This is a genomic window from Bradyrhizobium sp. BR 10289 (genome assembly GCF_019455385.1).
GTDB lineage: Bacteria > Pseudomonadota > Alphaproteobacteria > Rhizobiales > Xanthobacteraceae > Bradyrhizobium.
The window spans coordinates 169,890-389,615 of sequence record NZ_JACOFR010000001.1 but is presented as its reverse complement, the minus strand read 5'-3'; the positions used below and the strand labels follow the sequence as shown (position 1 = coordinate 389,615).

Sequence of the window (219,726 nt, the reverse complement as noted above, 5' to 3'; positions counted from 1 at the left end):
CCTCGCCATGGGTGAATGGCGCCTGGAGGTAGATGAAGTAGAGCAACTGCGACAGCGCCAGGGTGATCATCGAGAAATAGATGCCCTGGCGGCGGATCGAGATGTAGCCGGTGATGATCGAGAGCACGAAGGCCGCCGCGATACCAACGAGGATGCCGAGTTCCGGCGGCAGCGCCCACACTTTCAGCGCGTGCGCGCTGCAATAGCCGGCGGTGCCGAGGAACATCGCGTGGCCAAACGACAGCAGGCCGCCATAGCCGATCAGCAGATTGAATGCGCAGGCGAGCAGCGCGAAGCACAGCGCCTGCATCACAAAGAACGGATAGACCCCTGTGAATGGCACCGAGGCCAGCAGCAGAGCCATCACCACGAAGACGATCATCTCGTCGCGCATCGCCCGCGGGGTCACCGGCAGCGTGTCATCTGTCAAGGCTGTCATATCAGGCCGCCTTTCCCGTCAGTCCCGTTGGCTTCACCAGGAGCACCAGCACCATCAGCACGAACACCACGGTGTTGGAGGCCTCGGGGTAGAAATATTTGGTTAGGCCCTCGATCACGCCGAGCGCGAAGCCGGTGATGATGGAGCCCATGATCGATCCCATGCCGCCGATCACGACCACCGCGAACACGACGATGATGAGGTCGGCCCCCATCAGCGGCCGCACCTGGTTGATCGGTGCCGAGAGGACGCCGGCGAGCGCGGCCAGGCCGACGCCGAGCCCGTAGGTCAGCGTGATCATGCGCGGCACGTTGATGCCGAAGGCGCGCACCAGCGTCGGGTTTTCGGTGGCGGCGCGCAGGTAGGCGCCGAGCCGCGTCTTCTCGATCAGGAACCAGGTGGCGATGCAGACCACCAGCGAGAAGATGACGACCCAGCCGCGATAGATGGGCAGGAACATGAAGCCGAGATTCATGCCGCCCTTGAGCTGGTCAGGAATGGCGTAAGGCAGGCCGGAGGAGCCGAAATAGTTCTGGAACACGCCCTGCACGATCAGCGCGATGCCGAAGGTGAGCAGCAGGCCGTAGAGATGGTCGAGGCCGGTCAGCCATTGCAGCATGGTCCGTTCCAGGATCATGCCGAAGATGCCGACGATGACGGGCGCCAGCAGCAGCGCCCACCAGTAACTGATGCCGCCGAGGTTCAGCAGGAAATAGGCGACGAAGGCGCCCATCATGTAGAGCGCGCCATGGGCGAAATTGATGATGTTGAGCATGCCGAAGATCACGGCGAGCCCGAGACTGAGCAGCGCGTAGAACGAGCCGTTGATCAGTCCCACCAGTAGCTGAGCGTAAAGAGCCTGCATCGATCCCGCACCCGGTCCCTTCGGCGTTCCCTGAATGGTCGCCCGCCGGCGCGAAGCCGGCGGGCTGTCGGTCTTACTTCTTGAGCAGCGGACACTTGCTCTCGGAGAGCGGCGTGAAGGCCTGGTCGCCCGAGACAGTGCCGACCAGCTTGTAGAAATCCCACGGGCCCTTGGACTCCGACGGCTTCTTCACCTCGAACAGATAGGCGCTGTGGATGGTGCGGCCGTTGGGCTGGATCTCGCCCTTGCCGAACAGATCGTCCTCGGTCGGCATCGACTTCATCTTCTCGACGACCTTGATGCCGTCATGAGGATTGCCGCCGAGCGCTTCCAGCGCCTTGAGATAGTGGCGCACGCCGGCATAAACGCCCGCTTGCACCATGGTCGGCATCGCACCGTTCTTCATCTTCTCGGAAAATTTCTTGGAGAACGCCCGGGTCTGGTCGTTCATGTCCCAGTAGAAGGTCTCGGTGAAGTTGAGGCCCTGCGCGGTCTCGAGGCCGATCGCCTTGACGTCGGTGAGGAACAACAGCAGCGCCGCCAGCTTCTGGCCGCCCTTGCCGATGCCGAACTCGGCGGCCTGCTTGATCGAGTTGGTGGTGTCGCCGCCGGCATTGGCAAGGCCGATGATCTTGGCCTTCGAGGCCTGCGCCTGCAGCAGGAAGGACGAAAAGTCCGGCGTGTTGAGCGGATGCTTGACGCCGCCGACGACCTTGCCGCCATTGGCGGTGACGACCGCGCTGGTGTCGCGCTCGAGCGCTGCGCCGAAGGCGTAGTCCGCCGTCAGGAAGAACCAGGTGTCACCGCCGGCCTTCACCAGCGCCTGGCCCGTGGTGTGGGCCAGCATGTAGGTATCGTAGGTCCAGTGCACGGTGTTGGGCGAGCACTGAGCGTTGGTGAGGTCCGAGGTCGCGGCGCCCGAATTGATGTAGACGCCGTTCTTTTCCTTGATGACGTTGTTGACGGCGAGCGCCACGCCGGAGTTCGGCACGTCGACGATGATGTCGACCTTGTCGACGTCGAACCACTGGCGCGCGATCGCGGTCCCGATATCGGGCTTGTTCTGGTGGTCGCCGGAGATGATATCGATCTTCCAGCCCTTCGCGGCCAGGCCGGAATCCTCGACGGCCATCTGCGCGGCAACCGTCGAGCCGGGGCCACCGAGGTCGGCGTAAAGACCGGACTGATCGGACAGCGCACCGATCTTGACTATCTTGTCATCCGCGAAGGCTATGCCCGCGCTGGTGACCGCCAATGCCGTGCCGAGCAGAAACGACGCGATCGACTTCTTCATGTGACTTCCCTCGTGAATTCTCTCGTCGAAGTTTAGGCTGGGCCGTCTCAGACGCCGAGATAGGCGTGGAGCTTGTCCATGTTGGCGGCAAGCTCCGCGTTGGAAAACCCGTCGATGATCTTGCCGTGCTCGACCACGTAGTAGCGGTCAGCGACGGTGGATGCGAAACGGAAGTTCTGCTCGACCAGGAGGATGGTGAAACCCTCCTTCTTGAGCCGTGCAATAGTGTGGCCGATCTGCTGGATGATGACGGGCGCAAGGCCCTCGGTCGGCTCGTCCAGCATCAGGAAGCTCGCGCCGGTGCGCAGGATGCGCGCGATCGCGAGCATCTGCTGTTCGCCGCCGGAGAGCTTGGTGCCCTGGCTGTTGAGCCGCTCCTTCAGATTCGGAAACAGGTCGAATATCTGCTCGAGCGGCAGGCCGCCTTCGCGGACCACCGGCGGCAGCAGCAAATTCTCCCGCACGTCGAGGCTGGAGAATATCCCCCGCTCTTCCGGGCAGAACGCGATGCCCAAGCGCGCGATCTTGTCGGAGGTCGCGCGGATGATCTCCTGGTTGTTGAACTTCACCGAGCCGGCGCGCTTGCCGATGATACCCATGATCGATTTCAGCGTGGTCGTCTTGCCGGCGCCGTTGCGCCCGAGCAGGGTAACGACCTCGCCCGCGTTCACGTCGAAATTGATCCCGTGCAGGATGTGGGACTCGCCGTACCATGCTTCGAGGTTGCGGACCTGAAGGATGTTGCCGCCGGCAGCTGTCTTTGCGGGAGCGTCCGCGGTTGCAGTCTCAGGCATGCCCGGCTCCCAGATACGCTTCCTTGACGCGCTCGTCCTTGGTGAGCTCGCTGTAATGGCCCTGCGCCAGCACCTGCCCGCGCGTCAGCACGGTGATGATGTCGGACAGATTGGCGACGACGCTCAGATTATGCTCGACCATCAGGATGGTGTATTTCGCGGAGATGCGCTTGATCAGCGCTGCTATCTTGTCGATGTCCTCATGGCCCATGCCGGCCATCGGCTCGTCCAGCAGCATCATCTCGGGGTCGAGCGCCAGCGTGGTTGCAATCTCGAGGGCGCGCTTGCGCCCGTAGGGCATCTCGACCGCGGGGATATCGGCGAACTCGCTGAGGCCGACATCGTTCAGCAACTCGCGCGCGCGTTCGTTGAAGCGGTTGAGCACGGATTTGGAACGCCAGAAATCGAACGACGAGCCGTGCTGGCGCTGAAGCGCGACACGGACGTTTTCCAGCGCGGTGAGATGCGGAAACACCGCCGAGATCTGGAATGAGCGGACGAGGCCCATGCGGGCCACGTCGGCCGGCGCCATCGCGGTAATGTCCTGCCCCTTGTACAGGATTTTTCCGGCAGACGGTTTGAGGAACTTGGTCAAGAGATTGAAGCAGGTCGTCTTGCCGGCGCCGTTCGGGCCGATCAACGCGTGAATGCTCCCACGGCGAACCTTGAGCGCAACGTCGCGGACAGCAAAGAAGCCCGCGAACTCCTTGGTCAAGCCTTCCGTTTCGAGAATGAACTCATCGGCCAAACAGATTTCCCCCCGCCCGCACAATACGCGTGGCTGTCCTTAGTTTACTTCGGCTTTCCGGAGGCCTTGGAGCCTGCCCCGGAACGCCGCCTCCGGGCGCGGAATATGCCGGAGGTGACGGGGGTTAGGCAAGGCGGAAAGCTGAGCAGATCAGGTCTTGAGCCGGGAGTCTTATGCTCCCTTAGTCGGACCCGTTTTGATGTCGCCTGCCCGGCCTCCCGGTTCGCGAAAGCGCCGGTCGTCAAGCCGTCGTTAACGGTCTTTCGTTCCGCGCGCCAGCCTTCATCGAAAATTTTCCCCCAAGCCCGATCATGTGCGGGTTTCGAACTGCCGGGAATATTGTCTTGGATTTCGCCAGCGCCACACCCTCCGTCGTCAAGTCGATCAGGCAGCGTGATCTCCTGAACACGTGGCTGCGACTCTATGCGCGCGCACAGACCGCTCCGGCGATCTGGGAGTATCAACCGACGCGGATCGAGGAAGAGCTGTCCGATCTCATCTATTATACAGTCGACCTTGCAACGCAGTCGCCGCGCCTGGTTATCCAGAGCGAAGGCACGCGCATCTCGCGCGCCTATGGACATACCGGCAAGGGTGTTCCGCTGGATGAATATATCGGGCCGCGGCTCGTGCCCTTCGTGATGCCTATCTATTATGAATGCGTCGCGCGCGGGCTTCCGGTCTACAGCGTTGCCGACGTCGACGACATCTATGGACGCGTCGTTGCCTATGAGCGGCTGCTGCTGCCATTCCAGACCGACGGCAAGGTCTGCCACGTCATCGCCTCGCTCAAGACCTTCTGCGAGGACGGCGGCTTCGAGATCAAGAATCTGATGCGCGGAAATGACGCGCTGCCGCGGCCGAAGTTGCGCGCGGTGATCGATCGCGACCTGTTTCACCGCGCCCCCGGCCGCATCGCTGCGGCCGACGTGGTCGAGTTCGCCGATCAGCCCGGCGTCACCACCGAGACCATCGAGCTGAATTAACGCTCAGCGCGATTTGCCGCCGACTTACCTGGTCTTGATGTCCTTGGCGTAGATATCCGGCTTGAAGCCGACCAGCAGCTTGCCGCCGACTTCCAGCACCGGCCGCTTGATCATCGATGGCTGCGCCAGCATCAAGGCCAGCGCCTTCTTCTCGGTGAGGCCTTCCTTGTCGGCCTCGGGCAGCTTCTTGAAAGTGGTGCCGGCACGATTGAGCAGCGTCTCCCAGCCGACCTTGTCGCTCCACTGCTTGAGCTTGTCCTTCTCGACGCCCATAGCCTTGTAGTCGTGAAATTCGTAAGCGACGCCATGGTCGTCGAGCCAGGCGCGCGCCTTCTTCATGGTGTCGCAGTTCTTGATGCCGTAGATGATGTTGGGCAAGACTAGTTCCTCGCGCATGCGTGATGCTTCGGCTGCGGCGTTGTACGAAACTCCTGATCGCGCGACAATATCGCGAACGAAATCAGCTCTCCGAACGGACATCTCATGCACGTCACTCACGATCCCGCAGCGGCCGCCGCACCGACGATCGACTTCAACAGCTTTCTCGCGGTCGATATCCGTGTCGGCACCATCGTCGATGCCAAACCATTCCCGGAGGCACGCAAACCGGCCTGGCGGCTGTGGATCGACTTCGGCCCCGCGATCGGCGTGCGCAAGAGCTCGGCGCAGATCACCGAAAACCATCCGCTGGAGACGCTGGTCGGACAACAGGTCGCGGCCGTCGTCAATTTCCCGCCGCGCCAGATCGGTCCCGTCGTCTCCGAGGTGCTGACGCTCGGTTTTCCCGACGCCGACGGCAAGGTCGTGCTGATGCAACCGAGCAAGCCGGTGCCGAACGGCGGACGGCTGTTTTAGCCGCGCCTGACCGCGGCTGCCTTCCCTCCGCCGGCGCTCCAACTACGGCTTGATCGTTTTGATTTCCAGCTCCGAGCGGGTCCGGACTTGACCAAATCCAGATCGCCATTTAAATGACTGACTGATCGTTTTTATTTTTTTTCATGTTTTCTTTTGCCCCTCCTGCCGCGCAGCTAAAACGATCGATCTGTCAGTTATTTATGGACCGCCAACATGCCCAAAATCAGCGACAAGCAGCGCGAAGGCCGGCGGCAACAGATCTTGGAGGCGGCGCTTGCCTGCTTCGCCGCGGATGGCTTTCATCAGACCGGCATGGCCGACATCGTGAAGCGGTCGGGGCTGAGCCACGGCGCGGTCTATCTCTACTTCCAGAGCAAGGACGACCTGATCGAGGCGCTGGCCGACGACCGGCACCGCCGCGAATCCGTGCTCAACTCGGTTGCGCAAGGATCCGGCGATCCGATCGAAGGACTGCATGCGCTGGTTCGCGTTTACGCCCAATGGCTGACCGATCCCGCGGGCGAGGCACGCCGGCGGGTCGGCATCCACGGCTGGGCCGAGGCGCTGCGCAACCGCCGCGTCCGCGCCGGCGTCGTCGAGGGCATCGACGTGCCCCGCGCGCTGATCGTCGCGCTGGTCGAGCGCGGCCAGCATGACGGGCTGATCAAGCGCGACATCGGCGCCGATGCGATCGCCCGCGTGCTGATCGCGATCTTCCAGGGTTTTGTGCTGCAAAAATGCTGGGGCGAGGATTTTGACGTCGAAGCGTGCATGACTGCCGTCGCCGGCGTGATCGACGGATTCCGCACGGCCAAGCCCGACATCAAGCGACGGACGAGGACGTGAGCGATGTCCTGGATCTACGAGCTCCTCGCCGGCAGCGGTGTGGGCTTGGTCGCTGGACTGGCTTCCGGCTTCAGTGGCACCAGTCCCGGCGGCGGCCTCGTCATCTTCAGTGTGCTGCTGCTCGGCGCTGAACAGCACGTTGCCCAGGGCACATCGCTGATCACGCAGATTCCGCCGACGGGCCTCGCCGGCGTGCGGCGTTACTGGCAGAACGGCAATCGCAGCCCCCTGCCATGGATCGTCTGGATCGGCATCGGATTTCTGATCGGCGGTGTGGGCGGCGGCTATGCCGCGGCCGCTGTCTCCGACGCGGTGCTGCAGTGGACCTATGTCGCTTATCTCGTCGCGCTGATCGCTCTGCTGGTCACGCGCGGTGGTCGCAAGGACCGGAGCACCGAGGGCATCGACCGCGACGAGCTGCCTTGTCTGCCCCTGCTCCTCATCGGCGTGCTCGCCGGCTTCTCCTCCGGCTTCATGGGCATCGGCGGCGGCCTTGCCATCACAGTCGGCCTTGCCGCCGGCCTGCGCGTGCCGCAGCATCAGGCCCAGCTCGTCAGCCTCGTCTTCTCGATCATCCCGACCAACATTCCGGCAGCCTGGATCTATTGGAGCAAGGGGCTCATGGTCGGCTGGCCGGCCATCATCGGCATCATCGCCGGCCTGTGGATCGGCACCGATCTTGGCGCATGCATGGCCAACGGCGTCAGCAAATCGGTGCTGCGCCGGGCCATGATCGGCCTCGTCTCGCTGATGGCGCTCTACATGAGCTACAAGGCGCTGAGCTAGGTTCAAGGCCGCTTCGGAATGTTGAGCCCACGCTCCACGGCCGGACGCGCCAACCCGCGTTCGAGCCAGGCACCGACGGACTTGAATTGGCTGAACTCGACGAGATCGCCGGCGCCGTAGAAACCAATGAGATTGCGGACCCAGCCGAGCATGGAGATGTCGGCGATGGTGTACTCGTCATCCATGAACCATTGCCGGCCCGCAAGATGCGTCTCCATCACGCCGAGCAGGCGCTTGGCCTCGCTGACGTAACGATCACGCGGGCGCTTGTCTTCGAAATCCTTGCCGGCGAATTTGTGGAAGAAGCCGACCTGGCCGAACATCGGCCCGATGCCACCCATCTGGAAATGCAGCCATGCCAGCGTCTGGTAGCGACGTGCAGCGTCTTCCGGCAGAAGCTTGCCGGTCTTCTCCGCGAGATATTGCAGGATCGCGCCGGACTCGAACAGCGGCAGCGGCCTGCCGCCGGGACCGTTGGGATCGAGGATCGCCGGGATCTTGCCGTTCGGATTGAGCGAGAGGAATTCCGGCGTCTTCTGGTCGTCCTTGCCGAAATCGACCAGATGCACTTCGTAAGGCAGCCCGATCTCCTCCAGCATGATCGAGACCTTGACGCCATTCGGCGTCGGCAACGAATAGAGCTGAAGCAGCTCCGGGTGCCTGGCAGGCCAGCGCCTGGTGATGGGAAAGGAGGACAGATCGGACATCGGGGCCCCGGCTTCGTTCGTGAAACGTTGCCTAATCTAGGCGAGCCATCGAACGGCGCAAGGCCAGGCAGTCGGCGAGATCACAACGGCCGCTGCAAATGGCTTGTGGCGTGCGCGATATCATGCTGCGCGCCTCGCTCGATGAAAAGCTGCCCGGTGATCAGCAGAGCTCCGGTGAAAACGAGCGCGAGCATAGCGGTCGCGAACTGACTGACATCATTCATCGCAAGAGCTTCCCCGTCATATGTTTGGACGGGAACGCGGGCGAACCATCGGCAGTTCCTGCATGCTTCAAATAAATTGCCGCTTTTTCCCGATCGCTCCCAAACCTCAGTAATTGATCTCCATCCGCAGGCCGCGCCGATCGACCTCCTGCCCGCCGACACGCTGCGTGCTGTCGCGCGCCGCAACGGCGCAAGCACAGGCGTCGATGAGATCGTCGCGGCCAATACCGGTGCCGTGGCGAAGTGTCAGCCATCTTTCGATCTTCGTGAATCCGCGACCTTTCAGCAAAGCGATACGCTGCTCGCGGCCACGAGGTGACGTCTTGGGTTCAAGCCTCACGTGCCCAGCCAGATTCCAGAAGATCAGTTCCGGATGCGCTTCGCCGATCGTCTCCTGCCGGACCGGCGTCATCATCGCGTCCACCTCCTGGATCTTCCCTCTGATGTTCCAGAGCTGCGCCGACACGCCCCTGCCCTTGCCTTCGTGCTCCCAATACTGGCGATTGGCCGTCGCCATATCGGGAAATGCCCAGAGGCCGCGACGCGCACCGAGGAACACCGCGGGGCCAATCAGCTCGCGCGCACGCAGGTCGCACATGCGATAGCCGCTCTCCTTCAATCCGATCGGCATGTCGACCATCGCCCGCGCATGCGGCATCGCAAGCAATCGCGCCAGGCCCGGCGAATAATCGAAACCGTGGTCGCCCTGGTCGTCGATCCACGCAGCGACCCAGCCGAAGCGAAATCCATCGACGCCTAGATAGTTTGGCACGTGATGCGTCCGTCATTTTCAATTTTTCGCACACGCCTCGCTTGACATCCGCAAGTTGCAGGCGTATTTCCCGCGGCCTCGCGAACACTTCCGTTTGCGACAGACACCATGAACCGAGCGATGTCCTACCCCTACGAAAGAATTGCCCGCATGCCGAATAGCCCCAAGCTATTCGACGTCGCATGCCCGGCTCATGGGAGCGATCCTGCCTGACTGCAAGATCGACCGTCCGCTTCTCACGGACCCTCCCGAGCCTGCCGCTCCGGAGGGTTTTTTGTTGCCTTCCGCGCGGCCTCAATCGACGACCCGGCAATCGCCGGAACGAGAGACCCGGATCTCGGGGCTCGCGCTGAGAGGGCGCGTGCCCAAGCGCGCGGGGCCTGCCGGAGGGAACGAGGCGATGAGCCGGACACCGATGGCAGAGCGAACCCAGAGGGTTCGCAAAGTGCGGCGCGTCGACAGCGCCGCGATAGAACTTTTGTAACTCGGTTTGCCGCGAATGGTCGCGGCTCAACCGACGCTGGTGGTGAGGATATCGAATACTTCACACGATGGAAGAGCGGGCTCGAATCTCGCCTCTGACTGGCGCGCTCTGCGCTGCTGTCAGTGGTGGAAGGAGACTTGGTTGCCATCCCAGAAAGCCGATATCGCCCGTTCCCCAGCGTACCCATCAACGGCTGATGCGACAGCATCGGCCGGGCGGTGGTGAAGATGTCTGTTACTTCGTGGTGAAGGCGCGCGAGCGCCGAGCAGGTTCGAATCCTGCGCGCCGAAAGGCGGATCGCCCGCAAGGGCAGCAACAGCATCGCCCGTTCCCCGCCAACCCCATCACGGTCCGTGGTGAAGATCGCTGTTACTTCGCCTATCACGCGAGAGGTCGCGGGTTCGAATCCCGCCCGGTGTATTGTGCACCGGTAGCTCAGTGGCCAGAGCGCTTTCCGGCAAGCTTTCGCTCGCCGGATCTCAGCAATCGCCCGTTCCCGGACCGTGACTTTCTCGTCCCCGCCGCCGGTGGTGAAGAGCGCTGTTACTTCGGTGTCGGAGCTTCGAATCCTCCCGGACGCAAGTCCGCCAGTCGGTGACAAAAGCCCGCAAGGGCGGTTCAGCACTCGCTTGTTCCCCGGCAACCGTTTCCATTTCCCATCAACCCAGAGGAGGCCGTCATGGTCAGGCTCAACAAGATCGTTCGCGCCTTCACGCGTGAGGGCGCGCGCGCGGTACGCTTCACGCCCGAGATGGAGCTGAAGCGGGCGCTGATGAACTGCCTCCTGTGGGAGGACCAGTTCTACGAGGACGGCGTCTCCATCGCCGACCGCATCAAGGCGCTCGTGCCGAAGGTTGCTCCCGCTCGCGTCGCCCAGCTTGCGATCGAGGCGCGCGAGGTGATGAAGCTGCGGCACGCGCCGCTGCTCGTCATCCGCGAGATGGCGCGGAGCGAGAAGCACCGCGCCCTCGTTGCCGACACGCTTCACCGGGTGATCCAGCGGCCCGACGAGATGACAGAGCTGCTCGCGATCTACTGGGCCGATGCGCTCGGCCCTCAGCAGCAGCGCAAGCGACAGCCGGTCTCCGCGCAGGTCAAGAAGGGTCTTGCCCGCGCGTTGACCAAGTTCGACGCCTATCAGCTCGCCAAGTGGGACCGCGACGGCGCGGTGCGGATCAGGGACGTTCTGTTCCTGGTGCACGCCAAGCCGAAGGATGCCGACCAGGCCAAGGTGTGGAAGCAGCTCGTCGATGGCGAACTCGCCTCCCCCGACACCTGGGAGGTCTCGCTCTCGGCGGGCAAAAGCAAGCGCGAGAGCTTCGAGCGGCTGATCGCCGAGCGCAAGCTCGGCGGTTTGGCCCTGCTGCGCAATCTGCGGCTGATGCAGACCGCAGGGGTCCCGCGCGAGACCATCGCAGGCGCGATCGAGACGATGCGGACGGATCGTATCCTTCCCTATCGCTTCATCACGGCGGCGCGCTACGCGCCGGACTTCGAGCCTGAACTCGAGGCTGCGATGCTCAAGTCGGTCAAGGATCACGTTCGGCTTTCGGGCCGGACGCGGCTCCTGATCGACGTGTCGGGCTCGATGTTCGCACACCTCTCCGCGCAGTCGGAAATGACGCGCGCGGAGGCGGCGTGTGGCCTTGCTATTCTCGCCCGCGAGATCTGCGACGAGGTCGATATCTTCACCTTCAGCGACAAGGTGGTGAAGGTCCCTCCGCGCCGTGGTTTCGCGCTTCGGGATGCGATCATCAACTCGCAGGCCCATAGCGGGACCTGGCTCGGCAAGGCCGTGACGGAGATCGACCGCAAGGGCGATCGCCTCATCGTCTTCACCGACGAGCAGAGTCACGACCAGGTGCACGAGCCCAAGGCGCGCGGCACCATGGTGAACGTGGCCTCGTATCAGCACGGTGTCGGCCACGGCGCATGGACCCGCGTCAACGGCTTCTCTGAGGCCGTGGTCGCGTGGATCGCAGCGTCGGAGACGGCGTTGAACTGATGCGCAACGACAACGGCCCCGGACGCAGGAGACTGCGCCCGGGGCCAGTGAAATCTCTGAAATGATCCGCCCGCTACGGTTATGGTGCGCGCGGAATGACAAGGACCCACGACCATGCGACGACCCGATCCCTACATGGAACGCGCCCGCGAGCTCTGCCTCGCCGCCGGTGTCGATCCCGACTCGCGCGTCGGTGAAGGACGCGGCCAGCCGGCCTGGTGCCTGTACAAGGACGCCGCGCGCAAGGAGCATCTGGCTCGCGAAGCCGATGCGACCGCGAGCGCGATCGCCCTGCTCCGTCCGCAGGATGCCCGCTTCCAGAATGCGCCGCTGAAGATCTTCGGCCCGCATGAGGATGCGACCATCGCTCAGATGCGCAACTGCATGGCGGTCGGCAACGTCGTGTCGGGCGTGATCTGCGCCGACGGCCATCTCGGTTACGCCCAGCCGGTCGGCGGGGTCATCGCCTATGAGAAGCAGATCAGCATCTCCGGCGTCGGCTTCGACATCGGCTGCGGCAACATGGCGGCGCGGCTCGACACACGCTTCGACGACATCGCTGCGATCGTCCCGACGATCATCCGCGACGTCGCCAAGGTGATCTCGTTCGGGGTCGGCCGAGCCAACGCCGAGCGGGCCGAGCACGCGCTGTTCGACGACGGCGATGCCTGGCGCGAGAGCGACATGGAGGCCTATCGCCAGAAGGCGGTAGCCCAGCTCGGTACGGTCGGGTCGGGCAACCACTATGTCGACCTCATGCGCGACGAGGAAGGCTTCGTCTGGATCGGCGTCCACTTCGGAAGCCGGGGTCTCGGGCACACCTCCGCGACGCGCTACCTCAAGGCCGCCGGCGGCAAGGACGGCATGAACGTCCCGCCAGCCGTGGTCGACGAGGACTCCGAGCTCGGCCGCCGCTACATCGCGGCGATGCAGCTCGCCGGGCGTTATGCCTATGCGGGCCGCGAGTGGGTGGTCGACCGCGTCCGCCAGATCATCGGCGGCAGCGTCACCGAGAGCGTGCACAACCACCACAACTACGCCTGGCGTGAGACCCACGACGGGCGTGATCTCTGGGTGGTGCGCAAAGGCGCGACCCCGGCGTTTCCCGGCCAGAAGGGATTCGTCGGCGGCTCGATGGGCGACGACGCCGTCATTCTCGAAGGCGTCGACAGCCCGGAAGCCCGGGCTTCGCTCTATTCGACCGTGCATGGCGCAGGCCGCATGTTCGGACGCAAGGAGGCCAAGCGCCGCTTCTCGCGCGCGGAGATGGACCGATGGCTCAACGAGCGTGGCGTCACCTTGATCGGTGCCGACCTCGACGAGAGCCCGATGGCCTATCGCCGCCTGCCCGACGTGCTCGCGCAGCACGCCGGGACGGTGCGGGTGCTGCACACGCTTCGGCCGTTCGCCGTCGCCATGGCCGGCGAAGGCGAGTTCGATCCGTGGAAGGACTGACGCAAGAGACGGGCGGGAGGTGTTGCCTCCCGCCTGCATCATCCAATTATTCGCTTCGATGATCACTCATGGCTCATCGCGCATCAGGCTTCTTTCGCAGTCAGCCTCCGGCCGCCTGATAGGCCAGGCGCTTGAACTCGAAGAAGAACGGATTCCAGAAGCCCATATGGCGCTGGGCCATCAGCACGCCTGATGTGTTGGCCTGCGGGCAAACCCACCAATGGGTGCCGGCGAGGCCGCCCCACTGGAATTCGCCGGTGGAGTTCGGGGGATCGAACTGCGTCGGCGCGAAGGTGACGGCGCCGCCGAGACCAAAGCCCTTGCCGGGCATCGGCCCGAGATTGGCGAAACGGATGGTCTGGCCCGCCGGCAGCTGATTGGTCATCATCAGTCGCAGCGTTTCCGGCTTCAGCAGCGCGTCCGGGCCGGGCACCAGCGCGCGGACAAGCGCGAGCATGTCCGGCAGGGTCGAGACCAGCCCGCCACCGCCCGACTGCCGCGGGAACGGTCGAAGATAGGCCTGCGGATAAGGCAAATTGTCCGCGCGTGTGAGGCCGGGTTTCATCGGATCAAGCACGTCGGCGCCCGTGTAGTGCGCGACCAGCCTGCCCTGCTTTGCGTCCGGCACGTAGAAACCCGTGTCGGTCATGCCGAGCGGGTCGAAGATGCGCGCCTTGAGGACGGCATCGAGAGATTTTTCCGACACCACCTCCAGGACGCGGCCGAGCACGTCGGTCGCCACCGAATATTCCCAGGCCGCGCCGGGATGATAGGACAGCGGCAGATCGGCCAGCTTGTCGATCATGTCGCTCAGCGGCGTCAGCGGATTGAGCACGCCCGCCGCATTGTAGCCTTTGAACAGCACTGAGCCGGGATCGAAGATGCCGTAGCTGAGGCCGGAGGTGTGGGTCAGGAGCTGCCGGATCGTGATCGGGCCGTTCGCCGGCTCGACATCGGCAAGGCTTGTCGCACCCCGCTTCAGGACCTTGCGATGGCCGAGCTGCGGCAGAAATTTTTCGATCGCATCATCGAGCCCGATGCGGCCCTCCTCGACCAGCAGCATGATCGCGCAGGTGACGAAGATCTTGGTGTTGGAGAACGCGCGAAAAATGTGGTCGGACCGCAGCGCCGTCTGCGCCTCGCGGTCGGCGAAGCCGACGCATTGCTGGTCGATGACCTCGCGTCCGCGCAGCACCGCCCACGACGCGCCAGGAATGATCTCCTGATCGACATAGCGCTGCATCGCCGTCCGTACGGCGGAAAAATCGGTTGCCCCGGTACCTGTCCTGGCGTCCATGAAATGCGGCCTCCTGTGTTGGTTGAGATGGATATAACGACGAATTGGCTGCGGGGAAGCCCATCCGCCGGCGGCCGGGTGAACTCCGGCCGCATCGGCATTTTTGTTTCGCGGCATGTTCATCGGGGCGCGAGCAACACAACGAAAGCCGCTGAAATCCTGGCGGCAAGACCTCGTTAAGCCAGCGACCTTTAGCCTCACACCCATGTTCAGCGTATTCCTGGCTTCAGCATGGGCAACCGACAATGACCTCGATCTCCGCAGCCTCCACCAGTTCGTACTCTCCACTCGACCGCCTTAAGAGCGAGCTCACCAAGGAAGTCTCGGCGGGCACCATCAGCTCCAGCGACGAATCGGCGCTCTCCTCCGCGCTCGACGACATCGATTCCGCGATGAAGAGCGGCGCATCCAGCTCCAGCTCGTCATCTCCGCCTTCGCCCGACGAGATGCAGTCCAAGATCGACGACCTCATCCAGAGCGAGGTGTCGAGCGGCAAGCTGACCAGCGATCAGGCCAGCGAGTTGAAGAACGTCTTCGCCAACACGTTCTCCGGCGATGCCGGTGGCCCGCCACCACTGTCCGACGCGAGCAGCAGCAGTGACTCATCGGGCACGAGCAGCACGGACTCGACGTCCTCGTCCAGCTCGTCCTCCGCCACCACCGCCGAGCTGATGAAGGAGCTGATCTCGCTGCTGCAGAACGCGACCAGCCAGTCGACGTCCTATGGCTCCAGCGGCACTTCCAACTCGTCCGCGGCGAGCTCGCTGCTGGTCGACTACAGGACCTGACGGTCTATGGCCCGGCGCTCGCCGCCGGGCCTCATTCCTGCTTCATGAACGCGGTGACATGCAGCCGGCGACGGATGTGCATGCCCTGCCGCTGATAGAGCGCGATGGCGGACGTGTTGCTCGAAAACACGTGCAGGAATGGAATCTCGCCGCGCGCCTCGATCTGGCGCGCGACGGCCGACAACAGCGCCTGGGCGTAGCCGCGGCCGCGATAATCGGGATGCACGCAGACCGCGGTCATCTCAACGAACTTTCCCGGCTTCATCCGCTCGCCGGTCATCGCGACCAGCTCGCCACCGGCGCGGATGCCGAGGAACGTGCCGAGCTCGTGCGTCCGCACGGCGAATGGACCGGGCTTGGTCAGCTCGGTCAGTGCCATCATGGCGGGAACATCGGCGGCGCCCAATTTGACGATCTCGGCGTCGCGCGGCGAAGTGTCGGCGGGCGAGCCGATCATCTGCTCGCCGGTCTCGGCCAGCACCACCTTGAATCCGGCGGGAATTTCGACCGGCTCCGGCGTGAACAGCGCGGCGACGTGCGATCCCGACATGAGATCGCCGAGCGCGGCAAAGCTGGTCGCGGACATGTCCACCATGTCGGCGAATGGCGTCATGTCGACGGGGTAGCGCAACGCGCGCGGCCCGCCTTCAGCCAGATGCTTCTGGCTCGTCGTCAGCGCGCTCCAGATCGGGCGATCCAGCAGCCGCTCATCGCTGTCCAACACCGGCCTAGTCCTTGTCGAAGCTGACGATGACGGCCGCATTGGCGATCAGGATGGGATCGTTGGCCACCTCCGTCGCCGAGGGAATCTCGAGCCCGCCCTTCACCGCAGTCACGGTCACCGTGCCGTAAGGCAGCTCCTTCGCGACGGCGTCCGTGTCGACAGCTTCAGGGTTGGGCACGCCGATCGTGACATCGACGAACATGTCGTTCGCGGTCTTGCCGATCATCCGGAAGAAGCCGAGGCTCGAATGTCGGATGGCATCCGACACCGCACGCTTGGCGGCCTTGGTGGCGTCCCTGCCGTGAACGTCGACGCCCATGCCCATCTCGGTGACACAACGAACGCGAGTCATTTCATCTTCCTGTGGTTGGTGTGGTGATGGAGAGTGTTGGGGATTGGAGAGCGCAACACAAGTGCTCCTCTCGTGCCCCGGACGCAGCGCAGCGCCCCTTGGCCGTGCGCTGCAGAGCCGGGGCCCATGCATCAGGCTGCTCTGCAGCTTCCTGGGTCCCGGCTCTGCGCAGCAGCGTAAGAACGCTGCAGCGCGTCCGGGACACGAGACCGCACTCACGCCTTCGCCTTCTCACGGGCCCGCAGCTCGTCGACCAGCACGCGCACATTCTCCGAATAGTCGATCGGGATGACCACCACATGCACGCCGCCTTCCTTGAAAGCGGCATCGAGCGTCGGGGCAAAACTGTCGATGCTCGCGATGCGATGGCCCTTGGCGCCATAGGCCTTGGCATAAACGACGAAGTCGGGATTGCCGAAGGTCATGCCGTAATCGGCGAAGTGGTCCACGGCCTGCTTCCAGCGGATCATGCCGTAGGCGTTGTCCTCCAGCACCAGCACGACGAGGTTGAGCTTGAGGCGGACCGCCGTCTCCATCTCCTGGCTGTTCATCATGAAGCCGCCGTCGCCCGCGACTGCGAGCACGCGGCGGTCGGGATAGAGCATCGCGGCCATCATCGCCGATGGCAGGCCGGCGCCCATGGTCGCCAGCGCATTGTCGAGCAGCAGCGTGTTGGCGACGCGGGTGCGGTAGTTGCGCGCGAACCAGATCTTGTACATGCCGTTGTCGAGCGCGACGATGCCGTTCTCCGGGATGACCTGGCGGATATCGTGCACGATCCGCTGCGGCGTCGGCGGCCAGCGCGCCTCGGTGGCGCGGTCGGCGATGCGGCCGAGGATCTCTTCACGCAGCGGCAGCAGCGCCGCGGCCCGCGGCAGCTTGCCTTCGAGCCGGTCGGCCAGCAGCTCCAGGCTCGGGCCGACGTCGCCGATCACCTCGGCGTCCGGGAAATAGACCTGCTCAACGCTTGCCGAGGTGTAGCTGACGTGAATGACCTTGGGCCCCGACGGCCCCATGATGAAGGGCGGCTTCTCGATGGGGTCGTGACCGATTGCGACGATCAGGTCTGCGGCGTCGATCGCGTCGTGGACATAGTCGCGCTCCGACAGCGCCGCAGTGCCCATGTAGAGATTAGTGCCGCCGGGCACGGTGCCCTTGCCCATCTGCGTCGTGAAGAACGGAATGCCGGTCCGGCGCACGAAGCTGGCGATGCCATGCGTCGAGCGCGGCCGGCTCGTGGCCGCCCCCATCATCACCAGCGGGCGCTGGGCGGCCAAAATCATCTCGGCGGCACGATCGAGCGCGGCGCGATGGGCGACGGGAATTTCGATCGGATGGACCGGGATCACGGGGACGGCCTCGACCTCATCGCCGGCGATATCCTCGGGCAGTTCGAGATGCACCGGCCCGGGCCGCTCCTCCATCGCCACGCGGAAGGCGTCGCGCACCACCGTCGGAATGCTGGAGGCGCTGACGATCTGCCGCGACAATTTCGTCAGCGGCTTCATGGTCGCGACCACATCGACGATCTGGAAGCGGGCCTGCCGGCTGCTCATGATCGCCTTCTGGCCGGTGATCAAGATCATCGGCATCGCGCCGAGATGGGCATAGGCCGCACCGGTGGACAGGTTGAGCGCACCGGGGCCGAGCGTGGAGAGACAGACGCCGGGCTTGCCGGTCAGCCGGCCGTGCGTGGCGGCCATGAAGGCGGCGGCCTGCTCGTGGCGGGTCAGCACCAGCTCGATTTTGGAAACGCGCAGCGATTCGACAATGTCGAGATTTTCTTCGCCGGGCACGCCGAAAATACGGTCGACGCCTTCATTCTCCAGCGCCGCGACGAACAGGTCCGATCCTTTGACTTTGTGGCTCTGCCCGCTCATGTCGACTCCGCCTGCTGCTCGCGCCCCGTGATCAGGGAGCGGGGACATCGTAGCGGGTTGCGGCGCGTGCACAACTCACAAAGAGGCGTGCGACTGCATCACCGTCGTCTTTGCAAACGCCGCGACGGATCCGCCGAAGCTTTGACGAAGGCGGAAAGCGATCCTGAGTCTTTTCGCGGCGGCAGTATCAATCCCGTCATCCTGAGGTGCTCGCCTCTTCGGCGAGCCTCGAAGGATGTACGGCCAGGATGCATCCGGGCCGTCGCCCTTCGAGGCTTGCTCTGCAGCGCGATGCGCAGCAGAGCGCGCACCTCAGGGTGACGGCGATGGGTTGGTGCTCGCGGCACCTTTTTGCATTTGAGCTTCAATCTCGGACACGCCTTCGCGGCCTCGCGGCTTGTTCGCCCGAGCTTTGCTTCATCGCTTCACCCTCAAATTGAAAGAGGGCGCAGGGAAGACCGGGAGCCCACTGGCACCCGAGGTCCACTGTGCGAAGGTTGCGCTACAAGAGGCTGCACAGCGGCATACAGGTGTAGCCGGGACATCCCGGCCTTCCCTGCGCAGTGGTTGGAACGGCGTATGTCGTGCTCTCCCCGGGGAGCGTTGCACTTTTGCCCCCGTCACCTTGCGGATGGCTGATGCGCGTGTCCGGTTGGATCGCCGCATCACCGCAAGACTTGGCGCACAGACCCCGGGCGCCAGGTGTGACGCGCAGGTTCATATGACACCTCCCGGGATCAGCCGGGATTATCCGGGAAACGGCGGGAAGTGATTGGAATGCAAGGGCTTGGGCGGCCCTCGGCGCGCATTTGCGATACAGACCGCGCGCAAGTTCAAATGTCACCCCAAGGCGTCGGCGCGCACAAAACTGCTGGAAAACACGGAGCGGCGTTCCGAACTCGGACTCAAATCCGGGCTTTTGCGTCAGCGAGTCCGAGTTCTACCAAATCGACGCAAAATGATTGTCTTGCAACGGTTTAGCGGCCGACGCGCGAACCTCCGTGGTGGCGAACTCGGACTCGGAACTCGGACTCTTCAGCGCCTCCGTCTGCCGGCCGTGATGATCAGCTCCCGCGCCTGGTGTGCCTTGTTGCTGCGGGCGACCGAATAGGTCAGGCGCACCGGCCGCAGGCGGAAGCCGGCGAACGTGCGGCGGATCTCCGGGACGTCGTTGATCGACATGGGTCGAACAGGCCTGCGCCGTAGTCCTTCTCGCCGCCAAAGTACGGCGGGTCGAGAAAGAACAGCACGCCCGGACGGTCGTATCGCCTGATGAACTCGGCCCACGGCAGGCATTCGATCGTGACGCCTGCAAGCCGCTCGTGCAGTTCGTCCAGCATGGGCGCGAGCTTCGCCGCGTTGAAGCGCGCGCCGGCCGGATCGACACCGAAGTTGCGGCCCGCCACCTTGCCGCCGAACGCCGTCCGCTGGAGATAGAGAAAGCGCGCGGCACGCTCCAGGTCGGTGAGCGTCGCCGGATCGGTTGCCTTCAGCCGCTCGAACTCGGCGCGCCCCGTGATCTGCCATTTCAGCATGTCCATAAAGGGCACGTAGTGGCGCTGCAGGATGCGAAAGAACGTCGCCACGTCGCCGGAGCGATCGTTGATGATCTCGCCCTTCCTCGGCCGCCGCCGGCGCAGGAAAACCCCTCCCATGCCCACAAAGGGCTCGGCATAAGTCTCGTGCGGAATCCGTTCGATGGCGGCGACAATCGTCTTCGCCAGCTGCTTCTTGCCGCCGATATAGCCCGCGGCCGGCTTCACCGGCCTGTAGACAACTCCTGTACTCATCTCTTCGAATCGCTCCGCCCCGCCTACGGTCGCCGCGCTGCGCAGCAGCGGCGGGTCGGCGGGAACGAACTCTCTCGTCGTGCGGGTCTTTCTGCCAGGATCGGCCCGCGGTTTGCAGCGTTTGCGCGCTGTCGACCCCCGCCACTTCCATGCCGGGAGCAATTCTCATTCGTCGAGCGCCTCTTCGAGGCTCGCCGGCATCTCGCCGGGCCGATAGGCGAAGCCGGGATCTATGCCTTCGGGCACCAGCACCGTCCGCGTGCTGCCATCGGGCAGCCGGATCGTCTTCTCGACCATCTTCGAGAGCGGAGCGCGCTTCGAGACCTTAAGCCCGTAGCGCCGCAGATCATCATCGGAGAGGCTGTCGACCCAGCAATGACAGCCCCAGCCGTTCGGCGGGTAATGCGTCTGCCACCATGGATGATCGACCGGCAGAATCGTGCCGTCCCACTTCTCGTGAAGCGGGCGCGGATGCTTCTGGCCTTCGAGATGGCGGTAGATCAGATACGGCCGCGTGCGCTTGACGCGCTGGATCTGCTCCCAGCGGCCGGCGGCGTAGGCCGTGCTCATGTTGGTGTCGAAGATGACACGGCTGCGCCAGTTGCGCGAGCCGTTGTAGCTCCAGCCGTGCTCCTCGACGATCTTGTCGAAGTCCTTCCGAAAGGTCTCCAGCGTCTCGCCGCTCTCGATCGCCTTGTTCACGGCGTCGTGGAAGTCGGCGACCAACTGATCCGTCATCGCACCGGCGACGGTGAAGCTTGCCGAGTGCTCCTGTTGCCAGAGATCGGTCCATGCCGACGTCGGAACGTTTGCTTTCTTCCTGAGAAAGTCGATTGCCTCGGTCGGCTGGACTGCAAACGGCAGCACCTCGGCGTGCAGCGATGCCCAGGAGCAGCCGCACGCGCGCGGAATCGAGGTGTCGTGGTACTTAAGCATCGGGAATCTGCGCCCGGCCGGTCAGATTCGCGATGGTGCGCGCCATTCGCATCAATCCGGCGAGGTTTCGCTCGGCAATTCCGGGCTTCAGCTTGCGCAATTCCTCCTGCACCTGGTGCAGCGAGGTCGAGCGCTCGACAACTGCGCGAATTTCGTCGATCACGGCATCAGTGCCCGGCCCGCAGAGCCTTTCGGCCTGCTCGGCGAGCGCCGCGATCGGGTCGTGCACCTCCTGCATGCGCAACCTCGCGTTCAGCGATGGCGCAGCTGGCAAGGTATCGCCGCCGAAGCCGCCGAATGACGGCGCCTGCGCCGGTGTGGTCAGCAATTCGTCGCCATCTTCCGGCAACGGAATGCCAAGAAGGTCGTTGAAATACGTTCTGCCGACCTTCAGCCCCATCGGCACGAGCTTCGCGGCGCTCTCGACGGTCAATTGAACGTCGGTGTCCTCGGACCGGCCGATACGCAGCCGCGGATAGGCTTTCTGCGCGCCGAATTGCAGGTCGATGCCCGACCGAACCAGGTCGCGGTTGAGAATCGCGCTCAGAGCCTTCGCATCTGCGCGCTCGATGTCTTCCTGAACCTGCCGATGCTCCTTGCCGACCGCGTGACCGCCTGCGATCGCATCGGTGGTTGCGGTCTGGCCCAACACGGCCTTGGAAACCTGCTGATCGAGCCAATCAGCGCGCTTCTGGTAGAGGTCGCTGCCAGGCCCAACGTTCTTTGCCTCGACGAATTCGATCTCCATCGTCGCCGGGATGATCGCAGCACAGTCGCCGGCGATGTTTGCGACCGCGGTGAAAAGCGTGTCCTTGTCGCCCTGCGTCGTGCCGGCCGGATACTTGCCGACGCGCACGGGCTGGCCGTAAGTCTGTGTGAAGATCGTCCAGTCGCGCTGCACGAACGCCTTGAACATCCAGGCCCATGCGACCAGGCGCGACAGACCGGACCGGATCGGAAGGCCCGACTTAGCGCGGATGACAGTGGTGATGAACTTGAACGGCGTCAGCGGCGTTTCGCCCGACGACGTCATCGGCACGGTGCCGACGCCGTCGGCGCTGTAATCGCCCAGCAAGAGCGGCGTCTCGCCATCGTTGCGATCGAACCGGAACCAGCGCGGATCGCGCCAGGCGAGCTTCTTGATGGCCCAGTCGCCTTCAGATGTGTCCCAGATGATCTCGGTGATGCTGATGCCCTTGCCGATCGCATCGAGCATATCGAAAAGCTCGTCCTGGAGCGTATCGCGCTTCAGGATGCCTTCGACCCAGGCCGCATGCGCCTTCGCCTCCGAAGTGTCGTCGGCTGGCTCGACTGTGATGTCGAGCTGCGAGACCTGCCGCTTCCTCGTGCCGAGCACACCAGCGTAATGCAGGTCTCGCTCCTCGATCTGCTCGGCCAGCTCGAAGAAGCGGAGCGGATCATAAGCGTCCGCGGCCTTCAGGATATTGGCGAGCCGCACCGGATTTAGGCCATCGGCCGGATATCCTGATATCGGCGAACGCACGCTGCCGATGCGCGGCCCGGCGATCTCCTCAGTCAACACCTCGCGCTGAATGGCACGGCCGAACTGATCGAGGATCGGTGACGTTTTAAGGGCCATTAAAAGCCTCCTCGGATGCGTGTGCCGAGCGGCGCCTTCCACCAGGCTCGGCCTTCATTGTCGTCATCCGGCGGCCCGCCGGCTGCGCTTTTGGTGGACGCCGATTGATACCCGGCCTCCCAATAGTCCTGTCGGGACGCGAAGTAGGACAGCATGCCGGCAATCGCGGAATCGCCGTGGCGGGGAAAGCCGTCCGTGCCCTTGAAGCGGTGATCGTCCGGCACCTTGATGATGCCGCCGACATAGGCGAGCGCCTGGTGGTCGCGTAGCACGTCATCGTGCTTCGGCCTGACGACGGTCTTGTCGCCGAACGCCTCGACGTAAGGAGTCGCGTTCTGCCGATACCATTGCTGGCTCAGCTTCACCTCGTGGACGCCGGCATACTTCAGCGCCGCCGCTTCCGCGAGATAGGCGCCGTTGCCGCTGGCATCGAGCGCACCGGCGCCGCGACGCGGCAGCCGGTCGATGATGTAGAACAGGATATCGCGCTGCTGATCGAACGGCACGTTGCGCAGCTCGGCCAGGAACGCGCAGACGCGCGTCAGATCATCCTCGATCGCATCGATCAGGTAGTCGCTGCCGTCGCCGGTGCGGGCGAAGTCGACGCCGAACACGTGCCGCAGCTTCGGATCGAGCTTGTCCAGTACCGGCTTCAGCTCTCTCTCGCAGAACAGCAGCGCCTCGGCCTTTCGCTTGTCCTCCGGCAGATTCTTGAAGCTGTCCGGCTGTGCCCATCGAATGATGGGGATGCCGCCGCGCATGCAAGCCTCGATCTGCACGCGTGTCAGCGCCGCTCCTTCCGACTCTGCCGGCTCGCAATCCAGTTCCTGCTTCATCGCCGCAGTACGCACGCCATAGGCGGCGCGGATCTTCGCCTCCCACTCGATCTCGGCCTCGTTTGACCAAATCTTGCCGGTCATCAGGCACACGCGCCGGAACAGACCGTTGTCGATCGCCTTCTGGAACGGGATGAAGTGCAGACTGAAGGGGATTTTCCCCGCTTTGGCTTCGAGGATCAGCTCATTGAACGGGCTGAGCACGCCGTTATGGGTGGAGATCACGACGATCTTGCCGCCCCAGATCAGCAGCGCGTTGACCGCATCGAGCACGGCGCGCACGTCCTTGTGGAACGCCGCTTCGTCGATGACGACCTTGCCTTGCAAGCCTCGGATGTTCTCCGGCCGCGACGACAGCGCTTCGACCCGGTAGCCCGACGCGAAGATGACGCGGAATGCCGAGATAAAGCCCGATGATCCGTCCTCTTTCTGATCCTCGAAGAGGAATTCCTCGATCGCCCCAGCTTCGCCGGCGACAACGCGGGCGAAGTGCGCGACATAGCCGATGAACTCGCGGCCCTTGTCCTTGGTGTCGCCGATGTAGAAGACGTTCATGCCGCCGGCAGCACGGCTTTTCGCCGCCAACAGCGTGTCGTCGAGCGCCTCGGCGAAGGTGATTCCGGTGCGGCGGCCCTTCTCGCCGAGCTTGAGATCGCTCTCGTCCTCAAGCCATTCGCGCTGATGCTTCATCAGCACGCCTTCGGCGAGCGGATCGAACCCCTCCGGCAGCTCGGCGCCGCGCAGCAGCTCCTCCGGCAGTTCGGCCGGGTTGCGTGCGAGAACGGGCGCTGTGGAGGCGGCGGTAATCATTCGTCGAGCGCGTTCTCGTCGAACCGTTCGTCGTCGTGATGCGGCTCTTCCTCGCCGGTGAAGACGTCGTTCTCACCATGGTCACGATAAGGGATTGCCGCGGGTGCGGCCCGAAGCCGCTCGGCATAGTTCATGACGGTCTTCTCGTCCGTCGGCGTGTAAGAGAAAAGCGAGCCGCCGCCGTAAAAATGGCTCGACCAGGTGATTTCGCCTTCGGCGGGTCCGAGCTTCGGCACGTCGATTCGTATCATCTTCGCCCCGAACCGCTCGACCTCGCTCGCGCGGCCAACATGCCGGCGGTGGCCGAACACTTCGACGATGGCGAATTCCCACACCGGCTCTACGCCGGCAACGGTCGCGTCTTCCATTGCAGCTCTCCTATGACCAGTTCCAGAAGCCTTGCGCGCCGGCGGAAGGAATCGGGCGTTCAAACGCCTTCGGCTCGATCATCGGCCAACCGTAGAGGCTATGGTCGAGACGATCGCTGTCCGCGATCGGCGTTCCCTTGAAGATGTCGAGCACGCTGCGGGGCTCGCCGATGATGACCGTGCCGAGCGCGACACTGAGCGGCGCGATCTCGCTGAGGTCAGCATCATTGCCTCTTGCCCGCAATGCTGCGCGAAGCCCTTCGACGATCGGGCGCGCGATCTTATCGTCGAGTCCGCTCTCGCCGTCGTCCATGCGGCGAAGGATGTCGTCGAGTTCTCCGAACGGCGGCCGGCGCGCGCTGGCATGGACGACGATGCGCCGACTGACGAGCTGGGCGAGGTAAGGCTTGTCGGTGAACTTCCATTTGCGGAACTCGAACGGCTTGGCGCCCAGGATGATCAGCGTTGCCCAGGGCTGATAGACGGTGAGCGCCTTGGTGCCGGCCGGGAGATCGAGCGCCTTGAGACCGGCTTCGGCCTGCTCGACGACGCGCTTGGCTTCGCGGTGATTGTCGCTGATGCGGCCGGTCGCGCGGAAGCTCGCATAGACCGCGGACTGAAGCGGCCTCGGCACCATCCGCCAATGACGCGGGCACATATAGAATTCGTTTCGTACTCTCGCGGCGCAGTTCTCGATCGGGCATTCGTGGCTCATGTCGCATCTTCCTCCTGACTGAAAGACGTGGGTGATGACGAAATGGATCGACGCCGCCGCGCCGATCCCAGCGAAGATGATCCAGACGGCCAGCCAGAGCGCCGACAGCACGTTGTTGCGGCGCTGGATGTGCAGCTGGCGTTCGCGCCCGTCGATGTGATCCTGCGCCGTCACGAACCCTTCTTCCTCTCGATGCCGAGAATCTTGCTCTTGATCTCCCAGGCCGTCTCTGCCGAGATGCCCTTGGCCTTCGCGACGGTCTCGACCGCTTCGGCCGCCTTGCTCTTCAGCTCGGTCTCGATCTTGCGGCGGCCGTCCGCGCTGATCTTCTTGGCCTGCTCGGCGGCGGCGAGAGCGCGCGCGGTCATCATCAGCATTTCTGCCGTAGAGCCGTCCGCGGTGAGCTCGCCGGCGTTGGTAAGCATCTCGGAGATCAGCATCTTGATGGATTCCGCTACCATCAGCGTGATCGAGCTATCGCCAGCCTCGTCCAGCTTCGGCGCGAGCACCGCAGCGAGATCGCGGGTCTCTTCCAGGCGCCGGCCAAGCAGCGAGATCCGCATGGCGGTCCGGTTGAAGGCCGAGCGCGAGATCGGCTCCGGCAACGGAGCGCTAGCGTCATGGGCAAGCGAGGCGGCTCTTAAACGGGCGTTGAACTGCTCCAGGATCTCAAGTTGCGAGAGCTTTCGCTCCTTGAGCTGCTCGAACGCCCAGACCTTGGCTTCATCCGCCCAGTCCGGCAGCTTGTCGATCTCCGCCAGCCGGCCGCGGCGCGCTTTTGCGTGGCTCGCCATCGGGCATTAGCCTTCCGGCAGGCTGGGACGCTTGATGCCCTCGATCAGGAGGCGCCGCTCGACATGCTCGGCACCCTTCGACGTCAGGGTGACGATCCAGGCCGTGCCGGCGGTCATCTTCGTCACCGCGCCCATTTCGACCAGCCAGTCGATCTCGATGCGAATCCAGTCGCGCGACTTGGCGATTGCGAACGATTCCAGCACCTCCTGGAGCATGCTGTCGCTCGACGAATAGTTCGCCTGGCCGTGCAGCTCGCGCAGGATGATCAGCCGCGCGTGTTCTCGAATGATGTCCTTGCCCATCAGCCCATTACCTTGTCGACCATGGCTTCCTGAATCCGATCGGCCATGGCGGCGATCGGTTTGACCCGCTCGGAGAGGCCGCGCACCTCGGTCTGCACGCCCGCGAGCAGCATCTCCAGACGGTGCGTCACGTCCTTGTCCGGCAGATGCTCGACCTCGGTTTCCAGCTTCGTGACGCGGTCTCGCACGGCGGCGGTCTCCGCCTGGACGGCGACCGTGCGAAGAAGTGCCTGCTCGCGGTCGTGCTTTTGCGTTTCCTCGATCGAAGCCAGACGCGCGTCGATCTTCTTCGATCGGCCGTTGAAAATCGGGTACAGGAAAGATGCTGCCGCTATTGCAATCGCAACCCACGGCGCCCAGTCATTCAAGTTCACGCTTCACTTCCCCTTTGCGAGCCGCTCGCGCTGTCGCTTCTGGCACTCGCGCGTTGCGTCGATGTTGTCATTGGCTTCGCCGAGCGCAGCGGCGTATTCGCCGGTCTTCTGCCACGGGTCGCTCTGCTCGGTGACGACGGGATCATCGACGTTGCGCGCCAGATCTTCGCAGGCGCGCGACAAGGCCACGCTTTGGTTTGGCCCTGACGGCGGCGGCGCTCTGTTTTCGACGCTGGAGGTCGTGCACCCACTCAACAACGCCAGGACGAGGAGGACAAACGGCGGCAGAAGGATCATTGCCAAACTTCTCCTGGTACTCACTGAGCCGCGCTTTCGTCTGAGCCGTGGTCGCATCGGCTGTCTTCTTCAGCTCGGCCGCATCGTCCGCGGCCTGTTTCTGGTTACCGAGTTGGAATTCCGTCCAGGCCAGGTCGCTCTTGACGCGCTCGATCTCGGCGCGCTGGTCGGCAGCGCGGTGGCCGATCAGGAAGATCAGCGCCGCAGCGCAGATCAGGCAGACGAGTTGCGCCGATCGGATAAACGGCGCCGTGATCGGAATGAACTTCTCGACGAAGGGCACGTGCGCCACCGCATAGGCAGCGATGGCGATGCCGGCGATGATGATCAGCGTGAGCGGCGCCGTCGCGACCTGCCAGAACAGCTCGGCCGAGAAGCCATTGATGGTGTCGACGACATCGAACACGCATTGCACCGGATTGAAGATGCCGCAGCTCATGCCGCAGCTCCCGCCGGCACCTCGGCAAGCACGTCGCCGTCAATCGCGCGGCGCGCCTTTTTGCTCTTGTAGTTCGCCCAGAAGGAATAGCCGAGCGCACCGAGCGAGGCCACAACACAGAGGATGACGATGGTGGTGTAGACCCTCGTGAGGATCTCGGACGAATAGGCTGCCGGGGCGATGGTATCACGTGCCTGCTCCAGCACCGCGGAGACGGTGCCGCCGCCAATGCTGGCCTTGACCGCGTCGTTGGCGTCGACGGCCGGCTGCGCCACGTCCGAGGCATAAGCCTTGGCATCGCCCCGATTGACATGCGCGGCAACCGGCTGCGGCCCGACAGAACCCGTCGCCCAGGCTTGGCCGATCTGCTTGAGGTTGGCGATGCGCTTCGACCAGCCGCCGCCGAAGTCGGCCCAGGTGTCGAGGTGCTGCACGAAGCCGAGGCGCCGCGCCAGAATGTCAGCGACGAGCTTGTCGTGGTTCGGATGGTTCTCGATCGCCGACAGCGTGGCCTCGCCGATATGCCCGTCGCAATCGTTCATGCGGAGCGCGCGCTGAAGCCAGAGCACGGCCTGGTGCGGGCCTGACATGATGCCGGAATCGAACATGACGACGTCAATGCCGGCCGGCAATTCGTCGCCGCGCACCGCGTCCCAATACTGGATCTTGTAGATCTCGTTGCGCTCGGCTTCCCAAGCAGGCGTGTAGCGCATCGCTTTGGTCAACGGCTGGATGCGGCGGCCCTTGCGCGTGCGGTAGCCGTCATAGACGCGCTGGATGATGCCCTCCAGCGTGACGCCGCCGGGATCGCGGGGATGGTTCGACCAACCGCCCTCGTAGGCCAGAATGATCGGCATGCTCTTCGGGAAGTTCTCTCTCATTCGAGCATCTTTCCGAGCTTCTCGATGATGACGTGCGCGCGGCCGGCATCGATCATGCGGAGCTGGCGTGCCGCGCCGCGCGAGAGGTCGATGTCGACGCCGGTGGATTTGGCCGGGCCGCGGTCATTGACGCGGCAGATCACATGCCGGCCGCGCCACCACACCCGCACGAGCGTGTCATAGGGATAGGTCCGGTGGGCACAGGTGAGATCGTCGGCGTCATAGGTCTCGCCGTTGGCCGTGTGACGGCCGCTCTCGTCGCCGTACCAGGTCGCGACGCCCTGATAGATCTCCGCATGCGCGGGCGCGGCCAAGATCGGCGCAAAGGCCAGCGCGAGGGCCACGCATGCCCGTGTCAAAGCTCGTTTGAATGAAGGTTGAAGCAAGCTGGCCCCCGGCTGAGGGGCGCAGAATCCCGGAATTTCTCGAAATTCCCGACCCTGACAGGTGTCAGGCCGGTGATGATGCGGGAGCTTACTGTCGCACAGGTCGCGAGATTGTCAAAACAGCTTGCCCTGCTTGTCGTTCTTGCGCTGCTGATGTCGCGCACGATGGCGATGCACGGTGCGTTGTGTCAGGCCCAGCTGCTGAGCGATCTCTGTGGACGATTTGCCATCTCGATCGAGCTTATGCACTCGCTCGGCAACCGAACGGACGAATTGCCGGTAGGTTCCACCCACGTGCAACGGAATATCGATGCGCTGGCCGCGGCCGTCGACCTCGAAGTGCGCGCAGATCTTCGCGGCGAGATCGTGCCCGACGCACTCGACGAGCCACTGCGCTTTATGCAGGAACTTCGTGCTGGGAAAATAGACGCGCTGCCCGCCGCGCCTGGCAGAGATCATCAGGGCAGCGGTTTCACCCGCCACCTCTGCGATCTCCGCTAGCACGCCGGGGAGCTTCTCGGTCATGCCCGCGGCCTGATCCGTTTCGGCTTCATTGCCGGGGTCAGCACGGTAACCACGACGCCTTTGACGACGACGTAATGGAAGCCGTCCGCGGCGATCGTCATATCGCGCTGGCCGAGCTGCTCGGCGGCGCCGGCGGCGCGGTTCAGCGATTCGGCCAGGTGCCGACGCAGGCCTTCGACATCGAGGCCGCCGACGCGCTCGATGAAGCGGAGCAGTGCATGGTCGCAAACGCGCAGCGGCCGGGCCATGGCTCACCTCACCGAGCGCCAGAGCGCGCCAGGCGCCGCGCTGGCAAATGCCGCGATATTGCGCCTTGGCCCCACGCTGGCGGGCTGCAGCGAACGGAATCGATGCGCCGCGCAATATGGCTGGTCGGGATCATCCGGCTTCGGCGCGCCGCAGAAGAAGAAATCGGCACTCCGCGGATCTCCGACCGGCCAATGACAGCAGCCGTTGTCGAGCTGCTCCAGCGTACGACGCTGCGCCATCGGGATCTGCGCATCCACGATGGGCGGCGGAGCTTCCTTCGGCTCCTTCGGCATAGCTTTGACTCGCACCATCGGCCCGCGCTCATGCACGCGCCGGCGCTTTCGCGGCTTGCGCTGCTGGCGGATGCCGGTGCACTGCTCGGTCGAGCCGAGCGGGAGCTTGCGCTGCGGATCGACAGCCTCGCTGCGGTGGACCTTGCCGATCACGGCGTTCCGGCTGACGCCGCCGATCTCGGCCGCGACTTCCCGCGCCGACAGGCCACTGTTGAAGAGCGCGATGGCAACCCGCGTGCGCGTCGCCGTCCATCCTTTTTCGAGCCGGGCCTGGTCGAGGTCGCCGCCGTCGATGAGCCGGGACTTCAGCCCGATCGCTTCCGGGGTGATGCGGGCCATCATGTTCATTCCTGCTCTCCCGTCTGCTGGCTCTTTCGCGCCAGCGCGCCGCGTAGCTTGTTGCCGAGCGCCTTCTGGACCTCGTCGTAATGGTGCGCCTCCATCGTGCCCCACTGGTTGTGGCGCACGATACGGCCGGCGTAGTGCTGGAGACCTTCCATCGGATCGACAGCCTGACCGATCGCCTCCACGGCGCCGATCGCGATCAGCTTGCGCCATTGCGCGTCGAGCACGGCGCGCTTGTTGGCGATGACGTCGGCGCGATCGGTGGGCCAATCGACGCCGGCGGTGCGCTCCAGCCATGACTTCAGACCCTCGATCGCACTCGTGGCGGCCCGCGCGTCCTTGAGGAAGCGGACGTGCGAGACGTCGGTCTGACGCTCCAGGAAGGACAGCATCGCGCGGTCGGTGCGGTCGCGCACGATGCCGAGATCGTGGCCGGCGATCCAGAGTGCGCGGAGCTTGCCGCCGATCGGACTGTCGAGACCGGCGATGGCGCCGCGAATGCCGGCCTCGCCGACGGTGCTGCGCAGATCCTCGATCACGCGGCCGGCCTCGCTGGTCGTCAGCTCCTTGGCGGACCGCTTGCCGGTCCGCTTGTGCAGGAAGTCGCGGTAGGTATCGTCGTCGAACTTCGCCTTGGCTTTCAGCACGTGGATGGTCGAGATCATCGACGTGGTCGCGAGATGGGCAGACAAGGGCATGGGTACTCTCTCCTGTTAAACGGTGGTCGAAAGCTCACGCCGCGACCTGGCCGTCGGCTTCGTCGAGGAAAAGCGCGACCGCATCGGCCACGACGTCTTGCGGGGTCTCGCCGGTACTGGTGCAGTAGCGGCGCAGGGCGGCATCGAGCGCGAGGGGCAGCTGGTAGCCGCCTGTGCGCGGGCTCGCTTTTTCAAGCACGGTGATGGAGCGCGCACGTCCGGGAATAAACGTGACCCAGCCGCGCTCCTGCAAGGCGCGCAGAACCTCGGTGACGCGACCGGTGGATTTGAAGCCGAACATCTTTGCGATCTCCCTATAGCTTGGCGGTTGGTTGTGCTGCGCGATGTGACGCTCGATCCCTTCGAGGATCTCGCGCTGGGCCGTTGTCAGGCCAATGCGGATCGGCGCGGTGCTCATGCCGCAGACTCCGACAGCTCGGCGCCAAACGGCTCGACCTCGAACATCTCGCCGCCCTTCGGGATCGACACGCCGGCGATGGCGCGAGCGAGATCAGGATTCTTCAGCATCGCCTCGCGGTCGATCTCGACCTTGACGCGCAGGAAATTGTCGAAGGCCGCCGCTGTCGAGGTGTCCTTCTTCTCGATCGCCTCAACCCTTTTCTGATTGATTAGATCGATCACGGCTTCCTCGCCGCCGCTGATTTTCACCTTCGGCGGATTGTAACGCCACCTCACGGTGCCGGTGCCGAAGTCGACCGTCTTGGTGCCGCTGTTGCCGAGCAGCTGCTCGCGGTTAGCCGCGCAGTACGTGTGGAGGCCCTTGTAGATGTCCTCTGCCTTCTTCATGAAGGGCGCGGCAAGATCCTCGGCGGCCTTCTTTTCCTTGGCCAAGGTCTGTTTTAACTCCGCTTCAATTCGCAGCACTTCGATCGCCGCGGCGCCGTACTCGGCGATCATCGCCGCCGCTTCGTCGCGGTTCTGCGGGATGCGGACATCGGCTGCCGCGGCTTTAGCTTTCACCATGGTGGTTCACTCCTGACGGGTTGGGACTGTGGGCGGGGAACGGCCGAAGCCGAGCGCCTCCAATGCGGCGCCGACGACGGCAATCTTTTCGCGGGTCTCGCGGAGCAGCTCGGCGCGGGCATTGCTGCCCTTCGGCTGGTCGTCCATGAGATCGGCGGTCTTGAACATGTCGTAGGTGCGATCGGCGATGTCGCGCAGTCGCAGCAGGAAGGCCGCCATGGCGATGATGTCGACGGTCGAGGCCTGCATCGCGAAGCGCTGCTTGGCCTGGTGCGAGGAGTGCCCGACGATGGACTCGGCCACCGCTTCCGGGTTGACGGCGGAGATCTGCGCGGCGAGTCTGGTCTCGACGAGCTCGGCGGCGCTGGTCATGATGCGCCTCCGTCCGTCGTGGGCCGGGCGAGCATGCCGGCGATGATCCTGTCGAGGCGCACCTTGGTGAGCGAGACGACCTTCGGATCAATGCCGCCGCCGATGTCGATCGGGACGACGTTGGACGGCGGCAGTTGCGACTGCTGCTCGGCCTTCACAGCCGCCTCGAACGTATCGTTGGCGATGCCCAGCTCCATCAGGCCGACTTCGGCCATGACGGCGCGCAGCTCGCGCTTGAACTCGGCAGCCTCATAGGTCGTCATCGGCACGCGGCCGCTGATCATCGCATCGAAGCGGGCGTAGAGGTCTTGCAGCTTGCGAGTGGTGCCCATCATCGCGCACCGCCGTCGGGAATGCGCGAGTTCGGGCATTTCGGCACGCCGAGGCCGCGGCAACTGCGGTAGCAGCGGCCGGCCGCCTCGGAGGTCGGGTGCTGCTTCCGCTGCAAGTCCAGGCACTGGTCGCGGCCGATCTCACCGTAGACCGGGCATACGACGGTCGCGCCGAGAAGTAGGCCGTGAACTTTCCCCTCAATGCGGCCGACATCACCACCGTACTTCTTCGAGAGAACGGACGAGATCGCGGCCTGCGAGTACTCCAGCCTGATGGCGATACCTTTGAGCTTGATGCGGTCAGCCTCTTCCGCAAGAGCCTTGATCCAATCGGGCAACGGCTCGCCCCATGCCTTCTTGGCCTTGGCGAGGAAGGTTTCCGGATGCCTCACGACATCACCTCCTTCGCGACCGGAGAGGAGCCCATGAACTTCTTCAGGTTCGGGTCCCACACCGTCTTGCCATTGATCTCTTTCAGGCTCGGCGGTAGCGGCCCGGTGTTCATCCCCGGCTTCAGTCGCCAGACTTTCGCATGGCGGCCTTTGCTGGGCTTCACGGCCACGAGATAGCCGGCCGCCTCCAGGAAGCGAACGAAGCGTGCGACTGTCGCAAGCTTCTGTGGAATCTCGTCAGTCGCAGCGAAAAAGGTGAGGTCTCGGATCGTGAAGGGTGAACCGCGACGGATCACGATCCATAGATTTTGTTGCGCTGTGCCGGTTACGATGCTGCCATCGCGGCGCAGGCGCGGCGCCTCCCGCGGCATCTTCAGCAATCGGTAGAGCGGTGTCGGATACTTGCCGGGGATCTTGGGCGACCTGGTCGAGACCGGCTCCGCGAAGCCGGCCCTGACCAGCGCAGTCAAATACTTGCTGATGCACTTGACCGAAACGTTGCTCTCACCGTCGACGTCGGCGACGGTGAAGCAGCCCTGCGCTGCGTTGAGGCGCAGCATGATCTCCCAGAAGCCTTCGAAGCCGCGCGGCACGCGGACCGGGAGACTTGCGCTGTGATAGTGCTCGCGCTGCATGGTTCACACCACTTTCAGCGGCTGCTGCGTGGGGAACTGCTGAATGTTGCGGTGAGCTGGCGGCTTACCAGTGTAGAATGCTTCGCCACCCCAGAGCCGGAGGTCGAGCGTCTTATGGCCGTGATTGCGCGCAAACTCGGCGGCAGCGTCGAGGTTGATCACGATGCGCCTGGCGCGGCCGCCGGACCGCTGCCGGATCACGTCGAGTAGATCATCCCTGATATCGACCTTCGGCACGAAGGCCTTGGCGAGCACGCGGGTGTCGTCGAGGTCGCAGGGCTGCGCGGGAAACCAGTGCAGCACGTTGTTGTGCATGCGCTCGACCTGGAGAAGCTTGTTCGGCAGTTGCTCCTCTCCGACCAGGATGACGGCCATGCCGGCGCGCTTCTGCAATTCGCGCAGGATATCGATCATGTTCTTGTCGACGAGCTTATCTGCCTCGTCGACAATCAGAGGCCGCGATGGGTCCGCGCCGAGCGCAGCTTTCGCCTTCTCTGCAAGATCCGAGGTGCTCCAGCTTTTGCGAAAAGTTTCGCCACACTCTCTGAGGATCTCTCGCAGCAGCGTCTGGCGATTCCAGGTTTCGCCCGCTTCGATCATTCGCGCCCTGACTTTCATCTGCGCGAACTGCGCACAGCAGCTCTTGCCGAAGCCGGAGGGGCCGTGGCAGACGCCGAACCCGGGGAGGTGCGGCGCACGTTCGATCAGCCGCATCGTCATCGTCATGAACGAGGCGACGTTCTTGAGCGCAACCGGGCTTTGGGGAGCAAAGGTGGTCATGGAGTCCTGACTTTCCATTGTTGGATCGGGCGACGCCCGAACTGGGTTTAAGAAGACGAGGCAACCTCGTCTGGTGATGCGATCTCGTCGCCGTAGGTGACGAGGAAGCCGCGGTACACAGAGCCTTCGCGGAAGTGGCCGAGCCAGAGCAGCTCGTCGGGCTCGACGAATTCTTTCGCAGCGATGCGCGCTTCGAGCGCGCGGGCACGATTCCAGAGTTGACGTTCGGTCTCGACCGGGCGCAGCTGCTGCACGTTGTTCTGCGATGGAGGTTCGGACCGGAGAGCTTCGGCAATCGCGGCGATCTCCGGCGCGTGCGTCGCCTCGATCGGCGTGGTGGCCGCGCTCGCTGCCGCCAGCGCCGGCGTATCGTGTGCTTCGACCGGCTTGGGAAACTCGATCAGCTTGCCATTGCCGGCGGCGAGCAGCGCCTGGCGCTGGATGGCCGGCGCAAAATCCTTGGCTTTGATCCTGCGCGCGGCCTTCTTCACCTCGGCCATGCTGTCGTTGATCACGCGCTTCTGCTCGGCCCGGGCGCGCGAGATCGCCTCGGCCGGATCGACGCCGGCAAGCTCCGGCGCGATGGCCTCGCCCAGATAAGTGTCGCCGTCCTCGGTGTAGACATAGGCGCGGCCCATGTCGGCGGGGTCCATGCGCACGAACACGGTCTCGCCGACGTCGAGGAAGCCGCCGATGTAATGGGTGTCGTTGATGCGCAGGCCGGTCTTGGTCACCGTGCGCAGGCCGTTCTTGCCGGCGACCGGCGCGAGCAGCATGTCGAGGGCGCGGACATCCTCGATCTTGCGGATGCCGCCCACCGCCATTGCGGCCATCTCGAACGGCGTGCGGCCCTTGAGGCTCGCGTGCGGCTTGGTGCCGTAGACGTCGCGGCACCAGGTGTCGAGGTGGGCTTGCAGCTCGGCGGCCGACAGCGCGACCTGGAAGGTGTCCTCCGGCGCTTCGCCGAGCCGGGCCGAGAACGCCTTGCGGTTCTCGATCACCTTGCGGTCGGCGACGCTGTGGCCGATGAAGCCCGGCAGCGTGCGCATCAGATCGCGTTGCAGCGTGCCGATCGCGCGCTCGACATGGCCCTTCTGCTCCGGGCTGAACGGCGCCGACGTCTCGTGGTCGATGCCGAGCGCGGCGAACAGCCGGCGCGTCGCATGCGCGATGAAGTCGCTGCCGTTGTCGGTCTTGATCCGCTCTGGCACGCCCCAGAGCAGGATCGCCTTGCGGATCAGGAGCCCGACGGCTTCGGCGCGCGGGGTCGAGGTGACCAGCGCGACCAGGCGGCGCGAATAGATGTCCTCGCAGACATAGATGGCCTGGCGCCGTCCTTCGGTCGTCATCACGTCCGCCGGCGAGGCGTCGATCTGCCAGATCTCGTTGAGGCGCGAGGCCGGGTTCGCGACGCGCGCGGAGAAGCGCATCGTGCTCTTGAAATTGTCGGGGTTGCGGATCTGCTCCAGCGCGACGCGGTAGGTGGCTTTCCAGCTATTCAAGGCCGCTTGAAACGTGCGGATCGGCGGCAGCTGGACGACCTTGTCGCCGATCTTCAGTTCCGGGAAGGCATCGGCGACGATGCTGCGAATGTGGTGGGCCGTGAGCTGCGGCTGCTTGGCGACCAGGGCGAGGATGTGCGTGCGCACCTGGCCGTCATTGGCGCGATCGAGCACGCCGGTGCCGCGGCGGGCGGCGCCGCGGTCGACGCCGAGCCTGGACTTGTGGCCGGCATTCGCGGCCGCACGCCAGCGCGCCAGCGTGCGCGGGTGCAGGTTCTTGACCTCGTCCCTGATCCACGGTGCGATGTCGAGGCCACCGGTGTTGTAGAGGTCGCAGAGGTGCCGGTCGGCGCGCTTGTGGCCGATGCCGGCCTCGCGCGCGATGCGGTCGGCCTGGCCGAGCAACGCGAGGCGCGCATCGCGTGCGTTGGCGGCGCCACCTGTGACGGAAGCCGCCTCCGGCTCGGCCGCCGCCTCGCGGGCCATCGCCGCCGGGATCTCCACCGCCTCGATGTGCTTGGCGACATAAGCTGCGCGCGCTTCGGCCGGCAGGGAGTCGAGCGCGTATTCCAGCCCGCCGCCGCGGCCAGCGCGGGGACGTGATTGCCAGCCCTTCTTCTCGGCCATGCGCTTGATCGCACGCTCGGCCGTGGACAGGCCCGGCAACTGTGCGTTGGCGATCTCAGCGGCTGACAAAAACATCTTCACAGTCCGTCTTCCCCCGTGCCCAATTCTGGGCAAGCCCCACGCCCGCGCGTTCAGCGCGAGCGGTCCTCGTTGTGATGCTTTGAAATGGAACCTATTCGGCCTAATCTCTGCCCTGGACGGGAGGCGCGCATGGATCTCGACAAGGTTTGGCTATGGTATGCCGGCCAGCGGCTCGGGCACGAACCATCGATTGACGATGCCGAAGACGTCTCGCCAGGTGCTGCGCAGGGCCTGATTTGGGACTTCAATGCGCTGTTCGAGGAACGCGCAGCGGAGATCCGGGCGAGTGCACCGGATGAAGGTGATGGCGCGGATGGTGCGTTGGCGATGCTCGCGGTAAACGATAGTCTCGACCACTGGAGCGGGTTGACGCTGCCGGTGCTGCGCGTGCTGTACGATCGGCATACGCACGCGGTTGTCCGCCTGGAAATGGCACGGCAGGCAGGCGTTAAGGCGATCATGTCGATTCCTCGCGGAATGGATCATCGGTCTCGGGCACGAACGGTTTGGCTTCGGCTAATGCTCGGGGCGGCCAGCGCTCGCCTGAGCTGATCGCATCACCGATGACGGCTTCGAGCCGGACGACTTCGAGAGGATCGACGGTGAAGTCCGTGTGTGGCGCGTCCCAGCGATCGTCATAAACGAAGCTCAAGCCGGCGAGGCTTCGGCGGGCGGCTGCGATATCGAGTTTGCTCACGCGCGTGCCTCCGGCGTACGGCTCTCTCACTTGCTGGCCCTCCATTGTGCGTCTGCTTTTCCGATCCGGTCATTGAGGAGATCGGCAAGCTCCTCCTTGCGGACCTCGCGTTCGAGCAGCGGCTCGTAGCGCGCTTCGATCGCAACGAACGGCGTGCCTTCGAGCGCGGCGTTGAGCACGCGCGCATCGCCGGTCACCATCGCCAGTGCGATCAGGCGATGCGCGGGGATGTTGTTCTTCAGGTTGGCCTCGGACGAATACTGGTAGAGCGTGCCCGGCGTGACGCTTTCGTCGAGGAAGGCGGCCATGCCGGCGGCGATCTGCTCGCGCGACTGGCCGGAATCCTTGATCGCGGCGGCGACGGCCTGCGAGATGCGGCTCGCCACCCTCGGCGAGCGCACGCGCTCGGCCTCGAAGCGATCGACGACCGGCGGAAGCTGGACTTCGCGGCGCCGGGTCACAGCCACTCCTCCGGCATCTCCATGACGATCCAGGGATTGGCCGTGCTCGACGTCCGCAGCGCGACGTTGAGATTGAGGACCGCGCACATGACGGTGGCGACGCCGCGGTCGTCGTAGGTCTTGGCCTGGTCGGGCTGGCCTGTCGTGACAGGAGAGACCAACTTCAGCGGCGCCGAGCTGTCTGCGAAGCGCTGGAAGAAGCGCGGCTGGCGATCCATCAGGCGGGCGCAGGCGTATTGCGTCATGGCCGCACCGTCGCGATCGAAACGGCATGCTGCACACGAACAACGCCGGCGCGACGCCCGTCATGCGCATGGCCTGCGATCAGCACGAGGCCGGCGGCGGTGAGCACGGCGACCGCGATCAGGCTGCGGAGGGCAAGGGATGTGCGCGCGCTCATTCGCAGAACCCCTGCATGCGGGCCAGCACGCGCGGCATGATCAGCGTGTAGGCGGTGCCGTCTTCGTTCGCGCCGATCGCGATGCCGTCATAGGCGAGCGCGTGCTCGCGGCCGGAAGCCAGGTCGCGCACGACGAGGCCGAAGCGGCTGACCTCGACGAGGTCGACGGTGAACCAGACATTGGCGTCGGGATTGGTCGGCTTCGATGGCGCGTGGCTCATGATGCCCTCCGCGTCGACTCAAGCCGCGCGCGCGTTTCTGAGTCTCGCTGTGCGCTGCAAACCGTAGAAGTACGGGCGCCGGAGACATGGTTTTGGAGTACCGGATGGCCCGCAGACCCGAAGAAAAGCCCATCGTCCCAGGCGAGCCCGCGGCGCACGGCCTCGGCACGTATCCTTTCGAGATTGGTGAGAGACGGCTCGTGCGTGCCCTTTTCCCAACGCGAGACGGTCGGCTGCTCGACACCGGCGATCTCGGCCATCTCGATTTGCGTGATGCGGAAGATCGCGCTGCGGATGTGCTTCATTCGCGCAGCGCGGGACCGGCTGGCCTCTCGCCTGGCTTCGGATGCGGAGATCGTCGGTGAATTCATGCCGCCCTCCGCTTTTGAGATGCCGAAGCAGAGGGGATTTTCCGGATGCGACGACCGGAATGATCGAACCAGGAAGGCCAAAGCTCGTGGAGGGGCACACCAATGGCTTCCGCGATGATGAGATTGCATCCGCGGCTCGGCTTCAGAAGTGCAGCCGACATCGACGAACGCCCCTTGCCATTGGCGCGGGCTAACGCTTCAAGTGTGAAGCCCCGTTTCCGAACGGCAGCGATAATGTCTGCTCGGTGCCATCCTGGCACGGAGTTGAACTTGTCGGTCGATTTTCGGGGCACGGCGGTTGTTTCTTCGGGCGAAAGCCAAGGAAGTTTGACGATAATGGCACAAAAATCGGGCGCGTCAACCGATAAATCGGTCGCGCGACTATCTGCAGCTGAAAAGGACGACGAGGAACCGGCGCCGGGGGCAGATCCGTTTCGCCTGCCTGATGGTCGCCGAATGAGCATCGGCGATCGGTTTCAATACGTCCTGCGGCTTCTTCCTGTCGAAATGCGGGAGGGCTTGGGGCGCAACGAAAAGACGCTTCGTACCTGGAAGGATGCCAGTGACATGTCGCTCGATGTCATCTTCGCGCTCTGCGCAAAGACCGGCACTCCGGTCAGTTGGATTATTGAGGGACGGGTAACGATGGGGGCGGCAAGAGAGATGGCGGAGTCATTTGCCTACGTGCCGCGCCTCTATGTTGAAGCGAGTGCAGGCAACGGCCTTGTGTCTCCAGAAATGTCCGATGACGCCGACGTTGTTGCGTTTCGTTCGGCGTGGTTGCGTAAATTGGGGATCAATCCGCGCTATGCGCGAGCCATGTTCGCTCGCGGAGACAGCATGTGGCCAACAATCAACGACGGCGATCTGCTGTTGGTCGATGAGTCAATCACATCTGTCGTCGATGACGGCATCTACATCATCGTTTCGCAGGGTGCCGTTCGGGTGAAGCGGCTGCAAGTCCGACGGGACGGATCGATTTTGCTCAAGAGCGATAACACGGCTTATGAGCCGGAGGTGGTGCCCGCTAGCGAAATCGAGGATCTAAGAGTTGCTGCGCGTGTGCGCTGGTATGGTCGGGCGATCTAGATTGAAGACGATGGGGGGGGTGGTGATGCGATACGTAGCAGCGTTATTTTACTTGGCCGTTGCCTCTGGTTTGAGCGGTTGCGCATCCATCAACTACATCGTCAACGAGTATCGAGGCGTGGAGGTTCGCGAGGTCAAGATGGCCGAGGACACCTATCGCGTGTTCGATAAGCCTGCCGAGAGCAAGATGATGGTCACGTCGAGTCTTGGGAGCGCTGCCGGACAAGGCTTCGCGAAGGGGCTCACGTTCGGAGCCGCGCAGACCGAGCCGCCCAAGCCTCTCTTTGAACGTGCCGCGTTGCAGTTTCTGACTGAGAGCGGCCGACCTGGTTGCCGTGTACTGGACGCCTATCTTCTGGCAAGCCCGCAATGGGAGGTGAAGTATGACTGCAGCCCGGTGGTAGCTGCCGCCCAGCCTCCGAGCAGCGCCCGATCGGCCCGACCGCAGCGTGAGTCGAAAAAGTAGGGGTTATGGGGGCGAACGGATGATGTGCAAGCGAAAGGCGCGCTATGTCGCCGTTGCCTTTTTAGGGGCAGCTGTGTGCTGCGAGAGCGGATGTGCCGGCACCGATAGTCACGCGCGCATTTTGGAGAACTCAAACGCGGTGAGGGTCGATCCCGCAGCGCCAGGGCTGCCATATGATTTTGTTGTATCAGTCCGAAACGTGAAAGACTTCGGTTACGATCCGGACAATCTCGAAACGCGGAACGGTCAGGCGCTGCGCTTGCTCCACGAACAGTGCCCTGCAGGGCGGGTTGTCGGGGAGACCGTGATCAACACCGGGGAATATCTCCTCGGAAATCCATCACGTACCTATGCGATCCAGGTCCGATGCAAGCCCGCCTGAGTTCGACCCGTTAGGAAGCCCGCTGGTGCGTTCTGGGCTTCGAGGCTCCCAAACCACCCGGAATCCATTGAAGTCAAAATTGAAGCGGTTTCCGCCCCGGGACGGACCTATCTAGCCCCGGACCCCAGATCCCCAACCTAGCCGGGGGCAGAAAGCCGGTTGTTTCACGGGAAACCCGGCTTCGCCAAGGGGGCTACGCCGGGGCATGCCCGGCTTTACCGGGGGAGCCCCTGACATGACGGAGTGACCATGCCCATCATCCCCGGACGCGACCCCAACGAGGCCTATGAGGTGGTCCCGATGAAGGCCGAGCCCCACGGCCCGCCGCCGACCTGGTGGACCGTCACCTGCAACGGCATCCCGGTGCACCACTTCACCGACGAGGGGCAGGCCTCCGCCGAACGGTATGCCACCGACCCGGCGTTCCGGCTGGCCAAGGAGCGGCGATATGTGCACGACAGGGACACCCGATGAAAAAGCTCACCACCGACTACGCCAATCCGGAGACCGCCGCGCGCAAGCTGGTCGAGATCGCGGGGGGCGTCGAGCCGGTCCAGGACGGCCGCATCTATATCGAGCGGATCAATGCGCCGTTCCTATTCGAGCACAAAGCCAAGGGCAGCGAGTTTGCCGCGGGCATCAGGTTCGCCGTCGAGCGCGGCTGGCTGGAGCTGCACGAGAGCGGGACCTTTGTGCGGCTCAAGAAGCCGCGTGAGGATCTGACGGCGCCCGGCTAGCGATGACATCCGCTTCCCTCAGCTTCCGCACCAGGTCCGAGGTGTCCACGACCTTGCCATTGCGGCTCAGGGGAACGTAGGCCGCCTTGCGGCCCTCGGCATCGGTCACCTCGATCAGTTGGGGCATGGTGTCCGGATACTCCCCGGCGTGCTCGCCCGTCTGGACTCGATAGCCAACGAAGCGCAAGTCCCTGCCGTTCATATAGGGATCCTGGGGCCGTTTTTCCGGCGGCATCGGCGGCAGGTCAGGCTCCATCGTGTTCTTCGCCGGCCCCATTCGCAGACGCTCGCTACGCCCCGGCGCCTGCCGCAGCTCGCGACCGGCGCTTCCGCGCGCCTTCATTTCATTGACGGCCGCGACGAGCGCATCTCGATCGAGAACGTCGAGCAGCTCGTTGATGGTGCGCTGGCAGTCGCGCTCGCCCGGTTCGATGTACCGCGCCAGAATGGCCTGGGCTTGCTGCACGGCAGCGAGCACTTGATCCTCGATCGACATCGTCGAACTCCACGCAACCCTTACCGGGCGACAATTCCAGGCGCCGGCCTCGGTTCCAGATTCGTAAATGGCCGGTCGCGACCCTATATTCCGGGCATGTTTAAGCCCTTTGAATTCTGCCTTCCGACCGCCTCCAAAAACGTCCCCACCAGCGCGGATTGGCTTCATGAGGTGAAGTACGACGGCTATCGCCTGCGCGTCGAGCGCAACGGCAAGCGCGTGCGGCTGATCACCCGCAACGGGCACGACTGGACCAAGCGGTTTCCCTGGATCGTCGAAGCGGCGCTAAAGAATCGGCACACGCAATTCGTGATCGACGGCGAAGCGGTCGTGCTGGGCGTTGATGGCGTCTCCGACTTCAATGCGCTGCACTCGCGCAAGCACGACGACGAAGTGCAGCTCTATGCCTTCGATCTGATGGCGCTCGATGGCGAGGATCTACGACAGCTACCGCTTGACCAGCGCAAGATAGATCTCGCACGACTGATGCGCGGCCGGCCGGACGGCATCTTCGTTGCGCCCTTCGAATTGGGCGCGATCGGGCCGGACCTGTTCGGCGCCGCCGTGAGGATGGGCCTCGAAGGCATCGTGTCGAAGCGGCGAGACCGGCGCTATGCTGGGGGGCGCAGCAAGGAATGGATCAAGGTGAAGAACCGGACGCATCCGGCGATGAGCAGAGAATTTTAGCCAGGCTTATATTTTTTTGAACATTGAGCGATTGGAGGGCCTTATGACCATTAGTTCGTTCGTGCGGTCGCAAAAACCCAAAAGAAAACAGGGCCAGTGCCTCTTTTGCGATGGTGGCGTTACGAAGGAGCATATCTTCGCCCAATGGGTAGACGACGTTTTGCCGCCCGGTCCGGACGAGACATCCCACACCGCCTCATATGGCCCGCTAGCATTTCGCGGCGAGCGCCCCACTCGAAGAGACACGAAGAAGCAGGGCGACGTCACAACGATTTTCGTTCGGAAGGCTTGTAAGACATGCAATGAAGGGTGGATGCGGCTCCTTGAAGATGAAGTCAAGGCGTTCATGCCTCAAATGATTATTGGCTCTCCCTGCGTCCTCTCTAATGACAGAATGCTGTCGTTAGCGCGTTGGGCAGCACTAAAATCCATCACCGTAGACGCTAAAACGCCTGAGTACACTTCGATACCTAGGAAGGACTGTGAAACGCTAAAGACCTCCGAGCAACCACCTAAAAACTGGCTTATCTGGATCGGTAGGTGTGTCGCAGCTGGCCGCGAAGTTGGAATTCAGCACAGATTTTTAAAGAGCTACGATCCATCGGGTAATTTCGATGGAGGTCAGTCCACAACGATTCGATTGGGAGACGTGGTTGTACACGTCTTTTGCTCTCCCGATCTCATGCGCTCGGGATTCTACAAGCACTATATCGACCAACCTAAGCTGATGATTCCAGTATGGCCTCCAAGCAAACCGAGCCTAATTTGGCCGAACTCAGTTCCAGCAATGAGTGACGAGCGATGTCTAGCTCTGGAAGAGGCAATCAGAGTTTTCTCTCCTCCAGCATAAATTGCATTACGGCACGCCCCACTGAGGGAGTGGACATCCCGCTCGGCAGACCGGGAGTATGGTCCCTTTCTAGGAGAGCTTCGATGCCAGACGCCAGACACATTCCAGAAGCCGTGAAGCGAGCGGTTCGACAGCACTGCAAATTCGGTTGCGCAATCTGCGGCTCGCCGATTTGGGACTATGACCATATCGACGATTTTGCCGAGGGAGGAACGCACGATCCGGACAATCTCATTTTGCTGTGCCCGAATCATCATGGTGAAAAAACCAGAGGCATGCTGGATCGAGAGCTTGTGCGCTCGTTTCGAGCCACCCCGACTAACGCAAAAAACGAAATGTCGGGTGTGCGCACCATCCTACGTGCCAGTGACCAGTCAGCACTGATCCTTGGTGAGACAATCCTGACGTCGCGCATCGCCGAGACTGGCTACTTCACCGGCATCTGGGTAAACGGCCACATCCTACTCGGCTATCAGATTGAAGACGGACGCCTGCTGCTGGATATGACGCTCACCACCAGAGACGGAAACGTCGTGTTCGAGGTTTGCGGCGGAGAGGCCAGAGTTTCAACCGGTGTATGGGACGTCAACTGGGTTGGGAACACACTCAGTGTTAGATCCACCGACCACCAGATCGATACCCTTTTGACGTTCGGCCACAAAGCTATCCGCGTCTACAAGGGACTATTTGTGGACCGCCAAGGCTGCGGCGTTGAGGTGTTGAGCGAGCACCGGGTGGCGCTGTTGTGCAATATGCGGCCGATGAGCTGGTTTGACGGTGCTCATCTGGACGGCGGCTCTGTATCTTTTGCCTTACTCGAGCGCAACCTCGAAATCGAGCCGCCAAAGGGTGTGGTCTATTTGAGGGGCTGCTGATCGAGGCAGCCCGCATCGAGGCCCGGGTGGCTTGCTCAGAAGCGATTTCAAGGAGGCTAGCTTTGCAATGCTCAAACTCTTTCTGACCCCATCTTTCGTCACTTTCTCGTTGACGCCCGCACTTTGTCAAACGTCCAGCGCCTCGTCGCCTCCAACTCACGAATGGATTCCCATCACGGCGGTTGCTGCTCTAACGTTGTCGCTGGTGAACACCTGCATTGCGATACTCAATTACGTCGAACAGCGGCGCGACAAGACGAGGCAGACTAAAAAAGAGGAGTCGTCCGAGCGCGCAAACCGCGCGGCCGGTTTGAACGCAGCGCTCCAATTCAATCAGCAACTAGCCTTTCTGGATCAATTTCCCGGAGATATGGGAAAAATCTACACTGTTCACTGGGTAAGCGCGCTGACTGGGTTGTCCAATAACAGAGAGTTTCAATACCTGCGGCCACCCGAGATCACCTCAGGTCTCAAAGTTGCAACTCCTGAATTCAAGAGCGCCCTCCGTCAACTTCTTGAAGCGAGGAATAGGGCAAACCAAGACCCGATGCCAGCAGACGTGATAACAAGCGCGGTCGACGCTGTCGGACACCTCAGACGTCTTCGAGAAGAGCTTAGGCAGGAGATCGCGTCCGCACAGGGAACGACCACTTGGTATGGCGACTAGCACCCAGCCCCAACACAAGACACGCCATTCCCCGCTACGCGCCGAGTCTGGCGTTGTACGCCGTTGCCGCCGCGCCTGTCTGGACCATCGCTGCCGTCACTAGAAGATCGACCATGTTGTCATTTGTCCCCGGTGTGCCGGTCGCGCCGCGCGTGACTATCTGCGCCTGCGCAAGAGCTAGCGCTGTCCCCGTAAACAGGAAGCGCGTCCACGCGCCGGTAACGGTCTTGTTCTGCTGTGTGCCATTGAGCAACCGAATGCCAACGTTGTAAGACGAGACTCCATCCGTCGACCTCATATAGATCGAAAAAGTGTTCTGCACCGCCGCCGCATCCGAGGGGCGACTGAGGCTGATGAAGTCGGCCGAGGTATTCCCGGCGCCGCGGTTGAGGATGACGCGATCCGGATATCGGCCGAACGGCCCGACACCGCCGCCCTGGTACTGCGAAATGGCCTTCTGATAGATTTGTGCCGGCATCGTCCCCGGCAGCGTGTAGGTCTGGATGTTGTTCACGTTGTAGGGCGCCGGGACGTTCGCCGGCGGCGCGGAATGGAAATAGCCATCGTTCGCCACCATCAAGGTGGTGCCGGAAACATAAAGCCCTTCGATCGCTTGCGAATGATCGAGGGTGAAGCAGTTGACGAAGCGCTTTGCCACTGGATCGAACGACCAAACGGTGTCAAACGACGCATTGGCGCCGGTCGAGCACCACAAGATGTCGCGCGCAGCATCATAGTGGAAATGGTCGATCGCGCCAGTCTGGCTCGCGACGCTAATCGTGTAGATGATGTTGAACGAGCTATCGAGCTGATAAAGATTGGTGTCGCCGTTGAAAGAGGCCCAGTAGCAATTGCGCGAGGTATCCCACTCGATGCCGTTCGGTTGAGGCTTTGGCGAGGCATACTGCGCCACATGCGCGCCCGTCGCGCGGTCCCATGTGTTGTAGAAGTTCTCGGAATTGTTGGCGGTTAGCAGATACCCGGCGCCGTTGATGCAGACACCCTGGATGCCGACATGGTAGCCGACGAGCGATATCGTTGACTTGATCGTCGCTGTACCGCCTTGGAGCGTCGCGGCATCGAACTCAACGAGCGCGGTGTTGGTCTGACCATTGCCGCCGCTATCGAGGTTCCACCCGAGACATCCGACCCAGAACGAACTGCGGCCCGCGTCATAGCGAAGCGCGGTCGGCGTGAAGCCCTTCCCGGTATCTGCTCCAAGCCCCGTACCGTCCGGCGTCTGGACAGCAGAGACCTGTGTCAGCGTGTTTGTTGGCGACGGAATGGGCGACGTGTTATTGCCCGTTCCGCCTCCTCCGAGCGTCCAATGCCCCGCGAAGTCCTCGCACCACGACATCAGATTGGCGGCCAGCGGGATGCTCGCTCCCCCAAGGGATTCCGTCGCTCCCGGCGGCATGGTCACCGGCGCCGCGAGCGCGCGCGTCAGTCGTTGCGAGATGCTAACCACTGAAGACGCCGCAGGTGTTCTTGCCGCGGCTCTGCGGATCGAGGACTCTCGTGAAGCGGTACGTGCCCGGCGCCACGATCATCAGCGCGGGCTTTTGATACGTGAGGCTGTCAACCGGGAAATATTCGCCGTTGTCGGCCTTCAGAAAGATGTCGACACGAGCCGCGCTGTCGATCGCAGGTCCCGCTGCCGACTTCAGGCAAACGGTGAGCGTCGAGCCTGATGCCACGACCTGGTCGGCCGAGCTTGCGGCAGTGTTTCCGATCGCGAGGATCTCGGTAGGCATCGCGCAATGCTCCAGCGTTGATGGCGAGCGTTGCGCTTACAGTTACGGCGTCGGCGTCAAATTTTGGACCCTGACACGTGTCAGGGTTACGAACACCGCGTCGGTCCGTCCATTGTGGCCGCATGTCGGGACAAAACACAAGCACAGCTTTCCACGTCGTTCTCGCGCACAGCAAGGCGCCGGATGTCGTGCTCGGCGCCGGAATTGAAATCGCCTTCAACAGCGAAGGCGGCGGCGCGGCAGAGTGGATCATGCTGCTGCCGATCGATGCCAAGGGCCTCGTGCCCACAAGGGACGGGCGCGGTCCGTATCGCGTCGCCGATGCGGCGAAGCTCGCCGCGTCGGCCCTCTCGGCGCATAGCGGTCGCATTCCGATCGACGAGAACCACGCGACTGATCTCGCCGCCCCCGAAGGCCGGCCCGCACCGGCGCGCGGCTGGGTCACCACCATGGAGGTCCGCGCGGGCGGCATCTTCGGCAAGGTCGAGTGGTCGGCGCCAGGCGCGACGCTTATGGCCGAACGCGCCTATCGCTTCATCTCGCCGGTCCTGATCTGCGACGCGCAGAACAACGTTCTCGACATGCCGCGCGCCTCGCTCACCAACACCCCAAACCTGCGCGGTATGGCCGCGCTCAATTCGGAGAACGACCAGATGGACTTGCTCGCCCAGCTTCGCGCCGCCCTCGGCCTCGGTGATGACGCCGACGCCGCTTCGGTCGTCACCAAGGTCAAGAGCATGTGCGGCACCGACGCCGCTTTGCAGTCGATCGCGAAGGCGGCGGGCCTCGAAGCGAACGCGACGAGCGAGTCCATCATCACCACCGTCACCACGCTCGCGACCGTGGGCAAGGAGAACGGTGCGACCACGATCGCGGCGCTGCAGAGCGAGATCAAGGATCTCGGCGGCCGGCTCGAGGCGGCCACCAAAGCAACGGCGATCGAGAAGGCGACCGCCTTCATCGACGGCGCCATTCGCGAAGGCCGCGTCGGCGTGAAGCCGCTGCGCGAGCACTACATCTCGCGCCATGCCGCGGGCTCCGAGGCCGCAGCCGCCGTCGAGAAGGAAATCGGCGCGTTGCCGAAGCTCGGCGGCAACGGCGCCGTGCTGCCCGTCGAGCCTCCGGCGCCGAAGGACGGCAAGATCGCGCTCAACGCGCAGCAGAAGGAAGCCGCGCGGCTGCTCGGCATCAAGGAAGACGATTACGCCAAGACGCTCGCCAGCGAAGCTGCGGGCGTCTGAGACCCAAACACACCCAAACGTCACGACCTGACCGGAGCCCTTCATGACCGCCTTGACCGCCGACCGCATGACCCAGCGACGCGAGAAGCCAATCCATCATTATGATGTGAAGGCCTCGACCAAGATCTGGATGGGCGCGCTTGTCGTGCTCAACGCCGGCTACGCCCAGGGCGGCGCGACGGCTACCGGCCATATCGCGGTCGGCCGGGCCGAGCACTATGCCGACAATTCGGCGGGCGCGAACGGCGACATCAAGATCAAGGTCCGCGCCGGCGTGTTCAAGTGGAACAACTCGTCGTCGACCGACACCATCACGCGCACCGAGATCGGCTCGGATTGCTACATCGTCGACGACAACACGGTCGCCAAGACGAACGGTTCGTCGACGCGCTCGGTCGCCGGCAAGGTCGTCGATGTCGACAGCGACGGCGTCTGGGTCGCGACCGGCCCCGGCAACGTCCTCTGATCCCCGGCATCTTCTCGCTCCATCACACAGGCAGCATCACAACATGATCGTCAACCGCCAGAACCTCGACGGCCTCCGCGTCGGCTTCAAGACCACCTTCCAGAACCAGCTTCAGCAGACCGCGACGCTCTATCAGCGCGTCGCGACCGTGGTGCCGTCGACCGCCAAGAGCGAGACCTATGGCTGGCTCGGCAAGATCCCGAACGTCCGCGAGTGGCTCGGCGAGCGCATCGTGCAGAACCTCTCCGAGGCGAGCTACTCGATCAAGAACAAGCCGTTCGAGTTGACGATCGGCGTCGACCGCGACGATATCGAGGATGACAATCTCGGCATCTACACGCCGTTGTTCGCGATGTTCGGCGAGTCCGTCGCCGCCTGGCCGGATCAGCTGATCTGGCCGCTGCTGCTCGCGGGCTTCGCCACCAACTGCTACGACGGCCAGTTCTTCTTCGACACCGACCATCCGGTGCTCGACGCCAGCGGCAACCCCACCCAGGTCGCCAACACCGACGGCGGCGCTGGCACGCCCTGGTTCCTGCTCGATGTGTCGAAGGTGCTCAAGCCCCTGATCTGGCAGCTGCGCAAGTCGGGCCAGTTCGTCTCGCTCGACAACCCGACCGATGAGAATGTCTTCAACAAGAAAGAATTCCTCTACGGCTGGGACGGCCGCGGCAACGCCGGCTACGGCCTCTGGCAGTTCGCCTGGGGCTCCAAGCAGACGCTCGATGCTGCGCATTACAACACGGCGCGCTCGGCCCTGATTGCAATGAAGGGCGATTTCGGCCGGCCACTGAACGTGCTCGCCAACGGCACCAAACCGCTGCTGGTCGTGCCGTCGACGCTGGAAGGCGCGGCCCGCCAGCTGATCGAGGCCGAGCGCAACGCCGACGGCTCCAGCAACATCTGGTTCGGCACCGCCGAGATCCTCGTCTGCACCTGGCTCGGCTGATCTGCCGAGCCGACCCTGAGGTAAATCATGGCGAAGAAACCCGACAAGCCGGACGCCGGCGCAATGCAGAAGGTGATCGACGAGCTGCGCGAGCAGCTCGCCGCGGCCACGGCCGGTACGGCTGTCGCACAGCTCGAAGCCGAGAAGGCCGCGCTCAAGGCCGATCGCGACCAGGTCATGACTGATCTCGCCGACGTCAGTGCCAAGCTGGAGGCGTCGATCGCCGAGCGGACCAAGCTCGCCGAGGCGCTCGAAGATGCGCGGATCGAATTCCGCAACTTGCAGAATTCCGGTGTGCGTGCGGTTGCTCCCGCGGAGCCTGCGCCGGTGCTGGCCATCACCGGCCCCGCGATCGAGGTCCGCACCAAGCCTGGTCGTCAACAAACGCGCTACCGCGCCGGCCGCGCGTTCGGCCCGCAGCCGGTTCCGATCGCTCTCGCGGATCTCGCCGAGGGCGACCTCGACAAGCTGATGGGCGATCCCGAGCTCGTCGTCACCACCCACAAGCCCAGTCAGGAGGCCTGATGTCGTTCTTCACCACTTTCACCGGCCGCTCACGCACGCACGCCCTTCAGCTACTCGAAAAGCAAAAGGCGCACCTCCCGGTACCCGTTTTCGACTACATCGCCATTGCGATCAACAACCTGCCGCCGCCGAGCCGCGAGTCGTCGATGGCCGTCCGCGTCAAGGCGCAGGGCCATCTCTGCTCCGGCGGCGACGGGCCATATTCGACTCTGTCGATCGAAGTCGAGCCGCTCATCATCCCGGACTGACGTCCGGCTTTGCGGGGTAGCGCAGCCAGGTAGCGCAATCGTGGAATTCGCACCGATAGGTCGCTGGTTCGAATCCGGCCCTGCAACCAGTTTCGAATTCGCGTGCCGTGCCGATCACCCGCAACTGATCGGGTCCTGACAGACAGCGGCGCGCGTCTCCATCGGCCGGCGGTATTCGCCTTTCAGCCGCCGGCCGATGGTTCTGCTTCACGGGGACGCATCAGAGCGATTCAATGACCGCCACTTCATCACAGCGCGAGCCACGTGAAGTCGTCGTCGATCATGGCGACGGCACGGTCTCGCCGTTGATGGAGGCGAAGTTCCTTGAGCTGATCGACGGCATCGTGCGCGCTCGCCGTGCGGGCGATGTCATGCGCGAGCTGCGGACGCTCACGCCGATCCGGGACATGATCCGATGACCTACGCCAGCCAGTCCGACCTGGTCGAGCGCTTCGGCACGTCCATGCTGATCGACCTGACCGACCGCGCCGACCCGCCGGCCGGCGCTATCGATGCCGACGTCGTCGCCAAGGCGCTGGCCGATGCCGACGCCGCGATCGACGGCTATCTGCTCGGCCGCTATCTGCTGCCGCTGGCTTCGACGCCGGCGCTGCTCAACGACCTCGCCAAGGCGATTGCGATCTACAAGCTGCATCGCGATTCCGTGTCCGACAAGATCCGGGCCGACTACCAGGACGCGCTGAAGCAGCTCGGCCTGATCGCCAGCGGCACGCTGCGCCTCAACGTCGCCGGCGTCGAGCCGGAGAGCTCCGGCGCCAGCGGCGTCCGCACCACGGACCGTTCGCGCGACTTCACGCCCGACAATCTGAAGGGCTTCATCTGATGAGCGGCGCATCCTTCACGGTCGACCTGCGAGACGAGGAAGCAGCGCTCGCCGATCTTGGCGCGCTGATCGGCCGCCTCGACGATCCGACGCCGGCCTATGAGGATATCGGCCAGGCGCTGATCACGTCGACACACGACCGCTGGGAGCGGAGCGTCGCGCCGGACGGCTCGCCCTGGCCGCCCTCGCTCCGCGTCATCGCACACGGCGGCAAGACCCTGATCCTGTCGTCGCGCCTGTTCCGCTCGGTGACCGCGAACGCATCCCGGAACGGCGTCGAGGTCGGCACCAACGTCGTCTATGCCGCGATCCATCAGTTCGGCGGAACGATCCAGAAAGCCGCGCGCACGGCCGTGCTGCACTTCAAGACCAACAAGCGCACCGGCGTCTCGCGATTTGCCAAGCCCGGCAAAGCCGATCGCGCGCGCAAGGCCGAAATCGGCGCGCACAGCATCGATATGCCGGCGCGTCCGTTCCTCGGTCTCGACGAGGACGATCCACGCACCATCGCAACCATCGTCGAGACGTATCTGTCGGCCGGAGGCCAGCTGTCGTGAGCACGCTGGAAAGCCTCGTTGCGGTGAGGATCTCCGACCAGGTGCCGGCGCTGCAAGGGCGAGTCGACGACATCGCCGTGTTCGCAGCACTTGTCGAGGCCGGCGCGCTTCCGGAGCACGAGGTCTGTGCTTTCGTCGCACCGCTCGGCCTCGACGCCAGCGCCGGCCAGTCGGCGGTCAACGTCCATACGCAATCGTTCGAAGAGACGATTGCGGTCATCATCGCCGTTAAGGCGCGCGGCGACGTCAAAGCGAAGAAGGCTCTGCCGACGATCGGCCAGCTGAAGGACGACGTGATGAACGCCGTCACCGGCTGGGCGCCGAACAACAATGTCGGCGTGTTCAACCTGCGGCGCGGCCGGCTGCTGTCGGCGCTAAAGGGTCTCGTCGTCTACCAGCTCGAATTCGCGCTTCTTGACCAACTGAGGATCGTCTCATGAGCGACGCCGCCAAACAGGAACAGCCGACCGAGGGCGGCAGCTACACCCGCCAGCCCAACGGTTCGCTTGTTCGCAATGAGGAAAAGCCGGCGGTCAAAGAGCCCAAGGCGGCAAAGCCCAAGAAGGAGAACTGAGCCATGGCCATTTTCTGGCGCCTGATGGTGCTGCTTGCCAAGATCGAGACCACCTATGCGACCGATCCGACGCTGACCGGCGCCGCGAACGCGATCCTTGCCAAGAACGTCTCGATCAAGCCGATGGAAGGCAACGACGTCTCGCGCGACCTGGTGCAGCCGAACTTCGGCAACCAGCCTTCGATCCCCGCGGATCTGCACGTCGTGATCGAGTTCGACACCGAGCTGGCCGGCTCCGGGACCGCCGGCACCGCGCCGGCCTGGGGACCGCTGCTGCGCGGCTGCGGCTATGCCGAGGTGGTCTCGGCCGGCGTCTCGACGGTTTATTCGCCGATCTCGACGGCGATCGAGAGCCTCTACATGAAGTTCTGGATGGGCGGCACGCTGCACGCCATCAAGGGCGCGCGCGGCACCGGAAAGATCACGACGGACGCGCAGGGCATTCCGATGGTGCACTGGACCTTCACCGGCCTGTGGACCGCGCCCAGCGAGGTCGCGGCCGCGAGCCCGACGCTGACCGGCTTCAAGAAGCCGCTGATCGTCAACAAGACCAACACGCCGACCTTTACCGTCAACGCCGTCCCGTTGGTCATGCGCAACTTCTCGCTCGACCTCGGCAACCAGGTCGAGCCGCGCATGCTGGTCGGCAGCGAGTCCGTGCTGATCACCGACCACAAGGAGCAGATCGACTTCACCTGCGAGGCCGTTCCCGTCTCTACGCTCGACATCTACGGCCTCGCCAACTCGCAGGCCACGGTTGCCGTCAATCTGGTGCACGGTCTCACTGCCGGCAACATCATCACCATCGCGGCACCAACCGCCGAGTTCAAGCGGCCGACCGGCTACACCCAGAACCAGGGCATCGCCGAGTGGCCGCTCTCGATGCTGTGCCTGCCCAACGCCGGCAACGACCAGGTCTCGATCACGCTCACCTAAAGCCACTCAAGCCGAAATCCTGTCAGGAGGTTTCAAACCATGTTCAAGGTGTCCGACAAGCCGACCTTCACGCACGCGGTGAAAGTCATCACGCCCAGCGATGAGGGGCACAGCGAAGACGAGTTGAAGACGACCTTCAACTTCCTGCCGAGCGACGAGCTCGCGGCCTTCGACCTCACGACGGCGGATGGAACGACCGACTTCCTCAAGGCGATCGTCGTCGCGTTCCACGACCTGGTTGCCGACAACGGCGCGCCGCTGGCCTACAGCGAGGCGCTTCGCGACAGGATGCTGCGCCGTTCCGACGTTCGCAAGGCGTTGGGCAACCACTACCTCGAAGCCATCGCGAAGGTCCCCGAGGGAAACTGATATGGGCTGCCAGGCGCTGGGCGAGAAGCGCTCGCGATCAGGCAGCCCGGCAGGAGATGGACCGCGATGTGCAAGCCGCGATCGAGGGCGCGCGCCACGCCGGCTTCGACGCCGACTCGCTCGCGGAGCTGCGCGAGACCATCGCGGCAAGCGAGCCTCCGCCGGCGGGCGACGGCGAGTTCACGCATCTGTGGTCCGGCAATCTGGCAATCGTCGACGCCTTCCTCCGTGTCTCCTCGCAATGGCGCGTGGTCGCTTGCAGCGCGGGCGGCGCGATCATGCCGGTCGGCGGCATGATCAGCCCGACCGTCGCGATCTATATCTCGCTCGACTATGCGGCGGTGCGCGCGGGGCTCGACGCGGAGGGCATCACTGTCACGCCGGAACTGTGGCGCGGCATACGCATCATGGAATCGGCGGCTGCTGCGATGCTGAATGAGGCCGGCTGATGCGCGTCTCGCTCGTCATCGATGGCGATGCGTCCGGCGCCAAGAAAGCGGCGCAGGATGCCTCGTCGGCCGTCAAGGGTCTGGGCACCGCCGCCAACGACGCGAAGGCCGCCACGGCCGCCGCCGGCGCCGCCAACGACAATCTGGCCAAGAGCCATGCCGGCCTCTCAACCCAGGCGATGGCGGCGCAGCACTCGATCCGCAGCTTCGCCGAGGCGATGGCGTCGGGGCAGCCGCTCTCGATGGCGCTGGGCCAGCAGCTCAACCACCTCTCGTTCGCCGCGTCCGGGCCCGGCGGGCTCTCCGGCGCGTTCAAGGAAGCGTCAGGCGCGCTGCTCGGCATGATCTCGCCGACGACGGCCGTGATCGGCGGCTTGGTTGCGGTTGCCGCCGGCGCCGCTCTCACCGCGCGCGCTGTCATCAACGATGCAAAAGCGCTCGACGACCTGGCCCGGTCGACCGATCAGCCCATCAGCAAGCTTCACGCGCTTCAGCAAGCGATGTCCTTCAAGGGTATCAGTAGCGCGGACTTCAACTCCGGCATCACTGAGTTCGCCGACAAGGTGTTCGAAGCTCAACGCCATGCCGGAACCTTGAATGGCCTGATGCTTGCCAACGGCAAGAGCGCGAAAGACTTTTCCGGCTATCTTTCGACTGTGGCAGACCTGGTCGCGCACTCGACCAGCGACATCCAGAAGCAGAAGATCCTTCGGGACGCGGGACTTCCGAGCGACGCGGCCTGGGTCCGCTTCATGGAACAAGGCAGCGCCGGCATCAAGGCGGCCACCGACAACACGGTGAAGTTCAACGAAGCAGCGGAGCTGAACCTCATCCGCAAGGCTCGTGAGTTCGACGACGCCTGGGATACCTCGACCACTCGCTTCAAGCAGAACTTCAAGAGCGCCGTCCTCGACGGCGTGAGCCTCTTCGACACCCTTCAAGCGAAGGTCCGCGATTTTGGCAACGCATCGTTCTGGACGAAGCTTACTAACTTTACCGGCAGTCTCGGCCTCAATTCCGATCCGAAGAGCCTGGGCATCACGCCCGTTCAGTCGACCTTCAGCGATCGCTTCGGCACCTTCGATCGACCTCTGAGCGGCAACGCGCTCCCCCGGGCGCTGAATGATAGAGCGGGCGTTAAGGACCCGGAAACACGCGATGAGGTCGTCGCCAGAAATCAGCGAACGCTGCAAAGCATTCAATTGCTCGGACAACTCGCTACCGTCGACGACCAGGTCAAAGCGAAGGAGCTTGAGCTACAGAACGCGCGGCTCAATGACATTCCGATCACACAGCGCCAGCAAAGAGCGATTCTCGATCTGGTTCGCGCACAGGCCGAGATGGCTCGCATCCAGCAGCAAGCGAGTCTTGGTGTGTTCGACCTCGCCAAAGCGCAGCAGGCGGCGAACGATCAGATCAGGGCGGCGATCGGAGCCAAGCTTCTCGATCCCACCGCCACGAAACAAATGGCCGCCGCGCAGACCGCGCTGGCGAAGTCACTCGAAGATACGGCGGATGCGGCGCGCGTCGCCGGCGCCGCGCTGCCGCAGTTTCAACAGGCGCTGAACGAGGCCGGTAGCGCGCGCAAGCAGCTTGATTCTCTCGCCGTCGAAGGAATGAGCGTCAACCGCAGCTTCTTCACCGACATCGGCCAGAGCCTGCGCAGCGGCAATGGATGGTGGAGCTCGTTCGCCAATGCCGGTCTCAACGCTCTCGGCCGTCTCTCCGACAAGATGATCCAGATGGCCGCGGACAAGCTGTTCCTCAATGCGTTCGGCGGCTCTTCGAGCGGCGGCGGATTGCTAGGTGCGCTCGGCGGCCTGTTCGGCATCGGCGGCACCGGCACCGTCGAGAATGGCGGCATCGTGCTCGGCGGTCCGAACGGGCCAGGCGTCTTCGCCGCCGCCGGCGGCGGCACGTTCGGTCCGGGCTGGGGCATCGTCGGCGAGGAAGGGCCGGAGATCATGAAGGTGCATGCCGGCGGCGTGACCGTGTTTCCGCACCAGGTCTCGAAACCCTATCTGCCGGGCTTCGCCCGCGGGGGAACGCTGAACACGACCGGCGATGTACGCGCGCTTCCGGCGCCGTCCGCATCAGGCGCTTCGGCCAGCGGCCTCAAGGTCGGCATCGGCGTGACCTTCGACAGCAGCGGCGAATTCAAAGCCTATGTGAAGGACGTTTCGATGCAGTCGGCCTCGGACACGCTCGGCGGCTATGTCGGCAGCCAGCAATTTGTCGACCATGTCGGAGACGCCGCAACGCTGGCCAGAGCGCAGAGGAAGTTCTGATGGCCATCACCTTTCCGCGCTCGGATATCCTCACACTCGTCGGCTTCGAGGCGCCGTTCACCTTCGAGCCGGTGTCGCAGCAGGAGCAGAGCCGTCTGGCGAGCGGCATCACGATCGGCAAGGATCTCGGCCCGGCGCTCTGGTTCGCGACCTACACCACCGAAGAGCTGCACAACGACGTCATGGTCGACTACCAGGCCGTGCTTGCATCGCTCGACGGCATCATCAATCCGTTCGAAGGATGGGACCTGCGGCGGCCGGCGCCGCGTCTTTACCCGGACGGCACCGGCGCGGCCAATGGCGTGCTCGCGGCCGTCAACGCCAACAACAAGGCGGTGTCGCTGTCCGGCCTCAATGCCGGCCAGGTGATCTCGCGCGGCGACTATCTGTCGTTCGACTACACCGGCGGCCGCGCGCTGCACCAGGCGATGGAGACGGTGACGGCGAGCGGCGGCGGCGTCTCGCCGCAATTCGAGGTGCGGCCGCATCTGCGGGCCGGTTGGACGCTCTCGACGGCCGTCAATCTGAAGGCGCCGCGCGGGATCTTCACGCTGATGCCCGGCTCGGTGGTGCCGACCCAGACGCGCGGCAAATACGGCCGGCTCACCTTCAAGACCGGGCAGGCCCTGCTATGACCCTGTCGCTCTCGGCTGAGAACTTCGCGGCGCTGCAGGCGCGCCGGCTCTACAAACGCGACTTCATCTGGTTCGTGGTGCGGGACCGCAGCACCGGCAATCCCGTCACCGACGGCTATTGGTCCGATGTCGGCAATCTCGATGCCCAAGTGATCGACCCCGACAGCGGCGCGACCGTGACGCGGACCTTCGCCGGCGCCGGCGGGCTGATTTCGATCTCTGATATTCCGCGGGTCTCGAACCTCACGGTGCAAACCATCACGGTGAAGCTGGCGCAGGTCGCCGACCGCGTGAACAATCTGGTGCGCGGCTACGACTGCAAGCAGGGCAAGGTGCAGATCTTCTGCGGCCTGTTCAATCTCGATACTCATAACATGATCGCGCCCGCGTTCCCGCGCTTTGCCGGCACGATCGACCAGGCGCCGATCACCACGCCGCCGGCGGGACAGACTGGCGACGTCACGCTGACCTGCACAGGCAACACCGCGGAGCTGACCCGCTCCAATCCGGATACGCGGTCGGATGCTTCGCAGCGCCTGCGCAGCGCCACAGACAATTTCTACCAGGACACGGCTGTCGTCTCCGAGTGGCAGCAATATTGGGGCAAGCAGAGCGGGCCGATCGACCTGGTCTCGATCGCCAAGAGCGCGGGGTTCTTCAGATGATCCGCAGCGCAACCAGGTCCGACACGGCGCGCGCGATCGAGCTGCTACGCGACTCCCGCCTGGCTGCCGGATTTGACGGCACCGGCAAGAGCGGCTTCGCGTTTCCGTTCGTTGCGTCCTATGCCGAGCGTCTGTTCGTTCGGCATCTGGAGATGATGAACGGCTGCGCGCTCGTCCATGACGTCTCTGGCGTGGCCGAGGGCCTTCTGCTCGCGGTCGCTTACGAACATCCCTACGGTCCGGTGTGGCTGGCGAGCGAGACGGTTTGGTGGATCGACCCGGCGCACCGCGGCCGATCGGCGTTTGCCATGCTCGACGCCTATGAGGCCTGGGCCAGCGGAAAGGGGTGCAGTTTTGTCGGCATGGCCGGCATGGACGACGACCCGATCATCGCCCGGCTCTACGAGCGCCGTGGCTATCGTCACGCCGAAACGCACTTCTTGAAGGCGGTTTGAAATGGCAATTTTCACAGCCATCGCCGCTGCGATCGGACTGACCGGATTTGCCGCAACCGCGTTCGTGACGGTCGCATCGCTGGCAACGTCGTTTGCGCTGTCCTATGCCGTGAAGGCGCTCGCTGGCAAGCCGCAGCAAAGCACCGATAGCTTCGGCGTGCAGGGCCAGCTCCAGGGCGGCGGCGCGGTGCCGCGCTCGTTCGGTCTCGGTTTCCACGCCACCGCCGGCTCGCTCGTCTACGCGAACTTCTTCGGCCAGGGCTACGACACGCCGAACGCGCTGCAGTGCTGGGTAATCGCGGTCTCCGATTTGCCGGAGAAGCTGAAGGGCTTCCACGTCAATGGACAGCAGATCACGCTGCCGGCCGGCGCCGCGGACTATCAGACAGTCGGCTCCGGCAGCATGGGCTACGCCGTTCCGGAATATATCCGGCCGCACAATGGCGAAGGCGCGCCGACGCCGCATCTCTGGCTCAAGTACTATGACGGCACGCAGACCGCGGCGGACGCCTACCTGGTCGCGTCGATGGCCGCGACGGCGCGGCCTTATCAGGATACGCGCGTCGGCAAGGGCGTGTCCTACTTCATCGCGATCGCCTTCAACGACGAGAACCTTTGGAACGGCTTTCCGACCTTCAAGGCGGAGCTGTCGGGCATCGCGCTCTATGACCCATCGAAGGATTCCACGGTCGGAGGCAGCGGACCGCATCGCTATGCCGACCCCTCGACATGGGGCGGCGACGGCGACAATTTTCCGGCGGTGCAGGCCTATGCCGTGTTGCGTGGCATTTCCTATGCCGGCGTCTGGCTCTACGGCTTGCAGAACACTGCAGCTGCGCGCCTGCCCATCACCAACTGGATCACGCAGATCGAGAAGTGCCGCTTCACGGTCGAGGGTGACGCCGGGCCGGAGCCGACCTATCGCACGGGCCTTCAGGTCAATGTCGATGCGCAGCCGGTTAACCTGCTCGAAGCGTTGATGACAGGCTGCCAGGGCAAGATCTCCGAGGTCGGCGGCTTCTATAAATGCCATCTCGGCGCGCCCGACAGCGTGAGCTTCAGCTTCACCGACGGCGACATCCTCTCGACCGAGAGCCAGACCTTCCGGCCGTTCTTCGCGCTGTCCGACAGCGTCAACGGCATCCAGGCGACGTATCCCGATCCGGCGCAGGGTTGGAACACCGCGACGGCGCCGGCCTATTACCGCACCGATCTCGAGGTGAAGGATGGCAACCGCCGCCTGATGGCGAGTCCGGCCTTCGACGCCGTGCCTTATCCCGAACAGGTGCAGCGGCTGCAAAAGTCGGCGATCGAGGTAGGCCAGCGGGCGCGCGGGCATACCGTCACGCTTGGGCCCGCGTTCTGGCTCGTCGAGCCTGGCGACGTCGGCGCGTGGACCAGCGTGCGCAACGGCTACAGCGCCAAGCAATTCCAGGTCGATGCCGGCACCGACAAGGCCAATCTCGATGCGGTGCTCGTGATCACCGAGGTCGATCCGTCCGACTATGACTGGGATCGCGACCATGATCTAAGGCCGGTCGAGCCCGGCACCCTGATCTCGAACCCGCCGCCGGCGCAGGGCGTGACCAACTGGGACGCCGAGCCCTACACGTTGGTGGATTCCGGCGGCGTCGGACGCCGGCCTGCGATCCTGATCAGTTGGGATGTCCAGCCGGGCGTGAGCGATATCGCCTTCGAGATCAAGCTGGCTTCCGATGGATCGGCGGTCACGCATGGTCGAGTCGGAACAAGGTTCTCGGCTGGAAACCGAATTCTCACCGAAGGTCTGCTGCCGGCGACCACCTACCAGGTGCGCGGGCAATATATACCGTCCTCGCCGCGCGACATGCTGTGGTCGGGCTGGGTCAATGTGACGACGCCCGATGTCAAGCTGACCCTGGCGGATGTTGACGCGGCCATTCATGCCGCGGTGACCACGCTGCACGGCCAGGACGACGACAAGCTCAATATGCTCCGCAACACCATGATGGCAATTCAGGCCATGCTGGGTGCGCAGAGTTACACGCTGACAAAGGAGGTGCGCAGCGAGCTGTCTCTGGGGCTCGGCAACGCCAACGCCTACATTTCGCAGGTCCAGACGGTGTCGGTGGCCACCGACGCCGCGCTGGCGTCGGACATCGAAGATATCGTGGTCAACGTCGCGGCCAACACAGCTAGCATCGCGTTCAACGCGAGTGCGATCGCGGATGTGAGTGCCAGCCTCTCGTCCTACCAGTTCACCAACAATGCCGCTGTTGGCTCGCTCAACGCCTCGGTCTCATCTCACTCCATCGCCATCGCGACGCTGAACGGCATCGTCGGCGGTAGCTGGGGTGTCGACATCACGGTCGGCGGCGTCATCAGGGGTGCCGTGCGGCTTGATGCGGGAGCTAGCTTCTCGGCCTTCACGGTGCAGGCCGACAAATTCCAGTTTCAACTGCCGGGCTATAACGGCGGATCGCCCGTAGCCGCGCTCACCGTGGGCACACTCGCAGGGTCGCCCGCGTTCGGCTTTAGCGGCAACATGTATCTCGACGGCACGCTCAATGCGCGCGCGATCGTTGCGGGATCCATCACGGCTGTGAAGATCGGGGCCGGTGAGCTGACCTCGGACAGTGGCGTTTTCGGTGCACTGAGCGTCAAGAGCCTGAGCATTGCCGACAACGCCGTCACCGTGCCCGTGGCGCAGGCCCTGGCGTCGAACGTATCAGGCAATGGGACCAGCGTCAGCTTTTTCAGCTTCGACCTGTCGATCGACACCACGGGCCTGTCAGGAAAGACGATCCCGGTTTTCGTGGATCTGAATGCGCAGTGGGTCAGCACGGCCACCTCTGGCACCCAGTCAAGCACGTTCTGGATCAACGTCAACGGCGTCACCCAGACGAACATCACGGCCTCGATCAACGCGTCAGGTCTGGTGCTGGTGCCGCTGTCCTGCATCTTCAACATCACGGGCAACGGCAGCACGATCACGATTCCCATCGCCTGCTACTTCAGCGGCAGCGGTCTCACCTACATGCAGGCCGGCAGCACCATTTTTGCGGAGGCGGTGAAGCGATGAACATTCATTATGTCGACGACGCAGATGCGGCCGCGGCCGTGACGATACCAGCGCCGACGCGCGGCCAGATCATATTGTTTGGCTTCGGATCGGACGATGATGGCGGCTCTGACGAGAGTCATTTCCCCGGCTGCAAGGTCGCATTCATCGATAACCAATATATCGATCCGAGGACGCAAAGGTTTGACCCGCAGACCGGACGCGTCGTGGCGAAGGATAGGCCCGACCCGCCGCCCGACAGGATGTGGGACGTGCGCGCGACCATCCGGATGGAGCTCGAAGCGTCCGACAAGTTCGTCAATGTCGAGGACTTTCGCGTCGGCGAGACCGACCGTGCCGCGTGGATCGCTTACCGGGCGGCGCTGCGAGATGCGTCGAAAGGCCGAGCGGACTGGGGCGACGTGCTGGCCGCCATTCCGAACCGACCTGATGGCTCCGACCCTGCGTCGCGTCTTCGGTTGCAACTGATCGCCGACCGCGCCAATGAGGCTTCCGCATGACCGCTCTCAATAGCTACACCACCGGCACCGTTTCTGTCGCGGCCGATGGCACAGCCGTCACCGGCACCGGCACGGCGTGGTCGAGCACGGCCAATGCCCGGCCGGGCGACCGTTTCCAGAGCGGGCATAACAGCGCGCTGATCGTCGACGTCATCGACGACACCCATCTCACCATCACGCCCTGGCCCGGCGCGACCTTGAGCGGCTCGGCTTACGCGATCTGGCTGGACGCCAATCAGCGCGTGGTCGGCGACAGCCTGGTCGGCGCCTATGCGGCCGATGCCCTGATCAAGACCGTGCAGGCGCTCAACAGCGCTACGCGCTATATCGAGGTCGATCCGTCCCTGACCTCGCCTGATCCCTCGCTCGGCAAGGATGGGCAATATGCCGTGCAGCTCACGACCCGCAAATACTGGCTGAAGAGCGCGGGTGCGTGGGTGTTTCAGGGCCAGCCGGGGATCGGCGATGCGGTGCTGGCGAATGCCAACCACTTCACCAACACCACGGCATCGACGAGCACAAGCACTGGCGCAATAGTCATCGACGGCGGCCTTGGTGTTGCGGGTGCGATCAATGGATCAACAATCTCTCTAGGGGCTCACGTCAAAGCGTTTGGGTACATCTGGGCCGGCGTCGCACCCACTTCAATCGCAAACGGTGACATGTCGGCGTCGCGATCGTCGACGACGGGCGCGCTGTTTCTCGGCTCGGACGCTTCGACCTATCTTTTCAACGATGGTTCGTTGCTAAATCTGGTCGGACGAGATGTGAAAGTCACCAGTTCAACGGCGGCGACGAGTACGACGACGGGCGCTTTACGAGTCTCCGGCGGCATCGGTGTCGGCGGCGGCATCTTCGCCGGAGACGTGATCCACGGCCCGGCGATCGCGATCAGTTCCGCGCAGCCCGGCGGCATCGTTGGTGACTTCCGCAACAGCAATGGCGGCTCCGGCGATTATGGTGTTCGCATTTCGGCCGGAAGCGGTTCGAGCGGCACGCTTTTGATTTTCTACGATGGCAGCCAGTCGACCGTTCAGGGCTCGATCACACACGGGTCCGGCTCGACGGTGTACGGCACCTCATCTGACGTTCGCGGCAAGCCGAACCGCGAGCGTCTGTCGCTCGACCTCGCGCGCACCGTTGTCGATGGGCTCGAAATCTACGATTTCGACAAGGACGGCAACGCGATCCGCGGCTTTGGCGTGATCGCGCAACAGGCTTATGGCGTACACAAGTCGCTGGCGAGCCCCGGGCGCACGCCGGACGAATGGTGGACGGCTGAGAAAGCCGCAGCGGTGCCGTTCCTCGTCGCCAACATGCAGCAGATCAACGCGCGCCTCGATGCGATCGAAGCGCGTTTCGCGGCCTAGCAAAGGAGGGGATTCTTCAATGGCTATCACCCAAGGCACAGAAACCATCGCCGTCACCACGCAAGAGCGCACCTGGCGCGTCAACATCGAGACGCCGATCGGCGTCGACCCGACCGTGACCGTGTACCGCGAGACGGTGCGCACTGCTGCCGACGGCACGCTGATCTCGCGCGATGGCGGCGTGCCCGTGACGCGGCGCCTCTCGGAGGTTGCCGCCAAGAGTTACAGCATTGGCGGCAAGACCCTGACCGGCGCCGAGATCGCCGGCCTGATCGCATCCGTCGCCGATACCTGGCGTCAGGAAGACATCGCCGCGGAAGCGGCAAAGCAGCAAGCTCAACAGCCGTAGAAGGAGAAACCCAATGGCAACCGCAACCCTGCTCGACGCCGACGCCCGCATCAAGCTCACCATCGGCTCGCAGTTCTGCGACCTGCAGATCCTCCAGGACAAGGTCGCAGCGCTGGAGGCCCAGCTCGCCGCCAAGGACGCCGAGCTGGCCACCCTCAAGGCGCCCCAGTCGGCCGCCCCCGACGGGGGTTCAAAGGCGGTTTAAAGGGGCGGCTGGAACCGGCTTCAAGGACGGTTCCGTGGGGGGTGGCATTTGAAGCTGCGCGAGGTGACATTTGAAATTGCGCGCTACACCAGGACCACACGATTTAGCCGTACGCGAGACCGCACCTGTCGTTGGCGCGATGGTTTTCGCTCACGGTTGCCCGCCCTGCGAACCTTCCGCACCGGTGCGACCCACGTCCACCGCCCCCCAGCCCGCGTTCGTGACGATCGCGATACGCCCTCTTCCTTGGACCGGGTTGACGCGACATCTACGCCATTTCCGAATTTCGGTAAAGTAGAATATTTTTAACGGGACCGATTGACCGGCCGGTTGGGTGTTTTGCCCGTCGGGTAACGCAAGGTCTTGTAGCCCGGGGGCTACTAGACTAAAGTTTGGCCTCGGCAAAAATGCCCGAGATCCAGTCGAGGAAGACGCGCAGGCGCAGCGCGAGCTGGCGGTTCTGCGGATAGAGCGCGCAGAGCGGCGTCGGCGACGGCGGATAATCGGCGAGCACCTCGACCAGCGCGCCGCTGGCGAGATCGTCGGCAAAGCGATAGCGCGGTGCCTGCGCGAGGCCGAAGCCGAGCCGCGCGAGATCGGCCATGGTGTCGGAATTGTTGACGCGCACCCGGCTCGGCAGCGCGACATGGCGCAGTTCGCCAGCGACCGAGAATTCCAGCGGCAATACATCGCCGGTACGCGAGGAGATAAAGGCGACCATCTGATGGCCGTCGAGCGCGTCCGGCGCCATAGGCATGCCGTGGCTGGCGACATAGGCCGGGCTCGCGACCGTGATTTCTTCGATAGTGCCGAGCCGGCGCAGGATCATCCCGCTGTCCTCCGGCTCGCCCGATCGGATCACGCAGTCGATGCCCTCGCGCACCAGATCGACCAGCCGGTCGCCCTGCCCGATCTGCAGATCGAGCTGCGGATAGCGCGCCAGGAAGTCCGGCAGGTGCGGCAGGATGAAGGTGCGGGTCAGCAGCGGGTGTGCGTCGATGCGCAGGAGACCGCGCGGCCGTGCATCGCGCATCGCGGTTTCCGCTTCCTCGACTTCGGCGAGGATGGCGAGGCAGCGACGGTAATAGTCCTCGCCGTCGAGCGTCGGGGTGACATGGCGCGTGGTCCGTTCCAGCAGGCGCGCGCCGAGCCGCGCCTCGAGCCCGCGCAACACCTCGCTCGCCGTCGAGCGGGGAATGCCGAGGTCGGCCGCCGCCGCCGTAAAACTCTGCCGTTCGACGAGGCGGACGAACAGGCGCATGGCGTCAAATCGGTCCATGGGCGATTGTTCACCACAGCCGACAAGTGATGGCAAGCCTGTTGGGATTATACGGCCACGGCGATCAGCTATCTCTCGGTCAGACCAAATCCGAGGAGACCTGTCATGACCAACCCATCCCAGCGCACGGCCATCGTGACCGGCGGCTCTCGCGGCATTGGCGCTGCGATCGCCCGCCGGCTGGCGCAGGACGGCATCGCCGTTGCGATCAACTATGCCAGCGGCCGCGATGCCGCCGAGGCGCTCGTGGCCGAGATCAAGGCGGCGGGCGGACGCGCCGTCGCCGTGCAGGCCGACCTTGCCGATCCGGCAACGCCGGCCCGACTGTTCGACGCGGCCGAGCAGGCCTTCGGCGGCGTCGACATCCTCGTCAACAATGCCGGCGTGATGGAGCTCGGCCCGCTCGCCGAGATGACCGACGAAGCCTTCGCACGGCAGACTTCGATCAACCTCGACAGCGTGTTCCGGTCCTTGCGCGAAGCCGCGCGGCGGCTGCGCGATGACGGCCGCATCGTCAACTTCTCCTCCAGCGTCGTCGGCCTCTATCAGCCCGGCTATGGCGTCTACGCCGCGACCAAGGCCGCGGTGGAAGCCATGACGCACGTCCTCGCCAAGGAGCTCGGCAGCCGGCGCATCACCGTCAATGCGGTGGCGCCCGGCCCGGTCGAGACGCGGCTGTTCCTCGACGGCAAGAGCGAGCAGCAAGTGCGTGCGATCGCCGCCATGAATCCGTTCGGCCGCCTCGGCCAACCCGCCGACATCGCAGGTGTCGTCGCCTTCCTCGCCGGCCGCGACGGCGGCTGGATCAACGGCCAGATCATCCGCGCCAATGGCGGCGTGGTCTGACGCATCACACGGAGAGAACCATCATGCCTTTTGCCAACATCAAGATTCCGCAAGCCGCGCTGTCGCGGAGCCAGAAGGCCGAGATCGTGCATCGCATCACCGCGCTGTTCGTCGATTATTTCGGCGAAGCGGCGCGGCCGCATACGATGGTGCTGATCGAGGAAGTCGCCGATGGCGGCTATGCCCGCGCCGACGAGGTGTTCGTCGTCCCCGACGCATATCGCGCCAAGGACGCCGTCACCTGACTTTGAGCGACAGCCACATTCACGGGTTGCCTCACATCCCGTCAGCTACTTGCCGAGGATCTCCGCGGCGGCGCGATCCAGGATCGCAGCGATGCGGCGCGCCTCGGCAGCATCGCCGCCGTACCTGGAGCGCAGCGCGCGCTTGAGGTTGTGGCGGGCGCGGTGCAGTTCGTCGGAGGCATCCGCATCGAGATCGCTGACGCCGGCAAAGGCCTCGCGCACCTCGTCCATGCGGCGGCCGATCCGCGACAGCGCCTGCAGGATCGCATCCGCCGTCGCGCGGTTCTCGGCGAGATAGGCTTCGCCCTGCGGCGTGATACTGTAGAGCTTGCGGCCCCCATCCTGCGCGACGCTGCTGTGGCCGACTTCTTCGAGATAGGTCAGCGCCGGATAGATCACGCCGGGGCTCGGCGTGTAGAAGCCGTCGGAGCGCTCCTCGATGGTCTTGATCAGCTCATAGCCATGCGCCGGCTTTTCCGCGAGCAGCGCCAGGATCACGAGCTGGAGGTCCTGCGAGGACAGCCGCCGAGCGCCGGGAAAGTCACCGCCCGGACCGCCGCCGAAGAAGCCATGTCCGCCGCGGCCAAAACGATGCCGCCCGCCGTGCCGGCCCATCGCGAAATGAGCGAAGTGCCCGAAATGGAAGTCCCTGTGGTCTCGTCCGTGTTTCATATCGTAAGCCCTGTTGTAAAACATATCTTACGATATAGTTTGCGATAGTCCGGCGGCAACCCACAAATCCGTGATTGGGCCCGGGAGATCGGGTCCCGGCGGCCTTCGGGCGGAAACCCGGCTCTATTCGGCGGCTTCGCTGTGGGGGACGTCCTGCTCGACCTCGAGCTGAAGGATGTCGTTGAAGCGGTTGAAGGCGCCGCAAAGCGCAATGCGCCAAGTCAGCTCGACGATCTGCGCTTCCGAGAAATGCGCGCGCAGCCGCGCGAAGATCTCGTCGCGGGTCTTGTTCCAGTTGTTGGTGACGGCGATGGAATATTCGACGACGAGCTTGTCGAGCTCATTGAGCTCGGGATGGTCCTTGTAGTCGAGCAAGCGCGCGGCGCCCGCCTCTGACACGCCCTGCACCGCCAGTTTCGGCGCGTGATGCGAAACGCAATAGTCGCATTTGTTGAGCAGGGAGACTGTCACCAGCGCCAGCTCGAGATGACGCTTCGACACATTGCCGTCCTGGGCGAGATCGACCAGCAGCGACCACATGTGCTTGAAGATCGGCAGACGGTGCGCCATGACACCGGCCTGATTCTCGAACGCGCCGTAGGTCGTCATCTTGTCCCACAGCGGCTTCAATGCGTCCGGCAGATCGTCCCTGGTCTTGATCGAAACGCGCGACATGGCAATTCATCCCTGGTTGGCAGAGGCATGTTGCCATAAAGACGAACCTTACGTCTCGATGGCGATTGCATGGCACCCAAGACATTTGAAGCACGCTGCCTGCGCCTGCCCGCCGCCACCAAGGTGGTGCAGTGGGAGGGCACCTCCGTGTTCAAGGTCGGCGGCAAGATGTTCGCGCTCAGTGGCGGCTTTACCGCAAGCTACATGTTCAAGGTTTCGGACATGGCGTATGGAATGCTGATCGAGCACGGGCTCGCACGGCCGGCGCCCTATCTGGCGCGCGCCAAATGGGTGCAGCTCGTCGGCAACAGCGCGCTGAGCGATGCCGAACTCACCGGCTATCTGGCGCAGGCCCATGCATTGATCGTGGCGAGGCTGACGCGCAAATCGCGCAAGACGCTGGGATTGGAATAGGCAGCATGCGCTGCCTCTCCACAACGTGATGGGATGATCAGCATCCTCCCACTGGTCTTTCGCTGCACTGCAACTAGCTCAAGTAAAAGCCTCTTCGAGATGGAGTTTTTTCCATGAGCAAATCCGGCAGCACCGCAGCAACCAAAACTCACCGCTATGAACTCGTGCACGCCGATGGCGGCGATTTCGTCGCCTATCAGCGCTGTGACGGCGGAAGCTGGCAGACCGTCGCGACGTGGATGATTCCGCGCGCAATCTGCAACTAGATCGGCGCGGATTTCAAAAGTCGACGGCAACCTCGCCGAAATCCGCAAGACGCACGCGGACCGCGTCGCCCTCTTGCGCGAACATCATGCCGGTGCACGAACCGGTCGTGACGATCTGGCCGCGCGAGAGCGGCACGCCTCTGTCGGTACAATGGCGGATCAGCCAGCGCAACATGCGCCAGATGTCGCCTGCCGGATTGCCACCCGTCGTCTGCTTGCCGACGTCACCGCCGATCGAGATGTGCGCCTCGACGCGTCTCAGGTCGATCGATGCGATGTTGACCGCCGCGGCAGGTCCGAGCAGCAGCGCACCATGGCTCTGCAGATCCGCGAGCTTCGCGAGGGCATCGCTGCTGGTCCAGTCCGCGAGGCGCGTCTCCACCACCTCGATGGCGGGATAGGCTGCATCGAACGCTCTTGCCAGTTCGGCCTCGGGCAATGCGATATCGTCAGCCGTGAGCGTGCGCGCGACCCGAAGCGCGACTTCCGCCTCCACCCCGCGCAGCCCTCCCCTCGCCAATCGTGCGCCGGAGGCCAGCAGACCCGACGCTGGCAACGGCGCGCAATTGGGTTCGGCCTCCGCGTTCGGCGCCCCGACCTTCCAGCCGCCGATCGGGCCGATCGCCGCCAGCGTCGCGTCCTGGATCGCATAGGCAGCGGCGCGATCCGACGGCAGAACGTCCCGCCACGAGACCAGCCACCCACCGTTTCGGGCTGCAACCAGCAGGTCCGCCGCTTCACTCGCTTTGCTCAACTCATTCTCCCGTCCTGCGTCCGGGCCTCGACGGCAGACGCTGCCAGAGGCAGGTTCTGCTCGAATTCGCCGCGCAATGCCAGCCTGCCGCTCCAATTGACCCGGTCGCATTATCTGACTAAAGTCAGATAATGCTCGACCCCGTCTCCCGCGTCCGCCGCTTCAACCGTGCCGTCACCTCCGCCGTCGGCGCGCTCGACACTTCGTTCCTCGGGCGCGGGCGGCCGCTTGGGGCCGCGCGCGTGCTCAATGCGATCGGGCACGGGCGCTCGGACGTGGCCGAGATTCGCGATTATCTCGCGCTCGATTCCGGGCTGATGAGCCGCCTGCTGCGCAGCCTTGAGGACGAAGGCCTGATCGAGACCACCGCGCATGCGGACGATGCGCGCCGTCGCGTGGCCAAGCTGACACGCGAGGGCCGGCGCGAATTCGCGGCCTATGAGGCGCTGTCGAACGCACAGGCTGAAAGCTTCCTTGCGCAGCATTCGCAAGCCGATGCGCTGCTGGCGGCGATGGACCTGATCGCCTCGGCGCTGACGCGCGAGCGCGTGGCGCTGAACGAGATGGACCCGCAGAGCGAGGAAGCCCGCTACTGCCTCGGCGAGTACTATGCCGAGCTCGGCCGCCGTTTCAAACAGGGTTTTGACGTTTCACTATCGCGCGATCCCGACGCCAGGGACATGCGCCGTCCGCGCGGCACGTTCATGGTCGCGATATCGGACACGCTGCCGATTGGCTGCGTCGGCTTGAAGGGAACCGATTACGGCTACGCCGAGATCAAGCGCCTGTGGGTCGCGCCCGCTGCACGGGGATTGCGGCTCGGCCGGCGCCTGATGGACGCAGCCGAAGATGCCGCGCGCGGGCTCGGCATCACGCTGCTGCGGCTCGATACCAACAGCGCGTTGCCCGAGGCCGGCCAGCTCTACCGCACCACAGGCTGGCGCGAGATCCCGCGTTTCAACGACGATCCCTACCCGGATCTGTTCTTCGAGAAGCAGCTGTGACGGTCACCTCGTCCGCGTCGGACGCACGACGATCTCCTTGACGTCGACATCATCGGGCTGCTCGATCGCAAAACGCACCGCACGGGCAATTGCGTCCGGCTGGAGCGCGATGGCGCGATAGGTTTTCATGGCCTCCGCCGCGACAGGATCGGTGATCGTGCCTGCCAGCTCGCTCTCGACCACGCCCGGATGGATGCAGGTGACGCGGATGTTATCATGCTCCTGGCGCAGGCCGTCCGAGATTGCCCGCACCGCATATTTCGTCGCGCAGTAGACCGCTGCCGTCGGCGACACGCTCAAGGCGCCGATCGAGGCGATGTTGATCACATGGCCCGAGCCGCGCGCGATCATCTCCGGCAGCACGGCCGCGATGCCGTAGAGCACGCCCTTGATGTTGACGTCGACCATCCGGTCCCACTCGGCGACCTTGAGCGAGGCCATCAGCGACAACGGCATCACGCCGGCATTATTGACGATCACGTCGACCCGGCCCCAGACGCCGCGCGCAGCGTCGGCGAAGGCGGCCACGCTGGCGCGATCGGTGACATCGAGCGGATGCGCGAGCGCCGTTCCGCCCGCCGCGTTCAGCTCGGCCGCGAGATCCTTCAGGCGATCGACACGGCGGGCGCCGAGCAGAACTTTTGCGCCGGCGGCAGCCAGCTCGCGCGCGATGCCGGCGCCGATGCCGCTGGAGGCGCCGGTGATGAGAACGATCTTGTCGATGGGCATGTGAGGTCCTTCGTCGCGTCTGGATCGGTTGCGCGGAAGATGGACCGGAGCCGGTGTCGTGATAAGACGACAATTGCTAACTACCCTGGCCAGCCTGTCTAACCAATGGAACCCGATCTCAACGCCCTCGCCGTCTTCGCGCTGGTCGCTGAAGAACGGAATTTTCGCGCCGCCGCCGATCGTCTCGGCGTGACGCGCTCCGCCGTGAGCCAGACCATCCAGCGGCTGGAAGAAACGCTCGGCATCGCGCTGGTCCAGCGCACGACGCGCAGCGTCAGCCTCACCGAGGCCGGCGAGCGGCTGCATGCGGAGATCGCCCCTGCCATCGCCGACATGCGCGCCGCGCTCGGCAACACCGAGGCGTTGCGCGGGCGGCCGCGCGGACTTTTGCGGCTCGCGGTCTCCTCGATCGCCGAGCACTTTTTGTCAGGTCCGTTTCTCGCGGCCTTTATCGAAGCGAATCCGGAGGTGCAGCTCGACATCACCGTGACCGACGCGGAGTTCGACATTGTCGCCGCCGGCTTTGACGCCGGCGTGCGCCTCGGCGAGGTCATCGAGCAGGACATGATCGCGGTGCCGATCGCCGGCGACGAACGCCAGCTCGCGGTATGCGCACCGTCGTTTCGCGAGCGCTTCGGCGTGCCCGCGCACCCGTCGGAGCTCGCCTCGTTTCGCTGCATCGGCTGGCGTCCGGCGCCGAACGTTACGCCCTATCGCTGGGAGTTTGCGGACGGCGGCAAGGAGTTCAGCGTCGCGGTGGCGCCCGAGATCACCACCAACGACATGGCACTGATGATCAAGCTCGCGATCGCGGGGGCCGGCATCACCTTCGGCATGGAAGCGAGCTTCCGTCCCGCCATCGCGCGGGGCGAGCTGGTGCCAATCCTCGAGCCATATTGCCCCTCCTTCGCCGGCTTCTATCTCTATTATCCGAGCCGCCGCAACGTTGCGCCGAAGCTGCGGGCGCTGATCGAGCATGTGCGGCGCCGCGCGTGAGCAAAAGGAACATGCCTTGACCAGAGACGACCTCACCGGCCTCTACCACAACTACATCGCCTGCCTGAACCGGCAGGATTGGGCGGCGCTGGACCAGTTCGTGCATGATGACGTAGCCCACAATGGGCGGCCGCTCGGGCTGTCAGGCTATCGCGCCATGCTGGAGAAGGATTTTCGCGACATCCCGGATCTGCGGTTCAACATTGAGCTGTTGATCGCCGATCCGCCTCGCATCGGTGCCAGGCTGAAGTTCGACTGTGCGCCGGCCGGGACATTCCTGGGACTCGCCTTGAACGGAAAGCGCGTGTCGTTCTGCGAGAACGTGTTCTACGAACTTCGCGACGGACGAATTTGGCAGGTGTGGTCGGTGATCGACAAGGCGGCGATCGAGGCCCAGCTCTATCGCGCGGAGAACTGAGCCAATTGCGACGTCTTCCGCGACGTCTTGGCGACCGCAGGCGATTGACCGCGCGTCCAAAGCAGGCCCGCGACCGAGGCGATCACCAATGCAGCGCCTGCAAGCATCCATGGCGATGGCGTCTCTGCGAGAAAGGCCCAGCCGAGCAGCACCGCGATGATCGGATTGACGAAGGTGTAGGTCGCGACCAGAGTCGATGGCACCCGCTTGAGCAGCCAGATATAGGCCGAGAATGCGACAACGGTGCCCATCAGCGTCAGATAGGCCCAGCCTGCGACCGAGACGGCCGAGACGTTCGACAGCTGCAGGGCGCCGAATTCTCCGCGGAGGGCACCGGCAACCAGCAGCACGGCACCGCCGGCAAGCAGCTCCAATCCGGACAGCGCGACCGGCGAGAACTTTCCGGAATAGCGCTCCGATATGAATGTTCCGGCCGCCCAGGATAGCGCCGCGCCCAGCAGCAGAAGGACGTCGCTCATGTGCAGCCCGCTGCCGGATGATGCTTCGTGAGACGCGATCAGGGCGACGGCCCGCAATACCGGGAACAAGGAACGCCACAGTCTTCCATGTCGGCCGATCGCGGCCGGGAAAGATGATCTGCAACAGCACAAGCCACAGTGGAATCGTTGCGAGCAGGATCGCGGCGAGGCCTGAAGGGACGCGTTGCTGGGCATCGGCGAGCACGCCGTGACATCCGACGAAGAAGAGCACGCCGCAAATCGCCGCTACAACGCAGATTCTCGGCGGAGGCAAGAATCGGCCTGTTGTGCAGGCGGCGCCATACAGAATCGTTCCGCCGACCAGACAGCGCGCGGCCATCAATGTGAATGGCGGCAGCGATTGCAGCGCAAGCGCCAGTGAGAGATAGGTCGAGCCCCAGACAAGATAGATGGCCGCAAATGCCGCGACGATCGCCAGGTGCGCCCTTGAAAGCTGCATGATGATCTCATAACCTGTTATATGGTTAGAATCACCAACCGGCCGGGTGCGCTTTGGTTTCCAAGCAAACCGACAGTTTTCGCGAAAAAGACGACGGTGACGAGGAACTGGCGATCCGGTTCGTCAACACTGCGGCGTGGCGTCTGCGCGATCCATCCGAGGAACGGCTGATGGACGCCCAGGCGTTGCTGGGATGGCTCGGCGCAAACGGCATCGGCCCCGCGCGCGAGCTGAAACGCATCCGTTCCGCCTGGCAGACCGACGTCACACGCGGCGCGACGGTGTATCGCGAAGCGATCATGCTGCGCGAGGCCATCTATGATATCTTCGTTGCCCGGATCAAACGTCACGCGCCTCCAGGCGAAGCTCTCAAGACCTTCAACAGGATGCTGATGCGGCCAATCTCGGCGGCGGCGCTGGTATGGGATGGCGGCAGCGCCGGATGGGGACTACAGGCGCAGGGCGATGACCTTGATATCCTCAAACCTATCATCATTTCGGCTGCTGCGCTGATGACCGGGCCGCGGGCGCGGCGCGTGAAGCAATGCCAGGACGACCGCGGCTGCGGCTGGCTGTTCGTCGACGAGAGCCGCGCGCAGAACCGGCGCTGGTGCGCGATGGGCGATTGCGGAAATCGCGCCAAGGCGCACCGGCATTATCAGCGAATACAAGGCAAGGACGGGAGCTGAATAGCCGCGTCCTCACGCCGCGACCGGCGCCGCCTCACCTTGCGGCTTCGCAAACGGCCGGAAATTCATCGCCATCAGGAACGCACCGAGCCCCATGGCCCAGGAGGCGATGTAGAGCCAGGCGTAGCTGGAGAAGGCATCATAGATCAGGCCGCCGGCGAGCGGGCCGGTCGCCATGCCGAGGCTGCCGGCCATCGCGGTGCCGCCGATCACCGTGCCCATCATCTTCAGCGGAAAGTTCTCGCGGATCAGCACGGCATAGAGCGGCATGGTGCCGGCATAGATGAAGCCGAACACGGCGCCGACCGCGTAGAAGGTCGCGAGCTGATGCGCGAAGACATAGGCGAGCGCGCCGAACGCCTGCAACAGGAGGCCCGAGACCAGCACGCGCTTGGCGCCGAAGCGGTCGCCCATCAGGCCGAAGGCGATACGTCCGCCGAGGCCGGCAAAACCCTCGATGCTGTAGATCGTCACCGCCGCAACCAGCGGAATGCCGCAGCTCACGGCATAGGACACGGTGTGGATGATCGGCCCGGAATGGGTGGCGCAGCAGAAGAAGTTGGTCGCAAGCAGGATCAGGAATTGCGGCGAGCGCAGCGCCTCGCTCATCGACATCTCGCCTTGCGCCGTGCTCGCGCCCATCGGCGCAGCCGCGGCCTGCGCGAGCGCGGGCGGACGGCGCACCAGGAACGAGACCGGGATCATGATGGCGGCGACCACCAGCGCGATGATCTGCATCGAGGTGCGCCAGTCGTGGCCGGAGACGAGCCAGGCTGCGAGCGGCGCCATCGTCATCGGCGCCATGCCCATGCCGGCCGACACCAGCGACACCGCAAGGCTGCGATGCGTGTCGAACCAGCCGGTGACCGCCGCCATCATCGGCGCGAAGATCGCGGCACAGGAGGCGCCGGTCAGCAGGCCGAACACGAACTGGAACACGACCAGCGAGGTCGCATGGCTCGCCGCGAACAGGCTGAGCGCCAGCACGATCGATCCCGTCAGCACCACCGGCCGCGGCCCGAATTTGTCGGACAGCGTGCCCCAGGCCATGCTGGTGAAGGCCATCGCCAGGAAGCCGATCGTCATCGCGCTGGAAATGCCTGTTACCGACCAGCCGGTGTCCCTGGCGATCGGCTGCAGGAACACCGGCAGCGAGAACATGCCGCCGATCGCGACGCAGCCGAGCAAGCCGCCGGCGGCGACGATCACCCAGCGATAGGAGGAAGCGTTCATTATGGTCTCCCGAAAGGTCTGTCTGGGTGGAAGACGAATGGGAACCGGGACGGCCGACACAACGATCGTACTTTAATTTTCACGCAATCTCGACCGCACCGGCAGCTCGGTTCCGCGCCCGGCAAACTGGGGCGCCCGCCGGCGCAGCATAATTTCGAGGGAAAGACTTCAGGGAGGATGGCAGCGAAACCATGCCGCGCGCGGGCGATTGCGTTGCCCCCCGAAAGGCAACGGCCATCATATGATCAACCGGTCGGATGCCGTGGCCGTCATCTCAAGTCGGCTCGCGCTCGCCCGACGACCTCACGACATGCTCGGACATCGATATGATGAGCGCGAATTCCGACGGCCGCTTCGTGCACAAGCACAGCGCGCCCTATCCGGACTAGTTCGAGAGGCCCTGCTTGTCGATCCAGTCGCTGACGAGCTTGGCGATGTCGTCGGAGTTGCGGTCCATCATCAGCATGTGGGTGTTGCCCTTGATGCCCATCTTCGGCAGTTCGAACGTGTCGACCTTGCCGCCGGCTGCCGCGACCGCTTGCCCCCATTTGGTCGGGTTGACCATGAGCTTCGACCATACCGGGACCTTGTCGAGGAAGTCGCCCCACACGATCAGGTGCGGCACGCCCCTGAGCCTTGCTGCATCGGCCTTTGCCGGATCCGGCGCCCCCGACGGCTCGATGGTGATCAGCGCCTTCACCTTGTCCGGCGCATTCAGCGCGGCGGTGAAGCCGAAATTGCCGCCCTGGCTGTGAACGATAATGATGCACGGGCACACCTTCTGCACCAGCGCATCATAGGCCGTTTGCGTGGCCGCGTCGTTCGTGGCCCAGCGCGGAATGCCCTGCTTGGCGAACTGGTCGAACGCCTCGATCGGAAACTGCTCGCCATCGAACGCCTCGCGCTTGCCGCCGACCTCGTAAGCAGGCCCGATCCGGAACAGCTCCCACGCCTCCTTCTTGGGCCGGAAGAACGGCTCGCTCTTGAAGATTTCAGGATAGCGCGCCCAGGAGGCGCGGCCGCGCTCGACCGCATCGGAGACGTAGACATCATAGCCGGCATTGAGGAAGAACTGCTGCCAGCCCGGCTTGCCGTCGGGCTTGGTCTCCCATGTCACGCCCGACAATCCGCCGCCGTGCCAGAGCAGCAGCGGCAGTTTCGACTTCGGCGCAGCCTGCTTGACGAACTGGACATACATCTGCTCGACCTCGAACTCGCCGTTCGGATCGACCTTGATCGGCGGCGCGCCGGGCGAGAACACAATCTCCTTCGACGGAAGGCCGCTCAGCGTTTCGGTGTGGCCGCCGACATGGAAGCTGCCGACCTCCTTGACGAGGTAATCGGCCATAGCGGGCGTCGCCGCGGTGATGGTTGCCGCTAGAGCGATTGCAATTGTGCGCATAGAGTTTTCCTCCGCCTTCGACTCTTGTTGTTGGCGGCAAGGTTAGGCCACGCAACGATGCAGGGCAATTGCAAGAGCGCGATCTGCCCCACCGGGCGAGACAACGGAATGATGTTATCATCCCGCCGGCGCCTATCGCCTTATCCCAGCTGAGCCCGCCTGTGCTGGCGCCACTCGCTGACGGCGAGCCAGACCGCCGAGACCAGGAAGTACACCGCGCCAACCGCGGCATAGCCTGTGACGGTCGCGATCGTCGGCGACATCGGCGTCGTGGCTTGAAAGACGAAGAAGCCGCCGGCCAGCGCCGACTGGCCGCCGCTGAGCACCATCGCCCATTGCGCGCCAAAACTCTTCCAGCGCCGGATGGCAGTCCCGAGCTGAAGCAGGCCTGACATGATGGCCCAGGTGCCGAACACGCCGAGCACCGCGTTCATGCTTGTCTGCAAGGCGATGAGGACCGCGATCGTGGTCACAAGGCTCACGATGACGTTCAGCGCCTGCGTGCGGTTTTGATTGAGCCCGCCGCTGCGCGACGCATCCACGAAATTGGCCGCAGCATCCCACGCCGGATAGAGCACGAGCAATGCGCCGGCAATCGCCGCAGAGGACGCGCCAGCGGCAAGGGCGGCGACGACCCAGGCGACGGAGAAAGCCGCCCGGATGAAGTAATACTGCTTCAGCCATCGCTCGCGATCGACACGAACGAGATCCAATTGATGATTTGCCATTATCGTGTTCCTTTACCTTCTAGTTGGTAGTTTCGCGCTCGCAGTGAACCTCCCGCGCCCACAATGCGCCTGTGGGCGTGTCGTGATCGTCTCGCCGATATGCTTCAGTGCCTGGTAGACAGCCGATCCACGAGCGGGGTGGTGATCACACCGAACATCTTGGGATCGCCATAGGCGCGCGCCGACAGCATCGCGCCGTGAATGGTCGCCATGACTCCTTCAGCCTCGACCTTCGCCGGACCTGAGAGATGCAGCCTCCCCTTCCGTTTTCCCCGCTCCAGCACCGATGTCAGCCAGGACGCCAGGAAGCGGAAGTGTGCGCGGACCTCGAGCGCGACTTCCTCGGGGAGGATAGGAAGCTCGCTGGCCAGCAGCGCACAGACGCAGAACGGCGCCGTCGCATCCGTAATGCACGTCTCCCAATATCCGACGTAACTCTTGAGCTGGTCGCGCGGGTCGGGGATGTTGCGCTCCAACGCCGCTAGCCCCGCCTCCGCCTCCGCGCGATAGCGCGACACGAGGGTGCGAACCAGATCGACCTTGCTGGCGAAATGGTGATGGATGCTCGGCTTGCGGATGCCGACCACGTCAGCGATGTCCGCGTAGCTGAAGCCATTGTAGCCGCCCGCGATGATCAGGCTACGTGCGCAGGCCAAGATGTCGTCGGCAGTCGAGGAGACGTTGGTCATGGACGTTGAATTACCTTCTAGTAGGTAGGCCGTCAACAATGGGATGCTTCAACCATCCGTGAGTGGTAGGAGCCTCAAATGACCATTCGCCCGATCGTCCGCTATCCCGACCGCCGGCTCGCAAGCCCGGCCCGCCCCGTCACCGTCTTCGACGACGCCTTGCGCGAGCTCGCAGCCGACCTGCTCGAGACCATGCGCGCCGCGCCCGGCATCGGTATCACGGCGCCGCATGTCGGCGTGCCCTTGCGTGTCGTCGTGCTGGAACTCGACGCCAAGGCGGGGCCGCAGACCTACGTCAATCCCGAGATCGAATGGGCCTCGCCCGAAATGATCCTGCATCGCGAGGGCAGCGTCTCGATGCCCGGCGTCAATGACGAGGTGCAGCGGCATGCGCGCGTGCGGATCGGCTATCGGGATCTCGACGGCAATTTGCAAAGCGAGGAATCCGACGGCTTGCGCGCCGTCTGCCACCAGCACGAAATCGACCAGCTCGACGGGATGTTCTGGATCCAGCGGCTGTCGCGACTGAAGCGCGAGCGACTGGTGAAGAGGTTCGAGAAGATGGGACGGAATTCGTAGGCGGGTTAGCGCGGCGTAATCCACCCACGCGCTTCACACCGCAAATGCGCGCATGAGGTTCGGCGTCGACCAGGTCGCGACACCTGTACCGGCGAAATCGCGATCGGAGGTCCAGACGTCGGCATCGACGCTCCAGGCCAGCGCCAGCACGTGCGCATCGCGCTCCGACCCGTTGCGGCTCGGCACGGCGTCGCGAAGCGTCTCTTCGCATCGGCCGAGTATTGGTGCCAGCGCGGCAACAGGAATGATTGTCAGCAATTCCGCCAAAGCGTCGAGCACCTCGATCAGCTCCGGACGCTGCAATCCGAGCGTGATACGCCGACGCGCTTCCTGGACCACACGGTCGGTCGTTACCAGAATTGCACTTTCTGCTGCCTTGAGGAGTGCACCGGAACTGCGGCCTCGCACTGCGGCGATCAGAATGGCTGCATCGATGACGATCGTCGTTGACGGCCGTCTCATGTCTTCGACTGGGCTGTCAGAGCCTTCACGGCCGAGACCGACCAATCCACCGGATCAACGTCGCCGAATTCAGCCAGTGCCGCATCGTCCGCGGCCGCGTCACGCTTTTTCGCAAGTCGCTCAGCGCGCGCCAACACCGCAGCGAGCCGATCCGGATCCGCTGCCTTGAGAGGGATGAGCAACCCGACCGTCCGCTCGCCAGACTTGACTGGAGTCGGACCGGGCAACGCGCCGATTGCGTCGCCCGAAATCTTCTGGAGGTCGCGGATGCTAATGTGGCTCATGACGAATTACATACACCCATATGTAATTCTCAGCAAGTTCGCCGAACGCATTCGGCCTACCCGCCCGCCATCACACCTTGGCCGACCGACTTCACGCGCTGCGTCAAACCGTCTCTGGAAGGCCATGAACAAAATGCCTGCCGGCGCGTCTATTGGCCTCATCTCGCCGCAACACGGAAAAAGTCATGCAAGTTCGCAAAATCGCACTCTCCGATGCGTCCTTCGAACGCTCGCCAGGGCAAGACGCAGAGATCTACGCCGGCAATGTCATCGACCAGCGCCACGGCGGGCCCGTCACGATCGGCTTCGGCCGCTACGCTCCGGACCAGAGCCTCGTCGAAAAACTCGCGGTCGACGACATCATGCTCGTGCTGGAAGGACAGCTCTCGGTGACGAGCGAGGGACGCACGGTCACTGCAGGCCCCGGCGAGATCGTCTATATGCCCAAAGGCGAGACGGTCACCATCCGCTCACTCGGGCAAGGCGCCGTCACCGCCTACGTCACCTATCCGCACTGGCAAGAGGCGCGCGAATGAGACGCGTTGCCCAGCGCTATTTCAGCGGCAGGAACAGCTCCGCGACCGTCTCATGCTCCGGCACCTCCGGGAAGAAGCTCAGGCGCTGGCAATAGAGCGGGAAGTCGCGCGCTTCCTCGCCGCTGGCCGGAAACCAGTCGCGATAGAGAAACAGCGCGGCGGGTTCGAGATTGTCGGTGTAGCCGACGACGCGCAGCACGGCGCAGCGCCCGCCAGGAATTTCGCCGGCCCTCATCGCCTCGCCATTCGCCGCGATCGGGTGCTCGGTTCCGGCACAGAGGTCGACGCTGTAATCGGCCGGCATCGAGGGGCGCCGCTCGGAACGCCAGACGGTGAAGGTCGGGCTGCTGCTGGGATGCAGGCCGGCGGCCTTGCGCCAGGCGATGAAGCGGCGGATGGTGTCGCCGAGCCTCGCCGGGGCGCCCCGATGCTCCATGATCGCCACTTTCGTGGTGGGCACATCGCGGATCGTCACGTCGTCAGCCGTAAAATTCGTCTGCATCAGCTTGCTCCTCGCATTGTCCAGAGGCCCCAGGGCCGCAAGCCACGGCTCCCAATCGGGAGATTTCTGGAACGACGACGGCGATTGCCCGAACCTCTGCCGAAAGGCGCGGGCGAAGGCATCGGGTGCATCGTAGCCGGCATCCATCGCGATGTCGGTGACGCCGACGGCGTCCCCGTAAGCCAGCCGATATGAAGCGCGCTTCATGCGGGCGAGCTGGACATAGCGATACACGGACAAGCCGAAGGTCGCCGTGAACTGCCGGTGGAAATGGAATTTCGAGAAGGCCGCGACGCCGCTCAAGCTGTCGAGATCCAGGTCAGCGTCGAGATGCCGGTCGATATGATCCAGCACCCGCCGCATCCGGGCCTGATAGTTTTGCAGTACCGCCGTCATCGTCCCTCCTCCGTGGCGGTGTCGTGTTAGCCGGGGATGGCGGTCGCGCGCGCGACCGATCTTGCGGACTGTCGTCGCCCGGCTCGACCGGGCGACCCAGTACGCCGCGGCCTCCCGGTTCAATCACGAGTTTCTCTGGAATACTGGATCGCCGGATTAAATCGGGCGATGGCAGCGAGTGTGTGGCGCGAGCGTTCGATGCCCTACCCGCCCGCCATCAATTGCTTCGCCAGCGCCATATAGGCCGGCAGCGTCACGGGATCGTTGGCAGCGTTGCCCGCGACGGGATGCGAGGCGTAGCGCGCGATCACCATCTCGGCCTTGGGATCGATGTAGATGCCCTGCCCGTAGACGCCGCGGGCCATGTAGGCGCCGTGCTCATTGTGCGTGACCCACCATTGATTGCGATAGGACGCGCCCGGCAGCGTGGTGTAGCCGGCCGGCTTGAACTTTTCGGGGTCGCCACCGCGGGCGATGTCCTCGACCACCTGTGACGGCACGACCTGGCGGCCGTTGAAGCGGCCGTGATTGCGCATGGTCTCACCGAAGCGGGCGAGATCGCGCAAGGTGGTGGAGAGACCACCGCCGCCGCTCTCGGTGCCGATGCGATCGACGTGATAATGCGCGTCCTCCTCCGCGCCCATCGGCTGCCAGATCCGCTCGGACAGCAGGTCGGACAGCGCCATGCCGCTGGCGCGCCTGATGATCCAGGCGAGCACGTCGGTGTTGACGGTCTTGTAGGCAAAGGCCTTGCCGTGCTCCCCCTGCTTCTTCTGTGCAACCAGAAAGTCGAAGATGGTGGTCGCACCGTCATAGCCGGGCGGGATCGGCGCCATGCCATTGGCGCGCCGCAGGCCCCAGACATGCGAGTTCTTATCGGTGTAGATCTCGGTGTATTCGAGCCCCGTGGTCATATCCATGACCTCGTGCACGCGCGCATCGCCGAACGCGCTGGTCTTCAGTTCCGGCACATAGTCGGTGACGGGGGCCTGCGGATCGACCTTGCCTTCCGCGATCAAGATGCCCCCGAGCACGCCGGTGAACGATTTCGTCACCGACATCGCGATATGCGGCTTGTGCGGCTTCAACGCGCCAAAATAACGCTCATAGATCAGCTTGCCCCGATGCAGCACCGCGATGCCGTCAGTGTAGGTCTCTTCCAGCATTGTCGCGAACGTCATCGGCCGCCCGTCCATCGTGGTCGAGGCGACCGCGCCAATATCCTGCTCCGAACGCGGCAGCGGAGATGCCGGCCCTGCCCCGCGCCAGACGTTCATCGTCGGCACCAGCTGGCGGATGTTGCTCCAGGCCCAGCGGAGCTCGGGGAAGTTGCGGAACGAGCCGTCCTGGAAGGTGATGGTGCGATCAGGTGACGGCGGAAAGCCGCGCATCCAGCCGAGGGTTTCGGGATCGGATTCGGCGGAGGTGAGTTGGGTGGGCTGGACGGACATCAACACGGGCTCCAGAGAGACGATGCGGACGTCGTAACATGCGACGGCAAGAGGTACATCTCGCGTTTATGCCGGGGTGCTGCGCGATGATCAGGATGGAGCCAAAATTCCCTGAAGGATCGAACGGTGTTGCCTCGTCGGTGCCGCATGGCCCAACTCGCCTCGCCGCGCGCGGTTGGCTCGCTTCGACGCGCTCACTGGTGTGATCCGTCCACCTCCCTGGCGAAGGCGAGCAGCAGTTCGCTCAGCCGAACCGGCTGCTCCTGCTGGATCCAGTGACCGGCGCCGTCGATCAGCTCGATGCCGCCCATCCGCGTTGTCGCCTTCGTCCTCATGAGATCGAGCGCGCCTGGCGCCGAATAGGTGCCCCAGTCGCTTTTCCCGCCGATGAAGAGCGATGGGACATCGATCGTCCTGCCGGAAAACAGGCGCAACCCGGCATTGAGGTCGGCATCGGAAAAGACGCGATACGCCTGCAAGGCGCCTTGAAATCCGGTGCGGTCATACTCCTGCGTGTACACTGCAAGCTCCGGCTCGGTGAGCCATTTGCAGGAGTGGACCTCGGCGGCGGAAGGTTGGAAGGGAGCGACGGTCTCGGGCATCGTCTTGCCGAGATCCATCACGTAATAAGTGGGCATCTGTGCAAGATCCGCGGCGGTTCGCCCCTTCAACGGATGCGGCTTGTTTCCCGGCCAGTCGGCGCTCTTGACGTGGAAGAATGCGCGAAGAAACGCGTGCAGGCCTTGGGGCGGGTGACACATGTCATCGTTCGCCCGCCGCGCGCTCAGATATTGCTGATAATGCTCTCTCGGCGGATCGAGCGCCGCCAGCGCGGCTGCCAGCTTTCGATTTTCGTTGTTCGCTTGAACCGACGGCGCCTCGGCTTCCGCGGTGTTGAACGGAAACGCCGGCGGCCCCGGAAACGGTGCGCTCATCAGCACCACCGAAGGAAAGACGTCAGGCCGGGCGAGCGCACAATACGCCGCCACGGGCGAGCCAAGGTCGTGCCCGACGAGCATTGCCGTTCGCCGATATCCCAAGGCCGAAACCAGTCCGAGGGCATCACGCGTCATGTTCAAGAGACCGAACGGCGCGAGCGGGGTGTCATAGCGGTTCACCCAGCCGCTGGTGCGGCCAAAGCCCCGCTGGTCGGGCGCCACGACATGGTAGCCCGCGTCAGCCAGAAGCGGGATCAGGTGGCGCCAGCCGTAAGCCAGATCCGGAAAGCCGTGGAGAAGCAGCGCGAGCGGCCGGCCGGGGCTTTCGTGACCGGCCTCGAGAATATGAACGTCGAGGCCATTGATCCCATGGAGCATGCGTGAGCGCACCCCTTCGGGAAGCGTTCCTTCGCCATATGGGGATGTCGTCAAATCACGTCCTCCTATGGGATTTGCGCAAGCCGGGCGAAGTGAGGCCGCAGCCAGGCTGGCCGCGCCCATCGCCAGCACGGCTCGCCGGGACATCGATGGTTTGAAACTGACGGGATGCTTCAAGCGCCGGCCCTTCTATGGTGATCACCATAGTATGGCGATCGCCATAGCGGCGTCAAGCGAAGTCTGTTATGTGTGGCGCATGCCACGCAAGACCGACGCCCGCGCCAACGCGATTGCCACCGCTCAACGACTGTTTCGCATCCAAGGCTACACCGCGACTGGATTGACCCAGATCATCGCAGAAAGCGGTGCGCCCAAAGGATCGTTCTACTTTCACTTTCCACGCGGCAAGGCCCAGCTCGCGGAAGAAGCGATCGATCATTACGTCGCGAGTAGAATTGCGGTCCTGCGGAATATCTCTGCGGATACGGCAGGCGATGCCCGCAAATTCATTCGTCAGATTTTCCGGACATTCGCGGCGGAAATGGTTGCCTCTGATTTCCAGTATGGCTGCCTGATGCAAAATCTGGCGAACGAGCTGCCCGCGCTCGACGCCGAGCTGACCAAACGGGTCGCGCGCGGATTTGTCGATTCGACCGAGGTCATCGCGCAGCATTTCAGGGGGTGCGGCTTTTCTCCTGCGCACGCATCCTCTGCCGCATCCGCATTGGTCGCCGCCCTCGAAGGCGCGCGAACGATCGCCCGCCTGGAACGCGCGCCTTCTGTCTTCAAAGCGCTGGCGGAGGTCAGTGTGCAGCGGTGCTCGCCGCCGGAACAGGGATAGCTGCCGTCATGCGCATGCAGGGTTTTTGTCTGCGCATGCGCCGCCCGACCTCAAGCGCTTTGCTTGACGCAGGCGCCCGCCAGGATGAAGTCGACGCCGGCAACGAACTGCTGGCGATCGTCATGCTCGCTCAGTTGCGCCGCCACCCGCCGAAGAAATGGACGCGATTCGGGATCATCCTGAATCCAGCGCGCGGCTATGGCCTCCAACGACGCCTTGCGATCCGTTCCGCCGGGAAGCGCGCGGGCGTTGGCCGCGTTCTGGCCGGCCACGCCGAGGATGTAGTTCGTCAGCGCTGAGGCGCAGTCGAATTGTGCATCCATGGGAACACCGAGCGGCTGGAGCCATCCGCCGATGCGTTCGAAGATCTCGCCGACCGCGGAATGCCATGGTTCGCGGGAAAGATGAGCGCCGGCCCAGGGGTGGGCGTCAATCGCATCGAAGACCGCGAGCGCGATGGCGCCGATCGCGGCCCTTGGCTCCTCTTCCCTGGCCATCTTCGCCAGGGCGCGGGCGAGAACATCTTCCGTCGCGGCGGCAAGGAGGTCGTTCCTGTCAGCGATATGCCAGTAGATCGCTCCGCTGCCGGTCGCCAGGTGCCTCGCCAGCGCCCGAAATGTCAGAGCGGCCTCCCCGCGCGCATCGAGAATTTCGATCGCCGCCTCGACAATCCGCGCCTTGGACAGGGCATCCGCGCGTCGCGCGGTCTGGGGGGCTCGTTTAGACATGCGCCAACATGACATATCTGGAACGCCGTTCCAACCAATGCTATATGGAACAATGTTCCAATAAGCTTGAGGCGCTCCCATGACCATTTCCGTGACCGTTGTTGGTGCAGGCTTGGGCGGCCTGACCCTCGCCCGCGTGCTCCACGTCCACGGCATCGCTGTCACGATCTATGAAGCAGAGCCCTCCGCGCACGACCGCGCGCAAGGCGGCCAGCTTGACGTACACGAACACGACGGTCAGCAGGCGCTCGCGGCCGCCGGCCTGACGGACGCATTCCGCGCCATCATTCACGAGGGTGGCGACGCGACGCGCGCGCTCGACCGCAACGGCAATGTGCTGCTGGACCAGCCCGGAGACGGCAGACGTCCCGAGGTGCTCCGGGGCGACCTGCGGCGGATACTCATCGACTCCTTGCCCGCCGGGACGATCCGGTGGGGGCGGAAGCTGACCGGAGCCAGGCTACTTGGCGGCGGTCGTCACGAGCTGACTTTCACCGATGGCTCGGCTGTCGAGACCGAATTGCTGGTCGGCGCCGATGGCGCCTGGTCGAAGGTGCGCCCGCTGGTGTCGGACGCGGTGCCCGCCTATGTCGGCGTGTCCTTCGTCGAGACCTACCTGCACGACGCTGATCGGCGTTTCCCCGCAACGGCTGCGGCGGTCGGGGCCGGCGGAATGTTCGCGCTCGAACCGGGCAAGGGGATCACCGCGCACCGGGAGCCGGCTGGCGTGCTCCACGCCTACATTCAACTAATGCGACCTGCGGCGTGGTTTGCGGAGATCGACTTCAACGACGCCGCGACCGCGAGAACCCGGATCGCAGCCGAATTCGACGGGTGGACACCGGCTCTCACCGCATTGATCACCGACAGCGACACGGCGCCGGTCCTGCGAACGATCAACGCGCTGCCGGTCGGTCACCGATGGACTCGCACCCCAGGCGTGACGCTGCTCGGCGACGCCGCGCATTTGTCGCCGCCGGCCGGCGACGGCGCAAACCTGGCGATGCTTGACGGGGCCGAGCTCGGCGAGGCGATCGCCGCTCGGCCCGGAGACATCGAGAATGCGCTGGCCCCCTATGAGGCGGCGATGTTCTCGCGCAGCGAGGTTGCTGCCGTGGACGCGCACAGCGTCCTGGACCTTTGCCTGGGTGAGCGCGCGCCCTCCAGCCTCGTCGACTTCCTCGGCGCCGCGGCATGACGGCGCTTCTCCGGAGACGCGAAGCCGGCATTGCCGCGAAGCGCCTCAGGCGTTCGCTGATGCTGGCCGAAGGGATCGAGCTCAGGCACGCCGCGTGGGTCGAAGCCCGACGTTACCCAGCAGGATCGTCAGCGCGTCCCGGCGCGTCACCGTAACTCCAGACTGTCATCGTAACTCGGACATCGTTATCCGATTCTTGACGCTGGGACGCTCCTGCATCCTTGCGTACCATGTCAAAAGAGCCTCGCACGCCGCCGGCACCTGCACGTCCACGAGGCCCGCGAAGATCAAGCCGCCGATGAGGGTGATATCGGCCATCGTGAATGCGTCGCCGGCGACGAACGGCTGTCGTTTCAGAATGCCGTCAAAGTAGTGCATCCCCCTGAGGGCCTTGTCGCGCTGGCGCAATCCCCATTCGGGGTTCTGATAGATCTCGACATGAGGCCCGAGGCCGGGCGTGGCATGGTGGAAATAGACACTGATGGCATCGAGCACTTCCAGTTCGGCGCGTTTGCTCATCATGTGAATCACGCCCTTTTCACGCGCCGTCCTGCCGGTCAGCGTCGGCGCGCCATCGAGCGCATCCAGGTACTCGGTAATTGCCGTGCACTCGCCGATGAAGGTCCCGTCATCGAGTTCGAGCACCGGCAGGGTGCCGGAGTAGTTCTTGGCGAGGAATTCGGGCGTCTTGTGCTCGCCCTTGTAGAGATCGACCAATACGAACTGCACGCGCGATTGCAGGTTCTTCTCGGCCAGCGCGATGCGAACGCGGGCGGGATATGGTCCCCTTGGCCAATCGTAGATCTTCATCACGACTCCTCTGTCTACCTGTCACTTGGTAGGCTGATATGAGGGCTTCCAATTCGGCTGGTCAAGCCCTACCTGTCACTTGGTAGATAACGAAGCAGTGAGGCATGAAAGTGAGTTCGAGCGCTCGGGAAGCCATCTTGGCGGCAGCAAAACGGACGGCGCAGGCCCGCGGCTATGGCGGCCTGAACTTCCGCGATCTCGCGGACGAAGTCGGGATCAAGGCCGCCAGCATCTACCACCATTTTCCGAGCAAGGCCGATCTCGGCGCGGCCGTCGCACGCCGCTACTGGGAGGATACCGCCGCCCAGCTCGAGGCGATGCTGGCAGAAACCGCCGATCCCGTCCGCTGCCTGCGCCGATATCCCGAGGTGTTTCGCAAGGCGCTCGAGAACGACAACCGCATGTGCCTCTGCAGCTTCATGTCCGCGGAAATCGAGGACCTGCCGGCCGCGGTCAAGACGGAAGTCCAGACATTTGCCGACGTCAACGTGGCGTGGCTGAGCAAGCTGCTGGTGGCTGCGGGCCTGGTCAGTTCGAGAAAGAGCGAACAGCGAGCCCGCGCCATTTTCGCCGCCATCGCCGGCGCGCAGCTCATCGCCAGAAGCCGCTGCGATATTTCGCTCTACGATACGACCATCGACAACTATCGCGCCGCGGGTCTTCTGCCGGCATAGATGGGCCTACATCAGACCGCAGCGGGGGCGGCGACGCCCTGCTCCCACCTGTCCCGCCGCCTTGCTCCCGCGTCGTACACCACCCGATTCATGCGCTTCGCCTCGTTGATGATCGCGGCGATCAGGGCGGCGGCAACTCACTAAAGGGATCGAGCACAGGCACACCGAGCGGCTCGAAGTGTCTGACATTGCGCGACAGGATCGTCAGCGCGTGCTGACGCGCCGTCGCAGCAATGATGATATCGGCAAATCCGGGCGCATGCCCCTGCCCGCGAGCCCGGTCCGATAGCTCTCCCGCGAGCCGCGCGGCTGCCGTGTCAAACGCCAGGACTCGGTTACCATAGAGATGCAAGACGGCGTCCAGCCATTGGGCCAAGTCCTTGCTCCTGCGCGTGGCCTTCTCGCGTCGCAGCTTGGCGATTCCGTCCTCGACCTCCGCAATCGTCACGGCGGACAAGAACAACGAGGCGGATTGCGCATCCATCCACTCGGCCAGCTTGGCGGATGCCGACCGGCTCGGCGAGAACGCGGATATGACGTTGGTATCGACGAGGTACACGTTTCAGAAGTCGGTCTTGCGCAACTTGGACCGATTCCGCGCCGGCAGTTCTCCCACCCTCACCGGAGCTGCCGCGAGCAAGCGCCCGAAGCTCGGGACCTGCGACAGGCGACGCCACTCCTCGTAGCTCAGCACCACCGCCTGCTTCTTGCCATGACGCGTGATCACCGCAGGTTTGCCGTCGATAGCCTCATCGACGACTGCGGACAGATTGGCCTTCGCATCACGAAGCTGAATTTCGCGCATGAGGCACCTATATGACCACAGTAGTCATACACGCAATCGCCTCTCAGTTCAAGGAGGCGGCGCAGGCGACGCGATAGGTTTCGGCCTACTCCGCCCATCCTGCGGGCTGTTCAAGTGCTCACTGCTTGAAGCAATGCTCGCGGTGCCATCGTAAAAAATGCGGATGAGGTCGATCTAGCGGCCTTCTTGGCTCAAGCGCACGACCGGTCTTGTTGATGACCGATCGAACTCCTTCCAGGTCGTTCGTCTGGCGGGAAATCAATATTTCCAGATCATCGGCTAGGCTAATCAAACCGCGATCGAACATCCAATGCGCGATACCAGACAGAGCGATGCCATTGCTGACGATGTCCGGTCCATTGGCCTCCACAGGCCGAATGTGCGCCGCCGCAACCTCAGCTCGCCCCATTCCATTTATGAGCTTCAGTCCAGTAATGGCGCAACGTTCATCGTAAGCACGCAGCACGATTCGACGAAAAACACGATCACGCAAAACTCTCGATACCGTAAGACTGACGCGATCTCGCTGCTGCTCAAATTTGAACGGCGCTTGCTCTTTTTCGTCAAATTGAGACCGCCGCACATCCGCATCCACGCGGGGCAGCAGCGGCGCGCCCTCAGCGAAGCCGAGTTCGAATATTCTATTAAAATCTTCAAGCGAGATCGGCCGGACTGCTGACTGGGCACGCCCTGAAATTCGTCCCTGCTCATTCAGGACGCCGCGCTCTACGGGACCGTCTGGACCGCTGAAGGAAACCGGATTGGCAAAATCCAGATAGCTTCCTGGCTCGATAAGAGCGAGGTACATGCCCTCAGTGCCGGGGTCCGGAACAACGCGTTGAACCCGGGCAATCGCAAAGTAACCACGCGTCTCAGCGACCTTGCGCGGCTCGTAGTAGATGATCCAATCGCCAATGCAGGCTTCGACGCGACCAAGATACTGGCTGGGAAATTGATACCGTTCAGCCGGGCTGTCATCGTAGATCGAATCCGATCGATGGATGAATACCCCAAATCCCATGATCTATGCCGCGCTGCCTCTTGCCGGGAAGAAACGACTTAGCTCAGTAACAAGCAAGTTGGAGAGAAGCCCCTACTCCCACTCGATCGTCCCAGGCGGCTTGCTGGTCACGTCGTACACCACCCTATTCACGCCCTTCACCTCGTTGATGATGCGCGTCGCGGTCTCGCCCAGGAACTTCATGTCGAACTGGTAGAAGTCGGCGGTCATGCCGTCGGTCGATGTCACGGCGCGCAGGCCCACGACGTAGTCGTAGGTGCGGCCGTCGCCCATGACGCCCACGGTCTTCACCGGGAGCAGCACCGCAAAGGCCTGCCAGATGTCGTCGTAGAGGCCGTGCTTCCTGATCTGGTCGATGTAGACGGCATCGGCCTTGCGCAGGATGTCGAGCTTGTCCTTGGTGATCTCGCCGGGGCAGCGGATGGCAAGGCCGGGGCCCGGGAACGGGTGGCGGCCGACGAAGATTTCGGGCAGGCCGAGCTCGCGGCCGAGCTTGCGGACCTCGTCCTTGAACAGCTCGCGCAGGGGCTCGACGAGCTTCATGTTCATGCGCTCGGGGAGGCCCCCGACATTGTGGTGCGACTTGATGGTGACTGAAGGTCCGCCGGTGAAGGAGACGCTTTCGATCACGTCGGGGTAGAGCGTGCCCTGCGCCAGGAAGTCGGCGCCGCCGATCTTCTTGGCTTCAGCTTCGAACACCTCGATGAAGAGGCGGCCGATGGTCTTGCGCTTGGTTTCGGGGTCGGTGACGCCTTCGAGCGCGCCCAGGAACTGCTTGGAGGCATCCACATGCACGAGCGGGATGTTGTAGTGGTGGCGGAACAGGTCGACGACCGTTTTCGCTTCGTCGAGGCGCAGCATGCCGTGATCGACGAAAACACACGTCAGTTGGTCGCCGATGGCCTCGTGGATCAGCACGGCCGCGACGGCGGAATCGACGCCGCCGGACAGGCCGCAGATCACCCTGCCCTTGCCGACCTGGGCGCGGATCTTAGCGATCTCCTCCTCGCGGAAGGCGCGCATGGTCCAGTCGCCGGTCAGGCCGGCGATCTTGCGCACGAAATTGCGGATCAGTTTGGCGCCGTCCGGCGTGTGCACCACTTCGGGGTGGAACATCAGGCCGTAATACTTGCGCGTCTCGTCCTGGATGATCGCGAACGGCGCGTTCGGCGAGGTGCCGGCGACCGAGAAGCCCGGCGGCATCTTGGTGATGCGGTCGCCATGGCTCATCCAGACCTGGTTCTTGCTGCCTTGCGACCAGACGTCCTCGAACAGCTTGCTGCCCGCCTTGACCTCGACATCTGCGCGGCCGAATTCGCGGTGATGGCCGCCCTCGACCTCGCCGCCAAGCTGGGCGGCCATGGTCATCTGGCCGTAGCAGATGCCCATCACGGGCACGCCCGAGTCGAAGATCAGCTGCGGGGCACGCGGCGAGCCTTCCTCATGCACCGACTCAGGGCCGCCGGAGAGAATCACCGCCTTCGGCTTCATCTCCTTGAAGGCGTCTTCGGCCTTGTTGAAGGGGACGATCTCGCAATAGACGCCGTCCTCGCGCACGCGGCGCGCGATCAGCTGCGTCACCTGGCTGCCGAAGTCGACGATGAGAATCTTGTCGTGCGCCGAGGCCACCGAGGGCGTCGACGCGGAGCGGTCGTTCTGTGCTGCTGTCATGGCAAGCCAATACGCGACGTGCGGCCTGCCCGCAACCGCGCGGGGCGCGCGCCCACATGCTTCTTTGGGCATGGACAAACGCATATAGGTAAGTATTATTGACCTAATTGCCCGCTGATTGAACCGGGGCTAATCAGGGAGAGATCGCCATGTCACAGCACCATCAGCCATCGTCGCTTGCCGCGCTCGGCCGGACCTGGGTCGAGGCCTGGAACGCGCGCGACCTCGAGCGCGTGCTGACGCTCTACGACGAAGATGTCGTGATGACGTCGGACCGCATTCCCATGGTGGGATTCGATGCCAGCGGCACGGTGCGCGGCAAGGACGCGCTGCGGGCCTATTGGAGCAAGGCGCTCGCCCTGCTGCCCGAGCTGCATTTTTCGCTGATCGACGTGTTCGTGAGCCCGGATAGCGTCGTGGTGTTCTACGCGAACGAGCGGGGCACGAAGATCTGCGAATATCTACGGGTGAACGATGCGGGGCTGATCGTGCAGGGCTCGGCCAACCATTTGCTGCATTGAGGGCCGTGTCGAGGCGGCACCTTCGTTGCGGGCGCGGCTCGCAATGACGGAAAAGAAGCACGCGGGAAAGATGCCGCCGTCAGCGCTTGCGCGCGCCGACCTTCCGGACCTTCGTGTCCGACCATGTCAGCGGCCGGCCGGCGCGTGAGGGCAGCACCAATCGCCCGACCGGCTGGCCTGCCTGATCCACCAGGTCGGAATGTGCCTCGCCGCGCGCATAAAGGTGCGCTTCGCCCCATTGCCTCAAGGCGACGACCACCGGAAACAGGTCGCGGCCCTTACGCGTCAAGGCGTATTCCTGATAGGCGCTGCCGTCGGAGGCGGGAACCAGCTCGAGCACGCCGAGATGCACCAGCTTATGCAGGCGCGCGCTGAGCATGCCCTTGGCAATGCCGAGGTTCTTCTGGAAATCGCCGAACCGGCGCAGCCCGTCGAACGCGTCGCGCACGATCAGCAGCGACCACCAGTCACCGATGGCGTCCAGCGCCCGCCCCACCGGGCATTCCACCTTGGCAAAACCGGTCAGCTTCATCAGGCTCTCCAGCTGGTCTTAAAATAAGACTAGACAGCAGCCCGCGCAACTGGTCTTTTTATAGAACTGGATTGACCGTGCCGGAGACGACCATAACGAACGAGAACCCGACGGCGCAGTTGCGAGACAACCCGACAGCCAAAGACGCTGACGAGATCGCGGGGCGCGGATTGTCGCGCCCGATGGCCCTGCTGTTCGCGCTGACCTGCGGCCTGAGCGTCGCCAACATCTACTTCGCGCAGCCGCTGCTCGATGCAATGGCGCATGATTTCGGCATAACGCCGGCCGCGATCGGCATGGTGATGACTTCGACGCAAATCGGCTACGCCTTCGGCCTGATCCTGATCGTGCCGCTCGGCGATCTCTGGGACCGTCGGCGCCTGATCGTCGGCCAGATCACGCTGTCGGCGATCGCCCTGCTCGTCGTCGCCACCGCTTCGCATGCCGCCGTCCTGTTCGCAGGACTGGCGCTGGTCGGCGTGCTCGCCGTCGTCATCCAGGTGCTGGTTGCGCTGGCTGCGACAATGGCACGCCCGGCCGAGCGCGGTGGAGCCATCGGCACGGTGACGAGCGGCGTCGTCGCAGGCGTCCTGCTCGCGCGCTTCGCCTCGGGCACGCTCGCCGATATCGGGGGCTGGCGCCTGGTCTATCTCGTCTCGGCCGGTCTCATGCTCGCGATGGCGGCAACGCTCCTGCGCGTGCTGCCGCGCGCTCCGCAGGCCGTGTTGAGCCGATCCTCCTATCTTGCCTTGCTGCGCTCGACGGCCGCACTGTTCGTCGAGGAGCGGATCGTGCGCGAGCGCGCCATGTTCGCGTTCCTGATCTTCGCCAATCTCAACGTGTTCTGGAACGCGATCGTGCTGCCGCTCGCGGCGCCTCCGATCTCATTGTCCCACACGACGATCGGGGCGCTCGGGATTGCGGGCGTCGCCGGGGCGCTGGCGGCGCGCAACGCCGGCCGCTTCGCCGATCTCGGCTGGGGCCAGCGCACCACCGGGCTGTCGCTGTTGCTGATGCTCGCGGCCTGGGCGCCGATCGCCTGCCTGGACACCTCGCTCTGGCTCCTGCTCGCCGGCGTGATGATGCTCGATTTTGCGATCCAGGCCGTGCACGTGACCAGCCAGAGCCTGATGGTTGCTGCGCGCCCCGATGCCGCCAGCCGTCTCGTCGGCGGCTACATGGTGTTCTACTCGATCGGCAGCGCGACCGGCGCGATCGCATCAACGCTCGTATACGCCATGGCCGGCTGGATCGGCGTCTGCGCGCTCGGCGCCGGAATCAGCGCTGCCGCGCTGCTGGTCTGGGTGATCACGGCAAGCCGGATCGAGGTGCCGGCCGGCTGCGCGGAGGCGCCTTAGCGCATCGCTGCAACGGGATGGAAGACTTGTAAGGATTCCTGAGCTAGCACTGCGCCGCCGGCTCTGAGACAGGATTCCACCATGAAACTCCCCACCTCCCCCTTTACCGTCACCAACTGGAGCAAGGTCGAGCCGACCATTCATGCCGGCGAGACCGGCCAGGCGCTGTGGCGCACGCTCAATATCGGCGACCTCCGGGTGCGGATGGTCGAGTATTCGCCGGGCTATCTCGCCGACCATTGGTGCGACCGCGGCCATGTGATCTTCGTGGTCAAGGGCGAGCTCGACAGCGAGCTGCGCGACGGGCGCAAGTTCAGGCTGACGGCGGGGATGAGCTACCAGGTCTCGGACTTCGGCGACGCCGCGCACCGGTCCTCGACGGCTACGGGTGCCACGCTTTTCATCGTCGATTGAGAGGCGCCAAACGGTCGGGACGACCGGTCATTTGCATCGCAAAATAGCAAAGTCTCGCGACGTGCCGGGTCGCGGGTGGTGCCTTGAAGCGGCCCCAAATTCTCGCTATATTGTGATCATCGATACTTGGCCGAACGACTGGGCCGCTTCGCTTCGTTGCAGACGGGCGCGCACGCTTCCAGATGAATTCTCCAAACATCGACTCATCAGGGCTATGGGCGCAGCGATGCGTACCGGTCCACGTGCGTACCGTCTCTAACTAACTAAAGGAAGTTCCCCATGGCTATGGGCACCGTGAAGTGGTTCAACACCCAAAAGGGTTATGGTTTCATCCAGCCGGACGACGGCCAGAAGGACGTGTTCGTCCACATCAGCGCCGTCGAGCGCGCTGGCCTCTCGACCCTCAACGAGGGCCAGAAGGTCTCGTTCGACATTGTTGCCGACCGCCGCAGCGGCAAGTCGTCGGCTGACAATCTCCGCGTCGGCTAACGCCCGCGCACCGTTCTGACCACAGACGTACCGGCAGAACGCTCGAAAAAGAAAGCCCCGCGACCGGGACCGGTCTGCGGGGTTTTTGTTTGCCCTGTCATTCCGGAGGCCCCTGCAGGGCGAGCCCCGGATGACAACGTCGATCAACCGGTCTTTTTCAGAACAGAGACGAAGAACCCGTCCGTGCCGGTCCGCCGCGGCGTCATCAGCCAGCCTTCCGGCGATTCCAGCGCGGCCGCGGCAAATTCCTCTGCCTTGTCCCAGAGCACGCTGGCGGTCTGCTCGGGCGGCACCAGCTTGAATTCCGGATGGCGGGCAACGAACGCCCTCACCTGCTCGCCGTTCTCCTCTGCCAGCACCGAGCACGTGATGTAGGCGATGCGGCCGCCCGGCTTGACCAGCGGCACGGCGCGATCGAGCACCGCGGCCTGGTCGCGCAGGCGGATCTCCAGCGCGCCCGGGCGCATGCGCCATTTGGCGTCGGGGTTGCGGCGCCAGGTTCCGGTTCCCGTGCATGGCGCGTCGATCACGACGAGGTCGGCGGAGGCGTGGATGTCGGCAAGCGTATCCGTCTCGCCCTTGGGTGTGCGGACATCGGCATTGTGGACGCCGGCGCGCGACAGCCGTTCGTGAATGGGCGCAAGTTGCCGCTTGTCGCTGTCGGTGGCGATCAGGCGGCCCTTGCCCTGCATCAGGGCGGCGAGCGCCAGCGTCTTGCCGCCTGCACCGGCACAGAGATCGATCACCTGCTCGCCGGGTTTTGCCGCGGTGAACTGGGCCGCCAGCTGCGATCCTTCATCCTGAACTTCAACTCCGCCCTTGATGAAATCCTCTTCGGCCTGGATGCCGGGATTACGCGCATCGGCCGAAAGCTCGATGCGCAGGCCCGTTGCCGACCAATGCGTCGGTTTCGCATGAAGATGAGCAAGCGCCTTCAGCACCTTGTCGCGATTGGACTTTAGCGTGTTGACGCGCAGGTCCAGCGGGGCCCGGCTGGCCATCGCTGCAGCTTCGGCGGCACGGTCCTCGCCAAAGACTTTTGCGAAATGCGGATCGAGCCATTCGGGATAGTCGCCGGCAACGGCCGCTGGCGCATCCTTGAGGGAGCGCTGGCTGAGCGCGGCCTGCTCGGCCCCGGTCAGCGGCGCCGGCGCAAAGCGGCTGCCGTCGAACAGCGCGGCCATGGTCGCCGTGTCCATGTTGCGCTCGAGACGGAGCATCCCGATCAGCCGGGCGCGCGCGGTGTCTGCGTCCATGAGCCAAGCGCTCGAGGCATAGCGGCGCAGCACGTCCCAGACCAGGCCGGCAATCGCGGCGCGGTCGCCGGACCCGGCAAAGCGGTGCGCGGTGCCCCACTCCTTCAGCGCCTTGGCGGCGGGCACGCGGTCTGTCTCGATGGTGTCGATCAGTTCGATGGCTGCGGACAGCCGGGCAGCGGGAGTCATGTGAATCTTTCAGATGAAATCCGACTCTTAACGGTCAGATCAGCAAGAGCATTTTCAGTGCGAAGTAGAGCCACATCGCGAGCAGCACCAGCACGCCGGCGAGCCAGATCGTTGAGCGGCGGCCGAGATCGTTGGAGGAGACGAACACGCCGGCATGGGCAAAGCGGGTCACCACGAACACCCAGGACATCAGCACGATGAAGAGATCGGCATGGCGGAGCGGCAGCGCCAGCGCGATCAGAACGTAGAACAGCACCGGCAGCTCGAACTGGTTGCGGTAGCAATTGGCGATTTGTGTGGCCCTCTTCGGCCAGTTCGGCTCGCCCAGCGCGATGTCGCGGATCTTGGTCTCGCCCGAAACCAGCGCCTTGCGGCGCCCAAACACCATGCCGATCAGGAGCGCGAAGGTCAGGCCCACCTGCACGAAGACGGGCAGCAGGACCATTTGGATGGACATCGGAACTTTCCCGTAAGGCGAAACGCCGCGGACGTCATTAGCCGCGACTTCTGACGCTGACAATCAGCGAGTTGAACCGGTGTTCCCGCTCCTGCGACCAACCACCGGTTGTTAAAGCAATTTTCCTCCTCTTTGGGGCCCCGAGGCGAGCAGCCGCCATGACCACCCTCTTCAGCCAGATCGCCGGCCTGATCGGCCCGCCTGCCGAATCCGCCGATGGCCAGCTCGGCATCCTGATGTCGGCGCTCTCGGGGATCGCGACGGCGCTGGCCGTCGCGCTGGCCATGACGGTGTATTTCCGCCTGAGCTACCGGAGCTGGCGCGACGTCGTCAGGCATGGCCTCGCCACGCTCGCCGCCGTCGTCTTGTTCGCCTTTGCCGCCTACGACATGCGCCACGCCGCGCTCGCCTATCTCGGCCTCAACCCGTCCAAGCCGGCGGTCGAATTCGAGATCCGCATGCCCGCGGAGACTCTGGCTGCGGCCTCCGACAGCCAGATCGAGTTGCACACCGACCGCAACCAGACGCTGGCGCTGGTCGACGGCGTCAGCGACCTCTCTGATGGACGCGCGGTGCTGCGCGGCGCGGTGGCGCTCAATCACCGCACCGCCGACCGCGTGCTGGTCGTGAACCTGCCGGGCAAAGGCATTTTCGAATTCCGCCTCCGCCTGCCCGCCGAGCCGCATCGCACCGAGCAGTTCGGCCCCTGGCATCTCGCCGACCGCATTGCATCGCTCGTGACGGGCGCGGTCGTGCCGCAGGACGCCTACACCATCCGCTATCGCGTGCTCTGACGTCATGGTCCGAACGAGATTTGCCGCCAGCGCGGCGCTGGGCCTCACCGCTCTCCTCTACTCCGCCCTGATGCTGCCTGCCATCGCGGCGCCAGCGGACATCGCGACCTGCGACCGACTCGCCGCACATCCCACCGATCCCGACAGGCCTGCCGATGTGAAAGGCCAGATCGAGATCGCCGATGCCGACATCCCCGTAGCGGTGAAGGCCTGCAAGGCGGCCGCGGCGGCACCCGACGCGCCGCGTCGCATCTGGATGGAGCTCGGCCGCGCCTATGAGTTCGCCCGGCAGCCGGCTGAGGCGGCCAATGCCTATCGCAAGGCGGCCGACGCCGGCAGCTCCTCGGCGATGGCCGGCCTCGGCGTGCTCCTGATCAACGGCAACGGCATCAGAAAGAACGTCGCCGAGGGACGGGCGCTGATCGAGAAAGCGGCGAATGCCGGCGATGTCGAAGGCATGATCAATCTCGGCGCGCTCTACGGCGCCGGTGTCGGCGTGAAGAGCGATTTCGCGATGGCGCGCAAATGGTACGCCAGGGCGGCGGAAGCGAATTCCGGCGAGGCCATGTATCAGCTGGGATTGATGACCCAGGACGGCGATGGCGGCCCGAAGGACGATGTCGCGGCCAAGGCGCTGTTCGAAAAAGCCGCCGCGCTCGATCACGCCGACGCATTGGAGCGGCTCGGCGCCTATGCCGAGTCCGGGCGGGCCGGCGAGAAGGATGCCAAGGCCGCGATCGCCTATTACAAGCGCGCTGCCGCGCTCGGCAATGAAGATGCCGGCAAGGCGCTGGAACGACTGCGTTGTCCGTTCGGGCTCAAAGGCCACGATGGCAAATCCGTCGGCCGGATTTGCTTTGACGGCGGCTAGATCCGTCATCGCCTGCTTCAAACATTGTCCGCTTTAAACTTTGTTTCATCGCCGCTTTTGCGCGCGTGTCATCGTTCCGACGCTTGGCGGCGTGATACTTTGCGCATGCCCGAATTTCGCCTCACGCAGATTTCCGACACGCATCTCGGCCGGCGCTTTCCCGGCCTGATCGCCAACTTCCAGGCGGTCAGTGAGCACATCAACGCTGACAGGCCGGATCTCGTCATCAACACCGGCGACGTCTCCTTCGACGGGCCCACGAGTCGCGATGATGTCGAGTTTGCAAAAGGCCTGCATGATGCCCTGCCCGTCGCCTGCCGCTATATCCCTGGCAATCACGACATCGGCGACAATCCGACTGCGATCGGGCCGGCACCGAAGCCGCCGGTTACGGAAGCGCACCGCCAGCAGTTTTGCGAGATCATGGGCGAGGACCATTGGTCGTTCGAAGCGGCCGGCTGGTACTTCATCGGCCTCAACACGCTGGTGATGAATTCGGTGCTTGCCTTCGAGGCCGAGCAATTCGACTGGCTGTCGCAGGAGGTTGCGCGCGTGAACGGCAAGCCCATCGCGCTGTTCGTGCACAAGCCGCTCTTCCTCAACCGGCCCGACGACCCCGAGACGCCGGAGACCTCGATCCGCTACGTGCCGCAGCCGGCGCGAGCGCGACTGATCGAGATGTTTGCCCCTGTCGATCTGCGCCTGATCGCCAGCGGTCACGTGCACCAGCGCCGTGATTTCACCTTTCGCCACACCCGCCATGTCTGGGCGCCTTCGGCTGGCTTCAAGATCAACGACCAGCGCCAGGACCGGATCGCGATCAAGGAGACCGGCCTCGTCGAGTATCGCTTCCGGCCCGACAGTCTTGAAGTCCGCCACGTCAGGGCGGCCGGCCAGGCTGACATTGATATCGAGGAGATCCTTGCGCAGATGGGCGGCGAGGATTAGGGCGCGTGCCGACAAATCGTCGGTGTCGTCGCCGATGATCCCGCGCTGACATTCTGGTGCTGCCATTTCCTGGCAGCATGACGTAGTATGCCTCATTCGAGGCTTACCAATGTCCCGCTCGCAACGACTGCTCGATCTGATCCAGATGCTGCGCCGGCATCGACGGCCGGTCGCGGGCGCCGTGCTCGCCGACGAGGTCGGCGTCTCGCTCCGCACGCTCTACCGCGACATCGAGACCTTGAAGGCGCAAGGTGCACATATCGACGGCGAGGCCGGCGTCGGCTACGTGCTGCGGCCCGGCTTCATGCTGCCGCCGCTGATGTTCAGCGAGGAGGAGATCGAGGCGCTGGTGCTCGGCTCGCGATGGGTGTCGGAACGCGCAGATCGGCCACTCGGCACCGCCGCCCGCAACGCGCTGGCCAAGATCGGAGCGGTGCTTCCGGACGATTTGCGCGACAGGCTCGATGCGGCGAGCCTGCTGATCGGCCCTGGGGAATTGGTTGCGGCCGGTGACACCGAACTCTCCTCGATCCGCGACGCGATCCGTGCGGAGTGCAAGCTGCAGATCGCCTACGCCGACGGCGAGGGACGTCCATCGCGGCGCACGATCTGGCCGTTCGCTCTCGCCTTCTTCGATCGCGTACGCGTCGTCGTCGCCTGGTGCGAACTTCGTGACGGCTATCGGCACTTCCGGACGGACCGCATCGCGACACTGAAAGCGACGGCCAAACGCTATCCGCGACGGCGCGCCACGCTGCTGAAGGAATGGCGCGCCTTGGAGGGCGTACCGGAACAGTGAGTGTGATACTGCTGACATAAATTGGCAGCATGCCGAGCTAAGGGTTTCTGCACCGCGCTCGCTACAGCGAGCGCTGAACAAGGAAACCTCATATGCCAGACTTCAGCTTCCTTTTGCTCCATGTCGAAAGCCCGGCCGCGAGCGCCAGGTTCTACAACGACCTGCTGGGCATCCCCATCATCGAGCAGTCGCCGACCTTCGCTATGCTGCCCTTGCGCGATGGCGTGATGCTCGGGTTGTGGTCGCGCGCCGCCGTCGAACCGAAGACTGCAGGGCAGCCTGGCAGCAGCGAAGTGGCATTCACGGTGGCGGACGCGGCGGCCGTGCAGGATACACACTCGGCCTGGAAAACGCGCGGACTTGCCATCGCCCAGGCGCCGACCCGCATGGACTTCGGCACGACCTTTGTCGCGCTGGATCCCGACGGTCATCGCTTGCGCGTGTTCGCGCCGGAGGCCGCATGAGCCCGAGGAGCTGGCTCGCCGTCGCATCAGCCGAGCACGTGCGCATCGCCCGGACTCAAGGCTTCCTGCAGGTCTGCCACGGCAAGGCGGCGCCGCTGCGCCGCTGCCACAAGGTGACCGCGTGGCATATTACTCACCGACCGAAACTTTTCGCGGCAATGACAGGCTGCAGACGTTCACCGCGATCGGAATCGTCATGGCGGGCGAGACTTATCAGGCCGATACCGGCGGTGGGTTTCGACCGTTCCGCCGGGACGTGCACTGGGCCGAGGCGCGAGAGGCGCCGATCCGCCCTCTCCTCAGTCAGCTTGGCTTCGCACGCCGGGGCAACAAGGCCTGGGGATATCAGCTCCGCTTCGGCCTCTTCGAGATCGCCGATACCGACATGCAGATCATCTCCAATGCGATGGGTGCCGTTCTCTGAGGGTGCTTGCGCGCCACCGGGAATGCCAGCCCAGCTGGCGGGCATTCCACCTTACCTTATTACCGTATTGCTCCAAATTTGGACGTAGACTGCTCGCTTTTGGCTAATGACAACGTTGTCATTTAGACATATCGTTCACTTCGGCGGTCAAGGGCCGCTGAGGGAGCGACGATGCAGTTTTTGTCCCCAAGGAAGCTCCAGAGGGATAGCCAGCGCCTGTCGACGACGACACGGGGCATTCCCCTGGTCGATGGCGTGGCCCTTGAGGACATCGGCAGCCAGCGCTGGTCGCCTTCGCGCGGGGATCTTGCGTTGCCCGCCCTCACCCTCGATGACGCAGCCTTTGCGGCCAATCGCGACCTCTTCCTGAGATGGTGCGCGAGTGCCGGCGTGGCCGTCGCGCCGCACGCCAAGACGCCGATGTCGCCGGAACTCGCCCGCTCGCTGCGCGCGGCCGGCGCCTGGGGCACGACGGTTGCCAACATCCAGCAGGCTGCGGTGCTGCTCGCGAGCGGCGAGCGGCGCCTGCTGCTCGCCAACGAGATCGGCGGACTCGCGGCCGGCCGGCGGCTCGGCGCGCTGCTCAGTGCCTATCCCGAGGTCGAGTTTCATGCCTTCGCGGATTCACCGGCGGCCGTCGCGGCACTCGCTGAAGCGGCGCGGATCGCAGAACGCCGTGAACTGTCCGTGCTGGTCGAGCTCGGTGCGGGCCGTGCCGGTGCGCGCGATCGTGCCGCAATCGAGGCGACCATCGCCGCCGTGCTTGCCGACGACCGGCTGGCGCTTGGCGGCGTTGCGACCTATGAGGGCGCAGCCGCAACAGCCGATGCGGAGGAGACGATGCGCGCCATCGCAGCGCTGCTGGAACGCACCATCGAGACGTTCACCATGGTGCGCGCCGCCGCCCCGCAGCGCCCGCTGATCATGAGTGCCGGCGGCTCCGCCTATTTCGATGTCGTCGCGCAGGCGCTCGCGCCGGTCGCCAAGGCCGACGGGAATGCCACGGTCCTCCTGCGCTCGGGCGCGCTGTTCTTTGCCGATCACGGCATCTATGCACGCGCCTTCGCGGAGATCGACAAGCGCGGCGGCCTGCTCATCGACGGCCTGCATCATTCCGCGGCAGAAGGCTTTCGTCCCGCACTGACGCTCTGGGCCGAGGTGCTGTCACGCCCGGAAACGAGCCTCGCGATTGCCGGCTTCGGCATGCGCGACGCCTCCTTCGATCAGGGACTGCCGGTGCCCTTGGGGGTCTTCCGCGACGGCGTCGAGCAGCAAGACCTTGCCGCCGCGCTGGCCGTGACGCGTCTCAACGACCAGCACGCGTTCATCTCCGTCGCACCCGATGCCGCGCTCGCTGTCGGTGACATCATCGCCCTCGGCATCTCGCATCCCTGCACCTGTCTCGACCGCTGGCGCGTGATCTTCGGCCTCGATGCCGCTGGCGTCGTGACGCGCGCCCTCCCCACCCGGTTCGGCTGAAGAGCGCTGCGATGAATTTCCTGCCGCTTTGGCGCTATCAGAACCAGCTCATCGACGGGGCCATCGTCACGCTGGAGTTGACGGTGATCGCGGCGATCGCGGGCCTCCTGATCGGCATTGCCGGCGCGGTCGCGCTGAAGGGCCGCATCGCGCCGCTGCGCTGGCTGGTGCGCGGCTACATCGAATTGTTCCGCAACACGCCGTCGTTGATCCAGATCTTCATCGTCTTCTTCGTGCTGCCGACCTTCGGGTTGAAGATACCGGCGTTCCAAGCCGCCTGCGTGGCGCTGTCGCTCTATTTCGGCGCCTATTCGGTCGAGATCATCCGCGCCGGCCTCGACTCCATCCCGCGCAACCAGGTCGAGGCCGGCCAGTGCCTCGGCCTGTCGGGCTGGCAGGTGTTTCGCCACATCGTGCTGCCGCCGGCACTGCGCAACGCCTACCCCGCCGTGACCAGCCAGTTCGTGCTGCTGCTGCTCGGCACCTCGCTGGCTTCGCAGGTCGCGACCGACGAGCTGTTCCACGTCGCCGGCTTCATCGAGAGCCGCACCTATCGCAGCTTCGAGGTCTATGCGGTGATCTGCGTGGTCTATTTCGCGATGGCGATGTCGTTCAAGGCACTGTTCGCCATCATCGGCGCGATGGCCTTCCGCTGGCCGCGGCGGCGCTGAGGGCAGGCGATGCGATCCTTTTCCCTCATCGATTTCATCTCGCTGGTCGAAGCCCTGCGCTGGACCGTCGCGCTGGTCGTGCTCGCGCTCGTCTTCGGTGCGCCGCTGGCGCTCGGCCTCGCCATGGGCCGCATCAGCCGCTTTGCCGGGCTACGCTGGACCATGGCGGGGTTGATCCAGACCATCCAGAGCGTGCCGCTGCTCGGCCTGTTGTTCTTCTTCTATTTCGGCATGCCGGTGTTTCTGGGCATCCAGGTGCCCGCGATCATCGCCGTCACCGTCGCCTACACGCTCTACACCGCCGCCTTCCTCGGCGAGATCTGGCGCGGCGGCCTCGAGGCCGTGAAGCAGGCGCAGTGGGAAGCCGGCGCCTGCCTCGGCCTCTCCGCCTGGCAGCAGTTCCGCCACATCATCGCGCCGCAGGCGCTGCGGCTGTCGCTGCCGCCGACCGTCGGCTTCCTGGTGCAGCTGATCAAGGGCACCTCGCTCGCCTCGATCCTCGGCTTCGTCGAGCTTGCCCGTGCCGGACAGGTGGTGAGCGCGGCGACGTTCCAGCCGCTGCTCACCTATGCGCTGGTCGCCGCGATCTATTTCGCGCTGTGCCTGCCGCTCACGCTCTGGTCCCGCTCTCTGGAGGCCCGCCTCGATGGCTCTCGTTGAAATCCGCGACGTGCACAAGACATTCGGCAAGACCGAGGTGCTCAAGGGCGTCTCGCTCGATGTCGAGGAAGGCGAGATCGTCACGATCATCGGCCGCTCCGGCTCGGGCAAGTCGACGCTGCTCCGCTGCATCAACGCGCTGGAGAGCGTCGATACCGGTGAGATCCACGTCGAGGGCGCGAGGGTCCACGCCAAAATGCCGGATCTGAAAAAGTTCCGTCAGCGCGTCGGCATCGTGTTCCAGGCCTTCAATCTGTTTCCGCATCTGAAGGTCGAGCGCAACATCACGCTGGCGCCGCTCCTCACCGGCCGCATCGACAAGGCCAAGGCCCGTGCGCTCGCCGAGGACGTGCTGACTCGCGTCGGCCTCGCCGACAAGATCGACGCCTGGCCGGAGCAGCTCTCCGGCGGCCAGCAGCAGCGCGTTGCCATCGCGCGGTGCCTGGCCATGGCGCCTCACCTGATGCTGTTCGACGAGGTGACGTCCGCACTCGATCCTGAATTGGTCGGCGAAGTGCTGAAGGTGATGGAGGCGATGGCCAAGCAAGGCATGACCATGATCCTCGTCACCCACGAGATGGGCTTTGCCCGCAACGTCGCCAACCGCATCGTCTTCATGCATCAGGGCCGCGTCTGGGAACAGGGCCCGCCGGCAAAACTGTTCGCCAATCCTGAGACCCCCGAGCTCGCCAGCTTCATCGCTTCCGCGAAATGATCGACCCGCCATCCGCCACCAGGAGACCGTCATGAGACAGTTGAAGTCCCTCTTTGCGATCGCAGCCACAGCGCTTGCCATCATTGCTGCGCCGAGCCTTGCTCACGCCGACAAGCTCCAGGACGTGCTCGGCTCCGGCAAGCTCCGCGTCGGCCTTCTGACCGATGCCGCGCCGTGGGGATTCAAGGACGACAAGGGCGAGATCGCCGGCCTCGATGCCGACCTCGCCAAACTGATCGCCGCCGACATGGGCGTGAAGCTCGAGCTGGTCCCGGTCACCGGCGCAGCACGCATTCCGAGCCTGCTCTCGGACAAGATCGACATTCTGATCGCAGGCCTCGGCGCCACGCCCGAGCGCGCCCAGCAGGTGATGTTCTCGCAGCCCTATGCGGTGGTCAACCTCGGCGTCTACGGCGCCAAGGCCATTCCCGCCGCGACCGGCAAGAAGCCGGACAATCTCGACGGCCGCAGCGTTGCCGTCGCCAAGGGCTCGACCCTCGACGTCTGGCTCACCGACAACGCGCCGAAGGTGAAGCTGGTCCGCTTCGAGGACACGCCGGCCGCGCTCGCCGCCTATCTCGCGGGCCAGGCCGATACGTTCGCCGAGAACAGCGCCATCGCGCTGAAGGTCCAGGACCAGAACCCGACCAAGGAGGTCGAGCTGAAATTCCTCATCCGCCAGTCGCCGGCCCATGTCGGCGTGCGCCAGGGCGAGCAGAACCTGCTCAACTGGATCAACACCGACATCTTCTTCAACAAGCTCAACGGCAAGCTCGGCGCGCTGCAATTGAAGTGGTTCAAGGAAGAGCAGACGCTACCGACGCTGTAAGCTCGCACACGGCTTCCGCGATCTGCGGGAGCCGCCTTTACTGGGAGAATTGAGATGATCAAACGTTACGTCGTAGGCTCGCGCATGAGCCAGGCCGTTGCCGCCGGCGGCATGGTGCACATCGCAGGCCAGGTCGCCGATGACCGCAAGGCCGGCATCGTGTCGCAGACCCAGCAGGTGCTCGCCAAGATTGACGCGCTGCTGAAGCAGGCCGGCTCCGATCGTTCGAAGCTGATCGCGGTCAACGTGTTCCTGCCGCACATCACCGATTTCGACACCATGAACTCGGTCTACGATGCCTGGATCGATCCGGCCAATCCGCCGGCGCGCGCCTGCGTCGAAGCCCGCCTCGCCGATCCCGATCTGCGCGTCGAGATGACCGCCGTCGCCTTGCTGTAAACCGAGGTGGGCCTTGGTTGAATCGATGCGCACCCGGAACTCAGATCACCTCTCCCGTAGGGAGAGGTCGGATCGCATCGAAAGATGCGATCCGGGTGAGGGGTTCAGGTCTCACCGAATACCGCGGCCCCTCACCCGGATTGCTCGGGACGATGCTTCGCATCGCCCGGCGCAATCCGACCTCTCCCCTCTGGGGAGAGGTGAACAGCGGAGCACCTTACCCTCTTCCAACCTTCGGCCGGCGTCGGCGACGACGCGGCCATGAGGCCCATCATGCATACCGGATTGTTTCACGACATCGACTTCGAGAAGGACCAGAAATGGTCGGGCCATCTCGGCATTCCCTTCTCGATCGATCGCTCGCCCTACTTCCAGCTCAAGATCCCGATCTTCCGGATCAAGAACGGCGCCGGGCCAAGGTTACTTCTGATGGCCGGCAATCATGGCGACGAATATGAGGGCGAGATCACGCTGACGCGGCTGTATCGCCGGCTCGATGCCAAGGCGATCAAGGGCGAGATCACCATTTTGCCCTTTGCCAATCTGCCGGCTGTGATGGCGGCGCGCCGCCGCTCGCCGCTCGACGAGGGCAATCTCAACCGTGCCTTTCCCGGTGATCCCGCGGGCACGCCGACATTTCGTCTGGCGCACTTTCTCGAGCACGAGCTGTTTCCACGGCACGACGTCGTCTTCGATATCCATTCGGGCGGCACCTCGATGGCGCACGTGCCCTGCGCGCTGATCGAGCGGCAAGGTCCGCCCGAGATGTTCGGTCACGCGCTGCGGCTGATGGAAGGCCTCGGCATGCCCTTCGCCTTCGTCGCCGAGAATGGCGCGACCGCGCCGACCTCGATGGCCGCTGCCGCGCGCGCCGGGGCGATCGGCCTATCAGGTGAATTCGGCGGCGGCGGCACCGTCACGCCGCAGACCATGGCGCTCACCGCGCGCGCCGTCGATCGCCTGCTGCTGGCGCTCGGCCTCGTCCAGGCGCCGGTGCTGGGGCCGCATGCGCCGGTCGAGCGCGCCACCGAACTCTTGGCGCTGCAAAGCCACGCGCAGGCGGTGTTCGCGACACGACGCGGCTGGTTCGAGCCCGCAGTCATGGTCGGCGCCCGCGTCGCGGCCGGCGACATCGCCGGCTGGTATCACGACTTCGAACGACCGGAGCTGCCGGAAGAGGTGCTGCGCTTCCCCGCCGACGGCATCGTGATCTCGCAGCGCCTGCACACCGACAGCCAGAGCGGCGACTGCCTGGTCCAGGTCGGCCGCGCGCTGTCGCGTGACGAGTTGCCGGCGCGCTGAACTTCGGAGACGATACCGACTTCGACCAACGCTCGGGAATCGATGACCGATACGGCAAAGCCAGGCTATGACGACGTCGTGCGCATTCCGGCGCCGCCCGGCCGCAGCAATGCGACCGGACGGCCGCCACGCATCGAGGAGGTCGCCGAGCGCGCGGGCGTCGCACCGATCACGGTGTCGCGGGCGCTGCGCCACCCCGACAAGGTGAACCAGACAACCCGCGAGCGCATCCTCGAAGTGATCGAGGCGACCGGCTACGCCTCGAACCCGCATGCGCGCGCGCTGCGCTCGGGACGGTCGAACGTGGTCGTCGCCTTCGTCTCGAACATCCTCAGCCAGCAGTTCGCCCTTGCGGTGCGCAGCTTTGCGCAGACGCTGGAGCCCGAGGGTTTCGAGGTGCTGGTCGGCCAGACCTCCTATTCCTATGCCAAGGAGGTCGCGATGATCCAGTCGCTGCGCGGCATCCGCCCCGCGGCGGTGATGTTCACCGGCGTCATCGAGCTCGAGGAGAACCGCACCGCACTGGCCGAGCTCGGCATTCCCGTGATCGAGACCTGGGCGTTTCCGCGCGATCCGATCGACATGCTGGTGGGCCTGCCCAATGCCGATGCCGGCGCCATGGCGGCGCGCAGGCTCGCTGAAGCGGGGCATCGCCGCGTCGCCTTCATCGGCCGCAGCAGCGGCCGCGGCGCGCTGCGTCGCGACGGTTTTCGCGCGGCGGCGGCACGGCTCGGGCTCACGATCGTGCACGAGATCCTGGTTGGCGAGGTCACGGGACTGGTCGACGGCCGGGCGGCGTTCACCACCCTGCTCGCGCGCGGCGGCGAGATCGACGCAGTGTTCTGCGCCAACGATCTGCTTGCGACCGGCGCGCTGATCGAAGCACGCGCCCGCGGACTTCAGGTGCCGCGCGATCTCGCCGTGCTCGGCTTCGGCGACAATGACGTGGCCGATCAGATCACGCCCGGCCTTACCACCATCTCGTTCGACGCAGCGGCGGTGGGACGTATCGCGGGCGAGCTGCTGCTGGCGCGGCTATCCGGCACGCCGCACGCCGAGCAGCGGCTGGCCGTCGATCTGTTCCTGATCGAACGCGGTAGCGTCTGAGCGCCTACGCGACGCTCTTGAGATCCTGCTGGATCGCAGCCAGCAAGGATTCCAGCGCAGCGCTGTTCACCGGCTTTGCTGCCGCGATCGCGGGCTGGATGCTGGCCGGCTGAACAACCTTCACCGGACGCTTCGGGAATGGCGGCGGAGGCATCAGCATCGCGGCTTGCGCGACATCGCCCTCCTCCTCAGCGTGCACGAACTTGCCATGGATGACGTCGTCGCGCCGGCCCATGACGAACATCGTCGTCCAATAGCCGGCGGCCAGGAGGATTACGCCGAAAACACTGATCTCTAACATCGCAACACCAAAAAATATGCGCGATGATTCAATGCCTTCGTCGGCCCGTCAATGAACCGACGGTCACACAAGCGGCTTTTGCCGACAGGTGTGGCCGTTCGGTGACTCTTTTTTAACCATCCAGCCCGCCAAAGCCGGTGGATTGCAGCCAAATCAGGCTTTGCAGCTAGGCCTTGTCTTGCCCGACCCGCACCAGCTGCTTGCCGAAATTGGCGCCCTTCAGGAGACCCATGAAGGCGCCGGGGGCGCTCTCGAGGCCCTCGGTGACGAACTCCTTGTACTTGACCTTGCCGTCGCGGACCCAGGTGGACATGTCGCGCAGGAAGTCGCCGTGGCGGCTGGCGAAGTCGGAGACGATGAAGCCGCGGAAGGTCAGCCGCTTGGTCAAGGTCGCGCGCATGATGCTGGCGGCCCATTTCGGCGCCTTGGCCTCGGTATCGTTGTAATGGGCGATGAGGCCGCAGACCGGCACGCGCGCGAACGGATTGAGCAGCGGGAACACCGCCTCGAACACGGCGCCGCCGACATTCTCGAAATAGATGTCGATGCCTTTCGGGCAGGCGTCCTTCAGCTTCGCGGCCAGATCGGGATCGCGGTGATCGATGCAGGCATCGAAGCCGAGCTCCTTCACCACGTAGTCGCACTTGTCCTTGCCGCCGGCGATGCCCACCGCGCGGGCCCCCTTGATCTTCGCGATCTGGCCGACCGCCGATCCCACCGCGCCTGAAGCGCCGGCGACGACAACGGTCTCGCCCTCCTGCGGCTTGCCGATGTCGAGCAGGCCCGTATACGCGGTCATGCCGGGCATGCCGAGCACGCCGATCGACGTCGAGATCGGCCCGAGTTTTGGATCGACCTTGATCAGGCCTTTGCCGCTGGAGATTGCGTGCGTCTGCCAGCCGGTGCGGGCGCGGACAATGTCGCCTTTGGCGAAATCCGCATTGTTGGAGGCCACGACCTCGCTGACCGCCTCGCCTTCCATCACGCCGCCGACCGGCACTGGCGCAGCATAGGACGGACCATCGCTCATGCGCCCGCGCATATAGGGATCGAGCGACAGCCAGATCGTGCGCAGCAGGACTTCGCCTGCACCGGGCGTCGGGACCGCGAATTCCTCCAGACGAAAATCGGACGACTTGGGTTCGCCGACGGGACGCGCGGCGAGAACGATGCGTTTTGCTTGGGACATAACTTCCTCCGGATTGTTATCGCCATGATTTAGGGGACCTGCCGCGGCGAAGCAAACGCCCCGTGGATTAAGGCTTTGGTCGCGATTGCGAACTAAAATTGCGCGGCCATTCCACGACCAAAGAGCCTATTCGGTGCCAGAGCTTTCCCTGCCGTCTGAACGTTCCTCCAACATCGGGACGAAAGGCGGCGTCAGCCTGCGCTGGCGTGTCCTGGCAGGCAATCTGATCACGAGCCTTCTGGCCGTCGCGTTCGCCGGCGCCGTCGCCTGGGGCGGATGGGGCGATCTGCGCAAGCGGGAGGCAGCCGCGCGCTCGCTGACCGCCTTCGAGCTCACCATGAAGGCGAGCAGCCTGGTTCCAACCGAACGGAGCGCCTGGTTCGCGGTGGCAACTCCGGTCGAGCCCGCCTCGCCCGAAAAGCTGGCAGCCCTCGACAAGACGATCGCCGGCACGGACGCCGCCATCGCAGCGGCCAAGGCGGCCATTGTCGCGGCGGAGCTGCCGACGAAGTCGATCGAAGCGGCCGAACGAGCGTTGCGCCAGCTTCGCAGTGCGGGCCGTCAGGCCGCGGTCCTGCCCAAGCCGCAACGCCCCGCCGACAGCCAGATCGCGATCGTGGATGGATTGGCAAGCTCCGTCGACGCCCTGACGGCAGCGACGAGCGAAGCCCTGATCAACCTGTCGCGCACCGGCAGCGACATCGAGAACCTGCTGCCTTCGGCGGCGCTGGCGCAGAGCGCGCAAAGCATGCGCACCGTCAATGGCGCGCGTGCCGCCGTGATCGGCCTGTTCGCCCGCAACCAGCCCTTGTCGGCCGCCCAGCGCATCGAGGTGACCGAATTGACCGGTCAGGTCGCGCTGATCTGGACGCAGATCGAGCAAGGCGTGCACAATGCCGGCGATGCGCCGGCGCTCGTGAGCGCTATCGACAAGGCGCGCGCCAAGCTGATGACCGAAGGCGAGCCGCGGATGCGCGAGATGGTCGCAGCAGCGCGCGAGGGTCGTCCGAGCCCAATGAGCGAGGCCGAGTGGCCGGCCTGGCTCGCGCCCGTCCTCAACAGCGTGCTGGGCTTGCGCGACGCCGCCCTCACCTTTGCCCATGAGGCCAACGACGCAGCGATCGCACAGGCACAGATGCGGCTGACCTGGTCGCTTGCGGCCCTGCTGGTCGTGCTGATCGCCTCGGTCGTCGTCGTCATCGCCGTGATGCGCCAAGTGATCGGCCCGCTGGTGCGGCTGACCGGAGCAACCCTGCAGCTTGCCGACGGCGAGCTCGACGTTGCCATCCCCGACGGGCATCGCAAGGACGAGATCGGCACCATGGCCGGCGCGCTCCAGATCTTCAAGGACGCGCTGGTGGCGAAAAAGCTCGCCGACCAGGATGCCGCCCGGAACGCCGAAGCGCAGATCGAGCGCGGCCGCCGCGTCGAGGTCATCACGCGCGATTTCGAGGCCGCGATCGGCGAGATCGTCAGCACGGTGTCGTCGGCGGCAACCAGGCTCGAAGGTTCGGCCGGCACCTTGAACACGACCGCCGATCGCTCGCGGACGCTGACGACGGCGGTCGCGGCAGCCTCCGAGGAGGCATCCGCCAACGTGCAGTCGGTCGCATCCGCGACCGAGGAGCTGACGTCGTCAGTCAATGAGATCAGCCGGCAGGTCCAGGAATCCGCACGCGTGGCCGGCGACGCCGTCGAGCAGGCCCGCCGCACCAACGACCGGGTCGGAGAGTTGTCGCAGGCGGCAAGCCGGATCGGCGACGTCATCGAGCTCATCAACTCGATCGCGGGCCAGACCAATTTGCTGGCGCTGAATGCAACCATCGAGGCCGCGCGTGCCGGCGAGGCCGGTCGCGGCTTCGCCGTGGTGGCTTCGGAAGTGAAGGCATTGGCGCAGCAGACCGCAAAGGCGACCGAGGAAATCCAGCAGCAGATCGGCGGAGTCCAGAACGCGACGCAGGAATCCGTCGGCGCCATCAGGGCGATCGGCGAGACGATCGAGCGACTGTCGGAAATTTCCTCGACGATTGCCGCGGCGGTCGAGGAACAGGGCGCAGCCACGCAGGAGATCGCACGCAACGTGCAGCAGGCTGCGCACGGCACCCAGCAGGTCTCCGCCAACATCAGCGACGTCCAGCAGGGTGCCAGCGAGACCGGCTCGGCCTCATCCGAGGTGCTGAGCGCCGCCCAATTGCTGGCGTCGGATTCGAGCCGCCTCCAGCGCGAGGTCGGAAAATTCCTCGAGGCCGTGCGCGCGGCCTAGGGCCGCGCGAGGCCAGCCCCACCTTCCCGAAAATTTTAAGCGACGGATTAAGTCCGTGATCAGCCCACCAGTCTAGGCTGCATCGAGACGATCGCCTCGCCGCTGCCGTGCGCCGTTTGGCGGAAATGACTGCGATGTGGCAAGCAAAATGACGGTTGGACCGGGGAATGGCGGTGCTGAGGCAGCACGTCGCGCGAATGGGACTCGCAGCTCCGAAGAGCACGGCGTGGCAAATCACGTTGGCCGTAGCCGGCTTCCCGTTACTCCTCGTTATCGGCACCACGCTCATCGCGTGGCTCCTAGGCCTCTCTCCAGACTTCCTCTGGGCGGCAGGCGGTATTGCCGCCTGGGTGCTCATCTTCCTGCCGACCTGGACCGCACTGTTTCTCAATCATCGCCGCGTCGCTCATATATTCGCGGCAAATTTCCTCTGCGTATTGCTGGCCGGCCTCTGTTTCCTGGCAGACATGTCCGCCATCAACTGGGCCGGCCTCGACAGCGCCTTTTGGGTGGCATTCCTCGAGTGGCTGGTCGTGCTTGTCTGGTCGCTGATCAACAGCAAACCACCGGCTGCGGCGGAGCCGGATCACTCCGCTCCGCCGACCCGATCAGGTGACCTTGCCTCGGCGTAACTAGCCCCCGCCCGGATAGTTCGGCGCCTCGCGCGTGATGGTCACGTCGTGGACGTGGCTCTCGCGCAAGCCCGCACCGGTGATGCGGACGAAGTTCGCCTTGTCGTGCAGCTCCTTCATGTCGCGGGCGCCGACATAGCCCATGGCGGCGCGCAAGCCGCCGGCGAGCTGGTGCATGACGTTGCCGACGGGGCCCTTGTAGGGCACCTGGCCCTCGATGCCTTCAGGCACGAGCTTGAGCGTGTCCTTGATGTCCTGCTGGAAGTAGCGGTCGGCCGAGCCGCGCGCCATCGCGCCGACCGAGCCCATGCCCCGATAGGCCTTGTAAGAACGGCCCTGCCACAGGAACACTTCGCCCGGCGTCTCGTCGGTGCCGGCGAGCAGCGAGCCGACCATGGCGATGTCGGCACCGGCGGCCAGCGCCTTGGCGAGATCGCCGGAAAACTTGATGCCGCCGTCGGCGATGACGGGAATGTCGGACTTCTTGGCCGCCTCGACCGCATCCATGATCGCAGTGAGCTGGGGCACGCCCACGCCGGCGACGATGCGCGTGGTGCAGATCGAGCCCGGGCCGATGCCGACCTTGATGCAATCCGCGCCCGCATCGATCAGGGCCTGCGCGCCCTCCGTGGTGGCGACGTTACCGGCGACGACCTGCACGGAATTGGAGAGGCGCTTGATGCGGTTGACCGCGTGCAGCACGTGGCGGGAATGGCCGTGCGCGGTGTCGACAACGACGAGATCGACGCCGGCATCGATCAGCCGCTCGGTACGCTCGAAGCCGGTGTCGCCGACCGTGGTGGCGGCGGCGACGCGCAGGCGACCCTGCGCGTCCTTGCAGGCGAGCGGATGGGCAACCGCCTTCTCGATGTCCTTGACTGTGATCAGACCAACGCAGCGATATTGCTCGTCGACCACGAGCAGCTTCTCGATGCGATGATGATGCAGCATCCGCTTGGCTTCGTCCTGGCTGACATTCTCCCGCACCGTGACCAGGCCTTCATGCGTCATCAGTTCGGAGACTTTTTGCCGGCGGTCGGTGGCAAAGCGCACGTCGCGGTTGGTGAGGATGCCGACCAGCTTGCCGGGCGTATTCTTGCCGGCGCCGGTGACGACGGGAATGCCGGAGATGCCGTGATCGCTCATCAGCTTGAGCGCGTCGTCGAGAGTGGCCTCGGGGCTGATGGTGAGCGGGTTCACCACCATGCCCGACTCGTAGCGCTTGACCTGCCGCACCTGGGCGGCCTGCCCTTCGGGATCGAAATTGCGGTGGATGACGCCGAGACCGCCGGCCTGCGCCATGGCGATCGCCATGCGGGCTTCGGTGACCGTGTCCATGGCGGAGGCCATGATCGGGATGTTGAGCGGAATGGCGCGGGTGACGCGGGAGCGGATGTCGACCTCGCCCGGCATGACATCCGACAGGCCCGGCTTCAACAGCACGTCGTCGAACGTAAAGGCTTCGCGAATGCCTTGTTGCACCGTGGCCATGTGCCAACTCCTTCCTGCGGCCCTGCCGCAAATAGCTATGGATGAGCGCCGCCCTCGGCGTACCTTGCGGCATCGCCGTCGAATCGGAGCCCATCGGTGGGGTTGACGCGGGTCGATAGCATGCCCGCGTGACGAATCAAAGCAATTCGGCCCGCTGGCCAGCCATGCACAGGCTTTTTAAGTAAATTCGGCGTGGATAGCCCGTGGACGCCGGCATTCCGGGGGGCACCGAAGTCGCGAGCCCGAAAATCCATGCCGCAGCGGTGTCCCGGCCCGATGGTTTCCCGGTCCGCGCCAGGTGGCGCGCTCCGGAATGACGAAGGAGCGAGCCCAGCATTTAGGTGCTATGCGTCGATCCGCAATGGTCGGCGCAAGCCGGCGATGTTAAGCCGCGACTCCACCCTCCCTTCTGATTTTCATTACCAATCCGTCATGGTCGACAAGCAACGCATCATCCCGCTGATCGTGGCCACTGCGCTCTTCATGGAGAACATGGACTCGACCGTGATCGCCACCTCGCTGCCGGCGATCGCGGCCGACATCGGCACCAGCCCGCTGACGCTGAAGCTCGCGATCACCTCCTACTTGCTCTCGCTCGCGGTGTTCATTCCGGCGAGCGGATGGACCGCCGATCGCTTCGGCGCGCGCATGGTGTTCGCGATCGCGGTGGGCGTGTTCATGGTGGGATCGGTCGGCTGCGCGCTCTCGACCTCGGTCACGGACTTCGTGTTCGCCCGCATCCTGCAGGGCATGGGCGGGGCGATGATGACGCCGGTCGGGCGCCTCGTGCTGCTGCGCTCGGTCGACAAGAGCGCACTGGTCAACGCCATGGCCTGGGTGACGGTCCCTGCCCTGATCGGCCCCGTGATCGGGCCGCCGCTCGGCGGCTTCATCACCACCTATGCATCGTGGCACTGGATCTTCCTGATCAACATCCCGATCGGGCTGCTGGGCATCTTCATGGCCCTGAAGTTCATCGATCCGATCAAGAGCGAAACGCAGGAGCCGTTCGATCTCTACGGCATGGTGCTTGCGGGCATCGGGCTTGCCGGCATCGCCTTCGGCCTGTCGGTCGCCGGCCTCAATCTGCTGCCCTGGAGCACGGTCGCGGCGCTGGTGGCGGGCGGGGCGATCTCGATGACATTGTACGTCCTGCACGCGCGGCGGACCGGCTCGCCGGTGCTGGACTTCTCGCTGCTGAAGCTGCCGACGCTGCGCGCGGCGATCCTCGGCGGCTTCCTGTTCCGCCTCGGCATCGGCGCGCTGCCGTTCTTGCTGCCGCTCTTGATGCAGATCGGCTTCGGCCTGTCGCCGTTCCATTCCGGCCTCGTCACCTTCGCCTCCTCGCTCGGCGCGATGGGCATGAAGACGCTGGCCGCGCGCCTGATCCGCGCCTTCGGCTTCCGCAACCTGATGACGGTGAACGCGATCGTCAGCGCATTCTTCCTCGGCGTCTGCGCACTGTTCACGGTGACGACACCGCTCCTGATCATCATGGTCATCCTGGTGGTCGGCGGCTTCTTCCGCTCGCTCGAGTTCACCGCGATCAACACGGTCGCCTATGCCGACGTCGAGACACCGCAGATGAGCCGCGCCACCACGCTCGCCAGCGTCAACCAGCAGCTCGCGGTTTCCGCCGGCGTCGCGGTCGGCGCGGCCTCGGTCGAAACGACGATGTGGTTCAGCCATGTCAGCGAGCTCAACGCCGCCGTGTTCATGCCGGCCTTCGTCGTGGTCGCGCTGATCTCGGCGGCCTCGAGCTGGTTCTTCTGGCAGATGCCGGCGGACGCCGGTCACGAAATCTCCGGCCGCAAGGCGACTGAGATCGCGAGCCGCAAGGGCGCCAGCAAGGGTGCAGCCAAGGCTGCCGTGAAGGCGGCGACCGAGGATACGCACGACGTGCGGGATCAGCGGCTGGGCTGAATCACGCCTGGAAATCACACACGCATTGCGGCCGGGACGTCGGATCGACCGGCATCATGGAGCCACGACGGAATCGACGAAGCCGACCCTTATGCGCCGGTTCTGCCGTCCCTTATTCTCGACCTTGAGAATGCGCACCGGCCGCGTCTGCGCGGTCGAACCCAGATGCGTTCCCCCACATGCCTGCCGATCGAGAGCGCCGATCTCGACAATGCGGACGTTGCCGTCCGCCCGACGCGGAGGCGACACAGTCTTGCTCCGGAAGAGGCCGGGCACCGATTGAGCTTCGTCCCAGGGCATCTGAAAGGCGCGGATCGGAAGATCCTGCCGGATCACGTCGTTGATCGGACCCGCCAGAGCGCGAAGCCTGTCCGCATCCGAACCGGTCAGGTCAAAGTCGATCCGGAACGTTCCGTCCGCCGAAAGCTGCGCGCCGGTGAGCAAGGCGCCGCCAAAGTTCTGAAAGACCACGCTGTTGGTGATGTGGGCGAGCGTGTGCAGTTCGCACATGAGCCGGCGGAACGCAGGGTTCACCGAGACGCGAACACGACCTGATATCTCGGCCCCGTTCTCGAACTCGTGCCACCAGCCCCGCTCGTCCGGCACCATGGTGCGGACGAGCGCTTCGCCATTGCTCCAATGGATGGATGCCGTGTCGGGCAGTTGGCCGCCGCCGCCCGGAAATGCCGGTGTTTGGGCCAGAAGCACCGCGCCGGGCTTGGCGTCGAGAACGTCAGCTTCAAGTTCGAGGACCTCGGGGCTTACCTGGCAGAGCAGCTGCATGACGTTCCCTTCCGCCTCCGTCGCGAGGGCGCGCTCTAATTTCCGCCGCGAAACCCCGTCGCCAGCACGTAGCGCTCCGACGAATCCTGCCGGCTCGCTGCCGGCTTCACATGGCGCACCGTCGCAAAGTCGCGCTTGAGCTGGGCGAGCAGATCGGCGTCGGCGCCGCTCTGAAACGTCTTTGCGAGGAACGTGCCGCCGGGCTTGAGCACGTCGCAGGCGAACGCGGCAGCGGTCTCGACGAGGCCGACGATGCGGAGCTGGTCGGTCTTGCGGTGGCCTGTGGTGTTGGCAGCCATGTCGGACATCACGATATCGGCGCCGCCGCCCAGCATCGTCGTGAGCCTGTCGGGCGCGTCATTGGCCATGAAGTCGAGCTGCGCGAAATCGACACCGGGAATCTCGGGCATCTCCAGGAGGTCGATCGCGACCACCTTGCCCTTGCCGTCCACCGAGCCGACGCGCTTGGCGGCGATCTGGCTCCAGCCGCCGGGCGCCGCGCCAAGATCGACCACGGCCATGCCGGTCTTCAGAAGGCGAAACTTGTCGTCGATCTCGAGCAGCTTGAATGCGGCACGCGAGCGATAGCCCGCAGCCTTGGCCTTGGCGACATAGGGGTCGTTGAGCTGGCGCTCCAGCCACAGCTTCGACGACAATTTGCGCTTGCCGCCGGTCTTGACCTGGACGTGCAAGCGGCCGGTGGAGTCTTTCGCCATCTCACCAGCTCCTGAGCGCGCCGTCTTCGCGCATCATCTCGACCAGCATGCCCTCGCGCAGGCCGCGGTCGGCGACGCGCAGGCGCGGCAGCGGGAAGGCATGCCTGATTGCATCGAGGATGGCGCAGCCGGCCAGCACGAGATCGGCGCGCTCGACGCTGATGCAGCTGTTGCCGGCGCGCTCCTCGTAGCTCATGCCAAGCAGCTTGCCGATGGTCGCGGTGATGTCGGCATCGTTCATCCAGATGCTGTCGATGCGGCGGCGGTCGTAGCGCGCAAGGTTGAGATGGATGCCGGCGAGCGTCGTCACCGTGCCTGACGTGCCGAGCAGGTGCATGTCGGCGAGATCGCCGCCGTGCGCTTGAGCGAACGGCCCGACGTGGTTCGCGACCTCCTGCTCCATGGCGGCGTAGATCTCCGGCGTCACGTCGCGGCCGCCGAACTGTTCGGCCAGCGTGACCACGCCATACGGGATCGACATCCAGGCCTTGATGCGCGGCTCGGGATTTTGGGCATCGCGCTCGATCCGGACCAGTTCGGTCGAGCCGCCGCCGATGTCGAACAGGATCGCGCCCCTGCCCCTGGGGTCCACCAAGGGCGAGCAGCCGAGCACGGCGAGCGCGGCCTCGGTCTCGCGGTCGATCACCTCGAGCTCGATACCGGTCTCGGCCGCGACGCGGCTGCGGAACCCCTCGGCATTCGAGGCGGCGCGGCAGGCCTCGGTCGCGATCAGCCGCAGCCGCTTGGCCTTGCGCAGATTGATCTTGTCCCGGCAGATGCTGAGTGCGGCGATGGCCCGGTCGATCGCGGCCTCGCTGATCGAGCCCGTCGCCGACACACCCTCGCCGAGCCGGATGATGCGCGAGAAGGAATCCACCACGCGAAAGCCATCGTGGGTCGGACAGGCAATCAGCAGCCTGCAATTGTTGGTGCCGAGGTCCAGCGCCGCATAGACGCCGGTTCCCGCTTGCGCGGGGACGGCCGGTTCGGGGGCTAACGCCACCGCCGCCATCGACCCCTCCAGCTCACCGTGCGGCACATGGCCGTCGCGGAGCCGCGTGTGGTCATTCATACAAACTGTCTTTCCGCGGCCGGTCGGGCCGGTCTGGAATTGATTTTTCGCCTGAAACATTAGCAGCGCGGCGGGTATGCGCAACAACGCATCACATGGGACCATGCCCATTCGTGCGTTGTCGTGAACGGGTCCGTGGGCTATTTTTGCAGGGTCCGGTCGCCCAGGCGCCCTCCCAAACGCGCAAATACCGGCTTTTCAGGTCATTCCCATGCAAGAACACACCAAATCCTCCACGCTCGAAAACGCTATTGCACTGCAAAAATACGGCGTCGGGCAGCCGGTCCGCCGTAAGGAGGACGACACGCTGGTGCGCGGCAAGGGCCGCTACACCGACGATTTCAACCTGCCCGGCCAGGCCCATGCCGTGATCGTCCGCTCTACCCATGCCCATGGCATCATCCGCGGCATCGGCCTTGATGTCGCCAAGGCCATGCCGGGCGTGCTGGGGGTGTGGACCGGCAAGGACCTCGATGCCGCCGGCTATGGCCCCTTCACCTGCGGCCTGCCATTGAAGAGCCGTGACGGCTCGCCTTTGCACCAGACCAACCGCCAGCCGCTCGCCACCGACAAGGTCCGCTTCGTCGGCGATCCCGTCGCCTTCGTGGTAGCCGAAACGCTGGCCCAGGCGCGTGATGCGGCCGAGGCGGTCGAGCTCGACATCGAGCCCCTGCCCGCGGTGACGGATCCCGAGGAGGCCGCGCAGCCCGGCGCGCCCCAGCTCTACGACCACATCCCGAACAACGTTGCGCTCGACTACCACTACGGCGACACGGAGAAGGTGAACGCCGCCTTCGCCAGCGCCGCCCATGTGACCAAGATCGACATCGAGAACACCCGCGTCGCCGTGGTCTCGATGGAGCCGCGCGTCGGCCTTGCCTCCTACGACAAGACAACCGAGCGCTATACCATCCAGATGCCGACGCAGGGCGTCGCGGGCAACCGCGCCAACCTCGCCAAGAACCTGAAGGTGCCGAACGAGAAGGTGCGCATTCTCACCGCCAATGTCGGCGGCTCCTTCGGCATGAAGAACGTCAACTATCCTGAATACATGTGCATCCTGTATGCGGCGAAGACACTCGGTCGCCCGGTGAAGTGGCTCGACGAGCGCTCCACCAGTTTCCTTTCCGACAGCCACGGCCGTGCGCAGAAGATCCATGCCGAGCTGGCGCTCGATGCCGAGGGGCATTTCCTCGCCGCAAAACTATCCGGTTACGGCAATCTCGGCGCCTACATCACCGGCGTCGCGCCTAGCCCGCTTTCGCTCAACACCGGCAAGAATTTTTCCAGTGTCTACCGGACGCCGCTGATGGCGGTCGACATCAAGACGGTTTTGACCAACACCACGCTGATGGGCGCCTATCGCGGCGCCGGCCGGCCCGAGGCGAACTACTACATGGAGCGGCTGATCGACCGCGCCGCCGACGAGATGGGCATCAACCGGCTGACCTTGCGCAAGCGCAACTTCATCAAGCCGAACCAGATCCCGTTCACGGCCTCCTCCGGCGTCACCTATGACAGCGGCGACTTCCAGGCCGTGTTCAACAAGGCGCTCGAAATCTCCGACCACGAGAATTTTGCCAAGCGCAAGAAGGAGAGCAGGAAAGCCGGCAAGCTGCGCGGCATCGCCGTCGGCTCCTATCTCGAGGTCACCGCGCCGCCGAGCCCCGAACTCGGCAAGATCGTGTTCGATCCTGACGGCACCGTGCAACTCATCACCGGCACGCTGGATTACGGCCAGGGCCATGCCACGCCGTTCGCACAGGTGCTGTGCGAGCAGTTGGGAGTGCCCTTCGAGAGCGTGAAGCTGGTGCAGGGCGACAGCGACATCGTCCACACCGGCAACGGCACCGGTGGCTCGCGCTCCATCACGGCGAGCGGCCAGGCCATCGTCGGGGCCGCCAAGCTCGTCATCGAGAAGGGCAAGCGCGCCGCCGCGCACATGCTGGAAGCCGCCGAGGCTGACATCGAGTTCGCCGACGGCAGCTTCACCATCGCCGGTACCGACCGCAGCATCGACATCATGGAGCTCGCCAAGAAACTGCATGACGGCAAGGTGCCGGACGGCGTGCCCGACAGCCTCGACGTCGATCACACCAGCGATCCCGTCGCCTCGGCCTTCCCGAACGGCTGCCACGTCGCCGAGGTCGAGGTCGACCCCGAGACCGGCGTGGTGCAGATCGTGCGCTACAGCGCGGTCAACGATTTCGGCACGGTGATCAACCCGATGCTGGTCGCCGGCCAGCTCCATGGCGGCGTGGTCCAGGGCATCGGCCAGGCGCTGATGGAGCATGTCCGCTACGACGAGAGCGGCCAGCCGATCACGGGCTCGCTGATGGACTACGCGCTGCCCCGCGCCGGCGACGTGCCGAACATGACCGTTGGCGATCACCCGGTGCCAGCCACGACCAATCCGCTCGGCAGCAAGGGCTGTGGCGAAGCCGGCTGCGCCGGCAGCCTGTCGACGGTGGTGAACGCCGTGGTCGACGCGCTGTCGGATTACGGTATCAAGCATATCGATATGCCACTGACCCCGGAGCGGGTGTGGCGCGCGATCCAGGATGCGAAGAAGGCGGCGTGAGGCTAAGCTCTCTCCCCGCCCACAACTGTCATCGCCCGGCTTGGACCGGGCGATCCAGTACTCCGAGACCGGCGTGATTCATGGATAAGCCGCGGCGTACTGGATGCCCCGCCTTCGCGGGGCATGACACTGCCTTTGAATTGGCGCGTTTGCCCCTTCCCGCGACTCACGCCGCCGCCTGCTCGCGCGGCTGATAGATCGCGGTGTGCTGGCAGTGCGCGATTGGCGTCGTGCCGTTGGCGACGACGAGGGCGTCGAACTCGACGAAGCGGTGGCCCTTCTTCTCGTAATTCGCGGTGACCTTGGCCCGTGCGGTGATCTCGTCGCCGGTGCGCGCGGCGGAGAGCAGCTGCATGCGGCTGCCGACATGGATCCACGGGCCGAGGATGGTGTTGTCCACCAGCACGCGGTTCATGACGCGCTGGATGAGGCCGGGATGGCCGAAACCCTCGCGCGCGAAGATCGGATCGGTTTCCCTGATGTCGGCGAGATAATCCGCCGCGTCCTGCCCCGCCCAACGGCGCGGGGCCGTGCCGAGCCATTTGCCAACTTCAAAGGTTACCGGACTGACCGGCCTGCGCTCGGCGACCGCTGCGACCTCGACATAGTCGCTCAATGACACTGTCGGCGCGGCGGGCGGCAAAGATGCCGTCCCCGTGGCGCACAGCTCGGTGCGGCTGAAGACCTCGATCGTCAGCAACTCGCTGTGCTCGGTCGCGTCGACATCGGCGGTCTCCCCGTCATAGACCGGCTTGATGAAGCGGGCCTCGACCAGCCCGCGTTCCAGAAAATCGCGGCCCCAGCGCGCCACCGGCACGTGCATCATGTAAGCGAAGACATCGACGCCGGGCACCAGCCCGCCGGAAAAGCCAAAGCGGCGGGCGACCATGTCGTCGTGCATCTTGTTTTCGGACTGTTTTGCGGTGTTGTAGGCCTCGACGCGCCAGGTTTCGAGCCGGTTTGGCATGGGCAGCTTCCCTGTAGTCTTGTTGTCTCGGGACGATCGTAGGCCCCGGGGAACACCGGTCAATCCCCTCGCCTTTACGGCCCGAATGCGGTACCACGCGGCGGAATGACCAATACCCCCACCCGCATCTATGTCGACGCCGACGCCTGTCCGGTGAAGGACGAGATTTACCGCGTCGCGCTCCGGCATAACGTGCCCGTGAGCGTGGTCGCCGGCAACTTTATTCGCGTGCCCCAGGATCCCCTGATCGAACGGATCGCTGCTGGTCCCGGCATGGACGCCGCCGATGACTGGATCGCCGAGCGGGCGAGGCCCGGCGATGTCGTCATCACCTCCGACATTCCGCTGGCGAGCCGCTGCGTGAAGGCAGGGGCCGACGTGATCGCGCCGAACGGCAAGCCGTTCACGGAGGAGTCGATCGGAATGACGCTCGCGGTCCGCAACCTGATGACGGATCTGCGCTCCGCCGGCGAAGTCACCGGCGGCCCGCGCTCGTTCGCGCCGCGCGACCGCTCCGCTTTCCTCTCGGCGCTCGACCAGACGCTGCGCCGGATCGCGCGCCGCCGCGCCGACCAGCCCGCAACGAGTCAGGGCTGACGATGGCGCCCCCGCTGATCCAACTGAAAGACATCAAGCTGACGTTTGGCGGCACGCCGCTGCTGTCAGGCGTCGAGCTCAACGTCGCGCCATCGGAGCGCGTCTGCCTGATCGGCCGCAACGGCTCGGGCAAATCGACGCTGCTGAAGATCGCGGCCGGCCTGGTCGCGCCCGACGGCGGCACGCGTTTTGTTCAACCGGGAGCAACGGTCCGCTATCTGCCGCAGGAGCCTGACTTCGGCGAGCACAAGACCTTGCTTGCCTATGTCGAGGCCGGGCTCGCACCGGGCGACGATCCCTATCAGGCGCGCTATCTGGTCGAGCAGCTCGGGCTCACCGGCGAGGAGAACCCCGCCAACGTCTCCGGCGGCGAGGCCCGCCGGGCGGCGCTGGCCCGTGTGCTGGCCCCCTCGCCCGACATCCTGCTGCTGGACGAGCCGACCAACCATCTCGATCTCTCCACCATCGAATGGCTGGAACAGGAGCTCGACTCCCGGCGCAGCGCGCTTGTCATCATCAGCCATGACCGCCGCTTTCTCACCAATCTCTCGCGTTCCACAGCGTGGCTCGATCGCGGCAGGATCAAGCAGATCGATCGCGGCTTTGCCGCGTTCGAAAGCTGGCGCGACGAGGTGCTGGCGGAGGAAGAGCGCGACCAGCACAAGCTCGACCGCAAGATCGTCGACGAAGAGCACTGGCTGCGCCACGGCGTCTCCGGCCGCCGCAAGCGCAACGTCAAGCGCCTCGCCAATCTGCATGCGCTGCGCGACCAGCGCCGCAACTATCGCGGCACCGCCGGCACGGCCAGTCTCACCGCGGCTGAGGCCGAGCAATCCGGCAAGCTCGTGATCGAGGCGAAGGCCATCACGAAAGCCTATGGCGAACGCAAGATCGTCGAGAATTTTTCCACGCGCATCCAGCGCGGCGACCGGCTCGGCATCATCGGCCCGAACGGCGCCGGCAAGACCACGCTGGTCAATCTCCTGACTGGTGGCGACCAGCCGGACTCCGGCACGGTACGGCTCGGGGCCAATCTGGAGACGGCGACGCTCGACCAGCACCGCGAAAGCCTCGATCCCAAGTCGACGCTGGCGGAGGCGCTGACCGGCGGCCGTGGCGACCAGATCATGGTCGGCGGCAAGCCGAAACATGTCGTCGGCTACATGAAAGACTTCCTGTTCGCGCAGGAGCAGCGCGGCACGCCGGTGGAGGTGCTCTCCGGCGGCGAGCGCGGCCGCCTGATGCTGGCGCGCGCGCTGGCCAAGCCCTCGAACCTTTTGGTGCTGGACGAGCCGACCAACGATCTCGATCTCGAAACCCTCGACGTGCTCGAGGACATGCTCGGCGACTACGAGGGCACGGTGATCCTGATCAGCCATGACCGCGACTTCCTCGACCGCGTCGTCACCTCGGTGATCGCCCCTGAAGGCAACGGCAAGTGGACCGAATATGCCGGCGGCTACAGCGACATGCTGGCGCAGCGCGGCGCCGATCTGAAGCGCGAGACCGCGAAGTCATCGGTGCCTGCGGAGAAGAAAGAGGAGCGCGCTGCGGCTTCCGCCTCCACGTCCAAGCGGAAGCTGAGCTTCAACGAGAAGCACGCGCTGGAAACGTTGCCGAAGAAGATGGAGACGCTGCAGGCCGACATCGCCAGGCTGCAACGCGTGCTCGACGATCCCAATCTCTACGGCAAGGATCGCAAAAAATTCGACGACACCTCGGCTGCCATCGCCAAGGCGCATGAAGAATTGTCCGCCGCCGAAGAGCGCTGGCTCGAACTCGAAATGCTTCGCGAAGAAATTGAACAGGCCTAGCGCGCATTCCGCAAAAGTGGGTACCGGTTTTGCGATCAGAATGCGCGCCAACTAAGAGACTCCCATGACCACTCCCCTCGCCGCCAAGATCGCCCGCGAATATGGCACGCCCTGCGCGGTCATCGACATGGACAAGGTCGAGCGCAACATCGCGCGGATCCAGAAGGCCTGCGACGACGCCGGCGTCGCCAACCGCCCCCACATCAAGACGCACAAGAACCCGACGATTGCGAAGATGCAGATCGCGGCCGGTGCCAAAGGCATCACCTGCCAGAAGCTCGGCGAGGCCGAGATCATGGCCAACGCCGGCATCGACGACATCCTGATCAGCTACAATCTGCTCGGCGAAGAAAAGATGGCGCGTCTCGGCGCGCTGAATGCCAAGGCCAACATGACAGTTGCGGCGGACAATTCGACGGTTGTTGCGGATCTGCCCAAGGCAGCCGCAGCGTCGGGCCGCCCGCTCTCGGTCGTCGTCGAATGCGACACGGGGCGCAAGCGCGCCGGTGTCGAGACGCCGGCGGAAGCGATTGCGCTGGCGCGTGAGATCGCGGCATCCAAGGGATTGGAGTTCGCAGGCTTCATGCTCTATCCGACCGAAACCGGCTGGGGCGACGCACAGAAATTCTACGACGAGGCACTGGCCGGCGTGCGCGCGCACGGCCTCGATGCCAAGATCGTCTCGACCGGCGGCACCCCGAATCTCGTCAACATCGGCAAGCTCAAGGGCGGCACCGAACATCGCTTCGGCACCTATATCTACAACGACCGCATGCAGGTCGCGGCGGGCTCGGCCACCTGGGACGATTGCGCGCTACACATATATTCGACCGTGGTGAGCCGCGCGGCCCCCGAGCGCGGTATTCTCGACGCCGGCTCCAAGACGCTGACGACGGACACCGGCGGCCTCGACGGCCACGGGCTGATCCTGGAGCATCCCGAAGCCAAGATCGCCAAGTTTGCCGAGGAGCACGGCTTCCTCGACCTCTCGCGCAGCAACACGCGGCCGAATGTCGGCGACGTCGTCCGCATCGTGCCAAACCATGTCTGCGTCGTCGTCAACATGATGGACGAGGTCGTTATGGTGCGCGGCGACGAGATCATCGGCACGCTGCCGGTCGCAGCGCGCGGGAAGCTGCGGTAGCTGCGGAGCGCCCGCGCATCCTTCGAGGCTCGGCTTCCGTTGCTCGTGCACCGGAAGCCAAGCACCTCAGGACGACGCTCTCGTCAGTCTGTCGTCGCGATGCCGCTCTCTCGTAGCCGTCACCCTGAGGTGGCCGCTTCTTCAGCGGCCCTCGAAGGGCGGCGGCGTTCTAAGAACGGTTCAGCCAATCCAGAACACCCCTGCCCGCGGCCGCCCCCGTCGCGAACGACGCCTGCAGCAGATAGCCGCCGGTCGGCGCCTCCCAGTCGAGCATCTCGCCGGCGGCGAACCCGCCCGGCAGCTTGCGAAGCATGAAGTGCTCGTCGAGCTCCTCGAAAATGATCCCGCCCGCCGTCGAGATCGCGCGATCGATCGGGGCTACTCCCGTGAGCTGAACCGGAACGGCGTTGATCAGTTCTGCAAGCTCCGCCGGCGAGAGCGCTGCGAGCGGTCGGCCGGATGCAATGGCCGCCTCCTGCATCAGGCCAATGCCGACCGGCGACAGCTGCGCGGCCTTGCGCAGAAAGTTCGCCAGCGATTGCTTGCCGCGGTTACCCGACAGGCGCGTGGTTAGCGCCGCTTGGTCGAGATCGGGCCGCAACGCGATCGTCAGCGTCGCCTGTCCGAGGCCCAACACGGCTTCGCGCAGCTCCGCCGACAGCGCGTAGATCGCGCCGCCCTCGATGCCGCTCCGCGTGATCATCGCTTCGCCGCGCACCGTGTGGGTACCAATTGTCAGCGCCACGCCCTTGAGCGGCAGGCCCTCGAAGCGATCGCGAAACACATCGGACCATGCGACGGTGAAACCGGAATTGGCCGGCCGCAGCTTTGAAATGGCGATGCCTTTCGCCGCGAGGATATCCACCCAGCCGCCGTCAGAGCCGAGCCGCGGCCAGCTTGCGCCGCCGAGCGCGAGCACGACTGCGCCAGCGGCGCTGGCATGCAGACCATCGGGTGTCTGAAACTGCAGCCGCCCCTCCGCGTCCCAGCCGGTCCAGCGATGCCGAAACGCGAATTGCACGCCTGATGCATCGAGCCGCCGCAGCCAGGCGCGCAGCAAGGGCGAGGCCTTGAAGGTTTTTGGGAACACCCGCCCGCTGCTGCCGACGAAGGTCAGCTGCCCCAGGCCTGCGCTCCAGTCGCGCAGCGCATCGGGCGGAAACGCCTCGACCGCGGCGCGCAAGTTCGGCATCGCCTCGCGGTAGCGGGCAAGGAAATCCGCCAGCGGCTCGCTGTGGGTGAGATTGAGCCCGCCGCGGCCGGCCATCAGGAATTTGCGGCCCGCCGACGGCATCGCGTCGTAGACGGTGACACGGGCGCCGCCTTGCGCCAGCACCTCCGCCGCCATCAGCCCGGCGGGACCGGCCCCGATGACGGCGATGTGGTTGTCCGTTGTGGTCATGGCACGAGTTTAGGCCGGGCTGGATGCCGAAGAACAGGTCGTCATGCCCGGGCTTGTCCCGGGCATCCACGGAGTCTCACGAGCGCTGCCAAGAACGTGGATGGCCGGGACAAGCCCGGCCATGACGGAGAATGTCGTTCCAGCGCCGCGCGTCGCGCGAGCCTGGAATGATGGCACGGCTAGAGCTTGATCCCCGCCCGCGCTGCGGCCTGCGCGACGTATTTCTGGGTCTGCTCGAACGCCCCGGTGAGTGCCCTGGCCTTCGACATGTCGCTGATCTCGGCGAAATGCGCGGCGACTGCATCAGGCGTCCATTCGGACTCCGGCAGGTTGATACCTTCGCTCTCCAGAATCTTGATCACGGCGAACGAGCCTGCACCGGCGCCCATGATGGTGCGGGTCGGCGCGTCCTCGCTCAGCATGTACTCGACCGCGGGCGTGATCGCGTGCGGCTTCATCAGCTGCAGCGCCTGCGGCGGCAGCAGTTCCTCGGTCATGCGGGTCGCGGCGGTCGGCGAGATGATGTTGACGCGGATGTCGGACTTGCGGCCTTCCTCGGCCAGCACGTTCATCAGGCCGACCATGCCGGATTTCGCTGCGCCGTAATTGGCCTGCCCGAAATTGCCGTAGAGGCCGGAGGACGAGGTCGTCAGCACGATGCGGCCGTAATTGCGGTCGCGCATACCGGCCCAGACCGCCTTGCAGCAATAGAAGGTGCCGACGAGATGCACGTCGAGCACCTTCTGGAAATCTGCGACCTCCATCTTGCCGAACGATTTGTCGCGCAGGATGCCGGCATTGGCGCACAAGAGATCGACGCTTCCCCACTCTTTGGTGGCGCGCTCGACCATGGCGGTGACCTGTTCGAAATTGGAGACGTCGGCGCCGTCGGCCATCGCGGTGCCGCCGGCCTTGCGGATCTCCTCGACCACGGCTTCAGCAGGCGACAGCGAGGCGCCGGTGCCGTCACGCGCGCCGCCGAAATCGTTGACGACGACCTTGGCGCCGCGGCTGGCCAAGCCCAGCGCATGCGCCTTGCCGAGACCATTGCCCGCGCCGGTGACGATGGCGACACGTCCGTCGAACCTGATTGCCATGAGTGCGTTTCCCGAATGTTAGACTCATGGCCGGGCTTGACCCGGCCATCGATCAAAATCAACAGGCTTTTGAGCAGCGATGGGTTGCCGGGTCAAGCCCGGCAACGACGCATCAGGTCACGCGAAATAGATCAGACCGAGCCAGTCGGCGACCAGCGCCGGCTTGTCCTCGCCTTCGATCTCAACCGTGACATTGGTGCGGGACTGCAGTTCGCCCGGCTTGCGCAGCTTGGCTTCCGCCAGCACGAAGCGACCGCGGATGCGCTTGCCGGAACGAACCGGCGAGATGAAGCGCAGCTTGTCGAAGCCGTAATTGACGCCCATCGTGGTGCCCGCAATCGCCGGCATCACCTCGTAGGACATTACCGACAACATCGACATCGTAAGGAAACCGTGTGCGATGGTGGTGCCGAAGGCGGTCTGCTTCGCACGCTCAGGATCGACGTGGATGAACTGGTGATCCTCGGTCACGTCGGCATAGGTGTCGATGCGCGGCTGGTCGATCAGGTGCCAGGACGACACGCCGATCTCCTTGCCGACCAGGGCCTGATAGGCCTCCAGCGTGATCGGCGGCTTCTTCCAGATTTGGTTCACTTAGGTCTCACTTCTCGTTTTCGGCAGCTCCGGAAAATCCTCCTCGCGGAATTCCCGGCCGCGTAGCGGATCGTGGCGATCATCGTCGCGTTCCAGCCGTCGTAGCTGCACGCGGCGGATTTTGCCAGAGATCGTCTTCGGCAGCTCGGTGACGATTTCGAGACGGCGGATGCGCTTGAACGGCGCGAGGCGCGTGTGCAGGTGCTGGAAGATGGAGAGCGCGGTCTCCGGCGTCCGCTCGGCGCCTGCGCTCAGCAGCACGAACGCCTTGGGAATCGCGAGCCGGATCGGATCGGGGCTCGGCACCACCGCGGCTTCGGCCACCAGCTCATGCTCGAGCAGCACGCTCTCCAGCTCGAACGGGCTGATGCGATAGTCGGACGATTTGAACACGTCGTCGGAGCGGCCGACGAAGGTGAGATAGCCGTCCTCATCTTCGAACACGACGTCGCCGCTGCGATAGAGCTCGCCTTCCGCACCGGACAGCTTTCCGTCGTCGCCCTGATAGCCCTGCATCAGGCCGGCGGGGCGGCTCGCACCCAGCACCAGCGTCACCTCCCCCTCTCTCGCCGGATGGCCGTCGGCGTCGCTGATTTGCACGCGGTAACCGGGCAGCGGGCGGCCCATCGAGCCGATCTTGATGGGCTGGCCGGGCGAGTTGCCGGCAAGCGCCGTCGTCTCCGTCTGGCCATAACCGTCGCGGATGGTGAGACCCCAGGCGGCCTGCACCTGGTCAATCACTTCAGGGTTGAGCGGCTCGCCGGCGCCGCAGACTTCGCGAAGTGCGACCTTGAACGAGGCCAGGTTCTCCTGGATGAACAGCCGCCACACCGTCGGCGGCGCGCACAGCGTGGTGACGCCGCAGCGGCCGATGGTAGCGAGCAGCCCCTTCGCATCGAAGCGCGGCTGGTTGACCACGAACACGGTCGCGCCCGCATTCCACGGCGCGAAGAAGCAGCTCCAGGCATGTTTGGCCCAGCCGGGCGAGGAGATGTTGAGATGGACGTCGCCGGGCTTGAGCCCGATCCAGTACATGGTGGAGAGATGGCCGACGGGATAGCTGCGCTGACTGTGCCGGACGAGCTTCGGCTTTGCCGTCGTGCCCGAGGTGAAATAGAGCAGCATCGGGACGTCGGCGTTGGTCGGGCCATCGGGCGTGAATTCTTCTGACGCCTTTGCCGCGTCGTCATAGGCGAGCCAGCCGTCGGAGGCCGCGCCAACCACGATGCGCACGACATGCTCCGCGCCAAGGCTCGCGAACTTCGCGACCTGGTCTTGCGCGGCGACGACCGCCTTCGCCTTGCCGCGATCGAGCCGATCGCGCAGCTCGTCGGCGGTGAGCAGCGTGGTTGCGGGAATTACGACGATTCCGAGCTTCATCGCCGCCAGCATCGTCTCCCACAACGGAACCACATTGCCGAGCAGCAGCAGCAGGTGATCGCCGCGCCTCAAGCCCTGCGCGCGCAGCAAGTTTGCGACCTGGTTGGAGCGCTTCGAGAGCGCCGCAAAGGACAGTTTCGTCTGCTTGTCCTGCGCGGCATCGACGATCCAGAGCGCGGGCCGGTCCTTGCTCTCCGCATTCGCGGCAAGCTCGGCGTCGAACCAGTCGAGCGCCCAGTTGAAGGGGACAGGATCGGGCCAGCGGAAGTCTTTGACCGCTGTCTCATAATCCGTGCGGTGCTTGAGCAGAAACGCGCGCGCGTCCTGAAATGTCGTCATGAGGCTTTCCCGGCCAGCCCTCTAACGTGCTTGATAATTCCGGAAAAATCCACCCCGCCCTGGCCGGCTGCGTCGAAGGCCTGATAAATCTCCTGCGCATGCTGGCCGAGCGGCGTCGCGGCGCCCGCGGCCTTGGCGGCGTCCTGCGCCAGCGTCAGGTCCTTGACCATCAGCGCCGAGGCAAAGCCCGGCTTGTAATCGTTGTTGGCAGGTGACGTTGGGACCGGCCCCGGAACCGGGCAATAGGTCGTGAGCGACCAGCACTGGCCCGACGAGGTCGAGGCCACGTCGAACAGCGCCTGGTGCGAAAGGCCGAGCTTTTCCCCGAGCGCAAAGGCTTCGCTCACCGCGATCATGGAGATGCCGAGGATCATGTTGTTGCAGATCTTTGCCGCCTGGCCCGCGCCGGCGCCGCCGCAATGCACGATCTTCTTGCCCATCTTCTCCAGCACGGGCTTGGCCGCCGCGAACGCGCCCTCCTCGCCGCCGCACATGAAGGTGAGCGTCGCGCCCTTGGCGCCGCCGGTGCCGCCCGACACGGGCGCGTCCACCGAGAGTATGCCATGCTTGGCGGCGAGCGCATGCGCGGCCCTCGCGCTTTCGACGTCGATGGTCGAACTATCGATGATCAGCGTGCCCTTGGTCATGACGGGAACGACCTCGTTCCAGACGCCGAGCACGTGCTTGCCTGCGGGGAGCATGGTGACGACCACATCGGCGCCCCTCACCGCGCCCGCGGCGCTGTCGGCGATGCCGGCGCCGTCGGCCTTGGCCTGCGCGCGCGAGGCCTCGACGAGGTCGAATGCCACCACCTTGTGGCCGGCCTTGACGAGGTTGGCCGCCATCGGGCCGCCCATATTGCCCAGACCAATGAATGCGATCGTGGCCATTGTCGTTTCCTCCGCTTGAATGACGTCGATTTATTTCAGGTTAGGCTCAGTCGACGATTTGGGTTCGCCTCTCCCCAGCGGGGAGAGGTCGGATTGCTTTGGCGCGATTGCGCGCCTGAGCAATCCGGGTGAGGGGCCGCAGCGCACAGTGAAACAAGATCCCCTCACCCGGATCGCATCTTGCGATGCGATCCGACCTCTCCCTGTGGGAGAGGTGGTCCGAGTTCGTGGCTGCTTCCTGTCGTTCACGAGTTGAACTTCAGCTCGTCGGCGCCGATCTCGGCGAGGTATGGCGCCAGCATCTGCGGCGTCACATCCTCGATCCGCGGCGGCGACCAGGCCGGATTGCGGTCCTTGTCGATCACGGCGGCGCGCACGCCTTCGCGAAAATCGTCGCTGCGGAAGACCTCCAGCGCGGCGCGATATTCGCGCACCAGGCATTCTTCCAGGCTGGACGCGGTGCGCGCGAGCCGCAGCAGCTTCAGCGTCACCACCATGCCGCGCGGCGATTTTTCGTTGAGCGTCTTCAGAGTTTCCAGCGCGAATTCGGAGCCGTCGCGTTTGAGGACTGCGAAGATATCTTCCATGCAATCGAAGCCGAACCATGCGTCGATGAGCGGCTCTTTTGCCGCGACCGGCCCCGCGGTCTCACCCGTCGCAAAGCCGTTGATCAGCTTGGTGACGTCGGCCGCCGTTGCGCCGGAGCGAACCTTGGTCAGCGCCTCGCGCAGCTCCGGCCATTTGGCGGCGGGCACAACGGCGTCCGCAAACTTGGCGTGGATCGCGTCAGGACCGTTCATGGTCTGGCCGGTGAGGCCGAAATAAGTGCCAATCTCGCCAGGCGAGCGCGACAGCAGCCAGGTGCCGCCGACGTCAGGGAAAAAGCCGAGCCCGACCTCGGGCATCGCCAGCCTGGTGCGATCGGTCACGACGCGGTGGCTGGCATGGCCTGATAGCCCGACGCCGCCGCCCATGACGAGGCCGTCCATGAATGCGACATACGGCTTCGGATATTTCGCGATCCGCGCATTCATGATGTATTCCTGGCGCCAGAACCGTGCGCCGAGATCGCCGCCCTCGCGCGAGCTCTCCCAGAGGCCGCGAATGTCGCCGCCGGCGCAGAGGCCGCGTTCGCCCGCGCCTTCCAGGATGATCAGCGCGACCTCCGGATCGGTCTCGAAGCGATCGAGCGCCGCGTCGATGCCCATCGACATTTCCAGCGTCATCGCGTTGATCGCCTTCGGACGGTTGAGGCGGATCACGCCCGCCGCGCCCTCGCGGCGAACAATGAGATCGCCCTCTTCCACCGAACTCATCGCGCGCCCTCGATCAGTTTGCGCGCCACGATCAGCCGCATGATTTCATTGGTGCCTTCGAGGATCTGGTGCACGCGCAGGTCGCGCACGATCTTCTCGATGCCGTATTCGCTGAGATAGCCATAGCCGCCGTGCAGCTGTAGCGCATGGTTGGCAACTTCGAAGCCGACATCGGTGCCGAAGCGTTTTGCCATGGCACACAGCATGGTGGCATCGGGGTCCTTGCGGTCGAGCGCGGCCGCAGCGCGCCACAGGAACGTGCGCGCGGCCTCGAGCTCGATTGCCATGTCGGCGAGGCGGAACTGCAGTGCCTGGAATTCGTCGAGGCGCTTTCCGAAGGCCTTGCGCTCCTTCATGTAGGCGCGCGCCTTGTCGAGCGCGGTCTGGGCGCCGCCGAGCGAACACGCCGTGATGTTGAGGCGGCCGCCGTCGAGGCCGGCCATCGCGATCTTGAAGCCTGTGCCCTCCTCGCTCAGGCGGTTGGCGACCGGCACGCGGGCGTTCTCGAACATCACCGCGCGGGTCGGCTGCGCGTTCCAGCCCATCTTGCGTTCGTTAGCGCCGAAGGAGACGCCCGGCGTCTTGCCGTCGATGACGAGGGTCGAGATGCCGCCGGGGCCCTCGCCACCGGTGCGCACCATGGCGACCAGCAGATCGGTGCTGCCGGCGCCCGAGATGAACTGCTTCTGGCCGTTGAGGACATAATGATCGCCGTCGCGCACGGCGCGGGTGCGGAGCGCTGCTGCGTCCGAGCCTGCGCCCGGCTCGGTCAGGCAGTAGCTTGCGATCAGCTCCATGGTGCAGAGCTTTGGCAGCCATTGGTGGCGCTGGGTGTCGCTGCCGAAGGCATCGATCATCCAGCTCGCCATGTTGTGGATGGAGATGAAGGCCGAGGTGGTCGGGCAGCCCGTCGCCAGCGCCTCGAAGATCAGCGCCGCATCGAACCGCGTCATGGCGGAGCCGCCGACATCCTCGCGGATGTAGATGCCGCCCATGCCGAGCTTAGCTGCTTCGCGCATCACATCGACAGGGAAATGCTTCTCCTCGTCCCAGCGCAGCGCGTGCGGCGCGATCTTCTCCGCCGCAAACGCCAGCGCCATGTCGCGTACCGCAACCTGATCCTCGTTCAGAGCGAACTGCATCTCAATGCCCCCGCCGGATAGGGTCACCTCTCCCCGGAGGGGAGAGGTCGATTTGCGCAGCAAATCGGGTGAGGGGGTGCTGCTCCAACGAGAGACCGTAACCCCTCACCCGCGCCTTTGGCGCGACCTCTCCCGAAGGGAGAGGTGTTGTCCCAACGCCGCTGCAGTTCACGCCGACCGCGTCACTTCATCAATGGGATCGAGAACTCCGCGCCTTCCTTGACGCCGGACGGCCAGCGCGAGGTCACCGTCTTGGTCTTGGTGTAGAAGCGGACCGAATCCGGGCCGTGCTGGTTGAGATCGCCGAAGCCGGACTTCTTCCAGCCGCCGAAGGTGTAATAGGCGATCGGCACCGGAATCGGCACGTTGATGCCGACCATGCCGACGTTGACCTTGGCCGCGAAGTCGCGCGCGGCGTCGCCGTCGCGGGTGAAGATGGCAACGCCGTTGCCGTAATCATGCTCGGACGGGAGCGCCAGCGCTTCCTTGTAGTCGTGCGCCCGCACGACCGAGAGCACCGGGCCAAAGATCTCTTCTTTGTAGATCCGCATGTCCTTGGTGACGTTGTCGAACAGCGACCCGCCGAGATAGAAGCCGTTCTCGTAACCCTGCATCTTGAAGCCACGGCCGTCGACCGCGAGCGTCGCGCCTTCCTTGATACCGATGTCGATGTAGCCCTTGACCTTCTCGACCGCCTCGCGCGTCACCAGCGGACCGTAATCGGCCGACGGATCGATCGAGGTGCCGATCTTGAGCGACTCGACCCGCGGGATCAGCTTTTCCATCAGGCGATCGGCGGTGGACTTGCCGACGGGCACGGCGACGGAGACGGCCATGCAGCGTTCGCCGGCCGAGCCGTAGCCCGCGCCGATCAGCGCGTCGACGGCCTGGTCCATGTCGGCGTCGGGCATGATGATGGCGTGGTTCTTGGCGCCGCCAAAGCACTGGCAGCGCTTGCCGGTTTGCGCGGCGCGCTCATAGATGTACTGCGCGATCGGCGTCGAACCGACGAAGCCGACGGCTTTGATGTCGGGGTCATCGAGAATGGCGTCGACGGCTTCCTTGTCGCCATTGACGACGTTGAGGATGCCGGCCGGCAGGCCCGCTTCCATCATCAGCTCGGCCAGCAGCATCGGCACGCCTGGATCGCGCTCGGACGGCTTCAGGATGAAGGCGTTGCCGCAGGCGATCGCGGGCGCAAACTTCCACATCGGGATCATCGCCGGGAAGTTGAACGGCGTGATGCCGGCGACAACGCCGAGCGGCTGGCGCATCGAATAGATGTCGATGCCGGGCCCTGCGCCTTCGGTGTACTCGCCCTTCATCAGATGCGGGATGCCGCAGGCGAATTCGGCAACTTCGAGGCCGCGCTGGATGTCGCCCTTGGCGTCGGGAACCGTCTTGCCATGCTCGCGGGCGAGCAGTTCGGCGAGCTTGTCGTAGTCGCGCTGCACCAGCTCGACGAACTTCATCATGACGCGGGCGCGGCGCTGCGGGTTGGTCGCGGCCCATTCGGGCTGTGCGGCGCGTGCGTTCTCGACGGCGGCACGGACTTCGGCCTTGGACGCCAGCGCCACCTTGGCCTGGACGTCGCCGGTCATCGGCTCGAAAACGTCGGCGGTGCGGCCCGAGGTGCCCTTGACCTCCTTGCCACCGATGAAATGTCCGATTGAACGCATGGAATGGTCTCCTTCAGGCCGAGCGTGGTCGTTTTGACAAATCCTATCGACCTGCATTTTATAGGATTCAAGTCTGAGATAATGCACCATAGATGTGCGGAAATGCTGGATCAAGGCGCTATCGATTGGGACGACTTCCGCTTCGTGCTGGCCATCGTGCGGGGCGGCTCGGTGTCGGCCGCGGCAAAACAGCTCGGCGTCGACCATGCCACGGTGATCCGGCGCGTCGACCGGCTGGAAAAGCATCTCTCGGCCAAGCTGTTTGACCGGCGCAAGACCGGCTACCTCCTCACCGAGGCCGGCCAGCGCGTCGCTGACAGCGCGGAAGCCATGGAATCGACCATCGTCGCCAACCAGGAGCAGGTCGGCGGCTCGGTGGCGCGGCTGACCGGCACGGTGCGGATCGGCGCGCCTGATGGCTTCGGCACCGCCTTCCTGGCGCCGCGGCTGGCGCCCTTCGCCGACCGCTATCCCGACCTCGACCTGCAACTTGTAGCGACCGCGCGGCTGTTCAGTCTCTCCAAGCGGGAGGCCGACATCGCGATCAGCCTGACCATGCCGAAGGAAGGCCGCATCGTCGGCCGCAAGCTGCTCGACTACCACCTCGGGCTCTATGCCGCCCCCAGCTATCTCGACCGTTTTCCGAAAATCACCTCGCGCGAGGCGCTGCCGCAGCACCGCTTCGTCGGTTACATCGAGGAGCTCTTGTTCACGCCGGAGCTCGACTATCTGCCCCAGGTGTCGCCACGGATATCCGCGCGCTTCCGCAGCGCCAATCTGATCGCTCAACTCAACGCCACGCTGTCAGGCTTCGGCATCGCGGTGCTGCCGCATTTCATGGCGAGCGAGTATCCGCAACTTGTCGCGGTGCTGCCTGAGGAGATCTCGATTGTCAGGACGTTCTGGATGCTGATGCACGCCGACAGCAAGGACCTCGCGCGGATCAGGGCCGTCGCGGATTATATCGGCGAGATCGTGGAACGCGATCGGGAGCTGTTTGCGGGGCGGTAGCGCCGGTTTCGTAGGTGGGCAAAGCAACGAGACCCGCGACCGCGCGGCGCGTGGCGTGCCCACCACCTGTCGCTATCATCAAGAGATCGTGGGCACGGCGCTGGCGCGCCTTTGCCCAGCCTACGGCACCTCGCCTAGTTCTGCTTCGCCTTCTTCGGCACCGTCGCCTTCGGCTCCCGCTTCGCCGCCTCCAGCGCGCTGTCCTTGCCCGCCTTAAGCACCTCGTCCGAGAGCTCGCTCGAGCCCGCAATGCGCGCCAGCAGCATCGTGCCAGCCATGGTCGCGAGCGTCGCGATCGCTTGCTTGCGCGCGGCCTTGCGCGGCAGGTTCGGGACGTAGTCGGTTATCATCTCGATCATCTCGTCGAGCTTGCCCGCGAACGCCTTGCGCGTCTTCGGGCTCTCGCGGGCGATCTCGGCGCCGAGCGCAGGGATCGAGCAGCCATGCCCGGGATTGTCGCGATGCAGCGCCGAGAGATAGGTTTCGACCATCTGGGTGAGCTGCTTCTCGGGTGCGACCTGATCGGACTGCTTGCGCCAGTTCTCCATCGCACGGTCCATGGCGTAGCCGAAGGCCTCGATCACCAACGCCTCGCGAGAATCGAAGTGCGCGTAGAAACCGCCATGGGTCAGGCCCGCCTCCTTCATCAGGTCGGCGACACCGATGCCATGGGCGCCCTTTTCGCGCAGCCGCACCGAGGCCTTCCTGACGATGCGGTCGTGGGTTTCCTGCTTGTGTTCCCGGGAATAGCGCATGCGCGTCTCATTGAATGTCGCAGATCATCTCATAACATAGAAATGGACCGGGCGGCGAATTAAATCATGTTAAGTTGTTACGCCGATCATCGAAAAGGTTGCAGTTGCATGGACCGCGAGCGCGCCCTTGCCGTCGCGCACGAACCCCTCGGTGTAGCTGGTCTGGCGCCCCAGCTTGATGATTTTACCTTCCGCCGAGATCAGCCCGGACCGGACCGACAGCGGGCGCAGAAAGGTCATCTTCAGATCGAGCGTGACCGGCGACTGCCCGGCCTCCAGCCGCGTCGAAATCGCGCAGCCCATGGCGGTGTCGATCAGCGCCGCTGCGGTCGCGCCATGCAGCAGCCCGATGGTGTTTTCGAGATCCTCGCGCGGCTCCAGCTCCATCACGATCCGGCCCGGCTCGACCACCGCCATGGTGAAGCCGATCAGCTTTGCGAAGGGTGGCGGCGGTAGCCGCCCGTCGCGAATCCCGAGCATGGCGTCCATGCCGGACAGCCCCATCGCCACTTTCGCAACCGGCGCCGGCACTTGCCAGTCCACCACGCGCTCGCGGCGGTATGCGGGGGAAAACAAGTCGAGCTGCTTGCTTTCGGTCATGGCTGGTCCTTTTTATGATATACGTCATGCTATGCCACGGACTTCGCGCTGGCAACTGCACCGGCCCGCTTGACAAGCAGGGCGTTTCGGCCCGGAAGTTGTGGCGACGGGCGCACCTCGTGCCTGCCCACGAAACCTCCGAGATGCCAATGGAAATGCTCAACAACCACTGCGGCGTGACGCGCGATGCGCGCGGCGTCGTTCATGTCGCGATCTGCAACGCCGGCTCGCTGAATATTCTCGGCTCGCCCGTCACCGATGCGGTGCGCGAAGGCCTGCAACAGCTCTCGTCCGACCGCAGCATCCGCGTCGTGGTGCTGCGCGGCCAGAGCGAGAAGAGCATGATCGGCGGTGCCGACATCAAGGAGATGGCGAAGCTCGACCAAAGATCGGCCGAGGCCTTCATCAGCCGCCTGCGCGATCTCTGCGAGGCCGTGCGCCAGTTCCCCACCCCCGTCATTGCGCGCATGCCGGGCTGGTGTCTCGGCGGCGGGCTCGAGGTCGCGGCCGCCTGCGATTTCCGTATCGCCGCGCATGATGCCCATTTCGGCATGCCGGAGGTGCGCGTCGGCATCCCCTCGGTGATCCACGCAGCGCTGCTGCCGCGCTTGATCGGCTGGGCCCGCGCGCGCTGGCTGGTGATGACGGCGGAGAACATCGACGCAGCCACGGCGCTAGCGTGGGGCCTGGTCGACAAGATCGCGCCGGCGGGCGGGCTCGATGCCGAGGTCGAGCACGTCGTGAGCGCCCTGCTCGAATGTGGCCCCGAGGCACTGCGCTCGCAGAAGGCGCTGCTGCGGCAATGGGAGGAACTGCCGCTGACGGAGTCGGTCAATCTGAGCATCAAAGTGTTCGGCGAGTCGTTCCTGACCGACGAGCCGACGCGGCTGATGGCTGCCTTTGTGAACAGGAAGCGGTAAGCGCACCAAAGACGGTGTCATGCCCCGCGAAGGCGGGGCATCCAGCACGCCGCGGCTCCTCGGCCCAATGACTGTTGCCTCTGGAATACTGGATCGCCCGCCTTGCGGGCAATGACAGGGAGGGGCCGAACGACCAAATCTCACCCCGCCCACGACATTTTCTCACCCCCCGCGCGGTTGCATTTTTTGCGCCGCATCATATGATGATCATAATCTTACCCATCATTGCCAGGGAGTTCCGTCATGGCCGAAGCCGCCGATCCCGTCGTCATCGTCTCCGCCGCCCGCAGCCCGCTCGGTCGCTTCATGGGCGAGCTGTCGCCGCTGCCGGCGCACAAGCTCGGATCGCATGTCATAAGCGCCGCGCTGGAGCGCGCAAAACTCGCGCCCGAGAAGGTGGACGAGGTGTTCATGGGCTGCGTGCTGCCGGCCGGACAGGGGCAGGCGCCAGCGCGACAGGCGGTGCGCGCAGCACGCCTGCCCGATGCCACCGGCGCGACCACCGTCAACAAGGTCTGCGGCTCCGGCATGAAGGCGACCATGCTGGCGCACGACGTCATCCGCGCGGGCTCCGCCGAGATCGTCGTCGCCGGCGGCATGGAGAGCATGAGCAACGCGCCCTATCTGCTCGCAAAGGCGCGCGGCGGTTACCGCGCCGGTCACGACCGCATTATCGACCACATGATGATGGACGGCCTCGAGGACGCCTACGAGACCGGCCGCTCCATGGGCGATTTCGGCGAGGCGACCGCCGAGGCCTATCAGTTCACCCGCAAGGATCAGGACGCCTACGCGATGGAGACCCTGAGCCGCGCCCGCAAGGCGGTCGAGGGTGGCGCGTTCAAGGCCGAGATCGCACCTGTGACGCTGACCGAGAAGGCCGGCCCCCGCATCATCGCAAACGACGAGCATCCGCTAAAGGTCGATCCCGCCAAGATCCCGGGCCTGAAGCCGGCGTTCCGCGCGAACGGCACCATCACGCCGGCCGCCTCCTCCGCCAACGCCGACGGTGCCGCCGCGCTGGTGCTGACGAAGCGGTCGCTTGCCGATCGCAACGGGCTGCCAGCGATTGCCGAGATCAAGGGCCACGCTACACACAGCCAGGAGCCGCAATGGTTCACCACCGCGCCGATCCCGGCGATCCGCAAGCTGCTCGACAAGGTCGGCTGGACCGCCTCCGATGTCGACCTGTTCGAGATCAACGAGGCCTTTGCCGTGGTGGCGATGGCAGCCCAGCGCGATCTCGGCATTCCGCGCGACAAGCTCAACGTCAACGGCGGTGCCTGCGCGCTCGGCCATCCCGTCGGCGCGACCGGCGCGCGACTGATCGTTACGCTGCTGCATGCGCTCGAGGCCAAGAACCTCAAGCGGGGCGTCGCCGCGCTCTGCATCGGCGGTGGGGAAGCCACGGCCATCGCGGTGGAGCGCTTCGCGCACTGATGCGCAAAAGTCTGAAAACGAGGGAAGTCCGGCATTTCAGACTTCCCACTTCCATGCCAGACTGCAACCATGACATCGGCCTCCCCAGGCCCGCCAACCGATATTGAGGGGCAATGATTTCGAACTGGCTCGCGGCAGCGCTGTCCCGCCGCAATATCCACTACGGCTGGGTGATGGTCGGCGTGACTTTCCTTGCCGCGCTGATCAGCGCTGGCACGGTCGGCGCGCCCGGCGTATTCATCGTTCCCTTGCAGAAGGAGTTCGGCTGGAGCACGGCGGAGATCTCGTCCGCGCTGTCGATCCGCTTCATCCTGTTCGGGCTGATGGCGCCGTTTGCCGCTGCACTGCTGAACCGTTACGGTCTGCGCAACGTCACGCTGACGGCGCAGCTCATCGTGGTCTCGGCCCTCGTGCTGTCGCTCGGCATGACCCAGGTCTGGCAGCTCGTCGCACTCTGGGGCGTCGTGATCGGCATCGGCACCGGCATGACCGCGCTGGTGCTGGGCGCGACCATCGCGACGCGCTGGTTCGCGGCGCGGCGCGGCCTCGTCGTCGGCATCATGACGGCGAGCGTCGCCACCGGCCAGCTCGTGTTCCTGCCGCTGCTCGCAAGCCTGACCGAACGTTACGGCTGGCGGCCCGCGCTCGGCTTCGTCTGCATCGCGCTTGGCGTGTCCGCCTTCGCCGTGCTGATGGTCATGCGCGACCGGCCGAGCGATGTCGGGTTGCGGCCGTTCGGCGACGAAGGCACCGAGCCCCTGCCCGCGCCGCCCGTCAGTCACGCGCCCATCACGGCCGTCGCGCTGGGCACGCTGCGCGATGCCTCGAAGTCGAGCGCGTTCTGGATCCTGTTTGCGACCTTCTTCGTCTGCGGCGCCTCGACCAACGGCCTCGTCCAGGTGCATTTGATCCCGATGTGCCTCGACTTCGGCATCCCGCAGGTGCAGGCCGCGAGCCTGCTCGCGGCCATGGGCATTTTCGACTTCTTCGGCACCATCATGTCGGGCTGGCTGTCGGACCGCTACGACAATCGCTATCTGCTGTTCTGGTATTACGGCCTGCGTGGGCTCTCGCTGATCTTCCTGCCGTTCAGCGACTTCTCGTTCTATGGGCTCTCGATCTTCGCGATGTTCTACGGGCTCGATTGGATCGCAACCGTGCCGCCCACGGTACGGCTCACCGCGCAAAAATTCGGACCCGAGCGCGCCAATCTGGTGTTCGGCTGGATCTTTGCCGGCCACCAGCTTGGTGCGGGCACCGCAGCGTTCGGTGCCGGCCTGTCGCGAACGGTCTATCAGAGCTATCTGCCCGCGTTCTTCATCGCAGGCGCGCTCTGCGTGTTCGCCGCGCTGATCGTGCTGGCGTTGTCGCGGCAGCCGAAGCCGCAGGCCAAACCTGCGATGGCCTAGTACCGGAGCGTGGAGGTGACGCCGAACACCGCGGCGTCACCGATCCGCGACACGCCGGTCGGAGCGTTCGGGTTCGGGATGCCGCCGGAGGGGCGCCACACATATTGGAAGTACGGCGCGATCAGCCAGCCCGGCTTGATGTGCGCTTCGTAGATCATCTCGAGCAAGGTCTCGTTGCTGCGCACCGGCCCCTGGACACCGGTGTAGACATTGGTGTCGATATCGAGGTTGCGCGCGGTGTTCGAGATGCGCATATAGGCCGCCGCCACGCCGAAGCGGTCGAGCGGACGCCCCGGAACGAAGCCGACGAAGCCGACGCCGCCGTCGAGATAAAGGTCGATCAGATTGCGGTCCGGCGGGCTGTAGGCGATGCGACCGAACGCGGTGACGCCCGGCAGCGAGGCCGAGGTGCTGTTCTCCTTCACCTCCGGCGGGCGGTACAGGACCTGCTCGATCACGGCGAAGATGCCGTAATTGCCGCGAAGCTTTGCCGGAATGCCGCTGCCCTCGGGGTCGGCGATCGACTGCCCTTCCGCGGTGAAGCGCTGACTGTCGAACGAGCCGTAATGCTTCCAGGCGCCGGGCGTGAAGTTGCCGGCGAGCGGACGTCCGCCGATGTCGATGTCATAATCGAACCGGACCTGCCCGATCACCCACGGCGGATCATTGACGCGAAAGGCGAGGCCATGATGGTCGCGCAGCTGCGGGTCCTGGTCGCCCGGCCCCGAGGGATCGCCGTTGAAGACCGCGCCGAAGGCGGTGATCTTGTCGGTCAAGGCCGCCTTGACGCGGATGCCGGGCACGGCGATCGGCGGCGCCGGGCCGCCGGCCGGAAGGTTGGAAGCCTTGATCGCGGGCCAGCCGAAGGTGCCGTTGATGAAGAGATCGTCGGTCTCGCTGTCGAAGAACTCGACATCGGCCGCCTGCTGGCCGGCCCTGACGTTCAGTCGTCCGTCGAAGAAGCTCTGCTCGAAATAGGCGTTGTAGAGCCGCTGGTCCGGCAGCGCCTCGATCTCGCTGATGGTGGCGAGGTTCATCACGTAGTTGCGCGAGAGGCCCTGGCCATAGATCACGAACGCATTGGCGTAAAAGCGTCCGCCGGTCCAGCCGACCAGCTTGTCCAGATCGGCATCGACCGACAGGTCGAGGCGGCCGAAATGGATGGCGCCGCGCTTCACGCCGCCGGAAACATTGGCGATGTTGTCGGCGATATAGGTGGCGCCAAAATTCAGGCCCTTGCCCGCAAGGCCGTCATGCCATTCGTTGAACCATGTCGGCGCCAGCCACCCGGCGGCGCTTTCGTCCTTGGCACCCGCGAACGCAGCCGTGCTCGCCACCGTGCACGCAAGCACGATCACAGCTCGCCATCGAAAGCTATGGGCAATCTCGATCAAGGCTGACACCGGCTGACGTATGCTACTTGAAGATACCCGTCCGCCGCATGAAGAGATAGGCTGCGCCGATCGAGGCGACCATCAGCACGGCAGCATAAATGAACCCTTCCTCGACATCGGTCAGCGGCAGGCCTTTCGTGTTCATCCCGAAAATGCCGGTGATCAGCGTCGGCGGCAACAGCAGCGTCGTCACGATGGAGAGCGTGTGCAGGTGGCGGTTGCTCTCCTCCTCGTTCTTGAAGCGCAGCTCCTCCTCCAGCAGGCGGCTGCGCTCGCGCAATTCGACGATGTCGTGATCGAGCCCATCCAGCCGCTGTGCCAGCTTGCCGGCCTGGATGCGCAAGCTTGGCGAGAGGTGATCGGTGTTCTTCTGGTCGAGCCGGTGGAACAGCACGCGCAGGCCGGTGAGCTGACGGTGCAGCCTGACGCAGGTGCGGCGGAGCCGGCCGAGGTCGCGCCGCATCTCCGGCTTGGCGTCGTCGGCCAGGATCCGTTCCTCGATGCCGTCGATCTCCTGGCCGAGCTTGTCGGCCATGCGATCGAGCGTGTCGGCGACCTCGTCGACGATCTTCTCGAGGAGATGGGCGACGTTGTCGACGCGGTAGCCGCCTTCGAGCACGCGCCGCGTCGCGTCCGCCGAGCACAGCGCCTGATGACGGCCGCTGACCAGCAGGCGCTCGGTCATGGCGAAGCGCAAGAACGCGGTCTCCTCCGTCGCGCTGTCGATGTCGCGCACGAGATCGGAGAACACGCCGTAGACGCAATGATCGATGACATGGAGCTGCTGGAACGTGTCGTTCGAGAGCAGCAATTCGCGCGCGAGCGGCGGAAGATGCGAGCTCGCGATCCACGGCCGCGACCGCGCGTCGGTCAGGTTGAAATGCAGCCAGAGCCGGCCGTCATGGCTGAACTCGATCGGCTGGTCGATCGCGAGCGCCTCGGCGCTGCCGTCGCTGTGCAGGCGGAACGCCCACACCAGACCCGGAATGGCAGGTTCGGTGTTCGATATCGCGCTGGCAAGCTTCGCCGGCTCAGCCATGGCCCACCCCACATCAACAGATGCCCCGTCTCCGGAAGATGGCTGACGGCATCCTCCGGATCACGGGTACTCAATTACGCCAGTGTTACAGTTTGATGATGCCGTCTATCCCCCGGCAGCAAGAGGCACTTCAGGCGGGCGATCAAGACAAAATGCGAAAACAACCCCATGCACAGTAGCGAAGCGTGCGGGATCAACGACTTACGACTTTTCCGAATTACAACTTGACACGTCGGGCAAAACAGGGGTATGTTGGCATCATCGGGCATCGTCCCCATCGTCGTCCTCGACCTGCAGAATGGTCTCCGACAACAGCGCGGCAGCCTTTTGCAGCGGCGGGATGAAGCGGTCCAGCTCGGTGAAGCTCACGCGCGCCACCGGCACGGAGACGCCCAAGCAGGCAATCAATTCTCGATCGGGTGACAGGATGGGGACGGCACATCCGACGACGCCCTTGACGTATTCTTCGTTGGTCTTGGCCCAGCCCTTCTGCCTTGTGTCCTCGAGGACCTTCATCAGTCCGTGGACGTCGACGATCGTCGTCTCCGTGAATTTGGTCAGAGGCAGCGCGCGGCACAGCTTCGCCCTGATGCGCTCGGGCAGCCTGCTCATGTAGATCTTTCCGGTCGAGGTGCAGTGGAGCGGCGCCGCCTCTCCCGGATTGAACTGAAGGCCTTGCGGCTCCGAAACGCGAACGCTGTCGACATAGGCGACGACATTGTCGCGCACGACGCCGATCTCGCACTGTTCGCCGATTTCTCCCGCGACCGCCCGAAGCACCGCGTGCCGCCGCGCGGTGCGGAAGGCCGCTCCAATGACGGCGGCCGACAGCGTGACGAGTTGGTTTCCCACCACATAACGCTTCGTCCCCAAAGCCTTCTGAAGCAGTCCGCGGTCCTCGAGATTCCCGATCAGCCTGTGCGCCGTCGGAAGCGGCAGCGCGAGAGCCTTCGCAATCTCTGCCACTGATACGGCTTTGCGCTGCTCGGCAACGTGTCGGACGATCGCGAAGGCACGATCCAGCGGCCCGTCCTTCTCAATGCGCTTCGTCATGGTCCCTCGGCTAAAAGTGCCAGCGAAATCAAGATCAACGCCAAATACTATCATTTTTCGGAATAAAACATATTGAAATTCGACAAATTTGTTTTGTCGAAGGCCTGAAAGCTCATATTCTCGGCGTTGCCGGTGATTGAGCAAAAACTGTGCAAAACAGCCTCGCCGTTCCCGGAATCTCGCTCCGCCGCCTGGCCGAGAGGCCAGTCGCCGGCGGCGCGCCAACAGGAGATGTGGATGTCTCGTCACTACGACGTCGCAGCCGTGAGGAAGGAATTCCCCGCCGTCGAACGGATGGTCTATCTGGACTCCGGATTTCAAACCCCGCTTGCGCGCCCGGTGAAGGCCGCGATCGAGCTTTTTCTTCGCGAGGGTTTTGAGACAGCCGGTCCGAAGAGCGTCTGGCTCGACCGGGTGGAGCAGACCCGCGCAAAAGTCGCCCGCTTTCTCGGGGTGAGCGCCGACGAGATCGCTTTCACGAAGAACACCTCGGAAAGCATGAACATCGCGGCCAACGCACTGCCGCTCAGGGCGGGCGACAATGTCCTGATGATCCACGGCGATCATCCGAACAACGCCTACGCGTTCCTCCATCTGCAGCGGAAGGGCGTCGAGGTCCGCTTCATCCCGATGACGGAAGTCGTGAACGCCGACAGCTTTGTCCCCTTCATCGACGGCAACACGCGCGCGATCTCGATGTCGCATGTGACGTTCCACGCCGGACACCGCTTCGACATCGCGAGCGTCGGCGCGCTGTGCGCCAGCAGGAAGCTCTACTTCATCGTGGACGTGATGCAGGCGATCGGCGTCGTGCCAATCGACGCGAAGGCGATAGGCGCGAGCTTCATCGGCTCCGGAAGCCACAAGGGTCTGCTGGTGCCTCAGGGGCTCGGCCTGCTTTACTGGGACAAGTCCCTCGGAGAGCTCGAACCGGCCTATCTCGCCGCCGCGAGCCTCGCCGAGATCCCCGAGGATCTGATCGCGCGTCCCGACAGGATGACACCCTCGCCGACCGCCAGACGCTTCGAGCTCGGCAATTTCAATCTTCCGGCCATTCATGCGCTGGGTGCGGCCCTCGACATGATCGAGCAGATCGGGGTGCAGAACATCCAGAACCACTGCTTCGATCTCGGTGACCACCTGATCGCGCGCCTGGACGAGCTAGGCGTCCGCCTCGTTGGCCCGCGCGAGCGTCAGCACCGCGCGCCGCACATCTACGTCATCGCCCTGCCCGCTGCGGAATGGCTCGGGCATTTCGTGGAGAACGGCGTGCGGGTGTCGCCCGAACGAGACGGCATCCGCGTCTCGCTCGGCATGTTCAATACCGCCGATGACATCGATCGCCTGATCGATGTCATCCGCCGACGAGGGCTCGGACGCTCGTCGGTCGCAGCTTGAATTCGGCACATGAGGGGAAGGTAAATACCATGAAGAAGCTCGTGCAGGTCCTGGCGGTTCTCCCCGGACTCCTGGTGGTCGGCGCAAGGCCATCTGGGGCTGCCGACAGCCCGACGCTGGACAAGATCAAGTCGAGCGGCGCGATCACTATCGGCCACCGTGAGGCGTCGATCCCGTTCTCCTATCTCGGGCCCGATCAGAAGCCGATCGGTTTCTCGCTCGATCTTTGCGCTGCGATCGTCGATCGCATCAAGGAGGAGCTGAAATTGCCCAACCTCAAGGTCAATTACACGCCGGTGAACTCCTCGAACCGGATTCCGCTGATCCAGAGCGGGACCGTCGACATCGAGTGCGGCGGCACCGCGAACGACAAGAAGCGGCAGGAACAGGTGTCGTTTTCGGTCGCAACGTTCGTCAGCCAGCCGCGCTGGCTGGTCAAGGCCGCCAGCGGCGTGAAGACCGCCGGCGACCTGAAAGGCAAGACCATCGTCGTCACGCAAGGCTCCAACGCGGTCGTTTTCGCGCAGGGCGTCAACGCCAAGGAGCAGCTCGGCCTCAACATCGTCCAGGCCAAGGACCACGCGGAATCCTTCCTGATGTTGAACACCGGCCGTGCCGTCGCCTTCATGGAGGACGACATCCTGCTGGCCGGGCTCAAGGCCGCCGCGCCAAATCCAGATGCGCTGCTGTTCCTGCCCGAGGGCTACGCGAAGATCTATTACGGGCTCATGTTCACGAAGGGGGATGCCGGCTTCAAGGCGCTCGTCGACGACGTTCTCTCCAAGCAAATGGCATCCGGCCAGTTCGAGAAGACCTACGCGAAATGGTTCACCAGGCCGATCCCGCCCAAGGGTGAGAATCTCGCATTCCCGCTCACGGACGAGTTGATGGCGCGGATCGCGCATCCCAGCGACGCGGTCGATTGATTGACGGAGCCGGCCGTCTCGTAAGGACATCCTCGTTCGCACCTGCAAGTTGAGGGCTCGCGATGTTCGGAGTGCTTTTTGAACAGACGGCGGACGGCCAGCGCTATATCGACTGGCTGCTGTCGGGTCTCGGCTGGACGCTGGCGCTGGCCTTCTTCGGCTGGTGGATCGCCTTCGGCATCGGTGTGGTCGTCGGAGTTGGGCGCACCGTCCAGAATCGCTTCCTCGCGATCCCGGCCCGGCTCTATGTCGAAATCTTCAGAAACATCCCTGTCCTGGTGCAGATGTTCCTCTGGTATTTTGTTTTCCCGGAGGTGGTCCCCTCTGCGCTCGGCGACGCGATCAAACAGATCCCGCCGCCCTGGGCATCATTCTTCCCGGCCCTCCTTTGCCTGGGACTCTACACGGCATCGCGTATCGCCGAGCAGGTCCGCGCCGGCATCGAAGCGCTGCCAAGGGGACAGATCGAGGCGGCCAACGCTCTCGGCCTCAGCGGCTATCTCACCTATCGATACGTCATCGTGCCGCAGGCCTTGCGCCTCATCGTGCCGAGCCTCACCAGCGAGGTGATGGGCATCTACAAGAACACGTCCGTCGCCCTCACGATCGGCTTGATGGAGCTGACCGCCCAGGCACGCCAGATCAGCGAAGCCACGTTCCAGACGTTTACGGCATTTGGGGCGGCGACGATCATCTACCTCTGTCTGGCGCTGATAGCCTATCAGGGCATGATGCTCATCGACAAAGCCGTCCGGATTCCGGGCAGCGCGCCCGTCAAGCTCAGTGCCGACGCGGATCTCGCCGCGGAGGTGCAGCAAGCCGGCGCTTTGCCCAACGCCCTGGAGGCCGCGAAATGAACACCCTCGATTTCTCCATTGTCGCGCAATCCTGGCCCTATCTCTGGTCGGGTCTGGTCTTCTCGCTTTCGCTGACGGCAGCCGCGTTCGCCATCGGCATGGTTCTGGGGACCTGTCTTGCGCTGGTCCAGCACTTCGAGGTCCCCGTCCTGGCTCAGGTCGTCCGCGGCTACGTTGCGGTGATCCGGTCGATCCCGCTGATCCTCGTCCTGTTCTGGTTCTTCTTCCTGGTACCGATCGTGCTCGGCTATCTCAGCGGCAACGGCCGCCCTGTCCCGATCGGCGCCACCTTCACGGCCTTCATCACCTTCGGCCTGTTCGAGGCCGCCTACTATTCCGAGATCATCCGCGTTGGCCTGCGCGCCGTGAACAAGGGCCAGTTCGAGGCCTGCCAGGCGCTCGCGCTGTCCACCTACGATACCTATCGCCATATCGTCCTGCCGCAGGTCCTGCGCGTGGCCAGCCCGATCATCCTGAGCCAGACCATCATCCTGTTTCAGGACACCTCGCTCGTTTACGTCCTGTCGCTGACGGATCTTCTGGGCGCCGCTTCCAAGCTTGCGCAGCTCAATGGCCGCCTCGTCGAAATGTACCTCGTCGTCGCACTCGCCTACCTCGCCATCAGCTCTGCAGCGTCCCAGTGCGTCGCTATCCTTCGCAAACGATACGCTCTCGCCACATCGCGATAACGCCTCGAGTTCGGGAGACGAACATGCCTCAGGAGACCGTGAGCGGGACCGCCCAGGCCGCCCCGATCGTCGTCGTCGAGAATGTGACGAAGCGGTTCGGCGCGTTCACCGCGCTGAACGATGTCAATCTCAGAGTCGGCAAGGGCGAGAAGATCGTGCTGTGCGGGCCGTCCGGTTCCGGCAAGTCGACACTGATCCGCTGCATCAACCATATCGAGAAGCACGACGGAGGCCGGATCGTCGTCGATGGCGTCGAGCTGAGCCATCGTCTCGCCGACATCAACAGCGTGCGCTGCGAAGTCGGCATGGTGTTCCAAAGCTTCAACCTGTTTCCGCACCTCACGGTCGCCGAGAACTGCATGCTGGCCCCGATGAAGGTTCGCGGCATTTCGCAAGCCGAGGCGCGCGCTCGTGCGCTCGGCCTGCTGCGCAAGGTACGCATCCAGGATCAGGCCGACAAATATCCCGCACAACTCTCGGGCGGGCAGCAGCAACGGGTCGCCATCGCGCGAGCACTGTGCATGCAGCCCAAGATCATGCTGTTCGACGAACCGACCTCCGCGCTCGACCCCGAGATGGTCAAGGAAGTGCTGGACACCATGGTCGAGCTGGCGAAAGACGGAATGACGATGGTCTGCGTGACACACGAGATGGGCTTCGCCCGCGAGGTCGCCGACCGGGTCATCTTCATGGACCGCGGATGCATTTTGGAGGAGGCTGATCCCGAGACATTCTTCCGGGCTCCGCGCAGCGAACGGGCGAAAGGCTTCCTCAATCAGATCATCCACTAGCTGGCAAAAGTTGATCGCAGCGCGCGATCGTGCCAGCACGGTAGCTGCATCAGGATCAAACGTCACAGTCGCTGGAGGACGGCAGTTCTCCAGCGATCCGCGATCAACCCCATTCGATCGCGCAATCCGCGTAACCAGGTGCGACAAACATGACCACCTATCCGGCGGTGTTTGCATGATCGCACGAGTTTCGTGCCGATCCCGCATCAGCTTTTACCACAATTAACTGCGGCCTCTTCGATGTCCCGCTAGACTTGCGGAGACGGTGGGATTCCGCCGTTGCCGAGGCGGCGATGGCCGCGCTCGGACCGGGACTTGAACCCGGCGATTGGGCCGTGTGGACGGCAAACTTTGAAGGACGCACAAACATGTTCGAGCTCACCGTCAATGGGACCAAACATCGCGTCGATGTCGTTCCCGAGATGCCCTTGCTTTGGGTCCTGCGCGACGAACTCGGCATCACCAGCCCCAAATTCGGCTGCGGGGTCGCACAATGCGGCGCCTGCACCGTCCGGATCGACGGGAAAGCCGTGCGGTCCTGCCAGGCGCATATCGGCGAGGTCGCGGGCAAATCGGTCGTCACGCTCGAAGGCCTGGAGAAAAAGGAGCAGAACCCGGTCATCCAGGCCTGGATCGAGCATCAGGTGCCGCAATGCGGCTACTGCCAGACCGGCCAGATCATGCAGGCCATTTCGCTGCTCGATCGGATCTCCAATCCCACGGATGACCAGATCAATCAGGTGATGTCGGGCAATCTCTGCCGTTGCGGAACCTATCCGCGCATTCGCGCCGCGATCCACGCGGCCGCCGCGAAGAAGGTGGCGGAGAAGTAAGATGGGCCACATCGAGAAGCTCTCCCGCCGCGCCTTCGTGCTCGGCTCCGCCGCCATCGCCGGTGGCATTGCGTTCGGCGCTTTCGGCACGGCAGAAGCGGCCGCCACCGCCGGCGACAATCCGCTCTCCGCCGGTCTCGGGCCGAACTCCGTCACCTTCAATCCCTGGGTCGAGATCAGCCCCGAAAAAATCACGCTGATCGCCCAGCATGCCGACATCGGCCAGGGCGTCGGCTCGGTGCAGCCGATCATGATCGCCGAGGAGATGGATCTCGATCCCGGCCAGTTCGACGTTCGCTTTGCCGGGCCCAGTCCCGCCTATTTCAACACCGGCTTTGCCGACGAGTTCGCGCCGTTCGTGGCGGCGGACCAGAGTCCGGCCGCCGAGGAAGCCCGCGCCAAGACGCTCGAATGGCTGAGGCAGGCCGGCCTGCAGATGACCGGCGGGTCGAGTTCGATGCCGGATACCTATGAAAAGCTACGTGTTGCCGGCGCGGTCGCGCGCGAGACGTTGAAGGCGGCCGCGGCCAAACGCACGGGCGTCGCGCTGGCCGAGCTGCGCACCCAGTCGGGCCATGTAATCCTGCCCAACGGCACCAAGATCGCCTATGTCGACCTCTCCGCGGACGCCGCAAAAATTCCGCCGGTGCTCGATGCCAAGCCGCGCGATCCCTCGACATGGCGCCTGCTGGGCAAGCCGATGACGCGCCTCGACATTCGCGACAAGGTCATGGGCGAGCTGAAGTTCGGCATCGACCTGAAGGCGGACGGCATGCTCTACGCCTCCGTCAAGCTCAATCCCGCCAAGGGGCAGCCGCTGAAATCCTACAACGCCAGCAAGGCGCGCACGATGCCGGGGGTCAAGAAGGTCCTCGAAATCAAGAACGGCGTCGCGGTGATTGCGACGAACAGCTGGTACGCCATGAAGGCGGTCGACACCGTCGTTTGCGAGTGGGCGCCCTCGGCCTATCCCGCTGAACAAGCCGATCACTGGAAGGTGCTGGAATCCTCGTTCAAGCCGGAATTCCTCGGCAAGGAGTGGAAGAAGACCGGCGATATCGACGCCGGCCTGAAGACGGGCAAGCTGGTCGAGGCCGAATATCGCGCGCCCTATGTGGGGCATCAGCCACTCGAGCCGCTGAACGGGATCGGCCTCGTCACCGACAAGGGGATGGAGATCTGGGTCGGCCATCAGAGCCCCCGCTTCGTGCAATATGTCGCGGCGACGGCGATCGGCCTCAAGCCGGAGCAGGTCACCTTCCACAATCAGTGGACGGGGGGAAGTTTCGGCCACCGTCTCGAATACGAGAACGTCCGCGTTCTCGCCGAGATCGCCAACCAGATGAAGGGCACGCCGATCAAGCTGGTGTTCTCGCGCGAGGAGGATTTTCTCCAGGACGTCCCGCGGCAAATCGCGATCGCCCGGCACCGCGGCAGCGTCGAGAACAACAAGATTGTTTCCGCCGATCTGGCTTTGGCCTCGACGGCGCCGCTCAAGGGGCTGCTGGAGCGGTCCGGCACGCCTTCGAAGGATCCCGACGGGCAATTGGCCGCCGGCCTGTGGAATGTCTATTACGACATCCCCAATTTCAGGGGCACGAGCTATGAGGCGCAAGGGTTGTCGCCGTGCACGACGTGGCGATCGGTCGGCGCCTCGACATCGGGCTTCTTCACCGAGAGCTTCATCGACGAGCTGATCCACGCGGCGGGCCTCGATCCCATGAAGGCACGCATCGCGATGTGCACCGTGCCGCATTACCGCAAGGTGCTGGAGACGGTCGCGGAGATGTCGGACTGGAAGGGGCCGCTCGGCAACGGCCGCGGCCGCGGCGTCGCCTTCGTGGAGTCCTTTGGCACGCCGGTCGCCGAAGTCGTCGAAGTCTCGATGACGGACAGAGGCATCAAGATCGACAAGGTCTGGATCGCCGCCGACGTCGGCAAGGTGATGGATCCCGTCAATTTCGAGAACCAGGTGCAGGGCGGCGTCGTCTGGGGGCTCGGCCACGCCATCAATTGCGAGCTAACCTACGCCAAGGGCGCGGTTCAGCAGACCAACTACAATCACCACGAAGCGATGCGGATCTACCAGTGCCCGGTCATCGAAGTGCGCGGGCTCGAGAACGATCCCAAGGTGAGAGGCGTCGGCGAGCCGCCGGTGCCTCCTGCCGCGCCTGCGCTCGCGAATGCGATCTTCGCGGCGACCGGCAAGCGGATCCGGGAAATGCCCTTCAACAAGTTCATCGATTTCGTCTGAGGCGCGCCATGAAGAGATCTCTGATCGCGGTCGTCCTCGCGGCGTCGGCCATTGCGGCCCTCACCGGGATTGTCGCCGCCAAGGACGACGGCAAAAGCGAAGTCTCGCAGGCGGGCAGCGTCAGCCGCGCCGAGGGGCTGGAGGCCTGGAAACGCATCGAAGCCGTGGTGACGCATCCGCGCTGCGCCAACTGCCATGTCGACGCCAAGGCGATCCCGATCTGGACGCCGGCCGGCGAGACCAAGCCGCGCGTGCACGGCATGAACATTCATGGCGGAGAAAGCCGGATCGGCACCGAAGCGCTCGCCTGCTCGACCTGTCACATGACATCCACCCAGGCCAACGAGCCGGCACCGTCGCCGCCGCGCGCCGGCATCGACTGGCAGCTTGCCCCGGTCGCCTTCATCTGGTTCGGCAAGACCGGCGCCGAGATCTGCGCGCAGCTGAAAGATCCCAAGCGCAACGGCGGTCGCGACGCCGCCGGTCTCGTCGATCACCTCCGGCACGACGCCTCCCTGAACGGCTTCATCCCGCGCGGATGGGCGCCCGGCGCGGGCCGCTCGACGCCGCCCGGCTCGTTCGAGGAGCACGTCAAGGACATGGCGATGTGGGGCGCCGCGGGACAGCCCTGCCCGGATTGAGCGAGGTCATTTCGCATCCTTGTTCAATTCGATCGCCACCTCCGACATCCAGGACCCCGGGGCTTCCATCAGGAACGACTGATGGTTGCCCTTGGTCTGGATCGTCACCAGCGCCGCGACCGTATTGCCCTCGATGCGCGCCTCGATCAGGCCGTCCTTGTTGGTGCCATAGACCTTGCCGCCCTGGCGATATTCGTGCTCGAACCAGTTGCCGGACAGCTCCGTACCGTTCTGCTCGATGTTTGCGGACAGGACCATCTTATATGCATCGCTGGCGCAGCGCAGGTCGAGGCTGACGGAACGGCCGGGTTTGGTGATGCTGTACGCCACCTTGCAACGGACCTTCTCGCGCGGGCCGTCCGACGGCTTCATCGTGCCGGTGCCCGACCAGGTGCCGCCCAGACTGTCGAACACCAGCTCCGCGCGCACCGGGTTGATGTTTGCCAGCGCGAGGCATATCGCGCCGACGCCGGCAAGCGCGGCGGTGATCTTCAAGTGCATCGCTTAATCCCACTCCGTAAAATCCGCGCGCGTCCTACGCGCGAACAGCCGCGAGATGTTGGCGAAGATGTTTACAAATGTTGCGGAGATTGAATGAACGTTGCCGGAACGCGCCTCACTCGGTGATGAAGCCGACATCGCCGCGGCGGCCTCCCACCGGCCCGGTTCGGCCGTAGATTCGGTTGATGTTGCCGATGAGAGCGGATTGCGGGTCGCTCGCGCCGACGAAGCCGTCGTCCGGCCGCGACAGCTCTCTCGGGCTCACGGCGCGGACCACGTAGGGCGTCACGAGAACGACGAGCTCGGTCTGGTTGTTGACGAAATCCTGGCTGCGGAACAACGCGCCCAGCAGCGGCACTTGCATCAGCCCGGGCAGGCCATTCACCGCGCGCTTGGTCTGGTCCTGGATCAGGCCGGCAACCGCCATGGACCCGCCGGAGGGGATTTCGAGCGTGCTCTCGGCCCGACGCGTCTTGATCGACGGCACGGTCAACGAGTTGGTCGTGCTGTCGCTCACCGCCTGGGACAGCGTGATCGCATTCTCGTTCGAAATATCCGACACCTCGGCCATCAGGTGCATGCTGATGCGGCCTTCCGCCAGGACGACCGGCGTGAAGTTCAACGACATTCCGAATTTCTTGAAGCTGATCTGCGTGGTGCAGACATGAGTGGTCGGATCGCAGGAATAGCCCGCAGGAACCGGAAACTCGCCGCCGGAGATGAAAGTCGCGGACTCTCCCGAGATCGCCGTCAACGTCGGCTCCGCCAGGGTGCGCATCACGCCTGCATTCTCCATCGCGCGCAGCGTGGCCGTCGTCCCGCCTGCCGACAGGGATACGTTGTTGCCGTCCACGAGGTTCTTGCCATAGGCCGTAAAGGGGTTGGAGTTCGTCAGGCTGACGGTCGACGTGCCCGAGCTGAGACTGGTACTGAGGTCGACGCCGAGCTGCTTAATGATCTGGCGCGAGACCTCGGCGACCGTCACCTTCAGCATCACTTGGTCCCGTCCCCGAACCGTGATCGAGTTGACGACCTTGTCGGCGCCGCCCGTGAGGCGCGCGGCGATGTCGTTGGCCTGCTGGGCTTCGACGGGCGTCGCGGCGGTGCCGGTCAATATGACGCCATCGCCGACGCCGTCGATCTGAATGTTGGCCGCGGGAAGCGCCTGCTTCAGCGCGGCCCGAACGCCGTTCAGGTCACGCTTGACGGCGATGTCATAGGCTGCGATCGACTGGCCGGCGGTGTCGAAGAACACCACGTTGGTCTGCCCCACCGCCACCCCGATGACATAGGCGCGCTGCGTCGATCGCAGCACGACATTGGCGATCTTCGGATCCGCGACCAGCACATCCTTCACGTCGCGTGGAAGGTCGACCACGAAGGACTTTCCGACGCCCAGGGACACGAACCGCGCATCGGACGGGCTGGTCGCATCCTCCTGCTTCGGAGTCCGGCGGTCGGCGGCTTCCACCGAGGGCGACTGGCAGGACACCGCAGCCAGGGCGATCAGAATTGGCAGCACGTGCCTGGATGCACGCGGTAATGATCCGGCAGCGCCATGCATGACGATTGTCCTCAACGTCCTGTCCCTCGAAAGACGCCACGGGCTCCTCGCAGGCTGCGGGGAGCCCGTGTCGTTCGACTCGGGTTGAACGTCGCAGGTCAGCCGTTCGGGCGGCGCCACAACAACTGAAACAAAACTGAGGACAGCGATACACGCCAGAAAAAAACGCCCGGCGCGCGCGATCCGCAGACCATCAGCCGCGCGGGTTGACGACGGTGTAGCCCCGCAGAGAGCGCGCATGCAGGCGCGTGGCGTGGCCGCCCGAATTGGCGTCATAGGCCATCCACATATCGCCTCCGAGATGCTGCTCCAGAACGAAGACATGCCCGCGGCGCGCCGCAACCATTCCGGGCGCCGGCGACGCGCGCGGGAAGCGCAACCAGTTCGACGCCAGGTTCAATTCCGGAACGACATGGCCGAATACGCGGATCGCCGCACCGCAGCCACAGAAGGATGATGGACAACCGGCGGGACGGCCGCCGATGACGCGATCACCTGTGACGCTGACCGTTGTCGCGGTATAACCCGCGTTGGTCACTGTCATCTGTGTTGCGCGATAGGCCTGCAACGACGGCCGCGAAACCCGCTCGCGGCGCGGCTGCGCATACGAGAAATCGCATGGCATTGTGATATTGCATTCGGGAGCTTGGAAGTTGCGATAGGACCGCGCTTCTGCGGCGGTCGAGGTGGCGACAACAAAAACGCACGCTGAAAGAACCAGCTTGATCATTTGCAGGACTCTGGGTTGGAGGGTCCTGCCCCGCGACGAGAGACCAATATCGGTTTGGCTGAAATGCGCCTGAAGCGCGGCGGAAAGTGGCTGAGTTGCGCGGCGTTAACGTAGTTAAACTCGCCTCACGCGCAATCGATCCAGGTACAACCGTCATTGCGAGCCCAGGGAAGCAATGCAGGCAGCCTCCGCGGAGACAGTCTGGATTGCGTCGTCGCAACGGCTCCTCGCAATGACGCAGGTGAGAGCTATGGCCTGATCGAAAAGTTCTCCGGCGGCCCCGCCTTGCGCAAGGGCTCGGCGAGCCTTGCGAATTCGCACAGCAGTGACCTTGTCTTTCTGGGATCGATGATCTCCTCGACCCAGAATTTTTCGGCGGAGCGGAACGGCGAGCGCAGCTTGTTGAGGCGCTGCTGGATTTCCTCCAGCTTGGCACCCTTGTCCTCGGCGGCCTCGATGTCGGCGCGGTAGGCGGCCTCGATGCCGCCTTCGAGCGGCAGCGAGCCCCAATAGGCCGACGGCCAGGCGTAGCGGATCGAGAAACGGTCGGCGGGCTGATGCACCACGCCGGCGACACCGAAGGCGTTGCGCAGGATCACGGTGCACCAGGGCACGGTGGTCTGGTTGACCGCGGCCATGGCGCGGACGCCATGGCGGATGGTCGCCGCCTTCTCGGCATCGAGGCCGATCATGAAGCCGGGGCAATCCATGAGATAGACGATCGGCAGATGGAAGGTCTCGGCGAAGTCGACCCAGCGCACCACCTTCTGGCAGGCATCCGCCGTCCACGAGCCGCCATAGTGAAAGCTGTCGCTGGCGAGCACCATCACCGCCCGGCCCTCGAGCCGGGCAAGGCCGACGATGATCGGCTTGCCGAAGTTTTTCGCAACTTCGAAGAACGAGCCCCTGTCGACGACGGCATCGATGATCGGCCGGATCTTGTAGACCTGCTTGCGGTTGCGCGGCACCGCGTTCATCAGCGCTTCTTCTGCGCGCTCCGGATTGTCGGCGCAGGGCACGGTCGGCGGCAGCTCGTAGACCGATGACGGCAGGTAGGACAGGAAACGCCGCGCGCAGGCAAAGGCCTCCTCCTCCGTGTCGACGGCATGATCGACCGCGCCGGCGCGGGTCTGGATATCGGTGCCGCCGAGCTCCTCCTTCGAGAGGTCCTGCCCCAGCGCCTTCACCACCGGCGGGCCCGCGACGAACATCGCCGATTTTCGCGTCATGATGGAGTAGTGGCTGGCGGCAAGCCGCGCGGCGCCAAGGCCCGCGACCGAGCCGAGGCCGAGCGCGACCACCGGCACGCGAGAGAGATTCTCCGTCGTGAAGCGATACCAGCGCGTGCCGCCGATGCCGCCCGGCAGGTTGGCCGCGCCCTTGGTCTCGATGGTCTTGACCGAGCCGCCGCCGCCGGAGCCCTCGATGATGCGGATGATGGGCAGGCGGAAGTCGTGCGCCATCTCCTCCGCCATCAGCGGCTTGGCCGAGATCGACGCATCGGCCGAGCCGCCGCGGACCGTAAAATCGTCGCCGACCACGACGACCGTGCGGCCATCGACGCGCGCACGCCCGAACACGCAGTTCGCCGGCGTCAGCTTCTTGAGATCGCCGCTGGAATCGTACTCACCGATGCCGGAGACGGCACCGATCTCGTGAAAGCTGCCCTTGTCGGTCAGTCTATCGATACGCTCCCGAACAGTCAGCCGGCCCTGGTCATGCTGTCGCTTGACCTTGTCAACGCCGCCCATCTCCCGCGCGAAGGCTTCGCGCCGGGCGAGCTCGTCGAGTTCCGGCTTCCAGTTCATTCACTCCCTCCGAATGGATCGGCTTGTTATTGTTGTGCACGGTCATTGCGACCGGTTTGCGCGGGATGCGGCTGTTGAAGGCGTCGCCTTCCGCGCCCTCCATCAGGCTGCCGAGCGAACGGCCAAGTGCCAGCATCAGCGGTGCGACCTCGTCATGCAGACGCTGCTCGTCATACATCGCCGACAGAAGACCGATCGTGATGACGACGAAGGTCTGGTACTGCGGCGACCAGATCGGCACCGCGAGGCCGTTGATGTGCGGGCTCCACAGGCCACAGGCCACGACATAGCCGCGCTCGCGCAGCATCTGCCGGTTGGCCTCGATGCGGGGCTTCAGGATCTTGGCAGCCTCGGGCGCCTCGCGCTCCATGTCGTTGATGAAGGCATCGCCGAATTCCGGCGCGAGCGCTGCGGTATAGGCTGCGCCTGCCGCGGTCGATGCCATCGAGATGCGGCTGCCGGTGCCTTCGTGCAGGCCGAGCGCCGTCGCCGAGCGCGCGAACTGGAGATAGACGAGATGGAAGCGATCGGGCACGACGAAACCGACGGTGCCCGGCAGCTGCTCGGCGACTTCCTGCAGCCGCTGGCGGATCATGCTGCGCAGCTGCGCGCCCTTCATCATCGAGGCGCTCATCGCCACCGCGCTCGGGCCGATCCGATATTTCTGATCGCGCGGCAGATACACGAGCTGCCCCATGCGCGTCAGGGTGTGCGTGAGCCGCGACACCGTCGAGCGCGGCAGACCGCAGCGATTTGAAATCTCGAGATTGCCGAGTCTCGCCTCGTGGCCCTCGAAGCATCGGAGCACGTCGAACGCGCGCGACACCACCTGGATGACATCACCCTCACCGGCTTCGCCAGCGAGCGCACCTTGCCTACTCAACCGCTCCGAACGTCGTCCCATGTTCCCTACCATTTGTTCCGCTGTGCGGAATTAAATTCCACTTGCAGACGACGCTACCTCAGGCATTTTGCGACGACAACAAAAAGGCGATGGCATGCCAGAAATAAAGATCGTCACCGAAGTCGCGGGACGCATCTGCGCAACGCCCGTGCAAGTTGGAGGAACCGTAGCGGATGGCGATGACGTTGTAGTCGTCGAAGCCATGAAGATGGAGATTCCCGTGCTCTCGCCCGCGAGCGGCACGATCACATCGCTGCTGGTCAAGCTCGACGATGTCGTTGCCGAAGGACAGGCTATCGCGATCGTCGCGAACTGACTGCGTTAACCCTGGGCTGCCGCGACAATCTGTCTGCTTCGTCGCCGCGTGCGCGGTACGACATTGCCATCGCCCGACCGCGATGACATGATCCGTTACAAAACAAAATCTGTTTCAAACAAAGAACGAAAATCTTCGCGGCAAAAGCGAGGATGCTGGGAGGAAAAACATGCTTCGTGGGCTGCTCATGCTCGCGCCTGCTCTGGTTGCGGGCATTTCATTTGCGTCTACACGCTATGCATCCGCCGAGGACATCAAGCTGCCGGCCACGCTGACGTTCACCGCCTATGACACCGGCACCGCCGGCTTCAACATCGCGGTCGGCGTCGGCAAGATGATGAAGGACAAATACGGCACTGACGTGCGCGTGCTGCCCGCGGGCAACGACGTCGCGCGGCTCGCGCCGCTGCGCGCCAAGCGCGCGGCCTCCGCAGCGATGGGATCTGGATCCTATTTTGCGCAGGAAGGCGTGTTCGAGTTCGGCTCCAGGGAATGGGGGCCGCAGCCGCTGCAGATCCTGCTCTCGACGGTCGATTGCAATTGCGGCTCGCTTGCGGTTGCCGCCGACACCGGCGTGAAGGAGCTGAAGGACCTCAAGGGCAAGCGCGTCGGATTCGTCGTGGGCTCGCCCGCGCTGAACCAGAACTCGCTCGCCGTGCTCGCCTTCGCAGGGCTCACGCAGAAGGATGTCAAGGTCGTCGAGTTCGCAAGCTACGGTGCGATGTGGAAGGGGTTGATCAACAACGACACCGACGCGGCCTTCGGCACCACCATCACCGGCCCGGCCAAGGAAGCCGAGACCTCGCCCCGCGGCCTGATCTGGCCGCCGCTGCCGGCCAGCGACAAGGAAGGCTGGGCACGGATGCAGAAGGTCGGCTCGTTCTTCTTCCCGCAAACAGCAACCTGCGGCGCCGGCATCTCGCCGGAGAAACCGGTCGAACTCGGCAACTACCCTTACCCGATCTTCGTCGCCTATGCGTCGCAACCGGCGGACCAGATCTACGCCATCACCAAGGCGATGATCGTCAACTACGACGCCTACAAGGATTCCGCGCCGGGCGCGGGCGGCCTTGCGGCCGACCGGCAGACCAAGAACTGGGTGGTGCCGGTGCATCCCGGCGCGGTGAAGGCCTTGCGGGAGGCCGGGCAATGGAGCGACGCGCAGGAGGCGCATAACAACAAACTGTTCAAGCGGCAGGAGGTGCTGGGCGCGGCGTGGGCGGAGTACGGCAAGTCCAATCCGCCCTCGGACGACAAGGCATTCCTCGAAGGCTGGATGAAGGCCCGCGCGGCGGCGCTCGCGAAGGCCGAGATGCCGAACGGGTTTGAGGATTAGGGCGGGATGGGTTCGCTCACGACCACGCGGAAGGTGCGCTCCCTCTCCCGCTTGCGGGAGAGGGTTGGGGAGAGGGTTTTTCCACGGTGGGATTCCCCCAGAGGCGAGAGCCCTCACCCGCGCCTTCGGCGCGACCTCTCCCGCAAGCGGGAGAGGTTCAGGAGTCCGCGGCCCGACCGATTCAACCAACGACCATTCGCTTAGTCGGCGTTCAACAGCCCACGCTCGGATCGATCATGTCTGTTTCCACCACCACCAGCCCCGACGGCGAGGCCAAGCGGGTCGTGTTCGACGATCCGCATGGCGCGGCCGGCAACATGCAGGAAGCCGAGGTCACGCGCGTGCGGACGTTGCGCGGCGCGTGGCGCTGGACCCTGGTAGCGGCGACCGCGGCGACGATCCTGCTCTGCATCAACCAGCAATTCTCGCTGCGGTTCTTCATCGGCTACACCCAGCTCAACACCGAGTATTTCTATCTCCTGATCGCGTTGATGCTGCCGTTCACGTTCCTGATCTTCCCGGGCACCGAACGCGCGCCGCTCGACCGCATTTCCTGGTATGACCTCGTCTTCTTTGTGGTGACCTTCGCCGCAGCATTGCTGCTGATGTCGAACGTGCGCAAGGCGGCGGAGGCCGGCTGGGAGTTCGGCGGCGCGCCCAACAATGTGATTGCCGCTGGCCTCGTGATGTGGGTGATGCTGATGGAGGCGCTGCGCCGCACCGGCGGCTGGAGCCTGCTGCTGAGCGTGCTGCCCTTCACCGTCTATCCCCTGTTTGCGGAATCAAGCTGGCTCGGCCCGTTCCGCGGCACGCAATCGACACTGGAGCAGGCGACCGCCTATCACGTGCTGTCGGGCGAAAGCCTGCTCGGCATTCCCATCCAGGCCTTCGCCGACACCGTGATCGGCTTCCTGGTGTTCGGCACCGCGCTGATGATGACCGGAGCCGGAAAGTTCTTCATCAATCTCGCGTTTGCGCTGTGCGGAACGTTTCGCGGGGGCGCGGCGAAGGTCTGCATCTTTGCGAGCGGTCTGCTCGGTATGATGTCGGGCTCGATCATCTCCAACGTGCTGACCGCCGGCACCATGACCATCCCGGTCATGAAGAAGAGCGGTTTCCGCGCCTCCTACGCCGGTGCGATCGAGGCCTGCGCCTCCACGGGCGCCGTGCTGGCTCCGCCGGTGATGGGCGCGACTGCCTTCGTGATCGCGCAATTCCTCAATGTCAGCTACGCCGATGTCGCGGTCGCCGCGATCATCCCGGCGGCGCTGTATTATGTTGGACTGTTCATGCAGGTCGATTCCTATGCCGCCCGCCATGGGCTGAAGGGCATCCCGCGCGCCGAGCTGCCGCGGATCATGGATACGATCAAGGACGGCTGGTATTACGTCTTCGTCATCGCGCTGCTGATCGTGATGCTGCTCTATTTCAAGCGCGAGAGCCACGCGCCATTCTATGCGACCGCGCTGCTGCTGGTGCTCAACCAGTTCTTCTCCAAGGACACGCGCTGGACGCTTGCCACCATCGGCAAGTTCCTCGAGGTCAACGGCCGCACTTTCGTCGAGTTGGTCGGCATCCTCGCCGGCTGCGGCCTCCTGATCGGCGCATTCTCGATGACCGGCGTGGTGTCGAGCCTTGCCAACGACCTCCTCCACATTGCCGGGGACAATCCCTTCCTGCTGCTCGGCATGTGCGCGCTCACCAGCCTCATCCTCGGCCTCGGGCTGACGACGACGGCCTGCTACATCTTCCTCGCCATCCTCGTTGCCCCCGCGCTGGAAAAGCTCGGGCTGAACAGGATGGCCGTGCACATGTTCATCTTCTATTGGGGCATGCTGTCGTCGATCACGCCCCCGGTTGCGATCGCTTCCTTCGCCGCCGCCGGCATTGCCGGCTCGCCGGCGATGAAGACCGGTTGGGAATCGATGTGGGTCGGCAGCATCATCTATTTCATCCCGTTCTTCTTCGTGCTCAATCCGGCGCTGGTGCTGCAGGGGCCGAGCCCGTATCTGGCCGGCCTCGGCCTGATGGGCATGGCCGCGTTCGGCACGCTCTTCATCTGCGGCGGCATTCAGGGTTACCAGCCCTTCGTCGGCGACCTGCGAGGCGCGGGCGCGCTGGAATGGCCGTTGCGCGTGCTGCTGGTGATCGGCGGCTTCGTGGTCGCGACGCCCGGCGGCGGGATCATGCCGCTGTCACAGATGCAGGTGACGCTGCTCGGCCTTGCCATCCTCGTGCCGACCGTTCTGATCGCCCTGTTGTTGGTGCGGCGGCAATCGCCCCTGCCGAACGGGTTGCGCGTGCCCTGATTGCGTTGCACAAGGGAGGCGATGACCCAATCGCCGCCCGCTTCCGCCTGGATCCGCTCGAAACCGCCCTTGCTGCGGTTTCTGAACGCCTGCCTCAACGAATTCTCGGCCGAGACATCAGGCCATGTCGCCGACTACATCCCGGAGCTGAGCAAGGCCGACCCTGCCTATTTTGGCATCAGCCTCGCGACGCTGGACGGCCATGTCTATGAGGTCGGCGACAGCAGGGTGCCCTTCACGATCCAGTCGATGTCGAAGCCGTTCGTGTTTGCGCTCGCGCTCGACCTGCTCGGCGCAAGCAAGGTCGAGAGTGCGATCGGCGTCGAACCCTCCGGCGATCCCTTCAATTCGATCCGGCTCAATGCCGAGAACCATCCGTTCAACCCGATGGTCAATGCCGGCGCGATCGCCTGCACCGGGCTGATCTACGACAGCAAGGGTCCGGAGGCGTTCGAGCAGATTCGCCTGGCGCTCAGCCGCTTTGCCGGACGCGACCTCGCCTTGGATGAGGCGGTCTACACCTCCGAAAGCCAGACCGGTGACCGCAACCGCGCCATCGGCTATCTGCTCAAGACCAATGCCGTGATCTCCGACAATGTCGCCGGCGTGCTCGACGTCTATTTCCGGCAATGCGCGGTGCTCGTGACCGCGCGCGACATCGCGGTGATGGCGGCAACGCTCGCCAATCGCGGCGTCAATCCGGTCACGGGCGAGCAGGTGCTGACGCCTTACGCGATATCGCGCACGCTGTCGGTGATGACGTCGTCGGGCATGTACGACTATGCCGGCGAGTGGATCTACCGGATCGGCATTCCCGCCAAGAGCGGCGTCGGCGGCGGCATTCTGGCGGCGCTCCCGGCCCGGCTCGGGCTCGGCAGCTATTCGCCAAAGCTCGACAAACACGGCAACAGCGTGCGCGGCATCAAGGTGTGCGAGGCGCTGTCGTCGCATTACGATCTGCACATGCTCAACCGCAGCGACGACGCCCGCAACGCCGTGATCGCCGACTACGACATCGGCAAGAGCCCGTCCCGCCGCGTCCGCCGGCCGCAGGAGCGCGAGATCCTCGCCGCACACGAGCAGGAGGTGCGGATCATTGAGCTGGTCGGAACGCTGTCGCTGTCGGCGGTCGACTACGTCTCGCGGCGGCTGGCGGGCCGGACGCGGCCGCAATTCGTGATCTTCGACCTCCATCGCGTCACCTCCACGACGCGCGCCGGCGCCCGGCTCGCCGCCGAGGCGTTCGAAGAGCTGGCGCAGCTCAACATCACCGTCGTGCTGTCGGGCGTCCGGCGGGCCTCGAAGGAATGGAATACGCTGCGGGAATGGACCGCCGAGCTGAAGAACGTCCGCGACTTCTATCTGCTCGACACCGCGATCGAATGGGCCGAGGACCAGATCGTCTACCGCTATGGCGGCTCGATCGACTTCCACGAGACCACCGAGCTTGCCGAGCAGCCGCTGCTGGAAGGCCTCAGTGCGGACGAAGTCGCCGAGCTCGGTGCGATCAGCACCGTCAGGACCTATCAGTCCGGCGCGAAGATCATCACCACCGGCGAGCCCGCAGATTCCCTGTTCTTCCTGCGCAGCGGCGCCGTGCACGTCACCCTGCCCGACGGCGTGCGGCTGGCAACCCTCACCGCCGGCATGGCCTTTGGCGAAATGGCGCTGCTCGAGCCGACCCGCTCTGCCGATGTGTTTGCGGACATGGCCGCGACCGCCTTCGAGGTCCCCCTGAAGGATTTCGAGCGTTTCCGCCAGCAGCACCCGCGCGCCTCTGAGCGCATCATGCGCAACCTGGCGCTGTTGCTGGCGGATCGTCTGATCGTCGCAAATGCGAAGGTCGATATTTTGACCTCGACATGAGCGGCGGAGGCTCTTCACCTCTCCCGTAGGGAGAGGTCGGGTCGCATCGAAGATGCGATCCGGGTGAGGGGTTACGGACAATGTTCTGAAGAGCCCCTCACCCGGATTGCTGCGCAATCCGACCTCTCCCCGTCGGGGAGAGGTGAACAGCGTCGCCCTTCGCTAACACCTCACCTCTAGCGGCTCGCAGCCTCACTGATCCGACGCTTGATCTTGGCGGCACTGGCCGCGAGCAGTTCGGACGGCTGCTGGCCGGTCGCGGCGCACAGGCAGGCCCAGTAATAAATGACATCGCCGAGCTCTTCGACGAGACCCGCCTTGTCGAGCCAGTCGTCGCGGAGCAGCTTCTTTATGTGCTCGGCGACCTCGCCGGCTTCCCCGGCGAGGCCCAGCCCGAGATAGGACAGCCGCTCGTTCGAGGGGTGCTCATCGACCTTGGCGATGGTGGCGGCCCAGGCCGCATATTCATCGATCGTCATCGGCATCCCTCGCGCGGCAGCCTTCCGATCAGCCCACCACTTCCGTGACGGGCTGGAGATCGATCTCGAATGTCTCCAGGAATTTTGACGTCATGATGTAAAATCCGACCGAAAGCTGCAGCTCGACCAAAGCGGCCGGCGTCAGCTTCGAGGCAATCGCCTTGAAGGTCGCATCGGTCGGCTTGTTCAGCTTCACGATCTCGTCGGTGAAGGCGAGCGCAGCGCGCTGCACTTCGTTGAAGCAGCTCGCGCCTTGCCAGTTCTCGAGCGCCTCGTTCTGCTCGTCGGTGACGCCGACATTCTTGCCGATGCGCTTGTGCGCGACGATCTCGTAGGGCGCCTCGCACAGGATGCCGGTGCGGGTGATTGCGAGCTCGCGGACAACAGGATCGAGCTCGCCCTTGTGCCTGATCGCACCGCCCAGGCGGCAATATTGCTCAAAATAGCTCGGCGAATGCGCCATCATGCGGAAGATGTTGGCGTTGCGGTTCTTGTCGAGGATTTCGCGGGTGCGATCGGACGCGTTGATCGGGTCGCTGTAGAGGATGCGGGCCATCAGTCACCTTGGGTCTTGTTCTCGTTTTTGAACAGTTCCCAAGAGTATTCTCGCACCGGCACAAGAGCAACATCCTCGCGGCTCGTCTCCTTACGGAGAGGCCTTTGGCGCCGGGAATGGCGCCGGATTGGCGAAGCGCTTGACGATGTTGGTGATCAGCAGGGCTGCGACATTGTTGTAGCCGTCGACCGGCAGCGCTCCGATGAAATTCATCGAACCGACCGAAAACACCGCGCCGCCGTTCGGTGTCTCGAAAAAGGTCAGGTCGGAGCGGATGATGTCCTCGCGCGGGGCCGGCCAGGTGTGGTCGTAACGTTCCTCGTTGACGGGCTGATAGGTCGGATCGGTGAGGACGGCGCGGCCGATGATGATGGCGTGATGCGGCGTGCCGAGGCGGACGTCGGCGCGGTCCAGTTCATGGCCGGCGGCGCCGCCGCCCATGAAGCCGCGCTCGCCGAGCTTTGCGCCGGGCCGCGCCAGATCCTCGATGCCCTCGCGCATGAAGGCGACGCGGGGATCGAGAACGCCATCGAGGAACGTATAGGGGAAACCCATATATTCTCCTTGCGTCGAGAAGCCGACGCCGACCAGCGCCTGCGGCGGGCGGCCGAGCCGTCGCCACAGGCCGCCATAGGAGCCGTCGAAGGCGTGATAGCTCTCGCCGGGCAGCGTTTCCCAGAGACGAATGCCGCCCTCGGCGCGCCGCAGCTCGAACGCCCAGGTACCCGTCGCATGCGGCACCACCTTCCAGTAGAAGCCGTTGCCGCCGAGATACATGAAGCGGCCGCCATTGCCGATATAGGCCCCGAGCGCATCGAGCGTCTCGTGCGTGTGATATTCCGGGTGCTGGCCGGTCAGGACCACGGAATATTTCGACAGCAGGTCGACACCCTCGGCATGGACATCGTGATCGGTGATGACCTCGAAGTCGATGCCCTTGCGGGTCAGGAGATCGGTGATGGCGCTGTCGGCGGAGATCCAGTAGAGGCCCGAGCCGTAATCGCTGGGATCGACGAGGTGGATCTGGTTGACCCGCTTGTCGATCAGCGGCCGGCGCATGGTCGACATCACCACGCCGCTGCCGTCCGAATGGAAATTATAGGGCGAGACGCCGTATTCGGGATGACCGTCGGGCGCCTGCGCCAGCGCACCCCAGGCCAGCGAGCGCTCCGTGATCAGGGCCTGCCGGCCCTTCTTCTGATACTGGCTGTAGACCGTGTAGCTGAAGGTCGGCGCGAGGAACGCCACCTTGGCCTGCGATCCCGGCACTTTGGCGCGGACGTAGAAGACGATGTTGTCGCGCGCGCCATCCTTGTCGAGATGCAGCGCGTAGACGCCGCTTGTCCAGTCGTCAGGCACGGTGAAGCTCAGCGATGGCTGCCAGCCGGAGTCGCCAATATCGTCGTCGTGGAAATGGATCGCGCCCCAGAGTTCTGGCTCTTCGGTCCAGCGATGCGTCACGCCGCCGGTCCAGCGCGAGCCCGTCATCGCGCGCGTCGGCAGATTGATGCAGGTGCCGTGCGCGCTGGAGGGGCCGATGTCGGTCGCGACGTCCGAGGGAATGCCGATCGAGAAATCCCATTCGGCGATGGCGGGCGCCGCCGCGCCGGAGGCTTGCGCGGTGATGATGCCGTCGAGGCCAGCACCGCCATCGGTGATGCGCGGCCGCTCGATCTTGCCGTTGAAGCGATCGGCCACGCCCTTCCCTGCGCGCTCCGCCGCAATCGCGACCGGCCCCGTGCCGGCCAAGGCAGCCTTCGGCGCGCTTAGCGATTTCGTCGCACGCTCGTCGCGGTCGAGCCTGCTCTTGCGCGGCGCCTGCGCGATCGTCAGCGATCCCGCCGCGGGGTCGAACAGGCAGGCGACATCGTGCCAGGCACGCTCGGTGAGCGCGATGCCGGTCTCGACCTCGACGCTGCCCTCGCCGGTCACGAGCCGGGCGAAGGCGCCCGTCGCGCCGACGCCGAGCGTCAGCGCACCGCCGGCGCCGGCAAAATTCAGCACGGCCTGCTTGCCGGCGGCGAGCAAGGTCGGCCAGACGGTCGCAGCGAAGGCAATCGGACCCGTTGGCAATGCCAGCTTGGGCACGTCGACCCACGAGCCCTTGGCGATGACCTGCTCGATGCCGTCGTGCTGACCTTCGAGATCCCACTTCATGGGTATCTCGCGATAGCCGGGCCCTCCAGGGTTCGGGTCGCCGCAGATGACGCGGGCTATACGCGCCGAATAGCGACCGCCGCCCTTGACCGCGATCATGAAGTTGATGTCGTCGCCGGGGCGCACGCTCCAGCGATCCGCATAGCCGGTGATTGGAAGCATCGAAAATCCCCTTTCAGGCGCTGCGCACGTTCCAGAACAATGGCAGGCCCTTGAGCATGCCCGTCAGGGTCTTCTTGTACGCGGTCGGCTGATAGAAGACACCAAGCGGCACATAGGGAACGTCGATAAAACACTGCTTCTGCATCTCGATGCCGATCCTGGCCTGCGCGGCGGCATCGGGCGCGGCGAACCAGGCATCGCGCAGCTGCTCCAGCTTCTCGCTTCTGGCCCAGCCGAAGGTCGCCTTGTCACCGCTGCCGCGGATGAAATTATGCGCCGACGGGTTGAGCTGCGTCACGCCCGCGGAATAAGTGCAGAAGGCGCTGTAGCCGCCCTTGTCCGGCGTCTCGCGATTGCCCATGCGCCGCAGCATCGAGCCCCAGTCCATCATGACGTAGTCGAGGTTGAAGCCGAGCTTGCGGAACAGATCGGCGGTGACCTCGCTCATCTGCCCGATCACGGGGAAATCGCCCGGCGCCATCAGCAGCACCTTCTCGCCCTTGTAGCCGGCGTCGTTGATGGCCTTGGCCGCGGCGGCGATGTCGCGGGGACCGGTCAGCGCTTCCATGCCGGCATCGTTGGCCATGTTGCCGCCGGGCGCGAAGAAGCCGATCTTGTCACGCCAGAGGCTGGTGTCGTCGCCCGCGATCGCCGACATGAATTCCTTCTGGCTGACGGCGGAGAGCACGGCGCGGCGGATGGCCGGGTTGTCGAACGGCGGCTGCGTGTGGTTGAAGCGCAGCACGCCGACATTGCCGATGGGATCGAGCAACTCGACATTGAGCGCCTTGTTCGCCTTCAGCTTCGGCAAGAGGTCGACGATGGGCTGATCCCACCAGTCGATCTCGCCCTGCTGAAGCGCCGCCGCCGCCGTCGCGGGATCGGGCAGAACCTGCCACTCGACCCGGTCGAAATAAGCGACCTTGGGCCCCGCGAGCAGGCTCGGCGTGCCCTCGGGGCGCGGCACATAGCCATCGAAACGCGTGTAGACCAGACGCGCGCCGGGCACGTGCTGATCGGCCTGGAATTTGAACGGACCGGAGCCGATCAGTTCCTTGACCGGCGTGACGCTGTCGGTTTGCGCCAGACGCTCCGGCATGATGAAGGCGATGATGGCGCCGACCTTGCCGAGCGATTCAGGCAACATCGGAAACGGCGCCTTGAGCCGCCAGCGCACGGTCTTGTCGTCAGGCGCCGAGAGCTCGTCGACCAGAAGAAACAGCGAATTGCCGAAGGCATCGCGCGAGGCCCAGCGCTTCAGGCTCGCCACCACGTCGCGCCCACGCACGGGCTCGCCATCGTGGAATTTCAAGCCGTCCCGCAAGGTCATCGTCCAGAGCTTGCCGTCGTTCTCGACGGTGTGGCCGGCGACCATCTGTGGCTGGACCTGGAATTTCTCGTCGATGCCGTACAGCGTGTCCCAGATCAGGAAACCGTGGTTGCGGTTGACGAGACCTGTGGTGATCATGGGATCGAGGATCGCAGCATCGGCCTGCGGCACGAAGCGCAGCGTGCGCGAGCCTTGCGCACGGGCAATGCGCGGCATCGCAAGCGTGGAGCCCAAGGCGACGCCGAGACCGGCGCCCAGTGTGGATCGGAGCAGGTCTCGACGGCGCATGTTATTTTCTCCTCAACGGGTTACGCAGATGGACGTGTCTCGGCAAGCCTGGCTTCGATGCTGGACAGGGTTTTCGCGAACAGATCGAGCGCCTCGTCGACGCCGGCCTCGTCGATGATCAGCGGCGGGCAGAACCCGATCGTGTCGCCCATCGCGCGGATGATCAGGCCATTCTCGATCGCGCGCGCGTCGAACATCGCACCGACCTTGAGCGCGGGATCGAAGACCTGCCGCGTCGCGGGATCGGCGACCAGCTCGACGCCGATCATCAACCCCTCGCCCCTGACCTGGCCGACGATGCGCGAATCCTTCGCGATCTGCGCGAGCCCGTTGCGGAGCCTGCCGCCCATGCGGCGGACATGCGGCACCACATCCATCTCGTGGTAGATCTTGAGCGTCTCGAGCGCGATGGCCGCACCAACCGGGTGCCCGGAATTGGTGAAACCGTGGCCGAACAGCTCGCCGCCCTTGTTCATCTCGGCGAGCGCGTCGCGGATCGGCCGGCCGAGCAGCACCGCCGACATCGGGAAGTAGGACGAGGTGATGCCCTTGGCGAGCGCGACCATGTCGGGCGTCATGCCGACCGTCTCGCAGCCGAACCAGTTGCCGGTGCGGCCGAAGCCGCAGACCACTTCGTCGCCGAGCACCAGGATGTCGTGACGGCGCAGCACCGTCTCGATCGCAGCAAAATATCCCTTCGGCGGCACGACGATGCCGCCGCCGGCATTGATCGGCTCGGCGATGAAGGCGGCGATCGTGTCAGGTCCCTCCGCGATGATCATGGCTTCGAGATCGGCCGCGAGACGGGCGACGAACGCCGCCTCGCTCTCGCCGGGCCGCGTGCCATGATAGGCGTCCGGGCAATGCGTGTGCAGAAAACCGTCGAGCGGAAGGCCGAATTCGCGGTGCATGCGGGGCAGACCGCACATCGAGGCGGCAACGATGGTCGAGCCATGGAAGCCGCGGTCGCGGGCGATGATCTTGCGCTTGCCGGGCTTGCCGTGGACCGCGTGATAGACCCAGGCGAGCTTCACCATGGTCTCGGTGGCTTCCGAACCTGACGTTGCGAAATAGGCCTGCGCGTCCGGGATCGGCGAGATCTCGACCAGCTTCTCGGCGAGGTCGATCGTGTTGTCCGGCGTCTTGTGATTGAAGCTGTGGTAGAAGCCGAATTTGTCGTAGGCAGCGAGTGCCGCAGCCTTGAGCCGGGTCTCGGAAAAGCCGAGCGAGGTGCACCACAGGCCGGCCATCGCTTCCAGATAACGCTTGCCGCCTGCATCAAAGACATGGACGCCCTCGCCGCGCGCCATGATCAGCGGTCCGATTTCTGCATGTCGTCGAGGATTGGTCTGCGAGTGCAGATGGAACGCGATGTCGCGCGCCTCGGCGGAATTCAGTCGTCTGTCGGACACGCGTCGACGCTCCGTCTTCTTGCCCCCGGCGCTCTTGTGACGGCACCGGGCGACCAAATTGGTCAGTCCAAATTGGTCTGACCAGCTTGGCTTTCGTGCACCAGCTTGTCAAACTCAAAAAAAGAGCTGATGAGCACGAAGATGTTGCACGACCCTCCATCCAAGCCCGAGCGCAGCTTCGAGATCGTCGCTCGGCGCATTGCTGCGATGATCCAGGCGAGTTACCGCATCGGCCAGCGCCTGCCAGCCGAGCGCGATCTCGCCAAGACGTTTGGCGTGTCGCGGCCGACCGTGCGCGAGGCGATCCTGTCGCTGGCGATGGCCGGCATGCTGAAGGTGCGCAGCAACAGCGGCGTCTACGTGATCAGCCGTCAGGAAGCCCCTGACGTTCACAAGCTCGAAGGCTTTGGCCCGTTCGAAAATCTGGAGGCGCGCCAGCTGATCGAGCCGCAGATCGCGGCGATCGCGGCGCAACGCGGCACCGAGGCCACTTTCGCGCAGCTCGCCGAAGCCCTCGCCATGATGCGCTGGGAGCATGCTCAGGGACGCGAGGCCGACACGTCGGATCACCGTTTCCATGTCGTGCTGGCCGAGGCGACCGGGAACGGAGCGCTGGTGTCGATCTGCGACTCGCTGTGGCGCGCGCAAACCGAGTCCGGCATCTGGCAGGAGATCCACAACCACATGCGGATGGAGGACTATCGTCCGATGTGGCTCAGGGATCACGAAGCGATCTTCGCAGCCGTGCAGGCGCGGAACCCGCGCAAGGCGAGCAGCGCGATGACGCGTCATCTCAACAATATCAGGGACGCGCTGATGGTGGCGTCGAAGGCCAAATCGATGGCTGCAACGAAGCTACCCAAGAATTCTCCTCGAAAAATCCGATGAGTTGCGACGGTTGAATAAAGTTCGCGCACACGCTGTGCTGCAAGACCTCACCAGCAACAACATCGAGTCAAAATGCCGCCGCAATGCTGAACGACCTTGGCGCAGTCGATATTCGCCGCGTGGGGACACATCGGGGTGAATACTCGCAAGGGGTGTTCCGAGTAAAAACAATTGGCCGTCTTTGCGCTTCAACCGCGCAACGATGAGCTACGCCCAAGTCTAGGGAGAAAACGGCATGAAGGAAGCCACCAAGGGGGCGGCCTCGGAAGCGTTCGCGCATATGCTGGCGGTGATGGCCATGCTCGTCATCGCCAGCATCTTGTTCTATGCGCGTTAGTTTGAGTTGAGTTCACGAGCTTTCGTCATTCCGGGGTGGCGTCTCGCACAGCGCCAGGCCCAGAATACCCGTTCCAGGCTCGGTCATTGACCGCCCCCGAATGACGAATCCCTCTACTTTGCCTTCGTGAAGAACGGCACGGGCTTTCCGGCAAACGGCTTGAAGCTCGCGGTCACGTCATCGCCGATGGCGAGATCGTTCTCGCCATGCGCCATCATGCGAAAGCCTTCGGCGCAATCGACCAGCAGGATATTGTAGGGCACATGCGCGCGCGTGTCGGGTGTCGCAGCGCGGCAGACCAGCGAGGTCGCGTAGACCCTGCCCTTGCCGCTGGCGCGTGCTACGCGCGGATCGGGCGCTCCGCAGGCCGCGCAGAAGGCGCGGTGGAAATACTGCACATGACCGCATGCTGCGCAGGTCTGGTAGTTGATGGCCGCTTCGCCCCTGGTCCAGTCCGCCGGACGTTCGCTCATCGCACGCGCTCCAGAAACATGCTGACGTGGGACGACAGCACGCCGCCGTCGCCATGCAGCAGTGCGATCGAGGCGTCCTTCACCTGGCGGGTAGCCGCCCGCCCCGTCATCTGCAAATGCGCCTCGACCAGATGCGCCATCGCGCCGCCGACGCCGCAATGGCCATAGCTGAGCAGGCCGCCATGGGTGTTGAGCGGCATGGCGCCGTCGCGGCTGAAATGGCCGGCACGAACGCGCGCCGCTGCTTCGCCGCGGCCGGCAAGGCCGAGGTCTTCCAGCAGCATCGCGAGCGTGATGGTAAAACTGTCGTAGATCGCGGCGTAGCGCACGTCGGAGATCGCGAGGCCCGTCGCCTCCTTGGCGCGGGCGACGGAGATTTCGGCACCGAGCTCGCTGAGCGCCGGCGCGGCCGTGACGTGCTGATGGGTATGGGCCTGGGCGCAGCCGCGGATGCGCACCCCTAGCTCGCCGGTCCGCTCGCGGCTGATGACGAAGGCGGCGCCGCCATCGGACACCGGGCAGCAATCGAGCAGTTTTAACGGCATCGCCACCGGCTTCGACGCCATCACATCGGCAACCGTGATGGGATCGTGGAATTGCGCGCCGGGATGCGTGCAGGCGTGGGCGCGCATCAGCACGGCAAATTCGGCGAGGTCCTCTTCGGTCACGCCGTATTCATGCATGTAGCGCGTGGCGACGAGGCCGTAATAGGCGGGAATGGTCGGGCCCAGCGGCACCTCGTAATCGGGATGACCGACCTGCGCCAGCGCCTGGATCGAGGCGTCACGGCTCTGCCCGGTGAGGCGGTTCTCGCCGGCGACGACGAGCATGTTGCGGCAGACGCCTGATGTGACGAGGTGATGGGCGAGCATGGTCATCGCGAGACCGGTGGCACCGCCGACTTGGACAGCATGCGCGTAGGACGGGCGGATGCCAAAATGCTCTGCGAACACTGTCGCCAGCATGATGTGGGGCGAGACGGTGGAGTAGCCGCAGAGGATGCCGTCGATCTCGGCGCGCTTGAGGCCGGCGTCGTCGAGCGCGAGTTGGGCGGCCTTGCTCATCAGGTCGAGCGACGATGAGCCGTCGTGCTTGCCGTAAGGCGTGAGGCCGACGCCGGTGATGAAGCTCATGATGCCCCCTGCTCCGGCGCCGCGCGCGTCACGCCGTCGCGGACCATGGCGGCGATCTCCTCAGTGGAGTAGCCGATCTCGCGGAGGATCTCCGCGCCGTGCTCGTTGAGGCGTGGCGCAAGCCGCACCGGCTCGGCTTCCGTCTCCGACCAGGTTGCGGTGACCTTCATGCTACGGATCGGACCTTCGGTCGGATGGTTCACGATCGGGAAGAAACCGGTCGCTTCGAGATGCTCGTCGTGCAGGATCGATGCAAGGTCGTGCATCGGCATCACCGGCACGTCGGCCTTGGTCAGGAGGTCGATCCACTCGGCGGTGGTGCGCGTTTCGAAAATGCGGGCGAGCTCGGCGTAGACGACGTCGATATTGGCGGCGCGGCCGGCAAAGGTTGCGAATTTGGGATCGGCGCGGAGATCGTCGCGGCCCGTCGCCTTGAAGAAATTCTCCCACTGCTTGTCGTTGTAGACGATCACGCTGAGATAGCCGTCCGACGTCTTGTACGGCCTGCGGTCGCGCGAGAGGTGGCGGGCGTAGCCGCCCTTGTCGAGCGGCGGCTCATAGGTGAGACCGCCCATATGATCGCCCATGACGAACCCGGCCATGGTCTCGAACATCGGGATGTCGACGCGCTGGCCGCGCCCGGTGCGGTCGCGGTGCACGAGGCTGGCGCAGATCGCGCCGACCGCGGTGAGGCCGACGATGCGGTCGACCAGCGCGTTCGGGACATAGCGCGGCACGCCGTCGCCGGTTTGCGCCATCAAAGCGGGGAGCGCGGTGGCGCCCTGGATCAGGTCGTCATAGGCGGGTTTGGCCGCATAGGGCCCGTCCTGTCCGAAGCCGAACACGCCGGCATAGACGAGGCGCGGATTGATCTTGGAGACGACGTCGTAGCCGAGTTGCAGCCGCGCCATCGCCTGCGGCCGGACGTTGTAGACGAGCACGTCGGCATCCTTCAGCAGCCGCAGCACGGCTTCGCGGCCCGCGGGCTTCTTCAGGTCGAGGCAGATCGAGCGCTTGCTGCGGTTGGTGTTGAGAAACACCGGGCCCATGCCGGCATGGCGGGTCGGGCCAATCAGGCGGGTGACATCGCCGTCGAGCGATTCCACCTTGATGACGTCGGCGCCGTAATCGCCGAGCATCTGGGTCGCATAAGGCCCCATCAGCACGGTGGTCATGTCGACGACCTTGATGCCCTTCAGCGGCCCCATCCGTTCGCTCCCGATTGCGCGGGCTCTCCCGCGATTTCGGTCCAGCTAACGGCAGCGACGCCGCGCGCGCAAGGCCGGCCGGCGTATGGCCTCATGCGCGGCAACGCGGCCGCTATTTCTTCTGGCGGGATTCGCGGATCTTGATGAGACGATCGAGCTCGTCGTTCTGCTGATTGATGCGGTCGGCGATGCGCGACTCGCTCTGCTCGCCGGATGCGGCGGCAGCCTGCTCGATCAGCTGCCGGATATTGTCCTCGAGGATCGCGATGCGATCGTTGAGTGCGTCCATCGACAGCGAGTCTTCGTAGTCATTGCTCATGATATATTCCCTGCAAATCGATCAAGAGCTTTAAGGGGCCCGGGCGGCCCCACCATGATCTAACGCAAGAAAACAGTGGGCACGGCGCAAGTGCGCCGTTGCCCACGCTGCGAGAGCCTACTTCAGCGGCTCCAGCACGGAGACGTAGTTGGCAACGGCCGCGCCGCCCATGTTGAAGATGCCGCCGAGTTTTGCATTTTTCAGCTGCATGCCCTCGGGCGCCTGGCCTGCGAGCTGCATCGCGGTCATCACGTGCATGGAAACGCCGGTGGCGCCGATCGGGTGGCCCTTGGCCTTGAGGCCGCCGGACGGATTGACCGGCAGCTTGCCGTCCTTCAGCGTCCAGCCCTCCTTGATGGCGCGGGCGCCCTGCCCCTTCGGCGTCAGGCCCATCGCTTCGTACTCGATCAGTTCGGCGACGGTGAAGCAGTCATGGGTCTCGACGAAGGAGAGATCGTTGAGCGTCACGCCCGCCTTCTCCAGCGCGCGCTGCCAAGCGACCGTGCAGCCCTCGAACTGGAGGATGTCGCGCTTACTCATCGGCAGAAAGTCCTGGGCGTGCGCGGTGGCGCGGAAGCCGATCGACTTGGCCATGGTCTTGGCGGTCTCGGCATCGGCCAGCACCAGCGCGGCGGCGCCGTCGGAGACCAGCGAGCAATCGGTGCGCTTGAGCGGACCGGCCACATAGGGGTTCTTTTCGCTTTCGGCGCGGCAGAAATCGAAGCCAAAATCCTTGCGCATCTGGGCGAAGGGATTGGCGACGCCGTTCTTGTGGTTCTTGGCCGCGATCAGCGCCAGCGCATCGGACTGGTCGCCGTATTTCTGGAAGTACGAGCTGGCGATCTTGCCGAACACGCCGGCAAAACCGCCGACGGTGTCGCCATCCTCGGGCAGGTAGGACGCCTTGAGCAGGTTCTTGCCGATCTCAGGGCCCGGGGTGCGGGTCATCTGCTCGACGCCGACGACCAGCACGATCTTGGCGGCGCCTGCGGCGATCGCGCGCAGGCCCTGGTGGACGGCGGCCGAGCCGGTGGCACAGGCGTTCTCGACACGGGTCGCCGGCTTGAAGCGCAGCTTCGGGTCGGCCTGGAGCACCAGCGAGGCGGTAAAATCCTGCGCCGAGAAGCCGGCGTTGAAATGGCCGAGCACGATCTCGTCGACGTCGGAGGCCGAGATGCCGGCATCGGCCATCGCCTCATTGGCGACGCGGGTGACGAGGCTTTCGACGGTTTCGGTGTCGAACTTGCCGAACGGCGTATGCGCCCATCCGACGATGCTGGCGGTCATGGTCTCTTCTCCCTGAAATCTCTTCCTGAGCTAAGTCTTAGCGCAGGGTTGGCAAGACTTCACGCAGGTTTAAGGGCCTGGAGGGTGCGCTGGCAGATGGCAGTTATGCCGGCCCAGTTCCCGGCTTTGATCTCGGCCGTCGGGCACAGCCAGGAACCGCCGACCGCGACCACGTTGGGCTCGGCCAGCCAGGTCGCCGCATTGGCCTCGCCCACCCCGCCCGTGGGGCAGAACCGCACGTTCGGGAACGGGCCGCCGAGGGCACGCAGGCCCTTGATGCCGCCGGCCTGCTCGGCGGGGAAGAATTTCGCGACGTCGAAGCCGTGCGACAGCGCCAGCATCAGCTCGGAGGCCGTGGCAATACCCGGCGCGAACGGCAGGGAGCTATGGGCGGCGGCTGCGAGGAGATCGGAGGTCAGGCCCGGGCTGATGCCGAAGGCGACACCGAGCTTCTCGACACGGACGAAGTCGGCCGGCGTGAGGATGGTGCCGATGCCGACCACCGCGTCGGGGACTTCGGACATGATCGCCCGCGCCGCCTCAATCGCAATGGGCGTGCGCAGGGTCACCTCCAGAGTGCGGACGCCGCCCGCCACGAGGGCTTGCGCCAGCGGCACGGCATCCTGGATCCGCTCGATGGTGAGGACGGGAATGACGGTCGCGGCCTTGAACAGCGCGACGAGGTGGTTCTGTTGGGCAGCAGTGGGCATATTGGCTTTCGTCTCACTTGGTCGCTTGACGCGTGGGCGCAGCGCGGTGCCGCTTCTTCGGCGGCATGGCATAGCCCGGAATGATGGCGCCAGGATAGCAGATCACGAGGCTGGCGAGGCGGTGTCCGGCCTGGGCGGCCTCGACCGGATCGGAACCGCCGAGCCGCGCCGCGATATAGGCCGCGGCAAAGCTGTCGCCGGCCGCGGTGGTGTCAACCACGGGCTTGGTCATGGGTTCGGCGCGGACCTCGCTGGTGCCGCCGGGGAAGCGCAGCAGGCTCACGGGCTCGGCGAGGCGGAACACCAGTTCGGACGTGGGGATGCGCGCCATCAGCTGGTCCTGGTTCTCGCCAGGATAGAGCGCGAGCAGATCCTCGGTCGAGGTCAGCACGATGTCGGCGGCCGCAAACGCCGTGGCGAACACCTCGCGCGCGACATCGCGGTCGGGCCAGCCGCGCGCGCGAAAATTGGTGTCGAACACGAAGCGGGTGCCGAGCAGGCGCGCACGCTTGATCGCAGCGAACAGGCGATCGCGCCCGGCTGCGTCATAGATCGAGAGCGTGATCGCGGAGAGATAGACGATGTCGTAGCTCATCAGCGAGTTGAGCAGCTCGTCCGTCTCCGGCAGGCTCATCAATTCCCGCGCCGCCGCGCTGTCGCGCCAGTGGAAGAACTGGCGCTCGCCGTTGGCATCGGTCTGGATCATGTAGAGGCCGGGCAGCTTGCCCGGCAGCCGCACCACGCGCCTCGTGCCGATGCTCTCCGCGTTCCAGGCCGCGATCATCTCGTCGCTCAGGGCGTCATCGCCGAGCGCGGTGAGATAGTCGACCTTGACGTCGAGACGCGCCAGATAAACCGCCGTGTTGAGGGTGTCGCCGCCGAAGCCGCGCGAGTAGAGCCCACCGCCCTGCCCGGCAGAACCACCCTGAGCCTGCCGGAGCTCGACCATGCATTCACCGATGCAAGCAACGCTCGCCATCGTCATATCCACGCTGTTGATGGGTCGGATCAGGCGACGAAATTGCCGCCGAGCTCGTCCTCGATGTGAATGCGGATGATATCGTCGAAGCTCTTCTCTTCGGTGGTGAAGCCGAGCTCGCGCGCCCGTTTCGCCTCGAAATTGCGCGGCCAGCCGCCGACGATGCTGATGATGAAGGGATCGGGCTCGTGCTTGATGCGGGCGGCGACCCTGTCGCCGGCGACGCGCCGGAGCGCCGCGATCTGCTCGCCGACCGTCGCCGAGAAGCCGGGCATGGTCAAATTGCGGCGCGGACCGACCTTGGCGAGGTCCATGGTGCCGGCATGCAAGAGGAAGCCGACCGCCGAGCGCGGCGTGGCGTGCCAGTGGCGAACGTCCTCGGAGACCGGGAGCACCGCTTCCTTGCCGGCCAACGGCTCGCGCAGGATGTTGGAGAAGAAGCCCGATGCCGCCTTGTTGGGCAGGCCGGGCCGGATGCAGATGGTCGGCAGACGGATGCCGATGCCGTCGAGGAAGCCGCGGCGCGAGTAATCCGCCAGCAGCAATTCACCGATCGCCTTCTGGGTGCCATAGCTGAGCAACGGGGTGTGGAAGAACTCATCCCCGATCGCGTCCGGGAACGGCGCGCCGAACACCGCGATCGAGGAGGTGAACACCACGCGCGGCTTGTAGCCGCCCCCGACCAGGCGGATGGCGTCGAGCAGCATCCGCGTGCCGTCGAGATTGATGCGGTAGCCCTTGTCGAAATCGAGCTCGGCCTCGCCCGAGACGATCGCGGCGAGATGGAAGATCGCATCGGGACGGCCGGCGATCAGCTTCTCGGCCGCGCCCGGGACGGCGAAATCGCCGGACACCGTCTCGACGGGGAAACCGGCCTTCTCCGGCTTCTTCGGCTCGACCACGTCATGCATGGTCAATTTGGTGATGTCGCTCTTGCCGAGCCGGCCGTCGCGGAGCAGCCGTTCACAGAATTTACGGCCGACCATGCCGGCAGCGCCGAGAACCAGAATGTGCAAGAGCCTACTCCTTCTTATTGGCGCACTGCCCGCAGCGCGCCCTCATTGCGGCCCCGCTGGTCATTCCTTCACGGCGCCGGTCATTGCCGACACATAGTACTCTACGAAGAAGGAATAAAGGATAACTACGGGGACCGAGCCGGTCAGGGCCGCCGCCATCAGCGCGCCCCAATGATAGACGTCGCCGTTGACGAGCTCGGTGATGGCGCCGACGGGAATCGTCTTGTTCTCCGAGGAGGAGATGAAGGTCAGCGCATAGATGAACTCGTTCCAGGACAACGTGAACGCGAAGATGCCGGCCGAGATCACCCCCGGGAGCGACAGCGGCAGTGTGATCTTGATCAGGATCTGGAGCCGCGTCGCCCCGTCGATCAGCGCGCATTCCTCCAGCTCGTAAGGAATGGTGCGGAAATAGCCCATCAAGAGCCAGGTGCAGAACGGGATCAGGAAGGTCGGATAGGTCAGGATCAGCGCCAGATTGCCGTCGAACAGGCCGAGCTGGAACACGATCGCCGCCAGCGGAATGAACAGGATCGAGGGCGGCACGAGATAGCCGAGGAAGATCGCAAGGCCGACATAGCGCGAGCCGGTGTAGCGTAGGCGCTCGATCGCGTAGGCGGCGCAGACGCTGGCGAACAGCGAGATGAAGGTCGAGGACACCGAGACGATCACGGTGTTCCACATCCAGAGCGGATAGTCGGTTTCGAAGAACAGTTTCTTGATGTGCTCCAGCGTCGGATGCACGATCCAGAACGGATTGTACTTCTCGTAATCGTACATCTCCGCGTCCGGCTTGAACGTCGCGACCGCCATCCAGTAGAACGGGAACAGCAGGAAGAAGATGATCAGCAGAAGCGGAAGATAGACGCGCAAGAACTTTCGCGGGAAGCTCTCGAGGTAGTCCATTCCGACGCTTTGGTCTTCCACGGTGGTCATGATCAGTCCCTCCCGCCCTGCTGCCAGCGGGAGCGCTGAAGCCCGAAGAAGCTGAGCAGGATCGCCGCGACCAGGAACGGGATCATCGCGTTCGAGATCGCCGCGCCCTCGCCGAGATTGCCGCCGGTGATGGCGCGCTGGAACGACAGCGTCGCCATCAGATGCGTGGCATTGATCGGCCCACCCCGCGTGATGGTGTAGATCAGCTGGAAATCGGTGAAGGTCATCAGCACCGAGAACGTCATCACGACCGCGATGATCGGCGACAGCATCGGCAGCGTGATGTGGCGGAAGCGCTGCATGTTGGTGGCGCCGTCGAGATTGGCGGCCTCGTAGAGCGAGGGCGAGATGGTCTGCAATCCCGCCAGCAGCGTGATTGCGACGAAAGGCACGCCGCGCCAGATGTTGGCGGCGACCACCGACAGGCGCGCATTCCAGGGATCGCCGAGGAAGTCGATATAGCGCGTGATCAGGCCGGCCTTGATCAGCACCCAGGAGATGATCGAGAACTGGCTGTCATAGATCCACCAGAACGCGATCGCGGAGAGCACCGTCGGCACCACGAAGGGCAGCAGCACGATGGCGCGGATCATCGACTTGAACGGCAGGTGCTCGTTGAGCAGCAGCGCCAGATAAAGGCCGATGGCAAATTTCACGATGCTCGCGGTCACCGTATAGAAGATGGTGTTGAACACCGAGAGCCAGAACACCGAGTCCTTGGCCAGCGACACGAAGTTGGCAAAACCGATATAGCGCCCGGCCCCGCCGATCTTGGTGTCGGTCATGCCGAGCCAGAAGCCCAGCGCCAGCGGGTAAGCGAGAAACAGGATCAGGATGGCGATCGCCGGCACCATAAACATCGCGCCGAGAAAATTCCGGCTCTCGAATGCCCTGGTCCACAGGCTGCTGCGCTTGACGTGCGCGGCGACGGGCTCGGCGATGACCGCCATGTCGAACTCCCCTCAAAGAACAGGCGCGGCGTCCGGAAAACCGGACGCCGCGCAGATTGGAGCTGATCAGACCTGGTAGTAGCGCTTGGCGCGCTCGGCGGCGCGCGCGGCCGCCTGCTTCGGCGTCGCCGAGCCGGAGGCGGCCTCGGCGAACATGTCGACGACGACGAAGTCACCCATCACGGCCGCGGAGGCATAACCGAGATCGCCGGCATAGCCGTTGTCGCGGCAGCGCTTCAGGCAGTCGCGGTACGGGGTGATCTTCGGATCCGACGTCCACACCGGGTTGTCATTATAGGCCGGCAGCGGCGGCGACACGTAGCCGTTGGAAGCGACCTCCCAGGCGTCGTAGTTCTCCTTGTCCATCATGAACTTGATGAACTCCTTGACCGCCTTCGGATACTTCGAGTGCTTGTAGCCGTAATAGACCAGCACGTTCTGCTGTTCGGTCGGCACGCCGACCGGGCCGATCGGCATCGGCGCGTGGTCCATGTCCTTGGCGATCTCCTGCTGCTTCGGATCGGTGGAGTTCTTGCCGACGGTCCAGATCGAGATGCCGTTCAAGGTCAGGCTGAGTTCGCCGTTGAGGAACGCCTTGTTATTGTTCGAGTCGTTCCAGGACAGCACGCCCGGAATGAAGGTTTCGTAGAGCTGCTTGACGTACTCGATCGCGGCGATCGTCTCCGGCGAGTCGATCACGACCTCGTTCTTGTCGTTGACGACCTTGCCGCCGAACGCCCACAGCGCCCACTGGCACCAGCCGTTTGCATCGCCCGTGGCATGGCCGAGCGCGAAGCCGGCCGGCGTGTTGTTCTTCTTCAGCCCCTGGCACAGCTTGAGGAAGCCGTCGGTGTCGGTTGGGAATTTCTCGAAGCCCGCCGCCTTCATGTGGCTGACGCGGTAGTTCAGGCAGCCGCCGGTCGCGCCTTGCGGAATGGCGATCCAGCCATTGCCCTTCTTGCCGTAGCGCTCGGCCACCGGATACCAGCCGCCATACTGCTTGCCGAGATAGTCCGCGACGTCGGTCACGTCGATCAGCTTCTCGGGAAATTTGTGGGGGTCGTCGAGCGTGCCGATGATCAGGTCGGGACCGGCGCCGACATTGGCGGCGACCGCAGCCTTCGGACGGATGTCCTCCCAGCTCTCGGCCTCGAGCTTCACCTTGACGCCGGTCTTCTCGGAGAACTTCTTGGTCTGCTCGGCGAACTTGTCGAACTCGGCCTGGATGAACTGCTTCCAGCGCAGCACCCGGATGGAGGCGTTCGGCTCGGGCGTATTGGTCCACTCGGCAGCACGGACCGGGACGATGCCCGGGCCGGCCAGCAACGCTGCGCCGCCCAGGCCAGCTTTAAGCACACTTCGCCTGTCGAAATTGCTCATCGTTCTCTCCCTGAATTTTATAATTTGTATTTTGGTAGTCTTGGGCAGTTTTGGGCAGTTCTGCGACGTCGCTACAGGCGTTTGCCCGTCGCGTCGTCGAACAGATGAATCAGCGAGGGGTCGGGCTTCAGCCGAACCTTGTCGCCCGGGTTGAACTGGTGGCGTTCGCGGAAGACCGCGACGACCTGCTCGCCGCCAACCTTGGCGAACACCTGCGTCTCCGATCCGGTCGGTTCGACCACGATGATCTCGGCATCGGCGCCATCATCCGCGATGGTGAAATGCTCAGGCCGCACGCCATAAACGGCGGGACGGCCGTCGGAGTTCGCCGGCGCATTCTTCAGCGGCAGCTTGACGCCGTTCGGACCCTCGAAGGTCGCGACGCCGTTGACGCGCACATGCCCCTTCAGGAAGTTCATGGCAGGCGAGCCGATGAAGCCGGCGACGAACTGGTTTTCGGGCTTGTCGTACAGCTCGAGCGGCGTGCCCATCTGCTCGACGATGCCGTCATGCATGACGACGATCTTGTCGGCCATGGTCATGGCCTCGATCTGGTCGTGGGTGACGTAGACGGTCGTGGTCTTGAGCCGCTGGTGCAGCTCCTTGATCTCGGTGCGCATGGCGACGCGCAGCTTGGCGTCGAGGTTCGACAGCGGCTCGTCGAACAGGAAGACCTGGGGATCGCGCACGATGGCGCGGCCCATGGCGACGCGCTGGCGCTGACCGCCGGAGAGCTGACGCGGATAACGATCCAGCAGCGGCGACAGCGCGAGGATCTCGGCGGCGCGCTTGACGCGCTTGTTGATCTCGTCGGAGCTCGCATTGCGCAGCTTCAGCGAGAAGCCCATGTTCTCGCCGACCGTCATGTGCGGGTAGAGCGCGTAGTTCTGGAACACCATCGCAATGTCCCGCTCCTTGGGCTGGACATTGTTGACGACGCGGTCGCCGATCGAGATCGTGCCGGAGGTGATGTTCTCGAGGCCTGCGAGCATGCGCAGAAGCGTCGACTTGCCGCAGCCGGAAGGGCCAACCAGGACGACGAACTGACCGTCCTCGATCGGAATCGAAACGCCGTGCAGGACTTCAAAATTGCCGAACGATTTCCGCACGTCGCGGATTTGCACAGACGACATCTAGTTCCCTCCTCACGAGTCCACGACGCCTCTTGCGCCGCGACCGTCTTGCTTTTCAGACTTCACCAACCGAAGCCCGGTCTTACCAGGCGACATTGTCGGCAGTTTGTGCGGTTTTGGCAATTTGTCTTTGGTTAGTCTGTGCTGGTAGCGCTGTCAACGATCCTTTGGTTTCGACAATGGCTATGCTAAGAGCAGCAAATGGGTCGAAAACGCACCAAGTCAGGCAAAATCCGGCTGGCGGAAGTCGCCGAGCTTGCCGGCGTGAGCCCGATCACCGCGTCCCGCTTCTTCCGTAATCCGGAGGCGCTGTCGGTCGCCAAGCGAACGCGGGTCGAGAGCGCAGCCAGGGAGCTTGGCTATGTGCCTAACCTTGCGGCACGGGCGCTGGCCTCGCAACGCACCGAAGTGATCGGTGTCTTGATTCCGTCACTGACCAACAACGTGTTCTCCGACGTGCTGCGCGGCATCTACGACGCCTCCGAAGGCAGCCGCTACTCGATCCAGCTCTCCAACACACGCTATAGTATCCTGCAGGAGGAGAAGCTGTTGCGCCTGTTTCTGGCGCAGAAGCCGGCCGGGCTGATCGTGACCGGCATCGACCAGACCGCGGAATCGCGCGCGATGCTGGAGGCGGCCGACTGCCCGATCGTGCAGATCATGGAGATCGGGCCCAGCCCGGTCGACATGATGATCGGCTTTTCCCACTATGATGCAGCGCGGGCGGCGATTACCCATCTGTTCGCGCAAGGCCACCGCAGGATCGGCTTCGTCGGCGCGCGGATGGATCCGCGGGTGCAGCGGCGGCTGGACGGATACGTCTCCGCGATGAAGGATGCCGGCCTGTTCGAGCAGCGCCTCGTGGTCACGACGGCGACGCCGACCTCGGTGACATTGGGCGGCGCCCTCTTCGCCGATCTCCTCGCGCGCGAGCCCGACATCGACGCGGTGTTCTGCGCCAATGACGACCTTGCACTCGGCGTTCTCTTCGAATGCCGGCGGCGCGAGATCGCAGTGCCGGAGCAGATCGCGATCGTCGGCTTCAACGACCTCGAATTCATGGCCTCCGCCGTCCCCACTCTCACCAGCGTGCGTACCAACCGCTACGAGATGGGTAACACGGCCGCCACCATGCTGATCGAAGCAATCGACGGACGGCGCCCGGAGCAGCCGGTGCTCGATCTCGGCTTCAAGGTGATCGAGCGGCAAAGCTCGTCCTCGCGCCATCAGGACAACAGGCTGGCCGCATCGGGCGGCGGCGCTGCGAACAAAATGGTAGCGTTACCAAGTAGCCATGACTAGTATCGAACTTGTGAGGAAACGACCCGCCAACGGGCAGGCCCACCATCGCTCACGCCGTTGGGCATCGCACAAGCCGACAGCCTCGAACCGAAGCCAGTGCGTTTGCATCGCAGGAGAAACCAATGACAAAAAAGCCAACCAATGGGCATGCGCCCGCCGGTAACGGCACCCGCCGCCACCTCCGCTCGCAGGAGTGGTTCAACAACCCGCATAATCCGGGCATGACCGCGCTCTATATGGAGCGCTATCTGAATTACGGCCTCACCCGCGCCGAGCTGCAGTCCGGCAAGCCGATCATCGGCATCGCCCAATCCGGCAACGACCTCTCTCCCTGCAACCGCCATCATCTCGAGCTTGCCCATCGCGTCCGCGAGGGCATCCGCGAGGCCGGCGGCATTGCGATGGAATTCCCCACTCACCCCATTCAGGAAACCGGCAAGCGCCCGACCGCGGCGCTTGACCGCAACCTCGCTTATCTCGGCCTGGTCGAGATCCTCTACGGCTATCCGCTGGACGGCGTGGTGCTGACCACGGGCTGCGACAAGACCACGCCCGCCATGATGATGGCGGCGGCAACTGTCAATTTGCCCGCGATCGTGCTGTCGGGCGGCCCGATGCTGAACGGCTGGCATAATGGCGAGCGCACCGGCTCCGGCACGATCGTCTGGAAGTCGCGCGAGCGGCTCGCGGCCGGCGAGATCGACTATGAAGAGTTCATGGAGATCGTGGCCTCCTCTGCGCCGTCGGTCGGCCATTGCAACACCATGGGCACCGCCTCCACCATGAACGGCCTTGCCGAAGCGCTCGGCTTCTCTCTGCCGGGCTGCGCGGCCATCCCCGCGCCCTATCGCGAGCGTGGCCAGATCGCCTACGAGACGGGAAAACGCGCCGTCGAGATGGTCTGGGAAGATTTGAAGCCGTCGGACATCCTGACCCGCAAGGCGTTCGAGAACTGCATCGTGATCAACTCGGCGATCGGCGGCTCGACCAATGCGCCGATCCACATCAATGCGCTCGCCCGCCACATCGGCGTCGAGCTGTCGATCGAGGACTGGCAGAAATTCGGCCACGACGTGCCGCTCTTGGTCAACATGCAGCCGGCCGGCTTCTATCTCGGCGAGGAATTCCACCGCGCCGGCGGCGTGCCTTCAGTGGTGCGCGAATTGATGAAGCACAAGCGCATCCATGAGGACGCGATCACCGTCAACGGCCGTGGCATTGGCGAGAACTGCAAGGACGCGCCCGCGCCCGACAACGACGTGATCCGGGCCTATGACAAGCCTCTGGTGAAGGACGCCGGCTTCCTGGTGCTGAAGGGCAATCTGTTCGATTCCGCGATCATGAAAACCTCGGTGATCTCCAAGGAATTCCGCGACCGTTACTTGAGCAACCCCAAGGATCCGAACGCCTTCGAGGGCCGCGCCATCGTGTTCGAGGGTCCGGAGGACTATCACGAGCGGATCGACGATGCCTCGCTCGACATCGACGAGCATTGCGTGCTGTTCATCCGCGGCACCGGCCCGATCGGCTATCCCGGCGGCGCCGAGGTCGTGAACATGCAGCCGCCGGCAGCCCTGATCAAACGCGGCATCCTGTCCCTGCCCTGCATCGGCGACGGCCGCCAGTCCGGCACGTCAGGCTCGCCCTCGATCCTGAACGCCTCGCCGGAAGCAGCCGCCAATGGCGGCCTCGCGATCCTCAAGACCGGCGACAAGGTGCGCATCGACCTCAACAAGGGCAGCGCCAACATCCTGATCTCGGACGATGAGCTGAAGAAGCGCCACGCCGAGCTCAAGGCCGCCGGCGGCTTCAAGCATCCGCCGAACCAGACGCCCTGGCAGGAGATCTACCGCAACACCGTCGGTCAACAGTCGACCGGCGGATGCATAGAGCTCGCCACGCGCTACCAGAACGTCGCCGCGGCGTTTGGCGTGCCGCGGGATAATCACTGACAGTGTCATTCCGGGGCGCGACGCAGTCGCGAGCCCGGAATCCATAACCACGATCGGGAGTATGGATTCCGGGCCTGCGCCTGACGGCGCATCCCGGAATGACGAACAACAATTCAAAAAAGGAGTGAAAAAATGGCAGACCGCCTCAAGGGTAAGCGCGCCGTCGTCACGGCAGCCGCGGCAGGCATCGGGCGCGCCTGCGCTCTCGCATTCGCGCGCGAAGGCGCAACCGTCATCGCCACCGACATCAACGAGGCCGGCATTGCCGATCTGACCAAGCAAGGCATCGCCGAGGTCGCAAAGCTCGACGTGCGCAACACCGCCGAGGTCAACGCCTTTGCAAAACGTATCGGCAAGATCGACATCCTGCTCAACGCCGCCGGCTTCGTGCATCACGGCACCATCCTGGAGTGCTCGGAGGAGGATTTCGATTTCTCATTCGACCTCAACGTCAAGTCGATGCACCGGACCATCAAGGCGTTCCTGCCCGACATGATCGCGGGCGGCGGCGGCAGCATCGTCAACATCTCCTCCTGCGCGGCCCTGAGGCCGCCGGCCAACCGCTACGTCTACAGCTCGTCGAAGGCGGCGGTGTCGCTGCTGAGCCGCGCGGTCGCGCTCGACTTCATCACCAAGGGCATCCGCTGCAATTCGATCTGCCCCGGCACCGTCGAGACCCCCTCGATGCTCGATCGCGCCGCAGCCCAAGGGCCGCAGGGCAAGGAGATGTTCATCTCGCGCCAGAAGATGGGCCGGCTCGGCACCGCCGACGAGATCGCCAACATGGCGGTCTATCTCGGCAGCGACGAGAGCGCCTTCACCACCGGCGTCGACCTCGTGGTCGATGGCGGCTACATGCTCTGACGCTCAAGGCAGCCGGTATGAACAAGATCGATCTCAACGGCCGCGTCGCCGTCGTCACGGGCGGCGCGCAGGGCTTTGGCCGCGCCATCACCGAGCGCTTCGTCGCCTCCGGCGCCAAGGTCGCGATCTGGGACTTCGACGCCGCGCTGGCCGAGAAGACTGCCAAGGCGATCGGCGGCGACACCAAGGTCATCAAGGTCGACGTCACCGACACATCAGGCGTCGAGCACGCCCGCGATGCGACGCTGGCCGCCTTCGGCAAGATCGACATCCTCGTCAACAATGCCGGCATCGCCGGCGTCAACAAGCCGGTGTGGGAGACCGACCTCGAGGAATGGCGCAAGGTGCTGCGCATCAATCTCGACGGCCCCTTCATCGTCTGCAAAGCGATCGTTCCCGAAATGCTCAAGCAGAAATACGGGCGCATCGTGAACATCGCCTCGATCGCCGGCAAGGAAGGCAATCCGAACGCCTCGCACTATTCCGCGTCCAAGGCCGGCCTGATCGCGCTGACGAAGTCGCTCGGCAAGGAGCTCGCCGCGCATGACATTCTCGTCAATGCGGTGACGCCGGCGGCGGCCAAGACCGCGATCTTCGACCAGATGACGCAGCAGCATATCGACTTCATGCTGTCGAAGATCCCGAAGGGCCGCTTCGTGCAGGTCGAAGAGCTCGCCGCGATGGTGAGTTGGCTCGCATCGGAAGATTGCGCCTTCTCCACCGGCGCGGTGTTTGATATCTCGGGCGGGCGCGCAACCTATTGAGGCCCGCATGATCCGGGAAGGTGGGGATCGGAGAAGCTCGCCTGGCTGACGCCCGACGATAATCTGGTGCAATATCAGGGGACGATTGCGGCGTGATGTCAGGCTTGCTGTGACGCGGTCGCGGCGCGCCGTCCCGTCGTGGTCGCGATCCAGATCCCGGCAAACACCGCGACGATGCCGGCCGCCAGATTCCAGCGCAGCGGTTCGGAGAGCAGCCAGGCACCGACCAGCGAGGCCGTGACCGGATTGACCGTCACGGAGATGGCGACGCGCGTCGGCGTCGTCCGCTCCAGCGCGAAGGCCCAGAGATAGAAGGTCAGCGCGGCGCCGAACGCGCCGAGATAAGAGGCGGCCAGCCATTGCGGCGCGCCGAAAGTGGCGACCGGCGCAAAACTGCCGCGGACATACGAGAGCAGGATGAGGCAGGCCGCGCCGGCGGCCATGCTCGTGGTCGTGAAGGCAATCGGGCTCGAGCGCCGGATCAGCGGCCTCGACCAGATGCCGTACAGCGCCATGCAGAGCGCCGCCGCCATCATCAGGAGATCGCCGCGCCAGGCGCCCGAGGGGGCCGAGGTCAGATCGGAGAGCAGCGCCACCGCGACGCCTGACGTCGCGACCACGACGCCGATCGATTTGCGCCAGGTCAGGACTTCGGCCCCAAGGGCGGCGCCAATCACGAGCGACAGCAGCGGGAGCGTCGACAGCGCGAGCGCGCCGCGCGCGGCGGTCGTGAAGATCAGCGAGGCGTTGAACAGGATCGGAAACAGGGCGAAGAACAGAATGCCGAGCCCGAAGGCGGCTGCCCAGTCGCCCCGCTCCGGCCAGCGATCACCGCGCAGCAGCGTCAGTGGCAGCAGCAGCAGAAAGCCGATTCCGAACCGGAACGAGCCGATCGCGAGCGGATCGAGGCTGCCGACAAGATAGCGCGTGGCGCCGATCGAGGTGCCGCCGAGCGCGCTCGACAGCACGGCAGCCAGAACACCAAAAATTTCTCCCACCTGTCCTCCCGCTGATGCCTTGCAGGCAGCATACGAGACGCGCCGAAACAGGGAATGGAATTTCCGTCATGGCAGGATAAGCTTTCGTCATGACCGCCTCTGCTCTCGATCCCGATCTGCTGAAGGCCTTTGTCGCCGTTGCCGAGCATCGCTCCTTCACGCGCGCGGCCACGGCGCTCAATCGCACACAATCCGCGGTGAGCGTCCAGATCAGGCGCCTCGAGGAGCGGCTCGGCACAAAACTGTTTCAACGCACCAGGGCCGGCGTCGCACTGAGCGCGGCGGGCGATGAGCTGCTCGTCTATGCGCGGCGGCTGCTCGACCTCAACGCCGAGGCCGTCGATGCACTGCGCGCATGCAAGCGCGAAGCGGTCGTCCGCCTCGGCGTGATGGACGATTACGGCACGATCGTGCTTCCGCCCTTGCTGGCGCGCTTTGCCGAAAGCCATCCGGAGATCAGGATCGAGGTCGAGACCGGGCTCACCGCGACGATGCCGGCCCGGCTCGGCGAAGCCTACGACCTCGTCATCGCCATGCATCCGGAAGGACGCGGCCATGGCGAGCTGCTGCGCCGCGAGCAGGCGGTCTGGGCTGCCTCCGAATCCTATCCCTGCGCAGCACAGGACACGCTGCCGGTCGCGCTCTATCCGCCGGGCTGCCTGTTCCGGCAATGGGCCGCGGAGGCGCTCGATGCGGCTGGCCGACCCTGGCGCCTCGCCTTTGTCAGCCGCACGCTTGCGGCGGTCGAAGCCATCGCAGCGCAGGGCCTTGCCATCACCGTCGTGAAAGCCGGTATCCTGCCCCCTCGCCTGCGCGTCCTCGCGAACGGCCTGCCGGCGCTGCCGGCGGCGGACATCCGCCTCCACCGCGCGCGCAATCTGTCGCGGCCGGCGGCGCTGCTGGCCGATCATTTACAGCTTGGGATTTCGGAACCGGCGTCCCATATGCTGACCTGACGCGTTGCCCCATCACCGGATCGGCCGGGTTGGCTGCAAGGCCACGAGGCAAGCCGGGACTGACGAGCCGTGAACCTTTCCTTTTATGACCTGTCGGTCTGGATCCTTCCGCTCCTGATCGCCATCACCTTCCACGAGGCCGCGCACGCCTTCGTCGCGGACCGTCTCGGCGACAACACCGCCGCGCAGCTCGGCCGCGTCAGCTTCAACCCGATCAAGCATATCGAACCGTTCGGCACCGTGATCCTGCCGGCGATGCTGCTGTTCGCGCATTCACCCTTCCTGTTCGGCTACGCCAAGCCGGTGCCGGTGAATTTCCGCAAGCTCAACAACCCCAGGCTCGACATGGTCTGGGTGGCCCTGGCCGGGCCCGTGACCAACATCCTGCTGGCGCTCGTGGCGGCGCTCGCCCTCCATGCCCTGCCGCTGGCCCCGGCCGGCTCGGCACAGTGGATCTTCGACAACCTCAAGAATACGCTGCTCATCAACGCGGTGCTGGCGGTGTTCAACATGATGCCGATCCCGCCGCTCGATGGCGGCCGTGTCGCGGTCGGGCTGCTGCCGCGACCGCTCGCTCTGCCGCTCGCCCGGCTCGAGCCATATGGCATGCTGATCCTGATCGGCCTGCTGATTCTGCTGCCGCTGGCCGGCTCGCAGTTCGGTCTAAATCTTGATGTTATTTCAGCAATACTGAGGACGTTGACCGGTTATGTGATTCAGGCTGTTCTCTTTCTGACCGGCAATGCGTAGTTGAAGAGAACACCCCGAACACAAGCCGAAAGGCTCGAGGCCGACTTGGTCAAAGCTGCCGATATGCTGATCGCGCGACGCGCGGACACCCGCGCCCGCGCTGATTTTGCCACCTGGAAGATGATGGCGAAGCTCAACGGGTCATCCGCGCTGCCTCCGGAGGCCCAGGAGTTCCTGACCAGCTACAAGAACCTCTTAGCGCAGATGAGCGAAGGCGAGGCCACCGAGGCCACCATCGGGGCGATCTACAAGGCCTATTATGCCGAGATGGGCGGTGCGGGAACCCCGCCCGACGTCCGGCCCCGCCCGCCGGAGCCGGCGGCGGACAATGTTACCGCCTTCCGGCGCCCGGCCCCCAAGCCGAAGGCCAAGGTCAGTTTCTTCGGGTCGGCCGCCAGCGGCGCCCAGAAGCGCCCGCTTCCGGTCGCGCTGATCTTCGCCTGCCTGGTCGTGGTCTATGTCGGGATCCGGCTCTACTGGCGCTGAGCCTGTTTCTTCTTTTTCTTCTCGTCCGGCGGCTTGAAGACGATCTCGACCGTGCGCTCGATCCGGTCTTCGGTCAGCGCGGCAGGCGGCTGCGGGAACGGGTCTGACTTGCGGACCATAGCGATCGCCGCGGCGTCGAAGGCCTTGTCCCCGGACGAGGTCACGACATCCACCGACAGCACATTGCCCATGCGGTTGAGCGCAAAGCTCACCTTGGTTGTCTCGTTCTTGGGGTCCTTGCCTTCCGGATTGACCTTGTGCGCCGAGAGGTGCGCGCTGATCTTGCGATTCCAGTCGGCGGTCACCTGCAGAACGTCCTTGCCGATGCCCATCACCGGCGCCGTGGCCTTCTCGGCCTCGCGCGTGGCCTCCTCGAAGGTCTGCCGCTCCATCGCAATCGACTTCTGCGCGGCCTCCATGGCCGGCGTTTCGACGGCGGCGATCTTGGGATCGTCGTCCTGCTCCTTCTTCGGCTTGTTCTCGGTGACGAGCCGATCGGCCTCCTCGACCTGCTGCGGCCGGTCCTGAGGAAGGTCGGTCTGTTTGACCTCGGCCTTCTGCTCGGGCATCTCCGGGCGCTCTTCCTGCTCCTCGGAATCCTGCGGCCCGGGCGCCTTGTCGGACTCCTGAGCCGGCGGCGAGGCCATCTCGACCGCGAATTCCGCCCCCGCAGCGCCCAGCCCTTCGCCGTCGTCAGACTTCAGATTTGCCAGCGCGAGCGCAGCGCCACCCACATGGAGGGCGACAGCCGCGACGGCGGCCAGCGTCCAAAGGCCGACGGCAGGCCAAATCCAAAGCCTTCGGGACGATCTAGGTTGGAGCTCGGCGTCAGACATGACTGACCTCTAGGGCTGCGCAGGGCTCGCGGCGGGTGTTCCCGCCGCCGCGGGAGGCCCTTCGAGCGCAACCAGCTTCACCTTGGTATAGCCGCCGGAGCGTAACAGCTCCATCACGCCCATCAACTCGCCATAGGGCACCGCGCGATCGGCGCGCAGGAAGATGTACTTGTCCTTGCTCATGTCGGGCGTCGCGTCGAGGGTCCCGATCAGCTGGGCGCGATGGACGGTCTCCTCGCCGATCGCGACCGTCAGATCGCGCCTGATGCTGAGATAGGTCGGCTTGTCCGGCTTCTTCTGTGGCATCGCGCTCGACGTCGGCAGATCGACCGGCAGGTCGACGGTGGACAGCGGTGCTGCGACCATGAAGATGATCAGCAGCACCAGGATGACGTCGATGAACGGCGTGACGTTGATGTCATGCGTTTCCGAGAAATCGTCATCGTCATCGTTGTCTGCGAGCGAAACGGCCATGCTTCACTCCGCCGCGCGCGAATGCACGCTGCCGTGGCTGCGGTCGAGATCGCGCGAGAGCAGCCGCGCCGCCGCACCCGAGGCACGGCTGACCAGTTCGAGATAGCTCTTCGTCACGCGCGAGAAGTGGTTGTAGATGATGACGGCGGGAATGGCGGCGACGAGGCCGATCGCAGTGGCCAGCAGCGCCTCGGCGATGCCGGGCGCGACGACGGCGAGGTTCGTGGTCTGCGACTTCGAGATGCCGATGAAGCTGTTCATGATGCCCCAGACCGTGCCGAACAGGCCGACGAAGGGCGACGTCGAGCCGATGGTCGCGAGCACACCCATGCCGATGCGGATGCGCCGCGCTTCAGCGCGCACGATCTCCTGGAAGCTCGAGGCCGCACGTTCCTTGATGCCGGCATCGCTGGACAGGCCCGCCGACATCCGCGCCTCGCGCAGCGCCGCCGCCAGGAAGGACGGCAGGATGCCCTCCTTGCCGCCGAGCGCCATCTGCGCTTCCGCAAGCGAGCGCGCTTCGGCGGTCTTCTTCAGCGCCGAACGCAGCTTGGTCGAGGCGACCGACAGCTCGATCGACTTGGCGATCAGGACGGTCCAGGTCATCAGCGATGCAAGGGCGAGCCCGATCATTACCGCCTTCACGACGACGTCGGCCGACAGGAACATCACCCAGGGCGACAATTCCTTCATGCCGGGTACGCCAATGGATACCGCTTCGGACTTCGCCGCGGCCGGCGGGGTCGCCGCGGGGGCGGCAGGCGCTGCTGGGGCGGCAATTGCCGGAGCGGGAGCTGCGGCCGGAGCCTGAGAAGTCTGCGGCGCGGCGGCCGGAGATTGTGTCTGGGCGGAAACAGGAGATGCGAGCCAGGCGGCCGCTAGCAACAGAACGGCGGCGAGGCTTGCAGGGGAGGACATGCTCTTCATACTTCGGCCCAGTAGCGAATGAGGTTGTGATAGATACCCGTCAATTTGACCGTTTCGGGATCGTCACGCCCGAGCCGTTCCACCAGCGCCTGTATCGCGGTGTCGAGGTCAAAGATCATGCTCCGGGCTTGATCGTCCCGTATCATGCTCTGAAGCCAGAAGAAAGACGCAACCCGCGTTCCCCTCGTCACCGGCGTGACCAGATGCAGGCTGGTCGAGGGATAGAGCACGCAGTCGCCGGCTGGCAACTTGACCTCGTGCGAACCGTAGGTGTCCTCGATCACAAGTTCGCCACCGTCATAGTCTTCCGGCTCAGCGAGGAACAGCGTGACCGACAGGTCGGTGCGGATGCGAAGGCCGGTCAGGCGGTCACCGCGGATCGCGTTGTCGACATGCAGGCCGAAGTGATGGCCGCTGTCCGCCGCATAGCGGTTGAACAGCGGCGGGAATATCTGGAGCGGGATGGCGGCCGCGATGAAGCGCGGGTTCGACGTCAGCGCCGAGATGATGCGGCTACCGAGTTTTCGCGCGACGTCGCTGTCGGGCGGCAACTGCTCGTTGCGCTTGACCATGGCCGACTGCGCGCCGGCGGTGGAGCGGCCGTCTTCCCAATCGCTAGCGTCCATGATGCGGCGGAAATCCGCCACATCATCCTTGCTCAGAACGCCTTCAATGCACGTCAGCATGACCCCTCGTCGTCACTCAGTAGCGCGCCGACACGACCACATAGGCGGCGCGTCCCGGCGCCTCGAGCACGAAGGGCGCGGCGCTTTGGTAAAGAGCGTCATAGTAGCGCTTGTCGAAGATGTTGTTTACGAACAGCTTGACCTGCCAGTTCTTGTTGATCTTGGCTTCCGCAAACATGTCGAACCGCCAATAGCTCGGGATCGATGTGCCTTGGTTGGCTGCGAGCAAGGTGCCGCCGTAGATCTTGGAGCGGTACACCGCCTGTCCGCCCAACTCCCAGATGTCGTTGATCTGATATTTCGACAGCAGGCTGAACGACTGATGCGCGATATTGGCGAGCGGCAGTCCGACATTGGTCGGATAGAGGGTCTTGTTCGCAGACGGCGCCAATGACTTCGTCACCTCGGACTCCATCAGCACGAGACCGCCGAACACGCTCCACTTGTCCGTGAGTTTGCCGCCAACGCCGAGATCGATGCCGCGGATGCGGTAGGCCGCACCGGCGGTGATGCAGGACACGGTGCCGGTCGTCGCCGGAGGATAGGGACAAGTTGCAGTTGCCGTCGCCGGGGTAATGTTCTGCGATTCTCGCGCGTTTTCCTTTTCGGTCTGAAACAGGGCCGCCGTCAGCAGGAGATGACGGTCGAACAACTCCCACTTCGTGCCGACCTCAATCGCCTTGTTCTTTTCCGGCCCGAAAATCTGGTTCGAATTGCCATTGAGCACCGGCGTAAGACCGCCATAGGCGGTGCTCGTCCCGTCGAACTCGGCACCAACGGGATTCGCGGAGGTGGCGTAGGCCACGTAGACGCTGCCATTCGGCAGTGGCTTAAGCGTGAGACCAAGGTTGAAGTTGGGGATCAGGAATTCTGCCGATTGCTGCCCAAACTGGCTCACGCCACCGATCGTTCCGTATCCCGACGTGTTGATCTTGTAATTGTCGTAGCGGAAACCGCCGTTGAGGATGAGGAGGTCGTGATAGTTCGCACTATCCATGACGTAGCCGCTGACGGTGTCGATGCCGATCTTGGTGGGCAGGCCCGCCAGCGCGAGCGCCTTGCCGGGCAAGTACGTGTCTTGTGGAGCGAAGACGCTGACGCCGGTCGGCGAGCCGGATGGGGTGGTCGGGATTCCGTTCCCCTCGGAGGTGAGGCCGAGATATTTGTCGATCGACGACCGCTCACGATCGACCTCGATACCCGCCAGCGCGGTGTGCTTGAAGCCGGCGCCATCCTGGAATTTGTAGGTCGCCTCGGTCTGGTTGGCGAGCACGTCGGTGATCTGCAGACGGCTCTGCGGATTCATGGTGAGGGTCGAAGCCGAGAGCGGGTTGGCGACCACCGGACTCTCCGGCAGTGTTCCGACGTAGTTCTGCGTAGAACGCGAGGCGCGGAACTTGTTGCTGACCGTCAGATCAGGTGAGATCTGCACTTCTGCGTTCAGCGTGCCGATATCCTGCCCGGTCCGATAAAAGTCGCGGTTGATCTGGCCATACCAGTTGTTCCGGTTGGCACCGAAGTCGGGGAACGGACCGCCAGCAGTCGACGACGTGCTTGGGCGATAATAGGGCACGCCAAAGTCAGGAACGCCGGTCAGTTCGGTATGAATATAATTCGCGGTGACCTTGACCGCGTCGATCGGCTTCCACGTCGTGGCGACGAAGGCGCCGTTCCGATTGTCCTTGACGTAGTCACGTCCAGCGACGTCGGCATCCTGGAACAGACCGCCGGCGCGGACGGCGAACGTCGGATCGATCACTTGGTTGACGTCGAGCGTGACACGCTTGGTCTGGTCGGTGCCAAACGTGGTGTCCATGTTGTAGAAGCTTTTCCCCGTCTTCGCTTCCTTGGTGACGATGTTGATTGCGCCGCCGGCAACGCCACGACCGGAAAAGGTCGAACCCGGACCGCGCAGGATCTCGACCTGCTCGGTGAAGAAGTTCTCGCGCACGCTGACGCCGGAATCGCGCACGCCGTCGATGAAGATGTCGTTGCGCGCGTCGAAGCCGCGGATGAAGAAGCGATCTCCGAACGCATTGCCGCCCTCTCCAGAGCCGAGAGTGACGCCGGCCGTGCTCAGGATCGCCTGCTTGAGCGACGTGGCGTTCTTGTCCTCGAGCACTTCCTTGCTGAGAACCGTGATCGATTTCGGCGTATCGACCAGCTTCTCCGGAAATTTGCCACCTGCCTGGACGTGGTCGACCTTGTAGGGCGCGGCGGGATCGGCATAGGGGTTCGCATCGGCCGGGCCAGATGGCGCGGCCGGAGCCGCCTGTTGCGCCGCCTGCTGCCGCTGCGCGGCGCGGCGAAGCGCGTTGCGCGCGCGGACCTGATCCGGCGTCGGCTTCGAGGCGGTTGGACGCGGACGCGCGACCGGCGCATCGACCGTCACCTGCGGCAGGTTCGACTGCTGCGCCTCGGCGCCGCTCGACACCGACGCCACCGCGATCAAGCTCGCGACTGCCGAAACCTTCTTGCCGGAAATGCCCGCGGACTTCTCATCCACCGGATTGAACGCTGCCGCCGAACGCAACGACTTCGGTGCGACCACCTGCCCCATTACACCACGCCCCATTTTCATGTCCGCTCATTCACTTCGACGAGCGATTAGGCTGTTGGTATCGGCGGCAAAATAGTGGGTCAATGCGCGCAGGCCGCGAGAACTCTTGAATAAGTCCAGATCAAAACGATTCTAAATTCCAGTTTGAAACGGTTCTAAAACAAAGATTGGAGCCGTTCTAAAACGCGCGAGAAAAACGCCGCAAAATGGCTGTGACGCGCGTAGCCTCAATCGCTGCTCGGCGGCTTCATCAGCGAGAACAATTCGTCGACGGTCTTCTGCGCGACCGCACGGACGCGATCGGTGTTGTCCATGCCGGCGATGTTGACGCCACCAACGACCGCTTTGATTTCGTCGCGAAAATCGGTGAGGAAGCGCAAGGGGTCGCGCTGCTCGTTGGCAACGCGCGCGATCAATCCCGTGATCAGGATCTGACACGCGATCAGCTTGCCGTTCAATTCGTCCATCCTGCGCTCCCTTGCCTGCGCTCTCTTGGGTGGCGGGCGCCGATATGGACGATGCTGATTTTCCTGACAACCGAAACGCTGCGCGCGCGACTTAGAACCGTTCTCGAATGGCGCAAGTCCCGGCGCTCGGGCAAACATTGCGGCGCCTTGCCCGCAAACCCGGTTCGCGCCGCCCACACCGTCTGCGAGTGCTGCCTATTTCTTGCACGCTGGTGGCTCGCAGCGGGAAAATGCAGCACTGCACACCGGCGCGCCAGAGCATTGCCTAGGCAGTGCAAAGCTTTCCAATTGTTTAGGATTCTCAGCCGATAGTGCTGTTTACACTGGAACTTGGCGTGTAATATACAAGGCGCGCTGGAACCCTATGATTGCCCTTCAATTCATAGTTTTGGGCATACGAGCCAACGAGCCGATATGAAAAAATCACGGCCGATCCTCTGGATTGTCGTCATCGCGGCCGTGGCCGGCGCGGGTTACTACGGTTGGCAGAAATACGGCTCCGCAGAGGCCGGAAAAGCCCAGACAGCACAGAAGGGCGCGCCGCGCCCGTCCGCGATTCCCGTGAGCGTTGCGCCGGTCCAGAAGGCCGATTTTCCGGTCTACCTGACCGGTCTGGGAACGGTTGCCGGCTTTAACACCGTACAGGTCCGAAGCCGGGTTGACGGCCAGATCGACAAGATCGCATTCACCGAAGGCCAGATCGCCAAGGAAGGCGAGCTTCTCGCCTCAATCGATCCCCGCCCCTACCAAGCCACGCTCGATCAGGCCAAGGCCAAGAAGGCGCAGGATGAGGCGAATCTGGCCAACGCCAATCTCGAGCTCCAGCGCGCCATGAAACTCGGCGAATTCGCCACCGCACAGCGGGTCGACACCCAGCGCTCCACGGTTGCCCAACTCACCGCCCAGATCGCCGCCGACGAGGCTGCGATCTCCAACGCGCAGACCCAGCTCGACTACACCCAGATCAAGGCGCCGTTCACGGGAGTCGCAGGACTCCGTCAGGTCGATGTCGGCAACATCGTCAACGCCTCCTCGCAGACAGGCATCGTGACGATCTCGCAAGTCGAGCCGATTTCCGTGATCTTCACCGCGCCCGAGGATCAGCTGCCTTATATCAGCGAAGGCCAGAAGGCAGGCGCTCTCAAGGTGATTGCGTTCACCACGGACGGGAAAAAGACGCTTGCCGAGGGCAAGCTTGCCGTCATCAACAACCAGGTCGACACGACCAGCGGGACTATTCGGCTCAAGGCGGTGTTCGACAACAAGGACCACGCGCTGTGGCCCGGGCAGTCGGTTTCGACCCGCCTTCTGGTCCGGACGCTCAAGGATGCGACCGTGATTCCAGATGACGCGGTTCAGCATTCGACCAATGGCCTCTACGCCTATACCGTCAATCAGGACAACAAGGCCGAAGTGCACAAGATCAAGGTCAGCTACGGCATCGATGGACGATCGGTCGTCGATGAAGGCTTGAGCCCTGGTCAGCAAGTGATCACCGGCGGTCAATTCAAGGTCCAGCCCGGCAGCCTCGTCTCGACGGCGGTGGCAAGCTCGGATCCGGCCCAGAGCAAGGTACGACAGGAATGACCGAGGGCGGGATTTCGGCACCTTTCATCCGTTATCCCATCGGCACCTCGCTGCTGATGGCCGGCATTCTCTTCGTCGGTCTCGTCGCCTATCCCCTGCTTCCGGTCGCACCGCTGCCGCAGGTGGACTTCCCGACCATCCAGATCACGGCCAATCTGCCGGGCGGCAGCCCGGAGACGATGGCCTCGTCGGTGGCGCAGCCGCTGGAGCGCCAGTTCGCCCAGATCCCCGGCATCGCCCAGATGACCTCGACGAGTTATCTCGGCACCGCCTCGATCACCATCCAGTTCGACCTCAACCGCAGCATCGACGGCGCCGCCAACGACGTGCAGGGCGCCATCAACGCCGCCAGCGGCCAGTTGCCGAAGAACCTGCCCTCGCCGCCGACCTATCGCAAGGTGAACCCGGCCGACGCGCCGATCCTGCTGCTGTCGGCAACCTCGGAGACGCTGCCGCTGACCAGCGTCAGCGACGCGGTCGACGCCCAGCTTGCCCAGCAGATCAGCCAGCTCTCGGGCGTCGCGCAGGTCTTCATCGGCGGCCAGCAGAAGCCGTCCATCCGCATCCAGATCGACCCGGCGAAGCTCGTCGCCAAGGGCCTGTCGATGGAGGACGTGCGCAGCCAGATCGCGATCACCACGGTCGACAGCCCCAAGGGCAATATCGACGGCGAGAAGCGCGCCTATACGATCTACGCCAACGACCAGCTCACCCAGTCCAAGGACTGGAACGACGTCATCATCGCCTATCGTAACGGCGGTCCGTTGCGAATCCGCGACATCGGCCAGGCCGTCAGCGGCGCCGAGGATGCCAAGCAGGCAGCCTGGGCCAACGGCAAGCGCGGCGTGTTCCTGGTGGTGTTCAAGCAGCCGGGCGCCAACGTCATCGAGACCGTCGACCGGATCAAGGCGACCCTGCCCCGCCTCGTGGCGGCGATCCCGCCCGCGATCAAGATCGAGGTGATCAGCGACCGCACCACGACGATCCGCGCCGCGGTCGAGGACGTGCAGTTCACGCTGCTGCTGACCATCGGCCTGGTGGTCATGGTCATCTTCATCTTCCTGCGCAGTTTCTGGGCGACGGTCATCCCCACCATCACGGTTCCCCTGGCACTGCTGGGCGCATGCGCGCTGATGTGGGTCTGGGGCTATTCGCTCGACAATCTGTCGCTGATGGCGCTCACCATCGCGGTCGGCTTCGTCGTCGACGACGCCATCGTGATGCTCGAGAACATCACGCGCTATATCGAGGAGGGCGAATCGCCGATGGCGGCGGCCTTTCGCGGCTCCAAGGAAATCGGCTTCACCATCGTCTCGATCTCGATCTCGCTGGTCGCCGTGCTGATCCCGCTGCTCTTGATGGGCGGCATCATCGGCCGCCTGTTCCGCGAATTCGCGGTCGTGCTGGCGATGACCATCTTCGTCTCGATGTTCGTGTCGCTGACGCTGACGCCGATGATGGCCTCTCGCTTCCTGCGCGCCCATGGCGAGGTCACCCACGGCAGGTTCTACCAGTGGAGCGAGGCCGCCTTCGACGCCATGCTGCGCGGCTATGAATATGTGCTCGACCATGCGATGGCCTGGCGCCGCACCACGCTGACGATTTTCTTCGTCACGCTCGGCCTTTCAGTCTATTTGTTCATCCTGATCCCGAAGGGCTTCTTCCCGCAGCAGGACGTCGGCCTGATCACCGCGACCTCGGAAGCCTCCCAGGACATTTCGTTCAAGGAGATGCAGCGCCGCCAGGTCGAGCTCGGCAAGATTGTGCAGGACGATCCGGACGTCGCTTCGGTGGCAATGAACATCGGCGGCAGCGGCCGCGCCGGCAACAACGGCAACATGTTCATCACGCTGAAGCCGCGCGACGAGCGCGAGGCCTCCGCACAGCAGATCATCGCGCGGCTGCGTCCCAAGCTGGAGAAGGTGTCCGGCGCCCGCCTCTACATGCAGGCGGCCCAGGACGTCCGACTCGGCGGCCGGCCGACGCGCACGCAGTTCGAATTCACCCTGCAGGACGCCGATCTCGCCGAGCTCAACGACTGGGCGCCGAAGATCCTGGCCAAGATGGCGACGCTGCCGGAGCTGCGCGACGTCGCCACCGACCAGCAGACCCAGGGCACCACGGTCCAGCTCAAGATCAACCGCGACACCGCCTCGCGCTACGGCATCCAGCCGCAGCTGATCGACGACACGCTGTATGACGCGTTCGGACAGCGGCAGGTGACGCAGTATTTCACCCAGCTCAACACCTACAAGGTGATCCTCGAGATCCTGCCGGAGATGCAGGGCAACCTCGACAGCCTGAACAAGCTCTACGTGAAATCGCCGCTGACCGGCGAGCAGGTGCCGCTGTCGACCTTCGCGAGCTGGAGCACCGATCCGGTCCGCCCGCTCTCGATCAGCCATCAGGGCCAATTCCCGGCGATTACGATCAGCTTCAACCTCGCGCAAGGCGTCGCGCTCGGCCAGGCCACCGAGGCCGTGCAGAAGGCGATGGCCGATCTCGGCGCGCCGCCGACGCTGAACTCGAGCTTCCAGGGCACCGCGCAGGCGTTCCAGCAGTCGCTCGGCACCGTGCCGCTGCTGATTCTCGCCGCGCTCGTCGTGGTCTATCTGATCCTCGGCATCCTCTATGAGAGCTACATCCATCCGATCACGATCCTGTCGACACTGCCCTCGGCCGGCGTCGGCGCGCTCGCGATCCTGATGGCGGCCGGCTTCGAGTTCAGCCTGATCGCGCTGATCGGCGTCATCCTGCTGATCGGCATCGTGAAGAAGAACGGCATCATGATGGTCGACTTCGCGATCGCCGCGGAGCGCGACCAACACAAGACGCCGGAGCAATCGATCCGCCAGGCCGCGCTGCTGCGCTTCCGCCCCATCATGATGACGACGATGGCGGCATTGCTCGGCGGCGTACCCCTGATGCTGGGCCACGGCACCGGATCCGAAATCCGCCAGCCGCTCGGCTACGCCATGGTCGGCGGCCTGATCGTCAGCCAGGCGCTGACGCTGTTCACGACGCCCGTCGTCTATCTCTATCTCGACAGGCTCAACAACTGGTTCTCCGCATGGGGCCGTTCGGACGACGACGAAGGCCACGAAACGCCCGCGCACGGCACCGTCAAGGAAGCCGCCGAGTAAGCTTGCGCCGCGGCTCCCGCGACGCTACAGCGGGGCCCTCGGTTCACGCCAACGCGGTTTCGCCATGCTCATGCAATCCAGACTTGTCGCCCTCGCCGCCGCGCTCCTGTTGTCGACGGCCGCCGCGTATGCCCAGCAGGGCGCCAAGAAGAACGCAAGCCCGCCTCCTGCTCCGGCCGCGCAGCCCGCGCCCGCCCCGACGCAAGCGCAAGCTGACGGCGCACCGGCGCAGCAGGCCGGCTGGGTCGTGCGCTGCACCAGCGTCAGCCGCGATGCGCCGCTCGAATGCGCGATGGAGCAGAACGCGGTGCTGACCAAGACCGGCCAGACCATCGTGCTGATCAACATCCGCATCGCGCCCGACACCCGCACGCCGGTGGCGCTGCTGCAATTGCCGCTCGGCCTCAATCTGCCCGTCGGCGCAAAACTCCAGGTCGATGAGGGCAAGGCGGTCGACCTGCAGATCCAGACCTGCGAGAACCGCGGCTGCTACGCCTCGGCGCCGATCGCGCCGGACCTGCTGGCGGCCTTGCGCTCCGGCAAGCAGCTGAAAGTCTCCTTCCAGAACATGAGCAAGGAAACGATCGCGATCCCGATGCCGCTCGGCGATTTCGCGGCGGCCTATGACAAGATCAAGTAAAGATCAGCCTCTCTCCAGGTCAATCCACGCCGAGATAGGCCTTCTGCACCTGCGGATCTTGCGCGAGCGCGGCGGCCGTTCCCGACAGCACGCTCTTGCCGACCTGGAGCACCGTCGCAAAGTCCGAGACCTCCAGCGCGAGCTCGATCGACTGCTCGGCGAGCAGGATGGTGAGCCCCTCGCGATGCAGGCGGCCGAAGGTCTCGTACATGGACTCGACCACGGCCGGCGCGAGGCCGAGCGAGGGTTCGTCCAGCATGAGCAGCTTCGGATCGCTCATCAGCGCGCGGCCGACCGCGAGCATCTGCCGTTCGCCGCCGGACATGGTGCCGGCGCGCTGGTTGCGGCGCTCCTTCAGGCGCGGAAAAATTTCGTAGACGCGCTCCAGCAGCCCCGCCTGGCGCGACCTGTCGTGCAGCGGCGTCGCACCTAACATCAGATTGTTTTCGACGCTCTGCTGCACGAACAGCCGCCAGCCCTCCGGCGACAGGGCGAGCCCCTTGCGCACAATGGAAAAGGCCCTCTCGCCCGCGATCTCCTCGCCGCGAAAGCTGATCGAGCCGGAATGCACGGGAATGAGCCCGGCGATCGCGTTCAGCGTCGTGGTCTTGCCGCCGCCATTGGAGCCGAGCAGTGCGACGACGCTCCCCTCAGGCACCTCCAGCGACACGTCGGAGACGCCGATGAGGTCGCCATACCGCACCTCGAGATGCTCGATCCGCAGCAGCGCGCCGCTCATAGGTCCGGCCCGCCCATCAATTCGACCGGCGTATGACCTGCGGCGGCCTTGGCCGCGCGCTTGCCGAGATAGGCTTCGATCACGGCCGGATTTGACGTGACCTCGCGCGGCGAGCCGCGGGCGATCTCCTTGCCCTGGTGGAACACCATGACGCGGCTCGCCAGCGACATGATCACTTCCATGATGTGCTCGACGATCACGAGCGTGATGCCGGAACGGTGGATGTCGCGGACCAGATCGATCGCGAGCTTCACCTCATGCGCATTGAGGCCGGCCATGGCCTCGTCGAGCAGCAGCACCTTTGGTTCGGTCGCAAGCGCGCGGGCGATCTCCAGCCGCTTGCGGCCGGGCGTGCCGAGCGAGCGCGCCGGTGCGTCCGCAAGCCTGCTCATGCCGACGCGCTCCAGCACGGCGCGCGCTTTGCGGTCGGCCTCGTGGCGATGCGCGGTGCGCAGGAAGGCGCCGATCATGACGTTCTCGAGCACCGTCATGCCCTCGAAGGTCTGCGGCACCTGGAAGGTGCGGGCGAGCCCGAGAGCGGCGCGCTGCTCCGGCGCGAAATCAGTGATGTCGCTGCCCTCGAACAGCACGCGGCCCGCGGTGGTCTTGAGGTCGCCGGTGAGGCAGTTGAAGAACGTGGATTTCCCGGCGCCGTTCGGGCCGATCAGGCCGAGAATGTCGCCCTGCTCCAAGATCACGGAGGCATCGTCCACCGCCTTGAAGCTGCCGAACGCCTTGGTGATGCCGCGCGCCTCAAGGAGCATGGCCGGCTCCCGCATCCTTGTTGGGCTTGCTGCGCCCGGTGAACAGGCTGAGCAGGCCGCCGGGCTGGAAGCGCGCGATCAGCACGATGATCGCGCCATAGACCACGAAGGTGAGGCCTGCGCCCTTGCCGCCGAGCCAGCTGTTGGAGACCTCCTCGAGCGGCACGAGGATCGCAGCGCCCACCAGCGGCCCGAACAGCAGCCCTGCCCCGCCCAGCGCCGCCATGATCAGGATCTTCACCGAGATCAGGATGCCGAGGCCGGACTCGGGATCGACGAAGCCGAACATCATGGCATAGAGCGCGCCGGCGACGCTCGTCAGCGCCGCGCTCAGCATGTAGGCGTAGAGTTTCGTGCGGCTGGCGGGAGCGCCGAGCGAACGCGCCGCGCGCTCGGAATCCCTGATCGCGCGCAGGTAAAACCCCATCCGGCTGCTCGTCATCCACCAGGTGACGAGCAGCGTGATCACGAGGACCGCGAGGAAGAGATAGTAATACGGCAGCGACGACAGAAACGAGAGATCGAAGATGTTGCGGGGGACTGTCGGACCGGAGAGACCGACGGCCGCGCCCAGCCACTCGGTATTGGTCACGATCAGCCGCATCGTCTCGGCCACCGCGATCGTCGCCATGCTGAAATAATGGCCCGACAGCCGCAGCGTCGGCACGCCGATGATCGCCGCGAGCCCCACCGCGAGCACGATGCCGCCGGGGATTCCGAACAGCGGCGACAGGCCGAATTTGGCGTAACTGCCCATCGCGGCGTAAGCACCGCAGCCGAAGAACACGACGTGGCCGACCGAGACCTGCCCGGCATAGCCGCCGACGATGTTCCAGGCCGAGGCCGCAATGGCGTAGAGCAGCACCAGCGCGCCGAGGCGCTGCTGGAACGGCGAGGACAGCAGCAGCGGATAGGCAATCGCAAAGGCGGCGACGACCGAGAGCCAGATCCAGCGCCGCATCACATCTTCCCCATCAGGCCCTGAGGCCGGAACCAGAGGAACAACAGGAACAGGACGTAGACCACGATGTCCTTGTAGATCGCGCCGATCAGATAGCCGGACAGCGACTCGATGACGCCGATCAGCAGGCCCGCAACCAATGCGCCCGGCACGCTGCCGAAGCCGCCGAGCGAGACCGTGACGAAAGCGACGATGCCGAGCGTCTCGCCGACCGTCGGCACGATGTAGAAGAAGTTTGCGATCAACGCGCCGGCAAGACCGGTGGCGCCGGCCGCGATGCCCCAAGCGATCGCCTGCATGGTGTCGGGGCGGATGCCCATCAGCTGGGCCGCGGTCTGGTCCTCCGCCACCGCCAGCATCTTCGAGCCGAGCGACGTGCGGGTCAGCAGCAGATGCAATCCGAGCGTCACCAGCAGCGCGACCACGCCCGCCAGCAACCGCGAGGCCTCGATGCGCAGGCCCGCAAACGCATAGGTGCCGCCAACAATGTCCTGCGGCATCGAGAGAAAATTGGCGCCGAACCACCAGAACACCGAATAACGCAGCAGCAGCGCGAGCCCGAACGTGCCGAGGATCTGCGCCAGCATCGGCCCCTTCATGATGTCGCGGATCAGCGCGAAATAGACCACGACGCCGAGCGTCGCGAGCACCAGGGTCGCGAGCGGCGCCCCCAGGATCGGCCCGCCTCCCATCAATGTGTAGACGACATAGGCGACGTACATGCCGAGCATGACGAAATCGCCATGCGCGAAATTGACGATGTTCATCATGCCCCACACCAGCGTGAGGCCGGAGGAAAACAGGGCGTAGACGGCGCCCAGCAGAAGCCCGCCGACGATCACCTGCACGAGAACAAAGGACATGAGCCGCGTTGCTCTGATCACATGGCGTCAAAAAAAGCGGGACTGAACGCCCCGCCTTCGAAAATCTCACCAGCCCTTGTAGGGCAGCACCGGCGCCTTCTCGGCATTGGCCTTGGGCCAGACGGCGGTGTAATTCTCGCCGTCCTGAAGCTGGATGATGAGGCCGGAGGCGAGCACGTTCTGGCCCTTGTCGTCGAACTTCACGCCCTTGTAGCCCATCATCAATTGCTCGGGCTTGAGATCCGTCGCCTTCAGTGCCGCCTGGATTTTTGCGGGCTCGGTCGAGCCGGCGCGGTCGATGGCGTCGGCCAGCACGAAGAAGCCCTGCATCTGGCGGGCGACGGTGTCGTCCATCTCCTCACCGCTCTTCTTCTTGTACATGTCGGCGATGATGGCGGACGGCGAGCCCGACGGCCCGACCGCCCAGGACGAGCGATTGAACACGCCTTGCGAAATCTTGCCGACCGCCTTGATGAAGGACGGATCGGAATAGCCGGCATCGTCGGCGAGCAGGATCGCCGGCTTGTAGTCGAGCGACTGCATGGTCTTGGCGAACAGGATCGCATCCGACGTGTAGCTGATCATGATGATGACATCGGGCTTCTTGTCCTTGAGCTGGAGCACCTGGCCCTGCACGTCAGTCGCGTTGACGGGGTAAGCGACGTCGAGCGCGATCGGCTGGCCCTTCTCCTTGAAGGCGCCGGCGATCGTGTTGGCGACCGAGGTGCCGTATTCGGTGTTGTCATGGACCAGCGCGATCGCATCGGTCTTGGCGCCGGTCGCCTTCATGTCGGCGAGGAAATCGGTGTAGATCCTGGCGAAGTCCGTGGCGATCGGCGTGGTGCGGAAGAACCATTTGAAGCCGCGCTCGGTGAGATTGGCGGCGACCGATTCCGAGTTCAGATAGGGAATGCCGTATTTCTCGGCGATCGCGCTCGAGGTCAGCGTGATGCCGGACTGATAGGCGCCGAACACGGCCGCGACTTTATCCTCTGTGATCAGGCGCAGCGCCTGGTTCTGCCCGGTCGCCGGGTTGCCCTGGTTGTCCGCGATGACGACCTCGATCCTGGCGCCACCGAGGCCGGCAAGGCCTGCGTTCTTCGCCAGCGGCAGATTGCCGAGCTCGGGATGGGCGTTGTTGATGATGTCAGTCGCGACCTCGAGCGCCGCCTTGGCATGCGCCCCGATCGAGGCGGTGCCGCCGGACATCGGCAGGATCACGCCGATCTTGACGACCTTGTCCTGTCCTTGCGCATTCGTGCCGAGCGCAAGCGACATCGCGGCCGCGCAAAGCAGCCCCATGACGTGCTTCAAATTCATGAAATCAGACCTCCCAAAGGGTTTCCCCAACCAAGATTTTTTGGAAGCTGTGGCGAGCCGCCCGCTTCCGCTTGTTTATGCCTGGCAATGAGAGGATGGCATGCCGGCCGGAGGCCGGCAAGGTGACGGATTGTGGCGATGCTGCATAGGGGAGCAGCGAGGACGCGCGCCGCGTTCTATCTGGTGTCGTTCAATAAGAAAAAGACAACTGCAGGCAGTCGTAGCCGGCATGAAGCAAGCGGAATGCGGGAGCCGCGCCCCGGATTTCGCTTGCGCTCCATCCGGGCGGGTCCCATCGGTCTACCTCGCTCAACTGATAATTTCGCCCGCCCGCAGCAGCGTCGTGAAGCCGCCATAGATCATGCGCTTGCCGTCGAACGGCATGTCGGCGCCGGTGAGCCGCGCGTCCGCCATCACCTTCTTGTTGACGACATCGCGCATCGCCCGGTCGCGATAGACGATCCAGGAGAACACCACGACCTCGTCCTCTTTCGCCATCACCGCGCGCGGAAACGAGGTCAGCTCGCCATAGGGCACGTCATCGCCGATGCATTCGACATAATCGAGCGCGCCGTGCTCCATCCAGACCGCGCAAGCCGTTTTCGCCAGGGCCTTGTAGGCCTCGATCTTGTCCTTCGGCACGGCCAGCACGAAACCATCGACATAGGGCATCTGCGGATCTCCTTGGGTTGGGTATCCCAAGGACGACGGGCCGCGCGGCGATCCGACCCGGACGAGATGATTTCAGATGAGGCAAACCGTCGCGAGGCGCGGTGTCCCAACGCGCGCCAAAAGGTCAACAGCTCCGTGCAGCACGGCGCTTGCCAGCCCAAGGCCGAGCGGGTAGAACCCTGCCACGCCTCAGCCGTGATTTGCGCCAAACGCGCTTCCGGCCGCGGTCGAGCAAATCAGTAAACTATTGAATTTGTTCGACTATTCCGTTGGGGAATGGTGTAACGGTAGCACAACAGACTCTGACTCTGTTTGTCTTGGTTCGAATCCAGGTTCCCCAGCCAATTCCGGCGTTTTCCCAGAGCCTTCCTGCCCGAAATCGGTGCCGCGTTCCGGCTAATCCGGCGCGAGCGTGGCGAGGCCGGCTTCGACGATCGTGATCTCCTCGCTGACCTGCGCGATCGCCTGCCCCGGATCGATACCGGTGACGGACACCAGCTGCCGCAGCAAATCCTGCCGGTGCGACAGCAGCTCGTGAAGCGCAGCGCGATCGTTCAGCCGGACGAATCCTTCGACGATCAATTCAAGGGAACGGGACATCGTACTCTCAAGACGGGTTACTCTTCGGATATCCAAAATATCCTGATCGGATGCCCCTGTGCGCACGACGTCATGTCAACCTTGACCGGTAAGGATAACGTTTCGGCCCAAGCCGCAATGGGGCCGGATCGCGCCCCTTCTCCGGACCTGCTAGTGCGGGCGCCCGATATTGACGACGATCTCGCCCCTGCAAGTTGCGACCATGACCTGACCGTATTCGTCCTGCGGCGGGCTTTCCTCGTACCGCAGCGGGATTGTTGTGATCTCCTCCGGCGCCGTGCCGGCCGGCCGCTCGGCGTCGACGTCGAGGATCAGGATTTTCGGATTGATCCCTTGGGGCGACCGCCGGGTCAGTCGGGCATGCCAGCCATTGGTGGGTACCCGCACGTCACCAACCATAACCAGCCTGGGCGGCCCGCCCGGCGCACGGTCGATCCAGGCCTTGAAGGTGTTTCTCAGCAGGACAGTCATGACGCGTCCCTCCTATGCCAGGTTGCGGATCTGCTGACTAAGCCAGAGCGCAAGTCTTCCACCTTCAGGCACGAGCGGCGTCGATCACAACCACAGCCGGGGCGCCCAGCGCCTTCACGACCGGCAATTTTTCCGCCCCACCGGCGGCCTGCGCAGCCATTGCAGCCTTTTGAATATCCGGAAAGCTCTTCTTCATGAACGCGTCGATGAAGTCCGTACCGGCATATCCCTCCGCCAGGATGTCCATTAGAGGTTGGCTGTCGGTCGCATCCGGCTTGAGCGCCAGGCCCGCAAGGACGCCGGCCGTGAAGCCCCTGACCACCGACCAAGAAAAAAAGATCAGTCGACCATGGTTTTGAAGGCGACGTTCAGGCCACTCGCCTGATCGTTCACTTTCTTCGTCCCTCTGACCGCTCGAAGACATTGGCCGATTATTCCCATTCCGCCGCAGGAGATGAATTGCCCATTCAGTGCTCGTCATGCTCGTCTCCCTCGTCAAATGAACTCGGTCGCTTTCGAACATTTGGTGCGGGCGCGATTGGGGCGCGCCTCGACAACGGATGCAGCCTAACCCGACGAGACGAAGCGGATCGTGAATTGACCGTGAATTCGTGCAAGTGGCCCGAAACCGCACGTTTGCCTTCGGCATCTCGCTCAAGCCCTTGTAGGGAAGTGCACTATCCTGATGCCGGTCATCTGCTGGAACAGCTTGCCGGCGAGATGCTGCGAGGTGCCGACGCCGGCAGATTCGAAGGAGACCCGCCGCAGCCGTGATCGTCCCGTTACCGAACTCCAGGATGGTCGGGCGTTAAATTTCGATGGGCATGAAAGCGTTGGTCGTATCTGGGCTCGATCTCATGACCTCGATGCGGAGCCGCCGGCCGCCAGCCGCTCGGCATAGTCGATGGCCTCGATCAGGCTGTGCTCGTTGGCGATGCCCTTGCCGGCAATGTCGAAGGCGGTGCCGTGATCGACGGAGGTGCGGATGATCGGCAGGCCCAGCGTGATGTTGACGCCGGAGAGCTCCTGCCAGCGGCCGGTGGCGGGATCGACCTGGAAGCCGAGCAGCTTGACCGGGATATGCCCCTGGTCGTGATACATTGCGACCGCGGCATCGTACTGGCCGGCGCGCAGCTTGACGAAGATGGTGTCGCCGGGCACCGGGCCGACGACATCGAGACCGTCCGCGACCGCTTTCGCGATCGTCGGCGCCGACACGTCGATGTCCTGCCGGCCGAACAGGCCGCCCTCGCCCGCATGCGGATTGAGCGCGGCGATCGCGATCTTCGGCTTGGCGATGCCCAGACGAAGCAGCGCATCGTTGGTGAGGTCGATCACCATGCGCAGGCGCTCCGGCGTCAGACGCTTCGGCACGTCCTCCAGCGCGACATGGGTCGAGACATGGCTGACGCGCATGTTGCCATGGGCAAGCAGCATCACCGAGCCGCGCACGCCGGTGAGATGCGCCAGCATCTCGGTATGCCCCGGGAAACGGTAGCCGGCCTTGTTGAGCGCTTCCTTGTTGAGCGGCGCGGTGACGATGGCCCCGGTCCGGCCGGCTTGCGTCAATCGCACGCCCTGCTCGATCGCCTTGTAGGCGAAGCGGCCGCCATCGGCACTGAGCACGCCCGGTTTGATCGGATCACCTTCGGCGTCGGCTTGCAGGTAACAGAGATTGGGCCAGTCATGGTCGTCGGCCGTCACTTGCGGGATCGCAACGTCGGCGCCGAGCGCGGCCTTGGCGCCGTCAAGCGCAGGGCCGCTGCCGATGATCAGCAGGCGCAGATTGCCGCGCGCGATCCGGTCCTTCAGCCCGACACAGGCCTTGACGATGATCTCCGGCCCGATCCCGGCGGGATCGCCCATAGTGATGGCAAGATGGCGAGAGGTCATATCGGACGCTCCATTCTGATCAGTTGATTGTCCCGGAGCAGGTCGCGCCACAGCTCCCTCGAACCGAAGGCGCCGGACTTCGAGATAACATCGACGCCGGCCCAGCGGCCGCCTTGCAGCACCGAGCGCGGCAATCCCGGCACGATGCGCCCCGTCACCTGGAGCGCGTGCGCCCCGAGCGCAACGCATACGGCCTTCAGGGTTTCGCCGCCAGCGACGATCAAGGTGCCGGGTGGATCGAGTGTCGTCATCAGCGTGGTGAGCTCGCGCGCGATGCGCCGCGCCGCCTCGGTGCGCGACAGGCCCTCCGCGAGCGCGAATTTCACCAGCGCCACGCCGTCGTCGGCCAGCTTGCCCTGGACCCGCGCCCCACCCTCGCCCTCGGCAAGCGCGATGGTCGCATCGCCACAAGCGGCCAGCTGGGCAGCGGTCGCGGCCTGGTCGGAGCCGAACAGCCCGAGCACCGGCAGCTTCAATTGCGACGGCGCGGCAGTGCCGTGGCCACGGGCAAGCGCGCCGGCTAGCCCTCCGCTTCCGCACCAAAGCAGCGGCCCCGGCATGCGCCGCGCCATTTCGACGACGCGGTCGAGATCGAGATCGCTCTCGGCATCGAACACCTGAACGCCGCCTTGGAACAGCGTCTTCGCAGATCCCTGCCGCGCCTCGATGCCTTCTTGTCTCAACTGATCCAGCAGATTGTCGCCGACGCGATGCCACTCGCCCTGCACCGTGCGGGCGAACTGCTGGCCGCCGACGGTGCGGCGTCCCTGATAGTCGAAGGCAGGCGCGACGACACAAGACGCCCAGGGGCCGCTGCGCAGGCAGGCGCCAAGCTCGGCCGCCCAGGCACCCCGCAAAAGACTGTCGACCTTCTTGTAGGCGATCGACGCGCCTTGAAGCTGCGACGCCAATCGTCCGACGATCTCGACGCTCTCGGCCTTCGAACGTTCACGGGTGCCGCTGTCGATCGCAAGGCTGCCGGACGCCTGCATCGCCGGCGTCTCCGGCCAGGTGACGTCGAACGGGCCGCACAGGCCGACGAGCTCCGCCGCGGTGTCGAGCGCACCGGTGAGGTCGTCGGCGAGCAGGCGGACGCTCGTCATCGCTGCACGCCTCCCGCGGCAAAAGTCTTGCCCGGATTCATCAGCCCGTGCGGATCGAGCAAATTCTCGATGCCGCGCATCAGCACGATGTCGAGCGGATCGGCGACGATCGCGACGAGCTTATCCTGGAAAGAATTGGACATCGGCTTCGCCTCGTCGTCCGCAATTAATCTAGGCCGAGGCTGCGAACGCAGCGGCATTCGCCAGCAGCGTTTTCAACTGGTCGGGCTGCAAGGACTCCAGCGGCGGCCGCAGGCGCTGCCATCCGGGATGCTTGGTGCGATCGGCCGCCAGCGCCTTCAGCGAGGCCATCTGCGGAAATTGCGTGACCAGTTCGCGGGCCTTCACGATGCGTGCCTGCGCCGCCTTGAGCGCCGGATCGTCATCGCTATCGCCGAAGTGCTTGAAGACATAGGCAAGACTGCGCGCGACGATATTGGAGGTCGCGGTAATGCAGCCCCCACCGCCCTTGCGCAGCAGCGGCAGCATCAACGCGTCGGCGCCGCCCAGCACCGAGAATCCGGGGAAGCGCTCCACCATCGCAGTCATGTTGGCGAAGTCGCCGGACGAATCCTTGATGCCGGTGAATGTCGCGGGATATGTCCTGCGCAGGCGTTCGATCAGCGCATGCGAGATCGGCTGCGCGGACATCTGCGGATAGTGATAGAGAACGACCTTCAGACGCGCATCGCCGATCCGCTGCACCACTTCGCTGTAGGAAGCGAAAATGCCGTCATCGGTGACGTTCTTGTAGTAGAACGGCGGCAGCATCACCACGGTGTCGACGCCGACCGAGAGCGCGTGGCGCGTCAGTGCGATGGTTTCGGTCAGCGCGGCAACTCCGGTGCCGGGAAGCAGCCGCTGCGGCGCGATGCCGGCGGCAACGACCGCCTCGAGCAGCGCCATGCGTTCGGCGACCGAGAAGGAGTTTGCCTCGCCCGTCGTGCCGAGCATCGCGATGCCGTCGCAGCCCTCATCGAGCAGATAACGGCAATGCGCGACGAAGCGTGCGTGATCGGGCGCGAGCTCGGCGTCGAGCGGCGTCAGCGCGGCGGAAAACACGCCATTTGGATGCAAGGACTGGGGATGCAGCGATGATGAGGGCAAAACTTCCTCCGATCGTCGGGACGACGCTGTTCGGAATGCGAACATTTGTTGTAATCTGACTTGTTGGTAAGATTACGGTGCCGCCGCGTCAAGGACGACAGCCGCCATGGCGGGGGCATTCGAGCATGGCCAGGGCTCAAAGCAAGGCCGCAACGCGCATAGCGGCGATGCCGCGACTGATGCAAGTGACGCCGAAGGTGCCGGACCTCGCGATCAAGCCGGGATTGTCGGGTTGAGAAAGGTTGCTCGCGACCTATATCATCAGCGCATCCTTCCGAAACTCGATCCCGCCTTGCGAAAAGCCGTGCTTATTTTTTTCATGTTCCTATTCGTGCCGATCGGCGTCTCGGCCGCGCGGTATTACTGGTTTGGAGATGGTCGCGGCAATTGGCAGACCGCGGACCGCTCCAGCGCCGGTCTGCTGCGTCCGGCCTCATCTCATCCCGATGCGCTGATCCGGATCTACGCCGCGCGAACGGTGCGGTGGCGAAGCATCTTCGCCGTCCACACATGGATCGTCGTCAAGGAAAAGGACGCGGCCAGCTACAGCCGATACGATTACACGGCCTGGGGCGAACCGATCCGGAGCAACGGCTTCGCTCCCGATGGACGATGGTTTGGCGCCCTGCCGGAAACCGTCGTCGCGGTGGACGGACCACAGGCCGAACTTCTCATTCCCAGGATTCGATCGGTCATCGAGACCTACAAGTTTCGCACCTATGGCGACTACAGCGCCTGGCCGGGGCCGAACTCGAACACTTTCGTCCAAGCCGCCCTGAATGCCGTGCCCGAACTTCGTGCGGTTCTGCCGCCCACCGCCATCGGCAAGGACTATCCCTATTCCGGGCAGTGGATCGGCCTCACCGCCTCGCGCACCGGCCTCTATGTTTCGCTGTCCGGCTATCTCGGTCTGACCCTCGGCTGGGTCGAGGGGCTCGAGATCAATATCCTCGGCGCTGTGCTTGGATTCGACATCAGGCGTCCCGCCCTCAAGCTACCCGGCGTCGGTCGCCTCGGTGTCGCGGCCGGGCTGTAACGCCTGTCATGATCCTCAGACAACGATGTGATCGAAATCCACGGCAATCCGTGTGTTCGGAAAGATCCTCGTCGCCTCGGCGAGAATCTCCGCGTCCTCGTAGCGCCCGGACATATGGACCAGCATGAGCTGCCCGACATTGTTTGCGGCCGCAAACGAAGCTGCCTCCGCGGCGGTGAGATGGCCGTAGTCCCGCGCGATCGACGCGTCGCGATCGAGGAACGTCGCTTCGATCACCAGCATGTCGGCGTCGGCGACCTGTTGCGAAAGTCCCGCGGTGGTCTCGGTGTCGCCGATCACGATGAGCTTCTTGCCGCCACTTGGCGGCCCCAGAACGTCCTCCGGATCGATCGTTCGCCCGGCGATGACGACCGGCCGCCCCGCGGCCAGTTCGCCCCGCATCGGCCCGTCGGGAACACCAAGGTCTGAAAGACGATCGGACAGCAGATGACGGCGCGCGGGGCTCTGGAAGACGAAACCAAAACTATCGGTGTCGCGATGGCGGACCGGAAAACAGCCGACGGTGAAATCGCCGGCCTCGATAAACCGCCCTTCGGTCAGCGCCGCGAACTGCACCGGGATCGGCGCCCGGCCCTCACCCCAGATGCCCGCGAGCATGCGGATGACGATATCGAGCGTCTCCGCGCCGCCATGAATGGTCATCATTTCGGAGCTCTGGCGCAAGCGCAGTGTCGAGAACAGGCCGGGGATGCCGAGCACGTGATCGAGATGAGCATGAGTCAAGAGGATGCGATCGAGCCGCCGGAAGCCCGCGCCACTGCGCAGCAACTGACGTTGCGTGCCCTCCCCGCAATCGACCAGGATGCGCTGACCGGCCGCTTCCACCAGGAGAGCCGGATGGTTGCGTTCCGCCGAGGGAACGCTGGCCGAGGTCCCGAGAAATGTCAGGGCGAACATCATCTCCACCTGTCGAGAGTTGGGGAGCTTTGCCGCCCTGACTCGTCTGAGGCCTTATAGTTTCACGACGATCTTGCCGAAATGTGAGCCGGTCCGGAGATAGGCAAACGCTTCCGGCGCGTCGTCGAAGTCGTACACCCGATCGACGATCGGGTGGATTGCCTTGTCGGTCAAGAAACGATTCATCGCCGCGAAATGTTCGGCCGATCCGACGGTAACCCCGATGATATCGGCGTTCTCCCACTGCAGGCGCGCGAGGTCGGGCTTTGGGCCGAACCCTGTCAAAACACCGATCTGGACGATCTTGCCGCCTGAAGCGACCGATCGCAACGACCGGTCATAGGTGCCGGGACCGCCGAGTTCGAGGATATGGCTGGCGCCTGCGCCATCCGTCGCCTTCATCAGGGCGACATCCCAGTCGGGCGTGTCGCGGTAGTTGATGAGGATCGAGCCACCCAGCGCCCTGGCGCGAGCGAGCTTTTCATCCGAGGATGATATCACGATCGCACGTGCGCCGAGCGCCGCGGCGAATTGAAGACCGAACAGCGCGACGCCACCTGTTCCCTGGACCAGCAGCGTGTCGCCCTTGCCCATCCCGCCCCGCGCGATAAGACCATGCCAGGCCGTCACGCCGGCGCAGGGCAAGGTCGCGGCTTCGATCAGGGTGAGGTGCGCCGGCACGGCGACGAGCGCCGTTTCCGGCAGAACGACATATTCGGCCAGCATGCCGTCGGTCGTGTTGCCGCCGAGGGACGAGGCAACATAGCTGCTCCTGAACGGCCCTGAAATCCAATCGCGGAAAAACGATGCGGCGACGCGGTCCCCGACCTTCCACTGCGCGACGTTGGAGCCGACGGCGTCAATGACCCCGGCGCCGTCGGAGAGCGGCACGCGGCCGTTGAGCTCGCCTCCACCGACACGGTCGAGGATCAAAAGGTCGCGATAATTCAGACTTGCTGCTTCGACCCGGATGCGGACCTCGCCACGCGCGGGCTCGGGTTTGCCGACATCGACCTGCACAAGGCCGCGGGCACCGGGATGGTTGTTCAGATGGTAGGCTTTCATCGTCGCTCCTCCGCATGGTTGTTCACATGGGCGAGCACAGCTTGTAAGGTCTGACAGCACTGTCAGGGTCAAGAGGTTTTTCAATGAAGATTGGCGAACTCTCCCGCAGGACGGGAGTCAGTGTCCGGATGCTGCGCTATTACGAAGCCGAGGGACTGCTTGCGCCACAGCGTACCGGTTCCGGTTATCGCGACTATGGCCTGCCGGAAGAGGAAACCGTTCGGCGGATCAAGATGCTCGGCGCGGCCGGGATGACGCTCGAAACGATCCAGCAATTGCTTCCCTGCGTGCGCAACAACGATCCGGAATTCACCCCGTGCAACAATCTGCGAAAAATACTGGCCGATCAGGTCAGCCTCATCGACGAGCGCATCGAGACGCTCAGCCAGAGCCGGACAATCCTGGCGAGCTTCCTGTCGAGCGTGAACTGATCGCGATATCGCGAGCTGAGGGCCTCAGCGTCCCCAATGCCATGCGAGCAGCAGCGCGTACAGGCCCATTGACGCCGCATAGAGGGCGGCAAGCAGTGCGTAGCCCGCGATCTGGCGGCCGATCGCTGCCTTCGGCGTCACCCACCAGTCGAGCGCCCTGAAGGCGGCGGGCACGAGCCACCAGCCGAGCAGCTGGGTGCTGACGAGATTGCCGACGAACAGCGACAGCCAGACCGGGACGCCGTGACTGTCGATCAAAGGGTGGCTGATGAAAAAGCCCCAGAGGTAGACCACGGGATAGAGCACCAACAGGACAATGAGGTTGCTCTTCCAGATCAGCGTAGCGCCCTGCTTCGGCGCCTGCGTCTTGCCAGCGGGGAACCAGAAATTGAAACCGTAGCTTGCACGCTTCACGTTCACACCGACGTTGAAGCGGGCCCCTTCCTCAAGGAGCGTCTGCCGCGTCGGCGAGTCGAGCCATGCATTGAGATTGGCATCGCTGTCGAACGACAGGATGATGATCCATTCGTCGTGCAGGCCCGGGATCGGCCGCTCGATCTTGTGGCGCAGGAAGCCCTTGAACTCGGCCTCCGCGGCCTGGATGCGTTGCTGCCATGTCAGGAACGCGTCCTCCAGCCCGGCAGGCACCTTGAAGGAGATCACGGCAGAGACCGCGCTGTCGCGCTGCACGCCGGTATCGGGCAGGATATGGACATCCTCCGAGCCGACGAAGTGGCGCTGGATCTCCGCGATCAGCTTGGCCCGCACCTCGCTCTGGAGCCAGGCGCGCGCTGCCGCTGGGCTTGCGAACCGCACGATCGTCACCCAGTCCACATGCGCGGGCGGTTGCGGCGGCACCACCTCCTGGCCGAGGAAGCCGGGCCAGGTCTTGAGCACCTCGCCGACCTCGCCGTTCCAGCGCGCGAACGCGGCAAAGCCGTCGTCCGCGATGCGGCGCTGGATGACGAGGGCGACCGGCTGGCCGGCTCTGTCGGGTGATCCGTTCATCGCGTCCGTTTCAGCTCTTCTTGTAGAGACGCTTGCCCATCACCCAGGTCTCGTCGACGCAGCGGTCGTCGCCGACCATCATGACGGCGAACAGCATGTTCGCGGCCTCGTCGACCGTGCGCGGACCCGCGCCGTCGGCGACCAGCGACTGGTGCCAGGGCTGCGCCAGCTGGCCGGCATTCGGATCGAGCGCAACGAAGTCGGCCTCCTTGCCCGGCTCGAAATTGCCGAGCTTGTCGTCGATGTAGAGGCCCTCGGCACCGCCGAGCGTGACCGACCAGAAACCGCGATACGGCGACAGCTTGTTGCGCTCGGCTTCCGCGAGGTCCTTCCGCGCAGGGTCGATGCTGCCGTCGAGCATGGTGTTGTTGCACATGCCGACCTTGTAGGCGTCGTCCAGCACGGAGATCATCGAGAAGCGGTTGCCGCCGCCGACGTCGGTGCCGAACGACATCTTGACGCGATGCTCGGGATCGGTGGCGCGGCCGAGACGGAACAGGCCGCTGCCGAGGAACAGGTTCGAGCACGGGCAGAACACCACCGCCGCGCCCTTCTTCGACATCCGGCGGAATTCGTTGTTCGAGAGATAGACGCCGTGGCCGCCGGAGAATTTCGGACCGACCAGGTCGAACTTCTCGTAGACGCCGAGATAGTCCTGGCAATCGGGATGCTCGACCAGCACGCCGCTGCACTCGGCCGGGTTCTCGGAGATGTGGGTGTTGACCCAGCAATCCGGATGCTCGTGCTTGAGGCGCTGACAGGCTTTCAGCAGCTCGGGCGAGGCGCCGAAGGCGAAGCGCGGCGTGATGGCGTAGAGGTTGCGGCCCTGGTTATGGTACTGCGCGATCAGCCGCTTGCTGTCGCGATAGAAATTCTCGGGCGTGTCGATGAATTCGGCCGGTGCGTTGCGGTCGATCCCGGTGAGGCCCGCGATCACGCGCATGTTGCGGCGCGCCGCTTCCTCGAACAGCTCTTCGGTCGAGACCGGCGAGGAGCTGGTGAAGGCCTGACACGTGGTGGTGCCGGCGGCGAGCAGCGCATCAAGGAAACGCTTCACGCCCTCGCGTGCGTAGTTGCGATCTTTGTACTTGATCTCCTCGGGATAGATCGACTTCTGCAGCCACGGCAGCAGCTGCTCCCCATAGGCCCCTAACACGCGGGTCTGCGGCAGATGGATGTGGCCGTCGATGAAGCCGGGCAGGATGATGCGGTCCTTGATATGCGTGACCTCGACGCCCGGATGTGCCGCGGCGATCTTGTCATGGGGGCCGAACGCCTTGATGACGCCGTCGGTGACGACCATGAGGCCGTCCTGGTGAAAGCGGGCGGCGGCCTGCTCGTTGCCGATGTGCTTCCAGGGATCGTCGACGAAGTCGAAGAACGTGCCGCGAATGCCAACAGTGGTCATGATCTCAATCCTTCCTTAAGTCTGTGTGGCCTGGCGCGCTGAGGGCAGCGAGATCGCGAGCAGCATGCCTGCGACGGCGCAGAGGCCGAGATAGAGCCATCCGATCGGCGCTTGCGTCGCTTCCGGCAGCACCGCCGCGATCGCCATGGCGCCGCTGACGGCGAGATAGCAGAGCGCGCTGATGAGGCCGCCGATCAGGCCGTGGTCGCGCTCGAACAGGCCGAGCGCCATGCCGTACATCATCGGGCACAGCACGCCGCAGCCGCCGAGCACCAGTGCGCCGCCGATCGTGATCGACGTGACATCGAGTCCGAGCGTCATGCCGGTTGCGGTCAGGACCGCGGCACCGGCGAGAAACAGCGCGAAGGCGCCGAAGCCCATCGCCCGGGCCGGCATGAGCTGCGCAAAGTGCGCGCAGCCGAGCTCGCCGGCGAGATTGACGCCGCCAAGGCCGAGCGCGACGAGGCCGTAGATCGCCGCGGAATAGCCGAGGCCGGTCTGGTAGAAGAACGGCGCGACGACACCGAAGGCCAGCTGCGCGCTGGCCGCCGCGGCGAACACCAGCACGAAGGCGAGGAAGCCGGGACGGACCAGCGCATCGCGCAGGATGCCGGCGGTGCGGCGCGGATCGAACGGCGCCCGCCGCTCGGCCGGCAATGTCTCGGGCAGCAGGAACACGACGATCGCGGCGACGGTGGCAGCAGTGATCGCAATGATGACGAAGACGCCGCGCCAGGACGTCAGCTCGACGATGAAGCCGCCGGCGGCCGGC

At 64.6% G+C, this 219,726-nt stretch carries 240 protein-coding genes, 2 tRNA genes and 4 pseudogenes (2 of these 246 running past the window's edge); 107 read left to right on the top strand and 139 right to left on the bottom strand.

What is annotated here, in order from left to right; translation table 11 throughout:
- The 5 genes from HYH08_RS02015 to HYH08_RS01995 all read right to left on the bottom strand — a co-directional run.
- On the bottom strand, positions 1–439 hold the 5' end (the start) of the coding sequence (locus HYH08_RS02015; RefSeq protein WP_220008059.1) for a branched-chain amino acid ABC transporter permease. It extends 530 nt beyond the left edge of the window; only the first 439 of its 969 coding nucleotides appear in the window; its start codon is at positions 437–439; its stop codon lies beyond the left edge, outside the window.
- 1 nt (position 440) lies between these two features.
- On the bottom strand, positions 441–1,304 hold the full coding sequence (locus HYH08_RS02010) for a branched-chain amino acid ABC transporter permease (RefSeq protein ID WP_220008058.1): 864 nt from the start codon (positions 1,302–1,304) through the stop codon (positions 441–443).
- A 73-nt stretch (positions 1,305–1,377) separates the two neighbouring features.
- On the bottom strand, positions 1,378–2,598 hold the full coding sequence (locus tag HYH08_RS02005; protein WP_220008057.1) for an ABC transporter substrate-binding protein: 1,221 nt from the start codon (positions 2,596–2,598) through the stop codon (positions 1,378–1,380).
- A gap of 47 nt (positions 2,599–2,645) precedes the next feature.
- Positions 2,646–3,392, bottom strand: a complete 747-nt coding sequence (locus HYH08_RS02000; protein ID WP_220008056.1) for an ABC transporter ATP-binding protein — start codon at positions 3,390–3,392, stop codon at positions 2,646–2,648.
- Positions 3,385–4,140 (bottom strand): ABC transporter ATP-binding protein, encoded by a 756-nt coding sequence (locus HYH08_RS01995; protein ID WP_220008055.1) that lies wholly within the window; start codon positions 4,138–4,140, stop codon positions 3,385–3,387. The genes HYH08_RS02000 and HYH08_RS01995 overlap by 8 nt, the downstream gene beginning before the upstream one ends.
- Positions 4,141–4,451: 311 nt before the next feature.
- Between HYH08_RS01995 and HYH08_RS01990 the strand changes: the two genes are divergently transcribed.
- Positions 4,452–5,126 (top strand): hypothetical protein, encoded by a 675-nt coding sequence (locus HYH08_RS01990; RefSeq protein WP_220008054.1) that lies wholly within the window; start codon positions 4,452–4,454, stop codon positions 5,124–5,126.
- A 24-nt stretch (positions 5,127–5,150) separates the two neighbouring features.
- Here the strand turns inward: HYH08_RS01990 and HYH08_RS01985 are convergent, their stop codons facing one another.
- On the bottom strand, positions 5,151–5,504 hold the full coding sequence (locus tag HYH08_RS01985; protein ID WP_220008053.1) for an ArsC family reductase: 354 nt from the start codon (positions 5,502–5,504) through the stop codon (positions 5,151–5,153).
- Positions 5,505–5,609: 105 nt separating this feature from the next.
- Between HYH08_RS01985 and HYH08_RS01980 the strand changes: the two genes are divergently transcribed.
- The 3 genes from HYH08_RS01980 to HYH08_RS01970 all read left to right on the top strand — a co-directional run bounded on the left by HYH08_RS01980 (position 5,610) and on the right by HYH08_RS01970 (position 7,613).
- Positions 5,610–5,981 carry a tRNA-binding protein gene (locus tag HYH08_RS01980; protein WP_220008052.1) on the top strand — a complete coding sequence of 124 codons (372 nt, stop codon included), beginning with the start codon at positions 5,610–5,612 and terminating at the stop codon, positions 5,979–5,981.
- A 213-nt stretch (positions 5,982–6,194) separates the two neighbouring features.
- Positions 6,195–6,827, top strand: coding sequence for a TetR/AcrR family transcriptional regulator (locus HYH08_RS01975; protein WP_220008051.1), 633 nt, complete (start codon positions 6,195–6,197; stop codon positions 6,825–6,827).
- A gap of 3 nt (positions 6,828–6,830) precedes the next feature.
- On the top strand, positions 6,831–7,613 hold the full coding sequence (locus HYH08_RS01970) for a sulfite exporter TauE/SafE family protein (RefSeq protein WP_220008050.1): 783 nt from the start codon (positions 6,831–6,833) through the stop codon (positions 7,611–7,613).
- A 2-nt stretch (positions 7,614–7,615) separates the two neighbouring features.
- Here HYH08_RS01970 and HYH08_RS01965 read toward each other — a convergent pair whose 3' ends face one another.
- The 3 genes from HYH08_RS01965 to HYH08_RS01955 form a co-directional block, all read right to left on the bottom strand.
- Positions 7,616–8,320 carry a glutathione S-transferase family protein gene (locus HYH08_RS01965; RefSeq protein WP_220008049.1) on the bottom strand — a complete coding sequence of 235 codons (705 nt, stop codon included), beginning with the start codon at positions 8,318–8,320 and terminating at the stop codon, positions 7,616–7,618.
- Between the two features lie 80 nt (positions 8,321–8,400).
- Positions 8,401–8,544: a hypothetical protein gene (locus tag HYH08_RS01960; protein WP_220008048.1), complete on the bottom strand. Its 144-nt coding sequence runs from the start codon at positions 8,542–8,544 to the stop codon at positions 8,401–8,403.
- A 106-nt stretch (positions 8,545–8,650) separates the two neighbouring features.
- Complete coding sequence (locus tag HYH08_RS01955) at positions 8,651–9,316, bottom strand: DUF429 domain-containing protein (protein ID WP_220008047.1); 666 nt, start codon at positions 9,314–9,316, stop codon at positions 8,651–8,653.
- 1,163 nt (positions 9,317–10,479) lie between these two features.
- Between HYH08_RS01955 and HYH08_RS01950 the strand changes: the two genes are divergently transcribed.
- A complete protein-coding gene (locus HYH08_RS01950) occupies positions 10,480–11,805 on the top strand; it encodes a TROVE domain-containing protein (protein ID WP_220008046.1) in 1,326 nt (441 codons plus the stop codon).
- A 114-nt stretch (positions 11,806–11,919) separates the two neighbouring features.
- Positions 11,920–13,260, top strand: coding sequence for an RtcB family protein (locus HYH08_RS01945; RefSeq protein ID WP_220008045.1), 1,341 nt, complete (start codon positions 11,920–11,922; stop codon positions 13,258–13,260).
- A 100-nt stretch (positions 13,261–13,360) separates the two neighbouring features.
- Here the strand turns inward: HYH08_RS01945 and HYH08_RS01940 are convergent, their stop codons facing one another.
- A complete protein-coding gene (locus tag HYH08_RS01940; RefSeq protein WP_220008044.1) occupies positions 13,361–14,557 on the bottom strand; it encodes a serine hydrolase domain-containing protein in 1,197 nt (398 codons plus the stop codon).
- 245 nt (positions 14,558–14,802) lie between these two features.
- Between HYH08_RS01940 and HYH08_RS01935 the strand changes: the two genes are divergently transcribed.
- Positions 14,803–15,345, top strand: coding sequence for a hypothetical protein (locus HYH08_RS01935; RefSeq protein WP_220008043.1), 543 nt, complete (start codon positions 14,803–14,805; stop codon positions 15,343–15,345).
- Positions 15,346–15,376: 31 nt separating this feature from the next.
- Here the strand turns inward: HYH08_RS01935 and HYH08_RS01930 are convergent, their stop codons facing one another.
- The 28 genes and pseudogenes from HYH08_RS01930 to HYH08_RS01795 form a co-directional block, all read right to left on the bottom strand.
- Positions 15,377–16,108, bottom strand: coding sequence for a GNAT family N-acetyltransferase (locus tag HYH08_RS01930; RefSeq protein ID WP_220008042.1), 732 nt, complete (start codon positions 16,106–16,108; stop codon positions 15,377–15,379).
- A complete protein-coding gene (locus HYH08_RS01925) occupies positions 16,074–16,421 on the bottom strand; it encodes a Lin0512 family protein (RefSeq protein WP_220008041.1) in 348 nt (115 codons plus the stop codon). The genes HYH08_RS01930 and HYH08_RS01925 overlap by 35 nt, the downstream gene beginning before the upstream one ends.
- A 215-nt stretch (positions 16,422–16,636) precedes the next feature.
- The gene (locus HYH08_RS01920) at positions 16,637–18,301 is read right to left on the bottom strand and encodes an acetolactate synthase large subunit (RefSeq protein WP_220008040.1); all 1,665 of its coding nucleotides are present in this window, start codon (positions 18,299–18,301) and stop codon (positions 16,637–16,639) included.
- A gap of 1,035 nt (positions 18,302–19,336) precedes the next feature.
- A pseudogene (locus HYH08_RS01915) lies at positions 19,337–20,091 on the bottom strand (DNA adenine methylase).
- Positions 20,092–20,256: 165 nt separating this feature from the next.
- The gene (locus HYH08_RS01910) at positions 20,257–21,027 is read right to left on the bottom strand and encodes a phage head morphogenesis protein (RefSeq protein WP_220008039.1); all 771 of its coding nucleotides are present in this window, start codon (positions 21,025–21,027) and stop codon (positions 20,257–20,259) included.
- The gene (locus HYH08_RS01905) at positions 21,020–22,627 is read right to left on the bottom strand and encodes a DUF935 domain-containing protein (protein WP_220008038.1); all 1,608 of its coding nucleotides are present in this window, start codon (positions 22,625–22,627) and stop codon (positions 21,020–21,022) included. Before HYH08_RS01905 ends, HYH08_RS01910 begins: the two co-directional genes overlap by 8 nt.
- The gene (locus HYH08_RS01900; protein WP_220008037.1) at positions 22,627–24,273 is read right to left on the bottom strand and encodes a hypothetical protein; all 1,647 of its coding nucleotides are present in this window, start codon (positions 24,271–24,273) and stop codon (positions 22,627–22,629) included. The genes HYH08_RS01905 and HYH08_RS01900 overlap by 1 nt, the downstream gene beginning before the upstream one ends.
- A complete protein-coding gene (locus tag HYH08_RS01895; protein ID WP_220008036.1) occupies positions 24,270–24,641 on the bottom strand; it encodes a hypothetical protein in 372 nt (123 codons plus the stop codon). The genes HYH08_RS01900 and HYH08_RS01895 overlap by 4 nt, the downstream gene beginning before the upstream one ends.
- A 10-nt stretch (positions 24,642–24,651) precedes the next feature.
- On the bottom strand, positions 24,652–25,530 hold the full coding sequence (locus tag HYH08_RS01890; RefSeq protein ID WP_220008035.1) for an ASCH domain-containing protein: 879 nt from the start codon (positions 25,528–25,530) through the stop codon (positions 24,652–24,654).
- Positions 25,527–26,150, bottom strand: a complete 624-nt coding sequence (locus HYH08_RS01885; protein WP_220008034.1) for a phage protein Gp27 family protein — start codon at positions 26,148–26,150, stop codon at positions 25,527–25,529. The genes HYH08_RS01890 and HYH08_RS01885 overlap by 4 nt, the downstream gene beginning before the upstream one ends.
- Positions 26,151–26,156: 6 nt before the next feature.
- Entirely contained in the window at positions 26,157–26,453 is a 297-nt protein-coding gene (locus HYH08_RS01880; protein ID WP_220008033.1) for a VpaChn25_0724 family phage protein, read from the bottom strand.
- Positions 26,453–26,821 carry a DUF2730 family protein gene (locus HYH08_RS01875; protein ID WP_220008032.1) on the bottom strand — a complete coding sequence of 123 codons (369 nt, stop codon included), beginning with the start codon at positions 26,819–26,821 and terminating at the stop codon, positions 26,453–26,455. The genes HYH08_RS01880 and HYH08_RS01875 overlap by 1 nt, the downstream gene beginning before the upstream one ends.
- 9 nt (positions 26,822–26,830) lie before the next feature.
- Positions 26,831–27,010 (bottom strand): hypothetical protein, encoded by a 180-nt coding sequence (locus HYH08_RS01870; RefSeq protein WP_220008031.1) that lies wholly within the window; start codon positions 27,008–27,010, stop codon positions 26,831–26,833.
- A complete protein-coding gene (locus HYH08_RS01865; RefSeq protein ID WP_220008030.1) occupies positions 26,970–27,530 on the bottom strand; it encodes a hypothetical protein in 561 nt (186 codons plus the stop codon). Before HYH08_RS01865 ends, HYH08_RS01870 begins: the two co-directional genes overlap by 41 nt.
- A 29-nt stretch (positions 27,531–27,559) precedes the next feature.
- Complete coding sequence (locus HYH08_RS01860) at positions 27,560–28,444, bottom strand: glycoside hydrolase family 108 protein (protein ID WP_220008029.1); 885 nt, start codon at positions 28,442–28,444, stop codon at positions 27,560–27,562.
- Positions 28,441–28,788 (bottom strand): septal ring lytic transglycosylase RlpA family protein, encoded by a 348-nt coding sequence (locus tag HYH08_RS01855; protein ID WP_349631390.1) that lies wholly within the window; start codon positions 28,786–28,788, stop codon positions 28,441–28,443. The genes HYH08_RS01860 and HYH08_RS01855 overlap by 4 nt, the downstream gene beginning before the upstream one ends.
- A 156-nt stretch (positions 28,789–28,944) precedes the next feature.
- Positions 28,945–29,355: a LuxR C-terminal-related transcriptional regulator gene (locus HYH08_RS01850; protein ID WP_220008027.1), complete on the bottom strand. Its 411-nt coding sequence runs from the start codon at positions 29,353–29,355 to the stop codon at positions 28,945–28,947.
- On the bottom strand, positions 29,352–29,603 hold the full coding sequence (locus tag HYH08_RS01845) for a hypothetical protein (RefSeq protein ID WP_220008026.1): 252 nt from the start codon (positions 29,601–29,603) through the stop codon (positions 29,352–29,354). Before HYH08_RS01845 ends, HYH08_RS01850 begins: the two co-directional genes overlap by 4 nt.
- A 3-nt stretch (positions 29,604–29,606) precedes the next feature.
- Positions 29,607–30,245 carry a GcrA family cell cycle regulator gene (locus HYH08_RS01840; RefSeq protein WP_220008025.1) on the bottom strand — a complete coding sequence of 213 codons (639 nt, stop codon included), beginning with the start codon at positions 30,243–30,245 and terminating at the stop codon, positions 29,607–29,609.
- Positions 30,242–30,940, bottom strand: coding sequence for a regulatory protein GemA (locus tag HYH08_RS01835; RefSeq protein WP_220008024.1), 699 nt, complete (start codon positions 30,938–30,940; stop codon positions 30,242–30,244). The genes HYH08_RS01840 and HYH08_RS01835 overlap by 4 nt, the downstream gene beginning before the upstream one ends.
- 34 nt (positions 30,941–30,974) lie before the next feature.
- Positions 30,975–31,358, bottom strand: a complete 384-nt coding sequence (locus tag HYH08_RS01830; protein ID WP_220008023.1) for a LexA family protein — start codon at positions 31,356–31,358, stop codon at positions 30,975–30,977.
- Positions 31,355–31,924: a host-nuclease inhibitor Gam family protein gene (locus HYH08_RS01825; RefSeq protein ID WP_220008022.1), complete on the bottom strand. Its 570-nt coding sequence runs from the start codon at positions 31,922–31,924 to the stop codon at positions 31,355–31,357. The genes HYH08_RS01830 and HYH08_RS01825 overlap by 4 nt, the downstream gene beginning before the upstream one ends.
- A 6-nt stretch (positions 31,925–31,930) precedes the next feature.
- The gene (locus HYH08_RS01820; protein WP_220008021.1) at positions 31,931–32,296 is read right to left on the bottom strand and encodes a hypothetical protein; all 366 of its coding nucleotides are present in this window, start codon (positions 32,294–32,296) and stop codon (positions 31,931–31,933) included.
- Positions 32,293–32,631: a hypothetical protein gene (locus tag HYH08_RS01815; RefSeq protein ID WP_220008020.1), complete on the bottom strand. Its 339-nt coding sequence runs from the start codon at positions 32,629–32,631 to the stop codon at positions 32,293–32,295. The genes HYH08_RS01820 and HYH08_RS01815 overlap by 4 nt, the downstream gene beginning before the upstream one ends.
- The gene (locus HYH08_RS01810; protein WP_220008019.1) at positions 32,628–33,020 is read right to left on the bottom strand and encodes a transcriptional regulator; all 393 of its coding nucleotides are present in this window, start codon (positions 33,018–33,020) and stop codon (positions 32,628–32,630) included. The genes HYH08_RS01815 and HYH08_RS01810 overlap by 4 nt, the downstream gene beginning before the upstream one ends.
- On the bottom strand, positions 33,017–33,655 hold the full coding sequence (locus HYH08_RS01805; RefSeq protein WP_220008018.1) for a hypothetical protein: 639 nt from the start codon (positions 33,653–33,655) through the stop codon (positions 33,017–33,019). Before HYH08_RS01805 ends, HYH08_RS01810 begins: the two co-directional genes overlap by 4 nt.
- A 3-nt stretch (positions 33,656–33,658) precedes the next feature.
- Positions 33,659–34,435 carry an AAA family ATPase gene (locus HYH08_RS01800; protein WP_220008017.1) on the bottom strand — a complete coding sequence of 259 codons (777 nt, stop codon included), beginning with the start codon at positions 34,433–34,435 and terminating at the stop codon, positions 33,659–33,661.
- A 47-nt stretch (positions 34,436–34,482) separates the two neighbouring features.
- Positions 34,483–36,639: a TnsB C-terminal domain-containing protein gene (locus tag HYH08_RS01795; protein ID WP_220008016.1), complete on the bottom strand. Its 2,157-nt coding sequence runs from the start codon at positions 36,637–36,639 to the stop codon at positions 34,483–34,485.
- 135 nt (positions 36,640–36,774) lie between these two features.
- Between HYH08_RS01795 and HYH08_RS01790 the strand changes: the two genes are divergently transcribed.
- Positions 36,775–37,197 (top strand): hypothetical protein, encoded by a 423-nt coding sequence (locus HYH08_RS01790; RefSeq protein WP_220008015.1) that lies wholly within the window; start codon positions 36,775–36,777, stop codon positions 37,195–37,197.
- A 171-nt stretch (positions 37,198–37,368) separates the two neighbouring features.
- Here the strand turns inward: HYH08_RS01790 and HYH08_RS01785 are convergent, their stop codons facing one another.
- Genes HYH08_RS01785 through HYH08_RS37850 form a run of 6 tightly spaced genes read right to left on the bottom strand, consistent with a single transcriptional unit; the run spans position 37,369 to position 39,055 of the window.
- Entirely contained in the window at positions 37,369–37,809 is a 441-nt protein-coding gene (locus HYH08_RS01785) for a hypothetical protein (RefSeq protein WP_220008014.1), read from the bottom strand.
- Positions 37,800–38,048, bottom strand: a complete 249-nt coding sequence (locus HYH08_RS01780; RefSeq protein ID WP_220008013.1) for a hypothetical protein — start codon at positions 38,046–38,048, stop codon at positions 37,800–37,802. Before HYH08_RS01780 ends, HYH08_RS01785 begins: the two co-directional genes overlap by 10 nt.
- Positions 38,045–38,203 (bottom strand): hypothetical protein, encoded by a 159-nt coding sequence (locus HYH08_RS01775; protein ID WP_220008012.1) that lies wholly within the window; start codon positions 38,201–38,203, stop codon positions 38,045–38,047. The genes HYH08_RS01780 and HYH08_RS01775 overlap by 4 nt, the downstream gene beginning before the upstream one ends.
- The gene (locus tag HYH08_RS01770; RefSeq protein WP_220008011.1) at positions 38,200–38,424 is read right to left on the bottom strand and encodes a hypothetical protein; all 225 of its coding nucleotides are present in this window, start codon (positions 38,422–38,424) and stop codon (positions 38,200–38,202) included. The genes HYH08_RS01775 and HYH08_RS01770 overlap by 4 nt, the downstream gene beginning before the upstream one ends.
- Positions 38,421–38,795, bottom strand: coding sequence for a helix-turn-helix domain-containing protein (locus HYH08_RS01765; RefSeq protein WP_220008010.1), 375 nt, complete (start codon positions 38,793–38,795; stop codon positions 38,421–38,423). Before HYH08_RS01765 ends, HYH08_RS01770 begins: the two co-directional genes overlap by 4 nt.
- Positions 38,792–39,055: a helix-turn-helix domain-containing protein gene (locus HYH08_RS37850; protein WP_502787389.1), complete on the bottom strand. Its 264-nt coding sequence runs from the start codon at positions 39,053–39,055 to the stop codon at positions 38,792–38,794. The genes HYH08_RS01765 and HYH08_RS37850 overlap by 4 nt, the downstream gene beginning before the upstream one ends.
- Before the next feature lie 10 nt (positions 39,056–39,065).
- Here HYH08_RS37850 and HYH08_RS37350 point away from each other — a divergent pair, with 10 nt between their 5' ends.
- The 4 genes from HYH08_RS37350 to HYH08_RS01740 all read left to right on the top strand — a co-directional run bounded on the left by HYH08_RS37350 (position 39,066) and on the right by HYH08_RS01740 (position 41,469).
- Positions 39,066–39,884 carry a S24 family peptidase gene (locus tag HYH08_RS37350; RefSeq protein WP_228747460.1) on the top strand — a complete coding sequence of 273 codons (819 nt, stop codon included), beginning with the start codon at positions 39,066–39,068 and terminating at the stop codon, positions 39,882–39,884.
- A gap of 25 nt (positions 39,885–39,909) precedes the next feature.
- A complete protein-coding gene (locus HYH08_RS01750) occupies positions 39,910–40,350 on the top strand; it encodes a hypothetical protein (protein WP_220008008.1) in 441 nt (146 codons plus the stop codon).
- Positions 40,351–40,981: 631 nt separating this feature from the next.
- Positions 40,982–41,206, top strand: a complete 225-nt coding sequence (locus tag HYH08_RS01745; protein ID WP_220008007.1) for a hypothetical protein — start codon at positions 40,982–40,984, stop codon at positions 41,204–41,206.
- Positions 41,203–41,469, top strand: coding sequence for a hypothetical protein (locus tag HYH08_RS01740; protein ID WP_220008006.1), 267 nt, complete (start codon positions 41,203–41,205; stop codon positions 41,467–41,469). Before HYH08_RS01745 ends, HYH08_RS01740 begins: the two co-directional genes overlap by 4 nt.
- Here HYH08_RS01740 and HYH08_RS01735 read toward each other — a convergent pair.
- A complete protein-coding gene (locus HYH08_RS01735; RefSeq protein ID WP_228747459.1) occupies positions 41,432–41,965 on the bottom strand; it encodes a hypothetical protein in 534 nt (177 codons plus the stop codon). The two genes, HYH08_RS01740 and HYH08_RS01735, sit on opposite strands and share 38 nt — an antisense overlap.
- Positions 41,966–42,061: 96 nt before the next feature.
- Here HYH08_RS01735 and HYH08_RS01730 point away from each other — a divergent pair, with 96 nt between their 5' ends.
- The 3 genes from HYH08_RS01730 to HYH08_RS01720 all read left to right on the top strand — a co-directional run bounded on the left by HYH08_RS01730 (position 42,062) and on the right by HYH08_RS01720 (position 45,044).
- Positions 42,062–42,652 (top strand): ATP-dependent DNA ligase, encoded by a 591-nt coding sequence (locus tag HYH08_RS01730; RefSeq protein ID WP_220008338.1) that lies wholly within the window; start codon positions 42,062–42,064, stop codon positions 42,650–42,652.
- 933 nt (positions 42,653–43,585) lie between these two features.
- Positions 43,586–44,377 (top strand): HNH endonuclease, encoded by a 792-nt coding sequence (locus HYH08_RS01725; protein ID WP_220008005.1) that lies wholly within the window; start codon positions 43,586–43,588, stop codon positions 44,375–44,377.
- 67 nt (positions 44,378–44,444) lie between these two features.
- Positions 44,445–45,044 carry a hypothetical protein gene (locus HYH08_RS01720; protein WP_220008004.1) on the top strand — a complete coding sequence of 200 codons (600 nt, stop codon included), beginning with the start codon at positions 44,445–44,447 and terminating at the stop codon, positions 45,042–45,044.
- 34 nt (positions 45,045–45,078) lie between these two features.
- On the opposite strand, the gene HYH08_RS01715 is transcribed toward HYH08_RS01720, so the two are convergent.
- Positions 45,079–46,512, bottom strand: coding sequence for a hypothetical protein (locus HYH08_RS01715; RefSeq protein ID WP_220008003.1), 1,434 nt, complete (start codon positions 46,510–46,512; stop codon positions 45,079–45,081).
- The gene (locus tag HYH08_RS01710; protein WP_220008002.1) at positions 46,505–46,798 is read right to left on the bottom strand and encodes a hypothetical protein; all 294 of its coding nucleotides are present in this window, start codon (positions 46,796–46,798) and stop codon (positions 46,505–46,507) included. Before HYH08_RS01710 ends, HYH08_RS01715 begins: the two co-directional genes overlap by 8 nt.
- A 122-nt stretch (positions 46,799–46,920) precedes the next feature.
- On the opposite strand from HYH08_RS01710, the gene HYH08_RS01705 reads away from it, so the two are divergent.
- The 23 genes from HYH08_RS01705 to HYH08_RS01595 all read left to right on the top strand — a co-directional run bounded on the left by HYH08_RS01705 (position 46,921) and on the right by HYH08_RS01595 (position 63,484).
- A complete protein-coding gene (locus HYH08_RS01705; RefSeq protein ID WP_220008001.1) occupies positions 46,921–48,039 on the top strand; it encodes a phage protease in 1,119 nt (372 codons plus the stop codon).
- Between the two features lie 43 nt (positions 48,040–48,082).
- Positions 48,083–48,505 carry a hypothetical protein gene (locus tag HYH08_RS01700; RefSeq protein WP_220008000.1) on the top strand — a complete coding sequence of 141 codons (423 nt, stop codon included), beginning with the start codon at positions 48,083–48,085 and terminating at the stop codon, positions 48,503–48,505.
- 43 nt (positions 48,506–48,548) lie between these two features.
- Positions 48,549–49,454, top strand: coding sequence for a Mu-like prophage major head subunit gpT family protein (locus HYH08_RS01695; protein WP_220007999.1), 906 nt, complete (start codon positions 48,549–48,551; stop codon positions 49,452–49,454).
- Between the two features lie 27 nt (positions 49,455–49,481).
- The gene (locus HYH08_RS01690) at positions 49,482–49,979 is read left to right on the top strand and encodes a hypothetical protein (protein WP_220007998.1); all 498 of its coding nucleotides are present in this window, start codon (positions 49,482–49,484) and stop codon (positions 49,977–49,979) included.
- Positions 49,979–50,227 (top strand): hypothetical protein, encoded by a 249-nt coding sequence (locus HYH08_RS01685; protein ID WP_220007997.1) that lies wholly within the window; start codon positions 49,979–49,981, stop codon positions 50,225–50,227. Before HYH08_RS01690 ends, HYH08_RS01685 begins: the two co-directional genes overlap by 1 nt.
- 10 nt (positions 50,228–50,237) lie before the next feature.
- Positions 50,238–50,316, top strand: a tRNA-OTHER gene (locus tag HYH08_RS01680).
- 144 nt (positions 50,317–50,460) lie between these two features.
- Positions 50,461–50,646 carry a hypothetical protein gene (locus HYH08_RS01675; RefSeq protein WP_220007996.1) on the top strand — a complete coding sequence of 62 codons (186 nt, stop codon included), beginning with the start codon at positions 50,461–50,463 and terminating at the stop codon, positions 50,644–50,646.
- Positions 50,643–51,071 (top strand): gp436 family protein, encoded by a 429-nt coding sequence (locus HYH08_RS01670; RefSeq protein WP_220007995.1) that lies wholly within the window; start codon positions 50,643–50,645, stop codon positions 51,069–51,071. Before HYH08_RS01675 ends, HYH08_RS01670 begins: the two co-directional genes overlap by 4 nt.
- Positions 51,071–51,628, top strand: a complete 558-nt coding sequence (locus HYH08_RS01665) for a phage virion morphogenesis protein (protein ID WP_220007994.1) — start codon at positions 51,071–51,073, stop codon at positions 51,626–51,628. Before HYH08_RS01670 ends, HYH08_RS01665 begins: the two co-directional genes overlap by 1 nt.
- Positions 51,625–52,068 carry a phage tail terminator protein gene (locus HYH08_RS01660; RefSeq protein WP_220007993.1) on the top strand — a complete coding sequence of 148 codons (444 nt, stop codon included), beginning with the start codon at positions 51,625–51,627 and terminating at the stop codon, positions 52,066–52,068. The genes HYH08_RS01665 and HYH08_RS01660 overlap by 4 nt, the downstream gene beginning before the upstream one ends.
- Positions 52,065–52,202 (top strand): hypothetical protein, encoded by a 138-nt coding sequence (locus tag HYH08_RS01655; protein WP_220007992.1) that lies wholly within the window; start codon positions 52,065–52,067, stop codon positions 52,200–52,202. Before HYH08_RS01660 ends, HYH08_RS01655 begins: the two co-directional genes overlap by 4 nt.
- 3 nt (positions 52,203–52,205) lie before the next feature.
- On the top strand, positions 52,206–53,138 hold the full coding sequence (locus HYH08_RS01650) for a phage tail tube protein (RefSeq protein WP_220007991.1): 933 nt from the start codon (positions 52,206–52,208) through the stop codon (positions 53,136–53,138).
- A 39-nt stretch (positions 53,139–53,177) separates the two neighbouring features.
- Entirely contained in the window at positions 53,178–53,507 is a 330-nt protein-coding gene (locus HYH08_RS01645; RefSeq protein WP_220007990.1) for a hypothetical protein, read from the top strand.
- Positions 53,508–53,563: 56 nt separating this feature from the next.
- Positions 53,564–53,956, top strand: a complete 393-nt coding sequence (locus HYH08_RS01640; RefSeq protein WP_220007989.1) for a DUF1799 domain-containing protein — start codon at positions 53,564–53,566, stop codon at positions 53,954–53,956.
- Positions 53,956–56,244 carry a hypothetical protein gene (locus HYH08_RS01635; protein WP_220007988.1) on the top strand — a complete coding sequence of 763 codons (2,289 nt, stop codon included), beginning with the start codon at positions 53,956–53,958 and terminating at the stop codon, positions 56,242–56,244. The genes HYH08_RS01640 and HYH08_RS01635 overlap by 1 nt, the downstream gene beginning before the upstream one ends.
- Entirely contained in the window at positions 56,244–56,879 is a 636-nt protein-coding gene (locus HYH08_RS01630) for a hypothetical protein (protein ID WP_220007987.1), read from the top strand. The genes HYH08_RS01635 and HYH08_RS01630 overlap by 1 nt, the downstream gene beginning before the upstream one ends.
- Positions 56,876–57,544, top strand: coding sequence for a hypothetical protein (locus HYH08_RS01625; RefSeq protein WP_220007986.1), 669 nt, complete (start codon positions 56,876–56,878; stop codon positions 57,542–57,544). The genes HYH08_RS01630 and HYH08_RS01625 overlap by 4 nt, the downstream gene beginning before the upstream one ends.
- Positions 57,541–57,999 (top strand): GNAT family N-acetyltransferase, encoded by a 459-nt coding sequence (locus HYH08_RS01620; protein ID WP_220007985.1) that lies wholly within the window; start codon positions 57,541–57,543, stop codon positions 57,997–57,999. Before HYH08_RS01625 ends, HYH08_RS01620 begins: the two co-directional genes overlap by 4 nt.
- Before the next feature lies 1 nt (position 58,000).
- Positions 58,001–61,060, top strand: a complete 3,060-nt coding sequence (locus HYH08_RS01615; RefSeq protein WP_220007984.1) for a phage tail protein — start codon at positions 58,001–58,003, stop codon at positions 61,058–61,060.
- 74 nt (positions 61,061–61,134) lie between these two features.
- Positions 61,135–61,560, top strand: a complete 426-nt coding sequence (locus tag HYH08_RS01610) for a phage tail assembly chaperone (protein WP_220007983.1) — start codon at positions 61,135–61,137, stop codon at positions 61,558–61,560.
- Positions 61,557–62,930 carry a hypothetical protein gene (locus HYH08_RS01605; RefSeq protein ID WP_220007982.1) on the top strand — a complete coding sequence of 458 codons (1,374 nt, stop codon included), beginning with the start codon at positions 61,557–61,559 and terminating at the stop codon, positions 62,928–62,930. Before HYH08_RS01610 ends, HYH08_RS01605 begins: the two co-directional genes overlap by 4 nt.
- A gap of 19 nt (positions 62,931–62,949) precedes the next feature.
- Positions 62,950–63,279 (top strand): hypothetical protein, encoded by a 330-nt coding sequence (locus HYH08_RS01600; protein ID WP_220007981.1) that lies wholly within the window; start codon positions 62,950–62,952, stop codon positions 63,277–63,279.
- A 13-nt stretch (positions 63,280–63,292) separates the two neighbouring features.
- The gene (locus HYH08_RS01595; RefSeq protein WP_220007980.1) at positions 63,293–63,484 is read left to right on the top strand and encodes a hypothetical protein; all 192 of its coding nucleotides are present in this window, start codon (positions 63,293–63,295) and stop codon (positions 63,482–63,484) included.
- Positions 63,485–63,869: 385 nt separating this feature from the next.
- Here HYH08_RS01595 and HYH08_RS01590 read toward each other — a convergent pair whose 3' ends face one another.
- Positions 63,870–64,763: a LysR family transcriptional regulator gene (locus HYH08_RS01590; RefSeq protein ID WP_220007979.1), complete on the bottom strand. Its 894-nt coding sequence runs from the start codon at positions 64,761–64,763 to the stop codon at positions 63,870–63,872.
- Between the two features lie 105 nt (positions 64,764–64,868).
- On the opposite strand from HYH08_RS01590, the gene HYH08_RS01585 reads away from it, so the two are divergent.
- Both HYH08_RS01585 and HYH08_RS01580 read left to right on the top strand, forming a co-directional pair.
- The gene (locus tag HYH08_RS01585; protein WP_220007978.1) at positions 64,869–65,609 is read left to right on the top strand and encodes an SDR family oxidoreductase; all 741 of its coding nucleotides are present in this window, start codon (positions 64,869–64,871) and stop codon (positions 65,607–65,609) included.
- Positions 65,610–65,632: 23 nt separating this feature from the next.
- Positions 65,633–65,854, top strand: a complete 222-nt coding sequence (locus HYH08_RS01580; RefSeq protein ID WP_220007977.1) for a tautomerase family protein — start codon at positions 65,633–65,635, stop codon at positions 65,852–65,854.
- A gap of 45 nt (positions 65,855–65,899) precedes the next feature.
- Here HYH08_RS01580 and HYH08_RS01575 read toward each other — a convergent pair whose 3' ends face one another.
- Together HYH08_RS01575 and HYH08_RS01570 are read right to left on the bottom strand one after the other, a co-directional pair.
- Positions 65,900–66,526, bottom strand: coding sequence for a PadR family transcriptional regulator (locus tag HYH08_RS01575; RefSeq protein WP_220007976.1), 627 nt, complete (start codon positions 66,524–66,526; stop codon positions 65,900–65,902).
- 123 nt (positions 66,527–66,649) lie between these two features.
- On the bottom strand, positions 66,650–67,201 hold the full coding sequence (locus HYH08_RS01570; protein ID WP_220007975.1) for a carboxymuconolactone decarboxylase family protein: 552 nt from the start codon (positions 67,199–67,201) through the stop codon (positions 66,650–66,652).
- Positions 67,202–67,270: 69 nt separating this feature from the next.
- Between HYH08_RS01570 and HYH08_RS01565 the strand changes: the two genes are divergently transcribed.
- Positions 67,271–67,615, top strand: a complete 345-nt coding sequence (locus HYH08_RS01565) for an MmcQ/YjbR family DNA-binding protein (protein ID WP_220007974.1) — start codon at positions 67,271–67,273, stop codon at positions 67,613–67,615.
- A 113-nt stretch (positions 67,616–67,728) separates the two neighbouring features.
- Positions 67,729–67,881 carry a hypothetical protein gene (locus HYH08_RS01560; protein WP_220007973.1) on the top strand — a complete coding sequence of 51 codons (153 nt, stop codon included), beginning with the start codon at positions 67,729–67,731 and terminating at the stop codon, positions 67,879–67,881.
- 13 nt (positions 67,882–67,894) lie between these two features.
- Here the strand turns inward: HYH08_RS01560 and HYH08_RS01555 are convergent, their stop codons facing one another.
- Entirely contained in the window at positions 67,895–68,635 is a 741-nt protein-coding gene (locus tag HYH08_RS01555) for a 2-keto-4-pentenoate hydratase (RefSeq protein WP_228747458.1), read from the bottom strand.
- Positions 68,636–68,766: 131 nt separating this feature from the next.
- On the opposite strand from HYH08_RS01555, the gene HYH08_RS01550 reads away from it, so the two are divergent.
- Positions 68,767–69,639 carry a bifunctional helix-turn-helix transcriptional regulator/GNAT family N-acetyltransferase gene (locus HYH08_RS01550; RefSeq protein ID WP_220007971.1) on the top strand — a complete coding sequence of 291 codons (873 nt, stop codon included), beginning with the start codon at positions 68,767–68,769 and terminating at the stop codon, positions 69,637–69,639.
- Positions 69,640–69,642: 3 nt separating this feature from the next.
- Here HYH08_RS01550 and HYH08_RS01545 read toward each other — a convergent pair whose 3' ends face one another.
- Positions 69,643–70,368, bottom strand: a complete 726-nt coding sequence (locus HYH08_RS01545) for an SDR family oxidoreductase (protein WP_220007970.1) — start codon at positions 70,366–70,368, stop codon at positions 69,643–69,645.
- A gap of 105 nt (positions 70,369–70,473) precedes the next feature.
- Between HYH08_RS01545 and HYH08_RS01540 the strand changes: the two genes are divergently transcribed.
- Positions 70,474–71,364 (top strand): LysR family transcriptional regulator, encoded by an 891-nt coding sequence (locus HYH08_RS01540; protein WP_220007969.1) that lies wholly within the window; start codon positions 70,474–70,476, stop codon positions 71,362–71,364.
- Positions 71,365–71,380: 16 nt separating this feature from the next.
- Entirely contained in the window at positions 71,381–71,782 is a 402-nt protein-coding gene (locus tag HYH08_RS01535) for an ester cyclase (protein WP_220007968.1), read from the top strand.
- On the opposite strand, the gene HYH08_RS37345 is transcribed toward HYH08_RS01535, so the two are convergent.
- Together HYH08_RS37345 and HYH08_RS37340 are read right to left on the bottom strand one after the other, a co-directional pair.
- Positions 71,764–72,261: a DMT family transporter gene (locus HYH08_RS37345; RefSeq protein ID WP_228747457.1), complete on the bottom strand. Its 498-nt coding sequence runs from the start codon at positions 72,259–72,261 to the stop codon at positions 71,764–71,766. The genes HYH08_RS01535 and HYH08_RS37345 overlap by 19 nt on opposite strands.
- 109 nt (positions 72,262–72,370) lie before the next feature.
- Positions 72,371–72,721: pseudogene (locus tag HYH08_RS37340) on the bottom strand (EamA family transporter); the annotation flags it as partial.
- Positions 72,722–72,774: 53 nt separating this feature from the next.
- Here HYH08_RS37340 and HYH08_RS01525 point away from each other — a divergent pair.
- Positions 72,775–73,410, top strand: a complete 636-nt coding sequence (locus HYH08_RS01525; protein WP_228747456.1) for a CGNR zinc finger domain-containing protein — start codon at positions 72,775–72,777, stop codon at positions 73,408–73,410.
- Between the two features lie 12 nt (positions 73,411–73,422).
- Here HYH08_RS01525 and HYH08_RS01520 read toward each other — a convergent pair whose 3' ends face one another.
- On the bottom strand, positions 73,423–74,643 hold the full coding sequence (locus HYH08_RS01520; protein WP_220007967.1) for an MFS transporter: 1,221 nt from the start codon (positions 74,641–74,643) through the stop codon (positions 73,423–73,425).
- Between the two features lie 173 nt (positions 74,644–74,816).
- Between HYH08_RS01520 and HYH08_RS37335 the strand changes: the two are divergent.
- Positions 74,817–75,032, top strand: a pseudogene (locus tag HYH08_RS37335) (cupin domain-containing protein); the annotation flags it as partial.
- On the opposite strand, the gene HYH08_RS01515 reads toward HYH08_RS37335, so the two are convergent.
- The 3 genes from HYH08_RS01515 to HYH08_RS01505 form a co-directional block, all read right to left on the bottom strand.
- Entirely contained in the window at positions 75,029–76,045 is a 1,017-nt protein-coding gene (locus HYH08_RS01515) for an alpha/beta hydrolase (protein WP_220007966.1), read from the bottom strand. The pseudogene HYH08_RS37335 and the gene HYH08_RS01515 sit on opposite strands and share 4 nt — an antisense overlap.
- A 140-nt stretch (positions 76,046–76,185) precedes the next feature.
- Positions 76,186–76,773: a DUF308 domain-containing protein gene (locus HYH08_RS01510; protein WP_220007965.1), complete on the bottom strand. Its 588-nt coding sequence runs from the start codon at positions 76,771–76,773 to the stop codon at positions 76,186–76,188.
- A 104-nt stretch (positions 76,774–76,877) separates the two neighbouring features.
- Positions 76,878–77,462, bottom strand: coding sequence for a TetR/AcrR family transcriptional regulator (locus tag HYH08_RS01505; RefSeq protein WP_220007964.1), 585 nt, complete (start codon positions 77,460–77,462; stop codon positions 76,878–76,880).
- Between the two features lie 78 nt (positions 77,463–77,540).
- Here HYH08_RS01505 and HYH08_RS01500 point away from each other — a divergent pair, with 78 nt between their 5' ends.
- Positions 77,541–78,041 carry a peptide deformylase gene (locus tag HYH08_RS01500; protein WP_220007963.1) on the top strand — a complete coding sequence of 167 codons (501 nt, stop codon included), beginning with the start codon at positions 77,541–77,543 and terminating at the stop codon, positions 78,039–78,041.
- A gap of 33 nt (positions 78,042–78,074) precedes the next feature.
- Here the strand turns inward: HYH08_RS01500 and HYH08_RS01495 are convergent, their stop codons facing one another.
- Positions 78,075–78,548: a PIN domain-containing protein gene (locus tag HYH08_RS01495; protein WP_220007962.1), complete on the bottom strand. Its 474-nt coding sequence runs from the start codon at positions 78,546–78,548 to the stop codon at positions 78,075–78,077.
- Complete coding sequence (locus HYH08_RS01490) at positions 78,500–78,787, bottom strand: hypothetical protein (RefSeq protein ID WP_220007961.1); 288 nt, start codon at positions 78,785–78,787, stop codon at positions 78,500–78,502. The genes HYH08_RS01495 and HYH08_RS01490 overlap by 49 nt, the downstream gene beginning before the upstream one ends.
- A gap of 185 nt (positions 78,788–78,972) precedes the next feature.
- On the opposite strand from HYH08_RS01490, the gene HYH08_RS01485 reads away from it, so the two are divergent.
- A complete protein-coding gene (locus HYH08_RS01485; protein ID WP_220007960.1) occupies positions 78,973–79,323 on the top strand; it encodes a EutQ-related cupin domain-containing protein in 351 nt (116 codons plus the stop codon).
- Positions 79,324–79,339: 16 nt separating this feature from the next.
- On the opposite strand, the gene HYH08_RS01480 is transcribed toward HYH08_RS01485, so the two are convergent.
- The 3 genes from HYH08_RS01480 to HYH08_RS01470 form a co-directional block, all read right to left on the bottom strand.
- On the bottom strand, positions 79,340–80,221 hold the full coding sequence (locus HYH08_RS01480) for an AraC family transcriptional regulator (protein WP_220007959.1): 882 nt from the start codon (positions 80,219–80,221) through the stop codon (positions 79,340–79,342).
- Positions 80,222–80,424: 203 nt separating this feature from the next.
- Positions 80,425–81,672: a serine hydrolase domain-containing protein gene (locus tag HYH08_RS01475; RefSeq protein ID WP_220007958.1), complete on the bottom strand. Its 1,248-nt coding sequence runs from the start codon at positions 81,670–81,672 to the stop codon at positions 80,425–80,427.
- Between the two features lie 194 nt (positions 81,673–81,866).
- Positions 81,867–82,988: an alpha/beta fold hydrolase gene (locus HYH08_RS01470; RefSeq protein WP_228747455.1), complete on the bottom strand. Its 1,122-nt coding sequence runs from the start codon at positions 82,986–82,988 to the stop codon at positions 81,867–81,869.
- Between HYH08_RS01470 and HYH08_RS01465 the strand changes: the two genes are divergently transcribed.
- The gene (locus HYH08_RS01465) at positions 82,987–83,829 is read left to right on the top strand and encodes a TetR/AcrR family transcriptional regulator (protein ID WP_502787384.1); all 843 of its coding nucleotides are present in this window, start codon (positions 82,987–82,989) and stop codon (positions 83,827–83,829) included. The two genes, HYH08_RS01470 and HYH08_RS01465, sit on opposite strands and share 2 nt — an antisense overlap.
- Positions 83,830–83,879: 50 nt before the next feature.
- Here HYH08_RS01465 and HYH08_RS01460 read toward each other — a convergent pair whose 3' ends face one another.
- Positions 83,880–84,557 (bottom strand): TetR/AcrR family transcriptional regulator, encoded by a 678-nt coding sequence (locus tag HYH08_RS01460; protein ID WP_220007956.1) that lies wholly within the window; start codon positions 84,555–84,557, stop codon positions 83,880–83,882.
- A gap of 79 nt (positions 84,558–84,636) precedes the next feature.
- Between HYH08_RS01460 and HYH08_RS01455 the strand changes: the two genes are divergently transcribed.
- Positions 84,637–85,755, top strand: coding sequence for an FAD-dependent oxidoreductase (locus HYH08_RS01455; protein ID WP_220007955.1), 1,119 nt, complete (start codon positions 84,637–84,639; stop codon positions 85,753–85,755).
- A gap of 165 nt (positions 85,756–85,920) precedes the next feature.
- On the opposite strand, the gene HYH08_RS01450 is transcribed toward HYH08_RS01455, so the two are convergent.
- Positions 85,921–86,565, bottom strand: coding sequence for a glutathione S-transferase (locus tag HYH08_RS01450; RefSeq protein ID WP_220007954.1), 645 nt, complete (start codon positions 86,563–86,565; stop codon positions 85,921–85,923).
- Between the two features lie 110 nt (positions 86,566–86,675).
- Here HYH08_RS01450 and HYH08_RS01445 point away from each other — a divergent pair, with 110 nt between their 5' ends.
- Complete coding sequence (locus HYH08_RS01445) at positions 86,676–87,239, top strand: TetR/AcrR family transcriptional regulator (RefSeq protein ID WP_220008336.1); 564 nt, start codon at positions 86,676–86,678, stop codon at positions 87,237–87,239.
- Between the two features lie 121 nt (positions 87,240–87,360).
- Here HYH08_RS01445 and HYH08_RS01440 read toward each other — a convergent pair whose 3' ends face one another.
- The 4 genes from HYH08_RS01440 to guaA all read right to left on the bottom strand — a co-directional run bounded on the left by HYH08_RS01440 (position 87,361) and on the right by guaA (position 90,736).
- Positions 87,361–87,798: a type II toxin-antitoxin system VapC family toxin gene (locus HYH08_RS01440; protein WP_220007953.1), complete on the bottom strand. Its 438-nt coding sequence runs from the start codon at positions 87,796–87,798 to the stop codon at positions 87,361–87,363.
- A gap of 3 nt (positions 87,799–87,801) precedes the next feature.
- A complete protein-coding gene (locus HYH08_RS01435) occupies positions 87,802–88,044 on the bottom strand; it encodes a type II toxin-antitoxin system Phd/YefM family antitoxin (RefSeq protein WP_220007952.1) in 243 nt (80 codons plus the stop codon).
- A 118-nt stretch (positions 88,045–88,162) separates the two neighbouring features.
- Entirely contained in the window at positions 88,163–89,065 is a 903-nt protein-coding gene (locus HYH08_RS01430; RefSeq protein ID WP_220007951.1) for an HNH endonuclease, read from the bottom strand.
- Between the two features lie 72 nt (positions 89,066–89,137).
- A complete protein-coding gene (gene guaA, locus HYH08_RS01425; RefSeq protein WP_220007950.1) occupies positions 89,138–90,736 on the bottom strand; it encodes a glutamine-hydrolyzing GMP synthase in 1,599 nt (532 codons plus the stop codon).
- 149 nt (positions 90,737–90,885) lie between these two features.
- On the opposite strand from guaA, the gene HYH08_RS01420 reads away from it, so the two are divergent.
- A complete protein-coding gene (locus tag HYH08_RS01420) occupies positions 90,886–91,257 on the top strand; it encodes a nuclear transport factor 2 family protein (RefSeq protein WP_220007949.1) in 372 nt (123 codons plus the stop codon).
- A gap of 79 nt (positions 91,258–91,336) precedes the next feature.
- Here HYH08_RS01420 and HYH08_RS01415 read toward each other — a convergent pair whose 3' ends face one another.
- On the bottom strand, positions 91,337–91,789 hold the full coding sequence (locus HYH08_RS01415; RefSeq protein WP_220007948.1) for a winged helix-turn-helix transcriptional regulator: 453 nt from the start codon (positions 91,787–91,789) through the stop codon (positions 91,337–91,339).
- 182 nt (positions 91,790–91,971) lie between these two features.
- Between HYH08_RS01415 and HYH08_RS01410 the strand changes: the two genes are divergently transcribed.
- The 3 genes from HYH08_RS01410 (at position 91,972) to HYH08_RS01400 (ending at position 94,050) form a co-directional block, all read left to right on the top strand.
- Positions 91,972–93,147, top strand: coding sequence for an MFS transporter (locus tag HYH08_RS01410; RefSeq protein ID WP_228747485.1), 1,176 nt, complete (start codon positions 91,972–91,974; stop codon positions 93,145–93,147).
- Between the two features lie 81 nt (positions 93,148–93,228).
- Complete coding sequence (locus HYH08_RS01405) at positions 93,229–93,561, top strand: DHCW motif cupin fold protein (protein WP_220007947.1); 333 nt, start codon at positions 93,229–93,231, stop codon at positions 93,559–93,561.
- Positions 93,562–93,840: 279 nt separating this feature from the next.
- Positions 93,841–94,050 carry a cold-shock protein gene (locus HYH08_RS01400; RefSeq protein ID WP_015686739.1) on the top strand — a complete coding sequence of 70 codons (210 nt, stop codon included), beginning with the start codon at positions 93,841–93,843 and terminating at the stop codon, positions 94,048–94,050.
- A gap of 143 nt (positions 94,051–94,193) precedes the next feature.
- Here HYH08_RS01400 and HYH08_RS01395 read toward each other — a convergent pair whose 3' ends face one another.
- Both HYH08_RS01395 and HYH08_RS01390 read right to left on the bottom strand, forming a co-directional pair.
- On the bottom strand, positions 94,194–95,495 hold the full coding sequence (locus tag HYH08_RS01395; RefSeq protein WP_220007946.1) for an RsmB/NOP family class I SAM-dependent RNA methyltransferase: 1,302 nt from the start codon (positions 95,493–95,495) through the stop codon (positions 94,194–94,196).
- A gap of 34 nt (positions 95,496–95,529) precedes the next feature.
- Complete coding sequence (locus tag HYH08_RS01390) at positions 95,530–95,952, bottom strand: MAPEG family protein (RefSeq protein WP_220007945.1); 423 nt, start codon at positions 95,950–95,952, stop codon at positions 95,530–95,532.
- 158 nt (positions 95,953–96,110) lie between these two features.
- Here HYH08_RS01390 and HYH08_RS01385 point away from each other — a divergent pair, with 158 nt between their 5' ends.
- From HYH08_RS01385 to HYH08_RS01320, 14 genes and pseudogenes are all read left to right on the top strand, one after another.
- The gene (locus tag HYH08_RS01385) at positions 96,111–96,746 is read left to right on the top strand and encodes an acriflavin resistance protein (protein WP_220007944.1); all 636 of its coding nucleotides are present in this window, start codon (positions 96,111–96,113) and stop codon (positions 96,744–96,746) included.
- Between the two features lie 4 nt (positions 96,747–96,750).
- On the top strand, positions 96,751–97,617 hold the full coding sequence (locus tag HYH08_RS01380) for a tetratricopeptide repeat protein (protein ID WP_220007943.1): 867 nt from the start codon (positions 96,751–96,753) through the stop codon (positions 97,615–97,617).
- Between the two features lie 105 nt (positions 97,618–97,722).
- Entirely contained in the window at positions 97,723–98,565 is an 843-nt protein-coding gene (locus tag HYH08_RS01375; protein ID WP_220007942.1) for a metallophosphoesterase family protein, read from the top strand.
- A 109-nt stretch (positions 98,566–98,674) separates the two neighbouring features.
- Positions 98,675–99,364, top strand: a complete 690-nt coding sequence (locus HYH08_RS01370) for a helix-turn-helix transcriptional regulator (protein WP_220007941.1) — start codon at positions 98,675–98,677, stop codon at positions 99,362–99,364.
- Positions 99,365–99,456: 92 nt separating this feature from the next.
- Positions 99,457–99,828 carry a VOC family protein gene (locus HYH08_RS01365; RefSeq protein WP_220007940.1) on the top strand — a complete coding sequence of 124 codons (372 nt, stop codon included), beginning with the start codon at positions 99,457–99,459 and terminating at the stop codon, positions 99,826–99,828.
- Positions 99,825–100,252 (top strand): annotated as a pseudogene (locus HYH08_RS01360) (EVE domain-containing protein). The gene HYH08_RS01365 and the pseudogene HYH08_RS01360 overlap by 4 nt, the downstream one beginning before the upstream one ends.
- Before the next feature lie 171 nt (positions 100,253–100,423).
- On the top strand, positions 100,424–101,731 hold the full coding sequence (locus HYH08_RS01355; protein ID WP_220007939.1) for a type III PLP-dependent enzyme domain-containing protein: 1,308 nt from the start codon (positions 100,424–100,426) through the stop codon (positions 101,729–101,731).
- A gap of 11 nt (positions 101,732–101,742) precedes the next feature.
- A complete protein-coding gene (locus HYH08_RS01350; protein ID WP_220007938.1) occupies positions 101,743–102,402 on the top strand; it encodes an amino acid ABC transporter permease in 660 nt (219 codons plus the stop codon).
- A gap of 9 nt (positions 102,403–102,411) precedes the next feature.
- Positions 102,412–103,062 (top strand): amino acid ABC transporter permease, encoded by a 651-nt coding sequence (locus tag HYH08_RS01345; RefSeq protein WP_220007937.1) that lies wholly within the window; start codon positions 102,412–102,414, stop codon positions 103,060–103,062.
- Complete coding sequence (locus HYH08_RS01340) at positions 103,049–103,777, top strand: amino acid ABC transporter ATP-binding protein (RefSeq protein WP_220007936.1); 729 nt, start codon at positions 103,049–103,051, stop codon at positions 103,775–103,777. The genes HYH08_RS01345 and HYH08_RS01340 overlap by 14 nt, the downstream gene beginning before the upstream one ends.
- A gap of 31 nt (positions 103,778–103,808) precedes the next feature.
- Positions 103,809–104,606: a transporter substrate-binding domain-containing protein gene (locus tag HYH08_RS01335; RefSeq protein ID WP_220007935.1), complete on the top strand. Its 798-nt coding sequence runs from the start codon at positions 103,809–103,811 to the stop codon at positions 104,604–104,606.
- A 54-nt stretch (positions 104,607–104,660) separates the two neighbouring features.
- Complete coding sequence (locus tag HYH08_RS01330; RefSeq protein WP_220007934.1) at positions 104,661–105,005, top strand: RidA family protein; 345 nt, start codon at positions 104,661–104,663, stop codon at positions 105,003–105,005.
- Between the two features lie 273 nt (positions 105,006–105,278).
- Complete coding sequence (locus tag HYH08_RS01325; RefSeq protein WP_220008334.1) at positions 105,279–106,307, top strand: succinylglutamate desuccinylase/aspartoacylase family protein; 1,029 nt, start codon at positions 105,279–105,281, stop codon at positions 106,305–106,307.
- Positions 106,308–106,349: 42 nt separating this feature from the next.
- A complete protein-coding gene (locus HYH08_RS01320; protein ID WP_220007933.1) occupies positions 106,350–107,414 on the top strand; it encodes a LacI family DNA-binding transcriptional regulator in 1,065 nt (354 codons plus the stop codon).
- A gap of 4 nt (positions 107,415–107,418) precedes the next feature.
- Here the strand turns inward: HYH08_RS01320 and HYH08_RS01315 are convergent, their stop codons facing one another.
- Both HYH08_RS01315 and curA read right to left on the bottom strand, forming a co-directional pair.
- Positions 107,419–107,715, bottom strand: a complete 297-nt coding sequence (locus HYH08_RS01315; RefSeq protein WP_220007932.1) for a hypothetical protein — start codon at positions 107,713–107,715, stop codon at positions 107,419–107,421.
- Between the two features lie 166 nt (positions 107,716–107,881).
- Positions 107,882–108,904, bottom strand: a complete 1,023-nt coding sequence (gene curA, locus HYH08_RS01310; RefSeq protein ID WP_220007931.1) for an NADPH-dependent curcumin/dihydrocurcumin reductase — start codon at positions 108,902–108,904, stop codon at positions 107,882–107,884.
- A 133-nt stretch (positions 108,905–109,037) separates the two neighbouring features.
- On the opposite strand from curA, the gene HYH08_RS01305 reads away from it, so the two are divergent.
- Together HYH08_RS01305 and HYH08_RS01300 are read left to right on the top strand one after the other, a co-directional pair.
- Positions 109,038–111,167, top strand: a complete 2,130-nt coding sequence (locus tag HYH08_RS01305; RefSeq protein ID WP_349631389.1) for a methyl-accepting chemotaxis protein — start codon at positions 109,038–109,040, stop codon at positions 111,165–111,167.
- 167 nt (positions 111,168–111,334) lie between these two features.
- Positions 111,335–111,799: a hypothetical protein gene (locus HYH08_RS01300; protein WP_220007930.1), complete on the top strand. Its 465-nt coding sequence runs from the start codon at positions 111,335–111,337 to the stop codon at positions 111,797–111,799.
- Here HYH08_RS01300 and guaB read toward each other — a convergent pair whose 3' ends face one another.
- Positions 111,800–113,290, bottom strand: a complete 1,491-nt coding sequence (gene guaB, locus HYH08_RS01295) for an IMP dehydrogenase (RefSeq protein WP_220007929.1) — start codon at positions 113,288–113,290, stop codon at positions 111,800–111,802. It abuts the gene before it with no gap.
- A gap of 432 nt (positions 113,291–113,722) precedes the next feature.
- Between guaB and HYH08_RS01290 the strand changes: the two genes are divergently transcribed.
- Positions 113,723–115,213, top strand: a complete 1,491-nt coding sequence (locus HYH08_RS01290; RefSeq protein WP_220007928.1) for an MFS transporter — start codon at positions 113,723–113,725, stop codon at positions 115,211–115,213.
- Positions 115,214–115,267: 54 nt separating this feature from the next.
- Here the strand turns inward: HYH08_RS01290 and HYH08_RS01285 are convergent, their stop codons facing one another.
- The 3 genes from HYH08_RS01285 to HYH08_RS01275 are packed head-to-tail and all read right to left on the bottom strand — an operon-like array spanning position 115,268 to position 117,784.
- Positions 115,268–115,996, bottom strand: a complete 729-nt coding sequence (locus HYH08_RS01285) for an alanyl-tRNA editing protein (RefSeq protein WP_220007927.1) — start codon at positions 115,994–115,996, stop codon at positions 115,268–115,270.
- A 35-nt stretch (positions 115,997–116,031) separates the two neighbouring features.
- Positions 116,032–116,712, bottom strand: coding sequence for an RlmE family RNA methyltransferase (locus HYH08_RS01280; protein ID WP_220007926.1), 681 nt, complete (start codon positions 116,710–116,712; stop codon positions 116,032–116,034).
- A gap of 1 nt (position 116,713) precedes the next feature.
- Positions 116,714–117,784: a Ppx/GppA phosphatase family protein gene (locus HYH08_RS01275; RefSeq protein WP_220007925.1), complete on the bottom strand. Its 1,071-nt coding sequence runs from the start codon at positions 117,782–117,784 to the stop codon at positions 116,714–116,716.
- 211 nt (positions 117,785–117,995) lie between these two features.
- Here HYH08_RS01275 and HYH08_RS01270 point away from each other — a divergent pair, with 211 nt between their 5' ends.
- Positions 117,996–120,365, top strand: coding sequence for a xanthine dehydrogenase family protein molybdopterin-binding subunit (locus tag HYH08_RS01270; protein WP_220007924.1), 2,370 nt, complete (start codon positions 117,996–117,998; stop codon positions 120,363–120,365).
- 166 nt (positions 120,366–120,531) lie between these two features.
- Here HYH08_RS01270 and HYH08_RS01265 read toward each other — a convergent pair whose 3' ends face one another.
- Complete coding sequence (locus HYH08_RS01265) at positions 120,532–121,332, bottom strand: hypothetical protein (RefSeq protein WP_220007923.1); 801 nt, start codon at positions 121,330–121,332, stop codon at positions 120,532–120,534.
- Positions 121,333–121,437: 105 nt separating this feature from the next.
- Here HYH08_RS01265 and HYH08_RS01260 point away from each other — a divergent pair, with 105 nt between their 5' ends.
- The 3 genes from HYH08_RS01260 to HYH08_RS01250 all read left to right on the top strand — a co-directional run bounded on the left by HYH08_RS01260 (position 121,438) and on the right by HYH08_RS01250 (position 124,887).
- The gene (locus tag HYH08_RS01260; RefSeq protein WP_220007922.1) at positions 121,438–121,929 is read left to right on the top strand and encodes a YaiI/YqxD family protein; all 492 of its coding nucleotides are present in this window, start codon (positions 121,438–121,440) and stop codon (positions 121,927–121,929) included.
- Between the two features lie 2 nt (positions 121,930–121,931).
- The gene (locus tag HYH08_RS01255; RefSeq protein WP_220007921.1) at positions 121,932–123,743 is read left to right on the top strand and encodes an ABC-F family ATP-binding cassette domain-containing protein; all 1,812 of its coding nucleotides are present in this window, start codon (positions 121,932–121,934) and stop codon (positions 123,741–123,743) included.
- A 64-nt stretch (positions 123,744–123,807) separates the two neighbouring features.
- Positions 123,808–124,887: a D-TA family PLP-dependent enzyme gene (locus tag HYH08_RS01250; protein WP_220007920.1), complete on the top strand. Its 1,080-nt coding sequence runs from the start codon at positions 123,808–123,810 to the stop codon at positions 124,885–124,887.
- Between the two features lie 169 nt (positions 124,888–125,056).
- On the opposite strand, the gene HYH08_RS01245 is transcribed toward HYH08_RS01250, so the two are convergent.
- The 8 genes from HYH08_RS01245 to HYH08_RS01210 all read right to left on the bottom strand — a co-directional run bounded on the left by HYH08_RS01245 (position 125,057) and on the right by HYH08_RS01210 (position 134,726).
- Complete coding sequence (locus tag HYH08_RS01245; protein WP_220007919.1) at positions 125,057–126,289, bottom strand: BaiN/RdsA family NAD(P)/FAD-dependent oxidoreductase; 1,233 nt, start codon at positions 126,287–126,289, stop codon at positions 125,057–125,059.
- 179 nt (positions 126,290–126,468) lie between these two features.
- Positions 126,469–127,386: an SDR family NAD(P)-dependent oxidoreductase gene (locus HYH08_RS01240; RefSeq protein ID WP_220007918.1), complete on the bottom strand. Its 918-nt coding sequence runs from the start codon at positions 127,384–127,386 to the stop codon at positions 126,469–126,471.
- 117 nt (positions 127,387–127,503) lie between these two features.
- A complete protein-coding gene (locus tag HYH08_RS01235) occupies positions 127,504–127,980 on the bottom strand; it encodes a MaoC family dehydratase (RefSeq protein WP_220007917.1) in 477 nt (158 codons plus the stop codon).
- Complete coding sequence (locus HYH08_RS01230) at positions 127,981–129,699, bottom strand: AMP-binding protein (protein WP_220007916.1); 1,719 nt, start codon at positions 129,697–129,699, stop codon at positions 127,981–127,983. It lies immediately after the preceding gene.
- Positions 129,696–130,589 (bottom strand): 3-hydroxyisobutyrate dehydrogenase, encoded by an 894-nt coding sequence (mmsB, locus tag HYH08_RS01225; RefSeq protein ID WP_220007915.1) that lies wholly within the window; start codon positions 130,587–130,589, stop codon positions 129,696–129,698. The genes HYH08_RS01230 and mmsB overlap by 4 nt, the downstream gene beginning before the upstream one ends.
- Before the next feature lie 245 nt (positions 130,590–130,834).
- Entirely contained in the window at positions 130,835–131,905 is a 1,071-nt protein-coding gene (locus tag HYH08_RS01220) for an enoyl-CoA hydratase/isomerase family protein (protein WP_220007914.1), read from the bottom strand.
- Positions 131,902–133,047, bottom strand: coding sequence for an isobutyryl-CoA dehydrogenase (locus HYH08_RS01215; RefSeq protein WP_220007913.1), 1,146 nt, complete (start codon positions 133,045–133,047; stop codon positions 131,902–131,904). The genes HYH08_RS01220 and HYH08_RS01215 overlap by 4 nt, the downstream gene beginning before the upstream one ends.
- 182 nt (positions 133,048–133,229) lie before the next feature.
- A complete protein-coding gene (locus tag HYH08_RS01210; protein WP_220007912.1) occupies positions 133,230–134,726 on the bottom strand; it encodes a CoA-acylating methylmalonate-semialdehyde dehydrogenase in 1,497 nt (498 codons plus the stop codon).
- A gap of 102 nt (positions 134,727–134,828) precedes the next feature.
- On the opposite strand from HYH08_RS01210, the gene HYH08_RS01205 reads away from it, so the two are divergent.
- On the top strand, positions 134,829–135,737 hold the full coding sequence (locus tag HYH08_RS01205) for a LysR family transcriptional regulator (RefSeq protein ID WP_220007911.1): 909 nt from the start codon (positions 134,829–134,831) through the stop codon (positions 135,735–135,737).
- Positions 135,738–135,871: 134 nt separating this feature from the next.
- Here HYH08_RS01205 and HYH08_RS01200 read toward each other — a convergent pair whose 3' ends face one another.
- Positions 135,872–136,492 carry a TetR/AcrR family transcriptional regulator gene (locus HYH08_RS01200; RefSeq protein ID WP_220007910.1) on the bottom strand — a complete coding sequence of 207 codons (621 nt, stop codon included), beginning with the start codon at positions 136,490–136,492 and terminating at the stop codon, positions 135,872–135,874.
- 69 nt (positions 136,493–136,561) lie between these two features.
- Positions 136,562–137,092, bottom strand: a complete 531-nt coding sequence (locus HYH08_RS01195) for a PaaI family thioesterase (RefSeq protein ID WP_220007909.1) — start codon at positions 137,090–137,092, stop codon at positions 136,562–136,564.
- A 149-nt stretch (positions 137,093–137,241) separates the two neighbouring features.
- On the opposite strand from HYH08_RS01195, the gene HYH08_RS01190 reads away from it, so the two are divergent.
- From HYH08_RS01190 to HYH08_RS01180, 3 genes are all read left to right on the top strand, one after another.
- The gene (locus HYH08_RS01190) at positions 137,242–138,012 is read left to right on the top strand and encodes an enoyl-CoA hydratase (RefSeq protein WP_220007908.1); all 771 of its coding nucleotides are present in this window, start codon (positions 137,242–137,244) and stop codon (positions 138,010–138,012) included.
- Positions 138,013–138,255: 243 nt separating this feature from the next.
- Entirely contained in the window at positions 138,256–139,452 is a 1,197-nt protein-coding gene (locus tag HYH08_RS01185) for an acetyl-CoA C-acyltransferase (protein ID WP_220007907.1), read from the top strand.
- 113 nt (positions 139,453–139,565) lie between these two features.
- Positions 139,566–140,861, top strand: coding sequence for an MFS transporter (locus tag HYH08_RS01180; RefSeq protein WP_220007906.1), 1,296 nt, complete (start codon positions 139,566–139,568; stop codon positions 140,859–140,861).
- Here HYH08_RS01180 and HYH08_RS01175 read toward each other — a convergent pair.
- From HYH08_RS01175 to HYH08_RS01165, 3 genes are all read right to left on the bottom strand, one after another.
- Complete coding sequence (locus HYH08_RS01175; RefSeq protein WP_220007905.1) at positions 140,858–142,255, bottom strand: carbohydrate porin; 1,398 nt, start codon at positions 142,253–142,255, stop codon at positions 140,858–140,860. The two genes, HYH08_RS01180 and HYH08_RS01175, sit on opposite strands and share 4 nt — an antisense overlap.
- A gap of 22 nt (positions 142,256–142,277) precedes the next feature.
- Entirely contained in the window at positions 142,278–143,294 is a 1,017-nt protein-coding gene (locus HYH08_RS01170; protein WP_220007904.1) for a transporter, read from the bottom strand.
- A gap of 258 nt (positions 143,295–143,552) precedes the next feature.
- The gene (locus tag HYH08_RS01165; protein ID WP_220007903.1) at positions 143,553–144,347 is read right to left on the bottom strand and encodes an IclR family transcriptional regulator; all 795 of its coding nucleotides are present in this window, start codon (positions 144,345–144,347) and stop codon (positions 143,553–143,555) included.
- Between the two features lie 237 nt (positions 144,348–144,584).
- On the opposite strand from HYH08_RS01165, the gene HYH08_RS01160 reads away from it, so the two are divergent.
- From HYH08_RS01160 to HYH08_RS01125, 8 genes are all read left to right on the top strand, one after another.
- On the top strand, positions 144,585–145,745 hold the full coding sequence (locus HYH08_RS01160) for an aminotransferase class V-fold PLP-dependent enzyme (protein WP_220007902.1): 1,161 nt from the start codon (positions 144,585–144,587) through the stop codon (positions 145,743–145,745).
- 29 nt (positions 145,746–145,774) lie between these two features.
- Positions 145,775–146,671 (top strand): amino acid ABC transporter substrate-binding protein, encoded by an 897-nt coding sequence (locus HYH08_RS01155; RefSeq protein ID WP_220007901.1) that lies wholly within the window; start codon positions 145,775–145,777, stop codon positions 146,669–146,671.
- A gap of 62 nt (positions 146,672–146,733) precedes the next feature.
- Complete coding sequence (locus HYH08_RS01150; RefSeq protein WP_220007900.1) at positions 146,734–147,528, top strand: amino acid ABC transporter permease; 795 nt, start codon at positions 146,734–146,736, stop codon at positions 147,526–147,528.
- On the top strand, positions 147,525–148,217 hold the full coding sequence (locus HYH08_RS01145) for an amino acid ABC transporter permease (protein WP_220007899.1): 693 nt from the start codon (positions 147,525–147,527) through the stop codon (positions 148,215–148,217). Before HYH08_RS01150 ends, HYH08_RS01145 begins: the two co-directional genes overlap by 4 nt.
- A 23-nt stretch (positions 148,218–148,240) precedes the next feature.
- Positions 148,241–149,008: an amino acid ABC transporter ATP-binding protein gene (locus HYH08_RS01140; protein WP_228747453.1), complete on the top strand. Its 768-nt coding sequence runs from the start codon at positions 148,241–148,243 to the stop codon at positions 149,006–149,008.
- Positions 149,009–149,376: 368 nt separating this feature from the next.
- A complete protein-coding gene (locus HYH08_RS01135; protein WP_220007898.1) occupies positions 149,377–149,841 on the top strand; it encodes a (2Fe-2S)-binding protein in 465 nt (154 codons plus the stop codon).
- 1 nt (position 149,842) lies between these two features.
- A complete protein-coding gene (locus HYH08_RS01130; protein WP_220007897.1) occupies positions 149,843–152,095 on the top strand; it encodes a xanthine dehydrogenase family protein molybdopterin-binding subunit in 2,253 nt (750 codons plus the stop codon).
- 8 nt (positions 152,096–152,103) lie between these two features.
- Positions 152,104–152,736 carry a hypothetical protein gene (locus tag HYH08_RS01125; RefSeq protein WP_220007896.1) on the top strand — a complete coding sequence of 211 codons (633 nt, stop codon included), beginning with the start codon at positions 152,104–152,106 and terminating at the stop codon, positions 152,734–152,736.
- A 6-nt stretch (positions 152,737–152,742) separates the two neighbouring features.
- Here the strand turns inward: HYH08_RS01125 and HYH08_RS01120 are convergent, their stop codons facing one another.
- The 5 genes from HYH08_RS01120 to HYH08_RS01100 form a co-directional block, all read right to left on the bottom strand.
- The gene (locus HYH08_RS01120; protein ID WP_220007895.1) at positions 152,743–153,237 is read right to left on the bottom strand and encodes a hypothetical protein; all 495 of its coding nucleotides are present in this window, start codon (positions 153,235–153,237) and stop codon (positions 152,743–152,745) included.
- Positions 153,238–153,352: 115 nt separating this feature from the next.
- On the bottom strand, positions 153,353–154,801 hold the full coding sequence (locus HYH08_RS01115) for a type II and III secretion system protein family protein (RefSeq protein ID WP_502787383.1): 1,449 nt from the start codon (positions 154,799–154,801) through the stop codon (positions 153,353–153,355).
- A gap of 193 nt (positions 154,802–154,994) precedes the next feature.
- On the bottom strand, positions 154,995–155,531 hold the full coding sequence (locus tag HYH08_RS01110) for a hypothetical protein (RefSeq protein ID WP_220007894.1): 537 nt from the start codon (positions 155,529–155,531) through the stop codon (positions 154,995–154,997).
- A gap of 248 nt (positions 155,532–155,779) precedes the next feature.
- Complete coding sequence (locus HYH08_RS01105; RefSeq protein WP_220007893.1) at positions 155,780–157,339, bottom strand: acyl-CoA carboxylase subunit beta; 1,560 nt, start codon at positions 157,337–157,339, stop codon at positions 155,780–155,782.
- The gene (locus HYH08_RS01100) at positions 157,269–158,243 is read right to left on the bottom strand and encodes an IclR family transcriptional regulator (RefSeq protein ID WP_220007892.1); all 975 of its coding nucleotides are present in this window, start codon (positions 158,241–158,243) and stop codon (positions 157,269–157,271) included. Before HYH08_RS01100 ends, HYH08_RS01105 begins: the two co-directional genes overlap by 71 nt.
- 94 nt (positions 158,244–158,337) lie before the next feature.
- Here HYH08_RS01100 and HYH08_RS01095 point away from each other — a divergent pair, with 94 nt between their 5' ends.
- The 4 genes from HYH08_RS01095 to glsA all read left to right on the top strand — a co-directional run bounded on the left by HYH08_RS01095 (position 158,338) and on the right by glsA (position 164,070).
- Positions 158,338–158,559 (top strand): biotin/lipoyl-containing protein, encoded by a 222-nt coding sequence (locus HYH08_RS01095; RefSeq protein ID WP_220007891.1) that lies wholly within the window; start codon positions 158,338–158,340, stop codon positions 158,557–158,559.
- A 169-nt stretch (positions 158,560–158,728) separates the two neighbouring features.
- Positions 158,729–159,895 carry a TAXI family TRAP transporter solute-binding subunit gene (locus HYH08_RS01090; protein ID WP_220007890.1) on the top strand — a complete coding sequence of 389 codons (1,167 nt, stop codon included), beginning with the start codon at positions 158,729–158,731 and terminating at the stop codon, positions 159,893–159,895.
- 236 nt (positions 159,896–160,131) lie between these two features.
- Positions 160,132–162,204 (top strand): TRAP transporter permease, encoded by a 2,073-nt coding sequence (locus tag HYH08_RS01085; RefSeq protein ID WP_220007889.1) that lies wholly within the window; start codon positions 160,132–160,134, stop codon positions 162,202–162,204.
- A gap of 21 nt (positions 162,205–162,225) precedes the next feature.
- Positions 162,226–164,070, top strand: coding sequence for a glutaminase A (gene glsA / locus HYH08_RS01080; RefSeq protein WP_220007888.1), 1,845 nt, complete (start codon positions 162,226–162,228; stop codon positions 164,068–164,070).
- 176 nt (positions 164,071–164,246) lie between these two features.
- Here the strand turns inward: glsA and HYH08_RS01075 are convergent, their stop codons facing one another.
- The 5 genes from HYH08_RS01075 to HYH08_RS01055 form a co-directional block, all read right to left on the bottom strand.
- Positions 164,247–164,549 (bottom strand): nucleoside triphosphate pyrophosphohydrolase family protein, encoded by a 303-nt coding sequence (locus HYH08_RS01075; protein WP_220007887.1) that lies wholly within the window; start codon positions 164,547–164,549, stop codon positions 164,247–164,249.
- Between the two features lie 28 nt (positions 164,550–164,577).
- The gene (locus HYH08_RS01070; protein ID WP_220007886.1) at positions 164,578–165,105 is read right to left on the bottom strand and encodes a carboxymuconolactone decarboxylase family protein; all 528 of its coding nucleotides are present in this window, start codon (positions 165,103–165,105) and stop codon (positions 164,578–164,580) included.
- 90 nt (positions 165,106–165,195) lie between these two features.
- Entirely contained in the window at positions 165,196–167,424 is a 2,229-nt protein-coding gene (locus tag HYH08_RS01065; RefSeq protein WP_220007885.1) for a N,N-dimethylformamidase beta subunit family domain-containing protein, read from the bottom strand.
- 13 nt (positions 167,425–167,437) lie between these two features.
- Positions 167,438–169,042, bottom strand: coding sequence for an ABC transporter substrate-binding protein (locus HYH08_RS01060; protein ID WP_220007884.1), 1,605 nt, complete (start codon positions 169,040–169,042; stop codon positions 167,438–167,440).
- A gap of 20 nt (positions 169,043–169,062) precedes the next feature.
- Complete coding sequence (locus tag HYH08_RS01055; protein WP_220007883.1) at positions 169,063–170,454, bottom strand: aspartate aminotransferase family protein; 1,392 nt, start codon at positions 170,452–170,454, stop codon at positions 169,063–169,065.
- A 129-nt stretch (positions 170,455–170,583) separates the two neighbouring features.
- On the opposite strand from HYH08_RS01055, the gene HYH08_RS01050 reads away from it, so the two are divergent.
- Positions 170,584–171,342: a FadR/GntR family transcriptional regulator gene (locus HYH08_RS01050; RefSeq protein ID WP_220007882.1), complete on the top strand. Its 759-nt coding sequence runs from the start codon at positions 170,584–170,586 to the stop codon at positions 171,340–171,342.
- A 450-nt stretch (positions 171,343–171,792) separates the two neighbouring features.
- On the opposite strand, the gene HYH08_RS01045 is transcribed toward HYH08_RS01050, so the two are convergent.
- From HYH08_RS01045 to HYH08_RS00990, 12 genes are all read right to left on the bottom strand, one after another.
- Complete coding sequence (locus HYH08_RS01045; RefSeq protein WP_220007881.1) at positions 171,793–172,152, bottom strand: Zn-ribbon domain-containing OB-fold protein; 360 nt, start codon at positions 172,150–172,152, stop codon at positions 171,793–171,795.
- Entirely contained in the window at positions 172,149–173,285 is a 1,137-nt protein-coding gene (locus tag HYH08_RS01040; protein WP_220007880.1) for a thiolase family protein, read from the bottom strand. Before HYH08_RS01040 ends, HYH08_RS01045 begins: the two co-directional genes overlap by 4 nt.
- Entirely contained in the window at positions 173,282–174,493 is a 1,212-nt protein-coding gene (locus HYH08_RS01035) for a CaiB/BaiF CoA transferase family protein (RefSeq protein WP_220007879.1), read from the bottom strand. The genes HYH08_RS01040 and HYH08_RS01035 overlap by 4 nt, the downstream gene beginning before the upstream one ends.
- A 112-nt stretch (positions 174,494–174,605) precedes the next feature.
- A complete protein-coding gene (locus tag HYH08_RS01030) occupies positions 174,606–174,812 on the bottom strand; it encodes a hypothetical protein (protein WP_220007878.1) in 207 nt (68 codons plus the stop codon).
- Between the two features lie 117 nt (positions 174,813–174,929).
- Positions 174,930–176,099 (bottom strand): acetyl-CoA acetyltransferase, encoded by a 1,170-nt coding sequence (locus HYH08_RS01025; RefSeq protein ID WP_220007877.1) that lies wholly within the window; start codon positions 176,097–176,099, stop codon positions 174,930–174,932.
- A gap of 59 nt (positions 176,100–176,158) precedes the next feature.
- Entirely contained in the window at positions 176,159–176,809 is a 651-nt protein-coding gene (gene eda, locus HYH08_RS01020; RefSeq protein WP_220007876.1) for a bifunctional 4-hydroxy-2-oxoglutarate aldolase/2-dehydro-3-deoxy-phosphogluconate aldolase, read from the bottom strand.
- 13 nt (positions 176,810–176,822) lie between these two features.
- Complete coding sequence (locus tag HYH08_RS01015) at positions 176,823–177,788, bottom strand: sugar kinase (RefSeq protein ID WP_220007875.1); 966 nt, start codon at positions 177,786–177,788, stop codon at positions 176,823–176,825.
- A gap of 29 nt (positions 177,789–177,817) precedes the next feature.
- Positions 177,818–178,804, bottom strand: coding sequence for a D-erythronate dehydrogenase (gene denD / locus HYH08_RS01010; protein ID WP_220007874.1), 987 nt, complete (start codon positions 178,802–178,804; stop codon positions 177,818–177,820).
- Between the two features lie 60 nt (positions 178,805–178,864).
- Positions 178,865–179,740 (bottom strand): carbohydrate ABC transporter permease, encoded by an 876-nt coding sequence (locus HYH08_RS01005; protein ID WP_220007873.1) that lies wholly within the window; start codon positions 179,738–179,740, stop codon positions 178,865–178,867.
- Between the two features lie 2 nt (positions 179,741–179,742).
- A complete protein-coding gene (locus HYH08_RS01000) occupies positions 179,743–180,690 on the bottom strand; it encodes a carbohydrate ABC transporter permease (RefSeq protein ID WP_220007872.1) in 948 nt (315 codons plus the stop codon).
- A 66-nt stretch (positions 180,691–180,756) separates the two neighbouring features.
- On the bottom strand, positions 180,757–182,070 hold the full coding sequence (locus HYH08_RS00995) for an ABC transporter substrate-binding protein (RefSeq protein WP_220007871.1): 1,314 nt from the start codon (positions 182,068–182,070) through the stop codon (positions 180,757–180,759).
- A gap of 71 nt (positions 182,071–182,141) precedes the next feature.
- Positions 182,142–183,203, bottom strand: coding sequence for an ABC transporter ATP-binding protein (locus tag HYH08_RS00990; RefSeq protein ID WP_220007870.1), 1,062 nt, complete (start codon positions 183,201–183,203; stop codon positions 182,142–182,144).
- A 201-nt stretch (positions 183,204–183,404) separates the two neighbouring features.
- Between HYH08_RS00990 and gntR the strand changes: the two genes are divergently transcribed.
- The 4 genes from gntR (at position 183,405) to HYH08_RS00970 (ending at position 188,085) form a co-directional block, all read left to right on the top strand.
- Positions 183,405–184,505, top strand: a complete 1,101-nt coding sequence (gntR, locus tag HYH08_RS00985; protein ID WP_220007869.1) for an HTH-type transcriptional regulator GntR — start codon at positions 183,405–183,407, stop codon at positions 184,503–184,505.
- A gap of 122 nt (positions 184,506–184,627) precedes the next feature.
- A complete protein-coding gene (locus HYH08_RS00980) occupies positions 184,628–186,457 on the top strand; it encodes an IlvD/Edd family dehydratase (protein WP_220007868.1) in 1,830 nt (609 codons plus the stop codon).
- Between the two features lie 132 nt (positions 186,458–186,589).
- Complete coding sequence (locus HYH08_RS00975; RefSeq protein ID WP_220007867.1) at positions 186,590–187,321, top strand: SDR family oxidoreductase; 732 nt, start codon at positions 186,590–186,592, stop codon at positions 187,319–187,321.
- Positions 187,322–187,338: 17 nt separating this feature from the next.
- Positions 187,339–188,085, top strand: a complete 747-nt coding sequence (locus HYH08_RS00970) for an SDR family NAD(P)-dependent oxidoreductase (RefSeq protein WP_220007866.1) — start codon at positions 187,339–187,341, stop codon at positions 188,083–188,085.
- 98 nt (positions 188,086–188,183) lie between these two features.
- Here HYH08_RS00970 and HYH08_RS00965 read toward each other — a convergent pair whose 3' ends face one another.
- Positions 188,184–189,083, bottom strand: a complete 900-nt coding sequence (locus HYH08_RS00965) for a DMT family transporter (protein ID WP_220007865.1) — start codon at positions 189,081–189,083, stop codon at positions 188,184–188,186.
- A gap of 89 nt (positions 189,084–189,172) precedes the next feature.
- On the opposite strand from HYH08_RS00965, the gene HYH08_RS00960 reads away from it, so the two are divergent.
- The 3 genes from HYH08_RS00960 to HYH08_RS00950 all read left to right on the top strand — a co-directional run bounded on the left by HYH08_RS00960 (position 189,173) and on the right by HYH08_RS00950 (position 191,275).
- Complete coding sequence (locus HYH08_RS00960) at positions 189,173–190,039, top strand: LysR substrate-binding domain-containing protein (RefSeq protein WP_220007864.1); 867 nt, start codon at positions 189,173–189,175, stop codon at positions 190,037–190,039.
- 69 nt (positions 190,040–190,108) lie between these two features.
- Positions 190,109–190,789, top strand: coding sequence for a site-2 protease family protein (locus HYH08_RS00955; RefSeq protein ID WP_220007863.1), 681 nt, complete (start codon positions 190,109–190,111; stop codon positions 190,787–190,789).
- Positions 190,790–190,852: 63 nt separating this feature from the next.
- Entirely contained in the window at positions 190,853–191,275 is a 423-nt protein-coding gene (locus tag HYH08_RS00950; RefSeq protein WP_220008330.1) for a hypothetical protein, read from the top strand.
- Here HYH08_RS00950 and HYH08_RS00945 read toward each other — a convergent pair.
- The 6 genes from HYH08_RS00945 to HYH08_RS00920 form a co-directional block, all read right to left on the bottom strand.
- Positions 191,263–192,111 carry an energy transducer TonB family protein gene (locus tag HYH08_RS00945; RefSeq protein WP_220007862.1) on the bottom strand — a complete coding sequence of 283 codons (849 nt, stop codon included), beginning with the start codon at positions 192,109–192,111 and terminating at the stop codon, positions 191,263–191,265. The genes HYH08_RS00950 and HYH08_RS00945 overlap by 13 nt on opposite strands.
- 9 nt (positions 192,112–192,120) lie before the next feature.
- Positions 192,121–192,585, bottom strand: a complete 465-nt coding sequence (gene exbD / locus HYH08_RS00940; RefSeq protein ID WP_220007861.1) for a TonB system transport protein ExbD — start codon at positions 192,583–192,585, stop codon at positions 192,121–192,123.
- 3 nt (positions 192,586–192,588) lie between these two features.
- Positions 192,589–193,512, bottom strand: coding sequence for a tonB-system energizer ExbB (exbB, locus tag HYH08_RS00935; RefSeq protein ID WP_220007860.1), 924 nt, complete (start codon positions 193,510–193,512; stop codon positions 192,589–192,591).
- Positions 193,509–194,198, bottom strand: coding sequence for a Fe2+-dependent dioxygenase (locus HYH08_RS00930; protein WP_220007859.1), 690 nt, complete (start codon positions 194,196–194,198; stop codon positions 193,509–193,511). Before HYH08_RS00930 ends, exbB begins: the two co-directional genes overlap by 4 nt.
- Before the next feature lie 16 nt (positions 194,199–194,214).
- Positions 194,215–196,758 carry a TonB-dependent receptor gene (locus HYH08_RS00925; protein ID WP_220008329.1) on the bottom strand — a complete coding sequence of 848 codons (2,544 nt, stop codon included), beginning with the start codon at positions 196,756–196,758 and terminating at the stop codon, positions 194,215–194,217.
- Between the two features lie 227 nt (positions 196,759–196,985).
- Positions 196,986–197,225, bottom strand: a complete 240-nt coding sequence (locus HYH08_RS00920) for a hypothetical protein (protein ID WP_200494518.1) — start codon at positions 197,223–197,225, stop codon at positions 196,986–196,988.
- A 414-nt stretch (positions 197,226–197,639) separates the two neighbouring features.
- Here HYH08_RS00920 and HYH08_RS00915 point away from each other — a divergent pair, with 414 nt between their 5' ends.
- From HYH08_RS00915 to HYH08_RS00905, 3 genes are all read left to right on the top strand, one after another.
- On the top strand, positions 197,640–198,812 hold the full coding sequence (locus HYH08_RS00915) for an efflux RND transporter periplasmic adaptor subunit (protein ID WP_220007858.1): 1,173 nt from the start codon (positions 197,640–197,642) through the stop codon (positions 198,810–198,812).
- The gene (locus HYH08_RS00910; protein ID WP_220007857.1) at positions 198,809–201,955 is read left to right on the top strand and encodes a multidrug efflux RND transporter permease subunit; all 3,147 of its coding nucleotides are present in this window, start codon (positions 198,809–198,811) and stop codon (positions 201,953–201,955) included. The genes HYH08_RS00915 and HYH08_RS00910 overlap by 4 nt, the downstream gene beginning before the upstream one ends.
- A 64-nt stretch (positions 201,956–202,019) precedes the next feature.
- Positions 202,020–202,595 (top strand): invasion associated locus B family protein, encoded by a 576-nt coding sequence (locus HYH08_RS00905; protein ID WP_220007856.1) that lies wholly within the window; start codon positions 202,020–202,022, stop codon positions 202,593–202,595.
- Positions 202,596–202,614: 19 nt separating this feature from the next.
- Here the strand turns inward: HYH08_RS00905 and HYH08_RS00900 are convergent, their stop codons facing one another.
- From HYH08_RS00900 to HYH08_RS00875, 6 genes are all read right to left on the bottom strand, one after another.
- Complete coding sequence (locus HYH08_RS00900; protein WP_220007855.1) at positions 202,615–203,334, bottom strand: ABC transporter ATP-binding protein; 720 nt, start codon at positions 203,332–203,334, stop codon at positions 202,615–202,617.
- Positions 203,331–204,098: an ABC transporter ATP-binding protein gene (locus HYH08_RS00895; protein ID WP_220007854.1), complete on the bottom strand. Its 768-nt coding sequence runs from the start codon at positions 204,096–204,098 to the stop codon at positions 203,331–203,333. Before HYH08_RS00895 ends, HYH08_RS00900 begins: the two co-directional genes overlap by 4 nt.
- Positions 204,088–205,059 carry a branched-chain amino acid ABC transporter permease gene (locus HYH08_RS00890; RefSeq protein ID WP_220007853.1) on the bottom strand — a complete coding sequence of 324 codons (972 nt, stop codon included), beginning with the start codon at positions 205,057–205,059 and terminating at the stop codon, positions 204,088–204,090. The genes HYH08_RS00895 and HYH08_RS00890 overlap by 11 nt, the downstream gene beginning before the upstream one ends.
- On the bottom strand, positions 205,059–205,922 hold the full coding sequence (locus tag HYH08_RS00885) for a branched-chain amino acid ABC transporter permease (protein WP_220007852.1): 864 nt from the start codon (positions 205,920–205,922) through the stop codon (positions 205,059–205,061). The genes HYH08_RS00890 and HYH08_RS00885 overlap by 1 nt, the downstream gene beginning before the upstream one ends.
- Positions 205,923–205,988: 66 nt before the next feature.
- Positions 205,989–207,242 (bottom strand): ABC transporter substrate-binding protein, encoded by a 1,254-nt coding sequence (locus HYH08_RS00880; RefSeq protein ID WP_220007851.1) that lies wholly within the window; start codon positions 207,240–207,242, stop codon positions 205,989–205,991.
- A 309-nt stretch (positions 207,243–207,551) separates the two neighbouring features.
- On the bottom strand, positions 207,552–207,914 hold the full coding sequence (locus HYH08_RS00875; protein WP_220007850.1) for a DUF1428 domain-containing protein: 363 nt from the start codon (positions 207,912–207,914) through the stop codon (positions 207,552–207,554).
- A gap of 270 nt (positions 207,915–208,184) precedes the next feature.
- Between HYH08_RS00875 and HYH08_RS00870 the strand changes: the two genes are divergently transcribed.
- Positions 208,185–208,258: transfer RNA gene (locus HYH08_RS00870), tRNA-Gln, on the top strand.
- A gap of 52 nt (positions 208,259–208,310) precedes the next feature.
- Here HYH08_RS00870 and HYH08_RS00865 read toward each other — a convergent pair.
- From HYH08_RS00865 to HYH08_RS00830, 7 genes are all read right to left on the bottom strand, one after another.
- Positions 208,311–208,514, bottom strand: coding sequence for a hypothetical protein (locus tag HYH08_RS00865; protein WP_220007849.1), 204 nt, complete (start codon positions 208,512–208,514; stop codon positions 208,311–208,313).
- A gap of 150 nt (positions 208,515–208,664) precedes the next feature.
- Positions 208,665–208,985, bottom strand: coding sequence for a hypothetical protein (locus HYH08_RS00860; protein WP_220007848.1), 321 nt, complete (start codon positions 208,983–208,985; stop codon positions 208,665–208,667).
- A 64-nt stretch (positions 208,986–209,049) separates the two neighbouring features.
- The gene (locus HYH08_RS00855; protein ID WP_220007847.1) at positions 209,050–209,466 is read right to left on the bottom strand and encodes a hypothetical protein; all 417 of its coding nucleotides are present in this window, start codon (positions 209,464–209,466) and stop codon (positions 209,050–209,052) included.
- Between the two features lie 374 nt (positions 209,467–209,840).
- Positions 209,841–210,878 (bottom strand): 4-hydroxythreonine-4-phosphate dehydrogenase PdxA, encoded by a 1,038-nt coding sequence (gene pdxA / locus HYH08_RS00845; protein WP_220007846.1) that lies wholly within the window; start codon positions 210,876–210,878, stop codon positions 209,841–209,843.
- On the bottom strand, positions 210,875–211,981 hold the full coding sequence (locus tag HYH08_RS00840) for a four-carbon acid sugar kinase family protein (protein ID WP_220007845.1): 1,107 nt from the start codon (positions 211,979–211,981) through the stop codon (positions 210,875–210,877). Before HYH08_RS00840 ends, pdxA begins: the two co-directional genes overlap by 4 nt.
- Positions 211,978–212,124: an FAD-linked oxidase C-terminal domain-containing protein gene (locus HYH08_RS00835; RefSeq protein WP_220008358.1), complete on the bottom strand. Its 147-nt coding sequence runs from the start codon at positions 212,122–212,124 to the stop codon at positions 211,978–211,980. Before HYH08_RS00835 ends, HYH08_RS00840 begins: the two co-directional genes overlap by 4 nt.
- Positions 212,125–212,152: 28 nt before the next feature.
- A complete protein-coding gene (locus HYH08_RS00830; protein WP_220008327.1) occupies positions 212,153–213,073 on the bottom strand; it encodes a dihydrodipicolinate synthase family protein in 921 nt (306 codons plus the stop codon).
- A 334-nt stretch (positions 213,074–213,407) separates the two neighbouring features.
- Between HYH08_RS00830 and HYH08_RS00825 the strand changes: the two genes are divergently transcribed.
- On the top strand, positions 213,408–214,124 hold the full coding sequence (locus HYH08_RS00825) for a DUF3750 domain-containing protein (protein ID WP_228747478.1): 717 nt from the start codon (positions 213,408–213,410) through the stop codon (positions 214,122–214,124).
- Positions 214,125–214,139: 15 nt separating this feature from the next.
- Here HYH08_RS00825 and rnz read toward each other — a convergent pair whose 3' ends face one another.
- Positions 214,140–215,042, bottom strand: coding sequence for a ribonuclease Z (gene rnz, locus HYH08_RS00820; RefSeq protein WP_220008326.1), 903 nt, complete (start codon positions 215,040–215,042; stop codon positions 214,140–214,142).
- Positions 215,043–215,096: 54 nt separating this feature from the next.
- On the bottom strand, positions 215,097–216,107 hold the full coding sequence (locus tag HYH08_RS00815; protein ID WP_220007843.1) for a zinc-dependent alcohol dehydrogenase family protein: 1,011 nt from the start codon (positions 216,105–216,107) through the stop codon (positions 215,097–215,099).
- Between the two features lie 83 nt (positions 216,108–216,190).
- Here HYH08_RS00815 and HYH08_RS00810 point away from each other — a divergent pair, with 83 nt between their 5' ends.
- Positions 216,191–216,538 (top strand): MerR family transcriptional regulator, encoded by a 348-nt coding sequence (locus HYH08_RS00810; RefSeq protein ID WP_220007842.1) that lies wholly within the window; start codon positions 216,191–216,193, stop codon positions 216,536–216,538.
- A gap of 24 nt (positions 216,539–216,562) precedes the next feature.
- On the opposite strand, the gene HYH08_RS00805 is transcribed toward HYH08_RS00810, so the two are convergent.
- The 3 genes in view from HYH08_RS00805 to HYH08_RS00795 are tightly spaced (at most 15 nt apart) and all read right to left on the bottom strand, a layout consistent with a single transcriptional unit that may run on beyond the window.
- The gene (locus HYH08_RS00805; protein WP_220007841.1) at positions 216,563–217,546 is read right to left on the bottom strand and encodes an antibiotic biosynthesis monooxygenase; all 984 of its coding nucleotides are present in this window, start codon (positions 217,544–217,546) and stop codon (positions 216,563–216,565) included.
- A gap of 10 nt (positions 217,547–217,556) precedes the next feature.
- Entirely contained in the window at positions 217,557–218,954 is a 1,398-nt protein-coding gene (guaD, locus tag HYH08_RS00800) for a guanine deaminase (protein ID WP_220007840.1), read from the bottom strand.
- A 15-nt stretch (positions 218,955–218,969) separates the two neighbouring features.
- Positions 218,970–219,726, bottom strand: partial view of a multidrug effflux MFS transporter gene (locus HYH08_RS00795; RefSeq protein ID WP_220007839.1) — the 3' portion only. The gene runs 461 nt beyond the window's last position; only the last 757 of its 1,218 coding nucleotides appear in the window; its start codon lies off the right edge, out of view; the stop codon is at positions 218,970–218,972.

Coding starts and splice junctions, on each gene's coding strand:
- HYH08_RS02010 (WP_220008058.1), bottom strand. CDS start 1,304: ATGCAGGCTCTTTACGCTCAGCTACTGGTGGGACTGATCAACGGCTCG.
- HYH08_RS02005 (WP_220008057.1), bottom strand. CDS start 2,598: ATGAAGAAGTCGATCGCGTCGTTTCTGCTCGGCACGGCATTGGCGGTC.
- HYH08_RS02000 (WP_220008056.1), bottom strand. CDS start 3,392: ATGCCTGAGACTGCAACCGCGGACGCTCCCGCAAAGACAGCTGCCGGC.
- HYH08_RS01990 (WP_220008054.1), top strand. CDS start 4,452: ATGTGCGGGTTTCGAACTGCCGGGAATATTGTCTTGGATTTCGCCAGC.
- HYH08_RS01980 (WP_220008052.1), top strand. CDS start 5,610: ATGCACGTCACTCACGATCCCGCAGCGGCCGCCGCACCGACGATCGAC.
- HYH08_RS01975 (WP_220008051.1), top strand. CDS start 6,195: ATGCCCAAAATCAGCGACAAGCAGCGCGAAGGCCGGCGGCAACAGATC.
- HYH08_RS01970 (WP_220008050.1), top strand. CDS start 6,831: ATGTCCTGGATCTACGAGCTCCTCGCCGGCAGCGGTGTGGGCTTGGTC.
- HYH08_RS01965 (WP_220008049.1), bottom strand. CDS start 8,320: ATGTCCGATCTGTCCTCCTTTCCCATCACCAGGCGCTGGCCTGCCAGG.
- HYH08_RS01960 (WP_220008048.1), bottom strand. CDS start 8,544: ATGAATGATGTCAGTCAGTTCGCGACCGCTATGCTCGCGCTCGTTTTC.
- HYH08_RS01950 (WP_220008046.1), top strand. CDS start 10,480: ATGGTCAGGCTCAACAAGATCGTTCGCGCCTTCACGCGTGAGGGCGCG.
- HYH08_RS01945 (WP_220008045.1), top strand. CDS start 11,920: ATGCGACGACCCGATCCCTACATGGAACGCGCCCGCGAGCTCTGCCTC.
- HYH08_RS01940 (WP_220008044.1), bottom strand. CDS start 14,557: ATGGACGCCAGGACAGGTACCGGGGCAACCGATTTTTCCGCCGTACGG.
- HYH08_RS01935 (WP_220008043.1), top strand. CDS start 14,803: ATGACCTCGATCTCCGCAGCCTCCACCAGTTCGTACTCTCCACTCGAC.
- HYH08_RS01930 (WP_220008042.1), bottom strand. CDS start 16,108: ATGCGGCCGTCATCGTCAGCTTCGACAAGGACTAGGCCGGTGTTGGAC.
- HYH08_RS01925 (WP_220008041.1), bottom strand. CDS start 16,421: ATGACTCGCGTTCGTTGTGTCACCGAGATGGGCATGGGCGTCGACGTT.
- HYH08_RS01920 (WP_220008040.1), bottom strand. CDS start 18,301: ATGAGCGGGCAGAGCCACAAAGTCAAAGGATCGGACCTGTTCGTCGCG.
- HYH08_RS01910 (WP_220008039.1), bottom strand. CDS start 21,027: ATGCTTAAGTACCACGACACCTCGATTCCGCGCGCGTGCGGCTGCTCC.
- HYH08_RS01905 (WP_220008038.1), bottom strand. CDS start 22,627: ATGGCCCTTAAAACGTCACCGATCCTCGATCAGTTCGGCCGTGCCATT.
- HYH08_RS01900 (WP_220008037.1), bottom strand. CDS start 24,273: ATGATTACCGCCGCCTCCACAGCGCCCGTTCTCGCACGCAACCCGGCC.
- HYH08_RS01895 (WP_220008036.1), bottom strand. CDS start 24,641: ATGGAAGACGCGACCGTTGCCGGCGTAGAGCCGGTGTGGGAATTCGCC.
- HYH08_RS01885 (WP_220008034.1), bottom strand. CDS start 26,150: ATGGCGAGCCACGCAAAAGCGCGCCGCGGCCGGCTGGCGGAGATCGAC.
- HYH08_RS01880 (WP_220008033.1), bottom strand. CDS start 26,453: ATGGGCAAGGACATCATTCGAGAACACGCGCGGCTGATCATCCTGCGC.
- HYH08_RS01860 (WP_220008029.1), bottom strand. CDS start 28,444: ATGAGAGAGAACTTCCCGAAGAGCATGCCGATCATTCTGGCCTACGAG.
- HYH08_RS01850 (WP_220008027.1), bottom strand. CDS start 29,355: ATGACCGAGAAGCTCCCCGGCGTGCTAGCGGAGATCGCAGAGGTGGCG.
- HYH08_RS01845 (WP_220008026.1), bottom strand. CDS start 29,603: ATGGCCCGGCCGCTGCGCGTTTGCGACCATGCACTGCTCCGCTTCATC.
- HYH08_RS01840 (WP_220008025.1), bottom strand. CDS start 30,245: ATGAACATGATGGCCCGCATCACCCCGGAAGCGATCGGGCTGAAGTCC.
- HYH08_RS01835 (WP_220008024.1), bottom strand. CDS start 30,940: ATGCCCTTGTCTGCCCATCTCGCGACCACGTCGATGATCTCGACCATC.
- HYH08_RS01830 (WP_220008023.1), bottom strand. CDS start 31,358: ATGAGCACCGCGCCGATCCGCATTGGCCTGACAACGGCCCAGCGCGAG.
- HYH08_RS01825 (WP_220008022.1), bottom strand. CDS start 31,924: ATGGTGAAAGCTAAAGCCGCGGCAGCCGATGTCCGCATCCCGCAGAAC.
- HYH08_RS01820 (WP_220008021.1), bottom strand. CDS start 32,296: ATGACCAGCGCCGCCGAGCTCGTCGAGACCAGACTCGCCGCGCAGATC.
- HYH08_RS01815 (WP_220008020.1), bottom strand. CDS start 32,631: ATGATGGGCACCACTCGCAAGCTGCAAGACCTCTACGCCCGCTTCGAT.
- HYH08_RS01805 (WP_220008018.1), bottom strand. CDS start 33,655: ATGCAGCGCGAGCACTATCACAGCGCAAGTCTCCCGGTCCGCGTGCCG.
- HYH08_RS01800 (WP_220008017.1), bottom strand. CDS start 34,435: ATGACCACCTTTGCTCCCCAAAGCCCGGTTGCGCTCAAGAACGTCGCC.
- HYH08_RS01795 (WP_220008016.1), bottom strand. CDS start 36,639: ATGTTTTTGTCAGCCGCTGAGATCGCCAACGCACAGTTGCCGGGCCTG.
- HYH08_RS01790 (WP_220008015.1), top strand. CDS start 36,775: ATGGATCTCGACAAGGTTTGGCTATGGTATGCCGGCCAGCGGCTCGGG.
- HYH08_RS01780 (WP_220008013.1), bottom strand. CDS start 38,048: ATGACGCAATACGCCTGCGCCCGCCTGATGGATCGCCAGCCGCGCTTC.
- HYH08_RS01775 (WP_220008012.1), bottom strand. CDS start 38,203: ATGAGCGCGCGCACATCCCTTGCCCTCCGCAGCCTGATCGCGGTCGCC.
- HYH08_RS01770 (WP_220008011.1), bottom strand. CDS start 38,424: ATGAGCCACGCGCCATCGAAGCCGACCAATCCCGACGCCAATGTCTGG.
- HYH08_RS01765 (WP_220008010.1), bottom strand. CDS start 38,795: ATGAATTCACCGACGATCTCCGCATCCGAAGCCAGGCGAGAGGCCAGC.
- HYH08_RS01750 (WP_220008008.1), top strand. CDS start 39,910: ATGCGATACGTAGCAGCGTTATTTTACTTGGCCGTTGCCTCTGGTTTG.
- HYH08_RS01745 (WP_220008007.1), top strand. CDS start 40,982: ATGCCCATCATCCCCGGACGCGACCCCAACGAGGCCTATGAGGTGGTC.
- HYH08_RS01740 (WP_220008006.1), top strand. CDS start 41,203: ATGAAAAAGCTCACCACCGACTACGCCAATCCGGAGACCGCCGCGCGC.
- HYH08_RS01735 (WP_228747459.1), bottom strand. CDS start 41,965: ATGTCGATCGAGGATCAAGTGCTCGCTGCCGTGCAGCAAGCCCAGGCC.
- HYH08_RS01730 (WP_220008338.1), top strand. CDS start 42,062: ATGTTTAAGCCCTTTGAATTCTGCCTTCCGACCGCCTCCAAAAACGTC.
- HYH08_RS01725 (WP_220008005.1), top strand. CDS start 43,586: ATGCCAGACGCCAGACACATTCCAGAAGCCGTGAAGCGAGCGGTTCGA.
- HYH08_RS01720 (WP_220008004.1), top strand. CDS start 44,445: ATGCTCAAACTCTTTCTGACCCCATCTTTCGTCACTTTCTCGTTGACG.
- HYH08_RS01710 (WP_220008002.1), bottom strand. CDS start 46,798: ATGCCTACCGAGATCCTCGCGATCGGAAACACTGCCGCAAGCTCGGCC.
- HYH08_RS01705 (WP_220008001.1), top strand. CDS start 46,921: ATGTCGGGACAAAACACAAGCACAGCTTTCCACGTCGTTCTCGCGCAC.
- HYH08_RS01700 (WP_220008000.1), top strand. CDS start 48,083: ATGACCGCCTTGACCGCCGACCGCATGACCCAGCGACGCGAGAAGCCA.
- HYH08_RS01695 (WP_220007999.1), top strand. CDS start 48,549: ATGATCGTCAACCGCCAGAACCTCGACGGCCTCCGCGTCGGCTTCAAG.
- HYH08_RS01690 (WP_220007998.1), top strand. CDS start 49,482: ATGGCGAAGAAACCCGACAAGCCGGACGCCGGCGCAATGCAGAAGGTG.
- HYH08_RS01685 (WP_220007997.1), top strand. CDS start 49,979: ATGTCGTTCTTCACCACTTTCACCGGCCGCTCACGCACGCACGCCCTT.
- HYH08_RS01675 (WP_220007996.1), top strand. CDS start 50,461: ATGACCGCCACTTCATCACAGCGCGAGCCACGTGAAGTCGTCGTCGAT.
- HYH08_RS01670 (WP_220007995.1), top strand. CDS start 50,643: ATGACCTACGCCAGCCAGTCCGACCTGGTCGAGCGCTTCGGCACGTCC.
- HYH08_RS01665 (WP_220007994.1), top strand. CDS start 51,071: ATGAGCGGCGCATCCTTCACGGTCGACCTGCGAGACGAGGAAGCAGCG.
- HYH08_RS01655 (WP_220007992.1), top strand. CDS start 52,065: ATGAGCGACGCCGCCAAACAGGAACAGCCGACCGAGGGCGGCAGCTAC.
- HYH08_RS01650 (WP_220007991.1), top strand. CDS start 52,206: ATGGCCATTTTCTGGCGCCTGATGGTGCTGCTTGCCAAGATCGAGACC.
- HYH08_RS01645 (WP_220007990.1), top strand. CDS start 53,178: ATGTTCAAGGTGTCCGACAAGCCGACCTTCACGCACGCGGTGAAAGTC.
- HYH08_RS01640 (WP_220007989.1), top strand. CDS start 53,564: ATGGACCGCGATGTGCAAGCCGCGATCGAGGGCGCGCGCCACGCCGGC.
- HYH08_RS01635 (WP_220007988.1), top strand. CDS start 53,956: ATGCGCGTCTCGCTCGTCATCGATGGCGATGCGTCCGGCGCCAAGAAA.
- HYH08_RS01630 (WP_220007987.1), top strand. CDS start 56,244: ATGGCCATCACCTTTCCGCGCTCGGATATCCTCACACTCGTCGGCTTC.
- HYH08_RS01625 (WP_220007986.1), top strand. CDS start 56,876: ATGACCCTGTCGCTCTCGGCTGAGAACTTCGCGGCGCTGCAGGCGCGC.
- HYH08_RS01620 (WP_220007985.1), top strand. CDS start 57,541: ATGATCCGCAGCGCAACCAGGTCCGACACGGCGCGCGCGATCGAGCTG.
- HYH08_RS01615 (WP_220007984.1), top strand. CDS start 58,001: ATGGCAATTTTCACAGCCATCGCCGCTGCGATCGGACTGACCGGATTT.
- HYH08_RS01605 (WP_220007982.1), top strand. CDS start 61,557: ATGACCGCTCTCAATAGCTACACCACCGGCACCGTTTCTGTCGCGGCC.
- HYH08_RS01600 (WP_220007981.1), top strand. CDS start 62,950: ATGGCTATCACCCAAGGCACAGAAACCATCGCCGTCACCACGCAAGAG.
- HYH08_RS01595 (WP_220007980.1), top strand. CDS start 63,293: ATGGCAACCGCAACCCTGCTCGACGCCGACGCCCGCATCAAGCTCACC.
- HYH08_RS01590 (WP_220007979.1), bottom strand. CDS start 64,763: ATGGACCGATTTGACGCCATGCGCCTGTTCGTCCGCCTCGTCGAACGG.
- HYH08_RS01585 (WP_220007978.1), top strand. CDS start 64,869: ATGACCAACCCATCCCAGCGCACGGCCATCGTGACCGGCGGCTCTCGC.
- HYH08_RS01580 (WP_220007977.1), top strand. CDS start 65,633: ATGCCTTTTGCCAACATCAAGATTCCGCAAGCCGCGCTGTCGCGGAGC.
- HYH08_RS01575 (WP_220007976.1), bottom strand. CDS start 66,526: ATGAAACACGGACGAGACCACAGGGACTTCCATTTCGGGCACTTCGCT.
- HYH08_RS01570 (WP_220007975.1), bottom strand. CDS start 67,201: ATGTCGCGCGTTTCGATCAAGACCAGGGACGATCTGCCGGACGCATTG.
- HYH08_RS01565 (WP_220007974.1), top strand. CDS start 67,271: ATGGCACCCAAGACATTTGAAGCACGCTGCCTGCGCCTGCCCGCCGCC.
- HYH08_RS01560 (WP_220007973.1), top strand. CDS start 67,729: ATGAGCAAATCCGGCAGCACCGCAGCAACCAAAACTCACCGCTATGAA.
- HYH08_RS01550 (WP_220007971.1), top strand. CDS start 68,767: ATGCTCGACCCCGTCTCCCGCGTCCGCCGCTTCAACCGTGCCGTCACC.
- HYH08_RS01545 (WP_220007970.1), bottom strand. CDS start 70,368: ATGCCCATCGACAAGATCGTTCTCATCACCGGCGCCTCCAGCGGCATC.
- HYH08_RS01540 (WP_220007969.1), top strand. CDS start 70,474: ATGGAACCCGATCTCAACGCCCTCGCCGTCTTCGCGCTGGTCGCTGAA.
- HYH08_RS37345 (WP_228747457.1), bottom strand. CDS start 72,261: ATGAGCGACGTCCTTCTGCTGCTGGGCGCGGCGCTATCCTGGGCGGCC.
- HYH08_RS01520 (WP_220007967.1), bottom strand. CDS start 74,643: ATGAACGCTTCCTCCTATCGCTGGGTGATCGTCGCCGCCGGCGGCTTG.
- HYH08_RS01515 (WP_220007966.1), bottom strand. CDS start 76,045: ATGCGCACAATTGCAATCGCTCTAGCGGCAACCATCACCGCGGCGACG.
- HYH08_RS01510 (WP_220007965.1), bottom strand. CDS start 76,773: ATGGCAAATCATCAATTGGATCTCGTTCGTGTCGATCGCGAGCGATGG.
- HYH08_RS01505 (WP_220007964.1), bottom strand. CDS start 77,462: ATGACCAACGTCTCCTCGACTGCCGACGACATCTTGGCCTGCGCACGT.
- HYH08_RS01500 (WP_220007963.1), top strand. CDS start 77,541: ATGACCATTCGCCCGATCGTCCGCTATCCCGACCGCCGGCTCGCAAGC.
- HYH08_RS01490 (WP_220007961.1), bottom strand. CDS start 78,787: ATGAGCCACATTAGCATCCGCGACCTCCAGAAGATTTCGGGCGACGCA.
- HYH08_RS01485 (WP_220007960.1), top strand. CDS start 78,973: ATGCAAGTTCGCAAAATCGCACTCTCCGATGCGTCCTTCGAACGCTCG.
- HYH08_RS01480 (WP_220007959.1), bottom strand. CDS start 80,221: ATGACGGCGGTACTGCAAAACTATCAGGCCCGGATGCGGCGGGTGCTG.
- HYH08_RS01475 (WP_220007958.1), bottom strand. CDS start 81,672: ATGTCCGTCCAGCCCACCCAACTCACCTCCGCCGAATCCGATCCCGAA.
- HYH08_RS01465 (WP_502787384.1), top strand. CDS start 82,987: ATGCGTGAGCGCACCCCTTCGGGAAGCGTTCCTTCGCCATATGGGGAT.
- HYH08_RS01470 (WP_228747455.1), bottom strand. CDS start 82,988: ATGCTCCATGGGATCAATGGCCTCGACGTTCATATTCTCGAGGCCGGT.
- HYH08_RS01460 (WP_220007956.1), bottom strand. CDS start 84,557: ATGTCTAAACGAGCCCCCCAGACCGCGCGACGCGCGGATGCCCTGTCC.
- HYH08_RS01455 (WP_220007955.1), top strand. CDS start 84,637: ATGACCATTTCCGTGACCGTTGTTGGTGCAGGCTTGGGCGGCCTGACC.
- HYH08_RS01450 (WP_220007954.1), bottom strand. CDS start 86,565: ATGAAGATCTACGATTGGCCAAGGGGACCATATCCCGCCCGCGTTCGC.
- HYH08_RS01435 (WP_220007952.1), bottom strand. CDS start 88,044: ATGCGCGAAATTCAGCTTCGTGATGCGAAGGCCAATCTGTCCGCAGTC.
- HYH08_RS01430 (WP_220007951.1), bottom strand. CDS start 89,065: ATGGGATTTGGGGTATTCATCCATCGATCGGATTCGATCTACGATGAC.
- guaA (WP_220007950.1), bottom strand. CDS start 90,736: ATGACAGCAGCACAGAACGACCGCTCCGCGTCGACGCCCTCGGTGGCC.
- HYH08_RS01420 (WP_220007949.1), top strand. CDS start 90,886: ATGTCACAGCACCATCAGCCATCGTCGCTTGCCGCGCTCGGCCGGACC.
- HYH08_RS01415 (WP_220007948.1), bottom strand. CDS start 91,789: ATGAAGCTGACCGGTTTTGCCAAGGTGGAATGCCCGGTGGGGCGGGCG.
- HYH08_RS01410 (WP_228747485.1), top strand. CDS start 91,972: ATGGCCCTGCTGTTCGCGCTGACCTGCGGCCTGAGCGTCGCCAACATC.
- HYH08_RS01405 (WP_220007947.1), top strand. CDS start 93,229: ATGAAACTCCCCACCTCCCCCTTTACCGTCACCAACTGGAGCAAGGTC.
- HYH08_RS01400 (WP_015686739.1), top strand. CDS start 93,841: ATGGCTATGGGCACCGTGAAGTGGTTCAACACCCAAAAGGGTTATGGT.
- HYH08_RS01395 (WP_220007946.1), bottom strand. CDS start 95,495: ATGACTCCCGCTGCCCGGCTGTCCGCAGCCATCGAACTGATCGACACC.
- HYH08_RS01390 (WP_220007945.1), bottom strand. CDS start 95,952: ATGTCCATCCAAATGGTCCTGCTGCCCGTCTTCGTGCAGGTGGGCCTG.
- HYH08_RS01385 (WP_220007944.1), top strand. CDS start 96,111: ATGACCACCCTCTTCAGCCAGATCGCCGGCCTGATCGGCCCGCCTGCC.
- HYH08_RS01380 (WP_220007943.1), top strand. CDS start 96,751: ATGGTCCGAACGAGATTTGCCGCCAGCGCGGCGCTGGGCCTCACCGCT.
- HYH08_RS01375 (WP_220007942.1), top strand. CDS start 97,723: ATGCCCGAATTTCGCCTCACGCAGATTTCCGACACGCATCTCGGCCGG.
- HYH08_RS01370 (WP_220007941.1), top strand. CDS start 98,675: ATGTCCCGCTCGCAACGACTGCTCGATCTGATCCAGATGCTGCGCCGG.
- HYH08_RS01365 (WP_220007940.1), top strand. CDS start 99,457: ATGCCAGACTTCAGCTTCCTTTTGCTCCATGTCGAAAGCCCGGCCGCG.
- HYH08_RS01355 (WP_220007939.1), top strand. CDS start 100,424: ATGCAGTTTTTGTCCCCAAGGAAGCTCCAGAGGGATAGCCAGCGCCTG.
- HYH08_RS01350 (WP_220007938.1), top strand. CDS start 101,743: ATGAATTTCCTGCCGCTTTGGCGCTATCAGAACCAGCTCATCGACGGG.
- HYH08_RS01345 (WP_220007937.1), top strand. CDS start 102,412: ATGCGATCCTTTTCCCTCATCGATTTCATCTCGCTGGTCGAAGCCCTG.
- HYH08_RS01340 (WP_220007936.1), top strand. CDS start 103,049: ATGGCTCTCGTTGAAATCCGCGACGTGCACAAGACATTCGGCAAGACC.
- HYH08_RS01335 (WP_220007935.1), top strand. CDS start 103,809: ATGAGACAGTTGAAGTCCCTCTTTGCGATCGCAGCCACAGCGCTTGCC.
- HYH08_RS01330 (WP_220007934.1), top strand. CDS start 104,661: ATGATCAAACGTTACGTCGTAGGCTCGCGCATGAGCCAGGCCGTTGCC.
- HYH08_RS01325 (WP_220008334.1), top strand. CDS start 105,279: ATGCATACCGGATTGTTTCACGACATCGACTTCGAGAAGGACCAGAAA.
- HYH08_RS01320 (WP_220007933.1), top strand. CDS start 106,350: ATGACCGATACGGCAAAGCCAGGCTATGACGACGTCGTGCGCATTCCG.
- HYH08_RS01315 (WP_220007932.1), bottom strand. CDS start 107,715: ATGTTAGAGATCAGTGTTTTCGGCGTAATCCTCCTGGCCGCCGGCTAT.
- curA (WP_220007931.1), bottom strand. CDS start 108,904: ATGTCCCAAGCAAAACGCATCGTTCTCGCCGCGCGTCCCGTCGGCGAA.
- HYH08_RS01300 (WP_220007930.1), top strand. CDS start 111,335: ATGGCGGTGCTGAGGCAGCACGTCGCGCGAATGGGACTCGCAGCTCCG.
- guaB (WP_220007929.1), bottom strand. CDS start 113,290: ATGGCCACGGTGCAACAAGGCATTCGCGAAGCCTTTACGTTCGACGAC.
- HYH08_RS01290 (WP_220007928.1), top strand. CDS start 113,723: ATGGTCGACAAGCAACGCATCATCCCGCTGATCGTGGCCACTGCGCTC.
- HYH08_RS01285 (WP_220007927.1), bottom strand. CDS start 115,996: ATGCAGCTGCTCTGCCAGGTAAGCCCCGAGGTCCTCGAACTTGAAGCT.
- HYH08_RS01280 (WP_220007926.1), bottom strand. CDS start 116,712: ATGGCGAAAGACTCCACCGGCCGCTTGCACGTCCAGGTCAAGACCGGC.
- HYH08_RS01275 (WP_220007925.1), bottom strand. CDS start 117,784: ATGAATGACCACACGCGGCTCCGCGACGGCCATGTGCCGCACGGTGAG.
- HYH08_RS01270 (WP_220007924.1), top strand. CDS start 117,996: ATGCAAGAACACACCAAATCCTCCACGCTCGAAAACGCTATTGCACTG.
- HYH08_RS01265 (WP_220007923.1), bottom strand. CDS start 121,332: ATGCCAAACCGGCTCGAAACCTGGCGCGTCGAGGCCTACAACACCGCA.
- HYH08_RS01260 (WP_220007922.1), top strand. CDS start 121,438: ATGACCAATACCCCCACCCGCATCTATGTCGACGCCGACGCCTGTCCG.
- HYH08_RS01255 (WP_220007921.1), top strand. CDS start 121,932: ATGGCGCCCCCGCTGATCCAACTGAAAGACATCAAGCTGACGTTTGGC.
- HYH08_RS01250 (WP_220007920.1), top strand. CDS start 123,808: ATGACCACTCCCCTCGCCGCCAAGATCGCCCGCGAATATGGCACGCCC.
- HYH08_RS01245 (WP_220007919.1), bottom strand. CDS start 126,289: ATGACCACAACGGACAACCACATCGCCGTCATCGGGGCCGGTCCCGCC.
- HYH08_RS01240 (WP_220007918.1), bottom strand. CDS start 127,386: ATGGCAATCAGGTTCGACGGACGTGTCGCCATCGTCACCGGCGCGGGC.
- HYH08_RS01230 (WP_220007916.1), bottom strand. CDS start 129,699: ATGACGACATTTCAGGACGCGCGCGCGTTTCTGCTCAAGCACCGCACG.
- mmsB (WP_220007915.1), bottom strand. CDS start 130,589: ATGGCCACGATCGCATTCATTGGTCTGGGCAATATGGGCGGCCCGATG.
- HYH08_RS01220 (WP_220007914.1), bottom strand. CDS start 131,905: ATGAGTTCGGTGGAAGAGGGCGATCTCATTGTTCGCCGCGAGGGCGCG.
- HYH08_RS01215 (WP_220007913.1), bottom strand. CDS start 133,047: ATGCAGTTCGCTCTGAACGAGGATCAGGTTGCGGTACGCGACATGGCG.
- HYH08_RS01210 (WP_220007912.1), bottom strand. CDS start 134,726: ATGCGTTCAATCGGACATTTCATCGGTGGCAAGGAGGTCAAGGGCACC.
- HYH08_RS01205 (WP_220007911.1), top strand. CDS start 134,829: ATGCTGGATCAAGGCGCTATCGATTGGGACGACTTCCGCTTCGTGCTG.
- HYH08_RS01200 (WP_220007910.1), bottom strand. CDS start 136,492: ATGCGCTATTCCCGGGAACACAAGCAGGAAACCCACGACCGCATCGTC.
- HYH08_RS01195 (WP_220007909.1), bottom strand. CDS start 137,092: ATGACCGAAAGCAAGCAGCTCGACTTGTTTTCCCCCGCATACCGCCGC.
- HYH08_RS01190 (WP_220007908.1), top strand. CDS start 137,242: ATGGAAATGCTCAACAACCACTGCGGCGTGACGCGCGATGCGCGCGGC.
- HYH08_RS01185 (WP_220007907.1), top strand. CDS start 138,256: ATGGCCGAAGCCGCCGATCCCGTCGTCATCGTCTCCGCCGCCCGCAGC.
- HYH08_RS01180 (WP_220007906.1), top strand. CDS start 139,566: ATGATTTCGAACTGGCTCGCGGCAGCGCTGTCCCGCCGCAATATCCAC.
- HYH08_RS01170 (WP_220007904.1), bottom strand. CDS start 143,294: ATGGCTGAGCCGGCGAAGCTTGCCAGCGCGATATCGAACACCGAACCT.
- HYH08_RS01165 (WP_220007903.1), bottom strand. CDS start 144,347: ATGACGAAGCGCATTGAGAAGGACGGGCCGCTGGATCGTGCCTTCGCG.
- HYH08_RS01160 (WP_220007902.1), top strand. CDS start 144,585: ATGTCTCGTCACTACGACGTCGCAGCCGTGAGGAAGGAATTCCCCGCC.
- HYH08_RS01155 (WP_220007901.1), top strand. CDS start 145,775: ATGAAGAAGCTCGTGCAGGTCCTGGCGGTTCTCCCCGGACTCCTGGTG.
- HYH08_RS01150 (WP_220007900.1), top strand. CDS start 146,734: ATGTTCGGAGTGCTTTTTGAACAGACGGCGGACGGCCAGCGCTATATC.
- HYH08_RS01145 (WP_220007899.1), top strand. CDS start 147,525: ATGAACACCCTCGATTTCTCCATTGTCGCGCAATCCTGGCCCTATCTC.
- HYH08_RS01140 (WP_228747453.1), top strand. CDS start 148,241: ATGCCTCAGGAGACCGTGAGCGGGACCGCCCAGGCCGCCCCGATCGTC.
- HYH08_RS01135 (WP_220007898.1), top strand. CDS start 149,377: ATGTTCGAGCTCACCGTCAATGGGACCAAACATCGCGTCGATGTCGTT.
- HYH08_RS01130 (WP_220007897.1), top strand. CDS start 149,843: ATGGGCCACATCGAGAAGCTCTCCCGCCGCGCCTTCGTGCTCGGCTCC.
- HYH08_RS01125 (WP_220007896.1), top strand. CDS start 152,104: ATGAAGAGATCTCTGATCGCGGTCGTCCTCGCGGCGTCGGCCATTGCG.
- HYH08_RS01120 (WP_220007895.1), bottom strand. CDS start 153,237: ATGCACTTGAAGATCACCGCCGCGCTTGCCGGCGTCGGCGCGATATGC.
- HYH08_RS01115 (WP_502787383.1), bottom strand. CDS start 154,801: ATGCATGGCGCTGCCGGATCATTACCGCGTGCATCCAGGCACGTGCTG.
- HYH08_RS01110 (WP_220007894.1), bottom strand. CDS start 155,531: ATGATCAAGCTGGTTCTTTCAGCGTGCGTTTTTGTTGTCGCCACCTCG.
- HYH08_RS01105 (WP_220007893.1), bottom strand. CDS start 157,339: ATGAACTGGAAGCCGGAACTCGACGAGCTCGCCCGGCGCGAAGCCTTC.
- HYH08_RS01100 (WP_220007892.1), bottom strand. CDS start 158,243: ATGGGACGACGTTCGGAGCGGTTGAGTAGGCAAGGTGCGCTCGCTGGC.
- HYH08_RS01095 (WP_220007891.1), top strand. CDS start 158,338: ATGCCAGAAATAAAGATCGTCACCGAAGTCGCGGGACGCATCTGCGCA.
- HYH08_RS01090 (WP_220007890.1), top strand. CDS start 158,729: ATGCTTCGTGGGCTGCTCATGCTCGCGCCTGCTCTGGTTGCGGGCATT.
- HYH08_RS01085 (WP_220007889.1), top strand. CDS start 160,132: ATGTCTGTTTCCACCACCACCAGCCCCGACGGCGAGGCCAAGCGGGTC.
- glsA (WP_220007888.1), top strand. CDS start 162,226: ATGACCCAATCGCCGCCCGCTTCCGCCTGGATCCGCTCGAAACCGCCC.
- HYH08_RS01075 (WP_220007887.1), bottom strand. CDS start 164,549: ATGACGATCGATGAATATGCGGCCTGGGCCGCCACCATCGCCAAGGTC.
- HYH08_RS01070 (WP_220007886.1), bottom strand. CDS start 165,105: ATGGCCCGCATCCTCTACAGCGACCCGATCAACGCGTCCGATCGCACC.
- HYH08_RS01065 (WP_220007885.1), bottom strand. CDS start 167,424: ATGCTTCCAATCACCGGCTATGCGGATCGCTGGAGCGTGCGCCCCGGC.
- HYH08_RS01060 (WP_220007884.1), bottom strand. CDS start 169,042: ATGCGCCGTCGAGACCTGCTCCGATCCACACTGGGCGCCGGTCTCGGC.
- HYH08_RS01050 (WP_220007882.1), top strand. CDS start 170,584: ATGAGCACGAAGATGTTGCACGACCCTCCATCCAAGCCCGAGCGCAGC.
- HYH08_RS01045 (WP_220007881.1), bottom strand. CDS start 172,152: ATGAGCGAACGTCCGGCGGACTGGACCAGGGGCGAAGCGGCCATCAAC.
- HYH08_RS01040 (WP_220007880.1), bottom strand. CDS start 173,285: ATGAGCTTCATCACCGGCGTCGGCCTCACGCCTTACGGCAAGCACGAC.
- HYH08_RS01035 (WP_220007879.1), bottom strand. CDS start 174,493: ATGGGGCCGCTGAAGGGCATCAAGGTCGTCGACATGACCACCGTGCTG.
- HYH08_RS01030 (WP_220007878.1), bottom strand. CDS start 174,812: ATGAGCAATGACTACGAAGACTCGCTGTCGATGGACGCACTCAACGAT.
- HYH08_RS01025 (WP_220007877.1), bottom strand. CDS start 176,099: ATGACCGCCAGCATCGTCGGATGGGCGCATACGCCGTTCGGCAAGTTC.
- eda (WP_220007876.1), bottom strand. CDS start 176,809: ATGCCCACTGCTGCCCAACAGAACCACCTCGTCGCGCTGTTCAAGGCC.
- HYH08_RS01015 (WP_220007875.1), bottom strand. CDS start 177,788: ATGGCGAGCGTTGCTTGCATCGGTGAATGCATGGTCGAGCTCCGGCAG.
- HYH08_RS01005 (WP_220007873.1), bottom strand. CDS start 179,740: ATGACCACCGTGGAAGACCAAAGCGTCGGAATGGACTACCTCGAGAGC.
- HYH08_RS01000 (WP_220007872.1), bottom strand. CDS start 180,690: ATGGCGGTCATCGCCGAGCCCGTCGCCGCGCACGTCAAGCGCAGCAGC.
- HYH08_RS00995 (WP_220007871.1), bottom strand. CDS start 182,070: ATGAGCAATTTCGACAGGCGAAGTGTGCTTAAAGCTGGCCTGGGCGGC.
- HYH08_RS00990 (WP_220007870.1), bottom strand. CDS start 183,203: ATGTCGTCTGTGCAAATCCGCGACGTGCGGAAATCGTTCGGCAATTTT.
- gntR (WP_220007869.1), top strand. CDS start 183,405: ATGGGTCGAAAACGCACCAAGTCAGGCAAAATCCGGCTGGCGGAAGTC.
- HYH08_RS00980 (WP_220007868.1), top strand. CDS start 184,628: ATGACAAAAAAGCCAACCAATGGGCATGCGCCCGCCGGTAACGGCACC.
- HYH08_RS00975 (WP_220007867.1), top strand. CDS start 186,590: ATGGCAGACCGCCTCAAGGGTAAGCGCGCCGTCGTCACGGCAGCCGCG.
- HYH08_RS00970 (WP_220007866.1), top strand. CDS start 187,339: ATGAACAAGATCGATCTCAACGGCCGCGTCGCCGTCGTCACGGGCGGC.
- HYH08_RS00960 (WP_220007864.1), top strand. CDS start 189,173: ATGACCGCCTCTGCTCTCGATCCCGATCTGCTGAAGGCCTTTGTCGCC.
- HYH08_RS00950 (WP_220008330.1), top strand. CDS start 190,853: ATGCTGATCGCGCGACGCGCGGACACCCGCGCCCGCGCTGATTTTGCC.
- HYH08_RS00945 (WP_220007862.1), bottom strand. CDS start 192,111: ATGTCTGACGCCGAGCTCCAACCTAGATCGTCCCGAAGGCTTTGGATT.
- exbD (WP_220007861.1), bottom strand. CDS start 192,585: ATGGCCGTTTCGCTCGCAGACAACGATGACGATGACGATTTCTCGGAA.
- exbB (WP_220007860.1), bottom strand. CDS start 193,512: ATGAAGAGCATGTCCTCCCCTGCAAGCCTCGCCGCCGTTCTGTTGCTA.
- HYH08_RS00930 (WP_220007859.1), bottom strand. CDS start 194,198: ATGCTGACGTGCATTGAAGGCGTTCTGAGCAAGGATGATGTGGCGGAT.
- HYH08_RS00925 (WP_220008329.1), bottom strand. CDS start 196,758: ATGGGGCAGGTGGTCGCACCGAAGTCGTTGCGTTCGGCGGCAGCGTTC.
- HYH08_RS00920 (WP_200494518.1), bottom strand. CDS start 197,225: ATGGACGAATTGAACGGCAAGCTGATCGCGTGTCAGATCCTGATCACG.
- HYH08_RS00915 (WP_220007858.1), top strand. CDS start 197,640: ATGAAAAAATCACGGCCGATCCTCTGGATTGTCGTCATCGCGGCCGTG.
- HYH08_RS00910 (WP_220007857.1), top strand. CDS start 198,809: ATGACCGAGGGCGGGATTTCGGCACCTTTCATCCGTTATCCCATCGGC.
- HYH08_RS00905 (WP_220007856.1), top strand. CDS start 202,020: ATGCTCATGCAATCCAGACTTGTCGCCCTCGCCGCCGCGCTCCTGTTG.
- HYH08_RS00900 (WP_220007855.1), bottom strand. CDS start 203,334: ATGAGCGGCGCGCTGCTGCGGATCGAGCATCTCGAGGTGCGGTATGGC.
- HYH08_RS00895 (WP_220007854.1), bottom strand. CDS start 204,098: ATGCTCCTTGAGGCGCGCGGCATCACCAAGGCGTTCGGCAGCTTCAAG.
- HYH08_RS00890 (WP_220007853.1), bottom strand. CDS start 205,059: ATGCGGCGCTGGATCTGGCTCTCGGTCGTCGCCGCCTTTGCGATTGCC.
- HYH08_RS00885 (WP_220007852.1), bottom strand. CDS start 205,922: ATGTCCTTTGTTCTCGTGCAGGTGATCGTCGGCGGGCTTCTGCTGGGC.
- HYH08_RS00880 (WP_220007851.1), bottom strand. CDS start 207,242: ATGAATTTGAAGCACGTCATGGGGCTGCTTTGCGCGGCCGCGATGTCG.
- HYH08_RS00875 (WP_220007850.1), bottom strand. CDS start 207,914: ATGCCCTATGTCGATGGTTTCGTGCTGGCCGTGCCGAAGGACAAGATC.
- HYH08_RS00865 (WP_220007849.1), bottom strand. CDS start 208,514: ATGTCCCGTTCCCTTGAATTGATCGTCGAAGGATTCGTCCGGCTGAAC.
- HYH08_RS00860 (WP_220007848.1), bottom strand. CDS start 208,985: ATGACTGTCCTGCTGAGAAACACCTTCAAGGCCTGGATCGACCGTGCG.
- HYH08_RS00855 (WP_220007847.1), bottom strand. CDS start 209,466: ATGACGAGCACTGAATGGGCAATTCATCTCCTGCGGCGGAATGGGAAT.
- pdxA (WP_220007846.1), bottom strand. CDS start 210,878: ATGACCTCTCGCCATCTTGCCATCACTATGGGCGATCCCGCCGGGATC.
- HYH08_RS00840 (WP_220007845.1), bottom strand. CDS start 211,981: ATGACGAGCGTCCGCCTGCTCGCCGACGACCTCACCGGTGCGCTCGAC.
- HYH08_RS00835 (WP_220008358.1), bottom strand. CDS start 212,124: ATGTCCAATTCTTTCCAGGATAAGCTCGTCGCGATCGTCGCCGATCCG.
- HYH08_RS00825 (WP_228747478.1), top strand. CDS start 213,408: ATGTTCCTATTCGTGCCGATCGGCGTCTCGGCCGCGCGGTATTACTGG.
- rnz (WP_220008326.1), bottom strand. CDS start 215,042: ATGTTCGCCCTGACATTTCTCGGGACCTCGGCCAGCGTTCCCTCGGCG.
- HYH08_RS00815 (WP_220007843.1), bottom strand. CDS start 216,107: ATGAAAGCCTACCATCTGAACAACCATCCCGGTGCCCGCGGCCTTGTG.
- HYH08_RS00810 (WP_220007842.1), top strand. CDS start 216,191: ATGAAGATTGGCGAACTCTCCCGCAGGACGGGAGTCAGTGTCCGGATG.
- HYH08_RS00805 (WP_220007841.1), bottom strand. CDS start 217,546: ATGAACGGATCACCCGACAGAGCCGGCCAGCCGGTCGCCCTCGTCATC.
- guaD (WP_220007840.1), bottom strand. CDS start 218,954: ATGACCACTGTTGGCATTCGCGGCACGTTCTTCGACTTCGTCGACGAT.